General features: G+C 43.1%; 195 protein-coding genes, 1 tRNA gene, 3 pseudogenes and 2 riboswitches (2 of these 201 cut by a window edge). Of the genes and pseudogenes, 102 read left to right on the forward strand and 97 right to left on the reverse strand.

Annotation, left to right across the window (positions count from 1 at the left end; translation table 11 throughout):
• The 7 genes from JMV76_RS07735 to JMV76_RS07765 form a co-directional block, all read right to left on the reverse strand.
• Positions 1–870: the 5' portion of an iron ABC transporter permease gene (locus tag JMV76_RS07735; protein ID WP_201502239.1), read on the reverse strand. It extends 825 nt beyond the left edge of the window; the window shows 870 of its 1,695 coding nt (coding positions 1–870); it begins with the start codon at positions 868–870; its stop codon lies beyond the left edge, outside the window.
• 64 nt (positions 871–934) lie between these two features.
• Positions 935–1,849 (reverse strand): ABC transporter ATP-binding protein, encoded by a 915-nt coding sequence (locus JMV76_RS07740; RefSeq protein ID WP_201502240.1) that lies wholly within the window; start codon positions 1,847–1,849, stop codon positions 935–937.
• A gap of 443 nt (positions 1,850–2,292) precedes the next feature.
• Positions 2,293–3,978 (reverse strand): AMP-binding protein, encoded by a 1,686-nt coding sequence (locus JMV76_RS07745; protein ID WP_201502241.1) that lies wholly within the window; start codon positions 3,976–3,978, stop codon positions 2,293–2,295.
• Between the two features lie 71 nt (positions 3,979–4,049).
• Positions 4,050–5,117, reverse strand: a complete 1,068-nt coding sequence (locus tag JMV76_RS07750) for a CaiB/BaiF CoA transferase family protein (protein WP_201502419.1) — start codon at positions 5,115–5,117, stop codon at positions 4,050–4,052.
• A 64-nt stretch (positions 5,118–5,181) separates the two neighbouring features.
• The gene (locus tag JMV76_RS07755; protein ID WP_201502242.1) at positions 5,182–7,353 is read right to left on the reverse strand and encodes a 3-hydroxyacyl-CoA dehydrogenase NAD-binding domain-containing protein; all 2,172 of its coding nucleotides are present in this window, start codon (positions 7,351–7,353) and stop codon (positions 5,182–5,184) included.
• Between the two features lie 76 nt (positions 7,354–7,429).
• Entirely contained in the window at positions 7,430–8,638 is a 1,209-nt protein-coding gene (locus JMV76_RS07760; RefSeq protein WP_201502243.1) for an acetyl-CoA C-acetyltransferase, read from the reverse strand.
• Positions 8,639–8,742: 104 nt separating this feature from the next.
• Positions 8,743–9,894 (reverse strand): acyl-CoA dehydrogenase family protein, encoded by a 1,152-nt coding sequence (locus tag JMV76_RS07765; protein WP_045445571.1) that lies wholly within the window; start codon positions 9,892–9,894, stop codon positions 8,743–8,745.
• Positions 9,895–10,220: 326 nt separating this feature from the next.
• Here JMV76_RS07765 and JMV76_RS07770 point away from each other — a divergent pair, with 326 nt between their 5' ends.
• The gene (locus JMV76_RS07770; protein ID WP_265090283.1) at positions 10,221–10,850 is read left to right on the forward strand and encodes a TetR/AcrR family transcriptional regulator; all 630 of its coding nucleotides are present in this window, start codon (positions 10,221–10,223) and stop codon (positions 10,848–10,850) included.
• Positions 10,851–10,994: 144 nt separating this feature from the next.
• Here the strand turns inward: JMV76_RS07770 and JMV76_RS07775 are convergent, their stop codons facing one another.
• From JMV76_RS07775 to JMV76_RS07805, 7 genes are all read right to left on the reverse strand, one after another.
• Entirely contained in the window at positions 10,995–11,450 is a 456-nt protein-coding gene (locus JMV76_RS07775; RefSeq protein WP_201502245.1) for a hypothetical protein, read from the reverse strand.
• A gap of 373 nt (positions 11,451–11,823) precedes the next feature.
• A complete protein-coding gene (gene amaA / locus JMV76_RS07780; protein ID WP_201502246.1) occupies positions 11,824–13,110 on the reverse strand; it encodes an L-pipecolate oxidase in 1,287 nt (428 codons plus the stop codon).
• Between the two features lie 17 nt (positions 13,111–13,127).
• Positions 13,128–14,588 carry a Na+/H+ antiporter NhaC gene (nhaC, locus tag JMV76_RS07785; RefSeq protein WP_201502247.1) on the reverse strand — a complete coding sequence of 487 codons (1,461 nt, stop codon included), beginning with the start codon at positions 14,586–14,588 and terminating at the stop codon, positions 13,128–13,130.
• A 284-nt stretch (positions 14,589–14,872) separates the two neighbouring features.
• Positions 14,873–16,363, reverse strand: a complete 1,491-nt coding sequence (amaB, locus tag JMV76_RS07790; protein WP_201502248.1) for an L-piperidine-6-carboxylate dehydrogenase — start codon at positions 16,361–16,363, stop codon at positions 14,873–14,875.
• 170 nt (positions 16,364–16,533) lie between these two features.
• Positions 16,534–17,934, reverse strand: a complete 1,401-nt coding sequence (hglS, locus tag JMV76_RS07795; protein WP_374190051.1) for a 2-oxoadipate dioxygenase/decarboxylase HglS — start codon at positions 17,932–17,934, stop codon at positions 16,534–16,536.
• Positions 17,935–18,133: 199 nt separating this feature from the next.
• The gene (locus JMV76_RS07800; RefSeq protein ID WP_201502250.1) at positions 18,134–19,405 is read right to left on the reverse strand and encodes a 2-aminoadipate transaminase; all 1,272 of its coding nucleotides are present in this window, start codon (positions 19,403–19,405) and stop codon (positions 18,134–18,136) included.
• 229 nt (positions 19,406–19,634) lie between these two features.
• Complete coding sequence (locus JMV76_RS07805) at positions 19,635–20,582, reverse strand: LysR substrate-binding domain-containing protein (RefSeq protein ID WP_201502251.1); 948 nt, start codon at positions 20,580–20,582, stop codon at positions 19,635–19,637.
• Positions 20,583–20,986: 404 nt separating this feature from the next.
• Here JMV76_RS07805 and JMV76_RS07810 point away from each other — a divergent pair, with 404 nt between their 5' ends.
• Positions 20,987–22,186, forward strand: a complete 1,200-nt coding sequence (locus JMV76_RS07810) for a sugar transporter (RefSeq protein ID WP_201502252.1) — start codon at positions 20,987–20,989, stop codon at positions 22,184–22,186.
• Positions 22,187–22,306: 120 nt separating this feature from the next.
• Here JMV76_RS07810 and arfB read toward each other — a convergent pair whose 3' ends face one another.
• From arfB to JMV76_RS07840, 6 genes are all read right to left on the reverse strand, one after another.
• Positions 22,307–22,720, reverse strand: a complete 414-nt coding sequence (gene arfB / locus JMV76_RS07815; protein WP_201502253.1) for an alternative ribosome rescue aminoacyl-tRNA hydrolase ArfB — start codon at positions 22,718–22,720, stop codon at positions 22,307–22,309.
• A 75-nt stretch (positions 22,721–22,795) separates the two neighbouring features.
• Positions 22,796–23,635 (reverse strand): HpcH/HpaI aldolase/citrate lyase family protein, encoded by an 840-nt coding sequence (locus JMV76_RS07820; protein WP_201502254.1) that lies wholly within the window; start codon positions 23,633–23,635, stop codon positions 22,796–22,798.
• Between the two features lie 215 nt (positions 23,636–23,850).
• The gene (locus JMV76_RS07825) at positions 23,851–24,612 is read right to left on the reverse strand and encodes an SDR family oxidoreductase (protein WP_201502255.1); all 762 of its coding nucleotides are present in this window, start codon (positions 24,610–24,612) and stop codon (positions 23,851–23,853) included.
• Positions 24,613–24,799: 187 nt separating this feature from the next.
• Positions 24,800–25,582: an SDR family NAD(P)-dependent oxidoreductase gene (locus JMV76_RS07830; protein WP_201502256.1), complete on the reverse strand. Its 783-nt coding sequence runs from the start codon at positions 25,580–25,582 to the stop codon at positions 24,800–24,802.
• A 3-nt stretch (positions 25,583–25,585) separates the two neighbouring features.
• Entirely contained in the window at positions 25,586–26,593 is a 1,008-nt protein-coding gene (locus JMV76_RS07835) for an NADP-dependent oxidoreductase (protein ID WP_201502257.1), read from the reverse strand.
• A gap of 22 nt (positions 26,594–26,615) precedes the next feature.
• Positions 26,616–28,421 carry an acyl-CoA dehydrogenase gene (locus JMV76_RS07840; RefSeq protein WP_201502258.1) on the reverse strand — a complete coding sequence of 602 codons (1,806 nt, stop codon included), beginning with the start codon at positions 28,419–28,421 and terminating at the stop codon, positions 26,616–26,618.
• Between the two features lie 181 nt (positions 28,422–28,602).
• Between JMV76_RS07840 and JMV76_RS07845 the strand changes: the two genes are divergently transcribed.
• Positions 28,603–29,625, forward strand: coding sequence for a GlxA family transcriptional regulator (locus tag JMV76_RS07845; protein ID WP_201502259.1), 1,023 nt, complete (start codon positions 28,603–28,605; stop codon positions 29,623–29,625).
• Between the two features lie 47 nt (positions 29,626–29,672).
• On the opposite strand, the gene JMV76_RS07850 is transcribed toward JMV76_RS07845, so the two are convergent.
• Positions 29,673–30,950 (reverse strand): LD-carboxypeptidase, encoded by a 1,278-nt coding sequence (locus tag JMV76_RS07850; RefSeq protein ID WP_201502260.1) that lies wholly within the window; start codon positions 30,948–30,950, stop codon positions 29,673–29,675.
• 243 nt (positions 30,951–31,193) lie between these two features.
• Between JMV76_RS07850 and JMV76_RS07855 the strand changes: the two genes are divergently transcribed.
• Positions 31,194–31,592, forward strand: coding sequence for a YkvA family protein (locus JMV76_RS07855; RefSeq protein ID WP_045451457.1), 399 nt, complete (start codon positions 31,194–31,196; stop codon positions 31,590–31,592).
• Positions 31,593–31,716: 124 nt separating this feature from the next.
• On the opposite strand, the gene JMV76_RS07860 is transcribed toward JMV76_RS07855, so the two are convergent.
• Complete coding sequence (locus tag JMV76_RS07860; protein WP_201502261.1) at positions 31,717–32,022, reverse strand: hypothetical protein; 306 nt, start codon at positions 32,020–32,022, stop codon at positions 31,717–31,719.
• A 91-nt stretch (positions 32,023–32,113) separates the two neighbouring features.
• Positions 32,114–32,668, reverse strand: a complete 555-nt coding sequence (locus JMV76_RS07865; protein WP_201502262.1) for a hypothetical protein — start codon at positions 32,666–32,668, stop codon at positions 32,114–32,116.
• 427 nt (positions 32,669–33,095) lie between these two features.
• Here JMV76_RS07865 and dnaQ point away from each other — a divergent pair, with 427 nt between their 5' ends.
• From dnaQ to JMV76_RS07910, 9 genes are all read left to right on the forward strand, one after another.
• Positions 33,096–34,709, forward strand: a complete 1,614-nt coding sequence (gene dnaQ / locus JMV76_RS07870) for a DNA polymerase III subunit epsilon (protein ID WP_201502263.1) — start codon at positions 33,096–33,098, stop codon at positions 34,707–34,709.
• Between the two features lie 160 nt (positions 34,710–34,869).
• Positions 34,870–36,552 carry a hypothetical protein gene (locus JMV76_RS07875; protein ID WP_201502264.1) on the forward strand — a complete coding sequence of 561 codons (1,683 nt, stop codon included), beginning with the start codon at positions 34,870–34,872 and terminating at the stop codon, positions 36,550–36,552.
• Positions 36,553–36,802: 250 nt separating this feature from the next.
• Positions 36,803–37,792, forward strand: coding sequence for an NAD(+) diphosphatase (nudC, locus tag JMV76_RS07880; RefSeq protein ID WP_201502265.1), 990 nt, complete (start codon positions 36,803–36,805; stop codon positions 37,790–37,792).
• A 116-nt stretch (positions 37,793–37,908) separates the two neighbouring features.
• Positions 37,909–38,757, forward strand: a complete 849-nt coding sequence (locus tag JMV76_RS07885) for an RnfABCDGE type electron transport complex subunit B (protein ID WP_201502266.1) — start codon at positions 37,909–37,911, stop codon at positions 38,755–38,757.
• Between the two features lie 111 nt (positions 38,758–38,868).
• The gene (gene nth, locus JMV76_RS07890) at positions 38,869–39,564 is read left to right on the forward strand and encodes an endonuclease III (RefSeq protein WP_201502267.1); all 696 of its coding nucleotides are present in this window, start codon (positions 38,869–38,871) and stop codon (positions 39,562–39,564) included.
• A gap of 325 nt (positions 39,565–39,889) precedes the next feature.
• Positions 39,890–40,486 (forward strand): DJ-1/PfpI family protein, encoded by a 597-nt coding sequence (locus JMV76_RS07895; RefSeq protein ID WP_201502268.1) that lies wholly within the window; start codon positions 39,890–39,892, stop codon positions 40,484–40,486.
• 162 nt (positions 40,487–40,648) lie between these two features.
• The gene (metK, locus tag JMV76_RS07900; RefSeq protein ID WP_045451444.1) at positions 40,649–41,815 is read left to right on the forward strand and encodes a methionine adenosyltransferase; all 1,167 of its coding nucleotides are present in this window, start codon (positions 40,649–40,651) and stop codon (positions 41,813–41,815) included.
• Between the two features lie 72 nt (positions 41,816–41,887).
• Entirely contained in the window at positions 41,888–42,280 is a 393-nt protein-coding gene (locus tag JMV76_RS07905) for a DUF3144 domain-containing protein (protein WP_227690208.1), read from the forward strand.
• A gap of 300 nt (positions 42,281–42,580) precedes the next feature.
• A complete protein-coding gene (locus tag JMV76_RS07910; RefSeq protein WP_045451442.1) occupies positions 42,581–42,913 on the forward strand; it encodes a hypothetical protein in 333 nt (110 codons plus the stop codon).
• Between the two features lie 137 nt (positions 42,914–43,050).
• On the opposite strand, the gene JMV76_RS07915 is transcribed toward JMV76_RS07910, so the two are convergent.
• The 8 genes and pseudogenes from JMV76_RS07915 to JMV76_RS07950 all read right to left on the reverse strand — a co-directional run bounded on the left by JMV76_RS07915 (position 43,051) and on the right by JMV76_RS07950 (position 56,125).
• Positions 43,051–44,706, reverse strand: a complete 1,656-nt coding sequence (locus tag JMV76_RS07915; RefSeq protein WP_201502269.1) for a BCCT family transporter — start codon at positions 44,704–44,706, stop codon at positions 43,051–43,053.
• Positions 44,707–44,942: 236 nt separating this feature from the next.
• Positions 44,943–46,592: pseudogene (locus JMV76_RS07920) on the reverse strand (BCCT family transporter).
• A 168-nt stretch (positions 46,593–46,760) separates the two neighbouring features.
• Positions 46,761–48,014 (reverse strand): PQQ-dependent sugar dehydrogenase, encoded by a 1,254-nt coding sequence (locus tag JMV76_RS07925; RefSeq protein ID WP_201502270.1) that lies wholly within the window; start codon positions 48,012–48,014, stop codon positions 46,761–46,763.
• Positions 48,015–48,203: 189 nt separating this feature from the next.
• Positions 48,204–50,801, reverse strand: a complete 2,598-nt coding sequence (gene clpB, locus JMV76_RS07930) for an ATP-dependent chaperone ClpB (protein ID WP_201502271.1) — start codon at positions 50,799–50,801, stop codon at positions 48,204–48,206.
• Between the two features lie 434 nt (positions 50,802–51,235).
• Entirely contained in the window at positions 51,236–51,826 is a 591-nt protein-coding gene (locus JMV76_RS07935) for a L,D-transpeptidase family protein (RefSeq protein WP_045451436.1), read from the reverse strand.
• 314 nt (positions 51,827–52,140) lie between these two features.
• The gene (locus JMV76_RS07940; RefSeq protein ID WP_201502272.1) at positions 52,141–52,932 is read right to left on the reverse strand and encodes an SDR family NAD(P)-dependent oxidoreductase; all 792 of its coding nucleotides are present in this window, start codon (positions 52,930–52,932) and stop codon (positions 52,141–52,143) included.
• An 87-nt stretch (positions 52,933–53,019) separates the two neighbouring features.
• Positions 53,020–54,744, reverse strand: a complete 1,725-nt coding sequence (locus tag JMV76_RS07945) for an AMP-binding protein (RefSeq protein WP_201502273.1) — start codon at positions 54,742–54,744, stop codon at positions 53,020–53,022.
• 214 nt (positions 54,745–54,958) lie between these two features.
• Positions 54,959–56,125 (reverse strand): DNA topoisomerase IB, encoded by a 1,167-nt coding sequence (locus JMV76_RS07950; protein ID WP_201502274.1) that lies wholly within the window; start codon positions 56,123–56,125, stop codon positions 54,959–54,961.
• 181 nt (positions 56,126–56,306) lie between these two features.
• Between JMV76_RS07950 and JMV76_RS07955 the strand changes: the two genes are divergently transcribed.
• Positions 56,307–56,759, forward strand: coding sequence for a GNAT family N-acetyltransferase (locus tag JMV76_RS07955; RefSeq protein ID WP_201502275.1), 453 nt, complete (start codon positions 56,307–56,309; stop codon positions 56,757–56,759).
• A gap of 100 nt (positions 56,760–56,859) precedes the next feature.
• Here JMV76_RS07955 and ppnP read toward each other — a convergent pair whose 3' ends face one another.
• The 3 genes from ppnP to JMV76_RS07970 all read right to left on the reverse strand — a co-directional run bounded on the left by ppnP (position 56,860) and on the right by JMV76_RS07970 (position 59,266).
• Positions 56,860–57,144, reverse strand: coding sequence for a pyrimidine/purine nucleoside phosphorylase (gene ppnP / locus JMV76_RS07960; RefSeq protein WP_045445514.1), 285 nt, complete (start codon positions 57,142–57,144; stop codon positions 56,860–56,862).
• A 208-nt stretch (positions 57,145–57,352) separates the two neighbouring features.
• Positions 57,353–58,448, reverse strand: a protein-coding gene (gene prfB, locus JMV76_RS07965; RefSeq protein ID WP_201502276.1) for a peptide chain release factor 2 whose coding sequence is annotated in 2 segments (ribosomal slippage) — positions 57,353–58,375 and positions 58,377–58,448 — 1,095 coding nt in all. Because the reading frame shifts where the segments join, the coding sequence is not laid out codon by codon here.
• A gap of 116 nt (positions 58,449–58,564) precedes the next feature.
• Positions 58,565–59,266 (reverse strand): HAD family hydrolase, encoded by a 702-nt coding sequence (locus JMV76_RS07970; protein WP_201502277.1) that lies wholly within the window; start codon positions 59,264–59,266, stop codon positions 58,565–58,567.
• Positions 59,267–59,487: 221 nt separating this feature from the next.
• Here JMV76_RS07970 and JMV76_RS07975 point away from each other — a divergent pair, with 221 nt between their 5' ends.
• Positions 59,488–59,994 carry a hypothetical protein gene (locus JMV76_RS07975; protein WP_201502278.1) on the forward strand — a complete coding sequence of 169 codons (507 nt, stop codon included), beginning with the start codon at positions 59,488–59,490 and terminating at the stop codon, positions 59,992–59,994.
• Positions 59,995–60,083: 89 nt separating this feature from the next.
• Here JMV76_RS07975 and JMV76_RS07980 read toward each other — a convergent pair whose 3' ends face one another.
• The gene (locus tag JMV76_RS07980; protein ID WP_087813762.1) at positions 60,084–60,620 is read right to left on the reverse strand and encodes a gamma carbonic anhydrase family protein; all 537 of its coding nucleotides are present in this window, start codon (positions 60,618–60,620) and stop codon (positions 60,084–60,086) included.
• 467 nt (positions 60,621–61,087) lie between these two features.
• On the opposite strand from JMV76_RS07980, the gene carA reads away from it, so the two are divergent.
• The 8 genes from carA to JMV76_RS08020 all read left to right on the forward strand — a co-directional run bounded on the left by carA (position 61,088) and on the right by JMV76_RS08020 (position 72,774).
• Complete coding sequence (gene carA / locus JMV76_RS07985; protein ID WP_201502279.1) at positions 61,088–62,320, forward strand: glutamine-hydrolyzing carbamoyl-phosphate synthase small subunit; 1,233 nt, start codon at positions 61,088–61,090, stop codon at positions 62,318–62,320.
• A gap of 198 nt (positions 62,321–62,518) precedes the next feature.
• On the forward strand, positions 62,519–65,788 hold the full coding sequence (gene carB / locus JMV76_RS07990; RefSeq protein ID WP_201502280.1) for a carbamoyl-phosphate synthase large subunit: 3,270 nt from the start codon (positions 62,519–62,521) through the stop codon (positions 65,786–65,788).
• 402 nt (positions 65,789–66,190) lie between these two features.
• The gene (greA, locus tag JMV76_RS07995) at positions 66,191–66,667 is read left to right on the forward strand and encodes a transcription elongation factor GreA (RefSeq protein WP_045445504.1); all 477 of its coding nucleotides are present in this window, start codon (positions 66,191–66,193) and stop codon (positions 66,665–66,667) included.
• Between the two features lie 499 nt (positions 66,668–67,166).
• The gene (locus tag JMV76_RS08000; protein ID WP_227690211.1) at positions 67,167–68,135 is read left to right on the forward strand and encodes a hypothetical protein; all 969 of its coding nucleotides are present in this window, start codon (positions 67,167–67,169) and stop codon (positions 68,133–68,135) included.
• 184 nt (positions 68,136–68,319) lie between these two features.
• Positions 68,320–68,934: a hypothetical protein gene (locus JMV76_RS08005; protein ID WP_227690213.1), complete on the forward strand. Its 615-nt coding sequence runs from the start codon at positions 68,320–68,322 to the stop codon at positions 68,932–68,934.
• A 119-nt stretch (positions 68,935–69,053) separates the two neighbouring features.
• A complete protein-coding gene (locus tag JMV76_RS08010; protein ID WP_201502282.1) occupies positions 69,054–70,322 on the forward strand; it encodes a putative DNA modification/repair radical SAM protein in 1,269 nt (422 codons plus the stop codon).
• 68 nt (positions 70,323–70,390) lie between these two features.
• On the forward strand, positions 70,391–71,275 hold the full coding sequence (locus JMV76_RS08015; RefSeq protein WP_201502283.1) for a TIGR03915 family putative DNA repair protein: 885 nt from the start codon (positions 70,391–70,393) through the stop codon (positions 71,273–71,275).
• A 149-nt stretch (positions 71,276–71,424) separates the two neighbouring features.
• Positions 71,425–72,774, forward strand: a complete 1,350-nt coding sequence (locus JMV76_RS08020; protein ID WP_227690215.1) for a glycosyltransferase — start codon at positions 71,425–71,427, stop codon at positions 72,772–72,774.
• 163 nt (positions 72,775–72,937) lie between these two features.
• On the opposite strand, the gene JMV76_RS08025 is transcribed toward JMV76_RS08020, so the two are convergent.
• Together JMV76_RS08025 and JMV76_RS08030 are read right to left on the reverse strand one after the other, a co-directional pair.
• Positions 72,938–73,696: a cupin domain-containing protein gene (locus tag JMV76_RS08025; RefSeq protein ID WP_109590839.1), complete on the reverse strand. Its 759-nt coding sequence runs from the start codon at positions 73,694–73,696 to the stop codon at positions 72,938–72,940.
• Positions 73,671–74,411: a gamma-glutamyl-gamma-aminobutyrate hydrolase family protein gene (locus JMV76_RS08030; RefSeq protein WP_201502284.1), complete on the reverse strand. Its 741-nt coding sequence runs from the start codon at positions 74,409–74,411 to the stop codon at positions 73,671–73,673. Before JMV76_RS08030 ends, JMV76_RS08025 begins: the two co-directional genes overlap by 26 nt.
• Before the next feature lie 467 nt (positions 74,412–74,878).
• Between JMV76_RS08030 and JMV76_RS08035 the strand changes: the two genes are divergently transcribed.
• The 6 genes from JMV76_RS08035 to JMV76_RS08060 all read left to right on the forward strand — a co-directional run bounded on the left by JMV76_RS08035 (position 74,879) and on the right by JMV76_RS08060 (position 82,895).
• Positions 74,879–76,222: a glutamine synthetase family protein gene (locus JMV76_RS08035; RefSeq protein WP_201502285.1), complete on the forward strand. Its 1,344-nt coding sequence runs from the start codon at positions 74,879–74,881 to the stop codon at positions 76,220–76,222.
• Position 76,223: 1 nt separating this feature from the next.
• Positions 76,224–77,612, forward strand: a complete 1,389-nt coding sequence (locus JMV76_RS08040) for an NAD(P)/FAD-dependent oxidoreductase (protein ID WP_227690217.1) — start codon at positions 76,224–76,226, stop codon at positions 77,610–77,612.
• 194 nt (positions 77,613–77,806) lie between these two features.
• The gene (locus JMV76_RS08045) at positions 77,807–79,300 is read left to right on the forward strand and encodes a Na+/H+ antiporter NhaC family protein (RefSeq protein ID WP_201502286.1); all 1,494 of its coding nucleotides are present in this window, start codon (positions 77,807–77,809) and stop codon (positions 79,298–79,300) included.
• A gap of 120 nt (positions 79,301–79,420) precedes the next feature.
• Complete coding sequence (aguB, locus tag JMV76_RS08050) at positions 79,421–80,290, forward strand: N-carbamoylputrescine amidase (RefSeq protein WP_227690218.1); 870 nt, start codon at positions 79,421–79,423, stop codon at positions 80,288–80,290.
• Between the two features lie 52 nt (positions 80,291–80,342).
• On the forward strand, positions 80,343–81,479 hold the full coding sequence (gene aguA / locus JMV76_RS08055; protein WP_201502287.1) for an agmatine deiminase: 1,137 nt from the start codon (positions 80,343–80,345) through the stop codon (positions 81,477–81,479).
• A gap of 48 nt (positions 81,480–81,527) precedes the next feature.
• Positions 81,528–82,895, forward strand: coding sequence for an NAD-dependent succinate-semialdehyde dehydrogenase (locus tag JMV76_RS08060; protein ID WP_201502288.1), 1,368 nt, complete (start codon positions 81,528–81,530; stop codon positions 82,893–82,895).
• A gap of 95 nt (positions 82,896–82,990) precedes the next feature.
• Here JMV76_RS08060 and JMV76_RS08065 read toward each other — a convergent pair whose 3' ends face one another.
• The 3 genes and pseudogenes from JMV76_RS08065 to JMV76_RS08075 form a co-directional block, all read right to left on the reverse strand.
• Positions 82,991–84,433: an APC family permease gene (locus JMV76_RS08065; RefSeq protein ID WP_045445480.1), complete on the reverse strand. Its 1,443-nt coding sequence runs from the start codon at positions 84,431–84,433 to the stop codon at positions 82,991–82,993.
• Between the two features lie 310 nt (positions 84,434–84,743).
• Positions 84,744–86,006: a 4-aminobutyrate--2-oxoglutarate transaminase gene (gene gabT, locus JMV76_RS08070; protein ID WP_193837042.1), complete on the reverse strand. Its 1,263-nt coding sequence runs from the start codon at positions 86,004–86,006 to the stop codon at positions 84,744–84,746.
• Positions 86,007–86,189: 183 nt separating this feature from the next.
• Positions 86,190–87,667: pseudogene (locus JMV76_RS08075) on the reverse strand (NAD-dependent succinate-semialdehyde dehydrogenase).
• A gap of 262 nt (positions 87,668–87,929) precedes the next feature.
• Between JMV76_RS08075 and JMV76_RS08080 the strand changes: the two are divergent.
• Positions 87,930–88,694 (forward strand): IclR family transcriptional regulator, encoded by a 765-nt coding sequence (locus tag JMV76_RS08080; RefSeq protein WP_201502289.1) that lies wholly within the window; start codon positions 87,930–87,932, stop codon positions 88,692–88,694.
• 62 nt (positions 88,695–88,756) lie between these two features.
• On the opposite strand, the gene JMV76_RS08085 is transcribed toward JMV76_RS08080, so the two are convergent.
• The 3 genes from JMV76_RS08085 to JMV76_RS08095 all read right to left on the reverse strand — a co-directional run bounded on the left by JMV76_RS08085 (position 88,757) and on the right by JMV76_RS08095 (position 92,537).
• Positions 88,757–89,806, reverse strand: coding sequence for a histone deacetylase family protein (locus JMV76_RS08085; protein WP_201502290.1), 1,050 nt, complete (start codon positions 89,804–89,806; stop codon positions 88,757–88,759).
• 55 nt (positions 89,807–89,861) lie between these two features.
• The gene (locus tag JMV76_RS08090) at positions 89,862–91,061 is read right to left on the reverse strand and encodes a CaiB/BaiF CoA transferase family protein (protein ID WP_201502291.1); all 1,200 of its coding nucleotides are present in this window, start codon (positions 91,059–91,061) and stop codon (positions 89,862–89,864) included.
• 291 nt (positions 91,062–91,352) lie between these two features.
• A complete protein-coding gene (locus tag JMV76_RS08095) occupies positions 91,353–92,537 on the reverse strand; it encodes an acyl-CoA dehydrogenase (RefSeq protein ID WP_201502292.1) in 1,185 nt (394 codons plus the stop codon).
• A gap of 189 nt (positions 92,538–92,726) precedes the next feature.
• Between JMV76_RS08095 and JMV76_RS08100 the strand changes: the two genes are divergently transcribed.
• The gene (locus JMV76_RS08100; RefSeq protein WP_201502293.1) at positions 92,727–93,554 is read left to right on the forward strand and encodes an IclR family transcriptional regulator; all 828 of its coding nucleotides are present in this window, start codon (positions 92,727–92,729) and stop codon (positions 93,552–93,554) included.
• Between the two features lie 73 nt (positions 93,555–93,627).
• On the opposite strand, the gene rtcR is transcribed toward JMV76_RS08100, so the two are convergent.
• Positions 93,628–95,349, reverse strand: coding sequence for an RNA repair transcriptional activator RtcR (gene rtcR / locus JMV76_RS08105; protein WP_201502294.1), 1,722 nt, complete (start codon positions 95,347–95,349; stop codon positions 93,628–93,630).
• A gap of 255 nt (positions 95,350–95,604) precedes the next feature.
• Here rtcR and JMV76_RS08110 point away from each other — a divergent pair, with 255 nt between their 5' ends.
• From JMV76_RS08110 to JMV76_RS08135, 6 genes are all read left to right on the forward strand, one after another.
• Positions 95,605–96,837 carry an RtcB family protein gene (locus tag JMV76_RS08110; protein ID WP_201502295.1) on the forward strand — a complete coding sequence of 411 codons (1,233 nt, stop codon included), beginning with the start codon at positions 95,605–95,607 and terminating at the stop codon, positions 96,835–96,837.
• A gap of 39 nt (positions 96,838–96,876) precedes the next feature.
• Positions 96,877–97,182 (forward strand): hypothetical protein, encoded by a 306-nt coding sequence (locus JMV76_RS08115; RefSeq protein WP_201502296.1) that lies wholly within the window; start codon positions 96,877–96,879, stop codon positions 97,180–97,182.
• 17 nt (positions 97,183–97,199) lie between these two features.
• Positions 97,200–98,507 (forward strand): LA2681 family HEPN domain-containing protein, encoded by a 1,308-nt coding sequence (locus JMV76_RS08120; protein ID WP_201502297.1) that lies wholly within the window; start codon positions 97,200–97,202, stop codon positions 98,505–98,507.
• Positions 98,508–98,588: 81 nt separating this feature from the next.
• A complete protein-coding gene (gene rtcA / locus JMV76_RS08125) occupies positions 98,589–99,692 on the forward strand; it encodes an RNA 3'-terminal phosphate cyclase (RefSeq protein WP_201502298.1) in 1,104 nt (367 codons plus the stop codon).
• Positions 99,693–99,963: 271 nt separating this feature from the next.
• Entirely contained in the window at positions 99,964–101,700 is a 1,737-nt protein-coding gene (locus JMV76_RS08130) for an FMN-binding glutamate synthase family protein (protein WP_227690220.1), read from the forward strand.
• A gap of 72 nt (positions 101,701–101,772) precedes the next feature.
• Positions 101,773–102,588, forward strand: a complete 816-nt coding sequence (locus tag JMV76_RS08135; RefSeq protein ID WP_201502299.1) for a phosphodiester glycosidase family protein — start codon at positions 101,773–101,775, stop codon at positions 102,586–102,588.
• A gap of 122 nt (positions 102,589–102,710) precedes the next feature.
• Here the strand turns inward: JMV76_RS08135 and JMV76_RS08140 are convergent, their stop codons facing one another.
• The 5 genes from JMV76_RS08140 to JMV76_RS08160 all read right to left on the reverse strand — a co-directional run bounded on the left by JMV76_RS08140 (position 102,711) and on the right by JMV76_RS08160 (position 108,130).
• Complete coding sequence (locus JMV76_RS08140) at positions 102,711–103,907, reverse strand: globin domain-containing protein (RefSeq protein WP_201502300.1); 1,197 nt, start codon at positions 103,905–103,907, stop codon at positions 102,711–102,713.
• Positions 103,908–104,330: 423 nt separating this feature from the next.
• A complete protein-coding gene (locus JMV76_RS08145) occupies positions 104,331–105,554 on the reverse strand; it encodes a vWA domain-containing protein (RefSeq protein WP_201502301.1) in 1,224 nt (407 codons plus the stop codon).
• Between the two features lie 86 nt (positions 105,555–105,640).
• Complete coding sequence (locus tag JMV76_RS08150) at positions 105,641–106,504, reverse strand: AAA family ATPase (RefSeq protein ID WP_201502302.1); 864 nt, start codon at positions 106,502–106,504, stop codon at positions 105,641–105,643.
• A gap of 356 nt (positions 106,505–106,860) precedes the next feature.
• Entirely contained in the window at positions 106,861–107,502 is a 642-nt protein-coding gene (locus tag JMV76_RS08155; RefSeq protein WP_201502303.1) for a hypothetical protein, read from the reverse strand.
• A 307-nt stretch (positions 107,503–107,809) separates the two neighbouring features.
• A complete protein-coding gene (locus JMV76_RS08160) occupies positions 107,810–108,130 on the reverse strand; it encodes a YcgL domain-containing protein (protein WP_198330511.1) in 321 nt (106 codons plus the stop codon).
• Between the two features lie 235 nt (positions 108,131–108,365).
• Positions 108,366–108,503: riboswitch (glycine riboswitch) on the forward strand.
• Between the two features lie 54 nt (positions 108,504–108,557).
• Positions 108,558–108,717: riboswitch (glycine riboswitch) on the forward strand.
• Positions 108,718–108,905: 188 nt separating this feature from the next.
• Between JMV76_RS08160 and gcvT the strand changes: the two genes are divergently transcribed.
• The 6 genes and pseudogenes from gcvT to JMV76_RS08190 all read left to right on the forward strand — a co-directional run bounded on the left by gcvT (position 108,906) and on the right by JMV76_RS08190 (position 115,538).
• Positions 108,906–110,093 (forward strand): glycine cleavage system aminomethyltransferase GcvT, encoded by a 1,188-nt coding sequence (gene gcvT, locus JMV76_RS08165; protein WP_201502304.1) that lies wholly within the window; start codon positions 108,906–108,908, stop codon positions 110,091–110,093.
• 69 nt (positions 110,094–110,162) lie between these two features.
• Positions 110,163–110,543 carry a glycine cleavage system protein GcvH gene (gcvH, locus tag JMV76_RS08170; RefSeq protein WP_011280078.1) on the forward strand — a complete coding sequence of 127 codons (381 nt, stop codon included), beginning with the start codon at positions 110,163–110,165 and terminating at the stop codon, positions 110,541–110,543.
• A gap of 258 nt (positions 110,544–110,801) precedes the next feature.
• Entirely contained in the window at positions 110,802–111,584 is a 783-nt protein-coding gene (locus JMV76_RS08175) for a nitroreductase family protein (protein WP_201502305.1), read from the forward strand.
• Positions 111,585–111,660: 76 nt separating this feature from the next.
• A complete protein-coding gene (gene gcvP / locus JMV76_RS08180) occupies positions 111,661–114,558 on the forward strand; it encodes an aminomethyl-transferring glycine dehydrogenase (protein ID WP_201502306.1) in 2,898 nt (965 codons plus the stop codon).
• 244 nt (positions 114,559–114,802) lie between these two features.
• Positions 114,803–114,988: pseudogene (locus JMV76_RS14830) on the forward strand (helix-turn-helix domain-containing protein); the annotation flags it as partial.
• A 79-nt stretch (positions 114,989–115,067) separates the two neighbouring features.
• Positions 115,068–115,538 (forward strand): transposase family protein, encoded by a 471-nt coding sequence (locus tag JMV76_RS08190; protein WP_227690170.1) that lies wholly within the window; start codon positions 115,068–115,070, stop codon positions 115,536–115,538.
• Positions 115,539–115,731: 193 nt separating this feature from the next.
• Here the strand turns inward: JMV76_RS08190 and JMV76_RS08195 are convergent, their stop codons facing one another.
• Positions 115,732–116,382, reverse strand: coding sequence for an IS1595 family transposase (locus JMV76_RS08195; RefSeq protein ID WP_201502308.1), 651 nt, complete (start codon positions 116,380–116,382; stop codon positions 115,732–115,734).
• A 145-nt stretch (positions 116,383–116,527) separates the two neighbouring features.
• On the opposite strand from JMV76_RS08195, the gene JMV76_RS08200 reads away from it, so the two are divergent.
• Both JMV76_RS08200 and JMV76_RS08205 read left to right on the forward strand, forming a co-directional pair.
• Positions 116,528–117,148 (forward strand): hypothetical protein, encoded by a 621-nt coding sequence (locus JMV76_RS08200; protein ID WP_060491436.1) that lies wholly within the window; start codon positions 116,528–116,530, stop codon positions 117,146–117,148.
• A 110-nt stretch (positions 117,149–117,258) separates the two neighbouring features.
• The gene (locus JMV76_RS08205) at positions 117,259–117,948 is read left to right on the forward strand and encodes an esterase/lipase family protein (RefSeq protein WP_201502309.1); all 690 of its coding nucleotides are present in this window, start codon (positions 117,259–117,261) and stop codon (positions 117,946–117,948) included.
• A gap of 39 nt (positions 117,949–117,987) precedes the next feature.
• Here the strand turns inward: JMV76_RS08205 and JMV76_RS08210 are convergent, their stop codons facing one another.
• The 4 genes from JMV76_RS08210 to JMV76_RS08225 all read right to left on the reverse strand — a co-directional run bounded on the left by JMV76_RS08210 (position 117,988) and on the right by JMV76_RS08225 (position 122,014).
• Complete coding sequence (locus JMV76_RS08210) at positions 117,988–119,319, reverse strand: ribonuclease D (protein ID WP_201502310.1); 1,332 nt, start codon at positions 119,317–119,319, stop codon at positions 117,988–117,990.
• A 138-nt stretch (positions 119,320–119,457) separates the two neighbouring features.
• Positions 119,458–120,051, reverse strand: a complete 594-nt coding sequence (gene recR, locus JMV76_RS08215; RefSeq protein WP_045451374.1) for a recombination mediator RecR — start codon at positions 120,049–120,051, stop codon at positions 119,458–119,460.
• Positions 120,052–120,158: 107 nt separating this feature from the next.
• Positions 120,159–120,488 (reverse strand): YbaB/EbfC family nucleoid-associated protein, encoded by a 330-nt coding sequence (locus JMV76_RS08220; protein WP_045445429.1) that lies wholly within the window; start codon positions 120,486–120,488, stop codon positions 120,159–120,161.
• A gap of 251 nt (positions 120,489–120,739) precedes the next feature.
• Positions 120,740–122,014, reverse strand: a complete 1,275-nt coding sequence (locus JMV76_RS08225) for an O-succinylhomoserine sulfhydrylase (RefSeq protein WP_201502424.1) — start codon at positions 122,012–122,014, stop codon at positions 120,740–120,742.
• A gap of 479 nt (positions 122,015–122,493) precedes the next feature.
• On the opposite strand from JMV76_RS08225, the gene JMV76_RS08230 reads away from it, so the two are divergent.
• The 3 genes from JMV76_RS08230 to dusA all read left to right on the forward strand — a co-directional run bounded on the left by JMV76_RS08230 (position 122,494) and on the right by dusA (position 126,825).
• Positions 122,494–124,134, forward strand: coding sequence for a phospholipase D family protein (locus JMV76_RS08230; protein WP_060491440.1), 1,641 nt, complete (start codon positions 122,494–122,496; stop codon positions 124,132–124,134).
• A gap of 289 nt (positions 124,135–124,423) precedes the next feature.
• Positions 124,424–125,725, forward strand: coding sequence for an MFS transporter (locus tag JMV76_RS08235; RefSeq protein ID WP_201502311.1), 1,302 nt, complete (start codon positions 124,424–124,426; stop codon positions 125,723–125,725).
• A gap of 128 nt (positions 125,726–125,853) precedes the next feature.
• Positions 125,854–126,825 carry a tRNA dihydrouridine(20/20a) synthase DusA gene (gene dusA / locus JMV76_RS08240; RefSeq protein WP_201502312.1) on the forward strand — a complete coding sequence of 324 codons (972 nt, stop codon included), beginning with the start codon at positions 125,854–125,856 and terminating at the stop codon, positions 126,823–126,825.
• 66 nt (positions 126,826–126,891) lie between these two features.
• On the opposite strand, the gene JMV76_RS08245 is transcribed toward dusA, so the two are convergent.
• The 4 genes from JMV76_RS08245 to JMV76_RS08260 form a co-directional block, all read right to left on the reverse strand.
• Positions 126,892–127,680, reverse strand: coding sequence for a CPBP family intramembrane glutamic endopeptidase (locus JMV76_RS08245; protein ID WP_201502313.1), 789 nt, complete (start codon positions 127,678–127,680; stop codon positions 126,892–126,894).
• 76 nt (positions 127,681–127,756) lie between these two features.
• Positions 127,757–128,647 (reverse strand): alpha/beta hydrolase, encoded by an 891-nt coding sequence (locus JMV76_RS08250; protein WP_201502314.1) that lies wholly within the window; start codon positions 128,645–128,647, stop codon positions 127,757–127,759.
• Positions 128,648–128,782: 135 nt separating this feature from the next.
• Positions 128,783–129,838, reverse strand: coding sequence for a signal peptide peptidase SppA (sppA, locus tag JMV76_RS08255; protein ID WP_201502315.1), 1,056 nt, complete (start codon positions 129,836–129,838; stop codon positions 128,783–128,785).
• 206 nt (positions 129,839–130,044) lie between these two features.
• Complete coding sequence (locus JMV76_RS08260; protein ID WP_201502316.1) at positions 130,045–133,032, reverse strand: ComEC/Rec2 family competence protein; 2,988 nt, start codon at positions 133,030–133,032, stop codon at positions 130,045–130,047.
• A gap of 323 nt (positions 133,033–133,355) precedes the next feature.
• Here JMV76_RS08260 and JMV76_RS08265 point away from each other — a divergent pair, with 323 nt between their 5' ends.
• Positions 133,356–133,931, forward strand: coding sequence for a DUF2062 domain-containing protein (locus JMV76_RS08265; protein ID WP_045445416.1), 576 nt, complete (start codon positions 133,356–133,358; stop codon positions 133,929–133,931).
• 183 nt (positions 133,932–134,114) lie between these two features.
• Here the strand turns inward: JMV76_RS08265 and JMV76_RS08270 are convergent, their stop codons facing one another.
• From JMV76_RS08270 to JMV76_RS08280, 3 genes are all read right to left on the reverse strand, one after another.
• Positions 134,115–134,426, reverse strand: coding sequence for a hypothetical protein (locus JMV76_RS08270; protein ID WP_227690222.1), 312 nt, complete (start codon positions 134,424–134,426; stop codon positions 134,115–134,117).
• Positions 134,427–134,759: 333 nt separating this feature from the next.
• Positions 134,760–135,440 carry a lipoprotein-releasing ABC transporter ATP-binding protein LolD gene (gene lolD / locus JMV76_RS08275; RefSeq protein WP_045451357.1) on the reverse strand — a complete coding sequence of 227 codons (681 nt, stop codon included), beginning with the start codon at positions 135,438–135,440 and terminating at the stop codon, positions 134,760–134,762.
• Between the two features lie 155 nt (positions 135,441–135,595).
• On the reverse strand, positions 135,596–136,831 hold the full coding sequence (locus JMV76_RS08280; RefSeq protein ID WP_201502317.1) for a lipoprotein-releasing ABC transporter permease subunit: 1,236 nt from the start codon (positions 136,829–136,831) through the stop codon (positions 135,596–135,598).
• 453 nt (positions 136,832–137,284) lie between these two features.
• Here JMV76_RS08280 and JMV76_RS08285 point away from each other — a divergent pair, with 453 nt between their 5' ends.
• Entirely contained in the window at positions 137,285–138,259 is a 975-nt protein-coding gene (locus tag JMV76_RS08285) for a hypothetical protein (protein ID WP_201502318.1), read from the forward strand.
• Between the two features lie 130 nt (positions 138,260–138,389).
• On the opposite strand, the gene JMV76_RS08290 is transcribed toward JMV76_RS08285, so the two are convergent.
• Positions 138,390–138,779 carry a hypothetical protein gene (locus tag JMV76_RS08290; RefSeq protein WP_055123882.1) on the reverse strand — a complete coding sequence of 130 codons (390 nt, stop codon included), beginning with the start codon at positions 138,777–138,779 and terminating at the stop codon, positions 138,390–138,392.
• Positions 138,780–139,638: 859 nt separating this feature from the next.
• Between JMV76_RS08290 and ccoN the strand changes: the two genes are divergently transcribed.
• The 6 genes from ccoN to JMV76_RS08320 all read left to right on the forward strand — a co-directional run bounded on the left by ccoN (position 139,639) and on the right by JMV76_RS08320 (position 145,889).
• A complete protein-coding gene (ccoN, locus tag JMV76_RS08295; RefSeq protein ID WP_201502319.1) occupies positions 139,639–141,120 on the forward strand; it encodes a cytochrome-c oxidase, cbb3-type subunit I in 1,482 nt (493 codons plus the stop codon).
• A gap of 9 nt (positions 141,121–141,129) precedes the next feature.
• A complete protein-coding gene (gene ccoO, locus JMV76_RS08300) occupies positions 141,130–141,768 on the forward strand; it encodes a cytochrome-c oxidase, cbb3-type subunit II (protein ID WP_045445396.1) in 639 nt (212 codons plus the stop codon).
• Complete coding sequence (locus tag JMV76_RS08305) at positions 141,768–141,950, forward strand: CcoQ/FixQ family Cbb3-type cytochrome c oxidase assembly chaperone (protein WP_010199605.1); 183 nt, start codon at positions 141,768–141,770, stop codon at positions 141,948–141,950. The genes ccoO and JMV76_RS08305 overlap by 1 nt, the downstream gene beginning before the upstream one ends.
• Entirely contained in the window at positions 141,947–143,083 is a 1,137-nt protein-coding gene (ccoP, locus tag JMV76_RS08310; RefSeq protein ID WP_201502320.1) for a cytochrome-c oxidase, cbb3-type subunit III, read from the forward strand. The genes JMV76_RS08305 and ccoP overlap by 4 nt, the downstream gene beginning before the upstream one ends.
• A 479-nt stretch (positions 143,084–143,562) precedes the next feature.
• Positions 143,563–144,972, forward strand: coding sequence for a cytochrome c oxidase accessory protein CcoG (gene ccoG, locus JMV76_RS08315; RefSeq protein WP_201502321.1), 1,410 nt, complete (start codon positions 143,563–143,565; stop codon positions 144,970–144,972).
• A 335-nt stretch (positions 144,973–145,307) separates the two neighbouring features.
• Positions 145,308–145,889 (forward strand): FixH family protein, encoded by a 582-nt coding sequence (locus JMV76_RS08320; RefSeq protein WP_201502322.1) that lies wholly within the window; start codon positions 145,308–145,310, stop codon positions 145,887–145,889.
• A 154-nt stretch (positions 145,890–146,043) separates the two neighbouring features.
• Here the strand turns inward: JMV76_RS08320 and ttcA are convergent, their stop codons facing one another.
• Positions 146,044–147,201, reverse strand: coding sequence for a tRNA 2-thiocytidine(32) synthetase TtcA (gene ttcA / locus JMV76_RS08325; RefSeq protein ID WP_201502323.1), 1,158 nt, complete (start codon positions 147,199–147,201; stop codon positions 146,044–146,046).
• A 429-nt stretch (positions 147,202–147,630) separates the two neighbouring features.
• Between ttcA and queC the strand changes: the two genes are divergently transcribed.
• The 11 genes from queC to JMV76_RS08380 all read left to right on the forward strand — a co-directional run bounded on the left by queC (position 147,631) and on the right by JMV76_RS08380 (position 159,999).
• Entirely contained in the window at positions 147,631–148,347 is a 717-nt protein-coding gene (queC, locus tag JMV76_RS08330; protein WP_167541684.1) for a 7-cyano-7-deazaguanine synthase QueC, read from the forward strand.
• 236 nt (positions 148,348–148,583) lie between these two features.
• On the forward strand, positions 148,584–148,913 hold the full coding sequence (locus JMV76_RS08335; RefSeq protein WP_045445384.1) for a hypothetical protein: 330 nt from the start codon (positions 148,584–148,586) through the stop codon (positions 148,911–148,913).
• A gap of 190 nt (positions 148,914–149,103) precedes the next feature.
• On the forward strand, positions 149,104–149,601 hold the full coding sequence (locus JMV76_RS08340; protein WP_201502324.1) for a peroxiredoxin: 498 nt from the start codon (positions 149,104–149,106) through the stop codon (positions 149,599–149,601).
• Between the two features lie 177 nt (positions 149,602–149,778).
• A complete protein-coding gene (locus tag JMV76_RS08345; protein WP_201502325.1) occupies positions 149,779–151,275 on the forward strand; it encodes a dihydrolipoyl dehydrogenase in 1,497 nt (498 codons plus the stop codon).
• A 116-nt stretch (positions 151,276–151,391) separates the two neighbouring features.
• Positions 151,392–152,579 (forward strand): mechanosensitive ion channel family protein, encoded by a 1,188-nt coding sequence (locus JMV76_RS08350; RefSeq protein WP_227690226.1) that lies wholly within the window; start codon positions 151,392–151,394, stop codon positions 152,577–152,579.
• A gap of 228 nt (positions 152,580–152,807) precedes the next feature.
• Positions 152,808–155,111 (forward strand): bifunctional 23S rRNA (guanine(2069)-N(7))-methyltransferase RlmK/23S rRNA (guanine(2445)-N(2))-methyltransferase RlmL, encoded by a 2,304-nt coding sequence (gene rlmKL, locus JMV76_RS08355; protein WP_201502327.1) that lies wholly within the window; start codon positions 152,808–152,810, stop codon positions 155,109–155,111.
• 286 nt (positions 155,112–155,397) lie between these two features.
• A complete protein-coding gene (locus JMV76_RS08360; RefSeq protein ID WP_055123872.1) occupies positions 155,398–155,973 on the forward strand; it encodes a TerD family protein in 576 nt (191 codons plus the stop codon).
• 274 nt (positions 155,974–156,247) lie between these two features.
• The gene (locus JMV76_RS08365) at positions 156,248–157,312 is read left to right on the forward strand and encodes a DUF475 domain-containing protein (RefSeq protein ID WP_045445375.1); all 1,065 of its coding nucleotides are present in this window, start codon (positions 156,248–156,250) and stop codon (positions 157,310–157,312) included.
• Positions 157,313–157,781: 469 nt separating this feature from the next.
• Entirely contained in the window at positions 157,782–158,357 is a 576-nt protein-coding gene (locus tag JMV76_RS08370; protein WP_201502328.1) for a TerD family protein, read from the forward strand.
• A 171-nt stretch (positions 158,358–158,528) separates the two neighbouring features.
• Positions 158,529–159,281: a TIGR00266 family protein gene (locus JMV76_RS08375; protein ID WP_045451333.1), complete on the forward strand. Its 753-nt coding sequence runs from the start codon at positions 158,529–158,531 to the stop codon at positions 159,279–159,281.
• Between the two features lie 109 nt (positions 159,282–159,390).
• The gene (locus tag JMV76_RS08380) at positions 159,391–159,999 is read left to right on the forward strand and encodes a TerD family protein (protein ID WP_087813709.1); all 609 of its coding nucleotides are present in this window, start codon (positions 159,391–159,393) and stop codon (positions 159,997–159,999) included.
• 125 nt (positions 160,000–160,124) lie between these two features.
• Here JMV76_RS08380 and JMV76_RS08385 read toward each other — a convergent pair whose 3' ends face one another.
• The 3 genes from JMV76_RS08385 to JMV76_RS08395 form a co-directional block, all read right to left on the reverse strand.
• Positions 160,125–160,964, reverse strand: coding sequence for an IS3 family transposase (locus JMV76_RS08385; RefSeq protein ID WP_201502079.1), 840 nt, complete (start codon positions 160,962–160,964; stop codon positions 160,125–160,127).
• Complete coding sequence (locus JMV76_RS08390; protein WP_201502004.1) at positions 160,952–161,473, reverse strand: helix-turn-helix domain-containing protein; 522 nt, start codon at positions 161,471–161,473, stop codon at positions 160,952–160,954. Before JMV76_RS08390 ends, JMV76_RS08385 begins: the two co-directional genes overlap by 13 nt.
• 89 nt (positions 161,474–161,562) lie before the next feature.
• The gene (locus JMV76_RS08395; RefSeq protein ID WP_201502329.1) at positions 161,563–162,852 is read right to left on the reverse strand and encodes a TerD family protein; all 1,290 of its coding nucleotides are present in this window, start codon (positions 162,850–162,852) and stop codon (positions 161,563–161,565) included.
• Between the two features lie 330 nt (positions 162,853–163,182).
• Here JMV76_RS08395 and JMV76_RS08400 point away from each other — a divergent pair, with 330 nt between their 5' ends.
• Both JMV76_RS08400 and JMV76_RS08405 read left to right on the forward strand, forming a co-directional pair.
• Positions 163,183–164,346 (forward strand): ATP-grasp domain-containing protein, encoded by a 1,164-nt coding sequence (locus JMV76_RS08400; RefSeq protein ID WP_201502330.1) that lies wholly within the window; start codon positions 163,183–163,185, stop codon positions 164,344–164,346.
• An 87-nt stretch (positions 164,347–164,433) separates the two neighbouring features.
• The gene (locus tag JMV76_RS08405) at positions 164,434–165,687 is read left to right on the forward strand and encodes a trypsin-like peptidase domain-containing protein (RefSeq protein WP_201502331.1); all 1,254 of its coding nucleotides are present in this window, start codon (positions 164,434–164,436) and stop codon (positions 165,685–165,687) included.
• Positions 165,688–166,010: 323 nt separating this feature from the next.
• Here JMV76_RS08405 and JMV76_RS08410 read toward each other — a convergent pair whose 3' ends face one another.
• Positions 166,011–166,859 (reverse strand): IS630 family transposase, encoded by an 849-nt coding sequence (locus tag JMV76_RS08410; RefSeq protein ID WP_201502332.1) that lies wholly within the window; start codon positions 166,857–166,859, stop codon positions 166,011–166,013.
• A gap of 144 nt (positions 166,860–167,003) precedes the next feature.
• Between JMV76_RS08410 and JMV76_RS08415 the strand changes: the two genes are divergently transcribed.
• The 8 genes from JMV76_RS08415 (at position 167,004) to JMV76_RS08450 (ending at position 173,785) form a co-directional block, all read left to right on the forward strand.
• Positions 167,004–167,702 (forward strand): hypothetical protein, encoded by a 699-nt coding sequence (locus JMV76_RS08415; protein ID WP_201502333.1) that lies wholly within the window; start codon positions 167,004–167,006, stop codon positions 167,700–167,702.
• Positions 167,703–167,745: 43 nt separating this feature from the next.
• On the forward strand, positions 167,746–168,087 hold the full coding sequence (locus JMV76_RS08420; RefSeq protein ID WP_201502334.1) for an IS630 transposase-related protein: 342 nt from the start codon (positions 167,746–167,748) through the stop codon (positions 168,085–168,087).
• Complete coding sequence (locus tag JMV76_RS08425) at positions 168,026–168,586, forward strand: IS630 family transposase (RefSeq protein ID WP_201502335.1); 561 nt, start codon at positions 168,026–168,028, stop codon at positions 168,584–168,586. Before JMV76_RS08420 ends, JMV76_RS08425 begins: the two co-directional genes overlap by 62 nt.
• A complete protein-coding gene (locus tag JMV76_RS08430; protein ID WP_201502336.1) occupies positions 168,552–168,983 on the forward strand; it encodes a J domain-containing protein in 432 nt (143 codons plus the stop codon). The genes JMV76_RS08425 and JMV76_RS08430 overlap by 35 nt, the downstream gene beginning before the upstream one ends.
• 46 nt (positions 168,984–169,029) lie before the next feature.
• On the forward strand, positions 169,030–170,337 hold the full coding sequence (locus tag JMV76_RS08435) for a phosphoribosyltransferase domain-containing protein (protein ID WP_201502337.1): 1,308 nt from the start codon (positions 169,030–169,032) through the stop codon (positions 170,335–170,337).
• A gap of 82 nt (positions 170,338–170,419) precedes the next feature.
• On the forward strand, positions 170,420–171,247 hold the full coding sequence (locus JMV76_RS08440; protein ID WP_201502338.1) for an HAD hydrolase family protein: 828 nt from the start codon (positions 170,420–170,422) through the stop codon (positions 171,245–171,247).
• Positions 171,248–171,310: 63 nt separating this feature from the next.
• Positions 171,311–172,507 carry a cysteine protease StiP domain-containing protein gene (locus tag JMV76_RS08445; RefSeq protein WP_201502339.1) on the forward strand — a complete coding sequence of 399 codons (1,197 nt, stop codon included), beginning with the start codon at positions 171,311–171,313 and terminating at the stop codon, positions 172,505–172,507.
• A gap of 213 nt (positions 172,508–172,720) precedes the next feature.
• Entirely contained in the window at positions 172,721–173,785 is a 1,065-nt protein-coding gene (locus JMV76_RS08450) for an HpcH/HpaI aldolase/citrate lyase family protein (protein WP_201502340.1), read from the forward strand.
• A 251-nt stretch (positions 173,786–174,036) separates the two neighbouring features.
• Here the strand turns inward: JMV76_RS08450 and JMV76_RS08455 are convergent, their stop codons facing one another.
• On the reverse strand, positions 174,037–174,849 hold the full coding sequence (locus JMV76_RS08455; RefSeq protein WP_201502341.1) for an alpha/beta fold hydrolase: 813 nt from the start codon (positions 174,847–174,849) through the stop codon (positions 174,037–174,039).
• A 472-nt stretch (positions 174,850–175,321) separates the two neighbouring features.
• Between JMV76_RS08455 and JMV76_RS08460 the strand changes: the two genes are divergently transcribed.
• Positions 175,322–176,119 (forward strand): enoyl-CoA hydratase/isomerase family protein, encoded by a 798-nt coding sequence (locus JMV76_RS08460; protein ID WP_201502342.1) that lies wholly within the window; start codon positions 175,322–175,324, stop codon positions 176,117–176,119.
• 127 nt (positions 176,120–176,246) lie between these two features.
• Here JMV76_RS08460 and JMV76_RS14835 read toward each other — a convergent pair whose 3' ends face one another.
• Both JMV76_RS14835 and JMV76_RS14840 read right to left on the reverse strand, forming a co-directional pair.
• On the reverse strand, positions 176,247–176,480 hold the full coding sequence (locus JMV76_RS14835) for a chlorhexidine efflux transporter (RefSeq protein WP_227690228.1): 234 nt from the start codon (positions 176,478–176,480) through the stop codon (positions 176,247–176,249).
• The gene (locus tag JMV76_RS14840) at positions 176,438–176,689 is read right to left on the reverse strand and encodes a chlorhexidine efflux transporter (protein WP_227690230.1); all 252 of its coding nucleotides are present in this window, start codon (positions 176,687–176,689) and stop codon (positions 176,438–176,440) included. The genes JMV76_RS14835 and JMV76_RS14840 overlap by 43 nt, the downstream gene beginning before the upstream one ends.
• Positions 176,690–176,999: 310 nt before the next feature.
• Between JMV76_RS14840 and JMV76_RS14845 the strand changes: the two genes are divergently transcribed.
• From JMV76_RS14845 to JMV76_RS08475, 3 genes are all read left to right on the forward strand, one after another.
• The gene (locus JMV76_RS14845) at positions 177,000–177,350 is read left to right on the forward strand and encodes an IS630 transposase-related protein (RefSeq protein ID WP_227690088.1); all 351 of its coding nucleotides are present in this window, start codon (positions 177,000–177,002) and stop codon (positions 177,348–177,350) included.
• Positions 177,351–177,363: 13 nt separating this feature from the next.
• Positions 177,364–177,843: an IS630 family transposase gene (locus tag JMV76_RS08470; RefSeq protein WP_265090284.1), complete on the forward strand. Its 480-nt coding sequence runs from the start codon at positions 177,364–177,366 to the stop codon at positions 177,841–177,843.
• A gap of 523 nt (positions 177,844–178,366) precedes the next feature.
• Positions 178,367–179,206, forward strand: coding sequence for an IS630 family transposase (locus JMV76_RS08475; protein ID WP_201502343.1), 840 nt, complete (start codon positions 178,367–178,369; stop codon positions 179,204–179,206).
• On the opposite strand, the gene JMV76_RS08480 is transcribed toward JMV76_RS08475, so the two are convergent.
• Positions 179,193–179,414, reverse strand: coding sequence for a hypothetical protein (locus tag JMV76_RS08480; RefSeq protein ID WP_201502344.1), 222 nt, complete (start codon positions 179,412–179,414; stop codon positions 179,193–179,195). The two genes, JMV76_RS08475 and JMV76_RS08480, sit on opposite strands and share 14 nt — an antisense overlap.
• 234 nt (positions 179,415–179,648) lie before the next feature.
• Between JMV76_RS08480 and JMV76_RS08485 the strand changes: the two genes are divergently transcribed.
• Together JMV76_RS08485 and JMV76_RS08490 are read left to right on the forward strand one after the other, a co-directional pair.
• Entirely contained in the window at positions 179,649–179,951 is a 303-nt protein-coding gene (locus JMV76_RS08485) for an IS630 transposase-related protein (RefSeq protein WP_201502345.1), read from the forward strand.
• A gap of 20 nt (positions 179,952–179,971) precedes the next feature.
• Complete coding sequence (locus tag JMV76_RS08490; RefSeq protein WP_307783653.1) at positions 179,972–180,406, forward strand: IS630 family transposase; 435 nt, start codon at positions 179,972–179,974, stop codon at positions 180,404–180,406.
• Between the two features lie 380 nt (positions 180,407–180,786).
• Here the strand turns inward: JMV76_RS08490 and acnB are convergent, their stop codons facing one another.
• Positions 180,787–183,390 (reverse strand): bifunctional aconitate hydratase 2/2-methylisocitrate dehydratase, encoded by a 2,604-nt coding sequence (gene acnB / locus JMV76_RS08495; RefSeq protein WP_201502346.1) that lies wholly within the window; start codon positions 183,388–183,390, stop codon positions 180,787–180,789.
• A 485-nt stretch (positions 183,391–183,875) separates the two neighbouring features.
• Here acnB and JMV76_RS08500 point away from each other — a divergent pair, with 485 nt between their 5' ends.
• Together JMV76_RS08500 and lipA are read left to right on the forward strand one after the other, a co-directional pair.
• Positions 183,876–184,286: a carboxymuconolactone decarboxylase family protein gene (locus tag JMV76_RS08500; protein WP_201502426.1), complete on the forward strand. Its 411-nt coding sequence runs from the start codon at positions 183,876–183,878 to the stop codon at positions 184,284–184,286.
• Positions 184,287–184,460: 174 nt separating this feature from the next.
• A complete protein-coding gene (lipA, locus tag JMV76_RS08505; protein ID WP_055123860.1) occupies positions 184,461–185,504 on the forward strand; it encodes a lipoyl synthase in 1,044 nt (347 codons plus the stop codon).
• Between the two features lie 126 nt (positions 185,505–185,630).
• On the opposite strand, the gene JMV76_RS08510 is transcribed toward lipA, so the two are convergent.
• Genes JMV76_RS08510 through JMV76_RS08520 form a run of 3 tightly spaced genes read right to left on the reverse strand, consistent with a single transcriptional unit; the run spans position 185,631 to position 189,253 of the window.
• Positions 185,631–187,682 carry a TRAP transporter permease gene (locus JMV76_RS08510; RefSeq protein ID WP_374190052.1) on the reverse strand — a complete coding sequence of 684 codons (2,052 nt, stop codon included), beginning with the start codon at positions 187,680–187,682 and terminating at the stop codon, positions 185,631–185,633.
• A 10-nt stretch (positions 187,683–187,692) separates the two neighbouring features.
• Entirely contained in the window at positions 187,693–188,253 is a 561-nt protein-coding gene (locus JMV76_RS08515; RefSeq protein ID WP_227690234.1) for a DUF1850 domain-containing protein, read from the reverse strand.
• Entirely contained in the window at positions 188,234–189,253 is a 1,020-nt protein-coding gene (locus tag JMV76_RS08520; protein WP_201502348.1) for a TAXI family TRAP transporter solute-binding subunit, read from the reverse strand. The genes JMV76_RS08515 and JMV76_RS08520 overlap by 20 nt, the downstream gene beginning before the upstream one ends.
• A gap of 509 nt (positions 189,254–189,762) precedes the next feature.
• On the opposite strand from JMV76_RS08520, the gene mtnP reads away from it, so the two are divergent.
• Positions 189,763–190,686 (forward strand): S-methyl-5'-thioadenosine phosphorylase, encoded by a 924-nt coding sequence (gene mtnP / locus JMV76_RS08525; RefSeq protein WP_201502349.1) that lies wholly within the window; start codon positions 189,763–189,765, stop codon positions 190,684–190,686.
• A gap of 139 nt (positions 190,687–190,825) precedes the next feature.
• On the opposite strand, the gene JMV76_RS08530 is transcribed toward mtnP, so the two are convergent.
• The 4 genes from JMV76_RS08530 to arsS are packed head-to-tail and all read right to left on the reverse strand — an operon-like array spanning position 190,826 to position 194,105.
• Positions 190,826–191,461 carry a TIGR04282 family arsenosugar biosynthesis glycosyltransferase gene (locus JMV76_RS08530; protein ID WP_201502350.1) on the reverse strand — a complete coding sequence of 212 codons (636 nt, stop codon included), beginning with the start codon at positions 191,459–191,461 and terminating at the stop codon, positions 190,826–190,828.
• Between the two features lie 34 nt (positions 191,462–191,495).
• Entirely contained in the window at positions 191,496–192,206 is a 711-nt protein-coding gene (locus tag JMV76_RS08535) for a TIGR04283 family arsenosugar biosynthesis glycosyltransferase (protein ID WP_265090285.1), read from the reverse strand.
• 39 nt (positions 192,207–192,245) lie between these two features.
• Positions 192,246–193,094: a DUF547 domain-containing protein gene (locus tag JMV76_RS08540; protein ID WP_201502352.1), complete on the reverse strand. Its 849-nt coding sequence runs from the start codon at positions 193,092–193,094 to the stop codon at positions 192,246–192,248.
• Positions 193,095–193,106: 12 nt separating this feature from the next.
• Positions 193,107–194,105, reverse strand: coding sequence for an arsenosugar biosynthesis radical SAM (seleno)protein ArsS (gene arsS, locus JMV76_RS08545; protein WP_201502353.1), 999 nt, complete (start codon positions 194,103–194,105; stop codon positions 193,107–193,109).
• 536 nt (positions 194,106–194,641) lie between these two features.
• Here arsS and JMV76_RS08550 point away from each other — a divergent pair.
• The 7 genes from JMV76_RS08550 to JMV76_RS08580 all read left to right on the forward strand — a co-directional run bounded on the left by JMV76_RS08550 (position 194,642) and on the right by JMV76_RS08580 (position 202,163).
• Positions 194,642–196,375, forward strand: coding sequence for an amidohydrolase (locus JMV76_RS08550; protein WP_201502354.1), 1,734 nt, complete (start codon positions 194,642–194,644; stop codon positions 196,373–196,375).
• A gap of 135 nt (positions 196,376–196,510) precedes the next feature.
• Complete coding sequence (locus JMV76_RS08555) at positions 196,511–197,467, forward strand: alpha/beta hydrolase (protein WP_201502355.1); 957 nt, start codon at positions 196,511–196,513, stop codon at positions 197,465–197,467.
• 143 nt (positions 197,468–197,610) lie between these two features.
• A complete protein-coding gene (gene dapD, locus JMV76_RS08560) occupies positions 197,611–198,432 on the forward strand; it encodes a 2,3,4,5-tetrahydropyridine-2,6-dicarboxylate N-succinyltransferase (RefSeq protein ID WP_201502356.1) in 822 nt (273 codons plus the stop codon).
• A gap of 241 nt (positions 198,433–198,673) precedes the next feature.
• Complete coding sequence (gene queE, locus JMV76_RS08565) at positions 198,674–199,405, forward strand: 7-carboxy-7-deazaguanine synthase QueE (protein ID WP_201502357.1); 732 nt, start codon at positions 198,674–198,676, stop codon at positions 199,403–199,405.
• A gap of 61 nt (positions 199,406–199,466) precedes the next feature.
• Entirely contained in the window at positions 199,467–200,621 is a 1,155-nt protein-coding gene (locus tag JMV76_RS08570; protein ID WP_201502358.1) for a multidrug resistance efflux transporter family protein, read from the forward strand.
• A gap of 126 nt (positions 200,622–200,747) precedes the next feature.
• Complete coding sequence (locus JMV76_RS08575) at positions 200,748–201,383, forward strand: trimeric intracellular cation channel family protein (protein WP_201502359.1); 636 nt, start codon at positions 200,748–200,750, stop codon at positions 201,381–201,383.
• 114 nt (positions 201,384–201,497) lie between these two features.
• The gene (locus tag JMV76_RS08580) at positions 201,498–202,163 is read left to right on the forward strand and encodes a trimeric intracellular cation channel family protein (protein WP_201502360.1); all 666 of its coding nucleotides are present in this window, start codon (positions 201,498–201,500) and stop codon (positions 202,161–202,163) included.
• A 73-nt stretch (positions 202,164–202,236) separates the two neighbouring features.
• On the opposite strand, the gene recJ is transcribed toward JMV76_RS08580, so the two are convergent.
• A complete protein-coding gene (gene recJ / locus JMV76_RS08585; protein WP_201502361.1) occupies positions 202,237–204,066 on the reverse strand; it encodes a single-stranded-DNA-specific exonuclease RecJ in 1,830 nt (609 codons plus the stop codon).
• A 313-nt stretch (positions 204,067–204,379) separates the two neighbouring features.
• Between recJ and JMV76_RS08590 the strand changes: the two genes are divergently transcribed.
• Complete coding sequence (locus tag JMV76_RS08590) at positions 204,380–204,895, forward strand: hypothetical protein (protein WP_201502362.1); 516 nt, start codon at positions 204,380–204,382, stop codon at positions 204,893–204,895.
• Positions 204,896–205,176: 281 nt separating this feature from the next.
• Here the strand turns inward: JMV76_RS08590 and JMV76_RS08595 are convergent, their stop codons facing one another.
• Entirely contained in the window at positions 205,177–205,416 is a 240-nt protein-coding gene (locus JMV76_RS08595) for a hypothetical protein (protein ID WP_201502363.1), read from the reverse strand.
• 279 nt (positions 205,417–205,695) lie between these two features.
• Between JMV76_RS08595 and JMV76_RS08600 the strand changes: the two genes are divergently transcribed.
• The 3 genes from JMV76_RS08600 to JMV76_RS08610 all read left to right on the forward strand — a co-directional run bounded on the left by JMV76_RS08600 (position 205,696) and on the right by JMV76_RS08610 (position 208,328).
• Complete coding sequence (locus JMV76_RS08600; protein WP_045451284.1) at positions 205,696–205,929, forward strand: hypothetical protein; 234 nt, start codon at positions 205,696–205,698, stop codon at positions 205,927–205,929.
• A gap of 195 nt (positions 205,930–206,124) precedes the next feature.
• On the forward strand, positions 206,125–206,514 hold the full coding sequence (locus tag JMV76_RS08605; protein WP_045451282.1) for a hypothetical protein: 390 nt from the start codon (positions 206,125–206,127) through the stop codon (positions 206,512–206,514).
• Between the two features lie 152 nt (positions 206,515–206,666).
• Positions 206,667–208,328 (forward strand): alkaline phosphatase D family protein, encoded by a 1,662-nt coding sequence (locus tag JMV76_RS08610; protein ID WP_201502364.1) that lies wholly within the window; start codon positions 206,667–206,669, stop codon positions 208,326–208,328.
• 146 nt (positions 208,329–208,474) lie between these two features.
• Here JMV76_RS08610 and JMV76_RS08615 read toward each other — a convergent pair whose 3' ends face one another.
• A complete protein-coding gene (locus tag JMV76_RS08615) occupies positions 208,475–208,852 on the reverse strand; it encodes a hypothetical protein (RefSeq protein WP_025652101.1) in 378 nt (125 codons plus the stop codon).
• Between the two features lie 281 nt (positions 208,853–209,133).
• On the opposite strand from JMV76_RS08615, the gene JMV76_RS08620 reads away from it, so the two are divergent.
• Both JMV76_RS08620 and JMV76_RS08625 read left to right on the forward strand, forming a co-directional pair.
• Entirely contained in the window at positions 209,134–209,655 is a 522-nt protein-coding gene (locus tag JMV76_RS08620) for a helix-turn-helix domain-containing protein (RefSeq protein ID WP_201502365.1), read from the forward strand.
• Entirely contained in the window at positions 209,643–210,482 is an 840-nt protein-coding gene (locus JMV76_RS08625) for an IS3 family transposase (RefSeq protein ID WP_201502079.1), read from the forward strand. The genes JMV76_RS08620 and JMV76_RS08625 overlap by 13 nt, the downstream gene beginning before the upstream one ends.
• A gap of 75 nt (positions 210,483–210,557) precedes the next feature.
• Here the strand turns inward: JMV76_RS08625 and JMV76_RS08630 are convergent, their stop codons facing one another.
• The 3 genes from JMV76_RS08630 to uvrB all read right to left on the reverse strand — a co-directional run bounded on the left by JMV76_RS08630 (position 210,558) and on the right by uvrB (position 215,197).
• A complete protein-coding gene (locus tag JMV76_RS08630) occupies positions 210,558–211,610 on the reverse strand; it encodes a pyridoxal phosphate-dependent aminotransferase (protein WP_201502366.1) in 1,053 nt (350 codons plus the stop codon).
• A gap of 182 nt (positions 211,611–211,792) precedes the next feature.
• A complete protein-coding gene (locus tag JMV76_RS08635) occupies positions 211,793–212,845 on the reverse strand; it encodes a pyridoxal phosphate-dependent aminotransferase (RefSeq protein ID WP_201502367.1) in 1,053 nt (350 codons plus the stop codon).
• A 240-nt stretch (positions 212,846–213,085) separates the two neighbouring features.
• A complete protein-coding gene (uvrB, locus tag JMV76_RS08640; RefSeq protein ID WP_201502368.1) occupies positions 213,086–215,197 on the reverse strand; it encodes an excinuclease ABC subunit UvrB in 2,112 nt (703 codons plus the stop codon).
• 371 nt (positions 215,198–215,568) lie between these two features.
• Between uvrB and dps the strand changes: the two genes are divergently transcribed.
• Positions 215,569–216,051: a DNA starvation/stationary phase protection protein Dps gene (gene dps, locus JMV76_RS08645; RefSeq protein WP_045451268.1), complete on the forward strand. Its 483-nt coding sequence runs from the start codon at positions 215,569–215,571 to the stop codon at positions 216,049–216,051.
• Between the two features lie 191 nt (positions 216,052–216,242).
• On the opposite strand, the gene JMV76_RS08650 is transcribed toward dps, so the two are convergent.
• The 8 genes from JMV76_RS08650 to JMV76_RS08685 form a co-directional block, all read right to left on the reverse strand.
• On the reverse strand, positions 216,243–216,950 hold the full coding sequence (locus tag JMV76_RS08650; RefSeq protein ID WP_201502369.1) for a DUF2059 domain-containing protein: 708 nt from the start codon (positions 216,948–216,950) through the stop codon (positions 216,243–216,245).
• Positions 216,951–216,965: 15 nt separating this feature from the next.
• Positions 216,966–218,087, reverse strand: a complete 1,122-nt coding sequence (locus tag JMV76_RS08655; protein WP_201502370.1) for a cation diffusion facilitator family transporter — start codon at positions 218,085–218,087, stop codon at positions 216,966–216,968.
• A gap of 106 nt (positions 218,088–218,193) precedes the next feature.
• Complete coding sequence (locus JMV76_RS08660) at positions 218,194–218,739, reverse strand: acyl-CoA thioesterase (RefSeq protein WP_055123836.1); 546 nt, start codon at positions 218,737–218,739, stop codon at positions 218,194–218,196.
• A 126-nt stretch (positions 218,740–218,865) separates the two neighbouring features.
• Positions 218,866–219,276, reverse strand: coding sequence for a DUF2177 family protein (locus JMV76_RS08665; RefSeq protein WP_201502371.1), 411 nt, complete (start codon positions 219,274–219,276; stop codon positions 218,866–218,868).
• A gap of 101 nt (positions 219,277–219,377) precedes the next feature.
• On the reverse strand, positions 219,378–220,871 hold the full coding sequence (locus tag JMV76_RS08670; RefSeq protein WP_201502372.1) for an SAM-dependent methyltransferase: 1,494 nt from the start codon (positions 220,869–220,871) through the stop codon (positions 219,378–219,380).
• 83 nt (positions 220,872–220,954) lie between these two features.
• Positions 220,955–221,935, reverse strand: coding sequence for a DUF1365 domain-containing protein (locus tag JMV76_RS08675; RefSeq protein ID WP_201502373.1), 981 nt, complete (start codon positions 221,933–221,935; stop codon positions 220,955–220,957).
• Positions 221,936–221,976: 41 nt separating this feature from the next.
• Positions 221,977–223,728, reverse strand: coding sequence for an NAD(P)/FAD-dependent oxidoreductase (locus JMV76_RS08680; protein WP_201502374.1), 1,752 nt, complete (start codon positions 223,726–223,728; stop codon positions 221,977–221,979).
• A 57-nt stretch (positions 223,729–223,785) separates the two neighbouring features.
• On the reverse strand, positions 223,786–224,523 hold the full coding sequence (locus JMV76_RS08685) for an SDR family NAD(P)-dependent oxidoreductase (protein WP_201502375.1): 738 nt from the start codon (positions 224,521–224,523) through the stop codon (positions 223,786–223,788).
• Between the two features lie 537 nt (positions 224,524–225,060).
• Between JMV76_RS08685 and JMV76_RS08690 the strand changes: the two genes are divergently transcribed.
• Entirely contained in the window at positions 225,061–226,263 is a 1,203-nt protein-coding gene (locus JMV76_RS08690; RefSeq protein ID WP_201502376.1) for a pyridoxal phosphate-dependent aminotransferase, read from the forward strand.
• Positions 226,264–226,563: 300 nt separating this feature from the next.
• Positions 226,564–226,639 (forward strand) — tRNA-Asn (locus tag JMV76_RS08695).
• A gap of 259 nt (positions 226,640–226,898) precedes the next feature.
• Here the strand turns inward: JMV76_RS08695 and icmH are convergent.
• The 4 genes from icmH to JMV76_RS08715 all read right to left on the reverse strand — a co-directional run.
• Positions 226,899–227,711 carry a type IVB secretion system protein IcmH/DotU gene (gene icmH, locus JMV76_RS08700; protein WP_201502377.1) on the reverse strand — a complete coding sequence of 271 codons (813 nt, stop codon included), beginning with the start codon at positions 227,709–227,711 and terminating at the stop codon, positions 226,899–226,901.
• Between the two features lie 114 nt (positions 227,712–227,825).
• Positions 227,826–229,172, reverse strand: coding sequence for a type VI secretion system baseplate subunit TssK (gene tssK, locus JMV76_RS08705; RefSeq protein WP_201502378.1), 1,347 nt, complete (start codon positions 229,170–229,172; stop codon positions 227,826–227,828).
• A gap of 9 nt (positions 229,173–229,181) precedes the next feature.
• A complete protein-coding gene (locus tag JMV76_RS08710; protein WP_045451250.1) occupies positions 229,182–229,868 on the reverse strand; it encodes a hypothetical protein in 687 nt (228 codons plus the stop codon).
• A 31-nt stretch (positions 229,869–229,899) separates the two neighbouring features.
• Positions 229,900–230,686 carry the 3' portion of a M15 family metallopeptidase gene (locus JMV76_RS08715; RefSeq protein ID WP_227690236.1) on the reverse strand. It continues 263 nt past the right edge of the window, so only the last 787 of its 1,050 coding nucleotides appear in the window; the start codon falls outside the window, past its right edge — the gene reads right to left on this strand; the stop codon is at positions 229,900–229,902.

Consider the following 230,686-nt stretch of genomic DNA (forward strand, 5'->3'; position numbering starts at 1 on the left):
AACACGGTCTTTGATTTTTGAGGTGGGCAGATCAATCATTTCAACTGAGTCATAGCGCACATTGAAGCGTGCCACGTACCATAGTATGGCGATGCTTAGGATGGATGGCACCAGCATAAATAACGCAACCACTGCCCCCTTTTCGAATGACGGTGACGCGCCTAAGATTTGGGTATAAAGCTCAGTGGCGATGACGCTATATAGCCCCCCAATCGACGCTGGAATACCAAAGTCTGTAAAGGCTAAAAAGAAACATTGAATCATCGCTGCTGCAAAGGTGCCGATTAGAGGGCGCACCACAGTCATGTCAAACTGGCGATAAGGAGAGTCTCCCATCAACTCTGATACAACGACAAACTTTTTGTCCAAATATTGGAACGTATTGTTCAATAATAAAAAAGCAATGGGCAAGGTATAAATGGTATAACCAAGCCACATGCCATAAAAGCCATATATGTCCTCAAACAGCTGAAAGCCAAGAATCTGAGTCAGCAAGCCTTGTTTGCCAAAGGTATAAATAATGGCAAAGCCATAGGTTACGGTTGGCAACAACATAGGAAATAATGCCGCCAGCTTAATAAATTGTTTAAAACCTTTGGGCAAATTGCTCCAATGCACGGTATAAGCCAAAATAAAGCCCAAAAACGTCGCGCTAAGCGCACTCATCGCCGCCACAAAAAAGCTGTTTTGCATGGTCTGCAAAAAGCCATCACTGCTCAAAATACTGGTGTAGTTTTCTAGCCCTAATGCATCACCGACATTCAAAGACAGTGCCAGCAGCTTGACTAATGGCACAAACATAAACATGACGAATAAAACAGCAACGAATAGCCAAATTGCTTTTACGAGGGGTGAATTGCTCAATTTCATAAATATCCAAGACGATCAAATGGTCAAATACGGTCATTCACGGCATTTTTATTTTTAATCAGTATTAATTGATGGTGGCATCTTTTCGTTTTTGCTGATGACTGTCTTTAATAACGTTAAGATCGTCGGTAGTGTCCATACCATCGATATCGTCATAACGATGAGTCACCACACTGTCATCCTGACCGTAATGTTGGCGCTGGGTATATTTGCTTAAAGGGTCGATAGTTGCCCCATCATCCGCGAATAAACTTAAGATATTGCGACGCTTAATATTGAGCTGATTGAGAATGAAGTTTTTGACAAAATCATTGGCTGGGTTGCGAATGATTTCCGTTGGTGTCGCGAACTGTGCCACTTTGCCGTCTGAGAGCAGTAAAATACGATCAGATAACGTCATGGCTTCTTCTGGATCATGAGTGACTATTAAAGTCGTCAACTGATAGCGAACGGAAATCTCACGAATACGCGCTTTGATGGTTTCTTTGATGACACCATCTAGCGCAGATAAAGGCTCATCTAATAACAGAATTTTAGGCTTCATCACCAAAGTGCGTGCGAGTGCCACGCGCTGCTTTTGACCACCAGACAATTGGCTGATACGTTTATTTAGGTGGGCTTCGATATCGAGTAAGTCGACCAGTTCATCGACTTCTGCTTGCGTGCTAATATGGGGATTATTGCGTAGACCGTATTCGATGTTTTGTTTGACATTTAGATTGGGAAACAGTGCATAGTCTTGAAAGACAATATTAAAGCCTCTTTTTTTCATCGGCACTCGTGTAATGTCTTCGCCGTTATAAGCAAGACGACCGCCATTGATACCTGTCAAACCTAAGATAATATGCAATAAAGTCGTTTTACCACAGCCAGAAGGCCCTAAGATTGAGACAATTTCGCCCTTATTAATTTTGAGGGAAATATCTTCAAAGATAACTTTATTCTCATACTTTTTCGTCACACCTCTAAGCTCTAACATATCAACCAACCTGATCATTTATTATTTGTATTGCCTAGGTCAGCAGTGTAGCCAGTAGTTGTGACATTTTGGTTAAAGAGCCATGACAATACGATGACATCAAACAACGTTAGGGCGTGTCCTCAATTCAATCAATTACTCTCTAAATGGGCTAAACATGGCTAAATTTTGTTAAACATCGTCAAATAGCATATCAATATCTCGATATTAACGGTGCTAGCTTCCTTGTTTGACGGCAATTTATCTCATTTTTATCACCATTTTTAAAATGAGGACACGCCCTAGATAAAGTATCGAAAACAATCCCATGAGCATTTTCCAAAATAGAAGACCTCATTTAATACCATTAAATGAGGCCTTCTAAAAACAGAAAGCCTGCCAATAGATGACAGACAAAATGCGTTAAACGTAGATGTTATTGATGAGAGTCTGTTGAGTAGTCGTTACGCTTCATGAGCCAATTTTCTCAGCTTGTGACGCAGTATTTTTCCGACAGTTGATTTGGGTAACTCGTCTATGAATTCGATATGGCGCGGGCATTTATAGGCGGCTAGATTTGCTTGGCACAGCGCTTTAATATCATCTTCATTTAAGCTGTCATCAGCTTTTACAACGTAGGCTTTGACCGACTGACCCTGCAACTCATCATCGATACCCACCACTGAACATTCGGCAACCTTAGGGTGCTCCTCAATGATGTTTTCTACTTCGTTAGGATAAACGTTGAAACCACTGACGATAATCATGTCTTTTTTACGGTCATATATCTTAATAGCACCCTGCTCGTTCATAGATGCAATATCACCTGTCTTTAAGTAACCATCAGCAGTAAAAAACGTCGTATTGTCAATATTATGATAATGAGTAATGACATTGTCACCTTTGATGCACATCTCACCAACTTCATTTATGGCGAGAATATTTTCATCATCATCACGGATACTGATATCGACACTAGGCAGAGGTAAGCCCACGTTGCCACTATATTCAGTGCCATTAAATGGATTGGCGGTACCCACGCCTAGCGTCTCAGACATACCCCAGCCTTCGAGGATAGGCAGACCTGTGACTTCACGCCAGCGCTTAGCAGTTTCAGGGGTCGCTGCCATACCACCAACTACAGTTAATTTGCATGCAGAAAAATCCAGCTCCTTAAATTTTGGGTTCATCAGCAGGGCTTGGAACAAAGTATTAACACCAGGCAATAGATGAAAAGGACGCTTGCGCAATATCTTGATAAACCCTTCAATATCACGTGGATTGGTAACCAGTGTGAGATGCTGACCCACACTCAACCCAACTATTGAGCAGATAAACGCATAAATATGATACAGCGGTAAAGCGACAATGGTATTTATTTGAGTACTATCAGACATGGCGTCATAGACTGGCTTGAACCATTCGACAAACTGGTAAGTGGCGGTCACAACATTTTGATTGGTAATCAAAATACCTTTGGCAACGCCTGTCGTACCGCCAGTATATTGCAGCATTAATAAGTCGTCCGCTTGAATGGTAGGACGAGAATAGCTTAATTTTTTGGCGCATTTTAAAACGGCTTTATAGCGAGTCACGGTATAATGAGAATTGGATTTCAGCTGATAACGGGGAATGGCTTTTTTGACATATTTGGCAGCGATATTAACAAGCGCACCTTTCACTACTCCTAACATATCGCCAATCTTGCTGATGACCACGGTTTTGACAGGCGTGTCTTTGATGATTTTCTCTAACGTTTTACAAAATGGTTCTAATATAAATAATACAGCAGTATCTGAGTCAGCCAATTGATGTCTCAATTCACGAGGACTATACAGCGGATTGATGAGCGTTGTGACCATACCAGCACGAATTGCTCCTATGACAATAGGCAGGTACTGGTTGACGTTGGGCATCATGATGCCTATGACCGAACCCTTTGCTAGACCCAGACTTTGAATCCAAGCCGCAATAGCCAATGACATGCTATCCACTTGCCCATAAGAATAAGTAACACCCATGTTGGTGATAAATTCATGGCTGGCATATTCTGTTAATTTGTCATCAAACATGTCAATCAATGTATTATGTGGCGGCGCTATCTGTGCATTTATCCCTTTAGGATAATGCTGCGTCCAAAACTGATCCATAACTTACCTTCCTTGGTAATTAACTTATGAAAAACTCAATGGCTTTGAAGCGTTTCTTATAAAAAACCTAACTACTGAACCTGCTGCCATCCTGACGTTGCATCATACGCATCTTGATGGGCAAATAAGGGATGTGCTTTTGCTTCACTGAGGCTAAGCACAGGGGTGACACAGACATCAACGAGCGCAAAAACTTGCTGCCAATGCTCAAGTGTTTGACTGGCAAATTTATCGCTTATCGCCTTAGCCGCCGCTTGGCTTTCAGAGGTATTTGGCATAACGCCACGTTGCCAATGGCTATTTTTGAGCGCAGACAAATCCAATACTTCACACAGCCCTTGCCAGAATTTCAGCTCTAACGAACCAATGGCCATATAGCGCTCGTCTGAAGTTTTGTATAGGCGATAGCAAGGTAATAATCCACCCAGAAAATCATGATGCGGTGCTGGTTGTTGTCCTGAGAAACTTTTCACCAGTGTTCCCGTTGCCTTTGGCATGACCATATGCTGATACAAGCTGTGCGTCATACTAACGGCAACATGACGACCTTTGCCCGTCCGCTGGGCGGCGAATACGGCAGCAAGCAGTGCAATCACAGCGGTATCACTGCCGCCTGCCAAATCTGCAAATTGAACGTTAGGCATTGCCTGCTCGCCGTCCGCCGTCTTTAATTGGTCTAAAATACCGCTCATCGCCATAAAGTTAATATCATGGCCGGCTTTATCAGCCCAGTCATGATTAATCTCAGTTTTCGAATCGCTAGATGCCAAACCATAACCAGTAATCGATACCATGACTAGCTTTGGATTAATCGCATGAAGCGTTGTAGCGTCTAGTCCCATACCTTCTAGGACGTCAGGGCGAAAGCTATCCAACATCACATCAGCATCTTTAAGATGCGCTTTGATAGCAGCAATACCTTGAGGATCACGAAAGTCATGACTTTCAGTAGTTTTGCCATGATTTAGTGCTTTAAACAATTCGCCAAAGGCTCTGGCAGGATCACCATTTTTAGGTTCAATCTTAATGATTTCTGCGCCCAAATCTGCAAGCAAACGCGTCGCAAATGGTCCCGGTAAATTACGAGTCAAATCAACGACGCGCAGCCCTTGTAAGCAATCTGCCATTAAATCTATCATTGAACCAGTGCTCGTATTAGTCACAGAATCAAGCATAGAATGAATCGTAGAATTAACCATCAGCTCAGTCATCAGAAAACACCTCACCTTTATCTGCCATGTCTAGCAGAATTTGCGCTGGCTCAAAACGCTCACCGTATTGAGCCGCAAGTTCACGGCTACGGGTGATGAACGCCTCTAATCCCATAGCATTGATGAACTGTAGCGTACCACCTTGATGTGGCGCAAAGCCCCAGCCAAAAATAGAGCCGATATTGGTATCAGCGACAGAGCGCACGACGTTTTCTTGATAGCATTTAGCAGATTCGTTGGCTTGGATAAACATCAAACGATCGATTAAATCTTGCTGTGATGGCTGCTCTAATTTTACTGGATATAAATTCATCAGCTCAGGCCACAAGTATTTGTCGCCATTATTGGCATACTCATAAAAGCCTTTACCATTCTTTTTGCCCTCGCGATTGTGTTCTTTGACCAGCGTTTTCAGTATCTCGTACGAGGGACGCACAGCAATGGGTTTACCTTCAGCCTTCATATCCAGCTGCTGCTGTTCGCTCACATGCAACGCCAAACTTAATGACACCTCATCTTGCAATGCCAGTGGCGGCATGGGCATGCCCGTTTTCATGCCAGCAACTTCGATGCTGCGCGGATGGACGCCCTCGCCTAACATCGCCACCCCTTCTGACACATAAGTGCCAAATACCCGTGAGGTATAAAAACCACGACTGTCATTAACGACAATAGGTGTTTTACCGATTTGTAGCACATAATCAAAGGCTTTTGCTAAAGTGGCGTCATCCGTTTGCTCGCCCATGATAATCTCAACCAACGGCATCTTGTCGACTGGAGAGAAAAAATGTAATCCGATAAATTGATTGGGACGCGTGCTGGCTTTAGCCAATCCAGTAATGGGCAGTGTCGACGTATTAGACGCATAGACAGCCGTGTTAGGAATCACCGCCTCAGATTGCTGAGTACACTTGGCTTTAATCTCACGATTTTCAAACACCGCTTCAATGATAAGGTCACAGTCTGCCAAATCCTCATAAAACACTGTTGGCTTGATGCGATTGAGTAACGCTTGCTTTTTCTCTTCAGTGGAGCGTTTACGGCTAATGGCTTTATCCAAAATGGTGGCAGAATACGCTTTGCCTTTTTCAGCGCCTACTATGTCAGTGTCGAGGAGTACAACGTCGATCCCCGCCTTTGCGGTGACATAAGCAATACCCGCACCCATCATGCCTGCACCTAGAATGCCAACCTTTTTAGTTTTATAGCGCTCAAAGCCATTTGGACGAGATTGACCTTTTTTAATACTATTCAGCTGCGTCCATAGCGTGTTGATCATATTTCTAGATTCAGCAGACAGCACACAAGCGGCGAAATAACGCGACTCAAGCTCAAGTCCCGTATCGATATCCACTAAGCAGCCCTCGAACACACAAGACATGATGTGAGTAATGGCTGGATAATTGCCGTGTGACTTTTGATTGGCCATGGCTGGTGCAATAGAAAATATCGGTACAATACTAGGATGTTTACTATCACCGCCGGGAATTTTAAAGCCCTTTCTATCCCATGGCTGCTGGGCACTGGGATTGGCGTTAATCCAGTCTTTTGCCTGCTTGAGCATATCTGCTTTATCAGTGGCAACAGCATCGATTAAACCCATGTCTTTAGCAGCAGTTGGATGCAGCTCTTTACCTTGGGTCATCAACTCCAATGCCACTTGAATGCCAACCAATCGCGGTAAACGCTGAGTACCACCGCCACCCGGCAGCAAGCCCAATTTGACCTCAGGTAGACCCAGTTTGGTTTTAGGCGAATCAATCGCGATACGATAATGACAGGCCAATGCCAACTCTAAACCACCGCCAAGTGCCGTTCCAGTCATGGCGGCGACGATAGGTTTACCAGATTTCTCTAGTTTGCGTAAGCTAGCTTTCAGGTCCTCGACCAGCTCAAGGGCTTGTTCAGCGGTTTCAATATCAGCCAATTGGTCAATATCGGCACCGACGACAAAGGTCTCTTTGCCAGAGGTTAAAATCAAACCTTTGGCAGACGCATCGTTAATAAAGCTGTTAGTCATCACTGCAAAACTATCGGTGAAACCGTCGCCGATGACATTCATTTTGCGACTACTTTGGTCAATCGTAACGGTGATAATGCTATTATCAGATTCGGCAGAAAAGTAGTTCAATGCATTGATGGCGTCTACGCTGTTTATGCTCATTTCAAGTCCTTTTTATATTACTCTATGTCGATATCAGTCACTAGAAACTAATGACAATCACTAAAATCTATTAGCACTACACGCGCTCAATGATAGTGGCAATACCCATACCGCCACCCACACACAGCGTGATCATCGCGGTTTTCAGATCGCGACGTTCTAACTCATCAAGCACAGTCGTCATGAGCATCGCGCCCGTTGCGCCAAGTGGATGACCCATAGCGATAGCGCCGCCATTGACATTGACGATATCAAGCGAGAGTCCGAAGTCATCGGCAGTATTTAACGGAACGGCAGCAAAGGCTTCATTGATTTCCCATAGATCTATATCTGAAGCTTGCATACCTGCTTTTTTGAGCGCTTTTTGGCAGGCAGGCGTTGGCCCTGTCAGCATAATAGCGGGTTCTGAGCCAATGACTGCAGCCATGGTAATTTTGGCACGTGGTTTTAGACCTGCTTTTTTGCCAGCAGCTGCGCTACCAACTAAGCAAATTGCAGCACCATCAACGATGCCTGAAGAATTGCCCGCATGATGCACGTGATTTACTTTTTCAATGGTGGTATATCTGTCCAAGATAACGCTATCAAAGCCCATCTTACCGGGCATAATAAAAGAAGGATTGAGACCAGCTAAGGTTTCGATATTGGTATCAGGACGAATGGTTTCGTCTTTATCCAATAACGTCATGCCATTGATATCGGTGACGGGAACGACCGATTTATCATAATAGCCCTGCTCCCAAGCATGCGCGGCGCGGCGATGTGACTCGCTGGCAAAGGCATCAACATCGGTGCGGCTAAAGCCTTTTAGCGTCGCTATGGTATCCGCGCCAACGCCTTGCGGAACAAAATGCGTCGCTTCATTAACCCGTGGATCCATATACCATGCCCCGCCGTCAGAGCCCATCGGTACGCGGCTCATCGATTCTACGCCGCCTGCAACCACCATGTCCTCCATACCTGACATAATTTTGGCAGCGGCCAGATTGATAGACTCCAGACCTGAGGCACAAAACCGAGATAAAGTGACACCCGCGACACTTTGCGCCCATCCTGCATCAATGACGGCTATACGGGCAATATCAGAACCCTGCTCGCCAACGGGTGTTACGCAACCAAGCACCACATCATCGACCAAACTGGTATCCAAATGATGACGCTGTTGAATTTCCTTTAACAAGTTACGGGCAAGCCAAATTGGTGACGCCTGATACAAAGATCCATCCTTTTTGCCTTTACCACGCGGGGTACGGATAGCATCATAAATGTAAGCAGTCTCAGTCATAAAAATCCCTTTTTATCTTTTTTGAATAAATAACCATGATGGATGATGGCAATATAATCTATGTCTTAGAATCAAGAAGTAGAACCAAAAAGCAAATCAGCCGCTTACATAAAGCGTGACGCCAGCTCTTTCATGATTTCATTGGTGCCGCCGTAGATTTTTTGTACTCGCGCATCAGCGTACAAACGAGCAATCGGGTATTCTGTCATGTAGCCATAACCGCCAAACAGCTGTACGCATTCGTCTATCACATCACACTGCTTTTGCGTCACCCAGTATTTAATCAAAGACGCCTGCGGTACTGTCAACTTGCCTTCTAACATGGCATCGACAGCGGCATCACACATCGTGCTGGCAGCGAGATAATCAGCGTAGCATTCTGCCATTTTAAAGCGCGTATTTTGAAACTTCCAAATAGGTTTACCAAAGGCTTCCCGACCTTTGACATACTCTAGGGTCAAATTAATCGCGAGCTTCATCGCACCAACGCCCGTTAAAGCAATAATTAGACGCTCACGTGGCAGCTCTTGCATCATTTGAATAAAACCCATGCCCTCTACTGTGCCAAGCAAATTCTTTTGCGGCACACGTACATTGCTGAAAAATAACTCCGAAGTATCTTGTGAGGTCAGACCAATCTTATCGAGATTACGACCACGCTCAAACCCTTCTACTTTGTCCGTTTCTACCACGATAAGCGAAACACCTTGCGCCCCTTTTTCACGATCGGTTTTGCAGGCGAGCAAAATCAGGTTGGCATGCTGACCATTGGTAATAAAGGTTTTTGAACCATTGATAATGTAATCATCGCCATCTTTTACCGCATAGGTTTTGATGTTCTGCAAGTCTGAGCCTGTACCCGGTTCGGTCATAGCAATCGCAGCCACATACTCACCCGTCGCCATCTTAGGTAGCCATTCTTTTTTCTGCGCTTCCGTACCATGACTCAAGATATAAGGCGCGACAATACCTGAATGCACCATGCCGCCGAATCCGGATTGATTAGCCTCAGCTTGCGCATAAAGAAGCGCCGCTTCATGACCAAAGTCACCGCCGCCGCCGCCATATTCTTCTGGTATCGATGCACATAAGAATCCCATCGCGCCAGCCTCTTCCCACGCAGCGCGGTCAATCATGCCGTTTTTACGCCACTGCTCGTCCTTTGGCTCCCACGATTGAAACATTTTAAGCGCGCTGTCATGCACCATCTGGTGCTCTTCGGTCATCCAGTTCGGGGTGAATTTTTCAATACTCATATTGTCTGTCCTTGACGATGGGAAGTTGATAATGGCTAGGGCGTGTCCTCAATTCAAACGAGGACACGCCCTAATATAAAATACTATTGAGTGTAAACATATTACTTATGGTAATTTTAATTACCGTTATATACAATCTTAGTATTCTTTATATTTAATATCATGCAAGACTTATACTAGGACAGTAAAAGACAATGCGCAACCTATTAACAAACAATAGTAATTTATATTACCTATTTCAACTCTAGCTTATCAAGCCGATAAATAAGACGCTGTAGCACAGTATAAAAATTCTCACCGCACAGGAATCATCAAGCATGCAATCTATGAGTCAGATATCTAGTATGAATACAGCCCGAGCTTTGGCACCCTTATCCGATATGCGCCCTGCTACTTTAGAAAAAATTGAAAAAGCCGTTCGTAAAGTGTTTGCAGGTTTTGACTCTAATGAGGTGACCATGGCACAAATTGCAAAGTCTGCCAATGTCTCACTACAGACGCTGTATAAATATTTTGGTGATAAGCAAACACTGTTTTATACCATCATGGATATTGTATTAGGCAGGTTGGCAGCGCGCATCATGGATCATTTGCAAGGCATTGATAGCGTGCAAGATAGGCTACGCAAGACATTATGGGTTTGTTTTGACTTTGTAGATTCACATCCCGATGCGGTTATGGTGCTGTCTTCGGTATCGGCATCGCGTATACGTAACATTGCGATTTATGAAAATAAAGAGCTGATTGGGGCATTTTTGAATGTGTTGGAAGATGGTCAAAAACGTGGCGTACTGAATGACACCGTGCCCCTTTATATACTTTTTGATGTGTTTATGGGATTCATTAGTCGCCTTGGCTTGATGCACATTATTCGTCAGACCGATACACCCATTAATGCAGAGTTTGATGCGTTATTCGTGATTTTATGGCGAGCCATATCAAAGCCTGACATATAATCAGTTTGATATACAATCACTTGTACGATATTATGAAATATTCATACCAGCCAATTTTTCAATTTCACCATCAAAAATAACAGTAAAAAAAGCCTCACTTTGTAGTGAGGCTTTGCTTAATACTTAAAAACTAATGCTTAAAAATCAACATTCCTTAGATTTTTTTAGCTTATATTCTTCTACTCTATCAACCATTTCATAATCTTGTTCACTGATCTGTTGATAGCCATTGCTCACACTGCCATAGGATGAACTTTTATTATCATGCTGAGCGTGCACAGCAGCATCTTTGATCTGGGCGATGTCTTCTGCAAACGGCGTATGAGGGATATCCAGCACAGCAAATAGCGTGGCTAAGAATTCATCAGCGGTAAAATATTTATCCATATAGCTGCCATCAAGCCCAAGGTATTTATTCGATAATACATGACGCAGGCGCTCACAAGCAGGGATGGTATGCTTGATAGGATAACCCATGGCTCTAACAATATCTTGCGAACGCAGCTCAAGTGTCGCTATCTGATTGATCGCATACTGGGCAAGAAGGTGACGTGGGTGGTAATGACGGGTATATTTGGATTGGTTAGCAATGTGGCTCATGATATTGAACACCTTAGACTCCTGTAACTCCGACGAAAAAGGGTGAAATACGCCCAAATAGGCAAATAAAATCAGGCACAAATGAGGATGTCGGAGTACAGGCTCATGCGCTTTACCAGAATTATTTTATATCGTGCTGGAAGTTGCAAGGTTTGTACGCCGCCATTTATAACGATAATGGCTGGCGATAACAAAACTGTTAAACCCACGATAATGACTTAAAGATGATAGCATATCAGATAATAGAAAATAAATACTGATATTAATACGCTTTGGTAATCACACGATTGTTACGGCCTCTCTGTCGCCGTCAAAGTCTGAATACCTTTATATTTAAAAACGGTAGAAAAAATCAGACGATGACTCAACAAAGCTATCTAATTATTTTTAGACATTGACCTGCATGATATAAAGTCAGTCCCAACTCAGTAAAGCCAGATTTCATCCCGCCAAAAGAAACTTTTGCCTCTTCTAAGGTCTTAAATGGTAAGGGGATACTGTCTCTATTACCCGTCATTATATAGTCTGCAAAGCACTTACCCATTAGCGTGCCTGTGGTAATGCCGCGACCATTATAAGCCGTTGCTGTCAGCAAGCCCTCGTCGGGTTCCAAAACACGGAAGATATGATCTTGCGTAAAACCAAAGCTACCCGTCCACTCATACTGCCATTTAAATGCTGGCAAATCTGGATAATAGCTCTTTTGCACCGCATTGGCCCAAGATTGATAGAAGGATTTAGGTTTAAGCTGTGTACCACCCACTGTTCCCAATAAGAGGCGATCGTCGTCATCACGGCGAAAGCTAGACAAGGCCAAGCGTGTATCCCATGCCCCTGTTTTGTATGGCAAAATTCGATCTGCCGCTTCGCCGCTAAGCGGCTCAGATGCAATCTGATAGTAATAGACCAGATAAAATGTCTTTTTGATTTCTGTCCATTCGCCTTCGGTATAAGCGTTGGTCGCAATGATGACGCGATCGGACTTGACGCGAGCTTTAGCGGTTCTTGTATACCAATAACCGTCTACTTTTTCTAGTGCTTCTACGGCGGAATGCTCATAAATAGTCACGCCAAGACTGGTAGCGACTTTTGCCAGTCCTCTGACATAAGCCAGCGGATTGATAGTACCTGCACGAAGATCGAGTAGCGCCTTATTGATATTCTTGGTACCACAATACTCATGGCATTTACTGCCGGTTAATACTTCAACATTCGCACCGCGACGGCTCAACTGCTCGTATCTAGTATCGACATCGACTTCGCCTTTAGCGTTATGTGCCATATGGATATTACCGGCTTGCGTGGCCTGCGCATCGATATCATAACGCTTGATTAAATCAAACACTAAGCTTGGCGCTTGTCCGAGGGCCTCAGTTAAACGCTCACCTGCCGCTTTACCTAGCGCAATATTCAAATCATCAGGGCGTGCCCAAGTACCTGCATTGACGAGCCCTACGCTTTTACCGGAGCCGCCACTGCCAATGGTATGGCTCTCTAAAAGGATAACTTTGACGCCTTTTTCTGCCAAATGAATTGCCGCCGACAACCCTGTATAACCGCCGCCTATGATACAAATAGTCGCTTCAGTATCGCTATTCATCTGATTGTAGGTATCAATAATAGGTGCAGTCATATTCCACAAACATTGCTCTTGCAACATCTTATATTCCTTCTAAATTACACGTTGTCTACAGTGGAAAGCGTGTTTGTGTCGTTATTAACAATAGGTTCTTCACGGGGAATAAATTTGTCTAAGAACACCCATAACAAACCAAATAGCGGTGATAACCAACAGGCAAAGGCGAATGGTGCATAAGTAAGGGTTGCAATACCTAGTGTTGCCGCGACGAAACTACCGCCCATGTTCCAAGGAATAAGCGGAGATAACAGGGTTCCGGAATCTTCAATAGAGCGTGTGAGTGTTGTACGCTTATAGCCCATTTCTTGATATTTATCTTTTAATAAACGACCTGGCAACACCAGTGTGGTATAGACGTCACCGATGAGCGTACCGACACCAAGTGTGCTGGCATACGTGGTCATTACTAAACCAAATCTCGATTTCACCATTTTATTAATTTTTGCCATGATGGCTTTGAGCGTACCGTAATGCTCAATTGAGCCGACGAATGCTAAAGCAAAGATGGTTAAGGTCACGACCCATGTCATCGACATAATGCCGCCTTTAGACAGCAGTTGATCCACGACAGCAAAGCCCGTTTCACTGACAAAGCCATTTTGTAGGACCGTAAAAATGTCATGCACACCCACGCCTTGCATAAAAAACGCGACCAATCCTGCGACCACCACACCAGACAATACCGTTGGAATAGCAGGCATTTTCATCACCGCTGCAATGACAACGACAACAGCAGGTAATAACGTAATGATGCTCAAGTTATAGTTAGCCGCTAGTGAGGTTTGAATTTCTTTAATTGAGGTTAAATCGACATTTTCTGCGCCGTAACCCATACCAATCCAAGCATAGATAATCAATGCAGTTACCATGGCAGGTACCGTGGTGGGCAACATACCGCGAATGTGTTCCCAAAGGTCAACGCCGGCAGCGGCTGGCGTTAAGTTGGTGGTGTCTGACAAAGGGGACATCTTGTCGCCGAAAAAAGCACCGGAAACAATAGCACCGCCCGTTAGTGACGGCGGAATACCCAAGCCTAGCCCAATACCCATCATGGCAAGACCAACCGTACCAACCGTGCCCCAAGAGGTACCGGTTGCAACAGAAATAATGGCACAGATGATACAGACAGAGACTAGGAATGATGAAGGAGAAAAAACGCTAAAACCGTAGTATAAAATCGTGGGAACCGTACCAGCGATAATCCAAGCACCGATGAGCATACCAACGCCCATCAAGATAATCATGGCCGGTAAACCAATTTTGACAACCTTTAAAAAGCGTTGTTCCATGCCATCCCAGTCACGGCCACGCAGCTTCATAAACAAGCCAGTGATTAAAATGCCGCAAGCTAAGGGAATGTGAGGGGTAAAATCTTTGAATACAAAAAACTGAACCATCAGAATAATGGCAGTCAACACCAGAGGTGCAATATCTAATAAAAAACTAGAAGACGGACCATAGCCATCTTTAGCTTCGTCATAAGGTTTATCATCCATCATAAGATACCTACCTTCCTTAGTAGTGGATACTGCTGTCATAGATATAACAGTAGTGGAAACAACCAATCCATGGCTGCTGATAATGCTGAAAAAAGTGCGAAAAAGGTTACGGCAAAGGGAGTAAAAAGCCTGTTTTGAAATCATGAATGGTTATTCATCACTTCCGCAGGCTTTCATACTAAAACAATAAATACTTAATAATTGGCGACCAAAATAGCTAATAATTGGCTTGCTAAATAAGCGCTGAGCCTACTTAACAAGCATCACGTCACATCACATTGTTATTAGCCAAAGTTGATGCCTTGTGCCAGTGGCAGCTCAGTTGAATAGTTGACCGTATTGGTCTGACGACGCATATAAGCTTTCCATGCGTCCGAACCTGATTCACGACCACCGCCGGTTTCTTTTTCGCCGCCGAATGCGCCGCCAATCTCAGCGCCACTGGTGCCGATATTGACGTTGGCGATACCGCAATCACTACCACGGTCGCTGAGGAAAGTTTCAGCTTCACGTAAGTCATTGGTAAAGATACAAGATGACAGCCCTTGTGGCACATCGTTTTGCATCGCTAGTGCATCGTCAAACTCTTTATAAGGCATGACATATAAAATCGGCGCAAACGTCTCACTACGTGCCACGTCATTTTGCTCATCAAGCTCAACAATCGCAGGAGTCACATAATAAGCGTCAGGGAATTTATCCATCAGCACCCGTTCGCCGCCTGTTACTTTACCGCCAGTATTGCGGGCTTTTTCTAACGCTGCTTGCATATTATTAAAGCTGTCTTCATCGATTAGGGGACCGACCAGATTGCCTTCAAGCGGATGACCGATGCTCACAGTATCGTATGCAGACTTAACGCGCGGTAAGATATCGTCTTTGACCGACTCATGAACGAACAGACGGCGTAAGGTAGTACAACGCTGCCCTGCCGTTCCTACTGCTGAGAATAAAATGCCACGTAGCGCCAAATCTAAATCGGCAGTGGGTGCCAAAATCATGGCGTTATTACCGCCAAGCTCAAGCAAGCATTTACCAAAACGCTCAGCGACTTTAGGTCCTACTTCTCGGCCCATGCGTGTACTGCCGGTGGCACTGACCAAGGCGATGTCTTTATTTTCAACCAAAGCATTACCGATATCGGTTTTACCCAATATGATTTGCGACAGATATGCTGGTGCCTCACCAAATTTTGCCAACGCTTTTTCAAATAACGCTTGGCACGCTAAGGCGACGAGCGGGGTTTTTTCTGAAGGTTTCCAGATGACAGGGTTGCCACAGACGATGGCCAGCGCCGTGTTCCAAGACCAAACGGCAACGGGGAAGTTAAAGGCAGAGATGACGCCGATGACACCAAGTGGATGCCATGTCTCACGCATGTGGTGACCTGGGCGCTCTGAGGCGATGGTTAGACCATAAAGCTGGCGCGATACGCCCACGGCAAAGTCACAGATATCAATCATTTCTTGGACTTCGCCAAGGCCTTCTTCTTTGATTTTTCCGGCTTCTAGCGATACTAAGATCCCTAAATCTTCTTTGTGCTCACGCAGGACTTCACCCAATAGACGAATCAACTCACCACGTTTAGGGGCAGGAACGACACGCCATTCTTGAAAGGCTTGTTTGGCATTTTGGATTTTAGTATCGACGTCGGCGACTGTATCTAACGTAACTTTACCGATGACTGAGCCATCAATTGGGGTGGTGACTTCAAAGTCGCCATTCTGATAGTATGCTTCTTCTACGCCCATTGCAGACATATATTGCTTAATCATAATCAATCCCTTGCATATTGGTATAATGGTTTACTACGTCCTTGACTGACTTATAAAATTACCCTGCTACCTACTAAGTTGCAAAATAATAAATTTCTTGCAGGCATTCCTTTTTGGAATGACGTGCTAATAAGTCGGCTATAAGCTGGCTATTTTTAGCCTAAATTTTACTAAATACTGGCACTAGACAGGCACTGCTCAAGGCTTTGCGCCTGCATCGCTTCATACAATGCCATCTCATCATAAATGGCGGCGCCCAAATCACGCTCAAACTCTTGTTGGCTTGAGTTACCGTCGTAGTGACTCGGCTGCGCCTGTTGCAGATTTGATTGGAAGATACCGGCGGCACTGACAGGCAAAAAGTCCTCATAAACAATAGGTTCAATGCGAAGCACCTCGTCGTTAATCAGAGCAGTCAGCTTAGCATTAGGCAGTTTATTCAAATCATCAGTGCTTAAGCTGCCAGCTAACAATGCTTGACCGTCCTCAGAATCAAGGGTGCTGTCCGTCAGCTGGTAATAAAAATACGCCAGCCCCTCATCGTGTAGAGTTTGATAATTATCAGGAAAAGCGGTAAATATTTCGGCTAAAATTTGATTGTATTGAGCCGCATTGTCCTCATTTGGGGTAGCACCAAGCTGGCGACGAGCTTCGGCCAATAATTCATCATAAAGCGCGCGGCCCTTTTGTGTTAACGCCACACCGCGTTGTTCAATCTCTCCAAAGCGCGCGGTATGATGGCCTTGCTCGTACTCTTCATGGCTAGCGTCTGCAGTATCGGCAACTTTAAAGCCAACCGCTTCTTGTAGCGCTTTAAAACTGGTTTGCCTTAATAAGATAGGACATGCTCTACGTGGCGGCCCTTCGATGATGGCTTTTGAGGGTATACCGCGAGCTTGCATGCCTTGTTGTACGGCATCAATATCCAAGGTTCGAGGTGTTAAATGATTGATATGCGGACCCTTAAAGCCAACCACATCAGCGACTAACGGATGCTGATTTAATAGACGCTGATAGAGCGCTTTTGCCACTGGCGTTTTATCATGCCAGCGAAATGTCTCTAGCGCTTCTTGGACAAACTGCTGCGCTTGCTCAGCGCTCAAGCCACCTTGTGCCTCAAAAATCTCGATAAGCTCAATGACGCCAGTAGTGAATATCTGACGCTGCGCCAATGTAGCTGTGGCTTCTTGTTGTAAATTTTCATCGGCAATCAAATCTAAACGCAATAACGAGGTAAATACGCGAAAGGGACTTTTATGCAATGAATGCGAATCAAGCGCACGAAAAGCTGTTGAATGCACGGGCACGCCAGCAGGCGCTAAATCGTAGTAGCCGACAGGGTGCATACCCATCACGGCAAAGAGACGGCGCATCATGCTCAGCTCTGCTGCGGTACCCAGCCGAATCGCCCCGTGGCGCTCCATGCTTAGACGTTCAATCTCGCCCGTATGCAGCAGCTGTGATTTAATATCGGGATGTGAGGTTAATACTTCGGCATTGACATCACTGACCAAATTAACCAAATCGCCGTATAGCGGCACCTCATCTTGGTACATCGCTGACATGGCCATAGAGAAATTATGGCGGATATCATCGCTACAGATAAAATCCTTATCTGGACTGATGCTACTATTTTTCACAAATAAACATCCTTGTAATAGAGTTAATAAATTTTTAGCTTAATAATAAGTATTTGATTTCGAGCATTTGGTTATGACGATGCGCTATCTGTCCTAAACATTCCTAAGCGCTCCTAAGCACTCCTAAGCATTAAGCGGTAGGCAATCCATCAGGCAGCGCGATGAGCACCTCTTTTAGAATATCCAACCCTTCTTTTAGGGTGTCAGGCTCTATGGTAAGTGGCGGTAATAAGCGAATGATATGGCGATATTGCCCACTTGGCATCAGCAATAGACCACGCTCGCGGGCTTTGGTTAATACTTGCGCCATCACACTTGGATGGACATCATGCTCAGGATGGCGCAGCTCGATACCGCGCATCGCACCGATACCAGTAAGACCAAATAACCAAGGTGAGATACCTTCTTGCTGCCATTGGCTGATGGTCGTCTCAATTGTCTGGGCATAATGCTTGGCTGACTGCCAAACGTCATCAGCTTGCATGATATCGAGCGTGGCATTGGCAGCGGCGCAAGCAACTGGGTTACCAGAATAAGTACCGCCCAAACTGCCTTTAGGCAAACCATTGACCACACTAGCCTTGCCTATGACTGCGCCTAATGGCAAGCCGCCTGCGATACTTTTGCCAAGTAAAATAAGATCAGGCTCAATGCCTAAATGGGTAAAAGCAAATGGCGTGCCAGTACGTCCATAGCCAGATTGGATTTCGTCCATGATAAGTAACATGCCATGCTTATCGCAAAACTTACGTAGGTATTGCGCAAAGGTGGGCGATAACAATTGAAAACCGCCTTCCCCTTGTACAGGTTCGACGATAATGGCACCGATATTGTCGATATCGGTTTCTACCATAAATAAACGCTGGAGCGCATCAATCGCTTGCTCGTCGCTGATATCGTTATCGGGACTGGGGAAAGGAATGTGATAAACGCCGCTGGCTAGCGTACCAAGTCCGCGCTTATAAGGCGCGACCTTACCATTGAGATTGACGGCAGCCAGCGTGCGCCCATGAAAGCCACCATCAAAGGCAATGACACCCGTGCGCCCTGTCTTTAGACGAGCGATTTTTATGGCATTTTCGGTGGCTTCTGCACCGCAGTTAGTCAGCATCCCTGATAGCTCACCACTGATTGGAATCAGCGCACAAAGTCGCGGCATAAAGGTTTGATACGGCTGATGCGCTGCCGCATTGTAGGCATAGTGAATCAGCGACTGGGCTTGATTAATGATGGCGTTAACGATGTGAGGGTGGCAATGACCGAAGTTTAAAACACCAATTCCGCCGACAAAATCGATATAGCTGCGGTCATTATTGTCCCAAACTCTGGCATTTTTGCCTTTGACGAGCGTGAGCGGATGCACCATCGTAAAGGCATCGGTCACGTTATAAAGCTTATCCATGATGAATCTCTATCTCTTCCTTGAGTTAGACTCATTTCAACAAAACATCATTCCGGCAGCAAACGAATAATAGTTGTGGTGGCATTCCTTTTTGTCATTACCAGTAAATTAACTTCCTAAACGAATCCTTTAAAAACAAAAAAAACTGCGTATTAAGGCAGTTTTTTAGGTTTAGCTTGTTAAATTCTTACAGCAGATAACTTTGTAGAATAAAATAATAAGATATAAATTATAAAGCAAGCCCTAACGCCTTTTCACGCTCATCTGAGATTGTTAAATAAGCCATAATCCATTCTAAAACTGCTTTGACCTTATGCGATTGTCCTGAAGAAACAGGATACGTCACATAATAACTGCCGCGACCCTTTGCCGCATAATCCCACGCCATGACTAAAGCGCCTGATTGTAGCTCAGGCTCAACCAAACGCAACGGCACCAAGGCTATACCATAGCCAAGTAAGGCGGCAGAAATGCAGGCATGAAAAGTCTCAAAACGTGGACCTACAAAAGTGCCATCGACGCTGATATCTTGTTGCTTAAAGTACTCATACCACGCACTTAAGCGTGAACTTATTTGCAATAACACATAGTCATCCAAACAATCAGTACTCAGTGTTTTATCTCGCAAATACTGCGGCTGACAGACTGCAACGCAGTATTCATCAAACAATTTTATAGCTTCCATATTGCTCCACATGCCATCACCATATAAAAAAGCAATATCGATATTTTGATCTTCAGAAAAAAATGGCCCCGCCAGCTCTTTAATATCCAAGTTAATAAGGGGATGTTCTTGACAAAAGCCACTGAGTGCTGGAATCAACCAACGGGCACAAAATGTCGGATGCGAGACGATTTTTAGCAGCTCAGTATTACTGCTATGCGACATCAAATTGGTGGTCGCTACCTCAATATGTTTTAAAATCTCTAATACTTCAAGATAATACGACTTGCCAGCAGGGGTCAATGAAATCCGGTGCGGCGTCCGATAAAACAAAGACAGGTTTAGCATCTCCTCCAACTGCGCCACTTGCTTACTGATGGCGCTTTGGGTCATGTGCATCTCTTGCGCGGCATTGGTAAAACTCAAATGACGGGCAGCGGTCTCAAAACATTGCAGCGCCGTCGTTGAAGGATATCGTCTAAAGGCTAATGGTTTATTGGTGTTTGTTTTCATAGATTGCTTTTCTTTTATTCCATCTTAGTAAAATATCAGTGGTTATTTAAAATCACGTTATCAGGCATTCCTAGCCTATGGCGTCATCATACCTATATTCAAGCGTAAATAGCGATACCTCACTATAAACACTATGTAACTGACACTGATGTCATCATCAGATTTACTTAAGCATTCAACCAATTATTCGGTCGCTAATTTTAAAGACTCTCCTACAAAAAACACCGTCGATTCCTGATAAAATAGTAGGGTCTGATGATAGGCTCTGACATACCGCAACTGATTTGCTATCTTGCCCTCCTCTTTTTCATCATTACGACCTATGCCGCCGTTATTCTTAAACTCATGAATTATTTTTCAGCTAATTTGTACTATTAGCACCTTCTTTATTTGTATTGGATCATATGAAACATAACCTTGAGGTGAGCGCAACTGCTCGCCGAACTCAGTATTTTCAAGTATTTTTAATGGGCGTCAGCGCCTTTATTATGAATACCACCGAATTTGTCCCCGTTGCCCTATTAAGTGACATTGCCCAAGATTTTTCCATCACCACGGCAGAAACTGGCTGGATGTTGACGCTGTATGCATGGATTGTCGCGGCGATGTCATTGCCATTGATGCTACTTACCAGCCGTTTTGAGCGTAAAAGCTTACTTTTGGGCTTGTTTGTGGTATTTATTGCCAGTCATGTATTGTCCGTATTTGCTTGGAGCTTTGATGTATTGCTGATTAGCCGCGTTGGCATTGCGCTATCGCACGCGATATTTTGGTCAATCACCGCGGCTATTGCGATACGCGTGGCACCAGAAGGTAAAAAAGCACTGGCGCTTAGTGTGCTTGCGACCGGTACTTCATTGGCGATGGTGCTAGGTGTGCCACTAGGGCGCTTAGTCGGTCAATGGTTTGGCTGGCGGGCGACCTTTGGCGGTATTGGGGTGATTGCTTTTATCGTATTTATCTTGCAAGCAAGGCTATTGCCAACACTACCAAGTATGTTTGAAGGTTCTTTTAGAAAGATTCCAGAATTGCTTAAAAACCCCTTATTGGTTTGTTTGTATCTGCTTATTTTACTGGTCTTTACCGCTCACTATGCCGCTTACTCGTATATCGAGCCTTTTATGCGGCAGGTTGGCGCCATCAGTGAAAACGCCGCGACTGTTGTCTTGCTATTATTTGGAGTGGCAGGGATTGCCGGCAGTGTGATATTCAGCCGCTGGGGCGATCGTTTTAATACCAGATTGATGCTGATATCGATCATATTAATGCTGATATCTATGCTGGTGCTATTGTTTGCCGTGACCTCTATCTGGGCACTGAGTTTCATTGCGTTACTGTGGGGCGCGGCGCTTATGCTGCTGATTATTTCTATGCAAGCAAAGGTCATCATGGTCGATGTCACGGCGCAAGACATGCTGATGTCGATGTTCTCAGGGATTATCAACTTAGGCATTGGCGCAGGTGCGCTGTTTGGTGGTTATGCAGTAACGCATATTTCCATATCGAGTGTGGGCTATGTTGGCGCAGCTATCGCCAGTGTGTCGCTGCTGTTGATGTTATTTATGATAAAGCGCTTTCCTGAGTTAAGTAGAAGGCTTGGTTAAGCAAAAGACTGAGATAGCTAAAAACCTAATAGTAAATAAGACTATAAAAAATGCCAGCTATTTAAATGGGCTGGCATTTTGCTTTCTCGTTCATTTAAAAATAAGAAATAAGCCACCCATTTAAAAATTCACTTTACCGCGTAAGGCTTTTGTTTTACCGCGCTGAATCTTTGCATCAACGCGTTTACGCTTGGCATTTCTGCTTGGTTTGGTTGGTCTACGAGTTTTATTGACGTAGGTAGCTTTGGTGATAAAGCTTTGCAGCCGCTCAAAGGCATCTATCTTATTGCGCTCTTGCGTACGAAACTGCTGCGCTTTAAGCACAAACACGCCTTCTTTGGTGATTCGGCTGTCTTTACTGTCTAATAAACGCTGCTTGTGCTCATCACTTAGGCTTGAGGTATGGATATCAAAACGCAGATGAATCGCAGATGAGACTTTATTGACGTTTTGCCCACCTGCCCCTTGTGCCCGTATGGCACTAATCTCAACATCACTATCATTCAGACTAATGGTATTACTAATAAAAATCATAGAGCTCTTTTTAAATCATAAATAAGTATGATGAATAATAAACCATTATTTGCTTCCCTGCTACTTCGTCAATAACTAAGCTAATAGCTGGCGACAGCGCGCAATCACTGGCGCGTCTACCATTTGACCATCTATCTCAAACACTACCTGTCCACTGCGCTCATACTCCTCAACCACACGCTGAGCAAATGATAGCTCACTCTCTGTCGGCTTAAGGGCGCGCTGCACAACAGCCACTTGTTTGGGATGAATACACAGCATTCCTGACATACCCATCTGTGACCATAAACTTACTCGGGCACTTAGTCCTATCTCATCATTAAAATCAGGATAGACCGTATCGATGGGCGCTGCTAACTTATGTACTTTAGATATCAAAACCAACTGATAGCGAATCTGATTGGCGACGATATCTGCAGCAGGCGTGCCTACTTGTACCCGCAAATCATTGCATAAATCTAGAAAACCATAGCTGAATCCGGCCAAGCCTGACACTTTAGCCATCGCATCAATGTTATACAACCCAACCGCACTTTCTATGAGTGCAATAATAGGTAAGCCAGTACCTTGATAGGCTTGCTCAATATCTGATGCTTGCTCCGCCTTGGCCAGTATAATTCCTACAAGATTAGGCATCTGCTGACACAGCGCGATATCTTTTATAAATGCCTCACTGCCTGCTTTATTAATACGTAGCCAAATCGGCTGATAATCTGCACTGTCATGATATTGTTGCAATGCTTTGCGGGCGTCTGCTTTATCTTCTGGCGCAACGGCATCTTCTAAATCGACAATAACCACATCTGCGCCACTAGCAAAAGCCTTAGCTACTCTGTCGATGCGAGTCGCTGGCACGAATAGCCATGTTTTATTTTGAGAGACTATATTTATTTTATGATTGGTCACTGAATCCATGCTTGATTCCTATATTATTCAAGTAGCTGTTAGTACCTTTATTATGCCATTTCACAGCCTATTTTTACTTTAAATTAATAATCTATCGATGCAATGACACTAAGCGTATTTAGACACTCGATCAAAAATTAAATCGAAAAAAACCGCATGAAAATAAATCTCATGCGGTTCTTCATAGTAAATTATTCTTGAATTTATATGCTGTAGTTTGCTGATTAAGCCAACATACCACCATCGACAACGATGGTCGCCCCCGTGGTATAACTTGAGGCCTCAGACACCAGATATAATACCGTACCAGCCATCTCGTCAGGATTCGCAACGCGTCCTAGTGGAATAGCATGCAGTGCCATTTTTAAGACTTTATCATTGGTCGTCAAGGCAGAGGCAAACTTGGTATCTGTTAAACCTGGCAACAACGCATTGACGCGGATATTGAGTGGGCCACATTCTTTGGCAAAAGCTTTAGTCATGCTAATGACCGCTGCTTTGGTGATTGAGTAGATGCCTTGCTTGTCGCCTGCCACCAAGCCATTGACCGATGCGGTATTCAAGATGACACCGCCACCTTGCTCTTTCATCATTTTGCCGGCAGCTGTCGACATAAAGAAGTAACCGCGAATGTTCACCTCAACCGTCTTATCAAAGGCGGCTAAATCCGTATCTAAGATATGACCATAGTAAGGGTTGGCTGCAGCGTTATTGACTAGAATATCGATTTGGCCAAACTCGCTTTTGATATGCTCAAAAATCGCATCAATCTGAGCCATCTCGCCCACGTGGCAAGCAAAAGCACTGGCTTTATGACCGTCAGCTTTGATGCTATCTGCTACCGCTTGGCAAGCATCAATCTTACGGCTAGAGACAATGACGTGCGCGCCTCTTGATGCCAATAGACGGGCGATAGATTCGCCAATACCGCGGCTAGCGCCAGTGACTAAAGCAATCTTGCCCGTTAAATCAAATAAATCCTTCATTAGTATTCCTTATATTTTTATCAACTTTATATTTTCAAACATTCTTGAGCGCTGAATTCATCTATCCAAAACAGGTATCTAAAACATGTATCTAAAATTGGATAACTAAACGCAGATAATCGCTGTCATATCTAACAGCGATTATCGAGCACTAACGAATTTAATAATGAGCGCTCAACAGTCGCAGTTACGCTAGCATACCACCATCTAGAGTAAAGGCATGACCGTTCATAAAGGTGCTTTCATCACTTGCAAGCCACGCAATCGCGGCAGACACTTCATTAACATCTCCCAAACGGCGCATTGGACTGGCCTTAACCGTTGCTTGCTGCGTACGCTCATCCATCATTGCCATGGTATTGCGTACCATTGGCGTATCGATGAAGCTTGGGCAGACCGCGTTAAAACGAATATTGGCGCGCGCGTACTCGTGAGCAGCGGACTTGGTCAGACCCATAACGCCGTGTTTAGCCGCACTATAGGCTGAGATCATCGGTGCTGAACGCAGACCAGCAATAGACGCTACGTTAATCACATGACCACCACCATTAGGTAGCATACAGTTGACGGCGGCGCGCATACAATGCCAAACGCCTTTTAAGTTAACAGCGATATTACGATCAAAATCATCATCGCTTAGCTCATGCATTGGTGAGGGCTTATGGTCGATACCAGCATTGTTTACCACCACATCTAGGCCACCAAGCGTTTCTACTGCGAAGTCGAACAACGCACGCACTTCGTCACCACTGGTCACGTCTACTTTTTTGAAGACAACACTGTTGCCAGCGTCTTGACCTTGCTTAGCAACCGCAGCGCCCATCTCTTCTGCCATATCCCCAATCACGACTTTTGCGCCGCGACTGGCCAGCAATAACGCGCTTGCTGCACCGATACCTGAGGCACCGCCCGTGATCAAAATTCGTTTACCCGTTACATCTGATGCAATTCCGTTTGTATTCAGTGTCATGATCTATCCCTCTACCTTAAGTACCAGTTTGCCGAAGTTTTCACCGTTAAAGAGCATCATTAAGGTATCTGGGAACGTCTCGATACCTTCAACGATATGGTCTTTTACTTTCATATCACCTGACTGAATCCAGCCAGCGATGTCTTTCATGGCGACTGGATATTCTTTGAGATTATCGAATACCACGATGCCTTCCATGCGGGCACGATTGACCAATAATGATAAATAGTTCGATGGGCCTTTGACTTCTGTGGTGTTGTTATACTGACTAATCGCACCGCAAATGACGATACGCGCATGCAGGTTTATTTGTGTGAGCACGTCATTCAGGATATCACCGCCTACGTTGTCAAAATACACATCGACGCCATCAGGACAGGTTTTTTTCAATGCTTTTTTCACATCTTCGTTTTTGTAGTCAATCGTTGCATCGAACCCAAGCTCATCGACTAAGAATTTACATTTCTCAGCACCGCCTGCGATACCGACAACACGGCAGCCTTTAATCTTGGCGATTTGACCAACCAAACTACCGACAGCGCCAGCAGCGCCAGAGACAACCACGGTCTCGCCCGCTTTTGGCTGACCTGTTTTTAGCAGACCAAAATACCCTGTCATACCCGGCATACCGAGTACACCCAAGTAATAAGACAATGGTGCAAGTTTTGGATCAACTTTATACAGATTGGCGCCATCACTGACGGCATAGGATTGCACGCCATCGTGACCTGCGATATAGTCACCAACGGCAAACTTCTCATGCTTACTTTCTATCACTTCGCCTACCGTACCAGCGCGCATGACGTCACCAATCTTTACCGGTGCAATATAAGATTTGGCATCGTTCAACCAACCGCGCATCGCCGGATCGATAGAGATATATTCAACCTTAATCAGTAGCTGACCATCGGTGATCGTCGGGATTTCTTTCTCGGTATAATCCCAAGTCTCAGCACTAGGCTCGCCTACCGGTCTTGCTTTTAAGCGCCATTGTTTATTTATCGTTGTCATGTCTCTTTCCTTAGAGTTGTTTTTAGAACCAGTCCGCTTGCATATCCGTGCAAACCGAGTTGGTATTGGTTAATAATTCGATGTCGCGTTTGATTAATGGTAATTCCCAATCGATGAAGTATTTGGCCGCTTGTATCTTGCCTTTGTAGAAATTCTGCTGCTCAATATCTTGGGTAGTGCTCAGTAGCTTCTCGGCTTTACTGGCTTGGCGAATCCAAATCCAGCTCAGTATAATTGAGGCAAAAATATTCATCAGTGCTTGAGCATTACCTGTTAGCGTTAATGCTTCCTCTGTCTGTAATACTTTGCTTAAATGAACTAATACTTCATGTAGCTGACCCATATAAGGCATCAGTTTACCCGCCAGTTGAGCGCTCTCAGGTGTAGTGATGCTTTCCAAATCTTGTGTGATTTCACGCTTTAGGATTTGAATGCCCAGACCGCCTTTTTGCCACAACTTACGAAATGACAAATCCAATGCCTGCACACCATTTGTGCCTTCATGGATGGGATTTAGGCGATTGTCACGCCAAAACTGCTCGGCTTGATACTCACGCGTATAACCTGCACCGCCCAATACTTGAATACCCAAGTCATTGGCTTTTGGCCCATATTCAGATGGCCATGCTTTTAGTACTGGGGTCAGCAAATCTAATAGCTCTATTAGCTCGTTTTTTAGCGTTTCGTCTTCACAAGTGTTGATACGGTCAATCAAGTTTGAGCCATATAGACATAATGAGATACCACCTTCAGAGTAGGCTTTTTGCGCGAGTAGCATGCGCTTTACGTCACCATGATTGATAATAGCGGTTGCCGCATCTTCAGGTTTATTGTTTGGGGCGATTCTGCCTTGCGTTCTGTCTTTGGCATAATCAAGTGAATACTGATAACCGCGATAGCCAACCATCGATGCACCAAAACCAACAGCGATGCGCGCCTCGTTCATCATTTTGAACATATAGCGCAGGCCGAAATGCTCTTCACCGATTAGATAACCACGGCATGCGCCTTCGTCACCAAAGCTCAGTGCCGTAGACGTCGTACCTCTATAGCCTAGTTTATGAATGAGTCCTGTCAAATGCACATCGTTGCGCTCGCCGACCGATGCATCCTCATTTAAGCGATACTTGGGCACAGCAAATAAAGAGATGCCTTTTACGCCACCTGGACCACCTGGCACTTTGGCCAATACCAAATGCACGATATTGTCAGACGGCTCATGATCACCTGCTGAGATATAAATCTTGCTGCCTTTGACACGGTAAGAACCATCGTCTTGTTTTACCGCAGTGGTTTTGATATCAGCAAGTGACGAACCTGCATGTGGCTCTGTTAATGCCATCGTTCCAGTAAACTCACCTGTCAGCATACGTGGCATAAAGGCGGCTTTAATCTCATCACTGGCAAAATGTGAAATGACATTGATTGCCGCTGTGGTCAAAAATGGATAAGCAGTCGTTGATGGATTGGCAGCCATAAAGTAGCCTGCCACGGCTGTCATGACCGTTTCAGGTAACTGCATGCCGCCGTCTTCAAAACTATAACGACCTGCGATAAAGCCAGACTCACGGAATGCATCGAAGGCGACTTTTACATCGCTTATCATGCTGACTTTTTTGCCATCAAACTGTGGCTCATTCTTATCCGCTACATGGTTATGCGGCAAGAACAGCTGGGTCGCAATTTTATTGGCCGTATCTAACACAGCATCAAATGTCTCGCGGCTATGCTCTGCAAACTTAGCATGCTCGGTTAAATTTTCAGTGCCCAACACATCATATAATTGGAACGGTAATTCAAAGTCATTAATAAGCGTATCTGCTGCCATAGTATTCTCGTTAACTGATTAAATTTGGTTATCAATCGATATTAATCTAATTTAACGCCTTACCGTATTGTCATTTATGACATAATTATGGTCAAATAAGACATAAACAGAGTATCTCACTGGTTAAAATCAACCAAATAATGGTTATTTTGGTAAGCACAGCAAAGGAAACGAGTGACTTATGCCCTATTTCAAACCGTTTAAAGTCATTGTTATTGGATTCGATGGTGTGCTCGGCAGTGCATTGACAGGTGCATTAGATTTATTCTCATTTACGGGTGTCAGTTGGCAACGATTTTTAGATGAGCCAGTAGAGCCACGATTTAATGTGCAGATAGCAAGCGTTGGTGGCGTGGATATCAGATGTAGCAACCGCTTAATCATGCAAGCGCATTGCGATATTCAGGAAGTGGCAGAATGCGACTTGCTATTAATTCCGACTATTGGTGATTCAATCGATAAAGTACTGAGCCGAAATGCGGAATTAATACCACATTTAAAACGGTTGGCAGACACCAAGTCAGATATAGCCAGTAACTGTAGCGGTGCATTTTTTTTGGCAAAGGCGGGACTGCTAGATAATAAAATCGCCACTACGCACTGGGGTTACGCCAGTAAGTTTAAGGCAGACTTTCCACTGGTGGACTTACAAGAAAACCAGTTTGTTACTCATTCAGAAAGCAACTCAACAAACCAATTGGGCAATATATTTTGTGCGGCGGGCGGTAGTGCATTTTATGATTTAGGATTGTTATTAATAGAGCGCTATTGCGGACGTGAGATTTCTACTCAAGTAGCCAAAACCCAAATCATCGATAGCAAACGAGGCAGTCAAAACAGCTACACCAATGTGACCTTGCATAAGCCGCATTCAGACCAATTGATCAAGCAGGTACAAGAATTCATTGAGGAAAATTTTTATCAGACTATTCAGGTAAGTAGATTGGCTGCCATGGTCAATATCACCCCGCGGACATTAAACAGACGCTTTCAGTCTGCTGTTGCTATGCGCCCGATTGAGTATATTCAAGCCGTCAGAATTGAGCAGGCAAAACGCCTATTAGAGTTAGGAGATGTGACCATAAAATCGCTTGCCGAGCAAGTTGGCTATGATGATATCTCTTCGTTCACACGCCTATTCAAACGTGCGACAGAGCTAACCCCCAAAGAATATCAAGATAAGTTTTCGCGGTTAGCGATTTAGTTATGGCAGTGAATAGCAATTAGGGATTAGCAGTTAGGGATTAGCGTTTAAGCATTCTGCCATAGCCCTTCGACATGGATAGCATCAGCCTTGATGGTTGGGTAATCGCTAAATGCCAACTGATAGCCACCAGCTGTATTGGAGCTAATTTGACACTTTGCGCCTAGTGGAAAGCTGTGTTTTTGTCCAATATGGCCAAAAGGCATACCACTATATATCGGCAATCCTGTTAGTTCATGCAATTGGCGAATGACTGTGGCGACATCATAACGTTTGTCATAGCTGTCCTCCCCTGTACCAGACAATGCACCAAATACAATCGCTTGTTGATTTTTAAAGACACCTGCCAGATACAAATCATATAGCATGCGCTCGATACGATAAGGTTGCTCGCCCACGTCTTCCAAAAAAACAATGCCGCCATCAATGCGCGGTAAATACTCGCTACCTGCCAGCGCTGACACCACGCTTAGATTACCACCCCATATAGTGCCCGTTATATTTTTTGGCTCAGTACTTGTCAAAATACTCGGTAAATTTGGACTGGTTAAGGTAGCGTCTGATATATCAATAACCAGATTAGGATTGGTTAGTGCTTCAACAAACTGTCGACAGCTGACTTGATCAGGGACAGTTTTTCCAAATTCACTATAGAGCATCGGTGCTGCAAGCGAACTCATATCACCTTTTGCCAATAATGCGCACTGAATAGCAGTCACATCACTAAAGCCCGCCAGTATCGTGCCGCGCTCCTGCATAATCCGTCCTAGCGTCAACCAATCAATCATCGGTAATATGCGCATTGCACCATAGCCGCCGCGCACGCCGAGTAACAATTTTGGGGCGGCTATTGCACCAGTAGCGAGGTTTTGTAAATCACTGGCTCGCTGCGAATCCGTACCAGCAAAACGCAGATACTGCCGATTGGTAATCGTAGGATTATTTACTTTGAAACCTGCACAGGCCATACGCTCCAATGCCAATTGATTGCGGTCATCGCTACCGCCCACATTAGAGCTGGCAAAAAGCCGCGTTTCAATCGTTGGCGTGATACAGCGTGTTTGCGTGAGTGACGGCTGTGATGATGAACGCTCATCCAATAACGCGGTTGGCAAATCATCCTTGGTGAGCTGCCGACTATTATTAGGGTCGATAGGGCTGGCGGCAAATACTTGAGAAATACTATAGGTCGCCAATGCCGCAGTACCCGCACTGATACCCACTCGACGCAAAAACTGCCGACGGTTTAGCCCAGATGTTGTTTCAATCGCTGTATGACCATTTTTATTTTTATCATCTGTTAATAACTGACTCTTGGAAAACATCTCTCTCTGCCACCTTATCGTTTTTATTTTGATATATTTTTGCATCATCTTTATTTTTGCAGTCTACTTGCTTAAACCACACAGCAGCATATTGTAAACGCTTTTTTGGCTATGGTAGTTGCCCAACCCTTACCACTATTTAATTTTTCGCCATGTTACACCAAAAACCTAGCACTATTGGCACATTCCGCGACTTTGTTGTAGTATGAGAATACCGATTTCGGTTAAATAAGGATAATAATAATGGCTGAGAAAGCGATTGATAAACAGAAAAAAGAGGACATATTGGATACCGATTTAGAGTACCTCATCAACGAAGAAGAAAAACTGCAAGAAAAGCTAAAAGACAGTAGCCATCTTGAGCGTTTTGCCAAAGATTTGATGCTATTCATGAGCTTGATTAAAGACTACTATCAAGGAAACTATCGCGATATTCCCTACAAGACCATTTCAGCAGGTGTGGTTGGACTGCTATATACTCTCAACCCAATCGATATCATTCCAGATTTCATACCTTTTATCGGTCATATTGACGATGCGCTAGTCCTCACCTTTTGCTTGAAGTTGGTCGAAAAAGATTTGCAAAAATATCAAACTTGGAAGAAAAAACAAACCGCTACTGACTTAAAGAAAAACAGGTAACTTTGTACAAGCTATCATCCTGAAATAATCGTTATAAAAAATAATCGTTATAAAAAGACCACGACTGACAATCAATGTATCAGCCGTGGCTTTTTTATTCATTAATAACAATTATTTATATGAGTTAATCTGGAACATCATAACGCGCTTTTTCTGGATTGAGACCGAACGAATAGACAAAGGTTGCAACGAGGCTATTGATAATAATAAACGGCAAATCGATAGCAGCATGCCCAAGCGCATAGCGACCAATCAGCCACGAAACAATCAGCATAATAATAAAGAAACCGCCTAAGTACGCCAAAATTGCAGGATGCTTTAGATTATAAGGTTGCTCAGGTTCAGGCTTCTTATCAAGTACATAGGTTCTGATTGCCCAACCAGCCACATAAGAAAATCCGCCCAATACCACGTAACTAAAAAAATTCATATTGCTTAACTCTAATGACATATGGTTTATAGAAAAACACTGTTTAAAACAAAACTATCGATCATAAATTCTGTTTATGAGCCATGCTTGTTTAGAGGCTCTCATTAACATTATCAATCACAATATAGGCATGTGGATTGGCTAAAATATCGGTATTAACATCACCACACTCGACACGATAGATGGTATTGGCACCGCGATAAATATAGGATAAGTATTCACTATCTAAGAGTGGATCGATATTGGCATAGGCAGGCTTCACATGAGCCAGTACTAGCACTCGATCAGGACGCCCAATGACCGCATCGACATTGTCAGGGTCAATAGAGAAAAACTGCGGGATTTCGCTATTTTTAATCACTTCTAGCGGCTCAGCGTCATCCCAAACGCGCGTCGCACTTGCCGGCTCTTTCATCTGCATCACCCACGAGCCATCCTGTTGACTGATTTTTATTTGGGCAGGCTCGTCATGACTAACCGTGTAACAACCTTCAAAAACCGATAAGTCTGTCGCCGCTTCGACCATTCCAGTATCAGCTTGAATGTTGCTATCGTTGCAAGCACTTAAAAATAGCGCGCTGCTCACCGCTATGCCGACTGGTAAGCACATCAGCCTTTTATAAAAAATGTTTGAGCGTAAGGACATAATAGGGTTATCCTGCATTCATGCATTAAACTTTTATGAAAAATTGTCTTTAAAAAAACTACCTTTAAACAGTGATGATGACAATCTTGCTATTAACGTGATTTTCTAGGGCATGTTTTCATCAACTATTGGCACTGTCGAATGATTTGCGCTACTAATTGACGCCAGCAAACTGCTATTTTTTCTGCTGCGTAGTCAATACCGTTTGATACTGTGTGTCGCAACACAGCTCATTTTAACAGAAAATAGCAAGGTTACTACTATGATCTGTGCTTTTGGCGACTTTGTGCATTACGATTGCCCATATCAACGATAGATTTGTTATACTCATTCCCAAAATATAACGGAAGCGCTGGTGTAAAAACAACGCTAGCAAAATCCCTCCAACCCTCCCTATGTTTATCAATTTTTAGGTCAATAATTTTTTATGTCAGACAATCGCACCTCAGCGCAGCCATTCAACACCAGTAACGCGATGAATCCGTTGGCCGCCAAATTAAACACCACTGTGGCCTATACGGATGGTGCCTGTAAAGGCAATCCGGGCGCTGGTGGCTGGGGCGCACATCTCATTTTTAGTGATGGACGTACACAAGATTTGTACGGCGGTGATGAAGAGACGACCAATAATCGCATGGAGTTGATGGGCGCGATACAAGCATTGACCCATAGCCCGCATGAGCACAACCTCGAGATTTGGACAGACTCAAGCTATGTCAAAAAAGGCATCACCGAATGGATAGAGGGTTGGAAAAAAAGAGGCTGGAAAACGGCAAGTAAAAAACCCGTCGCCAATCAAGACCTTTGGCAGCTATTAGATAAGCTGTGTCAACAGCGCGATGTTGACTGGCATTGGGTAAAAGGTCACGCAGGACATGCAGGCAATGAAAAAGCGGACGAGCTGGCAAACTTGGGCGTGACGTCCAGCAGTGAAGAATTATCGAGCATAGAGCCGCAAGACACAGCTAAAAAAGGGCAAATAATGCCTAATACAGCGCAAAATGCTGCTCACGATGACTGGCTAAGTTTCGATCCACTGGGTCTGGATATGACAGATGATGAGCTTGACGAAGATGTCATAGACACTGATAACGATACAAACCCTGCCGATGATATGATGAGTAAATATGCTGTAATAGAAGCCGATCGCTATCAGCATAATGCTAGCAAACCAATGAGTAAAATAGAGATGCCGGAAACCCAAACGTCTATGACTGATGCGACGATAAATGATCATGTGCCTGCTACCGTTACTGGCATAGAAGAAGCTAATACACCAAAATTTGACGGCGACACCAGCCGTGCCAATCCGTATTTCATACCGCTGCTGCCCAAACCTATCCATCGTCATGAGTCTGATCGCCAGCTCATTATGGATACTGAAACCACAGGTCTTGATCCGTTAAAAGGCGACCGTATTATCGAAGTCGGTATCGTGGAGATGATCGGGCGTAAATTTACGGGTGAAAAGCTCCACGTTTATATCAATCCACAACGCGGCATGGATGATGAAGTCATTCGTATCCATGGTATTTCTGAGGCATTTTTGACCGACAAGCCTACCTTTGATCAAGTTGCTCAGTCGCTCTATGATTTTATGGACGGCGCAGAAATCATCGCTCATAACGCCACCTTTGATATGAACTTCTTAAACATGGAGTTTGCCAAAGTTGGTATGAACGACTTTGCCGAGCGCGTACAAGTGACTGACTCGCTGGTCATGGCAAAGCAGCAATATCCTGGGCAAAAAAACACCCTAGACGCTTTAGTGCGTCGCCTAAACGTGGGAAAGCAAGATCGTACTTTTCACGGCGCCTTACTTGATTCAGAGATTTTAGCAGAAGTTTATCTGGCGATGACAGGTGGACAGGTTACACTCGCCATCGAAGAAGACACGCAAACAGATGGCGGGCAGACAGCCCACGCCAGTTTTGCCAATTTAGCGTCTTTATTGCTAGAATCCTCTATGGATGAAAATAGCAATAAAGAGTGGTATGCCGCGCTCGCAGAAGCGTATCCTGAGTTAAAAGCCAATATGTAGTCGCCGTATAAGCTGATGATATCAATCTTTGAGCAATAACATTTGTATAATATAGGCTTGATTATTGTTATATTAAGCGTTAAAACGTTACCAGCAAGTGCTTTTTCGAACATCATTTAAACCACCGCCATTCTCATCAGTACATTATGGAAAAACACCTATGAACCAGTCTGCGCAAATGAAGTTAACGGCCCCAACGCTTAGTGTTACTGATTTCAATCTACCATCGCTACATTTGTTGCATGATGAGATCATCGTAACCTTAAAAGATACTGAGATTCATCTGAGTGAATTTAATGATGATAATAGTCAAGCCCCTTTATTATTAGATTCTATCACTGTGCTAAAGCAGCTGTCTTGCATCTTTGAGCTGATATCTTTGGTTGGTGCAGAGGCTTTGAATACCGCTATTGTCAATGGTTTACAGCGCCTCTATGATAATGGTGATAATAACGATACCAGCTTGATTATGGACTTATCAGAAGCCATTATGACACTGGATCGCTATATCGAGTTTGTACTTTTGACAGAGTCGGTAGAGCCAACCTTGTTACTGCCTGTTATCAATAAACTCAATGCTCACGGGCAAGAAACCCCTATCACAGCAGACTATTTTGCAGCCTTTGGTAGCAGTAGTGTCATCATTGCCAACCCTGAACAAAACTTCCAACCACTTGACGAGCTTAACCTAGACACTGAACTACTAACTTATGCTTATCGTAGTGGTCTTGGAGTCGCTCTGCTCAATCAAGATGGCAACGTTAGCCCAGACGATCAGCAGAAACTTGACGCCATGAGTGCAGCGTGTGCTTTGATAGCATCAAACACCAGCAGTCTATTTTGGCAAGCGGCCACCGCAGCTGTCACGGACATTGCCACGATATTACCGCTAAATCTGAGTCAAAAACACACACTGATTTATTTAGAGCAGCAATTCCAAAGCTACTTGCCTGTGATGGACAAACGTTTTGCGGATTTGGTCAGTTTTGCTTGCCAGCGTGACAGTGATGCGGCGCAACGACTGCGTGAGCAATACGCCAGCAACCACTTGGAAAGCGCACAACTTGAGCAAATGAAACGTTTCTTATTCGGTCCTAATCGCGCCCTGACCGATACGCTGAACACCATCATTCAGACCCAAATTAATACCATCAAAGAAAATGTGGATAGCTACGCACGTGGTGATTCATTGAACCCTGTTGATATGCAAACCGCACAGATTATCGAAGAGCTAACAGAATTGAGCTCAGCGTTACGCTTGCTTGGTTTATCAAATGCAGCCAATAGTCTCAGCGTAGCAGCAGAAGCTGTTAGTCATTGGCAAACGCCCTCGCCTGATGATTTCGATCACTTGCTGTTGGCATTAATGCATGCTGAAAACGCCACCATTGCAATGGCAGAAATGCACACACCAGGGGCCATCTATTTGCCACTGAATAACCCGCATATCCCTTTACATCAGCTCAATACGGCTAATGATACTTTAATACAAGAAAGTCGTTCCGCTATTGCCAGTGCAGAACAAGCCATTAACGATTATCTGGCTGAGCCAGAGCGCGATATGCTCAATATCCAGAACATACCTGAGATGATGCGCCAAGTGGCAGGGGCTGTGCGCTTCTTACAGCTGCCAACACCTGCCAGCATGCTCAGTCAATTGGCCAATTATCTTCAGCAACGCATCGAAGGTGGACAACGTATTGAAGACAATACGCTTGCCTGTATCGCTGATGTTATTATGGCCGTCGATCATCATCTAGATGGTTTTGAGCACAATCGCCCAGTCAGCAAACAAGCATTAGATGTGGGACAGCAGAGCTTGAGTCATCTACTCGCAGCCTAATTTTTATCATACTTAAGCACTAAAATGATATTTTAATGGCGGCTTTTCTGCCATAGCCCTTCATTTATATATAGTCGATCCCATATAAGCTAGATACAAGCAAGGTGATTGAAAGCACTACGAATAGTAGTGCTAAGCGAGCCTGACTGACACCGTATCCGAATGATATAGGATTGACTTTACTTCAATTAAAAAAAAGTCTGTATCAACACTGATGCGTACTGACCTTAACCGGTTTGGAATTTTACCTATGACCAGCGCTTTTGTATTTAGTGATGACACCATTTTATGCCGCCAGCGACCTAATGGATGGTGGCCGGTGCAGCTTGAATTACCCCCATCCGCTACACATTCAGACGAGGAGACCCAGCTTGCTTATCAAGTTGGTCATGTCACGCTACTCGAAAGCCTAGCACCGCGTCACTGGTCGCCTGATGTCAATCCTACTAGCGCGAGTGTAGATATTCTAGAAAGTGCCGACAGTTCGATTAATACTCCCCACACCTTTACTGCGCAAGCGGCTAGCGCCATTACTTATGACTATGCAATTGCACATCACATTGCACTGCCCATCATCGCTGAGGGCAGTGGCAATGCGTTTGTTCCTTACCGCCAGCTGATTACTCAGTTGCCCGTGGCTTTGTCCGATCAGCTTAGCCAAGCGATACAGTTATTGCGCTGGCAAACAGATACACAGTTTTGTAGTCGCTGTGCTGCCCCAACCATTCATGCCAAACGAGATGAGCGTGCCATGGTCTGTCCAGTGTGCCGATTGCGCCAATACCCACGTGTACAACCCTGTGTCATCACGGCTATTACTCGCCCGAATCCGCAAACTGGTGAAATGCAGATTTTGCTAGCACATCATCATCGTTATGGACAGCAAAAAACAGCGCCTCATTTATTACAGTCGCCACAACCGTTACTATACGGTTTGATTGCAGGCTTTGTAGAAGTGGGTGAAAGCCTAGAACACGCGGTGGTGCGTGAAGTGGCAGAAGAGGTAAATATCAGCCTATCAGATATTCGTTACGTCAGCAGTCAGCCATGGCCATTTCCGTCTAATTTAATGCTAGGCTTTCGTGCTTCTTATGCAGCTGGCGAAATTGTTATCCAAGAAGATGAGCTGTCGCACGCCGATTTTTTTGATCTATCAAATTTGCCAAAAATACCCTCAAAAGGTAGCATTGCTTACGCGCTGATTGCACAAATTGCCAATGATCAAGGTATTTTGCTTTAATCTATAATATCAATGCAGCATTTATCAATATCGTTATTATCCTATTATTCTAATGTCAGCGCTCAGAGCACACTTAGCACTTAGCACTTAGCACTGATATTAAGGTTTTAAAGCATATGCAAAGCACCACTAGTAAAAATAGCACCCATATCCGTCTCACCAATTTGCCAATCTTGTTCAACACTTTGGATATAGAGCGCTTACCTGCGGACATACAAGCGAAGATCTCATATATTGATGCTTGTTTACCGCAAACACAATGTGGACTTTGCGAGCACCCAGACGGCTGCTTGCCCTATGCCGCCGCTATCGTGCTTGACAATGAGCCATACAATAAATGTGTACCCGGTGGTCAACCCGTTACCAATGCTATCGCTCAAATCATTAATATAGACAGTCATGAAGCGATACTTAGCGCGGCGCCTTCTCAGTGGCCAATAGATGCGACCTCTGAACGTCCGACTGAGGTACGTGCGGTGATCCGTGAAGATGATTGTATCGGCTGCACCAAATGTATACCTGCCTGCCCAGTCGATGCTATTGTCGGTACTGGTAAGCACATGCATACTATCTTTACAGATTTATGCACGGGCTGCGAGCTTTGCATCGCTCCTTGTCCAGTCGACTGCATCGATTTGGTCACTGTTGAACGGGAGCTGTCTAGCTCTGAACGTACCACAGAGCAAGAAGATTTAAGACAGCGCTATCATACTCATTTAAGACGCGTCACCGAGCAGCTGGCTGATAGTAGCAATAGTAGACCTGTGGTCAGCATGGTTGAAGCAAAACTAAACAATGCCGCTAGTCAATCGTTGAATATCAGCGAAGCACAAGCAAAAAACACCATTGCCGCAGCGAAGCTTCGTAGTAAAATTAAAAAGCTAGAAAAGCAGCTAAGTGTCCGTGCAAATGAGAGCAAACAAGTAGAGCTTGACGCATTGCAAGTAGAGTTAAGTCAGCTTTAACAGCGTAATTATCATTTGTTAGACAGTCTACCCAACATCGCTAAAATGAATTTATCCCGATATCTTGTATCAGTTATTAACTATCAATAGCCAAAAAATAGTAAGAATACTATGAGTAAAACCGTCAAACATAAAACTGCCGATACCCCGCCATCGAGACGAATGCCCAATCGTGACGTGCGTCCATTTTTTGAAAAGCTGGCAGCGACGATTGATGAGCCAGTTACGGAATTGAATTATAAGAGTAATTTTGAGCTGCTGATCGCAGTCATCTTATCTGCGCAGGCGACGGATGTAAGCGTCAATATTGCTACCAAGCAATTATACCCCATAGCAAATACACCTGAAGCAATCTTGGCATTGGGTGAAGACGGTCTAAAATCTTATATCAAAAATATTGGCTTATACAATGCTAAAGCCAAAAACGTCATCAAAACTTGCCGAGACTTAATTGAGAAATTTGACAGCACCGTCCCTGATAACCGCAAAGACTTAGAGTCTCTCGCTGGCGTTGGGCGTAAAACCGCCAATGTGGTGTTAAATACTGCCTTTGGTCAGCCAACCATGGCGGTCGACACTCATATCTTTCGGGTAGGTAATCGTACGGGACTTGCCACTGGCAAGAACGTCTTGGTCGTCGAAAATAAGTTGGTCGAGCGTATTCCAGAGGACTTCATCGTGGATGCGCATCATTATCTTATATTACACGGGCGCTATACCTGCCAAGCCCGTACACCCAAATGCGGGGCGTGTCCTGTTTATGACGAATGTATGTTTAAAGACAAAGCCAAGTTTTTGGAGCTATAATTTTTAGAACGATCGCTTTTAGAACGATAACTGCTCTAGGGCGTGTCCTCATTTTAAAAATGGTGATAAAAATGAGATAAATTGCCGTCAAACAAGGAAAGTAGCGCAAATAATATCGAGATATTAAGAAGCTATTTGACGATGTCTGGCAAAATTTAGCTATTTTTAGCGCATTTAGAAAGTAATCGATTGAATTGAGGACACGCCCTAGTTATAAAAGGTTTAATTTATCTACTTTATATGAATAAAACATAAATAGCGTGGTTAAAAAAGCAGTAGACGCCCACTTACTTTTGTAAATATTATTTAAAAATCAGGAAGCCAGATGCAGACACTGACCGCGCTATTATTCGATGATTTTGAGACTTTAGATCTATTTGGACCTATCGAGATGTTTGGCTGCTTACCTGAGCATTATCGTCTGCAATTTTCCTCCTTAAACGGCGGCATTATCCATAGTAAGCATGGCGTTGCGATGCAAACAGTCGCTGTCAGCGAGTTAGCGCATCAGACTGATATCTTGTTGATGGTTGGCGGCATGGGTACTCGCCAGCAAATCAATCACCGACCATTTTTGCAGACGTTAACAATCTTGGTTGACCATGCCGATTGGGTACTTAGCGTTTGTACGGGTAGCGCATTGTTGGCTAAGGCTGGCGTCTTAGATGACAAGCGCGCAACGTCTAATAAACTGTCATGGCAATGGGTGATAGCGCAATCTGACAAAGTCCATTGGGCCGAGCAAGCACGCTGGGTTGTTGATGGCAAATTTTATACGTCCTCAGGTGTCAGTGCAGGTATGGACATGGCGCTTGGTTTTATCGCCGACAGACATGACATCGATACAGCGCGCCAGATCGCTCACTATACTGAATATCGCTGGCAAGAAAATAGCGAGATTGATGACTTTTACCATGGTTAATCCATGCCTAGTTACTTCTTAGTATTATCCATCGCTAGAGTTTTACCTCGATACACGGTAAAATGTGCTAATTTTTTTATTCGTTTTCGCCTTTTATTTTTATATACATTTAATAATGACTGAGTTCGTAGAATACAGTCCCTGCAATTAAGCGATCCCATTATGCGTGAATACAACTTATTTACCTCAGAATCTGTGAGCGAAGGTCATCCTGATAAAATGGCTGACCAAATATCAGATGCCATCCTTGACGCCATCTTACGTGAAGATTTGCATGCACGCGTGGCATGCGAAACCTTGGTTAAGACAGGTGCTGTGATACTAGCAGGTGAAGTCACCACGACGGCAAATATCGATGTTGAGCGTATCGTGCGTGATACCGTAAACGGTATTGGTTATCACCACTCTGACTTAGGCTTTGATGGCGAAACATGCGCGGTCATCAATATGCTCGGCAAACAATCTCCTGAAATCGCTCAAGGTGTCGATCGTAGCGACCCTGAAGAGCAAGGCGCAGGTGACCAAGGTCTTATGTTTGGCTATGCCAGCAATGAAACTGATGTCTTGATGCCAGCCCCTATCGAATTTGCTCATCGTTTGATGGAACGCCAATCTGAGCTGCGCCGCGCAGGCGAGTTGCCGTGGTTACGTCCAGATGCCAAGGCGCAAGTGACCTTAAGATATGATGGTAGCAAGCCTGTTGCCATTGATGCCGTGGTGCTATCAACGCAACACGATCCAAGTATCTCGCAAAAAGATCTGCAAGAAGCAATAATGGAATCTATCATCAAACAAGTATTGCCTGCTGAATTATTGCATGCTGGCACGCGCTATCATATCAACCCAACGGGTAAGTTTGTGATTGGCGGTCCTGTAGGTGATGCTGGATTGACAGGTCGTAAAATCATTGTTGATACTTATGGCGGTATGGCGCGTCATGGCGGCGGTGCATTCAGTGGTAAAGATCCATCAAAAGTAGATCGCAGTGCTGCGTACGCCGTGCGTTATGTGGCTAAGAATATCGTTGCGGCAGGACTTGCTGAGCGCTGTGAAATACAGGTCAGCTATGCCATTGGTGTCGCTGAACCAACCTCTATCTCGGTCAATACTTTTGGTACGAATAAAATCAGCAATGATGAAATCATCCGTCTGATTCGCACCCATTTTGATCTGCGCCCTTATGGCATTACCCGTATGCTAAACTTATTGCAGCCAATGTATCAGCAAACGGCGACTTTTGGTCATTTTGGTCGCCCTGGCTCTGAAACTGCTTTTACGTGGGAAAAAACAGACAAAGCTGAGATCTTAAAAGCAGACGCTGGTTTGTAAAAATATCACGTTGCACCCCTTACAAACCTTCTTTATAAATTTAAAATTACCGACACTTATTAGGAGTCGCTTATGTCTCAAGACAATATGCAAGACAGCAACATTCAAGAAAGCAATGTTGACGCTAACATTGAGATTACCCCTGAAATGCAGGCATTTTATCAACGTGCTGATGCCATCATTGGTATCGCAAACAGTCAGTTGGGTTCTGAAGCGCATTCAGGACAAGTAGGTGCATCACTACTTTATGCAGCCGCACGTTATAGCGCATCTGTCGCTTCTATCGGCTTTGTCAAAGGCGATGACTTTGCCAAAGAAAAAGATGATATCGTTGAATTTTATGTCAAACAGTATCGCCAAATGCTGAGCGACAACCTGACTGATTATGCGCAGAACTTTGATAAAAATATGTTCAGCTTAATCAAGATGACAAAGCAGCCAAATAGTTCTATAGCCTTTAGCTAGCATTTATAAAATGGCTGGTATAGTCAGTTCGATTTAAAAGTAGTACAAGGCAACCGAGTGTAGATGTATATTTAATACTTCAAGCGAGGTTAACGCAGTAATATTTTTATAGTGGAATGACTATAGTGATGCTTAAACCCAAGCTTAATCATAGGCTTGAGTTTTTTATTAATCATGATTTGGTAGATGACTGCTGATAAATAGGCTACTATCAATTAAAACCACCTTGTTCATCACATGGTTGCAACCAGCTATCGATAACAGGGATTTACCGAATACTATTTATAAGGACATATGATTATGAACCACTTATTCAAATCATGGCGATCATGCCTGTCATTATTAGGGTTATTAGTTACTATGGCTTTAGCTGGCTGTAATAACATCCAAAGCATCGATACGCCTGACACCGCCCCTATTCATAGCACTGGACACAGCCAACAGAACAGCGACAACCCTTTCATCAAATGCCCACCTTACAACCCTGAGCAAACGATGTGTACCGCGCAATATGATCCTGTGTGTGTCAAAGTAAAAACCAGCTCAGGATTTAGTTATCGCACTGCGGGCAACTCATGTTCGGCATGTGGCACAACGGCAGCAGTAGGTTATGTTAAAGGACAGTGCTCATAACCTTGCTTTATAACTTTGGCTTCATAACTTTGTGTAAATACTTTATATCAAACTAAAAAAGACAATTAAATCATACAAAAAAGCACCCGCTTAATCATAGGCGGGTGCTTTTTTATTATTTTTCAGATCAATAAAATCTAACCTTCAGGTTTTTCAATATCAGGTGGACCTGTCAGCAAATCTTCATCACGAAACTCATTAGCTGAATTATGCTCTGCTGACTCTTCGGTGACAAACCATTGCTGGTTGCGATACAGTATCAAACGATCTCGACTCAAGCCGCGTAATAAGGAGTACATCATAACGACTATCACAATTGCAAAAGGAAAACCTGACACAATTGAAGCCGCTTGTAGCGCACTCAAGCCACCTGCTGCTAATAGTACGGCAGCGATGACACCCTCTGTACCCGCCCAAAAAAGGCGCTGTATTTTAGGTGGATTGGCATCGCCACCTGAGGTCAACATATCAATGACAAAACTGGCCGAATCCGATGACGTGACAAACCAAAGCACAATCATCACTACGATAAGCAAGTTCAAAGCTGACGTAAATGGATAAGATTCCATCAGTTTAAAGATGGCACTACCAGTATCTGCTTGGACAGCCTCAATCAAGCCAGGACTAATGAGACTGGGATCAGCGGCTGCCATTAATTCCATATTAACGGCTGAACCACCGAAAGCGGTGAACCATAAGAACAAAATAGTAATAGGAATTAATAACACCCCTAAGATAAACTCACGAATGGTTCGACCACGAGAGATACGAGCTACGAACACACCAACGAAAGGCGACCAGCTTATCCACCATGCCCAATAGAAAATCGTCCATGATGCTTGCCAGTTTTCTTGACCATCATACGATTCTGTCCAAAGACCTAATGGCACAATTTGATGTAAATAGTTGCCGATGTTTTCTACAAAGCTATTAAAGATAAACTGGGTCGGGCCTAAAATAATCACAAAACTGAGCAATATCACAGTAAATAATATATTGGTATCACTTAAGCGCTTAATCCCCTTATCTAGCCCCATAAATAGAGACAGACCTGCCAACATAGTGATTAAGGCAATCAAAATAATTTGCACTGTAATATTATTGGGTATGCCAAATAACGTCTCAAGACCTGAGTTAATTTGCAATACCCCAAGACCTAAAGTGGTCACTACTCCAAACATCGTACCAAATACCGCTAGTGTATCGACCGTATGACCCCAGCCACCATAAATCTTTTTGCCCAAGATAGGATATAGTGTCGAACGGATGGCCAGCGGTAAGCCCACTCGGTAATGGAAATAAGCCAATGACAACGCGACCATGCCATAGAGCGCCCACACATGTAAACCATAATGCAAGAACGAGATATTCATCGCTTGCTTGGCAGCAGCCACTGTTTCAGCTTCTCCTAGCGGCGGCGCCATAAAATGGTACAAGGGTTCAGCCGTCCCCCAGTAAAGCAGGCCTATACCGATGCCCGCAGAAAATAGCATGCCAATCCAAGATACTAGATTGTATTCTGGTTTCTCATTTTGATGACCAAGCCTGATATCGCCATAACGACTAAATATCATGTAAATACTCATCACCAACGTTAAGTTGACCACCACAATAAAGAACCAGCCAAAACGCAAAGACACGAATGCTTTGGCATGACCAAACAACAATTCTGCTTGCTCATTAAAAAGAGCACCAAAAATAATGAACACAAGAATTAATAACGCTGAAGTTAAAAACACAGGTTTACTTACCCGCGGAAAAGGGCCTAAGCGGCCAACTTTTACATGATCCATTTAGTCATCTCAATTTTTGAAGGGGCTCACCTTAACAAGATACTGCACAACTATCAAATCGAATCAGACACTTTATAACCTTGCTATTGGTTAGCAAATAAAAAAATCCTAAGATAACGATGCATCTTAGGATTTCAAATCACAATTGTTATATTGTGTTTTTACGTAAAAAAAGAAGAAGCTAACTGCCTGATTCATTTCATAAAAACAGTATTAAAGCTGATATATAGAATCTGCTAATCACCTTTCACTATTTTAGGTGGTCCTTTTAACAAGTGCTCATCAGCAAACTCATTGGCTGAATTATGATCTGCAGATTCTTCGGTGATAAAGTGCTGCTGAGCGCGATACAGTATCAATCGATCTCGGCTTAAGCCACGAAGTAAGGCATACATCATGACAAATATCACTAAAGCAAATGGCAGTCCAGCCACAATAGCGGCGGCTTGCAATGCGCCTAATCCGCCTGCTGCTAACAATATAGCGGCAATCAAACCTTCCATAATCGCCCAAAATAAACGTTAAATCTTAGGTGGGTTGGTATCGCCGCCCGCCGTCAACATATCAATGACGAAACTTGCTGAATCCGATGAAGTCACGAACCATAAAACAATCATAACAACGATGAGCAAGGTAATTGGTTTCGCGAATGGATAATACTCAACCAGCTTGAAAATAGCGCTACCCGTATCTGCTTGCACCGCTTCCACCAATCCTGGACTGGCCATAGCCGGATCAAGCGCCGCTAAAAGCTCCATATGGATAGCGACACCACCGAAAGTGGTGAACCAGAAAAACAAAATCAGCATTGGAATCAATAATACACCCAATACAAACTCACGAATGGTACGACCGCGACTGATACGAGCGATAAATACGCCGACAAACGGTGCCCAACTTACCCACCACGCCCAATAGAATATCGTCCAACCACTCTGCCAATCCGTATTACTATAAGCCTCGCCCCATGTTGATAACGGAATCATGGCAACGACATAATTACCAATATTTTCTATAAAACTATCAAAAATAAATAAGGTTGGTCCTAAGATGACCATAAAGGCCAAGAGCACACCTGTAAAACCCATATTAATGTCACTTAGGCGCTTGATACCTTTATCAAGACCAAGCATCAATGAGCCACATGCCAATGCGGTCACAAAGGCAATAATAATAAACTGTACGGTTAAAGAATTTGGTATACCGAATAAATTTTCAAGACCTGAATTGATCTGCATAACCCCTAGACCTAAGGAAGTTACCACACCAAACATCGTGCCGAACACGGCTAGAATATCCACCGTATGACCCCAGCGACCATATATTTTCTCGCCTAATAACGGGTATAGCGTCGAGCGAATCGACAATGGCAGTCCACGGCGAAAGTGGAAGTAAGCCAGCGCCAATGCCACAATGGTATAAATCGCCCAAGCATGTAGTCCCCAATGTAAAAATGAGATACTCATGGCTTGCTTGGCCGCTTCTATTGTTTCCGCCTCACCGAGTGGTGGTGCCATAAAGTGATACAAGGGCTCAGCCGTCCCCCAATATACCAGTCCAATACCGATACCAGCAGAGAACAACATCCCTATCCAAGAAAACAAACTGTACTGCGGTTTTTCTGTTTGTTGACCTAAACGGATGTCACCATAACGGCTCGCTGCTAGATAAATACAGAATACCAGCGCAACGTTCATTAATATAACAAACATCCAGCCGAACTTATCCGTAATAAAATTCTGCAAAAAGCTAAATAGTGCACCAGCGGTTTCAGTAAAGAAAGCACCAAAGATAATAAATCCAACGATAAGTAGCGCTGAAGTAATAAACACAGGTTTACTTACCCGTGGAAAAGGGCCTAACCTGCCAACTTTTACATGATCCATTTGTTTGTTAGCCTTAGTTTTTTAGGAAGAATACCTTAACAAGATACCTCTTAACTATCAAATCTAATTAACTATTTACGTTTTTCTTATTGACAGAAATAGACCAAAACCATTTAGTAGTCTACCCTACAATAGTGAAAACGCTTGAAAAGCAACTGCTATTGATGGTTACTGCGGTATTAATTGTAATAATCTGCTAGCATTGCCGTCCTCTAATACCCAAACTTGTCCATCTACATTTAACACACTACGAATACGCTCGCCCATATCATAGCGATAGCGCTCAGTCGCGCGGCTATTTTCATCAAAATCGACGACTATCAGCGCTTTAGAGGATAAACCACTAATGAGCGCATTACCTTGCCACGCTGGGAAATCATTATATTTTCCAGCGTTATAAATACTCATCGATGAGGGTGATATCACTGGCGTCCAACTAATTTTGGGCGGCGTAAACTCAGGACGCGTCTCATGGTCAGGAATATCCGTGCCTGTATAGTTACGCCCATTTGATACGATTGGCCAGCCGTAGTTATGACCTTTTTCAATGAGATTAAATTCATCACCGCCCCGTGGTCCCATCTCATGCGCCCAAAGCCTACCTTTTTCATCGAACGCCATACCCAATACATTACGATGTCCTATACTCCAAAACTGTGCGGCAATGTCATTGCTATTATCTACAAAAGGATTGTCTGCTGGCACTGAGCCATCAAGATTTGACCTAATAATTTTGCCCAAATTGACGCTCATATCCTGTGCTGGTGTTTTTTCTTGGCGCTCGCCTGAACTGATATATAAATATTTTCCGTCAGGCGAGAAAAGCAAGCGATGACTATAATGCCCCTGCCCTTTTACTTTCGGTATTTGCTCCCAAATGGGCGTAAGATCCTGCAAACGAGGCTTGGCTGTATCCAATCCTATCAATGTCGCTTTGATGACTTTAGCGCCAAATTTATTATTATCAGTGTCATTCCCTGCTTCAACGTAGCTCATATAGACATGATTAGAAGTAGCAAAATCTGGTGCAAGAACGATATCGCCAAGACCACCTTGCCCACCATAAGCCACTTTCGGTATACCACTGATGGTTGTCTTGGCACCTGTTGCCGTATCAACAATGAATAACTCGCCTGTCTTTTGGGTGACAAGTAATTTAGGGGGTTCATTATTAACGGTAGGTAATGCTGTCATTGCCCAAGGCTCATCAAACGTAGCAATTTTCTTGGTGATAAAGGCGGGTTTTTCGGTACTTGCTAGCGACTCACTAGCAGAGGCTTGTTCTTCTCTATAGTCTGTCAGGTCTTCATGGGTATTGACGGCAGTTTGATTGGAGCAAGCAGGAGCACTAAACAGCAGTGCGCTGATCATTATCGGTAACATTAATGGCGTGCTTAGGTGCTGCATACTGATGATCGTCATTTTGTCGTCTCCGTAACTGTTGATGTCTTATTCCTATTGCTTAGTTTTTAGTGCTTAGTTTATTTATAACATAGTCAAAGCACTCAAACCGTAAATAATAATAGCGCACAAAAAAACCCCTTACCTGCCTGTAGAAAAAATAGGCAAGTAAGAGGTTGGTTTTAAACCACGGTCAGTTAGAGTTAGATATTAATTCATGCTACGTTTCTCAAACACCAACTTATCATCTGCGCCGACATCGACTTTGATGATATCTCCTGCGCCAAAATCACCAGCCAATAGCTTCAATGACAATGGGTTTTCAATCTCCTGTTGGATCGCACGTTTTAGTGGGCGTGCGCCATAGACAGGATCATAACCAATCGCAACCAGTTTGTTCATCGCATCAGCTGATAACTCAATATCCATCTCACGCTCATGCAAGCGCTGACGTAAGCGATCCAACTGAATCGCAGCAATACCTGACATCTGCGACATACCGAGCGGATGGAATACCACAATCTCGTCGATACGGTTGACAAACTCTGGGCGGAAATGCTGCCCAACTGATTCCATCACCTCAGCTTTGATGTCTTCGTAACTTTCACCGACCATCTCTTGGATTTTATGCGAACCCAAGTTACTGGTCATAATGATGACCGTGTTTTTGAAGTCCACCACGCGACCCTGTGAGTCCGTTAAGCGACCATCGTCCAATACTTGTAGCAAGATATTGAACACATCAGGGTGCGCTTTTTCAACTTCATCAAACAAAATCACACTATAAGGCTTACGGCGTACCGCTTCCGTTAATGCACCACCTTCTTCGTAGCCCACATAACCTGGAGGCGCACCCACCAAACGACTGACACTGTGCTTCTCCATATACTCACTCATGTCGATACGAACAATCGCATCCTCACTATCGAATAAGAAGTTCGCTAGTGACTTGGTCAATTCAGTCTTACCGACACCCGTTGGTCCTAAGAATAAGAACGAACCTGAAGGGCGATTCGGATCAGACAAACCAGCACGGCTACGGCGTACCGCATTGGCTACCGCTTCGACTGCTTCATCTTGACCGATGACGCGTTCATGGAGCTTTTCTTCCATCGCTATCATCTTGTCACGCTCGCCTTGCATCATTTTACTCACAGGAATACCTGTCGCTGCCGCTACGACTTCGGCAATTTCATTATCCGTGACTTTATTACGTAGTAGTTTTACACCACTACCTTCGCCTGTCTGCTCTTTTTGTTCTGCCAAGTCAGACTCAGTAATGCGGCGCTCAAGCTGCGGAATCGTTTCATACTGCAGCTTACTCATAGTCTCGTAATCACCTTCACGACTGGCTTTGTCATAGGCGATACGCGCTTTATCCAACTCGTCTTTTAGCTGCTGACTGCCTTTGACCAAGGCTTTTTCTGCTTGCCAAATCTCATTAAGGTCAGCGTACTCTTTTTCTAGCTCTTCAATTTGTGCATCAAGCACTTTACGCTCGGCTTGCGCACCAGCGTCTTCTTCATTTTTGAGTACTTCGCGCTGCACTTTCAACTGAATCAAGCGACTATCAAGCTTACCTAAAGCTTCAGGCTTGCTGTCCATCTCCATACGCAGACGACTTGCCGCTTCATCAATTAAATCAATCGCCTTATCTGGCAGCTTACGATCGGTAATATAGCGATGACTCATGCGCGCGGCAGCAATAATCGCGCTGTCTTGAATATCAACACCATGATGCAGCTCATAACGCTCTTTTAAACCACGCAAAATCGCAATGGTATCTTCGACCGTTGGCTCATCGACCAGCACCTTTTGGAAACGACGCTCAAGCGCGGCATCTTTTTCGATATACTGGCGATACTCATCGAGTGTTGTCGCACCGACACAGTGTAGCTCACCACGCGCAAGCGCAGGTTTTAGCATATTACCAGCGTCCATCGCGCCATCGGCTTTACCAGCACCTACTAAAGTATGCAACTCATCGATAAATAAGATGACATTGCCTTCTTGCTTTGATAAGTCGCTAAGTACCGCTTTGAGTCGCTCTTCAAACTCACCACGGAATTTTGCTCCCGCAATCAATGAGCCCAAATCTAACGACAATACTTCTTTGCGGCGTAGTCCTTCTGGTACCTCACCATTGATGATTTTTTGTGCCAAACCTTCAATGATAGCCGTTTTACCAACACCTGGCTCACCAATCAGTACTGGGTTATTTTTGGTACGACGTGACAGTACTTGAATGGTACGACGAATCTCTTCATCGCGACCAATCACAGGGTCAAGCTTACCAAGTTCCGCCTGCTCAGTTAAGTTAATGGTATATTTATTCAGCGCATCACGCTGATCTTCAGCATTTTGATTATTCACGGTATCATCACCTCGCAATTGCTCAATGACTGTTTTTAATTTACTCGCTGTTACGCCCGCACTCTCAAATATCTTTTTGGTTTCACCTTGCTCAGCGAGCGCCAACATCACCCATTCAGTGGCGATAAAATCATCGCCTTCTTTCTGCGCTTGACGGTCTGCCAAGTTCAAAATTTTAACCGAATTTGGGTTTAAATTCACATCACCGGTTGGCTCACTAATCGTTGCTTGATTGTCGAGCGCCTTTGCCACACCATTCTTTAGCGCAGGGATAGACGCGCCTGCTTGTTGGCAGATAGATAAATTAGACTCATCCTGTAGCAATACTGCAAGCAGATGCACAGGGTCAATACCTGTATGGTCACGTCCCAATGCTAGGCTCTGTGCTTCTTGAATGGCTGATTGTAGTTTCTGGGTAAATTTTTCGAACCTCATAATTGTATCCTTTTATAATTAGTATTATCAGTCAGTGGATGCAACATAAAACACCGAACGCGCAGCATTTAAAACATAGCGCTTATCGTCAATTTTATCGTGTCTCAATCACCGTTAGTTGTTATATATATAGGGTATAACATACAAGATTTCAACCTACTTGTGCAATTTGTCAATCAATTTCTATGACTTATTAGTAAATACTGAAAAATAGTAAGATTTTATATAGGCAAAAACCTTACCCATAGCAATGATATTATCACAAACTATCAATAGGCACACTAAGAGAATATTTCAAGAGAATAAATAAAAAAACAACTAAAAGAGAGGCTTGCTCAACAATGAAAGGCAAGCAAGAGACAGCTATAGCAGAGATTTTAATACGCTGTAACTGCTAGAAATGTACTACACGATAGTCAGCATTAACATAACGCTCACTCTACAATTTCTATCGATGTACCAACCTTAACTGCCGCCATAATCTCATCCATCTCATTATCAGTGACCGCAATGCAACCATCGGTCCAATCACGTTGTTGGTTAATCCACGCTAGATGACCGAAGCCGTTCATCTGCCCATGAATCATAATATCGCCACCAGGATGGACGCTGCGTGATCGTGCCCGAGCTTTGTCCGCAGCATTGGGGTAGCTTATATGGATGGAGCGATGGGCAATAGAGTTCTCATTCTTATAATCTAAGATGTACACCCCCACGGGTGTGCGCTCATCGCCTTGCTGCTGTTTATGACCAACCGGACTATCCCCTAGCGCAATACGATAAGACTTAATGACTTTATCACCACTCAATAGCTGCAAAATACGATCGGATTTATCGACAAAAACTTTATCGATAACCACCGTACTAGAAATAGGCTGACCATTATTGCCTGTAATTTTTGCATCCGAGGAGGTTGTTTTGACATACCCTATCGCACTGGTGCTCATAATGGTGGTCAGTCCCAGTCCTATCACAACAAACAATCGACGCGGCTTTTTACTAAAATGTAGAGAAAGAAATGACATAGGCTTTAATAACTCCGTTTAGCGTTATAAAGTGAAATGGCAACATACCACGCTATTAACTTACCAAAGCACTATGCCAGTTTTTGTGAAAATTTCATGGATAACATTAGGGCGTGTCCTCACTTCAATCGTTTACTTTCTAAATGGCCTAAAAATAGCTAAATTTTGCCAAACATCGTCAAATAGCTTATTAATATCTCGATATTATTTGCGCTACTTTCCTTGTTTGACAGCAATTTATCTCATTTTTATCACCATTTTAAAATGAGGACACACCCTAGGATCTTTTGAACATAAAAACTTCGTTAATACCATTACACCATACGAATCGCGCCATCTAAGCGAATGACTTCTCCATTGAGATAGGCATTATCAATGGTATGCATGACCAACTTGGCAAACTCATTGGGGGTGCCCAGACGCTTAGGATAAGGTACGCCCGCCTCTAGTTGTTCGCGTGCTTTTTCAGGAATGGTCTCCATCATCGGTGTGGCAAAGACGCCCGGCGCGATAGTCATGACGCGAATACCATGACGTGCCAGCTCACGTGCTAGCGGCAAGGTCAGACCGACGACCCCCGCTTTAGACGATGAATAGCTTGCTTGTCCTACTTGCCCATCGAAAGCGGCAATAGAAGCCGTATTAATAATGACGCCATTATCAGCGTTCTTCTCTATGGAGCTGTCTGCGTTATTGGCATTTGCTACACGCTTTGCAATACTGGCTGCGACCAAACGCGCGACATTAAAGGAACCGACAAGATTAATATTGACGCCGCGACTAAAAGCATCGAGATCTGCTGGGTTATTATCACGGTCCAGCAGCTTTTGTACCACAGCGATGCCCGCACAGTTGATAGATCCTTGTAAGCCGCCAAATTCTTTTTCAGCCGTATCCACAGCGGCTTGCACCTCATCACCACTGGTCACATCACAGCGTGTAAAGCGAACTTTATCGCCTAGTTCCGCTACCAACGCTTGACCAGCTGATTCATTAAGATCTGCGATGACGACGTTACCGCCTTGATTGACAATAGCGCGAACCACTGCCTCTCCCAAACCTGATGCACCGCCTGTGACCAAAAAGCTCTGTTGTTCAATGTGCATAATTATTCCTTTTATTAATGTTTTTACTGTTATTTTTATCAGTCATCGATTTTTATCTTAACCTGACGATATGAGTGCATTGCTTTATTAAGCCGCAGACAAACTGCGCAGCAAAAAGCGCTGAATTTTACCACTTGGGGTTTTTGGTAACTCTTTTACAAACTCAACCTCACGTGGATAAGCGTGAGTTGATAAACGTCTGCGCACCAAATCTTGAATCTCTTTGGCAATCTCGTCCGTGCCTTCGATACCGTCTTTTAGTACCACATACGACTTAATGGTATGACCACGCACTTCGTCTGGCACTCCAACTGCCGCTGACTCTGCGACTGCCTCATGCTCCAGCACGGTATTTTCAACATCGGTTGGTCCAACGCGATAACCTGCGGTAATGATAATGTCGTCATCACGCCCTGAAAACCAATAGCTGCCATCACTGTGGCGCTCAACCACGTCGCCTGTTAAATAGTAATCATCAGCGAAAGCGTCTTTTTCGTTCCAGCTATAACCGCGGAAATAAAACGCGGGCGATTGACTGACCACTACGGCAAGCTGTCCTTGTTCGCCATCAGCCAATATATTCATATCATCATCTAACACTACCAATGTGTGCCCCGGTAGCGCCATGCCCATCGAGCCAACTGGACATTCATGTGCCAATGCATGATGCTCACAGCAAGTCATCCCTGTCTCGGTCTGCCCGTACTGATCGCAGACCTTACAGTTTAAATAGGTTTCAACCCAATTGACCACTTCGGTATTTAAGGTTTCGCCTGCTGAATTGGCACAGCGCAGTGATAGTTTAGCCTCATTATCATTACTATTGTCATTGTGAGCAGCTTCAAACACGCCACTCGATTTCATCATCCGAAACGCTGTCGGTGAGGAGGCTAAATTACTAATCTTATGACGTACCATAAAGTCGCGAGTATTTTGTGCATCAAAGCCCGCTTCATTAAAATACGTTGTTACCCCTAATAACAAAGGTCCTGTAATCGCATAATAAAGACCGTATGCCCAGCCTGGATCAGCCATGTTCCAGTAATTATCATCCGCTCGCAAGTCAATCGCATAGCGCATGTAGAGATAAAACGTTGAGAGCGCACTTAGCGGCACACTAACGCCTTTTGATTTGCCAACCGTACCCGAGGTAAACATTTGCAGAAAGGGTGCATCGGTACCTAATGAAACCGCGTCTACCGTTTGCGACTGCGTTGCGACCTTTTCAGCGTAGCTATCATCACCCCAGCTTTGCGCATCTACTTTGCTGCCAACCAGCACCATTTTGGTTTGCTTCGCTAAGTCGTCAAACTTGCCACGATTTTCTTGATTGGTAAAAACCACTTTGGTATTGGCTTTGTCCATCCGATACTTAATCGAATCATAGCCAAAGGCGGTAAATAACGGCTGATAAACCGCGCCGATCCGCCAAGTCGCGAGTACAATGGTGAGCAGCTCAGGAGTGCGAGGTAACATGGTCGCTACTTGGTCACCAACTTGTACGCCATAAGACAACAATAAATTGGCGACTTGTGCGCTTGCCTTATCAAGCTCAGCAAAGCTCATGCGCGTTACATTGCCCGACGTATCTTCATGCACCAGTGCAATATTATCACCGCGACCATCACGCACATGACGACCGCAACACGCCATATAAGCATTCAAGCGATCGTCTAAATGCTCGCCAAATATTTCTGTCAATAGCGCGTTCATATCAAAATTATGATAGTAATCGCTGTAGCTCATTGGCAGGTGGGCAGTATGATTTGAAGTGGTATTTACAACTGATGGGTCTGAAGAAGAGGTGTTCATAAGCTAATCCTTTAGCAATAGCAGGTGACGGACGAAATAAGAGAATTGTCAGCAGAAAAACAGGCATATCCTAGCAACTGTTTTTTCTGCTTGTTCGCACATATCAATGTGCATAGACTCTATTAGTAACGCATTTTAATATTTATTTCAATACATAACGTATCATTTTTATAATTCAATCACAAACTCTTGATGGAACTTCATTTCAAAGCACTCAGCAGCCACTTAAAAATCCCAGCAGCGCCTTTTCTTCATAACTTTGATGCTGTTTAGTACGACCACGGCGCGCTTGTTTATAAGGTTCAAAGAACTGCCCCGCCAAAAAGTGCTCTATAATAATGGGATTAATATAAGAAGATCGGCAGACAGCAGACGTATTGCCCAGCTCATCAGCGACACTTTTTACCATATCAGTCACCAGTTGCTGACGCTCTTTACTATCAGGTTCACTGGCTAATATTGCTTTGCCCTGAGCGCTCTGTAGCTCATCATGCAGGTAACTGGCGGCAAGGACACTGGCCATCCAAGTACGAAAGTCCTTTGCGCTATATAAGTTACCGCTATGCATCTCACTGTCACGACTATGACTATGACTATGACTATGACTATGACTATGACTATGACCGCTAGTATGCATGCGTAGATAGTCATTGATATCGCTACTGTCGACGACTTGCTTGTGACCATCGTCATCTAAATATTTAAAAATCCGATAACCAGGTAGCTCAGAACAGGCTTGTACAATGTCAATCAAGCGCTCATCTTGCAACTCTATATGATGCTCTTTGGCACTCTTACCGACGAAATCAAACGCCAGTCCGTTATCAGTTTCGCTCACGTGCTTACTGCGTAGAGTACTCAAACCATAGCTTTTATTGAGCTTGGCATAGCGGCTGTTACCGATACGAATCAAGGTTGTTTCTAATAGTTTGACCACTGCTGATAAGACATTTTCACGGGATAATGATTTAGCTTTCAAGTCCTTTTCGACTTGTGCACGTAGATTCGGCAATGCTCTAGCGAAGCCTATCATGGCATCGAACTTGGCTTGGTCACGTACGCGATCCCACTCAGGGTGATATAAGTATTGTTTTCGTGCTTTGTCATCGCGCCCCGTCGATTGCAAGTGCCCTTTATCATCTTGGCATATCCAAACCTCTGACCACATCGGCGGTATCACTAGCGCATCAAAACGCTGTCGCAACGCTTTGTCTTTGACCGTTTTGCCTGTGGCATCCTTATAAGTAAACCCGCGCCCCCAACGCCTACGCGTAAACCCAAGCTCATCATCACTGACATAGCGCAGATTAGCAAGGCGCGCGAGTTTTTCATAATCATGGCGTATGTCTTGCGTGGTTGTTTGGTCATTTAGCGTCGCCATAATACATACTCGATTGATAAAATAGTCGTTTTAGCATAATGAATTGTGATGGTTTTTGCTGTTTATTTGCCACGAGCAAAGTGTAATTGATGTGTAAAAAAACACGCTTAAAAGGGTTCTAAATAATGAGATTATGAGCCATAATTTGACAACAATAACAATTTAATTTGAATAAAACACAATGAAAAATACTTCTATAAAGATAGCAGCATTATCTAAAGGCGATTACGGATTTTGGTTACATTTGTGGCAAAACTATCTAAAATTTTATGAGATCAGTTTGCCATCAATTACCACCCAAAACACGTGGCACAGTTTGCTCGATAGTAACGTGCCGATTTATGGTTTTGGTGCTTGGCAGGATGATAAGTTGGTAGGTATCACCCATGTGGTGCTACACCCCAATACTTGGAATACCACTGAATGCTGTTATTTAGAAGATTTATACGTCAATGAACAGGTACGCGGACAAGGCGTAGGACGAGTACTGATTGAAAAGGTGTATGAGTTCGCTCATAGTAAAAACTGCAACCGTGTGTATTGGACGGCACAAGAGGGCAATACCACGGCGCGCAAACTCTATGACGCAATCGCCACTCAAACAGACATGGTGCAATATCGTAAAAACCTATGATTTGTACTACCTGTCTTATGATTTACAATGAATGAGCAAATAAAAAACGCCAAGAGTTAAACACTTGGCGTTAATCTGTTGACTACTACTCTAAAAATACTTATTTACCATAAACACATAAATAAGCCGTTTCTACTGCCACTTTTACTTGAAACTTCTGATTGGCTTCAACGGTAAATTGCTCACCTGCATTAAAGGTTTGCCATTCATCACTTTCTGGCAATTTGACCGTCAATGCACCACTGACCACACTCATGGTTTCAAATTCGCTGGTGCCAAATTCGTACTCGCCAATTTCCATCACCCCAACTGTTGCAGGCTTAGTTGCCGTTTGAAAGGCAATAGAAGTGACTTTATTATCAAAATAACTGTTAACGCTTGGCATAATTTTCCTTAATTAAATATTAGGGCGTGTCTTCATTTTAAAAATGGTGATAAAAATGAGATAAGTTGCCGTCAAACAAGAAAAATAGTGCAGATAATATCGGGATATTAACAAGCTATTTGACGATGTTTGGCAAGACTTAGCCATTTTCAACCTATTTAGATTACCATCGATTGAATTGAATACACGCCCTGGTTACTATTTTATTTTACAATCCCGCTTTTAGACTCGCTTCGATAAATTGATCGAGGTCGCCATCGAGTACCGCACCAGTATTAAAGGTTTCAACGCCAGTACGCAAGTCTTTGATACGTGAATCATCGAGTACATAAGAGCGAATTTGACTGCCCCAACCGACGTCTGACTTGCCATCCTCGACCGCTTGCTGAGATTCCATGCGTTTTTGCATTTCAAGCTCATAAAGCTTAGCACGCAGCAACTTCATCGCCGTCGCTTTGTTCCCATGCTGGCTACGCTCGTTCTGACAAGTGACCACCACGCCACTTGGCTCGTGGGTGATACGTACCGCAGAATCGGTCGTGTTCACATGCTGACCACCCGCACCCGATGAGCGATAAGTATCGATACGCAAATCTGCTGGATTGATATCAATCTCGATATTATCATCAATTTCAGGCGACACAAAAACGGCAGCAAACGAGGTATGACGACCGTTATTGCTATCAAATGGTGATTTACGGACTAAGCGATGCACGCCGATTTCGGCACGTAACCAACCAAAAGCGTAATCCCCTTTAATCTCAATCGTTGCTGATTTAATACCGGCCACGCTACCAGAAGACACTTCAATAACTTCAACTTTGAAGCCATGCGATTCCGCCCAGCGGGTATACATACGCAACAGCATCTCTGCCCAATCTTGCGCTTCGGTGCCACCACTACCCGACTGGATATCCAAGTAGCAGTTATTAGGATCCATCTCACCGCTAAACATCCGGCGGAACTCTAAATCCGCGACGCGTTTCTCCGCATTGTCGAGCTCTGCTTGCACATCCGCCAGCAAGGATTCATCCTCTGCTTCTACCGCCAGCTCCAGCATGGCAGACGCATCTTCTAATGTGCTCTCAAGCGACACCACAACATCGATGACACCATCAAGCTGGCTTTTTTCTTTATTAATCTTAGTCGCACGCTCTGGATCGTTCCATAGCTCGGGGTTTTCTAATTCTAAATTGACTTCTTCTAGGCGCTCTTGCTTACCATCGAAGTCAAAGATACCTCCGAAGATCCTGCCCACGCTCTGATAAATCTTTGATTCGTTCTTGATACGGATTGATTTCCATAAAGTTTCCTGTCTTTTTAAATAAATATCTCACTGATATGGCGCTATTTTAAATGAGATGGACGATAAATAGTTGGCTAATTATGACTGGCTTTATATTAAATAACGTTAAACGGCCTAAATCGACCAATCCTCAACTGCCCAGCGATGCGCTAAAGCATGCGCATGTAGCGCCTCATCGGGTGACACACAAATAGCCACATCCGCCCACTCAAGCAATGGAATGTCATTTTTGGAATCTGAATAGGCATAAGTTTTATCAAAAGTTGTGCCTGCTGATTGCTGCTTCTCTAGCCATTTATTCAGATGGTAAATTTTACCTTCTTTAAAGTTTGGCTTGTCGGTAAGTTTACCCGTATAGCGCTCATTTTTTATCTCAAGCGGTGTCGATAGCACATTGGCACCTTCGATACCAAAACGCTTGGCGATAGCCGAAACCACAAAATCATTGGTCGCAGAAATAATCACTACCTCATGACCTTTTTCAACATGCTGACAGAGCACTTCCATCGCTTTTGGGCGTATGTGCGGCTCAATTTCACTTTTAATATAGTCTTCTCGTAGCTCATGCAATCTATCCATCGGCAAGCTACTCAAAAACTGCGCCACAAATTCATTATATTCCGTCGCATCAAGCGTACCTTCGATATAGTCTTGGTAAAACTTTTGATTGGCCGTGCGATATTGCGCTTCATCGACGAGGTCGTGTTTGACGATATACTCGCCCCATAAATAGTCGCTATCGACGTCGAGCAAAGTATGATCTAAATCAAAAAGTGCCAGCTCTTTTGGAAAAATTTGTGCTTGTGTTGCCTGCATAATGAGACCTTATTATTGTTTGTTGAAAGATAGAAATACAACTGGTTTTTAATAACTTCCGCTTTGGAGATAGATATTTATATGAAAAATTTCTCAATAATTTTTCGTGAATGCTACTGTTTACCAAACAAAATTATGGTAACTTTATTTATATAACTTGTGGTTAGGGTGTGTCCTCAATCTGAACGAAAGTGCCTAAAAAGTGCCTAAATGGTCTAAAAATGGTGACACGCCCTAGTATCTGTTTTGCTTACTTCATCATAAAAATAGAGAATCGCATGGAAGCGCCTGATGTCAAAACTGTCTTGCCAAGTAAAACGCGTCGCCCTGCCCGTTCGATCAGAGAAATCAGACAACGTCAGCTGGGTAAAAGCTATCAATCACCTTTCGACCGTATACTGTATGCGCTCTTAAATGGTGTCATGTACGGAGTTGGTGGTTTACTGATCGATCTTGCCATTGTTGTCATTCGCTCAATAGCTGGTATAGGTAATGGCGACGTTTTTTGGTTATTCACCCCATTTATGTTGGTCGTGGGCGCAATCATGGGTTTTATCGTTGGTAAAAATGCTGGCGCTGAGAGCGTCAATGCGCTCAACATCAACGAAACAGCCAATCATAACGCTTACCTTAATGACTACTCTATACGCCACGATATTTTTCGCGGACTGATTATTGGCATCATCATTTTTGCCATTATTTGGCTGGTCATGATGCTGATGGTATAAAGCTTCTCTATGTAAAAAACGTTTGCATGATGTATATAAAAACGATAGATCAATACCAGACAGTTCGCGGATGCTTTATAAATTTCTGCTTAATCAGGCATGGCTACTTCTGTTAAGCCCGTTTTAAATTTTTGACAACGCTCCGCATAATGCATCGCTGATAATTTCAACATCGCTGCTTGCTCGTCCGTTAAGGTTTTGACCACCTTCGCAGGCGCACCCATGACGAGTGAGTTATCTGGAATCTCTTTGCCTTCAGTGACCAATGCCTTGGCACCAATAATGCAATTTTTACCAATTTTGGCATTGTTTAATACCACTGCGCCAATACCAATCAAACTGTTATCACCGACTTCGCAGCCGTGCAGCATCGCTAAATGACCAATGGTGACATAGTTGCCGATTTTGACCTCAATGCCTGCATCAGTATGAATGACGCTGTTTTCTTGCACATTACTATAATCGCCGATATGAATGCGTTCATTGTCACCGCGAATCACTGCCCCAAACCACACGTTAGCTTGATGACCCAAATAGACATCACCTATCACTCGTGCTGAGTCTGCGACCCAACCATTAAAAGGTACCGCAAATTCGGGCACCTTGTCTAAATATTGATAAATCATAACGGCTCCTTGTTATATTAATAGTAATGAAATAGGTCAATCATGAAAATTAGTCATGAAAATTAGTCATGAAAACTAATCATGAAAACCAATCATGAAAACCAGATATCTCGATTTGCTGTCCATTGTGGCAAAGCCAAAAGGGAAAATCCAGCGCTATTAACGGCTAATAATTAAAGGCATACTTTTCAATCTAAAAATCGGCTGGCTATCTGCGGGCAGATTGTATATAATGCGCAAAATCTGTGCCTAAGCGAGCGGACATGATGCAAGTTACCTATTCACTATCTAGTGGGTTTTGTAGTTTCCATCAATAATGTCTTCTCGCTTTTTTGTGGAAAAATTTTGGGTTTAGGTGTTTTTTAGTATCCATTAATAGCAATTTTTGCGATACAAAAAAGCCATTTCTAATCTGAAATTTAATCATAAAAAATTATGGCACTCACCAATAACAGCGGAGGCAAACCTTGAATTCATCGGCAGAAATACAAGCAATTTTGGCATTAGCAGACGGTACGATTTTTCGCGGTGTGAGTATCGGCAGTCTCGGTCATCGTGTCGGTGAGGTGGTGTTTAATACAGCCATGACAGGGTACCAAGAAATCCTAACCGACCCAAGTTATGCGCGCCAGCTGGTCACCCTAACCTATCCGCACATCGGCAATACTGGTACCAATAGCGAGGACACTGAGTCTGGCAATGGTCATCAGGTATGGGCAGACGGTCTTATCATCCGTGATGCAACGATGGTTACCTCAAACTTCCGTAACTCAGAATCATTAAGCGACTATTTATCACGTAACGATACCGTTGCAATCGCTGAGATTGATACCCGTCAATTGACCCGCCTACTACGTGATAAAGGCGCACAAAATGGCTGTATTATGACCGCATCCAACGGCGAAACAATCAGCGCTGCTGACGAGCAACAAGCCATCAAATTGGCACAAGAGTTTGCTGGTATCGAAGGCATGGACTTGGCAAAAGAATGCTGCACGAAAGAGCGCTTCGAATGGACAGCAGGTACGTGGGATTTATCAGATACCCTACTTAACCGTGATGCCATTGGCAGTCATGATAGCGGTACAGGCGGATTTTTCAAGCAACTAGGCACGCATATCGAAGCAAAATACAATGTCGTCGCTTATGACTTCGGTAGCAAAACCAATATCCTGCGTATGTTGGTTGACCGCGGCTGTCATGTAACCGTCGTTCCTGCACAAACGCCTATCGCAGATGTGCTGGCGATGAACCCAGATGGTATCTTTTTATCAAACGGTCCTGGCGACCCTGCAGCCTGCGACTATGCTATCGATGCCGTACGTCATATCATTGAAAAAACTGATGTGCCAACCTTTGGTATCTGCTTAGGTCATCAGCTGATTGGTCTAGCTAGCGGCGCAAACACCATTAAAATGAAAACCGGTCATCACGGCGCCAACCATCCAGTTCAAGATTTAGCGACTGGCACAGTTATGATTACCAGTCAAAATCATGGTTTCGCGGTTGATGAAGACACGCTGCCTGATAATGTTAAATCTACCCATCGCTCATTATTCGATGGTACTAACCAAGGTATCGAGCTGACCAACAAGCCAGTCTTTAGTTTCCAAGGTCACCCAGAAGCCAGCCCTGGTCCACATGACTGCGCGCCACTGTTTGATAAGTTTGCAGATATAATGGCAGCGGCTAAGGCTTAATCAGCTTTTAAGTATCAGTCATTAGCACACAGTAAGTATTCGTTATACAGCTTAGATCACGCATGATGGTTTAAGCTGAGCCACGCAAAATATCGTTTTATTGAAGTGTTGTTTTATTAAAATATAGCACTGTTCAAATACGAGTTTAGCCGAATATAAATCAATTAAAATATCATACTAACGAAGGTAGCCCTAACTATGCCAAAACGTATCGACATAAAAAGCATTCTTATCATAGGCGCAGGTCCTATCGTCATCGGTCAAGCATGTGAGTTTGATTATTCGGGTGCACAGGCCTGTAAAGCGCTAAAAGAAGAAGGCTATCGCGTCATCTTGGTCAACTCAAACCCTGCGACCATCATGACCGACCCTGCCATGGCTGATGCGACCTATATCGAGCCGATCACGTGGCAGACGGTTGAGCAAATCATCGCTAAAGAACGCCCTGACGCTATCTTGCCAACCATGGGCGGACAAACCGCTCTAAACTGTGCGTTGGAGCTGGATAAGCATGGCGTATTGACCAAATATAACTGCGAATTGATTGGCGCGACCAAAGACTCAATTGAGATGGCGGAAGACCGCAACTTATTTGATAAAGCCATGAAGCGTATTGGTCTTGAGTGTCCACGCGCTGAAACCGCTGAAACCATGGAAGAAGCATTTGCGACCCAAGAGAAAATGGGCTATCCATGCATCATTCGTCCGTCATTCACCATGGGCGGTTCAGGTGGTGGTATCGCCTATAACCGCGATGAGTTTATCGAGATTTGCGAGCGCGGCTTTGACTTATCGCCAAATCATCAGTTGCTAATCGATGAATCGCTAATCGGTTGGAAAGAGTATGAGATGGAAGTAGTTCGTGATAAAAACGACAACTGCATCATCATTTGTGCCATCGAAAACTTTGACCCGATGGGCGTACATACTGGCGATTCGATCACGGTTGCGCCAGCACAAACCTTGACGGATAAAGAATACCAAATCATGCGTAATGCCTCATTGGCAGTATTGCGTGAGATTGGTGTAGAAACCGGCGGCTCAAACGTTCAGTTCGGTATTAACCCTGATACTGGTCGTATGGTCGTCATCGAGATGAATCCACGTGTGTCACGCTCATCAGCATTGGCGTCAAAAGCCACTGGTTTCCCGATTGCCAAAATCGCAGCGAAACTGGCCATTGGTTATACGCTAGACGAATTGCAAAATGACATTACAGGTGGCAAAACGCCAGCCAGCTTTGAGCCATCGCTTGATTATGTGGTCACAAAAATTCCACGTTTTAACTTTGAAAAATTCCCACAAGCCGATAGTGTGTTATCTACACAAATGAAATCGGTTGGTGAAGTCATGGCGATTGGTCGTAACTTCCAAGAATCGATGCAAAAAGCCTTACGCGGTATGGAAACTGGCAATGACGGTTTTGATGAGCAAATTGACTTTGCTGCTATCAAAGACGGTAATCTGAGCATTGAAAAAGCACGAAGCGAGATTACCAATCGCTTAACTATTCCAACGCCTGAACGTATTTATTATATTGCCGATGCTTTCCGTATTGGCATGAGCGTCGATGAAGTATTCAACTTAACCAAAATCGATCCATGGTTCTTGGTACAAATCGAAGATATCGTGAAAACTGAAGCAACGGTGAAAGCATTGGGTTTTGGTGGTTTAACTGAGAAGAACTTACGCAGCTTTAAGCGTAAAGGTTTATCAGATTTGCATTTAGCAAAACTCCTTGGTGTCTCACAAAAGCAACTACGTAAAAAGCGTTGGGACTTAAACGTCTATCCAGTCTATAAGCGCGTCGATACCTGCGCGGCAGAATTTGCCACCAGCACCGCCTATATGTATTCAACCTATGATAGCGAATGTGAAGCTAACCCAACGAATAACAAGAAAATTATGGTTATTGGTGGCGGGCCTAACCGTATCGGTCAAGGTATCGAGTTTGACTATTGCTGTGTCCACGCAGCCCTTGCTATGCGCGAAGATGGCTACGAGACCATCATGGTCAACTGTAACCCTGAAACGGTTTCAACCGATTATGACACTTCTGACCGTTTATATTTTGAGCCAATCACGTTAGAGGACGTGTTAGAAATCGTCCGTATCGAAAATCCTGATGGTGTGATTGTACAGTTTGGTGGTCAAACGCCATTGAAACTAGCCCGTGCTCTTGAAGCTGCTGGCGTAAAAATCATTGGTACTAGCCCAGATGCGATTGACCGCGCAGAAGACCGCGAACGCTTCCAACATATGATTCAGCAATTGAACCTTATTCAACCAACCAATGCTTTAGCGACGAGCTTAGAAGATGGTTTGGTGAAAGCAAAAGACGTTGGTTATCCTCTAGTTGTACGCCCATCATATGTACTTGGTGGTCGCGCGATGGAAATTGTCTATAACGAAGACGAGCTAAGACACTACTTGCGTACGGCGGTACAAGCATCAAACGAAGCGCCCGTATTATTAGACCGCTTCTTAGATGATGCGATCGAAGTCGATGTCGACTGCGTTAGCGACGGTACAGACGTCGTGATTGGCGGTATCATGCAGCATATCGAACAAGCTGGCGTGCACTCTGGTGACTCAGCCTGTTCATTGCCGCCTTACTCATTGTCTGATGAGCTGTGTGATGTGATGCGCGCGCAAACGGTCGCCATGGCAAAAGAGCTTGGTGTTGTCGGCTTAATGAACGTACAGTTTGCCGTAAAAGGTGAAACAATTTATATCTTAGAAGTGAACCCTCGTGCTGCCCGTACCGTGCCGTTTGTCTCTAAATGCATCGGTACTTCTTTAGCGCAAATCGCGGCGCGCTGTATGGCTGGCACCTCATTGAAAGACCAAGGTTTTACCACTGAAATCGTTCCAGCATTTTTCGCGGTCAAAGAAGCAGTATTCCCGTTTGCGAAGTTCCCTGGTGTTGATCCAATCTTGAGCCCTGAGATGAAATCAACCGGTGAAGTGATGGGCGTCGGTAAAACCTTTGGCGAAGCATTTTATAAAGCCATTATCGGTAGTAATGAGCGTCTGCCAGGTCTACCGACCGAAGGCGAAACCAAAACTGTCTTTATCTCAGTACGTGATAGTGACAAAGCACAAATCGCCCCTATCGCTCGCCAGCTTGTCGACTTTGGTTTTAACATTGTATCAACCACTGGTACGCAAAAAATATTGAGCGACGCCGGTATTGAGTGCAAGCAAATCAATAAAGTTACCGAAGGTCGCCCGCACATCGTCGATGCCTTGAAAAATGGTAAAATCGACCTTATTATCAATACCACTGAAGGCAAACAGGCACAAGAGGATTCATTCTCTATCCGCCGTAGCGCCCTGCAAGGTAAAGTATTTTATGTGACGACCTTAGGGGCGGCAGACGCGGTTTGTAAATCTTATGCCATTGACCTACCGTTTGAGGTCTATAAGCTACAAGATTTGCACGAACAAGCAAAGACTATTGCTTAGCTCTATTGACTTAGCAGCATAATTTCAGTAGATTAAGCATAACGGCAACGCTCGTTTAACAGCGGATGCAAAACTTGTTATCAATTTTCATATAACAATAGGGCTTTAAAAAAACGTACGGCTTAAAAAAGCAGTACTTCAAAAAAATAAAGTTTTAAAAAGATAGACCTAAAAAGCATAGTGGCTAAACTGCGACTATGCTTTTTATTACGTAAGGTTAAAGTGCCTTGTTTGTCAGTGTATCCATGCTCACAGATAAGCGCGTGTTTAGTTGTTACGCAGTCTAAACCTCATTCTTTTTATATCTTCACATACTCATTGCAACAACACTGACACCATCTCACTATTCACTATTCACTAAGAGTAGGAGATGGTGTGGTGTTATTGGTTTAAGGAAAAAACATGCAACGTTATCCCATGACTCCGCAAGGACATGCGGCTCTAGAAGCCGAATTAAAACAGTTAAAAAGTATCGACCGTCCACGCATCACTGCTTCTATCGCTGAAGCTCGTGAACACGGCGATTTGAAAGAAAATGCTGAATATCATGCTGCTCGCGAACAGCAAGGTTTTTGTGAAGCGCGTATCCGTGATATCGAAGCCAAACTTGGCGGCGCGCAAGTGATTGATCCTGCAACATTGCCAAAAGATGGTCGTGTGATATTCGGCGTGAGCGTCGTTATCGAAAACATGGACACCGGAGAAGAAAAACAATACAAAATCGTTGGTGATGACGAAGCAGACTTTAAAGCGGGTAAAATCTCAGTCAATTCACCGATCGCACGTGGTTTGATTGGTAAGTCTGAAGGCGATGAAGCACGTATTGAAACGCCAAAAGGCGTGGTCGAATACGAAATCATGAAAGTGATTTACGACTAATTTTTCTTATTTGAGAAATATCTGGATAGAAAGCCTTTGATAGTAATTCTTTGATAGGCAATTCTTTGATAAACAAAAAGCTTTTGATGACAGCAGTATTTTAACGCGAATCAGCTGGAAATTTGCTTAGCAAATGAGCGTAGAAAGTAGTACACAACCTCATTATGAATAGAGCAGAAGTTACACAACGCTGCTTTTTTAGTCTGTTTGTTTTAGCGCATAATTGCTCGAGTATAGATGTTGAGCTTCGTGACTATTACAAGTGTCTCATGATAAGCATTAGACATCAGTGTTTAGCAACTGACTAAAATAATGATGGAGAGATAGTGAACGTTGGCTATCATTAGTATCTTTACCCTCGTTATTTGACATGGTTTACATGCTCATTTGACGGGGGTTTTTCTTTTCTAGGTGTTGTTTTCTAAGCGTTATTTTTTACGCTTTGCTTTCTGCTACTACATTAGCGGCTTTATTTACTGTTATTTTAAAGGAATCTATTATGACCATGCACATCGATATGCCAGCGTTACTGACTATAAATAAGAAGGCATTTACCCAGCACAGCCTCGTCAAAAAAAGCATGATAAGCACTTCTATTCCAACAATTTTAGCAGGCGCTTTATTGACGGTATCTACCGCACATGCTGCACCTGAAATCGCCATCACTTCGTCTGCTGGTAGTAGCACTACCGTCGTTGAGCAGTATTCTGACGGTAAAACTGCGACCATTACGGCGACACCACACGGCATCACCATGCAAGATGGCATGCCTTATGCTGTGACTCAAGTAACTAACGTTCCTCGCTATACGGTTCGCCAAGTCGCCAGTAATGGTGCGAGCAATACAGTCGTCACCCAAGGCAGCACCACGGTTACGAGCGTACCTGTGACCAACCAAGTCACTAATCAAACAAGCAAAGTTGATGTCATAGCTGTGCCGACGACTAGCGTGACGCAAGTATTGCCTGTGACGACGGCTACCCAATTGCCAGTCATCAATACGCCAACGACAACCGTAGTGACGAACCAACCTGCAACGACGCAAATAGTATCTACGTCTTTAGATGCTCTGCAACTGACCCCGACCTTTAGTACGCCTGACGTGGTGAATGCACAAACCAAAGTGATGAAAATATTAAAAAACAAAGATGGTCGTGAAGTGGCTGTACCTGCGAACCATATTGCACCTGGCGACATCATCGAATACCACACCACTTATACCAATACCACGGCACAACCCGTCACTGACATCAATGCCATGGTGTCACTACCAAATGGCGTGCAATTGGTATCATTGAATAGCCCACTACCAACGCTTGCGACAACAGGCGGCGACAGTTATCAGACTATCCAACAAGTGGGCAATACTGTAGTCATCACAGAAAATTACTCTGGACTCAAATGGAACTTGGTAGATCTTCCTGCTAACGCACCGCAAACGGTTGTTATACGTGCGAAGGTTCAGTAAAAATTAAATTTGAAAGTTTAGATTTGAAAGTATTGTTATTTAATAAATCTTAAAATTAATAAAAGGTCTTGCCGGCTAATTTCCTAGTCAGCAAGACCTTTTTGATGAGCGTACCTCATTCCTTAACAACCAACCTTTTGCTATAGTGCTATTAACTCAAAACAAATATCCGGTCATTATTTCCATGTATAAATTTACTCCTCTCTATTCATTGGCTTTTATCATTTATGGCTGTATTTTGAGTTCTATATCTTGGGCTGAAGCTGCCGAACCAAAATTTGACGCTAGCTTTTATATGTCGAAAATTTGTACTGCATATATAACTAAGAACGATAATGAATTCTGCGATGATGGTTATATCCTTAAAAGCGAAACGTTAAATAATGGCGAAGTAATAGAAACCGTGCTTATGGATGGAATAGGTCATTACGGTTGGAACCATACTTCGCTTAAAAAAATCGATAAAGATACTTATCATGTCTATATCGGCTGTGGTAGTCCGTGCGGCACTAATATACTATTTGGTCGTGGGGATAAAAAACAAAATTTTGACCTATACTTTGACTTTGATACAAAAAGTCAGTGTAGCGTTGAGTATAACAATGACCAAAAGCTCTGGGTTGCCCGTCATTTTTTCTCCGATAAAGAGGTAGCTTTATCTTCAACTCATGGCAATAGTGAATCTGCGATTTATCCCAAGTACGATGCTGAGTTCGATAAAAAAGGACGTCTGATTATCAAAAACCACTTCTCAGAAGAAGTGGTTCAAACGTTGCCTAATCCCTGCTCGCATAATTAAAAAAACCTCATAAATAGCACGACAACAGTTGTCGCATGAAATCAATATTTCTTCAATAATTCCAGTGACTTACAAGCCAATTTGCTAAAATAATAGCTAATAAATGAATTGGTAATCTTATGGCCACCATCAATTATGAACGACTACAAGGCAAGCTCAATATTTTAGCGGATGCTGCTAAATATGATGTTTCTTGCTCATCCTCCGCTGGTACGCGCAAAAACCAAGGCGGTGGTCTGGGCGATGCTTCTGCAACTGGTATCTGTCACAGCTATACCGAAGATGGTCGCTGCGTCAGCCTGCTTAAAGTCCTCTTAACCAATCACTGTATTTACGACTGTGCTTATTGCACCTCACGCAAAAGTAATGACACCCCACGCGCTGCTTTTAGCGTCGAGGAAGTCGTTGATTTAACCATGCAGTTTTATCGTCGTAACTATATCGAAGGGCTGTTTCTCAGCTCAGGTATTTTTAAAAGTGGCGATTATACGATGGAGCGACTGGTTGAGGTCGCTAAGATACTACGTACCCGTGAGCGTTTTAATGGCTATATCCATTTAAAGACCATTCCGGGTGCATCAAAAGAGTTGCTGTTAGAAGCTGGTCTTTATGCTGACCGCTTAAGCGTTAATATTGAGATTCCGACCAAATCAGGTCTAGCACTGCTCGCCCCAGAAAAATCACATGATGAATTAAAAGCACCGATGGAAACGGTTAAAACTGAAATTATTACGATCAAAGAGAGCCGTAAAACCCATAAAAAAGCACCGAAATTTGTGCCAGCAGGTCAAACCAGTCAAATGATTGTTGGCGCGAGTAACGAGACTGACTTGCAAGTAATTCAGTTATCGAGTCATTTTTATAAACAGTACGATCTTAAGCGCGTTTACTACTCTGGCTATGTACCGATGTTGTCCGACAGCCGCTTGCCAGCGATTGGAACGCCCGTGCCGATGATACGTGAAAATCGCCTTTATCAAGCGGACTGGCTGATGCGTTTTTATGGTTTTGGCGCGCATGAAATCGTTGAACCAGACTCGCCATTTTTAGATTTGGACTGCGATCCAAAGCTGGCGTGGGCAATCCGCCATCGCGAGCATTTTCCGGTCAATATTCAAACCGCAAGCTATGAGATGATTGTGCGCATTCCCGGTATCGGCACCAAAACGGCTAAAAAGATAGTGAAGGCGCGCAAGTTTAATCAGTTGACGCTTTATCATCTGAAAAAGATGGGCGCGGCGGTCAATCGCGCCAAATACTTTATCGCAACGACTGGTAAAAACGAACATTTAGCGCATTTAACGCGTGATAACTTCCGGCAATATGTATTGGCACAGACGCAGACCAAGTATAAAGACCAGCGTAATGGGCAAATGGCTTTGTTTTAAGCATCAAGATTATTGATAAAGTGAGCCACACTATTAGAGCATCTTGAGATAGTCAATTAGGATAAATAATGTCGCAGTCATGGTCAGAAATCACTGAAACCCAAGCTTATCATCTGGGGCAATTAACACCCAGCATTGTGCTTTACGAACCAAGTTTTGAGGGTTGGCTGAGTGCGGTATTTTATGTCTATGCCAATAAACTGCAAAACGATGATGCTCTACAGTTAATCGCTCAAGACTGCTATGTACCTTCATTAATCGCACAAGCGACTAGCGTTACTACTGATGAAGACAATGCCGAACGCGTACTCACCAAGCTGCATAAGTTATTAGGTCGTTCAGGTATGCGCAATATTCTCTGGGGATTTTTATCCGAAAAAGACAATATCGGTACGATTTTATTTCGGGTAGTCAAATATGCCATTGACTACCCTAATCGCTCTATCATGGAGGATTTGGGTAATCTTAATGTTTTAGAGCTGGTGCAAACGGTTAAGTCTGTTGGTCGTGAGAAGCATCGTATGGAAGCCTTTGTACGTTTTGAGCATACCACTGACGATATCTATTTTGCGCGAGTAGAGCCTGATTTTAATGTCTTGCCTTTGATTGGTGAGCATTTTCGTCAGCGCTACCAAGACCAACACTGGGCGATTTATGATTTATCCCGTGGCTATGGCATTTATTATGACAAGAGCCAAAGCACGCCATCACGACCTGCGACTTTGCAAACTATCACTGATTTAGATGATACCGTGCTGCGCAATCCTGCCAGTATTCATAGCGAGGATGAGCAGCGCTATCAAAAATTTTGGCAAGGTTACTTTACTAACGTCAACATCAAAGAGCGTAAAAACCCACGTTTGCATAAGCAATACTTGCCGCAGCGCTATTGGAAATACTTAAGCGAAAAACAAGTACTGCCCAATGCTGAGCATTTACAGAAACGTCGCTAGTGACTTTTATCCTTCGATTCAAGCCTTTATGCGTCTCTCTCTTAGAAACTCGACCATATAACCTTATCTTTTTATCTTGATGGTTGAGTTTTGGCGGCTTTTAACTGACAATAGCCACTTGTTATTATGAACTGGTCACCAATGCCATTATGAAAGTTATGCGCTTATTATCGTCTTTAAAGCATGATGAATCCGAGCGCGGTATTTTTCATCTTGGGCGCGCATTGGTCAAAAATGGCCATACCTCCATCATCGTCTCTAGCGCCGATGAAGATAATGATCTGGTCAAACGCCTAAAGCGTGATGGCAATAACTACCATCAGCTACACATGAATAAAAAGTCTTGGCTGTCGTTACTACAAGTCACGGCGCTGCGGCGTTTAATTGAAGAGTACGATCCTGACGTGATTCATGTGCACTCACGCACACCTGCATGGATACTGCATTTGGCATTGCGCCGCGCCCGCGTCAAGCGGATACCAAAGCTAGTGTCAACCATGTATGGTTTTTATCCGATCAATAAATACTCTCAAGCCCTACTCGATGTCGATACCATCATTACCGTCTCCGATAGTGTGACCAATTATCTAAAAAAAGGCCTGCGCCGAGAAGATGCAGACCCTAAAGTCATCAAACGCATCTACCGTGGTATCGATACGCGCCGCTATCCTTATCGTCATAATCCATCTGTTTATTGGCTACGCCATACTTTTGCTGAATATCCTGAGCTTGAGCATAAAAAATGGCTGGTATTTCCAACCATTATTGGCAACGAATATGGTCAGGAATGGCTGATTGATATTTTGGGCAACTTGCAAGAGCAGTTCCCTAACATCCACGTCATTATCATGGATGATGATTATAGAGATGGTGATGTCGCGCACGAAGATTTCCGTCAACGCACTAATACATTAGGGTTGGCTGATCGAATTACTTATGTAGGTAGCAAACGTAATGACATGCGTGAATGGCTCTCAGCCGCCAATATCGTGATGGCGCTTGCGAATGAGCCTGAATCAATCGGCATCAACGCCTTACAAGCGATTCATTTAGGCACGCCCGTTATTGGTTGGGATCAGGCCGCATTTAGTGAGATTTTACAACCGCTATATCCTCAAGGGCTGGTCAAAAAATACAATGCCAATGCGCTATGTAAAGCAGTGAGAAATCAATTAGAAAGCATCACACGCCCTGAAATGACCAATAAATTCACCATGCGTGAGATGATTGAAGAAACCCTCGCTGTCTACCAAGCTTTATACGACGACTCGCTCGCAGAGGAACAAGCTGCAAGCGATGCCGCTGCTGTCAAAAGAATTAAAAAGACGCTAAAAAAGTCCTCTAAACCCACTAGTAAGAAGCCTGAGTCTGCTTATGTCGCGCTTGCACCAGCCGATAAACAAACTAAAGTAAAGCTTATCAAAGAAAAACCTAAAGCGATGAGTACTTCAAATCCGCTTACTGACTCAGAAACGCTTCAAGATCATAAAGACCTGTAAGCCTACCACTTTGTTACTTAGGCTAATATCTAACAGCTTGCTGGGGCGTGTTTTCAAAATGAATTAGTTCATACAAAAAAACGCGGCTTCTATTTTTAAAAGCCGTGCGGGAAATCACTATGGTTATTTAAACATCAAATTAAATGGCTATTAAAATGCTCACCTAATAAGTCGTCGGGGTGTGCGCACTAACAATGCGAGTCACGCCGTCAGTAGGGTTGATAAAAGTATGCGGGCGAATGGTATCAATCACGTAGCTATCACCTTGGTTTAATAAATACGTCGTCTCATCGATACGGATAAGAATCTTGCCTTCAATAACGGTGCCAATCTCTTCACCTTCGTGGGCGATTTTTTCTTCCGTTGAGCTGTTCGGTTGATACACCTCAATCAAAAAACCCAAATTCTTGGTAGTGCTACAGTTATATACCTGTCTTAGCGACACTCTGCTACTCGGTTCGCTCAGCTCCAACAAATCCTTCGGCGTTACCACGACTCTCGCCTTTGGTTCCTTCCATTCATCACTAAAAAACGTGGTTAAATCAGAACCCAATACCGCCAAAATTGCCTTTAGCGTATTCACTGCTGGACTGACTTTATTGCGCTCAATGGAGCTAATAGAAGTATTGGTTAATCCCGACAATTTCGCAAGCTTACGTTGCGAGTAGCCTTTTGCGAGGCGCAGCTGATTGATCTTTTTACCGATATCCTCTTCTGGCGACTCGTCATTTTCGGCTGACATCGCTGTCTCAGAGTCTGTCAGCTCATCTTCATCATCACCACTGATGTCGTCATCTGTATCGATATCAGCCGCCTTATCGCTGGCAACATCAGCGTCAATGCTGTTATTAATATCAATGTCAGTGCTGGCATTGTCTACATTGCCTTCAGTAGTGCTATTCAGTTTGGGGTTTGCTGGCATAGTGAATGAATTCCGTGAATAGAAATTTGGACAAGTCGTCTTGTGCATAATTTAACTCAGGATGCCATTGTACACCAATCATAAATGGATGTTGCAACAAGCTGATGGCTTCGACCAAACCATCAGGCGCTAGAGCCTCAACGAATAAACGCGCGCCTACTCCATTGATTGCTTGTTTATGTAGCGAGTTAACGTGCCATTTTTCACCAAAGGCGGCAAGCCTGCCATTTGCTTGAATAATCACGTCATGAACTGGCTGATACTGCACTTCAAGTGGCTGAGTATTGTCCTCTAAATGTGGCTCATAAAACCCCTCTACTTCCCGCCAATCAGGATGTAGTGTGCCACCAAAATGCACATTCATCTCTTGCAAACCTCGGCAAACCGCTAGTAATGGAGTGCCAGTCTTGTCTGCATAATCCAACAATTTAAAGCTCAGCTCATCACGACCCAAGTCTTGTTTCGCTTCAATATGCGTCGCGCCATAGCGCGTTGGTGCCACGTTACTATAACTTCCCGTTAACAAAATCCCATCTGCGATATTCAGTAGCGCCTCAAAGTTTTCGCTATCGGCAGCAGTATTTGGCAGTAGTATGGGATTGCCACCATAAAAATTCACGGCATCGATATATTTTTGATACACCGCTTGTGCTGGCTGCCCATCAACCATCTTATGACAAGAAACAATAGCAATAATAGGTCTAGAATTTTTCATACCGTCTTCCCTAGTTATAACAAATAGACCTCATCGTCTATATTGCTCAATCCTTTATTTAGCTGAAATTTAACACAGCACCTCATAAAATGTAAACTATAAATTTCAATATTGCCGATATTAATAATAAAATCGAATAAATGTATTAATTTAATATAATTTTAAATAAAAATTGACAACTATATTTTTCACACCTATATTGGAAGTCATCAGCGAGACATTAAACAAGGGTTGACGTTTATATCTCGATGTTAAGGGCTAAGAACAGCGAAATCTAAAGAATTCATATTATTAATAAAATTTGTTTTGAGAAATATAAAGAGACACATAGAGACTGTTTAAATAAGAGGTAATCAATCGCTGTTTTACCAAGCATTGGTTAGAAATATCACTAAAAGACGATGCGCCAGCAGTATCCGTATTGACAATAATCCCAGTAATTCTAAAAATTCATAGGAAGAATAGACATGACGACAACCAATGGAATGGTCGAATCTGCAAACAACACAGAATACGTTTATGTTGCGGCAGGTGATATTAATGGCTTACTTCGTGGTAAGCGCATCCCTTTCAATCAAATGGAAAAAGCAGAAAACGGTGCGATACGATTGCCTTTATCTATCTTAGGCGTTGATATTTGGGGTGCTGATGTCATCGAGTCTTCTCAATGTAATGGCGATATAGATGCCATTGCCCGTCCTACTGGTCGTGCCGCCTATCCACTTCTCAACACCAGTGCGCCTTCATCGCTATTGCCCGTTTGGCTTTATACAGAAAATAACGAACCTTATTACGGTGATGCCAGACACGTTTTGGATTACATTAGCAAAAAATTCAAAGCGCTTGGTTTGACTCCAGTGATGGCCACTGAGCTGGAATTTTATTTGGTTGACTATACTGCAGGCGAAACCCCAAGACCACCTATCCGCCCCAAAAGCGGGCTAAGACTGAATAAAACCTCAATTTTGAGTATCAATGATCTATTACAATTCGATGAATTTTTAGACGAAGTTTATGCACAGTGCAAAAAGCTCGATATCCCAGCAGATGCTGCTTTGGCGGAGAATGGCTGTGGTCAGTTTGAGATTAATTTATTACACGTAGACGATCCACTAAAAGCCGCTGACGATGCCATTTTGTTCAAACAGGTCGTCAAGGCCGTCGCTGCTCGCCGTAAACTCACCGCGACATTCATGGCAAAACCTTTTGGTCTACAGTCGGGGAATGGTTTTCATGTTCATTGCAGCTTATTAGATAAAGACGGCAATAATGTCTTTGATGATGGGTCAGATGAAGGCTCAGATATCTTGCGCCATGCAGTCGCTGGATTGTTAAAGACTATGTCGGATTGCACATTGTTATTTGCCCCACATGTGAATTCTTATCGCCGCTTTACACCCGGTACGCTAGCACCAAACAATGTGTCATGGGGTTATGAAAACCGCACGGCGGCAGTACGTATCCCTGGTGGTGACTCAAAAGCACGCCGTATCGAGCACCGTGTCTCTGGGGCAGATGCCAATCCTTATCTGGTCTGTAGTGCGGTACTGGCAGGTATGCTGTATGGCATCGAAAACAAGCTGGAAGCGCCAGAACCCATTAATAGCATTACTTACGACGAAGCAGAGCTTAAGACCTTGCCACTTGACTGGCTGTCCGCCATCCGCAAATTTGAAAGCAGTGATGTGATTGATTCGCTGTTCCCAAGCGAGATGATTGAGCTATTGATCGCGGTCAAAAAGCAAGAAGCCAAACGCTTTGCTCAGCAAGTGACCAACCTTGAATACCTCACCTATTTACAGGATGTTTGATATGTCAAATAGCAACTCAAGTAGCAACTCAAGTAGCAATTTAAACGGCAATGCAGCAACGAACCAAAACCTATCCTCGAATAACACGCGAAATATCCCACATTATTCAGACAAAGGGCAATATCCTGATAGCTATTATGCAGCCAGTCGTAATCCTAAGCCGGATAGACCAACCCTAAAAAATGACATCCAAGTGGAAATATGTGTGGTTGGCGGCGGCTATAGCGGTTTATCCACTGCCCTGCATCTCATTGAAACGGATCATGAAGTCGTGGTTTTAGAAGGCGCCCAAATTGGTTGGGGCGCATCAGGTCGTAATGGCGGTCAAATTGTCAATGGTCTAAATGCCAGCCTACAAAAAATCAAAAAGTCTTATGGTCAAGAAAATGCAGACTTCGTCGGTCAGCTCGTGACCCGCGGTGGCAAAATCATTCGTCGTTTTGTTAGAGACTACGATATCAGCTGTGATCTCAAAGAAAAAAACATCTTTGCGGCATTAAATAACGGACAGCTAAAAGACTTGCAAGAAACGCATGCACTGTGGGAGAGCCATGGTATGCATGATAGAGAGATGCTCGATAAGCGCGGTATCCAAGAGCATATAAAATCAGATGCCTATGTGGGCGGGGTCATCGATCACTCTGGTGGACACTTCCATCCATTGAATCTTGCTCTAGGTGAAGCAGCGGCCATTGAGCAAGGCGGCGGCACCATTTATGAGAACACCTTAGTGGTTGATATTGAGTATGCCGATGACTCTATCAAAGTCATCACCGAGTTTGGCACCGTAACTTGTAAGCACGCGGTGCTATGCGGCAATGCCTATCTCAATAAAGTCATCCCTAAACTGACTGACCGTGTCATGCCTGTATCGACGCAGATTATCGCCACCGAGCCGCTGGGTGATTTAGCAGACCAGCTCCTCCCAACCGATGTTTGTGTCGAAGATGTCCGCTACATTTTGGATTACTATCGCCTCTCAGCAGACAAGCGCATGTTATTCGGCGGTGGCACAGTCTACGGTGGTCAAGACCCCGCCGACATCACAGCTAAAATTAGACCAAACATGACTAAGATTTTTCCAGAGTTACGCGATGTCAAAATCGACTATGCGTGGAGTGGGAACTTTGCGTTGTCTTTTTCCCGCGTACCACAAATGGGCAAACTACATGAGCGAGTATATTTCGCCCATGGTTATAGTGGTCATGGCGTGACAGGCTCGCATCTATTTGGACAAATATTAGCCGATGCCATCAATGGTAAAACCAAAGAGTTCGATGCTTTTGCACAAATTCCTTGGATTCCATTCCCAGGTGGTCGAGCGCTGCGAGTCCCTTACTCGGTTATGGGCTCATGGTGGTATGCGCTAAAAGATACCACTGGCATGTAAACGCATAAAAACTTTGAATAATAAACATTGAATAAGGTGTTTTTACTTTAAAAGCGGTCGTTACAGTGACCTATCATAGCAACGGATTGTTGTGATAGGGCCGATAGACAGTTGATTCGCTACTGTCTGTCGCGCGTCAACCATAGAATAGAGCTTGTTTAAAAAAACAATGAGGTTTTACAGGGAGCGTAAATATGAACATGAAGCTCAATGATGCGGTCGAAGGACAGTATCATAATAAGCGAGTATTTCTCACCGTCATAGTAGCCGTCGTCATCTATCTGGCTTTTGCTTGGCTATCTACCAGCCATGCCCCAGACCAATCTTGGGGCGCCTTATCTTTACTACCAACCTTATTAGTATTAGTCACTGCTATTGTCTCTAGGCGACCATTCGAATCCATGATCGCAGGCTGTGTCGCTGGCCTCGTGATGCTCAATCCTTTTGATTTGGTCTCCCCTTTTGCAGACAACATGTCGATGGTGCTGGGTAATGAGACCATTATTTGGATTGTTCTCGTCTGTGGTCTAATGGGTGGTCTTATTCAACTGCTGGAGATTAGTGGGTGTCTAGATGGCTTTAGTGAATGGCTACAAAAAATCATTAAGTCGCGCCGTCAGTCATTATTGGCTACCTTTGCTTTGGGCGTCGTGGTTTTCATTGATGATTATTTAAACTGTCTAGCCGTATCCACCTCCGTCAAAAAACTCACTGACGTCTATAACGTTTCTCGTGAGAAGCTCGCTTATATCGTCGATTCAACCGCCGCACCGATGTGTATTATCGTGCCTATTTCTACGTGGGCAGTCTACTTTGCAGGTCTTTTAGAAGAAAACGGCGTGGCTGGCGATGGTGAAGGTATTGGGCTTTATATCAGCGCGATTCCTTATATGGCGTATGCTTGGTTTGCACTTTTGATTGTATTCTTGGTCGCGTATGGCATTTTGGGTGACTGGGGTCCGATGAAAAAGGCAGAGGCACGTGCCAAAGCCGGTAATCCTGTTCCTGAAGCCTTTGTCGAAGAGCAACTGATCTCAAACGTCCAAGCCAAACGTAAGCTATCGTTCAAAGCCAATATCGCAAACTTTGCTTTCCCAATGATTTTGTTGATTGTCTCTACGGTCTACTTCGAAATCGATCTATTACGCGGTGCATTATTGACCTGTTTTGTGACCGTCGTTGTCTATTGGATGCAAGGCATTTTAAGTTTTGAGACGCAAGTTGAAGCCATCTTTAAAGGCTTTAAAGTCATGCTTTATCCGCTCTCAACCGTCATCGGTGGTTTTTTCTTAAAAGCCATCAATGATGAGCTTGGTATGACCTCATATGTGATTGAGGCTATCACGCCTTATATGACGATTATTATTTTCCCTGCCGTCATCTTTGCCGTCATGGCTTTCTTAACTTTTGCCACATCATCAAGCTGGGGGCTGTATGTCCTTGCCATGCCGATTGTCTTTCCAATCTCTATTGCACTAGGCGTTAGCACACCCCTTATGATTGGCGCATTGTTATCAGCATCATCATTTGGTAGCCATGCTTGCTTCTTTAGTGATTCATCGCTACTTGCCGCGCAAGGTGCCGGCTGCTCCCCCATGCAGCACGCTTTTACCCAGTTCCCCTATGCCATGCTCGGTGCGGGTTTATCCGTCGTCACCTTCTTAGGATTGGGTTATATGATGGCTTAAGCCAACCTTAGCGCTATTATTTTAATCATTGACTAACGGACAATGAGAGATTGTTCGTCAGTCAATAAAAACAGCCCTTTTATATGGTAGTCACTAATAAATACGATAAGGATTTAGATCATGCGAAATGTCACCGTTGCTACGACCCAAATGGCTTGCGGCTGGGATATACAACAAAATATTGATACTGCTACTGAATTAGTGACCAAAGCTGCTAAAGCTGGTGCCAATATTATCTTGCTACAAGAGTTGTTTGAGACCCCCTACTTCTGCCAAGTCCATGACTTTGATTACTTTAAGCTTGCGACATCAGTCGCCGATAACGCCGCTATCTCTCATTTCAAAAAACTGGCTAAAGAGCTGGCAGTGGTATTACCGATTAGCTTTTATGAAAAATCAGGCAATACCTTTTTTAATAGCGTGACCGTGATTGATGCCGATGGCGAGATACTTGGCACTTATCGTAAAACGCATATACCAGATGGCATTCCTTATGCCGAAAAATTCTACTTTACCCCCGGCGACACAGGATTCAAGGTTTGGCAAACCAAGTATGCCAAAATTGGTGTCGGTATTTGCTGGGATCAATGGTTCCCTGAATGCGCTCGTAGCATGGCATTAATGGGTGCAGAAATACTGTTTTATCCGACTGCGATTGGTGATGAGCCAACATTGGACATCGACTCAAAAGGTCATTGGCAGCGCTGTATGCAGGGTCATGCTGCTGCTAATCTCATGCCAGTGGTAGCAGCCAATCGTATTGGCACTGAGACGATTGCTCAAAACGGAAACGATAGCGTCATGGCATTCTACGGTAGCTCATTTATTACCGACGGTCGTGGCGAGATTATACAAGAAGCATCTAAAGATAAAGAACAGATACTTAGTACGACTTTTGACTTAGATCAACTGGCTATCGAACGTCAGCAATGGGGCGTTTTCCGTGATCGTCGTCCATCGATGTATGGCATGTTGCTGACTCATGGATAAAGTTTGTTAACAAGCAAGCTCACTCGCGCTATTGTCAAATAAGGTGCTCTATATGTCATTATTACCGAACCGATTAATCACTGGCTCAACACCACAGCAAGACGGCTTTTACATGCCAGCAGAATTTGAGCCGATACAAAAAATATGGATGGTGTGGCCATACCGTGCTGATAATTGGCGACAACAAGCCGCTCCTGCTCAGAAAGCTTATGCTGATGTCGCATTGGCAATCAACAGATTTTGTGAGGTTGGCGTACTGGTCAATCCTGATGATTATCAATCATGCCGCGATAGTCTACCTGCTGACATCGACGTCATATCCATGCCCAGCAACGATGCTTGGGCGCGTGATACTGTCCCGACATTTTTAATCAATGATAAAGGTGAGCTACGCGCTTGTGATTGGACATTCAATGCATGGGGCGGCGACTATGACGGGCTATACTCGCCGTGGGATGACGATGATAAGCTGGCTGAACGCTTATGTGACCATCTAGATATCAAACGCTATCGAACGGATGACTTCGTGATGGAAGGCGGTGCATTTCATGTCGATGGTGAAGGCACCGTTCTGACCACCCGTATGTGTTTGCTCAGTCCTGGACGTAACCCGCACCTAACCGAAGATCAAATTGAAGACAAGTTAAAAGCCTATCTCAATGTGCAAAAAGTGCTGTGGATTGATGACGGTATCGATCCTGACGAAACCACTGGTCATATTGATGATATTGCCTGCTTTGCGCGCCCTGATGAAGTGGTTTGTTTATACACTGATGATTCTGAGCATCCATTTTATAAAGCAACACAAAAAGCCTATGAGCAGCTCTCAAATATGACCGATGCCAAAGGTCGCCGCCTAAAAGTCCATAAGCTTTGCTGTACCAAGCAACCTGTTACTTTACCTGAGAACTATGATATTGAGCAGTCTGATGATGCCAAGGCGCGTCAGACTGGTGATGTTTGTATCGCTTCGTATGCCAATTTTTTAATTTGTAATGAGGCTATCATCGTACCGCAATATGATGATGAAAATGATTCATTAGCCATCGAGCAGCTTGAAAAAGTATTTCCTCAGCATCAGGTAGTGGGAGTACGCACAAAGGAGATTGTCTTTGGCGGTGGTAATATTCACTGTATTACTCAGCAGCAGCCAAAATCATCAATTAAAAGCACGCGCATAAAAATATAAACCCAAATGGATGTTGAACCCAATAATATTTTAAAAAAGGACATAGCTATGAGCGATTATCAAGTTAATAACCCAGCCACTGGCGAAGTAGAAGCCACCTACCCTACGGCAACTGAGCAGGACATCCAGAACGCTATTGCACAAGCCGATACCGCTTATCAAGATTGGCGTCAGGTTTCATTGGATGAGCGCAGTGCCATACTTCATAAAATTGCCGATATCTATCTTGAACGTCAAGATGAGCTGGCTCGCATCGTTGCCAATGAGATGGGCAAGCCCGTTGCACAAGCGAAAGGTGAAATCGGCCTAGTTGCCGATATCTATCGCTATTATGCAGACAACGCTGAGCAGCTACCTAGTACCATTGATATTGATTCAGGTTCAGCTTCGGTAGAAAAACGTCCTGTAGGCGTTCTATTAGGTATCATGCCGTGGAACTACCCACACTATCAAGTGGCACGTTTTGTCGCGCCAAACTTTATGGCGGGTAATACCGTTATTCTAAAGCATGCACCGCAATGTCCTAAGACTGCGGAAGCCATCGCTGATATCCTAAAAGATGCTGGCTTACCAGAGGGTGTCTATAACAATGTGTTTGCCACCAATGAGCAAGCGGCAACAATCATCGAAGACAGCCGCGTACAAGGCGTTTCGCTAACAGGCTCTGAGCGAGCTGGGCAAGCAGTTGCTAAAATAGCAGGCGGCGCGCTGAAAAAAGTCGTGCTAGAGCTTGGCGGTTCAGACGCCTTTATCGTTGCAGCTGATGCCGATATCGAACAAGCTATAAAAGGGGCTATTTCTGGTCGTTTTAGCAATACAGGACAAGCGTGTAATGCTGCCAAACGCCTTATCGTTGTCGAATCTGTGTATGATAAATTCGTTGAAGGGTTTACTAATGCCGTCAGTAACATGACACTTGCTGATCCACTTGATGAAGATACCTTCATTGGTCCAATGTCTTCAAAGGCAGCAGCAGTTAACTTGCAAGAACAGCTCGATAGCGCCATTCAAGCAGGCGCGACCGTATTGGTCGAAGGCGGTATGATCAAAGACAAGCCGGGTGCGTGGTTTAAGCCTGCGGTATTAACTGACGTTGATGAATCTATGGATGTCTACCGTGAGGAGCTATTCGGTCCTGTGGCAGTCGTCTATAAAGCTTGTGACATCGATCATGCCATCAAGGTAGCTAATGATGTGCCTTTCGGACTTGGTGCTTCTATCCAAACGCAAGATGCTGCGCTAGCCGCTGAGATTGCTGACAAATTAGAAGTCGGTATGGTCACTATCAATGCGCCTTCTGGTAGCGAAGCCAATACTCCGTTTGGCGGCGTCAAACGCTCAGGATTTGGTCGCGAGCTTGGTACCCTTGGTATCACTGAGTTTTTAAATTATAAACTGATTCGTGATAAGTCGTAATCGACAGAGTCATTTTTAGAACAAAAAAAGCCTAACAGTGACTGTTAGGCTTTTTTTAAAAGTTGATGTTATTAAAAAACAACCCATCGAAAAAACTATTGCTTAGGTGGGTTGTCTTTTAACCACAACTGATTAACTATTTTTAATTCACGTAGCTCTTCTGCCATAATTGACTCGCTAATACCTGGATACTTCACCCTTGCATAGCCATATAACGCAATGCCTAAGACCGTCCAGCCAAAGAAAATCCACCACTCGATAGGGGTTAGCGCGGATGGCATACCTGGCATATACAGCATGAGTATTCCAAAACTTAGGGCAATCGTGACCATGCCCACAAGCTTACCTGCTGGTATTCTAAATGGGCGTACCATATCAGGCTCGCGGTAGCGGAGTACTAAGAATGAGATAGCGACACAGGTATAAGCAATAACGATACCAAAACCACCAGCATCTACGATCCACACTAGCATTTTACGACCAAACAAGGGTGCTAGTGTCGCCAAACCACCGATCAATAAAATGGCATTTGACGGCGTCTTATACTTTGGATGCAGCTTGCTCAAAAATGCGGGCAACATACGTGCTTTTGACATGGCATAAAGTAGTCGGCTACCACCAATCAAAAAGGCGTTCCAGCTTGATAAAATACCAAGCACACCGCCAATCACTAACAATATACCTGCCCACTTGCCATGCCAAGCATTGGTCATCGCATCCGCAGTGGCGAGCGTTGAGTTTTCGGCTTGTAAGAGTGGCAAGGTCGTGCCAACACTCCAAGCGATACCCACATACCACATTACCGCAACGACAATCGATAAAATCAAAAACTTACCAATATTAGGACGAGTCAGATCAATTTCTTCTGCCGCTTGCGGAATAACGTCAAAGCCGACAAACATAAACGGCACCATGACAATAACGGCCATCATACCGCCAATACCACCGATGAATGCAGGTGCTTGTACTGAGTTCGAGCCTTCAGGATTGAACATGACTGCGCCAATGAACAGCAACGTACCCACAAATAAGATGCCCAATACGGCCGTCTTTTGGAACCACGCACTGACCTCCATACCGCGGATGTTTAGCCAAGTGACGATGACTGAGCCTAGCATCCCAACGCCCACCCAAGTGGCATAAACATCCCAACCAGCGATGGTCCAGAGATACCCTTGATTGTAATTGGGGATAAAATACTCTACGACTGTCGGCAAGGCAACCGCCTCAAACGCGACCACCGAAAAATACCCAAATAGAATACTCCATGAGCAGATAAAGGAGACATTTACCCCCAGTGCTCTATGCGTATAGGTATGCTCGCCGCCCGTAATCGGCATCGATGCGGCAAGCTCGGCATAAGTCACACCAATCAGTATCACTGCCAAACCGCCTATCAAGAACGCCAGCATTGCGCCCCACGTCCCCGCAGATAAAATCCAACCACCAGCCAAGACTACCCAGCCCCAACCTACCATAGCACCGAATGCTAAGGCGATAATATCTAGCGTCCCTAACGATTTTTTTAATTCAGACATAACCTGCTCCTTGTCTGTGTGTCATCCGTGTTAACCCTTGACGGTCACACTATTTTTTGTTTAGTGGGATAGTACCCATCATAATTATCATATATACCTTTTGATCGAAGCTGCTAGGCACTACTTGTTTCATATTCAAATAGTACAAACAGCAACGGCGTCTTGACTTGCAAGGCGCCGTTGTAAAAAATGTACTCAAAGCGAGTGCCATATGGGCAATCTTGCTGTGCTATTAGAGATAACCTTCTAACCAAGATCGAGGCTTGATTAAAAGTGATGTATTTCACTATAAATAAATACTGAATACCTATTAAGCGGTTAGGATACCTTTAATAATATCTAGACCTTCTTGGAGCACTTCATCTTCAACCGTCAATGGCACCATCACGCGAATGGCGTTGCCATACATACCGCAAGACGCTAATAATAAACCTTGCTCAAATGATTTTGCTTTTAGGTTAGTCGTCGCTTCCACATCAGGCTTGCCATCACTATCGATTAACTCAAACGCGAGCATCGCGCCTTTATGGCGAATATGACCGATACTGCTTAAGTTTAAGCCCTTTAAGAAAGCTTCGATTTTGTCGCCAATCTCAATACTGCGCTCAAGTAGGTTTTCTTCTTCGATAACTTCCATGACAGCGAGTGCAGCCACACAAGCCAGTGGATTACCAGAGTATGTACCGCCCAAACCGCCTACTTGCGGCGCATCCATGATATCAGCGCGGCCGATAACCGCAGAGATAGGATAACCACCCGCCAAGCTCTTGGCACTGGTCATTAAGTCAGGCTCAACACCCAACTGCTCGGTGGCAAACAACGTACCCGTACGGGCAAAACCACATTGCACTTCATCAAAAATCAAGACAATGCCATGTTCGTCGCAGATATCGCGTAGAGATTTGGCAAATGATGGGGTGACTTGATGGAAACCACCCTCGCCTTGTACTGGCTCGATAATCATCGCCGCCACTTCGCTAGGATCAATATCCGCTTGGAAAATCATCTCAAGGCTATGCAGCGCTTGTGCTTCTGTGACATTTAGCTCTTCAGCTGGGAATAGCGCATGGAATACAGGGCCTGGCATTGGACCAAAGTTCTTTTTGTACGGCAGCACTTTACCTGTCAAACTCATGCACATTAAAGTACGACCGTGCCAACCACCAACGAAAGAGATGATGCCTGGGCGACCTGTTTTCGCACGAGCAATCTTGATACAGTTTTCGACCGCTTCTGCACCAGTCGTTAAAAAGAAGGCTTTTTTCTCACCGCTGATAGGCGCTTTTTCACAAAGTTTTTCGGCAAGATCCACATAGCATTCGTAGTTGATCATTTGCGCCGCAGTATGGGTAAACTTGTCAAGTTGCTCATGCACGCGCTGGGTAATTTTTGGATGGCTGTGACCAGTATTCAGTACTGAGATACCACCAACGAAGTCAATATAACGATTGCCTTCAACATCCCAAACTTCTGAGTTTTTGGCTTTTTCTGCAAAGATGGGATAGGCAACGCCAAGTCCTGTTGGTAATACAGCTTTACGGCGCTCAAGTAGTGATTTATTGGTAGTCGTCATGAGAATGTCCTTTTCTTTATTTTTAACATAAGTGCCAATGATTGAATGGCGGTTTTGAGGAATGGTTTATCTAATAGTTAACAGTTGTTAGTTGCTAGCTATAGAGGGGATTCATGGTGCTGAATCCCGTTCGATACGGTGTGACAATTAAAACCTTAAAAGAGAGCGTATGTCGCTAAACGGTTAGCTGACGTCAGAGCACCAGTATTTGGTCACGACATATTCTTCAATGCCGTATTTTGAGCCTTCGCGGCCAAAGCCAGACTGCTTGACACCGCCAAATGGAGCGACTTCAGTAGAAATAAGCCCCGTATTATGACCAATAATGCCGTATTCAAGACCTTCAGTGACACGCCATGAACGTGCATAACTACCACTGTAGAAATAAGCAGCCAAGCCGTAGATAGTATCGTTGGCTTGACGAATAACGTCTGCTTCATCTTTAAAGGTAAAGATAGTCGCAATAGGGCCAAATATTTCTTCGTGCGCGATATCCATCTCAGCACTGATATCGGTAATGACCGTTGGATTGTAAGTAAGCTCTGAGGCGTCATTGGTGCTGCCGCCAGCGATAAGCGTCGCGCCTTTGTCTAAAGCATCTTTAAGTAGCGCTTGCACTTTTTCTAGCGCCTTTTGATTAATCAAAGGACCAATATCCACGCCTTCATCCATGCCGTTACCGACATTTAGTTCAGCGACTTTTTTCACAAACACATCTAGGAATTCATCTTTAATGCTGTCTTGCACATAGACACGATTGGCACAAACACAAGTTTGACCAGCGTTACGATATTTAGAGGCGATTAAGCCTTCAGCTGCTTTTTCCAGATCAGCGTCATCAAAGACGATAAATGGCGCATTACCGCCCAGCTCTAATGACAGTTTTTGATGGTTGTCGCACATTGAGCCATCTACAGTGGTAGTTATGCACGTTCATGGCCTGTGAATGAAAGCTTATGAATACGTGCATCGCCCGTTAGGATATCGCCGATGGTTGATGATTTGCCCGTCACTACTTGGATAACGCCTGCTGGAATACCTGCTTGTTCAGCCAATGCAGCGAGTGCTAATGCAGAAAATGGCGTTTCAGTCGCAGGCTTAATAATCATCGTGCAGCCTGCTGCCAATGCTGGTGCCGCTTTACGGGTAATCATCGCTGCTGGGAAATTCCAAGGCGTGATCGCCGCGCAAACGCCAACGGGCTGCTTTAAGACGACATGGCGCAGTTGTGACTGATTGGCAGGGATAACATCGCCATAAACACGCTTGCCTTCTTCGGCAAACCAGCGGATAAAGCTATTGGCATAGCCCACTTCACCGCGCGACTCGTTTAAAGGTTTGCCTTGCTCAGCGGTCATAATGATAGCCAAGTCTTCTTTATTGGCATCGATGAGGTCTGCCCACTTTTGTAGTAGCTCAGCACGCTCTTTTGGGGTTTGAGCGGCCCAAGTGATTTGAGCGTCATGAGAAGCCGCAACCGCATCGTTGACATCGTTGGTTGTCAGGCTTGGTACCGTACCGATGATATCACCGTTGAAAGGATTGCTCACATCAATAGTTGAGTCATCACTAGCGGCATGCCAGCCATCTTTGATGAAACACTGCTGTTTAAGTAGATCTGGGTTCGATAGCTGTAGCGTAGACTGTGACAGTTGTGACATTGTGACGCTCCTTGTCAATTGAGGTTTGCAAATAGGATTCGCAGATTTATAGCGATAAGTGAATAACAATAAATAGAAGGTTATGATTTAAATAATTATTGATAACTCGTTAAGTGTTCAATATACTGAACATCTATTCTATATATGAGACATCATTATAAGAATGATAGCCAGCTATTTGCAACCCCTATTCTCATTTTAATGATGATTTATCGCGTTATTTTTATATTTTCCCAATTTTACTGACTTTTATAGGTTCCTTATGAGCTCAACTGCCGTTCCTGCCTTGGACAAAACCTTTCAGATTTTAGATTTAATTACTGATAGCTCACAGCCTTTAACCGCAGCTCATATTGCTAAAGAGCTCAATCTACCACGTAGCTCAACCCACAATATTTTGCAAAGTCTTTTGACCAAGCATGTCATCTATAAAGACAGCGATAGCCGCTTTCATTTAGGCTCTTATTTGATGTATTGGGCGGGTAAGTATGAGCAGCAGCAAGGCGTCATCCAGTTATTTAAAGACCTCATTGTCCAGTATCCGATTCTTCTTCAACATACAGTCACTTTATCTAAGCTTGATTTAGGTGAAGTGGTGTTTTTAGCCTGTCATGAAGCGCCTGCCCCGCTTGGCTTTACCTTTCGCGCTGGTGTTCGCGTACCAGCGGTATTCTCTGCCACGGGCAAAGCCATGCTCTCAACCTTTTCTATGGACAATATAAAATCTATCTACGCTACCGGTTTCCCCGCACCTATTACCCAACACGGTGTTGATAACTTTAGCGATTTGTCCACCGAGTTGACCGCCATTCAAAACAGTCGCATCTCACTCGATGATGGGCAACTGCGCGAAGGGATGTATTGTTTGGGTACTTATATTCGCAATGCGTCAGGCAATGCCGTTGCGGGTATGGCGGTTAGCTTTTTGCAAGGCGAATATGAGTCCAAGCGTGCTGAGGTCAGCGCGGTATTGATTGAATTGGCGCAGCAAATTGAGCAGCGTTTGGGTTTTATCGATAATAAATAAAGTTAAAACGCTGCTAGTTTCTTGCTTACTTCAAACTCTTTCAGTTATTTTGGTGATAACTGTTAATCTTCTGAAATAAGCCCTGATAAAAATGCTTGCAAATTGTCATTGAGCTTTTGCAAGTAATAACCGCCCTCGACTAAAACAATCAGTGGTTTATTTAGCGCTTTCATCTTTTGTGCTAGTACATTAAACCCTTGCGTACTCACGGCACATCTTGCTTCTGGGTCATTTTCATAAACATCGAATCCTAAGACATGCACAATGACATCAGGGTCAAATAGCGTCATCGCTTCGATAGATTTATCAACATACTCAAAAAACCCAGCTTCATCGGTGCCGTGCGACATTGGAAAATTAACGTTATAGCCTTCACCCACGCCTGTGCCCCTTTCAAACGCATGCCCTGTCACTGCGGGATAAAAGTTAACGGGGTCACCGTGAACCGAGTTATAGAGCACATCGCTGCGATCATAAAATATCTCTTGGATACCCTGCCCGTGATGCATATCCGTATCGATAATGGCGATTTTTTCGTATTTTTGCCGCAGATGTTCGGCGATGATGGCTGCATTATTTAGATAGCAAAATCCGCCAGCGGCGCTCTTGCGAGCATGATAACCAGGCGGCCGTGAGAAGCAGAGCTGTATATGACTTTCGGCACGCTCGGTATCTGATAGATTATCGTTCAGCAATGCTTCAGCCGCATTGAGTGCAGTCTGTGCCGACCAATAAATAGATGTCCAAGAATGCTCGCTGATAGGTGCACTATCATCGGCCTGATACTTCGCCGCTTTTGCCATGATACCGATATCGGGATTGTCATACGGTACAAAGATCCCTGTTTGAACCTGCGCGCCTAGATCTTCTTCAACTGCCATCCAGTCATCATAGCCATGCTTGAGAAACTCAACATAACCGAAGTCGTGAACCGCTAATATAGGCCCAATACCGATATTGGTAGCTGTCGTCACCTCTAACCCTAACGCTGCTGGTGCTTTTATAAACTCAACCATACGATCTGGTATCTCTAACGGCTCATGCATCTTTCCATAAGAGAAATAAGGTAATGGCCTATGTAGACTTAGATTTTCATGGCTATATATCTTCATGCTTAACATTCCTTTGTTTAACATTTTTTCCAATGGCGCTTTTTTTGATGCCTAACTAAACAATGCCATCGGCTTTTAGCTTAGCAATCATCTCACTGTCGTAGCCCAAATCAGCAAGCGTACTATCGGTATGCTCGCTCAACTTCGGTGGCGGTGACCGATAAGTAACCGGTGAGGCGGATAATTTAATCGGATTCCCAAGTGCTCTTACCGGACTGCCTTGCGGGGCAAAATCAACCACCATCTCACGTGCCAGCGCTTGCGGCATTGCCAAGGCCTCAGCAATATTATGAATCGCTCCGCATGGGATACCTGCTTGATCTAAAACTTCTAACCAATAAGTACGAGGTTGCTCGGCAAAATTTTTGCTCAATTCGCCACACAGCAGCTCACGATGAGCAACGCGTTGTGGATTGGTCATAAAACGCTTGTCGGTATGCCAATCAACTGCAAGCACATCACAAAGTTTGGCAAACTGACTGTCATTACCACACGCTAAGATAAAGTGCGCGTCACCCTGCCCAGCAAACACTTGATAAGGCACAATATCGGGATGCTGATTGCCGAGTCTTGGTGGGACTTTGTCGGATGCCAAATGGTACATACCCACATTGGCTAGCATGGCAAGCGCACTATCTAAAAGTGCAACGTCTACCTGTTGCCCTAATCCCGTAATCTCACGAGCAATCAAAGCCGCTTGAATACCAATCGTCAGCTGCAACCCTGCAAACAAATCGACGACTGCCACGCCAACTTTATGAGGTTCGCCATCGCTCGGACCCGTGATACTCATCAGTCCTGACAACCCTTGGATAATATAATCATAACCAGGACGCGCGGCATCTGGACCTGTCTGACCAAACCCCGTCAATGACGCATAAATCAGGCGCGGATTGTGTTGTTTTAGACTGTCATAATCCAAGCCGTATTTTTTGAGACCACCCACTTTGAAATTTTCTACCAAGATATCACTGTCAATGGCCAGTTTTTTAATGATAGCTTGTCCGGCAGGGGTGGTGATATCAACGGTGAGGGATTTTTTATTGCGGTTAATGGTAGCGTAATAAGCGGAGGTGTCATCGCTGAATACTGGCGGTGCCCAATGGCGTGTTTCATCACCAATATGCGGACGCTCAACCTTGATGACTTCGGCACCCAAATCTGCAAGTACTTGGGTACAAGAAGGACCGGCCAATACTCTCGACAAGTCGAGCACCTTGATACCGTGTAATGCACCTTTTGCCATATCAGTCATAATCTTCCCTTATTATGTAACTTATTCTTTGATAAAAATTTGATAAAAAATTGCCATGTATCATTTAGCTTTTACTGTCTTTTCTTTAATGCCTTAATACCTTTTAAGAATAGACACCGCTAAATAAATGATGCATAACAACGATGTATAGGAACTATGCATAAGAACAGTGCTTAAAAAATGCTTAAAAACTCAGAAACGCACGTTCCTGTTTATAACAGCTTATAAAAAGCCAAACAGTAACGTACGTTAATGGTCTAAAACTGGCTAGCATTGACTAGCTAGCACTTATTAATAAAACGCTTGAATACCAGTCTGCGCACGACCTAGGATAAGCGCATGAATATCATGCGTACCTTCATAGGTATTAACCGCTTCTAAGTTCATCACATGACGAATAATGTGGAACTCATCAGAGATACCATTACCGCCATGCATGTCACGAGCGATGCGAGCGATATCGAGCGCCTTACCACAGTTATTACGCTTAATCAGTGAAATCATCTCAGGCGCAGCATTGTCTTCATCCATCAGACGACCAACACGTAGCGCTGCTTGTAGACCCAAGGTGATTTCTGTTTGCATATTGGCAAGTTTCAACTGTACCAACTGCGTTGCGGCGAGCGGACGATCAAATTGCTTACGGTCTAGCGTGTACTGACGAGCTGCTTTCCAGCAGAATTCAGCTGCGCCCATTGCACCCCAAGCGATACCGTAACGTGCTTTATTTAAGCAGCCAAATGGACCTTTTAGACCACGGATATCTGGGAAAGCATTGACCTCAGGAACGAATACTTTGTCCATCACAATCTCACCCGTGACTGATGCACGCAGTGAAAACTTACCCTCAATCTTCGGCGCTGATAACCCTTTCATACCTTTATCTAAGATAAAACCACGAATTTCACCAGCATCGTCTTTTGCCCAAACGACAAACACATCAGCGATAGGACTGTTGGTAATCCACATTTTATTACCCGTCAACTCATAACCGCCATCCACAGCACGCGCACGCGTCGACATTGATGAAGGGTCAGAACCCGAATCAGGCTCAGTCAGACCGAAACAACCGACATACTCACCCGATGCCAGCTTAGGCAAATAACGCTCTCTCTGCTCTTCAGTACCATACGCCCAAATAGGATGCATAACCAAGCTTGACTGTACGCTCATCGCTGAGCGGTAGCCTGAATCGACTGCTTCTACTTCCTTGGCAATCAGACCATAGGCAACACTCGATAAACCAGCACAGCCATAGCCTTCGATCGTCACACCCAGCAGACCCATCTCACCCATTTGGCGCATGATATTACGGTCAAAACTCTCGTTACGATTGGCCTCAATAATGCCAGGCATCAGCTCTTTTTGAAAAAACTGGCGGGCGCTGTCCGTGACCATGCGCTCTTCATCAGTAAGCTGATCGCGTAATAAAAACGGATCTTCCCAATCGAAACTTGGACGCGTAGATGTTGCCATGTGGATCTCCTTGATGTCAGTCTTCCTGACCGACGAATAATGATTAACGAACAATTATTAATAAACAAATTGACTGCACAGGTTGTTGACTTACTTATTCCGCTGTGCGAAACTTAGTTTCATAATTTAAATCTATTTAAGCAAAGTTTTACCGCGCTGTAAACCTTTATCCAAAAAAATGAGCATAAAATGACAAAAAATATATCAGCAGCTGTGCCACTACTGACTCGAATGAATAGCATCCTTGAGCAGAGTAAAGAAGATAATGACAGACAATTCGTGACTGCATTGGGGCGTGGACTGACTTTGTTATCAGCCTTTGAGCATCATGAGCAGCTTAGTCATCAACAGTTATGTCAGATGACTACCCTACCAAAAGCGACCATCACTCGCCTGATTCACACATTAATAACGCTTGGATTTTTACGCATGACCGAGCACGGACAGTATCAACTAGGCAGTAGTGCTGTACGTCTAAGTGCTACCGCATGGAGTCGCCACGATATGGTCGCAGCGGCTGAGCCATTACTGCGGCAGTTCGCTAGTGAGAATGAAGTATCAGTAAACTTGGCAACCGAGGTTGAAGGAGAAATGCGCTATCACGCTTGTTGTCGTAGCCCTGCTCGCTTATCAGTCAATTTGCAAGTTGGCTCAGCAGTGCCGGTCGCTCGCACCGCTATTGGACGCGCTTTTTATGCGGCTAGCTCGCCAGCAAGACAGGCTGTCATTGAAGGTAATTTAAAAGAGCATTTATCTACAGAAGATTATAACCACGCGCAGTCTGCTCTATCTGACGCCGCAGAGCATTATAAAGCGCATGGCTATACGGTATCAGATGGTGAGTTTTCTACTGATATATTGGCAGTGGCCGTTGGTGTCTTTGATGTTGCGACTGGGAAATATGCGTATTCGCTAAATGCCAGTGTACCAAGTGCCAACTGGGAATCAGAAGAATATGCAGCGATGATTGTGCCAAAATTGCAGGCGTTGGCGGAGCGGATTGGCAGTGGTGTTTAAAAGAGAACAAATGATAAATCTATAGTACGAGCATCTTGGCTTAATTAACGGATTTTATCTTATGAAAGATGCTTTATTTTAGCTCATCAAACTTCAAACCAAACTTCAGCAGATACTTCCGCAATCTATCGCTATCGTTTGGGCTTTTTAGCTTATCGCGTGAGTTGGCGTACAGATAGCGGCCAGCCGCCGCTTGGTTTTTATGGCTGATACACACTTCAATCACATACGCCAGTTGCACCGCATCAAACGGATCAATAGTTGTCAGAATCTCTTCATCGAGATATCTTCTTAAAATATTATGGCTACCCTGCTCAACAGTTTCGCTATCTAAACTAGTATCAGGGTTATTATCGCTTGGGCTATTTTTATTGCCTTTATTGTCATTAATTAAACTATTCGAGCCATCCAAGCTGTCAGGCAATTCCCAAAGATGAGTTAAGCGTTCAATCTCCGCTTGTACGTCATCATTGCGAATTACTTTACTTTCAGCCAGCGTGGTCAGGCGAATCATACTGGCCGTCAAATCACGAAAATTCCCCTGCCATGTCGCATCCTGACTCATCGCAAAAGCTTCATACAGCTGCCGTGCTTCTGGAGTAAATCGATAGTGCTGCTGCTGCTCGCTACCCAAGCGCGCTAGCTCGTAATCGATATTGGCTGGTAAATCTTCCAACCTATCTTTGAGTGATGGCAAAAAGAACGTCCATGTATTAAGACGCGCAAACAAATCCGCCCGAAACTCGCCATTTGCGACCGCTTGCCGCAAGTCTTTATTGGTGCCTGCCATCAGCTGAAACGACACGCTAATCGGCGTATCACTGCCAAGTGGATAAAAGCGCTGCTCTTCCAGTGCGGTCAATAGCATCGCTTGCTCATCAAGCCCCAACTCACCGATTTCATCTAAGAATAATAATCCACCATCCGCTGATTTTAGCAGCCCATCACGACTCGTCGCAGCGCCCGTAAAGGCACCTTTGACATGACCGAATAGTACACTCATAGCAGTGTCACCACGCAGCGTCGCGCAGTTGACCTCGACGAATTGTTCAAGCGTGTTTTTGCCTTGCGTGCTGCTGGCTTTGGCTTTTTTAAGCGCGTAGATTTGGCCTGCCAATTGCGACTTGCCCGCCCCTGTTGCGCCCATTAGCAGTATGGGTGCAGTTGATCGGGTGGCTACCTTTTCGATATCGGAGATAAGCTTTTGATAAGCGGCGTTTTGGGTGACTAGATTGGCTTGCAAGGTTTGCCAATGTTGCTGTTTTTCTGCCTCAAAACGCTCGCGCAGACCATCATAGCGTGAGACATCCAAGTCTATCAATTGATAGCGTCCTTTCGGATCAGCTTGGTCAGGTCTTGGGCAAGGAGAAGTCTGAATCAAATCAGCTGGAATAAATCCTGCTTCTACCAATAAAAACCAGCAAATCTGCGCCACGTGCGTACCCGTGGTCAGATGCAGCAAGTAATCTGTATTATCCTGAAAATCAAACCCTGCGGCAAAGTCATACAGCTCAGCATAAACATCGGCAAAATCCCACGGGCTGGTCAACGCAACACGATGACCAACCACCTGAGTCTGCGGGCTGACTTGTGCCACGTCATTCTTAATTATTTTAAACAGCCGCTTATCGCGCTTGCTGTATAAGATATGCAGCTCATCGACCAGTAGCTCGTCGTGCAGACCTAGAGTCACGGTTGGCCGCCAACGTTGCCAACGCTTATCATTAAAGCCATTGTCTAAAGTAGTGCCGAGGAAGCCGATGACGGCGGTTTTGTTGTTTGGATCACTGTTCATAATATTACTTATCACTGATTATCATTAATAAATAGTATATTATTTTCTATCTAGTTAGATATATTTCTATATATTTGTAGCCCATAGTTAAGTAAATTTATCTATCCGAAAAACACTTAAGAAATTAAACCATTTACTATCAAATACTTATAAATAAATTTCAAATATCCTAAAAATTTGCCACGCCCTTAGCATTATATAAAGTAAGAATCATCTTTCATAATAAACAAACTTTGCAACGCTAAGGAATACAACATGCAACCAACTACTCATAATATTATTCAAGAAGGTGGAACGCCGATCAGACTTTGGACCAAGGGTGTCCCTGTGGATCCAAAAGCGCACGATCAATTGATCAAAGCCTCAAAAATGCCGTTTGTATATAAATGGCTTGCGGTGATGCCTGATGTACACGTTGGGATTGGCGCGACTATAGGCACAGTATTGCCAACCAAAGAAGCAATCATTCCGGCTGCCGTCGGTGTCGATATCGGCTGTGGCATGATGGCGGTACAAACCACCTTAACCGCAAACGACTTGCCCGATAGTTTGCTTGGTCTGCGTACCGAACTAGAAAAAGCCATTCCGCATGGTCGTAGTAAAACGCGTGGTCGCGGGTCACGCCGCGATGTGGGTGCATGGGCAAACCCTGACGACACCGTCATGAACGGTTGGGGAACGCTGGTTGATGACTTTAACTATATAACCCAAAAACATCCTCGCCTAAAAAACACCAATAACCTTAACCATTTGGGTACGCTGGGTACAGGTAACCATTTCGTCGAGGTGTGCCTTGATGAAACCAACCAAGTTTGGATCATGCTGCACTCAGGCTCACGCGGTGTGGGTAATGCCATCGGTCGCTACTTTATTGAGTTGGCACGTGAGGACATGCGCAAGTGGTTTATTAATTTGCCTGATAAAGATTTGGCCTACTTTGCTGAAGGTACAGAACATTTTGATGACTATTGGTTTGCGGTTGGTTGGGCGCAGCGTTTTGCCTTTAAAAACCGTGAAATCATGATGGAAAAAGCGATTAAAGCGCTACGCCACATCATACTCAAGCCGTTTGATGCAGCCGTAAAAGCGGTGAACTGTCATCATAACTATGTAGAAAAAGAGCAACATTACGGCGAGGAAGTATTTGTGACCCGTAAAGGCGCTGTACGTGCGCGTGTTGGTGAATATGGAATTATTCCGGGGTCAATGGGTGCCAAATCATTCATCGTGCGCGGTAAAGGGAACGAAGAATCGTTTTGCTCTTGCTCGCATGGTGCAGGTCGTATCATGTCACGTACTGAAGCCAAAAAGGTATTTACAGTCGCCGATCAAATCGCGCAGACTGCGGGCGTAGAATGCCGAAAGGATGCGGATGTGATTGATGAGATTCCAGCAGCTTATAAAAATATTGATGACGTAATGCAAGCGCAAAGCGACTTGGTAGAAGTGGTACATACACTGCGTCAGGTGGTTTGTGTTAAAGGTTAGGCAGAAACTATAATACTTTTTATAAAAAGGAGAAATTTTATGGAAGATTCCATTCACTCTAGGGTTCTATACACAAACTTACAGCTAGACAACGCATCTGAAATGATTGATAAAGGACAGTTTGAAGAAAGCTATAAGTTATGCTTATATTTGAAGGAGCTTCTAGAAGAAGTCCACGATCTCACTGAACCTAGTTTTTCCTACGCATTTTTTAGACTTGCTGGACTATTTATTGATTTGGGTAATAGAAATTTCAATCTAGAGTCTTCTCATATCGGATTGGAAATAATAGAGTCCAATAGCTTTGAAAATTGTTTAACTCGCGATAGTTATACTACTGCTTAGCAAATGCCAAAAGCAATTTGACTCAAAATGAGTCCAATAACCATTGGAAAACTGATGTCAGTCGGATAGAAAGACTTTCAGAAGTAGGATCATTGCTTCTTAAAGCAACTATGATTCGTAGAAGGAATAAAGATATTTTGGCGCCACAGGTCATGGTTAATATGGGAATAAATCTATATCAGCAGTATAGATTCTCAGAAGCATTAAGTTTATTTGATAAGGTCAATTGTATGGGATTAGACATTCCAGAATCTTGGGTAAATCGCAGTGAATGTTTAGCACTATTAAATCAGATCACAGAAGTATTCTCGATCAAACAGTATAAAGAAGTAGCTAAAGGCTATTATCATGCTAGTGTTTCGAGTAAATTTCCTCCTGACTGGCAAAGCAGCTTTCTCGATAAGGCTAAACACACAGAAGAAGAAATCAAAGAATATTGTTTGGATTTGGGTATAGATATAGAAGATGACAACCATTTAGATGAGCAGGAATACCAATCTTTTTCAGAGTATCGAAAGTGGTGCTTAGATAGCTTTTTAAGCCTTAGTGAACATGGCTTGTATTGTAAATGCTATGGAAGTGCCCGTGATAACTTAACTATTCCTTTAAATACTAGAGCTATATCTGGGGACTTCATCTATCCCATGGAAAAAGTGTTAAATAGATTAAAATCTGAGTTTGGTCTTGCCAGATTAATGTTATATGAATATAAATTTGCTAAAAGAGATAACGATATCGACGATGACGCTTGCTATGCAGAGCTATATGACAACGAGCTACTAGGAACAAATATTGAAAACCCCCGTACTGCTTTTAGAATTTGCTTTGGTATATTAGACAAGATAGGTAATGCTGTAGCCTTGCTGTTTGATTTACAACTTAAAAATAATAAAGGTAAAGTCAGACCTTCATATTTTCATACTTTCTGGGAACTTGAAAATGAAGACAGACTGCAAAAGTTCGAAGCTTATAATAATGAAGGTTTGATTGGTTTATATAGTATAGCTTGTGATTTAAACCATAAGTTCGAAGGCGAGCTTAGTTTCTACAAGCAGTGGCGAAACGCCTTGGAACATAGCTTCGTATTTATTTATGAGAATGAAAAACCTGAAAGCACTGAAGCCTCGTTAACCTATTATGAAGAACCAGTTTTTATTTCTGAGTCCGAATTTGTTGAGAGTGCAGAGCATGTTTTGCAGTTGACGCGTTCAGCTATTTTCTCTTTCGTCTTTGCAGTTAGGATCAAAGCTGAGAAAGAAGCTCTTGAAGATATTCCTAATATTTTAAGTCAGGACAAGTTTATCGAGCGAAAGAAATATACTTAGAAAATAAAAAATAAGAGAGAGGGAAACAAAATGAAACTCGCAGAAGCCTTACTCATTTGCCAATAAAGATAATAAATACTCATGACTAAAACAAAACCCAAAACCCTAAAAATCGACGGCAGTACAGGCGAAGGCGGTGGACAAATTATCCGTACTGCACTGTCTTTATCCATGCTCACAGGCACACCAATCGAGATCACCAATATTCGCGCTGGAAGAGCTAAATCTGGATTGATGCGTCAGCACTTGATGTGTGTACAAGCCTCGCAGCAAATATCAAATGCCACCGTGACAGGCGCACATTTGGGCAGTATGGCCTTTACTTTTACGCCTAATGCTATTCAATCGGGCGATTATAACTTTGATATTGGTTCGGCAGGTAGCACCAGCCTTGTGCTGCAAACGCTATTACCCGCCCTGCTTTTTTCCAATACTGGTTCAGCATCACCATCTACCGTAACTATCACAGGCGGCACGCACAATCCACTCGCGCCAACCACGGACTTTCTACAGCAAGCGTTCGCCCCTGCATTGGCGAAATTGGGTATGCACGTGGGTATCGAATGCGTGCAAGCAGGGTTTGCGCCTATTGGTGGCGGCATGATTAAAGCGACGATAACGCCATTTATGCGCCATGCAAGCGCTTCACAATTTAACCTGAATAAACGCGGTAAGCTTATCGGTATAGAGCTGGTCGCGAGCGTGCTCAATCTAGAGTACGACATTTGCAAACGTGAGCTTGCCAGCGCAAAAGCATCATTGGTCGAATCGGGAATTGATGAAACGCTGATAACCACTCATAGTCATAAATTGCAAGGTATAGGTGAAGGCAATAGCTGCTATGCACAAGTCACTCATGAGGTTTCTGACACCCAAAATCATAAAGAATATCACTCCGAGGTGTTTACTTTATTAGGAGAGAAACGCAGCTCGGCGGAAAAGATAGGTTGTCGTTTATCAGGCTTAGTCAAACGTTATGTATTTAACACCGACTCACTGGTCGATGAATACTTAACCGATCAATTACTCTTACCGTTGGCGTTAGCAGGCGGTGGCGAGTTTACCGCGCGTGTCGTTAGTAAGCACACTGAAACCCAAGCATGGCTCATTCAGCAATTTTTGCCCGTTGAGATTAAGCTTAAAGTGATCGATGAGCAGAAAACTTTGGTACAAGTTGTCTGTTAAAATCACGCCACTAGCAACATCAACAGTAGCACTCTGTTACCCAATTACTGCTATGCAGTGATATCATATGTGTATGATGTAGGCGATAAATCTGAGCGCTTTGTCAGTGTCTAACAATAATGGTCTTAAGAGGGTGGTTTTGCCCTACTCTCTCTTTAAATCATTGTCACCTTTTTAATATTTACGTATTACTGTTGAGTGTAGCCATGCCCCAATCTCGTACCAATCTAAATCCTGAACCTAAAACCAACTCTCCGTATTTGGTCGGCTATTGCTGCGTTATAGCACCTTTGGCGCTGCTATATTAATATTTTTAGCAGGTCTACTATTGCTAAATTGGTGGTTAATTATTCTCGGTGGGTTTGGGGTATGCTTGGGGATTTATGACGTCATACAATCAAAGCATGCTATTTTGAAAAACTATCCCGTTGCCGGACATATTCGTTATGTGCTTGAAGACTTTCGTCCTGAAATTCGTCAATATTTACTAGAAAATGACAAAGAGCAAGTACCGTTTTCACGCCAGCAGCGGGCGCTCATTTACCAACGTGCTAAGAACGTTAGCGACACTAACGCCTTTGGTACGCTAGATAATTTATACACCAATGGTAAAGAATGGTTTTTACAATCAGCGATTAGCCAACCTCTAGAAAACAAAGATTTTCGTATTATGGTTGGCGGTGAGCGTTGTCAACAGCCGCATGATATGTCGGTATTTAATATCTCGGCGATGAGCTTTGGCAGCTTATCAGCTAACGCGATTATGGCGCTCAATCAAGGCGCAAAAATGGGCGGCTTTACTCATGATACGGGTGAAGGGGCTATCAGCCCTTATCATCGCAAGTTCGGTGGTGATTTGATTTGGGAGCTAGGTACAGGGTATTTTGGTTGCCGTGATGATAATGGTAATTTTGACCCGCAGTCTTTTGCCGAAAAAGCGGTTGATCCACAAGTAAAAATGATTGAAATCAAATTATCTCAAGGCGCAAAACCTGGTAAAGGTGGCGTGCTACCCGCGGAGAAAATCACTCAAGAAATCGCTGATACCCGTCAAGTACCGACAGGTCAAGATTGTGTGTCGCCCTCGTCGCATACAGCCTTTAGTACCCCGCGAGAATTGGTGGCTTTTTGGCAACAACTGCGCGAGTTATCAGGCGGCAAACCTGTGGGCTTCAAACTTTGTGTTGGCCAGCCTTGGCAGTTTATGGCCATTGTGAAAGCCATGATCGAAACCGATAACTACCCTGATTTTATCGTCATCGATGGCGCAGAAGGCGGTACTGGCGCGGCGCCTGTCGAATTCATGGATAATGTCGGCATGCCGATGGTTGAAGGATTTTTATTAATACACAATACTTTGGTCGGCGCAGGCATTCGCGATAAAATCAAACTTGGTGTGAGCGGTAAAATCGTCTCTGGTTTCGATATTGCCCGTATGATTGCCTTGGGCGCAGACTGGTGTAATTCAGCGCGCGGCTTTATGTTTGCTGTTGGCTGTATTCAATCACGTTCGTGCCATACTAACACTTGCCCGACGGGCGTTGCCACCCAAGACCCTTATCGTCAAAAAGCGCTGGATGTACCAAGCAAAGCTGAGCGTGTCGCAAGCTTCCATAAAAACACTCTGAAATCCCTAGCCAGTATCGTCGGTGCGGTCGGCTTACAACACCCAAGCCAATTACAACCGTATCATATCGCGCGCCGCCTCGATGATGGACAGATAAAACTATTATCGAAGTTCTTTTATTTTACCGATAAGGGAGCGCTACTCAATAATAGCGCCCGCGCAGATGTGTTTAATCAGATGTGGGTCATGGCGAACCCAGATAGCTTTTTAGCCAATGATGACGCCCTCATTGCTTATAATAAAGACTCACGGGATAAAGGTAGAGAAACCACCACATCGGTGGAACAGAGCCTTGGTAACTTTGCGAGTATCACTGGCGGTGGGCAGTTAATCGGCAACGTCAACAATACTTTTCGCGAATTTCCGCCTAGCAGCGATTAAGAAATAGCGATCAAAAATCCGTGAGCCCTGATTATTTATATCTCACTCCATACTATAAAAGATATCTCATTGATGCCAAATTTCGCTCTTCCCTTACCTTTAGGAGCAGTCGCCCTACTCTTGCTAAGTGTCAGTGCTTGCCAACCGATAAGCACTGATGCTGCTGACAGCGAGATACAAAAATGGTCGTGTCAGACTCAAGATGCACCATTTTCTTATAGTGTTTGTAGCATTGACGCTCAAGCCTTGATGGATGGCCGCTATTCATTGAAATTGTTTTGGCAGCAGCCTGACAGCACGAAATCGTTGCTCACATTCGAGACGTTATTAGCGACTTTACCAAAAAATCAAGCACTTAGCTTTGCCATGAATGCCGGCATGTACAATGAGAACTATGCACCGATTGGTTATACCATCATTGATGGTGAAGAGATCAAATCGCTAAATCTCAAAGAAGGCGGTGGCAATTTTCATTTACTGCCCAATGGCGTGATGTGGTGGGATAAATTGGGCAACGTGCAAATTACGGAAAGTAACGCCTTTGACGATCAGCTTAACAGTAGTAAGGCACAGCCTTGGTATGCCACCCAATCAGGTCCTATGTTGGTTATCAATAACGAGATACATCCGCAATTTAATCCTGATAGTACTTCACTCAAAATTCGAAATGGCGCAGGTGTTTGCGATGACGGTCACATAAAATTTGTCAATAGTGATGAGCCTGTCACATTTTATCAATTTGCATCGTTGTTTAAGGATGACTTAAACTGTCCGAATGCTCTGTTTTTAGATGGCGGGATTGCGTCGGCATTATATGCGCCCAGCATTGATAAGCATGATAAAAAAGAGATGGGTGTGATGATAGGGTTGGTTGAAAATAAAGATTAGGCGATGTATTTATTTTTAAAATAGTGATAAAAATAAGATAAATCGCATTGAATAAAAAGCACTTGAGACGACTCTGTCATCCAAGTGCTTTTTTTATTAATAGCAACAGTTAATAGCTAAAATTAACCGCCCAAACTCATCTTGGGACCAAACGGTTCGTAATGAACGCTATCAACACCGTGATCTAGCGTCACTAGCCCATCAATCATGCTTTCCATAAATGGCATCGAGCCACAGACATAAATATCAGCAGGCTTAGGTAATTGAGCAAGCCACGCCTCATCTAATAGTTGTCCCGACTCAAAATAGAAGACATGCTTCTCTACAGTCTCAGCCTTTTCTAACAGCGTCTCCACTTCAGTATTGAAAGCGTGATGCGCATCATTTTGGCAAGCATAAACCCAGATAATAGGTCGTTTTGGATTGGCTAATACTTGTGCCTCCAACATAGATAGCACAGGGGTTACACCAACACCAGCACTTATCAATACTAGCGGAATCTCATTTTGCTGTACCAAGTCTTGATTGAGCGCAAAGTCACCTGCTGGTGCCGATAATAAAACCGTGTCACCCACTTCTAATTGGTCGTGCATATAGTTAGAGACCAAACCATGATGCTCATTGCGATTGTCACGTCTGACCGCAAACTGAATGCCTGCATCAGTACTAGCAGAGTACAAAGAGTAATGACGTAGCGCAACATGGTCACTGTCTTTTGGATCTGTTTTCACCGTGATGTATTGACCTGCGGTTAAAGTCAATTTGCTCAGGTCGATCTCTTGATGACTTTCTGCATTATCCTTGGCTGGTACAACTGTAAAGGCCGCAATATCCGTAGCGGCTGCTACCTTTTTAATCACTACAAAAGGCGCAAAACCCTGCCACATCGCCTCCTCATACATGCCATGTTCAATCTGGATAAATACTGAGGCAATCTCATCATAAGCTTCAGTCCAAGCATCGATGATATCGTCATTGGCCGCCTCGCCCAGCACTTCCTTAATTGCACCGATTAAATGCTTACCAACAATAGGATAATGCTCAGGCAAAATCTGTAAAGCACGATGCTTGTGGCTGATTTGCGTGACTTGTGGTAATAACGTCGCCAATTTATCCAAGTGCTTAGCAGCGGCTAACACGGTCGTTGCCAGAGCCGTCTGTTGACGACCCAATTTTTGATTGGTTTCGTTAAATATGTCCAATAGCTCGGGATGCTCTTCAAACATATTTTTATAAAACACCGTGGTGATTGCCGTTCCATGCTCTTCAAGGACGGGAACAGTTGCGGTGACGATTTCTAAAGTCTTTGGTGAGGCCATACTGTCTCTCTTATTAGTACCAATTCCAAAACATATGAGGAGCGCTGTCAAACTCGTTTAGTCTACTGAATGTAGTACTTGCACGCGCTTTTTTGCTACTAAAATGATTGGAAATGGCATAAGTTCATTACATTGATTGGTTGATTCACATATGAAAAATGAAGTACTTAAATAAGCAACGACGACTGATTTTTACAAACGATTATCAAATTTTTCGCCGAACCAGTCAAAACGCCTCTATAAGATTCATTTAAAATGAATGTTATCATATTTTGCTACTTATACCAATGCCGTATGACTGCAAAACTGATTATTTTTGACAAAAAAGCAGCCGCTATGCTGTCATAACGGCTGCTTTTATCAAAAAATATGGGGATTAACAGGTTTTCTAAGTTAGGGCGTATCTTTATCCAAACGTCGAAATTAACGCGCTAGATAATTGGTCATCTCTTCTACCCCATGTAAGGTCATCGGATACATTTTATTGTCGAATAATTTCTTAATTTCAACGATGGTTTGGGTATATTGCCAGTATGCTGGATCCTCAGGATTGAGCCAAGCGACTTTATCGAAATGCGCGAGCACCCGCTTGAGCCAAACAATACCCGCCTCATTGTTCATATATTCAACGCTGCCACCAACTGTCATCAGCTCATATGGCGACATTGACGCATCACCGACGAAGATAACGCGATATTCACGACCGTATTTATTGAGCAGCTCAAAGGTAGGCATCGGCGCACTATGGCGTCGATTGTTATCCTTCCAAACATAATCATATAGACAATTATGAAAATAGAAAAACTCTAAGGTTTTAAATTCATTTCTAGCCGCTGAAAATAGCTTTTCTAAGGCCTCAACATGGACATCCATACTGCCGCCCACATCGAACAGCATTAGTACTTTGACGCGATTACGGCGCTCAGCTTGCATATGGATATCGAGCACACCTTTTTTGGCCGTGCGTTTAATAGTCTCATGAATGTCTAGCTCATCGGCGCTACCGGTACGAGCAAACTGGCGCAAGTTTCGTAGTGCCATTTGAATTTGACGGGTACCAAGCTGACTGTCATCATCAAGGTTGCGGTATTTACGCTGCTCCCAGACTTTAGCGGCGCTACGTTTACGCGATTCACCGCCAACGCGCACGCCTTCTGGATGGTCACCATAAGCCCCAAATGGCGATGTACCGCCTGTACCAACCCACTTACTACCGCCTTGATGACGCTCTTTTTGCTCTTTGAGACGCTCTTCAAGCGCTTTCATCAGCTCCTCTAACGAGCCGTATTTTTTCAGCAGTCGGCGCTGCTCTTCGGTTAGGTTTTTTGGATCAAGCTTTAAATCGAGCCATTCTTTAGGAATGTCCGTCAATTTAGCCAATAGCTCATCCATATCTAGACTGTCGACGCCTTCAAAATAATCTGCCATTGCTCGATCGAATTTATCAAAATGGCGCTCGTCTTTGACCATACAAAGCCGAATCAGCCGGTACATATCCTCACGACTGGCAAAGGTAGACAACTCTGGATTTTCAGGATGCGGCTGCATCATCAACCCTTGATCTAATGCGGCATTTAGGTCAAGCAGCTCACGCGTACTGACTGGCACACCATAAGTACGTAAGGTATAGAACAATTTGATAAACATAAGAGTCGCATCGCTTATTGGCTGATATGGTGACGAGTGAAGCCATTTTATTAGGGCGTGTCGTCATTTTGAAAATAGTCTGTTGCTTAACGACGCATGATATTAGCAAAGCGTTGCAACAAGCTCACATCGGCTTCATTTTTGAGCAGCGCGCCATATAATGGTGGAATAGACTTCTCACCGCGCAAGTTTTCTTCTAGCTCTGCTTGCGCCATATCATCAGCCAGTAGCAACGTTAACCAATCGACCAATTCTGAGGTTGATGGTGGCTTTTTCAGCCCTTGGACATTACGCAGCTTATAAAAAATATCCAGCGCATCATTGACCAGTTTTTCTTGGATATTAGGGAAATGCACGTCAATGATTTGACGCATGGTTTCTTCTTCTGGGAAGTCAATATAATGGAAGAAGCAACGACGCAAGAAAGCATCTGGCAACTCTTTTTCATTGTTTGAGGTGATAATAACCACAGGACGCTGTGCAGCAGTGATGGTCTCGCCTGTCTCATAGACATAAAAAGACATTTTATCAAGCTCATGCAGCAAGTCATTTGGGAACTCGATATCAGCTTTATCAATTTCATCAATCAATAATACACTGCGCTCGTTACTGGTAAATGCCTCCCATAGCTTACCGGGCTTGATATAGTTGCCAATCTCATACACCTTATCATCACCCAGTTGCGAGTCACGCAAGCGCGATACGGCATCGTACTCATACAACCCTTGCTCCGCTTTAGTGGTTGACTTGATGTGCCACGTAATCAGCGGCATCCCTAAGCTTTCAGCGACCTCCTCCGCCAATAATGTCTTACCAGTACCTGGCTCGCCTTTAATTAATAGTGGTTTTTGTAACGTTATCGCGGCGTTGACCGCCAACTGCAAATCGTCAGTGGCAATATAATTTTGCGTACCAGTAAAGCTTTTTTTCGTTTTATCAGTCGTGCTCATAATCAAATCTCAGTTATTGTTATAGATTAGGGCTATCAAGAGCCAGAAAAGAATTAAAGGCAATTGATAGCAAATAAATAATCATTTAGATTAGCACAGCATGATTGATTGCCAAAATACTCATGCGTTCGCAGTTGTTGAAGAACAATAGATACCTTGAACGCCCTTTGACGGTTGGTCGGCACAGTTATAAAACGTTTTTTCATAAAAAAAGACACGCATGGTGTCTTTTTTATGGTGCTTTTCATTCACAGTATTTTTATTGATAACGTCTTTTATGTAGCCACCATAAACCCAAAGCACAGATCCAATCATCGCTAGCAAGATTTTGATATCACTTTACTGATGTTACTTTACTACTTATCAAGCTTTTCCATATTAGGCTTTTTAGCTAAACTGCTGTCTTTTTTTAAGCTAACGTCTGCTTTAGGATTAGCCGCTAAAGGCGTTTTATTAGACGGTTCAGCAACAGTGGCTTGATCGGTTAAAGTCTTGCCTTCTGTCAAATAATTGCCAGTCGTCAGCTGCATGGTCGCTTGTGTATCTTCTGCAGTACGACTGCGCGCTTTGTCTAGACTTGACTCAAAAGCACCGCGAATAAGCTGCCAGACGAAGCCAACAAACAAGCCAACCACTAACACCACGAGTATCGGCAGCATATTGGTAATCGCGCCAGCCGTGTCTTTCATCATAATCGCATAAACCACGGCGATACTAGCGGAGGCAATCACACTTGGATCGCCAAGGGCAGTACCTGGTGCCAATAACACAGCAAACAATATCATCCAACTCATACCGCCCAACGGCCGCGGCAGCATACGAGCGACCAGCAACCACAATACCAACACAATAACGACACCACCCAGATACGCATACATCGGTAAGTCTGCGGGTGGCACGTCTTTTACCAGCTGTCCCCACCAAATAGCAATTTCGCCGAGAATATCACTAATGGCTTCCAGCGGTAAGCTGTTTATAATACCTTTTAACCAGTCCATGCGTGTGTAGTTACCTGCGTTTATAAATTGTGCAGCGCGTTTACGCGCTTAACGATAGACAGTGTGCTGTTTCAACGAACCATAATATCGAATACATTATCGTCAAAAGCAATTAAGACATAAGCACTTGAAACACGACCTTTTGCCTCGCCACGTATTTTTTGTCTTGTCACTCATATAGCCTGCTAGTTTATCACGACTTTCTACCAAAATGCATGAGCGCAAATGTGTCGTAAACTTTTTCTTGCTGGCTGTCATGCAACATAGCCAAAAGAGGCTCCTTAAAAACTCACTTCAAAAATACCCATTAATCATAAATATTGTCTTGTGCTTCACGCGCACGTAATTCCGCTTGGCGGCGCATCACATCTTGCGGTGGCATTTGTACAAAATACCCTTGCGACTGTAATTTTGCCAGTACCTCTTCTTTGTCAACGCGCGCAAGCGTCGGTGTATTGGCTAAGTCCAAGTGCATCACAAATTTACTGCGCCCTAAACTGGCACGGAAATCTTTTGGTAATACGCCAAGCCAATCTTTAAGCTCATCGGTATCGTCAGGATAATCAGGACGGGCAATATAAACATACATATCGTTATGTTTGGGGAATTTATAAATATCACAATGCATAATAATGACCTATCAGAAACTATCGCCATAGATTAGCATATTTTGGGTGAATATCAGTAGTCGCTTTACGTTTTACGATGGGCATTCATGCTAAATTGACTACTACCTACCAAACGTAAAACGCTTTACTTATCGATACGGTATTGATTATTCTCACAAAAAATCATTTTTGCCAAAATTATTCACTTTAATCGCGTAGATGACTTGTAAAAGCGCGGTGAACCTTTCATAATAAAAGCGTTTTTCAGGAGAGAGTCTTGAACACAATATCAGGTGCGCTCATATTAATGAGCTGGCGCTGATAATTGCTACTTGACCACCGAAGGCGCATCCACCCTGCCAATCGCTCAGGTAAAAGGACTGAAAAACACATGTCACGACTGTTTCGCTGTCTACCATCAATTGCGTAGCACACCCAAACATAAGGCATAACAAATCTGGAGAGCGGTAAGGACGGACGACGCCTTACCCACCGAAGGGGAGAAAATGCGACATCATTTAATTTGGTTTTTTAAAGCTGGTGCTTTTAAAAACGTGAAATGATGGTTCGTGTTGAAAATCTCAGGTTACAGGACAGATAGGGCTTTTGCTTAAACCGACGTTCAGCGTCTGTTTGGCGGATTGCGCTATTTTTCTGTGCTACCCTTGGTTGCAATGTTTGCACCTTGCAATATTGCTTCTCGCTACTATGATAAGGCACATCAGCCCTCATACTTTGATACTTGTTTTTACGACTGGTTATCGAATGCAGCTGATGTCCACATAAGGATTTGTTATGACCACTACTCAAGATAACACTGCTCAAAGCGCCAACACTTCAGCCCCTAAACGCACACCTCTTTATCAGTCTCACGTTGATAGTGACGGCAAGCTGGTGGATTTTTCTGGTTGGGAATTACCAATTCATTATGGTTCGCAAATCGAAGAGCACGAAGCGGTACGTACTGATGCTGGTATGTTTGATGTCTCACATATGGTCGTCGCTGATGTCAAAGGTAGCGATACCAAAGCATGGCTACAAAAGCTACTGGCCAATGATGTCGATAAACTCAAAACCGTCGGTAAAGCGCTATATTCTGGCATGCTCAACGAGAAGGGTGGCGTCATCGATGACTTAATCGTTTACTTGATGAATGAAGACGCTACTGAATACCGTATCGTCTCAAACGCTGCTACTCGTGATAAAGACATGGCGCAATTTGATAAAGTCGCCGAAGGTTTTGACATCAGCATCACTGAGCGTCCAGAGCTTGCGATGATAGCCGTGCAAGGACCAAACGCTGTTGAAAAACTCGCGCAAACCAAACCTAGCTGGGCAGATACTTTAGCTGGTCTTAAGCCTTTCGTTGGTGCTGATTTAACAGACATCGAAGGCGCAGATTGGTTCGTCGCTCGGACTGGCTATACCGGTGAAGATGGCGTCGAAGTCATCATGCATGGTGATGATGCACCAGCGTTTTTTGAACAATTAAAAGCCAATGGCATTAAACCTGCCGGTCTTGGCGCGCGTGATACCTTGCGTATGGAAGCTGGCATGAACCTCTATGGCCATGACATGGACGACAACGTCAGTCCTTACGAGTGCAACATGGGCTGGACACTCGCGTTAAAAGACGAGCGTGATTTTGTCGGTCGTGACGCTTTGGTCAGCAAGCGTCAACAGTCAAAAGACGATAGCTCTGCCATGAAGCAAGTTGGCTTGCTGCTAACGACACGCGGCGTATTGCGTGAAGGCATGACCGTCACCATCAATCAAGGCATGGATAATGAGCAAACTGGCATTATCACCAGTGGCACCTTCTCCCCTAGCCTAAAAAACTCAATTGCGATTGCCCGTGTGCCTGCCAGCGTATCAGATGATGATAGCGTTCAGGTCGATCTGCGCGGCAAAGGCAAGTTCGTTGATGTGCGTGTTCTTAAGCTACCGTTTGTCCGTAATGGCAAACAGCAGTTTGACTCGTAGGCATTATAAACCCTATTATTAACATCCACTATTTTTGTTAACCATCCTCTATCACTTAGGAGAGAGACCATGAGCAATATCCCAGCAGAACTAAAATACATCGCCAGCCACGAGTGGTTACGCTTAGAAGACGACGGTACTATCACTGTTGGTATCACTGACCATGCTCAAGACCTATTGGGTGACGTGGTGTTTGTTGAATTGCCAGACGTGGGCGACATCATCGCTGTTGATGACGAAATCTCTGTAGTTGAATCAGTAAAAGCTGCTTCTGACGTTTATGCCCCTATCTCAGGTGAAGTCGTTGCCATCAACGAAGCACTAGAAGACGATCCAGAAATCATCAACTCTGACCCGTATGGCGAAGGTTGGTTCTTTAGAATGAAGCCTGACAACATCGCTGACTACGAAGCGCTGCTAACCGCTGATGAGTACGAAAACGAGCTGTAATAGCATCTTCACTCTCTCGCTTAAAAGCGGTGTTTTATTTAAATGCCGCTACTTATAACCTTAAAAAACATAGCTCGTTATGACAGATATTGGCGTCAGCTGATATCTGTACGCTTTTTCTTAGAATGTTTATCGCTCAATTTATTGCTTCCAATCGCTATCTGATTTATTCATATCAATTACTTGTCAGGCGCTATTAAAGAGACGTACTCAATACTGCCCCAAGTTGATCACTTAATCTCCAGCATGGATTCTCATATGACCCCTGACACTGATAATCAAGCAAACGCTCAAGCAAGTTCTCAAGAAAAATTTGCAACGCCTGATAATACACCGCAGCTGCAAGCGTTTCGTGAGGTGGTTGAATCACGTCGTTCTGTCCGCCGCTTTACCGACACAAAGATACCTGATGATGTGTTAGCAGACTGTTTGCGTTTGGCCATGCTTGCGCCAAATTCTAGCAATCTACAGCCGTGGGAATTTTATGTGATTGATGATGCGGATAAGCGCAAACGCGCGGTGAAAAACTGCATGAATCAAAATGCAGCGAAAACCGCCGCTCGTTTAATCGCAGTCGTTGCTCGCACCGATGTGTGGCATGACCATGCCAAGCAAATATTGCGCGAATACCCTGATAAGCCAGTACCCAAAAAGGTCAAAGACTATTATACCAAAGTCGTTGCCATGGACTTCTTACGAGGACCTGCCAATGTGGTATCAGCGGCTAAATGGGGTGCGACTCAAGTGGTCAGACGGGTAAAAGGTCCGATTAAATCACCTTACTATACTTTTGAAGACACCAAAAACTGGGCAACCAACAATACTGCCCTTGCTGCTGAAAACCTAATGCTTGCACTACGCGCGCATGGCTTTGATAGCTGTCCGATGGGCGGTTTTGATGAGCCTGCCATGAAGCGCTTATTAAATTTAAGTGATGATCAACATATCATTATGATGATTGGTGCTGGCGAACGCGCTGATAATGGCATTTACAACAGCCAGTTCCGCTTTGATCAAAAGCAATTTGTTCATTACGTATAAAATCTTAAACCGTCATTAGTTATTATTACTATTTATTTTAGCCATCCCTTTATTACTCCCTTAACCAAGGATTGTCATGACTATCTCGCAAAACCCAACGTTTGATACCTTTAAAGGTTTATTCAACGAAGCTGAATTTGTCTATCGTCATCTAGGCTCTAATGAGACCAAGCAAGCTGACCTGCTCAGTGCCGTTGGTTATCAAGACATGGCGAGCTTCATCAACGATACCGTGCCTGAACCCGTGCGCTTGCATAAAGAGCTAGATTTGCCAGTGGCGATGAGTGAGCATGCCGCGCTTGCCAAATTGCGTACCATGGCAGATGACATCACTGTTAATAAGAGCTATATCGGACAAGGCTACTCGCCAGTACGTATGCCTGCGGTCATTCAGCGTAACGTCCTTGAAAATCCAGGCTGGTACACAGCTTATACGCCTTATCAGGCAGAGATTGCTCAAGGTCGTCTAGAAGCCTTGCTTAACTTCCAACAAGTATGTATTGATTTGACTGGTCTTGAGCTTGCTGGCGCGTCATTGCTTGATGAAGCAACCGCAGCCGCAGAAGCCATGGCAATGTCAAAGCGTGTCAGCAAAAGCAAATCGACGCAGTTTTTTGTTGATGACCGTATCTATCCACAAACCTTAGATGTTATTAATACCCGTGCCAAGTACTTTGGCTGGGAAGTGGTGGTTGGTGATTTTGAACTGGCTAAATCAGGCGATTATTTTGGTGCTCTCTTCCAATACGTCGGTGTTGAAGGCGATGTTAAAGACTTAACCGACGTCATCACTGCTGTGAAGAAAAACAAAACTTATGTGAGTGTCGTCAGTGACATCATGAGCTTGGTATTATTAAAATCACCAGCAGATATGGGCGCAGACGTCGCTTTAGGTAGCACGCAGCGTTTTGGTATTCCAATGGGCTTTGGTGGTCCACATGCCGCCTACTTTGCCTTCTCTGACAAAGCCAAGCGCTCAGCGCCTGGTCGTATCATCGGCGTCTCTAAAGATTCACAAGGCAATACTGCCCTACGTATGGCACTACAAACTCGTGAGCAGCATATCCGCCGCGAAAAAGCCAACTCAAACATCTGTACCTCACAAGTATTGCTCGCCAACCTAGCCGGTATGTATGCTGTTTATCATGGTCCAGGCGGCGTAAAGCGTATCGCGACTCGTATTCATGCATTTGCCACTGCCTTTGCTGATGTCATCAAAAATGCTAACGACAGCAACTTAAATGTCGTACATGACCAATTCTTTGACAGCGTCGTCGTTGATTGTGGATCAGAAAAACTGGCTACTCAAATTTTCGAAAATGCGGACAATGTAGGCTATAACTTATGGCGTCTTGGTGAAACCAAATTAAGCGTCGCGTTTAGTGAAACCAGCGATCAGCATGACTTTAATGTATTAACTCAACTGTTTGTCAGTAAAGCACATGACCTACCAGAAGACGCTCGTGTTTCTCTTGATAGTGCACACTTGCGTACTGACGCTATCTTGACGCATCCAGTATTTAACTCACATCATACCGAACATGAAATGCTGCGTTATTTAAAATCGCTTGAAGACAAAGATTTGGCAATGAACCGCAGCATGATTTCATTGGGTAGCTGTACCATGAAACTGAATGCCACCAGTGAGATGCTACCGATTACTTGGCCTGAATTTGCTAATGTGCATCCTTTTGCACCACGTGACCAAGTCACAGGCTACGTTGCCATGATTGATAGCTTGCAAGACCAGCTGAAAGCCATTACTGGTTTTGATGATGTGTCTATGCAGCCAAACTCTGGTGCTTCAGGTGAGTATGCTGGTCTGCTAGCGATTCGCCGTTATCACGAATCATTGGGTGAAACTGACCGTGATGTTTGTTTAATCCCTCAGTCAGCGCACGGTACCAACCCTGCGACAGCTATGATGATGGGTATGAAAGTAATCGTGGTCAAAACCGATGACAATGGTAACGTTGACATCGATGATCTAACTGCTAAGTGTGAAGAAAACAGCGCCAATCTAGGTGCATTGATGATTACTTATCCATCGACGCATGGCGTGTTTGAAGAAGGCATCCGTAAGATCTGTGACCTCATTCATAAACATGGCGGTCAAGTTTATATGGATGGTGCCAATATGAATGCACAGGTTGGCATGATGCAACCAGCTGACGTTGGCGCTGATGTATTGCACATGAACTTGCATAAAACCTTCTGCATCCCGCATGGCGGCGGCGGTCCAGGTATGGGCCCTATCGGCATGAAATCGCATTTAGCACCCTTTATGGCCAATCATACATTGAGCCCTGTGCATAATGCACAAAAAGACTGCTCGGCCGTATCGGCAGCCCCTTATGGTTCAGCAAGCATCCTACCAATTTCATGGATGTACATTGCCGTGATGGGTCGTGATGGTCTGCTAAAAGCAACTGAGCTTGCACTATTAAATGCTAACTATGTCGCTGCTCAATTAAAAGACCACTACCCTGTTCTTTATACGGGCAAAAACGGTCGCGTCGCGCACGAATGTATCATCGATATTCGTCCGTTGAAAGAAGAGACGGGCATCAGTGAAAGCGATATTGCTAAGCGCTTGATGGATTACGGTTTCCACTCACCAACGATGAGCTTCCCAGTTGCGGGTACCTTGATGATTGAACCAACTGAGTCTGAATCTAAAGAAGAATTAGATCGTTTCATCAGTGCTCTAAAATCTATCAAATACGAAGCAATGAAAGCCAAAGCTGGCGAAGAGGGTTGGACGTTAGAAGACAACCCACTGGTCAACGCACCGCATACCGCTGCGATGGTCACCAACAGCGAATGGACGCACCCATACAGCCGTGACACAGCAGCATTCCCACTGCCTTATATCCGCGCCCATAAGTTCTGGCCAAGCGTAGCACGTGTCGATGACGCTTATGGTGATAAGAACCTCATGTGTTCTTGCCCAAGTATCGAAAACTACATGTAGTTTTCAAATAAGTATGAACAGTTGATATAAAAATAAACCTCCAAGTCAGCAGCTGATTTGGAGGTTTTTATCTTGTATGTACTAGACCTCTTGCAAAAGTAGTTTCAAGACTCGAAGACTATAACTGAACCCTAAATATTTAAAAGATATGCCAAATATAGCCAAACTACTTGAACAGAGCGATGCAGGTTTTAAACGTTATACTGGCATCCACAAAGCCATCTTTGAGAAAATGCTAGAAGCCATGCAAGAGCATGAAGCTTCCAAGACCAAATCAGGTCGTCCAAGTGAACTTAGCTTAGAGGCGCAGATTTTACTCGCACTGACCTATTGGCGTGAATACCGAACCCTTTATCATATTGGTGTGGACTTCAACGTTCATGAGTCCTCTGCCAGTCGCATTGTCAGAAGAGTAGAAGACATCCTTATCCACTCAGGCAGATTTGATTTGCCACGAAAACTGCCACACGGTAAGCCTGAGGATATCAATTGGTCAGCAGTCATCATTGATGCCACCGAAACGCCCATTGAACGGCCAAAAAAACCAAAAACAGTACTACAGTGGAAAAAAGAAACAACATACCTTAAAAGCGCAAGTCATCGTACATTGGCAAACAGGACTGATATTGGATGTGCAAACCTGCAACGGTTCAGTACATGACTTTAGTCTTTATAAACAAACTTGTCCTGATTGGCTGCCTAAAAACACCAGCTATCTAGCAGACAGCGGTTATCAAGGTATAGCCAAGCTACACGATCAGACCTTTATCCCCTTTAAGAAACCAAAAGGCGGTGAGTTGCTAGCGCTTTGCAAACAGGCCAATCAATATTTGGCAAAATGTCGTATTCTGGTTGAGCATAAAATAGGGCTGATTAAGCTATTCAAAATTGTGGCTGAACGCTACCGTAATCGACGTCAACGTTATGATTTAAGAATGAAGCTGTTCGCAGGACTGGTAAATCTTGAGCTTAATATCTGACTTTTGCAAGAGGTCTACTTTATCTGACTTGTTATGCTCTTAGCATGGTTAACTCTAAATAAAACAAAAGATGATCAGAATAGCCTGTTACTAATATATATTTTCCTTGCTTGCTGTGCGACTTCGTCACTGTAGATGCTACGTAAAACTTATCTCAGCAGCACTTAATTCTTTTTGGGGCTGTCCTAGATAACTAGTTCAGTTCCTGTTTAACCCATTGTTTTAGCTGGTGTAATTGACGTTTTGGATCACTGTAGTTAAAACGCCACTCACATTCCTTCAAAAACAGATGGAAATGCTCTTTTGGGATGCCATTATATTTGCGCATATGACGCTTGGCTTGGCTCCAAAAGTTCTCTATTCCGTTGATATGGTTTCTGTCTTGTGCAAACTCTTTTGAATGATTGATACGGTAATGGGTAAACTCACTGACATCAAGGGCATTGTAACTTTTGAATGAGTCAGTATAAACGATGCTATCAGGCTTTACTTTTTCTCTTATAATAGGGATTAAGGTATCGGCTCTGGCATTAGGGATGAGACAAGCATAGACGCTGCCATTGCGCTTAAGCAGTCCAAACACAGGCACTTTATTACCAGCACCGCGACCACGTTTGCCTTTGCGTCTACCGCCAAAGTAGCTCTCATCAACTTCTATTTCGCCTTCTAGAAGACCAGGTTCCTGACTATTTTCATAAATCAGTAGTCTTAGCCTGTGAAAGTAATAGCTAGCTGTTGTTTTATTAACACCCACTAAGCTTGCTGCTGTTCTTGCGGTAGAACCGGCAATAAATAGTTCAATGAGTCTGGTTTGTTTGTACCAACTTAATCTGCTCTTTCTCATATGACTATCCTAGATTATTTTACTTATCTAGGACAGCCCCTTCTTTTTAAATTTAATCAACTATAGTTAATTAAAATCACAATTGTATCTATAAGCAAACGCTTTATAATGATCTTCTCATTTAATCTTATGTGGAATAGCTAAAATGACTCGTGCAAATAAAAATACGACAGTGTCTAATCACGAGCCCATTCAGCTTGAAGGTGTCATACTCATAGCAGGCATCATGTTTTTTGCTGCTCTAGCCACAGTTATCAGTATCTATTTTAATGACTATAAGTTAAACATCAGCTGTGAAAAAAAACGACCTGATGAAATAGCAATCTGCCAAATTGTTAAAGTAAACCTACTTGATCAGAAGACTGTATTATTTGATGACCAACCTATTACTACTGCTAATATATTAGGAGTATTAGTTTTTAACAGAAGTCCTAGCGCAGTTAGTAACAACTTCCAAAAAAAGCTGTGCAAAGCTCAATTATATGGTAGTTATGGAGAAGTAATTTGGAAAACTCAGCATTCTAATGAATGGTGGAAACAAAACTGCTTTGGATATGATGATAGTGGCGCTTTTATAGATTACTTAGAAAATCAAGAAATTGCAGAAAACAGAAAGCTGAATCACAACTACCAACTTGTTATCTATAAACATTGGGATAAGTACTTACTAAGCTTTCTAGGTTGGGCAGTGGTTTGCTCAATTATCCTTATTATATATTGCCATATAAGGTTGGGAATAGAACTCCGTAAAATGAGTCAAACTTGAGCTAGATTTAATATACATAGATTATATGAGTTATAAAGACTGGTTCTTCATGTTTTTAGCATTCTTTTTCATATGTTACCAAAACTATTTTTACTTTGTTGGAAAATGCCATGCCACAAAAAAACTGCGTCATTCTCATCCATGGTCTGCACCAAACCGCTTGGATCATGCGACCACTGGCCAAACGCTTGCAAGCAGCAGGATTTGACACTCATCAATTTGGCTATCGTAGTATGCGTGACGGTATTCAAACCAATAGTGCCCGCCTAAATAACTGGCTAGAAAACCATCATCACCCTGACCAACCGATAGATTTGGTCGGTCATAGTTTGGGCGGTCTGATTATTCGTGATTTTGTCACTGCATATCCGCAGTGGCAGGTAGGACGCTGCGTGACACTTGGGACACCGCATGTAGGCAGTGTATGTGCTGACTACATTTGGCGCTTAACCCCAGCTGTGGTAGGGCGCTCATACATCGATGCCTTAGATGGCAGCGTAGCGCCTTTACCGGAGCATATCACCTTAGGCGTGATTGCGGGTAATCGTCCTTATGGCCTAGGACAGTTGTTTTTGCAATACCATAATCGCAAACTGCGTAAGACAAATAACATGCCATCAGTAGAACATCTACTACACGATGGCACAGTATATGTAGCAGAAACCAAAATAGAGGCTGCCACGGATCATATAGTTTTACCAGTTTCGCATACTGGGATGCTGGTCGATAAAACAGTAGCCGCGCAAACCAAATACTTTCTACAACATGGACAGTTCGAACATAACAAACTTACGTCTTGAGAAAAGCATCACCTTTTATCAATGATAAAAGATGATGGCTTATCGAACATTGATACCCATACCCTGCTGCAACTCAATTTTATGTTTTTTGATGACTGGAATCAGTGTGTTCATGACCCAGTCATTCCGCCAGCCTTTTAAGCCCTCTGGCAACTCGCTTAATTCCTTATCAAAAGCAATTACTTCATACAATTGCCCTAGCCACTTCTTACGCATCAATACATTATCAGGTACGCCAATAGCTCTTGCGTGATCATCGATCGCTTGCTGCACTGCTTTTGACAGTACTTTATTTTTTGAGCGATACGGCGGTAATAGGCAATCAGGATATTCAGCAGGGTGCAGGTTTTTTGCTTGATTTATCACTTTTAGCAGCTCTTCGCCGTATAAGCGCAACATACTGCGATGCATCGTGGTTTTGTGCGCAAGCTCTCGCATATTGCTTGGTTTTTCAGTGATGATCTCGCGTACTGCTTGTTTTTTAATCACAAACGTACGTGGCTGATTGGTCGAACGTGCCAGCTCCTCGCGCCACGTCGCAACTGCTTGCAGTATCGCCATCTGCTGTGAAGTATAACGATAATCTGCCATTGTTAGGTACATTGCGCTGTCTTCAACATGCTGAGCATCATACAAATCACTGGCATAAAGCTGGCAATCTGCCCATACATAATCGTACAAACCTTGCTTTTTTAACGCATATTCAAGACTTAAATAGAGTGCTGGCAAAAAGCGTACGTCATCAATCGCATATTGCTCTTGCTCATCTGATAATGGACGTTGCAGCCAGTCCGACTGGCTTTGTTCTTTATCAATGTGCATGTCTAGCTGGTCGTCAAGCGCTTGCTGATAGCCCATTTGCAATTGACCCGTTAAGTAAGACAACGCAATTTGCGTATCAAATATATTGGTCAATGGCGGACAACCAGAGAGTAGATAAAAAATTCCTAAATCCTCACCACAGGCATGCCAAATCGCTACATCAACTTTGGCCAGTGCATGCCACAGTTCGGTCAGTTGCAACTGCGGGGCATCTAATAGATAAATATGATTGCCGGTATTCAGCTGCACCAATGCCAAGCGCGGATAGTAAGTATCACGTTTGATAAACTCAGTATCTAACGCCACCCGACCACAAGTTGCCAATGCATCGATCACTTCAGCCATACCATTTTGCGAACGCACCCACGTGACAGCAGCTTCGTCGGCACTATCTAGCAGTGCCTCAATATCTGGCTCTGAAGGTATAGCTGATTCTATTTTAGAATTGATTGATGGTGCTAATAAATCATCAGAAACAGCAATGTTAATGTTGTCTACAAGGTTTGATTGGATGGCAGCAGTTGAAGCTGTTGGAGCATGGTTGGACACGGGCAGATACCTGCATAAATAGGAAAAAATAAAACGCTAAAGGGCGTCTCGATAAAAGTAAATAATAAAATACTAGTGAATCAATTATAACAATTTCATAAAATAAAATGGAAAAGACTTGGTCCTTATAAAAAGATGCTATAAAAATGAACGATTTTGCATCGCTTGTCCAAGGGTCATGCTATCAAGATATTCAAGCTCGCCGCCCATTGGTACACCTTGTGCCAAACGTGTGACCTTATTAACATGACGACTAACCGCTGCACTGATAAAGTGCGCGGTGGTCTGCCCTTCGACAGTCGTACCAGTCGCCAATATCAACTCTTCAACAGGCTCTTGCTTGACCCGCCAGACCAGTTGTTCAATATTCAGATCATCAGCGCTAATGCCATCAATCGGTGATAAATGACCACCTAACACAAAGTAGCGGCCACGGTAGCCTGCGGTTTGTTCGATAGCCATCACGTCTGCTGCGGTCTCAACCACACATAGCAAGGCATCATCACGGCGCGGATCTTGGCACAGCGGACAGATTTGATCATCACTGAAGCTATGGCAGCGTTGGCATTCGACGATATCACGCATCGCCTCATCAAGCGCTTGAGCAAGTGCCATGCCTTGTGGACGTTTTTTGGTGAGCAAATGCAGTGCCATACGTTGGGCACTTTTTTGACCCACACCCGGCAAAATACGCAGCTGTTTAACCAGCTGATCAAATTTGGCTGTCAGCAAAGCATCTTCCTTTATTTAACTTAATTTATAAATCGTAGCTATGAAAATGGGGTCGTATCGTGTCGATAACAACCCCATTTTTGCCTTCAGTATGAAGTATTTAATGCTTAGAACATACCTTGCATACCAGGTGGTAGACCCATACCTGATGTCGCGCCAGCCATGGTTTCTTCGTATAACGCATCTGCTTGACGAACGGCGTCATTGATAGCAGCAGCGATAAGATCTTCGATCATATCTGGCTCATCCTCTAGCAAGCTTGGATCGATGGTTAAACGCTTAACCACATGGCGACCCGTCATGGTAACTTTTACCAGACCACTGCCCGCTTCAGCTTGTACTTCTTTATTCGCCAGCTCTTTTTTAGCGTTTTCAACGTTTGCTTCGACTTTCTTTTGCATCGTTTGTGCTTGTTGCATTAATGCTTGAATATTCATAGTTACCTCTTTTGTTTTTTAATCATAAATGATTGATATTTTACTAGGGCGTGTCCTCAATTCAATTGATCATATCTAACCGGGCTAAAAATGGCTAAATTTTGCCAAACATCGTTAAATAGCTGGTTAATATCCCGATATTATCTGCGCTATTTTCCTCGTTTGACGGCAATTTATCTCATTTTTATCACCATTTTTGAAATAAGGACACGCCCTAATATAAAGTGCTAACCGCGATTATACCGTTATCTTTACAAACTGTCTAAACCACGCGCCAAATCTTTGATGATATCTTCTACATCTTCTAAGCCTACTGACAAACGAATAAGACCATCTTTGACGCCCGCTTCTGCGCGCTCTTTTGCACTCAAGCGAAAATGAGTGGTGGTTGCAGGATGAGTAATCGTCGTTTTAGCATCACCTAAATTATTAGTGATAGAGACCATTTGGGTCGAGTCAATCACATGCCAAGCGGCAGCTTTTGAATCAGTGCTGTCAGAAGCCTTTACCTCAAAACCCATGATAGCACCATAGCCACCTGTCATATGATGTTGACGCGTCGCAAGCTCATGAGCGGGATGATCACTCAAACCTGAGAAATGTACGGCACTAACATTGGGATGATTAACCAAAAACTCTGCCACTTGATTGGCATTTTGACAATGCGCTTGCATACGTAGTTTCAGCGTCTCTAACCCTTTGGTAAAGACCCAAGCATTAAACGGACTCATACTGATACCGCCTGAGCGTACCACGGTAAACGCCTCTTGCATCAGCTTATCACTGCCGACCAATGCGCCGCCGAGTACTCGCCCCTGACCGTCTAGATACTTAGTGGCAGAATGAATCACCACATCGGCACCCAAATCAAGCGGACGCTGCAAAGCTGGAGTGGCAAAGCAATTATCAACGACCAATAAGATACCATTGGCTTTACACAGCTGGCTTAAAAAGCCAATATCACAAATCTGTCCCAATGGATTGCTAGGGCTTTCGCAATAAATGACTTTGGTGTTTGGTTGAACGGCGTTTGCCCACGCCTCATTATCGAAGCAATCAACGTAGCTGACTTCCACACCGAACTTTGCCATATAATTATTAAATAGACCAATCGATGAGCCAAATAATTGATTGGCAGCAAGCAAATGATCGCCCGCTTTCAGATATGCCAAGCACATGGTCAAAATCGCGCCCATGCCAGAGGCTGTCGCCACTGCGCGCTCACCGTTTTCAAGCGCTGCCAAACGACGCTCAAAGGTACGCACACTTGGATTGGTATGGCGTGAGTACACGTTGCCCGTCTTGTCTCCATTAAAATGTGCCGCGGCATCTGCCGCTGAGGTATACACGTACGAGCTGGTAGTAAAGATAGCCTCTGAGTGCTCACCCTCATCGGTACGATGTTGCCCTGCCCGTACAGCAATGGTTTGCATACCATAATCGAGATCTAAATTGAGCGCGTCACTGCGCCAGTTTGGATCTAATTTATCTACATTTTTATCATCATGGGCTTGCGACTGACTCATAAATATTCCGTTGCTTTGATTGGTATTTTGATTGATATAAAATGACTGCTTATTCTTCTGATTATCGACCGAATGCATCAGCGTTATCATATCATGTCAACTTATTCCACACAGCTGGTTTCAAGCGATGGCTAAATATTATTTTTGAATACACATCTATCTCTTTCTCAACAACAGATGAAAGAGAGACGATAAGTAAATAATGACTGAATAAGTCGCTGAATCTAACAAAAATAACGTATTTATAATAGGCATAGATGACCACAGCTGATAAGCTTAGCGGCGATTTAATTTTTGCCTTGGGCGATATTGTTATACGCTTCGTAATCAGTGCTATCATCGGTAAAATAAACGATGCACTAGCGCATGTCCTTCATTCAATTGATAGTCTTTTTAATGGACTAAAAATGAGGACATGCCTTCACGCTTACTTTCTAACAAATACTTCTTTATGTAAGGCTCACTAAGGTAATTCATTTATGTCGATGTTCAGTATAGAACCAAGCAACTTATCGTTGAGTCTAACACTCGGACTAACCTTAGGTCTTAGTGGATGTCAGGTTTTGCCAAAACAGCCACACTTACCTGAGAGCCAAGCATTATCAGCACGAGTACATGACTTATATCAGCAAGAAGACAATCAAGAAACTGGACAAAGTGACACAGTAGCAACCAATGACGTTGATTTGGTAGCATCGATTAGCGAGCAGAATGATATTCACCCAGATTTATCTGGCTATCACCCCATTGTAACTGGTGCCAATGCTTTTGCTTCTCGCAGCATATTAACGGACATGTCCACACGTAATATCGATGCGCAGTATTATATTTGGCATAATGACCAAGCTGGTCAGCTACTATTGAAAGATCTGTGGGAAGCGGCTGAACGCGGCATCATTGTACGCTTACTATTAGATGATTTTAATAATGATGCCACTTTCGATCAGCATTTATTACGTTTTTCCAGTCATCCGAATATCGCGGTACGAATCATCAATCCGCTGATGCACCGTAAGTTTCAAACATTAAACTACGTCACAGGTCTGCCACGTATCAATCGCCGCATGCATAATAAAAGCATGACTTTTGATAAGCAGATTACCATCATTGGGGGACGTAATATTGGCAATGAATATTTAAGCAATGACCAAAATAGTCAATTTGCGGATTTGGATGTTTTACTCATCGGTAAAGTCGTCGCAGATATTGACAACAGTTTTTCAAGCTATTGGTCGTCGCCTTTGTCATTTGACATCGAAACGCTAGTGAAGCCTGATAACAATACAGCGCCTGATTTCCTAGCGGCACTGGACAAGCTCGGTCAGGATGAAAAAGGTAGCGACAATCATTTGACGGTGTATAAAGAAGCGCTAGAAGAGTCAACGATAGACAGTGACTTGGTCAACAAACGCGTGCCTTTTCGCTGGACAGATATGCAGTTTTTGAGTGATGATGTGGGCAAGCTAACTAAAACGGTACCAGCAGATACCAATTTGGTGCATCAATTGCGTACCTTATTAGGCAGCCCAACCAAAAAGCTAACCATCATTTCTTCTTATTTTGTACCCACCAAAGATGGTGTCAATACTTTAGTGCAATTGGCTGAAGCTGGTATCGAGATTAAGATTTTGACCAATTCATTTGATGCGACCGACGTGACTGCTGTGCATTCTGGCTATAGTCAATGGCGACCTAATTTGCTGCGCGCTGGTGTCAAAATCTACGAGCTAAAATCCACCGCCTCTGAGGAAAAACGCGAAAATAAGCTTTGGAAAGCTCGTAGCCAATCCTCAACCAGTTTACATGCAAAAACGTTTGCCGTTGATGACTATCAAGTATTCATTGGCTCCTATAATGTCGACCCTCGCTCTGCCAATATCAATACAGAAATGGGTGTGATCATCAATGATGATGAGCTGGCAAAACAATTGCATGGTGCGCTAAGCGATGACCTGCTAAACCAAGCTTATGAAGTCAAACTATCAGATAATGGTAAGCTACAGTGGCATACTATGGAAGACGATAAAAAAGTGGTTTACGATTCAGAGCCACGCGTCGATATCAGCGATCATGTCTGGCTGACTATCATGTCATGGCTACCTATTGATTGGTTGCTATAGCTGCCACCATCAAAAGCACTCTAAAACCTAGTCATATTTAAATAATAACAGCGTTATCGAGTGATTCTTTGACCCAATTTTTTTAGTTTGAATACTTTTTAATTTGAGTGCTATTCATTCAAGTGCTTTTAACTCCGATGCCTATTGCTCAATAACTGTTAGCTCAAACGTCTTTATTTTTTCGGCAAATCATTATTTCTCATATTGATTTGTCGTTTTTTATTATAGCCGGTTATCCAGATAATAATCGGCTTAACGAATACTATTATATGTGGATGCGCGACCTATTATGCCTTCTCGTTCTCAATATGCAATGATGTCTTCTAAAGACAGAAACACCGTACTGTTTATCTGCTTTAGCAGCGCAGTCGCGTTTTTTGATTTTTTGATTTACTTATATCTAGCAGATATCGTCGCCGCGGCTTTTTTCCCTGCCAATATTGACCCAGCTATTACAAAGGTGCAAGGGCTCGGTCTATTTGCAATTGGCTATTTGGCACGCCCACTTGGCGGCATCATCTTTGGTCGTTATGGTGATATTAAAGGTCGAAAACCCATACTGTTGATTAGTATATTAGTGACGGCGGCCAGCTTGTTGGCGATGGCATGCTTACCGACCTATGGGCAATGGGGGCTGATTGCACCAACCTTATTTATAGTCTTGAGGCTGATACAAGGCATGGCATTTGGTCTTTATGTGCCACTCGCTTGGGTTTTTGTGGCAGAGCATGTACCGCGCCAATACTCGTCAGTATCTTGTAGCTATGTCACCGCCAGTTTTTATGTAGGCGTGCTGTTTTCTAATGCCTTTTTTCTTTGGTTAACCAATTCTATGACGACTGAGCAATTGGCTAATTACGGCTGGCGCTTGCCATTTTTCATCGCGGCTATTCTGAGTTTATTGCCATTATTGGCGTGGCGATGGATAGATGAGTCACCCTTTTTTCTAGAAATGAAAAACTCAAAGCCGAGCGATTATGTTGCCAAACCCTTCAATTTACTCTTTAAGCATTGCAAACATTCGCTATTTATCGGCATGGTTCTCACGCTTATTGTTTCTAGCATCACGACCGTTGTTGTGCTATTGCTACCCGATTTGATTGAATTACGTTTTACCTTAGACAGCGATTTATTTGGATTCTCACACAGTCTGGGTATTGTGTTCATGGTTTTTGGTTGTATTTTTTATGGGATAATATCCAACCACCAAAACTTCGGTAAGATTCTGACGGTTGGCTCTATTCTTTTGATCGCTCAGATGTTTGCCTTTTTCTACCATCTGCAAGCCAGCGGTGACTACATCCTCATTATGTATGCGCTTTTAGGCTTTTGTGCTGGCATCGTTGGGATGATACCTGCCATCCTTGTACAGTTATTTCCGACCAATGTACGACTAACAGGAATGGCTTTTTGTTATAATATCGCCTACGGTATTGTTGGAGTACTTGTGCCTTTCGGGCTGGGTTATGCCACTTTGTATGTGAGCTTCTCACCAGCGCTCTACATTGCATTTATCGGTTTTATCGGCATAATAATGGGTATTTATTTTTATAATTTGCCTGAATTTAAAAAAATCGACCACATTATTTAGCTAGTAGCTGCCTATTATCTGCATAACGATTGAAATTAAAAAATTAAGGTGCAATCGTATGTCTCATACATTGCACCTTGTTCATTTATTTAAGACACCAATATTATAAAATATTAAGGCTCAAAACCATGGTTGATATGACCAACAAACGACTCTCAGTCGCACCCATGATCGACTGGACAACGACGGATTATCGTTATTTTGCTCGGCTTTTTAATCCGCATGTTTATTTGTACACCGAGATGATCAGTACGGGCGCGCTGATACATGGCAATCGAGCACGGCATCTGCGCTTTGATACGCTTGAGCATCCGCTTGTACTACAGCTGGGCGGCGCAGATATTAGCGAGATGACGCAATGTGCTGAATTTGCGCAGCAGCATGGTTATGATGAGGTCAATATCAATGTTGGTTGTCCCTCTGATCGCGTACAGCATAATAAAATAGGTGCGTGTTTGATGGCGGAGCCTAATACGGTCGCTGATTTGGTCAAACACATGCAAGCGGCAGTCGATATCCCAGTGACCGTGAAGCATCGTATTGGTATCGATGATTTTGACAGTTATGAGTTTATGGTTGATTTTGTAGAAAAAGTGGCAGCAGCGGGTTGCACACGCTTTATTGTCCATGCACGTACTGCATGGCTACAGGGGCTTAGCCCCAAGCAAAATCGCGAGATACCACCACTACGTTATGAGGATGTCTATCGTCTCAAACAAGACTTTCCACAGCTTGATATCGAGATTAATGGCGGCATCGATACTGTTAAAGATATCGAAGCACATTTGCAGCATGTGGATGGCGTGATGATTGGTCGCGCGTTTTATCACAACCCTTACCTATTAGCAGAAACCAATAGCTTATGGAACGAACCAGCACCTAAGCGCTCAGATATTTTAGTGCAGCTTTATCCGTATATGGAGGCGCAGATTGCTAAAGGTGAAGCACTGCCAACGATGACAAGACATTATTTAGGGCTGTTTCAAGGACTGACGGGTGCGCGCAAATGGCGACAGGCGTTAAGTGGCAAACCTCAGCTAACAATCGATGATATTAAACGGGCAGCGGATGAGGTGTTACTACTAAATCCTGATACTTAAGAAAATTCATCATTATGATGACAGCTATAAAAGTGTAATAATAACGCCGAAATAGCCATTGTTTATTTAGGCGATTTGCGCAATATATTGCCACATCGCCGCCCCATTATTCACGATATGCAATAATATCGGCAGTAACAGCGAGCCTGACTTGATACGCGCGTAGCAAAATATCAATGCCAGTACCACAATGGTACTGATTTCATAAATACCATACTGCACATGGATCACCGCAAATATCAAGCTGGTCACGACACTTGCTACGATCGCCCCTCGATGCTTTGAATAAGTTGACGAGGTAAATTGCTCTGCGATCGCTGACCATAATAGACCACGAAATATCAGCTCTTCATAGATTGGCGCGACAATGACCATTGCAAACATCAACAGCCATACTGAGCTGACAGACTGATATAAAGGATCGACGAAGAGCAATGGCGATTTATCAAGAAAATAAGTCAATGCCTGACTGCCAATCATAAATATCAACAGCAGCCCAAGCAATCCCATACCCACCGCAAATGAGAACGGCTTTAACGCTAAATACTGACGACTATCACCACCTCTTATACGAATAACCAAGAGACTAATAGCAACCAGTAGCACGCAGCCTATCATAATAGAGAGGCTGACCACAGTGCCATCGTTGCTGCCGAAAAAGAAAATATCAGCCATGGTTGAATTTTTAGCAGCCGGTAATACCAGCTTGCCAGCGATATACACGCCTAGCAGCTGACTGATAAAAAATGCCATTAGCATGCCAACAGTCAGTAGAAACACACCCAATCGTGAAAATAGCGGCGTGCGCTTAGGCGGCGTATTAAGATTGTGCGAACCAGTAGCATTTTTTAGCATAAAGTCATTACTCAAACGGATATTTTGTCAGCTCGCATTAACATAAGCAATAATGAGCATAAATAGTCATCAGCGATTATGTTGGTAGTTGCTGCTCAATCAATGATAATACTTGCTGAGAGACCGACTCTGGATACTCAAGTGGAAACATATGACCACCGGCATGGGTCTCATAAGGAATATTCAAACGCGACTTTATTTGTTGCGGAAATCGGCGTTTTAAAAAGATACTGTCTTGACCGATAATCAAAGTAACAGGCGGCTTTGGTCCATGATTTGGTGCCAGCCAATACCAAGATGGATTGGTGCGAAAGACAGCGACCTCACTGGCTTTCGGAATCGCCAATGTCACTTTGCCATCCGCACGTTCGTGTAGCCCATGCTCGATATAGCCTTGAAAACTACGTTCATCAAAGTTTTTGAAAAAACCTTTGTGCCGCATCTTATCATACGCATCTGCGCGGCTCTCCCAGACATCACGGCGATGCTTAGACACGCCAGCTGGTGACAATTTATCCATCAGGCGGTTATTCATCATCGGCAATCTATCCGCCGTCTTTGCCAAATGCCATAGCAAACTCACTTTGCCATAAATCCAAGGTGGATCCATGAGTACCGCTTGGGCAAAGTACTGCGGCGCACGATACAATGCCTGCAAGGTACACATCGCACCCAGCGAATGACCCACTGCCACTACTTGCGACACACCATGCTTCTCACAGGTATTTTTGACACTATCAATAATCTGCTGTGTAAGGCTGCGCCAATGGTCATCGACTGGATAATCAGGCGTTGCACCCAGCATGGCAATATATTCAATGGTAAAAAATTCTGCTAACTTCTCAAAAAATGGTTGATAAACCGCACTTGGCATCCCATTAGCATGAGCAAAATGCAGGACAGGTTTGTTGGTTATTGTAGAGACAGGTAAAGCAGTAAAAGTTGGCAAATTAATTTCATCACTCATGATAAGCTCTCTTCGATTTAAGTCGCTATTTAGGGTGTTTTTTATAATCATTGAATCTCATATACAATTGAGGCTGAGCATAATCATACGCTCAGCCTCAACAACCATACACAGTAAATCTCAAACATAAAACGCTTAACGCATCTGCGCATTGCCTTCTTCTTGCGGTAAAACATCAAGGCTGACACTAGAGCCAATGCCCGCACCCAATTTAACAGCAAAGCGGTCCATGAATAATTGGAACGGATCTGTTGGGCTATAATTGATGACATTATCCAGCTCTAACTGCTTTTCTAAGCTAGCGATGCTGCCTTTCTTATCGGCTAAGCCAAGTTCAATAGACTGCTCGCCTGTCCAGAATAATCCTGAGAACAGCTTATTTTGTTCAGGATTTTTGAGACGATCACCGCGACCTTCTTTCACTGCATTAATGAAATGCTTGTGAGTGTTGTCCAATACTTTTTCGACATGTTTTTCTTCATAATCCGTTAACGGACGTGACAAACTTAAGATGTCTTTGTATTCACCAGCAGTAATCGTACGATCTTCTACGCCGACTTTATCCAACAAACCTTTGATGTTATAGCTTGGCATAATCACGCCGATAGAGCCAACCAAACTTGATGGGTTCACATAAATCTCATCCGCCGCAGAAGCAATATAATATGCGCCAGAAGCACCCATATCACCAATCACTGCATAGAGTTTTTTGTCTGGATATTCTTTACGCAAATCCATCATAGTCTGCCAAATCTCATCAGACTGTACTGGTGAGCCACCAGGTGAATTGATATCCAATGCTACCGCCTTTGAATTGCTATTTTCAAAAGCACGGGTCAATGCCTCATTGACATCATAAGCGTTGGCCACATCGCCACTACTAATGACACCTTGTAGCTCAACCACGGCTAGATGCGGCTTGCTCGTGTCGACACCATCTAGACCCGTTGGCGCGCTGCTGCTGCAACTACGACCAAGCGTCAGAAATATCAGTAAAATATAACCAAAGGTCAATAGTTTAAAAAAGATACTCCAGCGACGGGCGCGGCGTTGCTCGACCACACTAGCCAATAAAGTGTTTTCAAGCAATCGCCATTCTTGTCCACTCGGCTGGCTTGGCGGCGACATCGGTACTGGCTGATTTGCCGAATTGTCAGGACGTTTGTTAGGGTCTGGTGGCCAGTTGGGCATATAACTTCCTAAGTCAGAAACAGTCTAAAGCAATAAAAAGAGAAGATAGAAATACAGTCAGTAATAAGGAGCTGCTTCTCACTCCAAATACGGTCACAGTCATCTATATTCATAGGCTGCTAAGTATGGTGGTATTTCAATCATGGTTCAATAGTATAACTGGGAAATATCACTATATTGTAACATTGATTAGATAAGCAATATTTTTATGGCGTCGTATTGGTAGTATCTACTGCCGGATTGAGAGACAACGTTGCTTCTGGCATTTTGCCATCATAAGTGATCATTTCATTGATGGTTTGACGACTTATCACCTCAGCAGTTATCTGTGATGTGCTATGTCCTAGCCATGTCACATTACGAAAAGTGCGTGGTTGCTCAGGTGGTTCAACTGGACATAACAATGTCCACATTTGCCAAATGCGCTGATGAGTATCTGCATTTAATATCAGACGTGCCCGAGGCATATTGGCTTGATGAGTCGGTGGCTGGCTACTTGATGTGAGTGTCTGCGCAGTGGCAGGTATTGATTTGAGTGGATCAGCCGCATTATATTTTAATACCCTTATGGGCAAGCTGGCATCTATAGCCACCGTACAATCCCAAACACTCGGACTGTCTATGTTGCTCCACCCTGTCAATGCTTGTATGGACAAACCACCATTGCCCAACTGCCACGTTTTGCCTTGTTCACAACGTTGCACACTAATATTCGTAATGTCCTTGGATTGGCTAGTGACTTTATAGGCTTGCTGAAATGCAGACCAATGATCAGAGCGCCCTGCTTGCCAATACTGACTAATAGGTAAACGCTGATTAAGCTGAAAAACCGTCAAAGGCAACAGCTCAGAAGCACTAGCATTAGAAGCTAAATACGTCTTATCAGTAGTAAGCGTATCCGTCAATCCAGCACTACTACTCTGCACGACTATACCTTCTAGTGTATCAACTGACAAGCTACCCAGCTGCTGCGCCAATGTCATCGACAGCTTATTCGCCTTTAGATTACTTGGCATCGTTCGTGCGGCATTGGGTCTGTGGTCAGATAAAAATAGCCAGCTGATGTTTGTCTTATGCGTATTTGTTGTGGATGACTGCTCATTATTGACAACAGGATACTGCAACAAAGCAGCGCTTATATAGGGATCACCCGTTGGTAAGATATACAAGGTCGATATCGTCGTTAGTGATTGCTGATTGGCATATACCGTCATCATTAATAAGGTTAGCGGCGGCAGTGCCAGCCAACGACTGATAAATCCTCGTGGTAGTAGCCATGGCAACATACTTAATAGTACCATCAGCAATATGGCGACATTCACAGGAGTATAAAGCCACGCTTCTGACAATGCTGGTAATGAAGTTAACCACGTTATCAGTTCATGCAATTTCGCGACAATGGCGCTAACGAGCAGCCAAATCCTATCAGCAATAGCAGGTGATAAAAGATAGCAAAGCCCTGCCAACAGATTAAGCGGCACAATCACCCAACCAAATAAACCGATAGCAAACAGATTGATGACAAGACCCCACAGCGACGCCTTGCCAAATAATAACAATGTAATAGGTAATAAAGTAATAAATAGCCAAAATTGTAATTTGAATACACGTTTGCCTATTATCCAAACACGCTTGAATGCAGTATTTACTACACTGGCATTATGAGCAGATGCCGTTTTTGATATGACAGCTGATTGCGTATATGATGCATCATCATATTTAAGGAGTAATGCCACTGCGATAAAAGATAGCCAGTACCCTGCCTGCCATAATACGTAGGGATCAAGCCATGCCATCAACACTGCCAAGGCAAACAACACCCGCATCGTACTAACCGGCAATAATGTCAAACGTACCAAACCTATCGCGAATAACATCCATGCGGTACGAGCAGCGGGTACATCAAAACCAGTAAATAACGCATAAATAAAAGCAGCAGCGATCATCGCCCACCAGCGCACTTGCCAACGCGGTACATAACGATAAATCCTTGGCCATAACCGATCAAAAAGCAACACAGCCGCACCCGCCAGCATAATCGCTAAAAACAATACATGAGTGCCAGAGATAGCCAGCAAATGTGAAATACCAGCCAGTTGATACAAGTCCTTGGTATCGTGATTGATTAAACTGCGATCACCTGTGAGCAAACTTAAAGTGACCGCTTTTGCCTGTTGCGCTGCTGTGGTCTTTGTCGACCAATCTTGATAAAAATGCTGGCGTAATTGCCAACGTCCTTGGTTGATATAAGTCTGAAAACGCTGCAGATATGAAGAAGAGGCAAACGCTGGCTTTGATACCTCAGTATTGGTGACATTTGATGTGCCAACGGTCAATATATTAGCGACTCCATCAATATGACGACCTCGCAGCCAGCGATAACTGTCAAAACCAGATGGATTGCTCAACGCTTGCTCAGAGGTCGCCAGTGGTGCAAGCGCTAAACTCATAAACAGCTGATCGCCAGGTTGTAAGTAATTTAAGCGGTCAAACGGATTGCTGTCCAAATTTTTCTTGGATGATTGTTTTGATGGTTTTTTTGGATAAGCGTTGAGCAATACACGGTACGTGACATTCTTACCGTTATTGTTATTTGAGTTATTTTCATACAATTTATTATTGCTTAGGCTATTATTTTCATCTATTAGAAAGTTACTGGTCATGGCATCTAAATCTTTAACCGCCAACGCCGACATCAAGGGTGATATATCACTAATGACAGCAACTTGTCGATAGCCACTGTCCGTGGCGACGTCATAAACGCTGTCACTTATTCCTTCGATGGTGACTAATGCTTGTACACGCATTGGCTCAGTGATTTCTGTTAATTCTGCTTGCTGATGGCTAATCAGGGCTTGCAGCGCACTGCCAATGATTAATCCAATTGCCAATACAGCAACTAAAACATGAGTCAAAATACGAAAGAAGAGTTTAGATTTATGTGAAGTATTATATGAAGGATTACGTGAAGAGATACCAGCAGTATGTTGCGATAAATGGCTGGGTTTTGCAGAAGGTACATTAAACTGGGCAATGACAATCAGGATAATAGCAAAAATAATGAGCGAAAAAGATAAGGTGGGAGTATTCAATATATCCATTAACGATGAACTAGTGGATATCGCCATACTATCTGCGACTGCCAAAACGCCCATCATGGCGATAATAATCAAGCTACCAATCAACCAGTACACCAGCGCTCCTTGCTTGATGAGGTGAATATTAGTTTTTGCCTAAATAAAGCCATTTATTATGATAAATAGCCACTTAATATGACGAAAATGTACCGGAATGCTAAAACACAGATTGATACTTAAACCAGCAACAACAACTGATACGTCATGCAATAGCATTTATATAACTATTACCCTATACTGACTGACATATTGCGATGATGATAATCTAACATCATTATCCTCTATATTCTCAGCTGTACACTTTATGAATAATATTACTTTATAGCAGACCATCAATGCGATTGAGCGGACTGTAGCTAACGATTACAAAAGGCGATCCTGTGCCCCAAAAACGTCTGAAAGACCTGCTTCCTACGCCAGAGAAAATCTTAGAAAGTCGCACCTTAAAACTGTTCGCACCGCATTTGGCTGATCCACGATTATGGCACTTTAATCGACATAGCTTAAATAAAGCGGTCTATATCGGGGTGCTTAGTGCATTTTTCCCATTGCCAGGGCAAATGCTACTGGCTCTAGTTGGCTCATTAATTTTCCGTGCCAATGTTCCCATGGCACTCGGTTTGACTTGGATTACCAATCCACTCACGAGCTTGCCCATCTTTTATGCAGGCTATTATATCGGTGCCAAAATCCTTGACGTACCGATGATTAGTCTGCGGCTTATCGGCAGGATGATTGCTGATTTTAGCTTATGGGCACTGTCAGATGGTGCAAATCCATTTATTACCTATCGCGGCACGGTATCGATTGCTGCTTTTTGCATAGGCTTGACGATCTTAGCGATTGTGACCAGCATCGTTTGTGGACTGGCATTTAAGGCGGTTTGGCGCTATAAAACCGTCGTGAGCTGGCAAAAGCGTCAGCAAGAACCTTCTGATAAACCGCCTAAAATCTAATATATGCGGCTGTTATCAAGTCATGGTAACCCTAACGTAGCGAACCACCCTTTACTACTAGCCATTCGCTAACGATAGCAATCTAGATCACCATCTACCCTCGATTATTCTATGCTATGTCTCGATATCACCTTAGCTGGCTATGACCTAAAAAACAAAAACCATTTTCTTTGTTGGTACCCATCATTCTGCTTCTTTATTCTTTTCTATGGCCGCAAGGATGTTGTCCGTAAGGCTAGTGTCCATCACGAAAACTTCAACCACTTTTTCATCTTTAAGCAATGTATAACGTTTGCCCGTTGCACTGTCTTGAGCTTTTAGATCATAATCAACGCCAGCCAAAGTAATGGCATCAAAAACGGGTGTTAATAGATCTATTTGTGCCTGTTTATCAATTGTCTCGAATAACGTCGCATCCATATAGGGTTTTAAAGGTTCATTGCCTTCTTCGGCACTGCCAAAAGCAGCGATTGGGTCATCATCTCTATCCATCATAACAATCCTTCTTCAATCAATTGGCGGCATTTTGCAGCCCCATTTTGCGTTTATTTTTATTAAAAACTTCGTGTCTATTGAGCATAATCTTGTTGTTCTAGGGTATATCCTCATTTAATAATGGTGATAAAAGCGAGACAAATTGCCGTTAAACAAGAGAAATAACACAGATTATAGTGATATTAATCAGCAGTTCATTTCAACGACGTTTGACAAATTTTAGCCCATATAGATATCCATTGACTTAAATCAGGACACACCCTACTACTGAGCAACCATAACCATTTACGCTATTACAAATAAAGCGTTAAAAAATGCAGTGTTAAAAAACAGCTAATACTGCTCCCAATGACCATTACGTAGCAATAACTGACGATCCGCCAGCGCCGCGAGATTGCGATCATGTGTCACCATTAATAGTGCCGTCTGCATCGTATTTTGCAGCTCTGATAATAATCCAAACACGCTTTGCGCATTGTCATAGTCCAAATTACCCGTTGGCTCATCTGCCAAAATAAGCGATGGCTTCGTAACCAAAGCACGGGCAATAGCCACACGCTGGCGCTCGCCGCCCGATAGCTCACCAGGTCTATGCGCCAGACGATGCTCAAGTCCGACACTTTCTAGTATCGCAATTGCTTGCTCTCTTGCTGAAGTCGTTGAGACCTCTGGTCGCATCAATAACGGCATTGCAACGTTTTCAATGGCAGTAAATTCGGCTAATAAATGATGAAACTGATAAATAAACCCCAAATGCTTGTTACGCATGGCACCGCGCTCAGTTTCATTCATGCTATTTAACAATTGACCATGTAGCCAGACCTCACCGCTGGTTGGCGTATCAAGACCACCAAGCAAGTGTAGCAAAGTGCTCTTGCCTGAACCACTGGTGCCAACGATGGCGATGCGCTCGCCAGCATGGACGGTCAAATCCAAGCCAGTCAGTACTTGCGTACTAACCGCCCCTTCATCATATATCTTGTTGATATTTTTCGCCTCTAAAATGGCAGACATGGCTTTTCCTTTATTCTATTTATACTGGTATTGATGCTTTATTCAGCGCTACAAACAATTTATCAGCCTAAACTTGCATTAAAATTAATTTTACCAAACAAGCATTGGTAATAACCTAAACTGTATATAAAAACTTAAGCGGCATATAAAATCATTTATTCATAACGCAACGTCTGTGCTGGCTGAATCTTAGCCGCTCGGCGTGCTGGATAAATGGTTGCCAAAAAGCTCAGTACGAAAGACGCACCTGTAATCAATACCACATCTAGTACACGCAACTCTGATGGTAAATAATTAACAAAATACGCATCAAACAAGTTCAAATTAAAGACTTGATTAATAAAGCCTAAAATATCACTCACTGTAAGCGCAAATATCACGCCCAGTATCGTACCAGCAATCGTACCAATCACACCGATGACCACGCCTTGCACCATAAACACTTGGGTAATCAAACGAGGGGATGCACCAAAAGTTTTTAGAATCGCAATGTCCGCTTTTTTGTCGGTAACGAGCATCACTAGGCTGGAAACAATATTAAAAGCAGCCACTAGGATAATTAAAAATAGCAGCAAGCCGACCATGGCTTTTTCCATTTGAATCGCACCAAATAGGTTGCCATGTGTTTGTGTCCAATCATTAGGATACAACTGCTGAGGGGCAATAGCGGCGGCTTTTTCTGCTGCCATCGGAGCGGTAAAGATGTCATTGAGCTTCATACGCACACCCTGCGCGCCATCTGGCAGACGCAACAGTTTTGCCGCATCACCCATCGGGATAAATGCCATGAGGCTATCCACTTCTGGACGGATGGTAAAAATACCTGTCAAGGTAAAGCGCTTGAATCGTGGTATCACGCCAGCTGGTGAAGGCGATGCCTCTGGCAGCACTAGCGTCACTTTATCACCCAGTTGTAGCCCTAGAGACTGTACCATCTCTTCACCTAGCACAATATTGAACTCACCACTTTGTAAAGTATCAATACTGCCTTGAACCATATGTTCATTGATAATAGAGACATCTTTTTCGTATTCAGGATCGACACCAGTGACCATAATCCCTGCAACCTGACCGTTTGACGTCAACATCCCTTGCAGTTGAATAAAGGGCGCTACAGCTGCCACTTCAGGATCTTCTTTAATTTTATCAGCCAATTGTTTCCAATCACTGATAATCTCGGTGGATACGACCGTTGCTTGCGGGACCATACCTAAAATACGGGTTTTTAACTCCCGATCAAAACCATTCATGACTGATAGCACCGTGATCAATACGGCAACCCCAAGAGTCAAACCAATCATCGAGATAAGCGAGATAAAGGAGATAAAACCATTACTACGCTCTGCTCGGGTGTATCGTAAGCCGATAAACAACGCTAAAGGACGAAACATATTCAAACTCTTTATCTTATCTACGTGCGACTTTATATATACTATACAACGAGCAACAGCAAATGCATCTCACACCTGCACTTGCCATAGTCACATATAAATCGAACACAAAAACAGGGTTTCAGACGAGCCAAAGACAGCCGTCAAAAGGGAGCTAGTTTGACACAATTTGGCTGATATGTGCCAGTCATTAGCAAAAACTGGGCGTATTTTTTAATAAAAAACTGGCTTTTGTTACTATTTTTTATGAGGGGCTTGCTATTACTTGCGTCAATACCTATATATTGTATGCTAAGGACAATTGTCATTAACCATTCATTGTGGTTTGTTGACCCTTTACTGATGACAACGTTGCCAACTATCATAAATCTATCGTGTTAAATAGAGCATTATGATAGCCAGCGATAGCCGTTTCAGGTCCAAACCTCACGCTGACTAATTTTGAGTATCTTCATGACCATTAATTATCAATATAAAAACGTCCAATCTCCCACCAAAATCACCATGACTGATGAACAATCTGCAGGTCACGCCGATCATTGGCGTATTCTGACCGATGACATGAGTCATGACGTGCCAGAATGGCTACAAAAAATGATCGAAAAGGCGGCCATGCCTAAAGGCCTCAATAGCAATGTCAGCGCTCAAGACAGCTGCCTATTGCTGTCTGAAAACCAGCCTTGTCATATCAATCAAGTATTGGCCATGAAAAATGGCAAGCCTGAATGCTTTATCAATGCTTATCCTTGTGTCGATAGCCCATATGGACTCAATTGTAAGATTGAGCGTATCATTGCCAATGACAACTCACACGATGCTGTATTACGCTTGCGTACCGCTGATGGCAGTATTATTTACGCCTTTGACCAGCTCTACACCACCAATCGCCATTTATATCAGCGAGACACGTCTTACTTTGTGAACTTTAGCGCTTGGGCACATGAGATTAAGCTAAGTGAGCAAAACGAAGTCATCATGGTTGAAGATCAAGAAGCGATCCGCTACCACCGTGCATTTAACGACATCGTTGCCGCCAATGATGGAAAAATACCCGATGATCTGCAAGAGCAAATCAAAGAATGGAAACCAGAGACCAAAGCACAAATGGCACCAGTTGAGATCAACTTGGGTCACATGTGTGCCTATCTATTCGGTGATACTTTGGGACAAGAAGATGAAGCATGGTGCCAAGGTCAGGTGCTCGGCAAGCAAGAAACAACATTTAATGATAAATCCATTATGCTGTTTGATGAAGTGATACTACGCGAACAAGATGCCGATTCTTTCGTGATTCGTATCGGTGCGCTCAACACGCCAGAGACGGCTTTTATTAAAGTGCATGACTACGTACAAGCGAACGTCTGGCTACAAGCTGCCATCTATAAAGAAAACCAGCAAAGTGCAGCGCAGCGATCAAAAGCCAGTTAACTACTTTACGAGTCATCCGCTACTTTTAAGAATGACCATTAAATGTATCATCAAATAAAAAGCCCCTAATAAGCATTAGGGGCTTTTTGTCTTCTTACAATCGTCGGGATAAAACCCTGCGAATATAGAATTAAGCCATGGTCGTCATTGATTTGATACGAGTATATAGCTCTTTTTGTTCAGCACTTGGGCGTGCCGTTTGTACTGCCATCAGTTGTGACATATCGCCTTCAACACGAATTTTACCACCCATAAAAGCACCCATAATTTCATTGGTATCGAAATCAGTGATAATGGATTGCAAGATACTGCGGTCAAGCAACAAGGTAGTTGTCGCGGCGTCGTTCAAGCCGCGATGCAATAAACCGTTTGCAAAGTTTGCTTCGATGTCTTGCTCAGTATCAGAGACTTTTAGGTTGACGATCATATTCGCCAGTGCTGGCGGCAAATTTAGCTCGCCTGCCTCATTACCCATTTGCTCAACTTGCTCAAACCACTCATCTGTCAAAAAAACTGCCATATTATTGTCCTTAATTGGTGTTATTTCAGGCTACCGTTGTTTGGCTCACTCGCCTGACTGGATATCAAGTGATAAAATAGTTGCTCATAATAGCAGTATAAAAACTGCTATCATCACTTATATTTAGCCTCATTATAAGGGTCGACTTGATGATAAGTAAAACTTATTTAGAGTGCTTATGCGGCCATTGTTACAAAAATACTGCTGGTCATGATATCTAAGCGCAGTAATTACTGTCCCTCTATCACCAAAATGTATTCCTAGAATCGTGATAAAATTGGGTATAAAATAGACAAATTGCACAGCTATAATAAGTTGCTTGCTAAGATTTTTACCAAAGAGTTTGTATTTTGCCGCATAGTTCTGATGATATTTGATTAGGATTGCGTTACAATACCCTTAAACAGAGTCGGGAGTTTTAACTAAACATTACGCAAACATGTTTTTTTGTCAGCCGCCGCTAGCATACGTCTATGGTCAGTACATTTTTATGGCCCTATGGATATTGGTATCTATCTTCATTAGTACAGCATTTTTGGTAATAATTAAGATAAATACTTCACCTCTTTAGATGTTTGATGCTCAAAAACGGCGCACCTTCTTATTCACCTTAATGATTTATTAACAATCCTACTATCGACCAGCTGTGAGTGTCGTGGGTTTAAAACGCCTTTATGCCTCAATACCAGCTGATATAACGAAAGCTTAGATTGATAGTTAGTAATACTATGGTGATAAGCGAGCCAAAAAACAGCATGTGCCGCGATTCTATTTTTATCTGACTATTACTTTTATGATGCAGATAGCGCGGAGAGTTAGTTAATTCTGTTGATAATTCGGGCTGTAAAGGAATCATCCAATGAGTTTACAAAACACAGCAGTCGCCCCAGTTGACCGTGAGTACGAAATTACTATCGTAAGATTCTTTACGATAATGGCCGTGGTATGGGGCATCGTCGGCATGAGTATTGGTGTGTTCATTGCTTCACAGTTAGCATGGCCATCACTTAACTTTGACATTCCATGGCTGACATTTAGTCGTTTAAGACCGCTACATACCAATGCGGTCATTTTTGCGTTCGGTGGCTCTGCCCTGTTCGCAACGTCTTACTATATTGTTCAGCGTACCTGTAAGACAAGGTTATTTGCGCCTTATTTAGCTTGGTTTACCTTTTGGGGTTGGCAAGCCGTTATCGTATCAGCGGTTATTACCCTACCTTTAGGTTTAACATCGACCAAGGAATACGCTGAGCTTGAGTGGCCAATCGATATTTTGATTGCCTTGGTATGGATCTCTTATGCCATTGTTTTCTTCGGTACGCTCATCAAACGTAAAACTTCACATATTTATGTGGCTAACTGGTTCTTTGCAGCCTTTATTATTACGATTGCATTACTGCATATCGTAAACAGCATGGCGATTCCTGTTAGCGCATTTAAGTCTTACTCGTTATTTGGCGGTGCGACCGATGCAATGGTGCAGTGGTGGTACGGACATAACGCGGTAGGTTTTTATCTAACGGCAGCTTTCTTAGGAATGATGTATTACTTCGTTCCAGTACAGATTGGTCGTCCTATTTATTCTTACCGTTTGTCTATCGTTCACTTTTGGGCGCTTATTGCGTCATATATGTGGGCTGGTGGTCACCATTTGCATTATTCAGCGCTTCCAGATTGGACGCAGTCTCTAGCAATGGTATTCTCAATCATCCTGTTTGCGCCATCTTGGGGTGGTATGATTAACGGTGTACTAACACTATCAGGTAGTTGGGATAAGCTGCGTACCGATCCGATCATTCGCTTTATGATTGTGGCATTGTCGTTTTATGCGATGTCGACCTTTGAAGGTCCAATGATGTCGATTAAGACAGTGAATGCGTTATCGCATAATACAGATTGGACAGTCGGTCACGTACACTCAGGTGCACTTGGTTGGGTAGGTATGATTACCATTGGTTCGCTATATGTACTGTTACCACGTATCTATAACAAACCTAAGATGTATTCTATCAGCTTAATCACCACGCATTTTTGGTTGGCGACAGCGGGTACTATTTTCTATATCGTATCTATCTGGATTTCAGGTATTGGCCAAGGCATGATGTGGCTGGCTACTAATCCAGACGGTACATTGGTATATAGCTTCGTTGATACAGTTGAGTTCTCACATTTCCCATATATTGGTCGTGCTTTTGGTGGCTTCTTGTATGTATCGGGTATGTTTGTGATGGCATATAACGTTTATAAAACACTTAAAATGCCAGAAGGTAAGCCTGTCGATATCGCAGATCCTACTGATCATGAACCTAGTGTTGATAAACCTTCAGCAGCTAACGTATAAGGAGCGATCATGTCTGGTACACCGCATGAAATTATTGAAAAAAATACAGGCTTGTTGGTTATCGGTATCGTTATTGCTATTAGCTTTGCAACGCTAGTTGAAATCGTACCATTGATATATGACAACAAGGGTCCTGAAGAAGGTGGGGTGAATGCTCCCCTGCCCTCTATGGAGCCATGGACTGCACTAGAATTTGAGGGTCGTGACATCTATATTCGTGAAGGTTGTCACGTATGTCATACTCAGATGATTCGTCCACTACGTGCTGAAGTTGAACGTTATGGACCTTACTCACGTGCTGCTGAATCTACGTGGGATCACCCATTCTTATGGGGTTCAAAACGTACTGGACCTGATCTGGCACGTGTTGGCGGTCGTTATTCTGAAGACTGGCAAAAGCAGCATTTAATTGCGCCACGTTCACTAGTACCTGAATCAGTAATGCCTGGTTTCCCGTGGCTTGCTACCAACGAAGTGAATGGTGAAAACGTTCAAACTAAAATGCGTCTATTCCGTGATCGCTTTGGTGTACCTTACACTGAAGAAGATATCGAAGGAGCACCAGATGCTGTACTTGGTGCCACTGAGCTTGATGCTTTGGTTGCTTATCTACAGCAACTGGGCACCGCGATGGAAGGACAGCGCTAATGGGTATTGGTGAATTACAAACAATTGCGACCGTTTCTGCCTTTGTTGCCTTCGTAGGTGTTGCATGGTGGGCGTATTCGCCAAAAAACAAAAAACGCTTCGAAGAAGATGCACAACTTGCGCTTGATGACGAGGATATAAAATCTCTGTCTGAAGAGCAGCGCAATAAGGATAAACGATGACATTTTTTTGGAGTTCTTGGATTACCATACTAAGTATCATGTGTTGGGCTGCTATCCTCGGTGTCTTACTAATGGTATTGAAGTACAAGCCAGAACTAGAAGATGACGGTACGACAGGCCACGCTTATGATGGTATCAAAGAGTACGACAAGCCATTGCCTAAATGGTGGCTCGTGATATTTTTTGGCTCTATTGCTTGGGGTGTTGCCTATTGGGTATTTTTCCCAGGTATTTTCCCATCAAAATGGGAAGGTATTGCCACTGTAGAAGTCGATGGCGAAATTGTACCGTGGACCTCTAAGAACGAGCTATATAGCGAACTTGAGAGTAATAACAAAGTATTTACGGATAACTTTGAGAAAAATATTTTAGCAAAAGCGGATGCTAGTGGTGCGACACAGACCTTAGCGGCACTTGCTGAGTTACAGGCAACGATGCGCCGCAGTGAAACACCACCAGCAGATCTGCAAGATCAAATTGACAAGAAAACTGCAGAACTATCCCCTTATGTAGAAAAGCTTTCAGAAAACCGGAATGCTTTAAAAGTTGGTAGTCGTTTGTTCTTACAGAACTGTGCGGTCTGTCATGGCTCTAACGCCAAAGGTGCGATAGGCTATCCAAATCTAACTGACAATGACTGGTTATATGGCGGAGAAGCGTCAAACATTTTGACCACGCTACATAAAGGTCGAGTTGGTGGTATGGCTGCATGGCGTGATCAAATCGGTGAAGATGGGGTACGTGCGGTATCTGAATACGCGCTATCAATATCTGGCAACCAACCTGGTTACGAGCTTGATAAAGCTCAAGTCGCTCAAGGTGAGGCCATCTTTAATGAGCCGACTAACTGTGTACTTTGTCATGGTGCAGATGCCAAAGGTATGACTTCTACTGGCGCGCCAAACTTGACAGATAACATTTGGTTATATGGTGGTGATCGTGAGACCATCCGCGAAACCTTACGTTATGGTCGTGCTGGTATGATGCCTGAGTGGGAAACCAAACTGGGTAATGAGCGTATTATGCTACTTGCAGCTTATGTTTACTCATTATCAGATAAAACCCCTCAACCTGCTGCTAAAGCACCAACCGCTACTCAAATAGCAACCACTATAGAAACGACGGCTAACTAATATTTAAAGATGGTTGTCATAGCATCAGTGGATAAGATTTGATAAAAGGAGAACTGTTATTGCAGTTCTCCTTTTTTTATAAATTCTTTGATGAGAATTTATCGACTGCTACCGCATTGTCAAAATTTGAGTAGCAAATGAAATGGAGTTTAATACTGCATAGAGCATGACCAATATATCGATCATTATGCTGATATATTGATTGGTTTTTAAGATTATTACCCCATTTATAATAGGGAGAATGCTAAAATGATAATACATAAAAACCACTTATTAGTGGCGAATTTAGAAGATAGTCATCCATTCTCATTAAGCTATTTGCAATCGATCATTTGGTAGATGGGTTAAAATATTTTTCTGTTCAATATTTTATCCGCTACTTACTGACATTGATAACATCACACACTCATACATCTGATGATTAAAGATGTTTGTTCATCATGCCAGCAAACTGATTCTTTTTTAAAAGAGGCACGTTTATGTCAGCACCACAACCCAATAAAATCCCTGTACAGCAAATTGACCTTGATGCGACCAAGCATCGAGTTCACCCTAGGTTTGTCACCGGTTTTTATCAAAACATTCGTGTCGTCACGATGTATGCACTTTTAGCCGCTTTTCTGCTTTTGCCGTGGTTACGTTATAATGGTAGGCAAGCAATATGGCTTGATGTTCCCTCGCAGCATTACTATATTTTTGGCATGACTTTTTTGACCCAAGATTTTTACTTCATTGCCGCCTTTGCGATTATTGCCGCATTCACTTTATTCATGGTGACTGTGTATGCGGGGCGTGTTTGGTGTGGCTATGCCTGCCCTCAGACGATTTGGACACATCTTTATCAATATGTTGAAAAATGGGTGATTGGCGATCGCAACAAACGTATCAAGTTTGATAAAGAACCGATGAGTGCAAAAAAAGCCTTTAAACGTTCTTTGATATATTTTATTTGGCTGGTATTTTCAGTGATTACCGCGGCAACCTTTGTCAGTTATGTCGCTGGAACAGATTATTTATATCAAAGCTGGCAAACCATTGGTTTTATTCCTATTCCTGATTGGCCAACATGGGTATGGGTATCAATGTTTATCTTTACCTTTGCCACTTATGCCAATGCGGGCTACATGCGCGAGCAGATGTGCGTACAGATCTGTCCTTATGGTCGTTTTCAGAGCGTTATGTTTGATAAAGATACGTTGGTTGTGTCTTATGATTATGAACGTGGCGAACCTCGCGGGGCACGTAAAAAAGGCACCCATCCTGAACATTTAGGGGATTGTATCGAATGTACCATGTGCGTACAGGTTTGTCCGACTGGGATTGATATTCGAGATGGCTTGCAAGTTGGTTGCATCCAATGTGCTGCTTGTATTGACGCTTGTAATGAAATTATGGATAAAGTCGGCTATCCACGTGGGCTTATCCGCTATACAACAGAACGACAGTTGTCAGAAAAAGAAAATACCCGCGTCATCAGTCCACGTCTATTTGCTTATTTAGCCGTTATTACTATTTTATGTGGTGGCGTTATTTATGCGTTGACGGACCGTGTACCGTTAGAGATTGATATTCGCCGTGACCGTAATCAGTTGTCTTCAGTGAATAATCAAGGCATGATTGAAAACAGCTATATCGTCAAGCTGACTAATAAAACACAAGAGCCGCATACCTATACAATAACCCTTGCTCCACAAGAAGGTTTGAGCTTGGCGCTGCGATTCAACGATGTACCATTAGAAGCAGGTGAAAGCTTTGATATGCCTGTGAGTATTTATGGCGATCCTAAGGTCATCGATTTTGAACAAACGTCAGTGACCCTAAATGTGACCAGTGAAGATGGTCAGTATAAAGTCAGTAAACAAAACGTATTTACTACTCAAGGGCAGTAGGTTTTTATAAGCGCTTGATAGCTTAGCTAGTGCGGGTCCTCATTTTAAAAGTGGTAATAAAAATGAGATAAATGGCAGCCAAACTGGGAAAATAGTGCAGATAACATCGTGCTATTAACCAGTAGTTTGGCAAAATTTAACCATTTTTAATCCATTTAGGTGCTTTCATTCAGACTGAGGATACACCCTAGTATATAATTCTATATTTCACTTGTGAGTCAGTGGCTAGCAGGTGGACGATTTATCATTAAACTGGCAGCTGTTTCGCTGTCAGCTTATCCATTGATACAGTTTATAGATATCTGATAAACAGATATCTGATTAATAGGTATTTTATGTCTACTCCAGCATCAAATTTTAAGCATCAAGATACTCAGCCATGGTATAAGAATTACATGGTGGTTATTTTTGTTATTGGCATGCCAGCATTTGTCGTAGTGGCCTGTATCTTTTTTGTTTATTACTCTTATCAAATTCGGGATAGCGTGGTACGTGACGACTGGTATATGGATGGTAAGACGCTTTATCATGATGTGTCACGTGACAAACTGACTTATGACTTAGATTTGCACGGCGAAATGCAGTTTGCAGATAATGGTAATGTTGTATTCTATCTAAATTATCCTGAACAGAGTCTGCAATCAGGTAAACTGCTAAATGGTAATCCTCTGGCTTATCCTGAAAAACTAGAGCTGTCTATCTCGCATGCAACCGACATCAAAAAAGATCACGATGTCGTACTTCAATATGTCGAAGGCAATAAATACAGTGCGCAGGTAGATATAGATCCTCTAAAAGCAAAATATTATCTACAAGTAAGTAGTGATGGTAAAGATGACTGGCGTATGCAAGATGTGGCGAAATTACCACGTTCAAAAGTTAGCTTTGACCCATTACCTGTTTTTGCAGAAAGTTGATTTTATAAAAACTACTTTTATAGACATGGTTAATATTCAATTTATTAACACATAAAAAAACCAGCCATTTATCAATAATGAGCTGGTTTTTTTACACTAACGGTTTATGCTATTTTTTATAAATGTCATTTAACAATATCGAATAAATGGATCGTTAAATAACAGGATTTATTGTTGGAATTTTCTGATTCGTATGCTTATTTTCTGCTGAATTATCAGACTCTGTCGAAAGCAGCTTACGATCAAACTTCGGATTGAACGCTTGAGTTTTTGGCGATACAGGTAAGCCAATTTCAGCCAAGCTCTCGGTCTGCCCAGCTTGAATATTATCTCCTTCAAACAAACGCTCATTGTCATCACGATCAAGACTTAACTGCTCAAAATCAAACAATTCACGGTCTGCTAATTGCGACGGTGCGACGTTTTGCATGGCTTTAAAAATAGAGGCCAAACGCTGCGGATGAGCATTATCCCATTCCCGCAACATATCGTTGATAATGGCTCTTTGTAAGTTGGTTTGGCTGCCACATAAGTTGCACGGAATAATTGGAAATTCTTTTAAGCGAGCATATTCGATGATGTCTTTTTCTTCGACATAAGCCAGTGGACGAATAAGTAGGTTTTGCTTGTCGTCACTGAGCAATTTCGGTGGCATCGATTTAAGAGTGCCGCCATGAAATAAATTCAAAAAGAAAGTCGCCAACATATCATCGCGATGATGACCCAGCGCAATTTTGGTTGCACCAATCTGCTTAGCAAAACCGTATAACGAGCCGCGGCGCAGACGTGAACACGCCGAGCAATAAGTTTTGCCTTCTGGCACCACGCTCTTAACGATACTATAAGTGTCTTTTTCTAAAATATAGTGAGCAATGCCCTGCTCGTTCAGATATGCTGGCAAGATATCTTCAGGGTAACCGGGTTGCTTTTGATCGAGATTGACCGCGACGATATCAAAGTTAATCGGGGCGATACGCTTGAGTAATAGTAAAATATCCAGCAAAGTATAGCTGTCTTTACCACCTGAAACACAGACCATGACCACATCGCCGTCTTCGATCATATTAAAATCACGAATTGCCCAAGAGACTTGTCTACGCAGCTTCTTTTGTAGTTTACGGAACTCTGCTGATTCAGTAGACGTTGACGGTGCAGCGGCGATACTGTCTTCATTTGTATGATCGTCAGCAACATCCTCATATTCCATACTATCGCCATCAGTGTCCCAAGCATGATTATCCAAACCTGTATCAGCTGACATATCATCGATTTCAGGCGTAATTTGTGGCGTAAACAAGGTTGCTGCGGTCATAAGTTACTCAATATCTTTACAAGGAAATTTTGCTAAAAAATGGAAGGATAAAGCCTTTAGCAAGGAGGTAATAGCACAGTGGCTCTAAAAGCAGCGATTATAACAAAATTTGCTAACAGATTGAAAAGATGAGATTAAACTATCAGATTAAATATTCAGTCTTTTTTATGGCTTAGCTTAAGGCATGCTGAATATTCGACCATAGCACTGCTGATAACTCCACACTTTTATAAACAAATTTCTCTTTTGAGCTGATTGAGTTTCATATCGTATTTATAATGGCTTCGTGGTTCTGTAATGAGCGTATTTTTGCTAAAATAGGCGTTTTTCGCAAATCAATTTCGCAAACCAATAATAGATACCACTATGACTAATGTTACTTCGCAAAACGCCTCTAATAATCAAGCCTTCGATACTGACTTAAATGCTCTGCATAAAAGCCAAAATGCCGTTGTGCTACTGTCAGGCGGGCTTGATTCGGTGACTTGTTTGTATTGGGCCAAGGCACGTTATGCGTCGGTGACTGCGGTCAGTTTTAATTATGGTCAACGCCACAATAGTGAGCTGGTCGCGGCAAAAGCCATCGCTGAGACTGCCGAGGTCAATCATAGAATCATTGATATTGATATCGCTCAGCTTGGTGGCTCTTCGCTGACAGATCACAGTATGATTGTTCCTGATGGCGATACGGATAAATTTCCTAATAAAAAGCGTGATGAGATCGATAACGACGCTATTCCCAACACCTATGTGCCTGCGCGTAATACGATATTTTTGTCTTATGCGCTAGCCGTCGCTGAAGTGACCGATGCCAATCATATCGTCATTGGTGTCAGCTCAGTCGATTACTCAGGCTACCCTGACTGTCGTCCAGAGTATATTGCCGCCTTCGAGCATATGGCTAATCTTGCCACCAAAGCGGGCGTTACCGGTCATCACTTATCCATTCAAACGCCATTACAGCAACTGTCAAAAGCAAAAACCATTGAGCTTGGATTGTCATTGGGCGTCGATTATGGGCAAACCATATCTTGCTACCAAGCCGATGCACAAGGTCTTGCTTGCGGTGTATGTGACAGCTGTGCCCTACGCCGTCAAGGCTTTGCTCAGGCAGGCATCACTGACCCAACCCATTATCAATCTTAGTGAATGATAGAATTGCACTTGCATGAAAGCGTGATAGCAATCAACATTAGCGAAACATTCGCTTGCATTAACACAGCACGCCGCCGTTGTATTTTAACTCACATACTTGTTATGGTATGAGCGATTGTATTTATCACAAGATATAAGTAACCACATTAGTCAACGAGCTATGAGTACTTTTGCTTTACTTTGAGTACAAGATTTAGAAAACTGATGCTACCCGTAAGAGGATATTTATGAAGTTGTTGCCATTATTACCCCTAGCTTTAGCTGCCATTTTTGTGATGCCACAAGCAAATGCTGCCGATATTAAGCAAAATAACATCAATACCTGCGTTAATGGTGCGGTCAAATATAAAGTCGCTGACAAAGGCGATGCGACCAAACTATGCAATTGCACTATTGGTGTGCGTAGCAACATGACCATCGGTCAGATGTGGGAAATTGAGAGCTATGCCCAAGACAAAAAAGATCCGTCTGGACTGCCTTACGTCAAAAAAATGCAAAAAGATTTACAGCAATGCACTGTTGGCTTAGATTTAAAACAACCACAAAAACCAGCGTAATACACATCTCGTTCGATATACAAAAGACCGGCTATTGCCAGTCTTTTTTGTTGTCAATACAGGCGCAAAGTGTAAAACTGATTATGAATCGCTGCTAATCTGCTTATAATAAGTACACAGCATAGATTATCAATCGACGTAAGCACTGACGTAAATACTGATATAAACAAAAATGAATAAGGATTTTATAATGGCAAAACCAACCACAGAAAACCTAACCTTACCTGACTTTCCAGTGACGATAGTACGAAAGCTTGCCGGCAACTTTATCCATGATGAAATCAATCTCAAAGAGATGATTGCCAATACTGATAAAGGACTTATTTTGTACTTTTATCCAAAAGATAGTACGCCAGGCTGTACCACTCAAGCAACCGAATTTACTGCTCACCTCCATGAGTTTGATGATTTAGGCTATGACATTATCGGCGTCTCACGTGATAGTGTTGAATCTCATGAGAAATTCATCACCAAATATGATTTAAACATTGCCCTTATCAGCGATACTGATGAAAAACTATGCCAATACTTTGATGTTATTAAAGAAAAAAATATGTATGGCAAAATAACGTTAGGGCTGGTCCGCTCAGCGTTCGTTTTTAACAAAGATGGCGATCTGACGCATGCTCAGCGAAATCTACGTGCCAAAGGCTACACTGAACGTTTGCTTGAAACCTTAGTACCTTAACCAATAAAACTAAGAGTCATAAAAAAGCATTTTAAAATAGACGCTAATAATCATTACGATAAACGCTGGATATCAGAGGCTAAAAATAGTTTTTTAATAATTTTTTGGAGCAATCTCTTAAAAAACTCATCTAAAAAACAGCCCTGAATACTAAACATCTTATAACTTGAGAATAATATGAATAAACAATCCGATACAGCAGCGGATAACACAGCATCCAAAGCTACTCGCCAAGTATCTGTTGCCGTTATCGGTGCAGGTACTGCTGGGCAAAATGCTTTTCGTCAAGCCAGTAAAACCCATGATGATGTTGTTATTATTAACGACGGATTCTGGACGACCACCTGTATTGCGGTCGGCTGTATGCCAAGCAAACTATTGATTGCCGCCGCTGATCGCGCGTATGAAGCCAATCACTCTGCTGAATTTGGCGTCCATGCCACTGTCCAGATAGATGGCAAGCAAGTCATGCAACGCGTTCGGGACGAGCGTGCTCATTTTGCTAGCTATATCAAAGCTCAAGTAGATAGCTGGCCTGATCACAAAAAAATCTCAGGACGCGCTCATATCAATAACCGAGGATTCATTGAAGTCAATGATGCGCTGATTGCCGCTGACAAAATCATCATCGCCACGGGCAGCTCTCCATTTATTCCAGATGGCTGGGCAGATAAGCTTGGTGACGCCATGCTCACCTCTGATACGATCTTTGAGCTCACAAATTTACCAAAAACAATGGCCGTCGTCGGTACAGGTGCTATCGGATTAGAGCTTGCGCAAGCCTTTAAACGCTTAGGCGTAGAAGTAACTTTGTTTAATCGTGTCAAACGTGTTGCAGGTCTCAAAGACGATGATATCAATAACAAAGCTATCGATTGCTTAAGCCGCGAATTGACCATGCATTTGGGCAGCAAAATCAGTGATGTCGGTGTGCAAACAGCCACGGATAATGACCATTCAGCCGCGTTCATTGATTATGAAGACAGTGCTGGAGAGTCGCAACAATGGCAAGGTGAGTATGTACTGGTTGCCACTGGTCGCCGCAATAATATCAAGCCGCTGGGAGTTGAACACTTAGGCGTTGAGCTTGACGACAAAGACCGTCCAAAGCACTTGAATAAAAAAACAGGTCAGATTGGTGATTTAGATGTCTATATCGTTGGTGATGCCAACGCCAATCTCCCACTATTGCATGTGGCCAGTGATGAAGGCTATAGCGCTGGAAGCATGGTCTGCGAGAATGAAGACGCCGCTCATATTCGCCCGCCCGCCACGCCCTTCTCGATTGTGTTTTGCTCACCACAAATCGTTAACGTCGGCATGTCTCTACCAGACATTCAGCAGGATACAAGCTTAGAATATGTCATCGGTAGCGTTAGCTTCGACAATCAAGGACGTAGTCGCGTGATGGGCGTCAACTGTGGTCTACTACATATCTATGGCTGTAAAAAAACTGATAGAATCTTAGGCGCTAGTATGGTGGGTCCTGATGCCGAGTATATTGGACACATTTTAGCGGCAGCGATTACCAATGATTTGAGTGTTAAGGCCATGCTCGATACGCCTTTTTATCATCCTACGATATTAGAGGGCTTACGTACCGCGTTACGCGATGTTCAACACAAAATGGCAATACCTTATCAGTACCAAGACACACAGGAAGATAGCTTTTAAGCATCAGCTCAGCTACACTTTCAAAACAAGGATGTGTCGTATTAATCATCACTCATGTTGTGTTTGGTAGCACTGACGACTTGAGGTACTTTAAAAAACTCTGCATGGACCAAAAAATGGCAATCGCTAATATTACTGATTTTTTTAAAGAGATTGTTCGTGACCTGCATACTAGCCTCTACCTTGCGCTTGGCGGCTCTGTCGATGAAGAGTCACTTGATTGGTCGTCTCAAGCGGTAGAGCTCGCTAGTACTGCCATCAAAATCCTAATACTGCTGGCAGTGTTGGGATTTTTTTATTGGCTTGCCATTTATATCCTTAAGCAAAGTAGGACAAAAATCCGCCTGAATGAGCGCCGTACCAAGATTGTCCGTTCAGTCTTGCGTTATATCTGGATAGTTGCCAGCTTGATTGCCATTATGAGCCAGATTTACTTTGAGCCAGAGACTATCAAAGCTACTGCAAAAGCCAGTACATGGGCGGGTATTTATTATGTACTTTGGGCGTCATCTGGACAGATTATCCATAAGGTGTTACAGCATTATGGTCTCAATGCTTCTATAGAGCAGCTGCTTCAAAACATCTTGTCAGTGCTGCTATTGGTACTCGGACTTGCCAGCGTCATGGCGCAATTTGGTTTCGATATCGTCTCATTGGTCGCAGGTTTAGGGATTGTGGGCTTGGCAGTCGGTTTTGCTGCCCAATCAACGCTTGCTAATTTCATTGCAGGTATTACCATTTTACTCGAACAATCTTTTCAGGTTGGCGACTGGATTCATATCAATGACAACGAGGGTCGCGTCGTACTCATTGCGTTACGCACCACCCATATTTTGACGCGAGACAACATCACCGTCATTATTCCCAACTCTAACGTTGCCTCCTCTGAGGTGACCAATTTAACCTCCAAGAACTTCATACGTTTCGATATTCGTGTGCGTATCGCCTTTGAAGATGATGTCGATACTGCTCGCAAGGAAATTTTGCAGGTGCTTACTGACACCGATGTGGTACTCAGCCGTCCTGAAACCTCCGCCACTGTGGATGAAATTGGTGAATACGGAGTGTTCTTTATCGTGCGTTTTTGGGTCAAGCCTGCTGCTGTCGCGCGCATGCCCAAAATTAAAGAAGGTCTAAAAGAAGATATCAAGCGTGCCTTTGATGCCGCTAATATTTCTACTCCTTATCCTCATATGCGTCTGCTTATGCCAAAGGATGTGGATTATCCTATTGCCACTAAACCTTTTGCGACTACAACGCAGGTCGTGTCAGAAACACCACCACTGAGCAAAGCGGATAAATAAGCTCATTATATTATTTATCTCTTGAGCAATTTATCCCACAATTTTTAGGCTTAAGGTTTTCATCCTCAGTATGGTAAGCATGATTTTGTGAAAGGTAGCGTTGCTGAATCTCTCTTTGATAAACACCACCACTTTAAACCATCCTGCCCTGAATTATGGTAAAATTGGCGGTTAAACATCTTATTTTATGATGTGCATTACTTATCAATTTAGCCCACAGGTATCCGTATGACCGAAACAACCGCACCCGCATCTCTAACAGCAGCTTCACCAGAATTGTCGCTTGACCTTATTATCACCTGTGCCGATGGGCTTGAGGCACCACTCCAAACTGAGCTGACAAGTTTTGGTATTGCAAGCGAAATCAAAAGTACAGGCCGTCTGGCAGTTACTGGTACTTTGCGTGACTTATATAGTATTTGTTTGTGGTCACGTGTCGCCTCGCGGGTATTAATGCTCATTAAACGCAAAAACATCAATGCCGAATACGATGTGGCTGAGCAACTTTATGGCTTGGCAAAATCGGTCAATTGGATTGAGCAGTTTAGTTTAGAACAAACCTTTGCCATTCGTCTGTCGGTCGACAAGCGTGTCGCCGTCAGTCAACAGTTTGCGATGCTACGTATCAAAGATGCGATTGCAGATACGTTCAATGAAGTTTATGACAGCCGTCCTAACGTCGATAGTAAAAACCCAGACTTTTCGATATTTGCAACTGTGAATGATAAGCAAGCTGAGCTGTATTTAGATTTATCAGGCACCAGTTTGCATCGCCGTGGTTATCGTGTGGCGATGACTGAAGCGCCACTCAAAGAAAACTTGGCAGCTGCTCTACTGTATAGCGCAGGCTGGCACAAGAAAAACGAAGCAGGCAATGCACCTTTTTATAATGCGCTAATTGATCCAATGTGTGGGTCTGGCACCTTTATTATTGAAGCACTACTCATGCATTGCGATTATGCCGTGGGTATCGATAAAGCCGCCAATCAATTTGGTTTTTACCAATGGCAGCATCATAACGATGCCTTATGGCAACAGATGATCGATGATGCCCAGACACGTTTCCGCGAAGCATTAGCAATTGCTAATGAGCAACCAGATACATTACCGCTGATTTTGGGTTTTGATGCTGATAGCGGCGCGATTTTAGCAACAGAGAAAAACCTGATTGCCGCAGGTTTGCAAGATTTACTACCACTACTTGATCTTGAGACGCGTGCGCTTGACCAGCTGAGCACTGTCCTGAAGCCATTGGTCGATGACGGTCGATTGAGCAATCCTCTAATCATCACCAACCCACCTTATGGTGAGCGTTTGGGTGACGAAGAGATGATTAAGCCGTTATATCAGGCGATTGGGCTTATTTTGCAAGACAGCTTTGCTGGTAGCGGCATCGATCCAATGCTTGGCATATTGGCATCTAATGTTGAGCAAGTTGATATCTTACCTATCAAAGAACCAAAAACCTTACGCTGTCATAATGGTGCTATCACCGTTTATTTCCGCTATGGCACGTTGATTGCGGGACAAACGGGCAATCTCGTTAGTCGCTTCGAAAAACGTGAGATTGAAGTGGAAGAGGGACAAGACTTTATCAACCGCTTGCAAAAAAACCTATCCAAGCTGAAGAAGTTGGCTAAAAAAGACAAGGTTAGTAATTTGCGCGTTTACAATGCTGACTTGCCCGACTTCAAAGTCGCCGTCGACTTATATGGCGACTATGTGCACGTGCAAGAATATGCGCCACCAAAAACTATTCCACCTGAGACGGCTAAAAAACGCTTCAACTTGGCATTAATGGGTATTCGTGAAGTTTTTGGTATTAACCGTGAACAAATATTTATTAAGACTCGTGCACGCCAGTCTGGTAATGACCAATATAGCAAACAGAACACCACAGAAAAGCGTGGTAAATTCCACGTTGCACGTGAAGATGGTGCTTATTTTTACGTCAACTTTACGGACTATTTAGATACTGGTTTGTTCATTGATCACCGTAATATGCGTGCCCGTATCAAAGACAACAGTCGTAATAAATCCGTACTGAACTTATTTGCTTATACCTGTACTGCAAGTGTGCATGCGGCGCTTGCTGGCGCGAAAAAAGTCACTAGCGTTGACTTGTCACAGAACTATCTAGACTGGGGTAAGCAAAACTTTGTATTAAATGGTCTGGACGTTAGCCGCAATAAATATCAATTCGTCGCAGCCGATATCTTTGAATGGATTAAAGACAATACTGAACAATTTGATGTCATCTTTATCGATCCACCGACTTTTTCGAATTCGAAAAAGTTCCAAGGTACCTTTGATGTGCAGCGTGACCACTCTGCCCTCATTAATCGTGCGATGAACCGCTTGACCTCTGACGGGATTTTATATTTTTCAAATAACTTTACCCGCTTTGAGCTCGATGAGCAGTTAACCGAGCGTTATGATATTGTCGATATCACGCAAAAAACCATTGGTTTTGATTTTGATATTAAAAAGCCCATTCATCAAAGTTTTGAGATTCGTCATCGTCAGGGATGATAATTTAGGTTTATGGATGGATATGAAGGTTGACCACCGCATTTAGACGCCATCTTTTATAGTCAGTCTGGTCGTACACATAACAATGACCCAATCAGCTTTGATTGGGTCATTTTTTGTTGTTATGATAGAGCGTCACTAAATACTAGCTAAGTAATAGCTAAGTAATAGCTAAGCAACCGTGAAGCGTAGATTTACGAGCGCTTTAATCCCACTATTGCGATTGTTTTTATTTATATAACTTAACTATCAAACCCTTAATCACTCTAATAACAAGGATAACCCCATGGCATTATCACTTAATAAAGGCGGTAACTTATCGCTCACCAAGACTGATCCAAATTTAACGAAGTTACTTATCGGTCTTGGTTGGGATGAACGCGCAACTTCTGGTGCTGAGTTTGATCTTGATGCCAGTGTGTTTTTACTGAATACGGCAGGTAAAGTACGCGGCGACCATGACTTCATTTTCTATAACCAGCTTAAGTCTGATAATGGCGCGGTTGAGCATACTGGTGATAACCGCACTGGCGAAGGTGATGGCGATGATGAAGTCGTCAAAGTAAACCTGACTCAAGTACCTGCTGATGTGGATAAAATTGTCGTCACTGTTACTATTCATGATGCGGCGGCTCGTAGTCAAAACTTTGGTCAAGTTGCCAATGCCTTCATTCGTGTCGTGAATGAAGAGACAGGCACTGAAGTGGTACGTTTTGATTTGGCAGAAGATTACTCTGTTGAAACAGCAATGGTATTTGGCGAAGTCTATCGTCACAACGGTGAGTGGAAATTCCGTGCTGTTGGTCAAGGCTATTCAGGCGGCTTGCAAGCCATGTGTCAACAGTATGGCGTTGTTATCTAATTTGATAACTTATTCATGCTTAGACTACTATATGACAATTAAACTCAAAATATAACGCAGGTATTAGCCCTCTATTTGTACTCACCATTAGCAATGATAATGGCTGTAAAATATGGTTGCAAAATAGTCACAATTATTCATAGCTAAATGACTAGTAATGCTTTATGTTTCGTTTAGAATTATGCAAAAAAAGTGGTTAGCGATAACCGCTTTTTTTGTGGTTTGCGCCTATAGTAGGCCGACCTTAGCTTTATGCAACCAGACAGGATGTGTCATGAGACATTTTTATTTAGACTTTATTTTCACAGCCATCGCCCTAGCGGTCGCGGCATGGTGGGGATATTCACATGGCGGTATGGGCGGTATGATAACCACCCTATCTATTACCGCTATTTTGGCCGTCATGGAGATTTCATTATCGTTTGATAATGCGGTGGTCAACGCCTCAGTCCTTAAAGGCTGGGACGAGTTTTGGAAAAAGATATTTTTAACGGTGGGTATTTTAATCGCCGTCTTTGGTATGCGTTTGGTATTCCCTATTGTCATCGTCGCGGTTACCGCTGATCTTGGTATGATGCAAGTAATCGATTTGGCATTGAATGATCCTAAAGAATACTCAGCCAGACTATTGGCGCATCATGCCGAAATCTCAGCATTTGGTGGTATTTTCTTGTTGCTCGTCTTCTTAAACTTCATCTTTGATGAAAAAGAAGTACACTGGTTCGATTGGCTTGAGAGCCGTCTGGCAAAATTAGGTAAAGTCGATGCCATGAGTGTGTTTGTCGCACTTATCGTCTTGATGATTGCCGTATCATTTGCCAAGCCTGAGCAATCAGCTGCGGTCCTAATCGCTGGCGTATGGGGCATCTTAGTTTACCTTGGCGTACAAGTGGTCTCTGGTATGTTAGAGGGTGATCTTGAAGAAGAACTAGACGCTCAAGGTAATAGTACTGGTGCTGCAACTAGCGCGATTATGAAAGGTGGTATTATCGGTTTCTTATACCTAGAAGTCCTTGATGCCTCATTCAGTTTCGATGGCGTGATTGGCGCATTTGCGATTACTAATGACGTAATCGTTATTATGCTAGGTCTGGCTATTGGTGCGATGTTCGTACGTTCGATGACTATCTTCTTGGTCGATAAAGGCACCCTTGATGAATATGTCTATCTTGAGCATGGCGCGCATTATGCTATCGGTGCTTTAGCTATCATCATGCTGCTATCAGTGAAATTCCATGTACCAGAGCTTATCACTGGTCTGATTGGTATTACCTTTATTGGTTGGGCGTTTGTTGCTTCACTCAATTATCGTAAGCGAGAAGCCAAATCAATTACTTGATGCTCGTTCGATGTTAAAAAACCAAGCAAAAATTTTTAATATCAAATAGTATAAAGTGGATAGATAAAGTTAGTTTAAAAATAGACGGGTTGTACCAAAGCAGTTGGTATGACCCGTTTTTGCTTTAAAGCACTTATTTGACACCCGTTGAATAAGTGCTTTTTTATGTTGCACTGCCTGACGATCTAATTTACTTTTTGATAACAACACCTTAACGACTGTTGCTCGGACGGTTAAAAAGTATCAGAGTTGCAGCATTGATATGTCCCTTAGTAATCATATCGTAATCACACAAAATACGCCTTGCTTAGTAAGCAATCGCTTAGTATAGTAAGTCGTAATGATATGCAGGGCGTGGCATACGAGTCAATTTATTCATTGTTTGCATTTATATATCGACCACTGCACTATTTTAGTTTATTTTTTTTATCATTCAATCCACTCAATTATTAATCAAAAGGATATTTATATGGCTATTTGCTTAACAAAAGGCGGCAACGTAAACTTATCAAAAGAAGCACCGGGTTTAACCAATATTACAGTCGGCCTAGGCTGGGATCCACGTGCTACTGACGGTCAAGAGTTTGACTTAGATGCAATTGGCTTTTTGGTCAATGAAGCAGGTAAAGTACGTAATGACCAAGATTTCATCTTTTTTAACAACTTAAAGTCAGACAATGGCGCGGTTGAGCACACAGGCGATAACCGTACTGGTGAAGGCGACGGCGATGATGAAAAAATCAAAATCAATCTTGCTAGCATTCCAGCTGACGTGAGCAAAGTCGCTATCTGTGCGATTATTTATGAAGGTCAAAGCCGCAATCAAAACTTTGGTCAAGTGGGTGACGCTTACATCCGTGTCGTTAAAGACAATGGCGATGCTGAAATCGCGCGTTATGACTTATCAGAAGACGGTAGTACCGAAACTGCGATGATTTTTGGTGAATTGTATCGCCATAGTGGTGACTGGAAATTCCGTGCCGTTGGTCAAGGCTTCAGTGGTGGTCTTGGACCATTAGCGGCTTCTTATGGCGTTAATGTTTAAGAGCTAACTAACATCTAACGCTAATAATATAAGCCCGAAAAGCCATCAAGTGTGCCCTACTATCGCATTTGATGGCTTTAAAAGTAATAGGCTAGCGAAAATCTATGGTTAAGCCGACTTACAGACATAACTTACAAACGTATAGAATACTGATATAAGGATTCGCACCCTATGACCGCCACGTTTAGCTTGATCGGTACCATTGAACCATTTCTTCATTGTAATCTCAAAAAAGGCGACTCCATCTATTGTGAAGCCAATGCAATGGTGATGATGGAATCAAACCTTGAGCTAAAAGGTAAGCTGCAAGGCGGTCTGATGCAATCACTTATGCGCCGTTTTGCCAATGATGAATCTTTGTTTCAGCAACAGATTGAAGCCGTGAACGGTGAAGGCGATTGTTTACTTGCGCCAACGCTCGACGGTGATATGCAAATCATTGATTGCGGTGCGCAGCAATATACTTTAAGCGATGGCGCATTTGTCGCGGCGCAAACGGGTGTCGATGTGAAGGCTAAGATTCAACGTAATCTAGGTGGCGCCGTCTTTGGTGATACTGGCGGCTTTATGGTGATGCAGACGCAAGGTCAAGGTCAGGTAGTGGTATCGGGTTTCGGCTCATTGTTTGAGATTGATGTCGAACCTGGTAAAGACGTCATCATTGATAACGGTCATGTGGTCTGTTGGGACTCGCGTTTGGAATATAAACTCTCAGTCGCCACCAGTAAGAAAAAAGGCTTCATGGGCAATATTATCAATTCGGTCACCAGTGGCGAAGGTATGGTTTTAAACTTCTCAGGCTCAGGCAAAGTCATTATCTGCTCTCGTAATCGTGATAGTTACCAAGGCTGGCTACAAAGCGTCTTAGGGACTAGCTCAGGCGGTCGAGGTGGCAGTAACAGTTTGCTTGGCAATATCTTATAGCTATTATTATGTTTTTAAAGCTGTATGTTACAACGACTCCTCGTCATCATGGACTTTATTTAACCCTCTACTCACAATTACTATAACACTGTAGTATAAGGAATATCACATGGCAGTTAGTTTACAAAAAGGTCAGAAAATCTCCCTAAGCAAAGAAGCCGGCGGCGAGCTTACCCAAGTAAAACTGGGTCTAGGCTGGGACGTTGCTCAAAACCCTCAAGATAAAAAAGGTGGGTTCTTGGGCAAGTTATTCGGTGGTGGTAGCGGCGGCGACTCAATTGACTTAGATGCCTCGTGCATCATGTTTGATACCAATAAACAAGCCATCGATGCGATTTGGTTCAGTCAGCTGAAATCAAAAGATGGCAGTATCGTCCATACTGGTGATAACCGCACTGGCGACGGCGATGGTGACGACGAAGTTATCAATGTCGATCTTTCAAGAATCCCTGCCAATGTCGTCTCTCTAGTATTTACGGTCAATAGTTTCACTGGTCAAACCTTTGAAACGGTAGAAAATGCATTTTGTCGTATCGTCAATGCCAATAACAATCAGGAAGTCGCGCGCTACAATTTATCAGCGCAAGGTGGGCATACCGCGATGATTATGGCAAAAGTATATCGTCATAATAATGAGTGGAAAATGCATGCGATTGGTGAAACGGCTTCTGGTCGCACCTTTCATGATTTGATGCCTGCCATCACGCCGCATGCGTAAAGGATTCAAAGCTTTAGTTGGATTACGTTCATCCGTTAAAATGAGCTCTTGAAGCAACGTTATTGATAAAAAACAGCCCATCTATAATTAGATTGAACTGAACCCCAAATGTTGGACGGTTTAGTTTATAACAAGGACTGAGTTCTGTATTGCACAGGACTCAGTCCTTTTAATTTAAGTTGAATACGCTCATGATTATAATAATGCATATACTCATGAATCTGTTTCTCTAACTGCTCAATAGTTTTCGGTTTCTCAATATAAATCGTCTCGCACTTCAGCGTACCGAAGAACCCCTCTATCAGTGCATTATCCAAACAGTTGCCTTTTCTGCTCATACTTTGCTTAATTCCATGCTGTTTAAGCGTCGTGCTAAACGGTTTCATTTGATAATGCCACCCTTGATCTGAATGCAGCATTAATCTTTTACCACGGCACGCCTTTGTCTTATCTAAAGCACTAGCTAGCATCTTACCAACTAAGTCATAAGTGGGTCTCTTTGAGAGCGTATAGCTGATGATCTCATTGTTATAACAATCGAGTATGGGTGATAAATACAGCTTATGATCACCCACCTTAAACTCAGTAATATCGGTGAGCCAGCGTGTGTTCGGTTTATCTGCAGTAAACTGGCGCTTTAAATAGTTCTTTGCAATCTTACCTTGTTGTCCTTTATAAGAGCGGTACTTCTGACGTCTTATCTTGGCGCTAAGCTTCATGTTACGCATCAGCTTAGCGATGAGCTTGTGGTTGTAATGACTACCTAACTGCTTTAGAGCCTCAGTGATTCTGCGATAGCCATACCTGCCTTTGTGCTGATGATACAGCTTAGCAATACGCTGTTTTAATTCAGTGTATTTGTCATCACGCTCAAGTCTTGCTCTATGATAGTAAAAGACACTTTTGGGCATACCAGCGGCTTTAAGTAAGTCAGATAAACAGCAGCGCTCTCTTAGTCCTTCGATGAGCCTTGCTTTTTCAAAGCTTGTTTCTTCTTCTGTTTGAGCAAGGCATCTAGCTTTTTTAGGTAGGCGTTCTCCGCACGTAGATACTCATTCTCACGCTTAAGCTCTGCTAAGCTCTTTTCATCATCTGGCTTGTCTGTGATAAATGGTTTGCTCATGGCGGTTCTACCTTTATGTTTAGATACGAGTCCAGACATACCCTGTAGTCGATAAGCTTTGTGCCAATGACTAATGAGCGCCGGTGAGCTGATGTTAAACTTCAGTGCCACCTCAGATTGACTTAAATCTTCTTTAAGCATGGTGGTTAGTACGTTAAGTTTAAACTCACTGCTGTATTTGGCCTTACTTGTCTTTGGCTTAATGGCATTTATGCCACCGCTTTGGTATTGCTTAACCCATTTGAGTACAAACTCTGGATTGACGTTAAACTTCTTAGCGGTGGCGTGACTACTATGGCCTTGCCGATAGTATGCGATGACTTGCATCTTAAAGTCTAGATCGTAACGCATAAAAATACCCCATAAGTTGTGTCCAACTTATGGGGTTCAGTTCAGATGGGCTATTTTTTTACGTGTGCTAAAGAATATTTTTAAAGCTGTTATTTACTCCCTCGCTTCCAACTAAAGCCCCAATTAAAGGCTTTATCCATCTCTTGATGTCCTTTAAAATATTGGTTAATACGTTCAACGTTGATACTACCTTGCTGATTGACCAGACGCGCAATCGCACACATTGGTAGATTACCTGTACCTTCCGTTAAACGCGTTTCAATTGGTGGTTGGTCTGGCACATGAATGGTCACCACTCCATCGGTTTGCGCCCAATTGGGTGCGCCTTCATAGATAAAGGCGAAAATAAACACCTCTTCTATCTGCGACCACTGCTGACCGTTAATATCTAGCCACTCGCCACCGCTTACCTGTCCCGTTCTATCATCAGCACGCAAACACACGTAAGGCGCTGATGTTAAGCTACCAAAGCGATTGCCCAAGGCTTGAATCAGTGTTTTTTCACCATTTTTTAGATGAATCATCGCCCCAACATCAAGGTCAATACCGCCCGCTTTATGTTGTTTGAAAAGATCGCCTAGCAAGCCTTTTTTGGGTGCTTGCTGATTGGCAGTCGGATTTTGGTTCCAGTTTAAGTTAACAGAGATTTTACCAAAGTCATCACGTTTCTTTAGGTTGATGCTAGACTGATTTTTGGTTAAAGTGATTTTGCTTAAGTTAATTGACGGATTTGGAGAAGCTGTAGGAATTGGCGGCGGCGTGCTTGTTTGAGGTGCACTACCTGCTTTCTGCGTATTAATTGGGCGCTGCGTATTGATGGGCTGAGCTTGACCTTGTGACTGGTCTTGTACAGAGCTTTGAGCGGGCGCTTCATCAGCAATTTCAACACCAAAATGCTCAGACAAAGGCTTCAGCCCTCCTTCAAAACCTTGAGCAATAAAACGGAACTTCCAGCTCCCTTGGCGGCGATAACATTCCGCTAAAATAATGGCTTTTTCATTACGTCCAGCTGCACTTAACTGACAAGTCATCAGCACTTGACTGCCTTGCAATACCTGAATATCGACATCGCCAACTTGCGCAAGCGTCTGCGCACTAGAAAACGCTAATGCTATCTTCTCGATATTTGCAGGCTGCGCAGGTAAATTGATATCAAAAAACCCATCGCTATCATGACCACGGAAACTCACACTGCCATCATCGCTACGTGTCTGCCCATAAAATATCATGTCGCCATCGCCGCGTACTTTACCGTCAGTTGTCAGGCGATATGCCGCGCAATCGACCGCATTTTGGCTTAAAATACGAATGCTAATATGATCTGTTGGCAGTGGCGCATTGGCACCCGCAATCAGTTGTTGAGGTTGGATTTGGCTCATCATACATCCTTTGAATTATTTATTATGTGCGTGTGTTTGTTATGCTAATAATTGTCATATAGTAGCATGGATGGCCGCTGACTTTTAAAGCATACGACCGTTCAATAACATGCCAATGACCCTAAAAAACATTTTTACAAATCCTTCATGCTATTTTGTCAGCAGCATTTATAACGCTTAGCATTTGTATATAATAGCCCCTACTATTAGCAATATTGCGGCTTGTTTTTTGATTGCTGTTTGAGGCTCGCTTATATTCCTGATGGTGTTGCGATGACGATAGTGAATTATTCAATTATATCTAAAACCTACGATAATGCTGAGAGAATTATGAAAACCCCTGCTAACGATAACGATCATATAACATCAACTGCCGCATCACCTGCCGTTTGGTTAGCTGAAGGTCAGTCAAGCCAGCGTGATATGTTAGCCAGCCTGCAAACCCTAAAAAATCACGCTGATACTCCGTTTAACATTATCGCTTCACACCGCCACAATAGACCTGAGATTTTTGAATTTGCCGATAGCATTTACCGTGAGCCTTCTGCGAGCGCCACAGAGAACGATGAGCAAGTCGTACTCGAATCTATTGAGCCATTGATGCCGCGTTGGCAGTTTGTGTTAGAGCAAGCTCAGAAAAGCAACGTAAAAGTACTGCTCACTGGGCGCAATGGTATTGATTACGAAGCCCACCGTGAGGCGTTTGACGCGGCTGGTATTCGTTTATTGACGGGTGCAACGAGTGTGGCAGCGTTAGAAGTAATAGATGATAAGTTTGCCTTTATGCAGCAGTGTCATGAGCATAATATTCCCGTTGCCGAGGCGTGGCGCTTTGATAATGTCGCAGAGCTTGAAGCATTACTTGCTACGTACGGTCACCAACCATTATGCGTCAAACCGGTCACGGGAATCTTTGCACAAGGGTTTTGGCGATTAGATTTAGCCAAAAATGATGGGGAACAGTACGATAGCTTTGAGCATTTATACTTTACCGAAGAGAAGAAAATAAATACGGCGCAATTTATCAATGCTTATGCTAACAGTGTCATGGTGCAGGAACGCCCAATTCCCATGCTGCTAATGCCTTACTTGTCAGGGCAAGAGTACTCTATCGATGTCGTCTGTGAATATGGCGAAGTATTTGCTGCTGTCACCCGCTATAAAACAGGGAAAATCCAGCATATCGGCTACGAGCAAGCAGTCATGGATGTCGTCATTCCACTCATAAAAGCCTTTGGCTGCGATGGCATCGTCAGTGTCCAAACCAAAGCCGATGATGACGGTCATCACCGTGTGCTTGAGATTAATAGTCGCCCTTCTGGTGGCATTGATTACACCACCCATAGCGGTGTGGATTTGACCCAAGTTGGATTTGCTTATTGGCTAGGCTTAACCGATAAACCGATACTGGCTGATATCGAGCAACAAATTACCCCCTGCCAAGAACGCTATATTATGATCGGTGTAAAAGTTGAAGAAGACATCACTGAATAAGTCAAAATAATAATATAAAAAGCTGACGGCAATGAATCGACAATAATACATCCATGACAACCGAATATATTCAATAAGAGGCAAACGATGACAGCACAAACCACGTTAGTGTTAGGGGCAAATACGGTCATCGCGACATCGAATTGTTCGGTCGCCTTTGCAACGACAGATCAGTCAAAGTTTGGCGAGCAGCTTGGGCTATTATGGCTACCTTTGGATGAGCATCGCAAAGCCGCTTGTAGTCCTGCTTATCTTCATGAACCGAAGGAATGGGCGCAGCTCAATAGCAAAGATGATCCAGATGATCCAAATGCATGGAAATTGGATTTGCCTGCATTGTTTGATAAACAAGGTGCAAGCTTTTTACAACTGATTGCTTATGTTTATCATGATCCAAGCCTAAACTTACCTGCCGTTGAATTAAGCAAAGTAAATTTAACCCTCAATGAAGGCGATATTCGTTATGAATTTACCGCAAGTGAACGCCATGTTAAAGCGGCGATCATATTAGAGATATACCGACGCAATGGACAATTTAAATGCCGCGCCCTTGGTGAAAGCTCCACCCAAGGACTGGCAAGTCTTGAGAATCGTGTGCAAGTGAGTCTTGATATGCGTCCGCCAGATACGCATGCCCTCATCCAAGATGCCCAGCGCGCACAGCAGCAAGGTTATCCTAACAGTGACGCACGTCCGCCCAGACAAGTTCAGTCTGGTGAAACTTGGACAGGGACAGCGTTTGCTATCGATCCCTATCATTTACTGACTTGTTATCATGTCATTGAATCGGCGGCGATGATTGGTGTGCGTCAGCAAGGGCAGCCCGATCGTGAAGCGCAAGTGGTAATCAGCGATATCGGTAGTGATTCAGCCATTATTAGAGTAAGCGAGCCGCTGCCAAGTTATTTACCCTTAGCACAGCGTTGTACTGATAATTTGGGTGAAACCATCATCACCTTGGGATTTCCGTTATCAGGATTGAGTAGCCAATTACAAGTAACACAAGGCTGCATCTCAGGACTGACAGGGTTTGGCGATGATATTCGCTATCTGCAATTTACTGCACCTATTCAGCCAGGCTCTAGTGGCAGCCCTTTATTACTGCCGACTGGTGAAGTTATCGGCATGGTAACGTCCAGCCTCGTCCATGAGCATGCACAAAATATGAACTATGCGGTGAAATTTCAGTTATTATCCGCCCTACTCGCGAGCGCTGGAATTAGTTTAGATAATTTGTCTGACTCATCTGGCATGTTACGCACGACAGCTGCCGCGTTGACCACACCACAATTAAGTAAAAAAAGCCGTGGTGCTTTGTGGTTAGTAGGTTGTCAGGGTTAATGATTCATTATAGTATTGACAAACCTTAAATAAATACATCTAAACACTTGATTTATTTAGTAGTTGATTATTTCGATACGCGCTATCATAATAACCCGGCTTAGAAATAACAAGTGTTGAGCTACACCCTATTTTTTAAAATTTTAACCTTGATAAAATCTAACTTAAATAATTAGAAAGTTATAGTTACTCAACTTTTAAAAGCATACACTGCTACTCAAATGAGTTTTTAGCAATTTCTATCTGCGTAGGTACAGCAAGCACAGAGCATCAACTTTAGTGGCACGTAATAATAATTGTACCTTTTTTATTTCAAACTATAGTCAGCTCAAAATAAAATTGTTATGTTTAGGACAAACATCATAAAACAATTTGGATAAGTCGTTTTCCATCCAGCCTTGGCGTAGAAACTTCACCTGAGCCCATTTCTTCTCAATAGGGTTCAAATCAGGGCTGTACGGCGGCAGCCATAGAATACGATGACCGTGCCTGTTCAGTAGCTTTTGAATGCGTTTGCTCTTATGAAATCTGGCATTATCCATGACAATCACGCATTTGGTTTTAAGACTTGGGATTAGCTTGTGTTTGCACCAGTGATAGAAAACGATGCTGTTGATGTTTGTCTCAAAGTAATCTAGTGCAAACAGCATCTTTTCATATAGAGCACCGATAACGTTGGTTCGCTTTTTACCTTGCCAGTTGTAGCTATCGATACAAGGCTTACCAATCGGTGCATAGCCATAAGGACGAATAGTTTCAGCCTCAAAGCCACTTTCATCCATATAAACGATGGGATAGCCTTGCTGCGTAAAGCTATTAAGCTTACTGTGATATATCGCTCTTTTGATCGGACACGCTTTTGGATGCTTTAAGGTCTTTTTTTGACTGATGCCTAGGCGCTTTAGGGCATGATGAATGCCTGTTTTACTACAGTTTAGACGACGTGCTCGCTCATACTGGTAATCGTCGGGATGTTCTTTGACATCATTAAGTAGCACATCATCTGGTATTTTATAGGGTTTGGTTTGCCTGGTTGTTTTACTATGAACACGCCGCTTCCAGTTTTGTATGGTGGTTGGGCTCAGATTATAAAACTCAGCTGCCTCGGCAAAGGTCATACCCTCGTCTAAGCTTTTTAGTACTTGTTTGCGAAAATCTAGCGAGTAAGTCATGGTCTTTATAATAACAATTGAATTTGATAATTAGTTTATAACATTTTTAAGTGGGATTGACTATATATATACAAAGCAAAAATTTTAGTACAAATGTAATAAAAAATTCCAATAAAAATTAATAACTAAAGTAAGCAAATAGATATGATTTATATAATAATTTTAGTTGCTGTTTTTTTCATAATAGGTGCTTTGTCAAATGACGATGAAAGTGTTTCAGATAATACTGCCACTAGAAACTATTCCTACACTACGAAGCTAGAGGGCAAGTATCTACACTTAAGTATGGATACTATTCCTTATGGAACAGAAGTTGTTATTCTTGAACTTGCTTATCAAGGACAAAATGTAAAAAGTTATTATGATATTTTTAATGATGAAGAAGGTAACTTTATAACTGGTGCTCGCAATAACGATAATAATGGTCCTTACTCAATAAGTGTGCCTATCAATGCTTTAATTTTGCCTAGAAATAAAGATATCACCTTAGAGTTTAATATTACGCTTTTAAAGGATGGCGTTATTCTCGATAAACTCAAATCTCAAGAGGAAATTCGTATAAGCTCTAGCTCTTTTTTACTTATGGAATGGTTCATTCCTACAATAAAAATCTTGGCTTACTACTCCATAAAAAAAGGTGATTCTAATGATTCAAAATCTTGGTCCAAAGACAATATCAAAGTTATCAAAAATGTTTTTTCAAATCACATAGAAAGCAATCCAGAAGAACGAGATTTTTTAAAAAATCAAATGAAAATCTTATCAGGTACTTCAATAGATTTGAGAGAATGTGTTAAGGATTTCAATAATAGAGCAAATACTACTATAGTAGATATTTTATAAAAGTGGTACAGTAGTTTTAAAACAAGCGAAAAGTAAAAAGATTATGACTTATTCAGCAGACTTCCGTGCTCAAGTGATTAAAAGTGTCGAACAACAAGATATGAGTATCAGACAAGCTTGTGCATTTTATGACATTAGTGAGGCCACGCTACAGAATTGGCTCAAAGATCCTAGTATTAAACTCACTCGCAATAAACCACCCAGTAAAATACCTAACGAAGCTTTATTAAAAGATGTTGAACAGCATCCAGACGATTACATGTACGAGAGAGCACAGCGTTTTGGCTGTAGTAAGTCGGGCATCGAGGCCGCTTTAAAACGTCTTGGTATCAGTCAAAAAAAAGACCTTAGAGCATCCAAAAGCTTGCCCATTAAACAGAGCTAAATATCTAAGTAAACTGGGCGACTACATCGCTCAAGGCTATTCAATTGTATACATGGATGAGAGTGGCTTCGAGGCTGAGACCATCCGCTCTCATGGCTATGCACCTATTGGTACCCCTTGCATCGATAGCTATAACTGGCAAGGTAAAAAACGCACCAATGTTATTGGTGCCTTATATGAAAAAGCGTTATTTGCACTTGATTACTTCGAAAAGAATATCAATGGCGACATATTCTACAACTGGTGCAAAAACACGCTAATACCAAGTCTTAAAATAAAATGCGTAATCGTCATGGATAACGCCAGCTTTCATAAACGCGTTCAGAGATTACTCAACAGGCATGGTCATCGCTTGTTATTTCTACCGCCTTACAGCCCTGATTTAAACCCTATTGAAAAAAAATGGGCACAGGCTAAGTTTCTACGACAAGGGTGGATGGAGAATAATTTACCTAAGCTGTTTCATGATATGGGTTGTACCAATTTTATTCTGGATTGACTATAATGACAAGAATACTGTTTTCTATGCATCAGCTCGGATAATAATCAATAACCTAGAGTCAGGAAAATGGTTGCATATAGAAAAAGGTCTAGCAGAGATTAAAAATCTGAGCAAATTAATGGGCATTAGCAATGAAATATTAGAGGATGTTTACTCTGGTTTTGAAACCCTTAAAAACCAAGACAAACCTACAGAAGCTTCTGATAATCTAAAAGCATTAAAGATTCTTGGTTTGTTAGAAGGAGCTACTATCGAAGAAATGCGTAGAGCTTATAGGTTAAAGATCAAAGACTTTCATCCTGACAAATACACTCACTTACCTGAATCTGTAAAACTGGTACTTCAAGAAAAAGCTCAAGAACTAAACCTTGCAAAAGAAACACTACGATTTTAGCACTCAATAACGTTGAAACCTTTATATGACTACAAACAGTATTTCCATGAACAAAAGCTATGTCTGCACCATTACCCTACCACGCGGCAATCTTGATTTAACCTATCAAACCAATTCAGCCACTACGAAAAATGGGGCAGAACCAAGTAACGATTATCAATTAGAAGACTTACTTGGCTTTGCACAACGCATTAACCCAAAACGTGCCTTTCTGTTTGTCTCAAAAGTATTAGGTCGTCATATTCCAGTAGCTCCTAGCATCATGCGTCATGCTTTTACTGACTTGGCGAATTTGGTTCCTAGCGATTTGCCTGAGCCGATTTTAGTCATTGGTATGGCAGAGACGGCGGTTGGCTTATCGGCTGGTGTGCACCAAGCGCTGCAAACGCGTTATCCCAATTCCTTACTATTGAACTCTACGCGTCATGCGCAACATGATGACATTCATGACAGTAGCAGCGACTCTTTATTAACCACTTTCAGCGAAGACCACAGTCATGCCAGCCAGCATCTCATTTATCAAAGTGCAGATACAGTGACCCAAGCGCAGTTACTAGCGAGCAAAACCTTGATTATGGTGGATGATGAAGCATCGACGGGCAATACTTGCGTCAATGTCGTCACAGCCCTTCGTAACGCAGGACTTGACCAGTTAGAGCAAGTACATCTTACCACTTTGGTTGATTGGTCTTTAAACCAGAATCAGAATGCAGCCGATGTAAATGAGGCTGTATCTGACCAAATCGCAAAACGCCTGCCCAATATCTACTTTCAACGTCATCATCTACTGTCTGGTGCATGGACTTGGACGGATGCGCCCAATCCCGAACCGATCACGATGCCATCGGTTGATACAACTGAAGCAGGCAGTCAGTCTCTAGGTAATACTGGTAATTGGGGACGTTTCCCAACCCTAGATAGCACCGATGGGTTTGATCATTATCTTTTGAGGTTTCAAACTGCCTTTAACGTTTTTAACAAGCAAGCTCAACCTGAGAAAGAGCCGTTTGATAAAGAACAGTTGCCACAGCGAATTTTAGTATTGGGCAGTAATGAGTTTGTTTGGTTACCGTTTTTATTGGCGGAATGGCTTGCGCAAAATACGCATGTAGAGAATAGTAAGAATACGGTTAATTTTAGTGCGTTAACCCGTTCACCGATTGCGCTTGGTGGTGCAATTACCTCGATGCTAAGTTTTAATGATAGTTATGGGCTTGGTATGACCAACTTTGCATATAACGTTACACTTAGCGATTGGGATTTGATTGTCTTGTGTGTGGAAACGTCCGCTGATAGCGTTGATGCTATGTGGAAAGGTTTAGAGAATGTATTGGTGGTGAGTCCGACGCTGTAAATTATTTTATAAGAACTGTCTTCTTACAACTATCCTCTAAATCCCGCTCTGCTTTTCACATTCAACCCTTACGGACACCTTTATGACCAGCCCATTTTTTCAAGCCAATCCTGATATCGTTAAGCCTTACGCGCTGATGGATTTGGACGATACGCTATTTCAAACTCAGCGTAAAATTGACGTATGGGACTTACCCACCACTGAAACTGAAAACTTAGTTTGCGCAACCGTTAACAAACAAGGCGAGCCATTAAGTTTTATGAGTCAGCGCCAAGCCACGTTTTTTAACTGGCTACTTGCTAGCACTGATCTAATCGTAGTGACGGCACGTGACCGTAGTGAAATCCAGCGCGTTAAACTGCCTTTTGATAGCTGGCAAATTTTGACTCATGGCGCGATTATTCTTGACAAAGACGGTATGTTACAAGCCCAGTGGCAACAGCATATGTATAGTAAGCTTGCGCCATTGCAAGAAAAATTGCAGCAGCTGAGCAAGCTATTCGCGAATCACAGCAAAAATGACAGTAGCCAGCTGGTCTTTACACCACATATCGATAGCTTTAGTAATGGCGCTGATGATAGAGAATTAACCATTTATCTGGCTATTAAGCATGGGCAAAAAGACCATCAAGCATTAGTAGATCTCGCTGCAAAACTGCCAACGTTAATACGAGACTTTGAGCAGGATTTTTATGTGCATGTGAATGCGAATAATCTAGCGATATTGCCGCACGCAGTTCATAAGCGCCATGCTGTACAGTTCTTGTTAGCTAATCATTTAGACAGTCAACGACCAAGTTTTGGCTTTGGTGACAGTCTGGCTGATTTACCATTTTTACAGCTGCTTGACTGGTATGGTATGCCCAATCATGGTCAGTTGCATGAACTACTTAGCTCTCAATCATTCTAAACACTTAACCTCTCCTAAATAAAAACAATAATCGCCGCCGTTTATAGAAGTAGAAATTATTTTATGACCCATCATATAACGAACCCTAATATTCAAAAATTAGAGGCATATGGCTCAGGCAGCTATCTTGCCAGTGATGTGACCGTACTGCTCGATATAGTCGCTAAAGACGCGGTCGCCGATGTGCCAGTCAGTCAAAAAGAAGCACTTATTCAAAGTGGGCAACGTCATTATTCTGATATGTTGACCTTGGAGCAAGCGCCTACTGCTATGCATGAGCAGCTATACACGCAAGCATTAGAGCAAGGAGCTGAGAGGACTGCCACTGATATTGCTAATTTGGCTTATACGCTACATCATATTTTTCAAAAATCTCGAAATGAACATACCGTTAGTAATGAGCGCCCGCTAGTCTTAGTCAGTTTGGTGCGCGCAGGTTTGCCAGTTGGCGTTTTGTTGCAGCGTGCGTTAGCAGACGTTAATAGCAGCTCTGCTTTGCCGAGCATGCATTATGGAATCAGCATCATTCGCGACCGCGGACTTGATCCAGTTGCGTTACAAATGATATTAAATGCTCATCCAGACAGTCCTATCGTATTTGTTGACGGCTGGACGGGTAAAGGCGCGATTTATCAAGAGCTTGCTTATAGTTTAGAAAAATTTAGCGATCCTAGCCATGCAAACTTTGCCAATATCTTTCATCAAGGCGCAGGTGTTATTCCCTTATTAACGCTGGCTGATCCAGCTGGCGTTGCTTGGCTTGCAGCTAGCATTGATGACTGGCTAATTCCGTCAGGGCTATTAAATAGTACGGTGTCGGGGCTTATATCACGTAGCTTATATACCGAGCCAGCATTAGGGCTACACCGCAGCGTGTTTTATGATAACTTAATTGAGGTCGACCATAGCTTAGCTTTCATCGCTCATATCGATGCAGCGCGCCGTGCATTAGCCCCACCTTTGCAATGCTTGCCGACGTTTCAGCAGCCGCGCTATCAGACAGCTGCTTTAATCGACAAGCTGGCAGCAGACTACGATATCAGCAATCGTAACCGCATTAAGCCAACGATTGCAGAGGCAACACGGGCGATATTGCGCCGTGACCCTGAACGCATACTGTTAGCCAGCGCTGATCATCCTGATACCATACTGCTAAGACATTTATGTGCCCAGCGAAATATCATTGTTAGTGTATTAGGTGATAAAATACATCCCTATCAAGCCATCCCGCTTATCAAGCAACGTAGCGAAGACCATTAATCATTGCTACTCTCGCGGTTTTTATAAACCAGACCCATCTCAAAACCAAAGCAGCGAAAGAAAAAAGTACAAGTACTCCTTCTTGTCGGCTAAACGAATTTGACATTACCAAACGTATTTTTGGGTTTGCGGTCATTGCTGCTGAGCCATGCCACTTGATGATACCTCTTAGATTTTATACCCATTCACTTATCACTATTGATGATGCCAATTATGTCAGATATGCAAAACAACGAGTCTACTCTTTATCAAAATACCCAGTCTTACGCTCACCTTATTACTGAGCGTCATGCGATGCTCAAACCACATGCGCATCACCCGTATCAGTTGGGGGCTAGCCTATACATGCCAGCAACTCGCCAAGATATTTGGCAAGTCATTAAGCGTGATAAATTACCAACGATTAATAGTATTATCATCTGCCTAGAAGATGCCGTCAGCCATAATGATGTTGAGCTGGCACTTGAGCGCTTGCAAACGTTGCTGCATACATGGGCGACGCATGTCGATAGCATCAATGATCCATCGAAACATGCCGACATTCAGATTGAGCAACCAACACGCCCGCTGGTATTTATACGCCCGCGTCATCCAGCGATGTTAGAGCAGCTATCAGGTTTTGCCCATATCGATTTAATTGATGGCTTTGTCATGCCAAAAGTCGATATGTATAGTCTGTCTAATTGGCGTATGGCTTGTCAAAATCTGAGCACTGAGCAACTATTGATGCCGACGCTTGAAACCGCAGCGCTATTTAATCCGCACCATAATCAGGAATTGGCCATTGGTTTTAAAGAAGCCTTTAGCCAGCCAGTTTTTGCCTTACGTATCGGCGGCAATGATTTGTTTGCAGCATTGCGTTTGCGCCGTCCCAAAAACAGCATCGTTTATGATACTCCTATCGGCACCCTTGCCTATCAGCTGCTCGGCTGCTTTGTGCCGCATGGCTTTTATTTAACAGCGCCTGTCTTTGAATATTTGGATCAGCCAACGCTATTTATGCAAGAGCTAACCCGCGATGTTAGCTTAGGATTGGTCGGCAAAACGGTCATTCATCCAAGCCAAATTGCGCTGGTGCAACAAGCCTATTGCGTACCATTGAGCATTTTAGATGAGGCGCAAGCAATCTTGCATAGCGAGGCGAAAGCGGTGTTTAAATATAATAATACTATGCTAGGGCCTGCTACCCATCGCGCGTGGGCAACAGAAATCGTCAATCGTGCCGAGGCATGTGGCACCCTTGATGACGGTAATAATGACTATACGGCACGGTTATAAATAAAAGTCTTAAGGTTAATAGGGCATGTCCTCAATCTGAACGAAAGCGCCTAAATGGGCTAAAAATGATTACGTGCCCTAATTTCAAATTAATATTTCAAATCAATATTTTAAATGCACTCTTTTACATGCGCTCAATAAAAAAGCCGTTATCACATTCAAGATAACGGCTTTTTTAGCACAAAGATGTCATCACTCTATTACTATTAAAACGATGCCTTATTTAAGGCTATTTCAAGACCAACTCAAAACTAGACACAGTCCGCTAAAAAGGTGTTAATCACTCGATTGACCTGTTCAGGCTCTTCTACGGTGGCGGTATGACCAGCGCCCTTGATCACTGCCAATTTAGACCCTGCAATCGCAAAATGCATACGTTCAGCCTTTGAATAAGGGGTTGCTGTGTCCTCATCACCAACCACAATTAATGTCGGCACCGTAATACTCCCTAGCTGATCGTAGGTGCCTGCCCGCTCAATGACGCCCGTTGTTGCCTTAATGACTCCGCCTTTGCGATTGCCTTGTAGCATCGTTAACCACTGCTTACGATCAGACTTACGCAACTTATCTGTCAAAAAAGTATTGCCAAACATAATAGGCATGACCTTGTTACTCACGCGTTTGAGACCCAACCAACGAATGGCTTTGACCAGCTTACGATACTGCGGCACGTTTTTGGGATCTTCAGGATCAGCAGAAGTCTCTAACAGGGTAAGCGACAGCAATAGCTCAGGGCGTTTGAGCGCGACACGCTGGGCGACAAATCCACCCATCGACAACCCTAACAAATGGCATTTATGAATATCTAGTGCCTTTAATAATGCCAATGTATCCTCGGTTAAGGTTTCCATATCATAGCCAGACTTGGTTATTTCAGACTGACCTTGTCCCCGAAAATCAAACGTAATACAGCGATAACCAGCTTTGAAATACTCAACTTGCTTGTCAAATAGGTGTGTATTCCACAGCAGACCGTGGGCAAATACCATGACGGGTTTTTGCTTATCGTTTGGCGCGCTGTCTTCATAATAAAGTTCAACATTATTGACATGAATAATTGGCATAACCACTTCCTTGTTGGTTTAATAAATAAAAAATCAGTCTTTTAAAACCTGCCTTCTAGAGCGTGTCTTCATTTTAAAAATGGTAAAAAAAATGAGATAGATTGCCACCAAACAAGGAAAATAGCACAAATAATATCGATATATTCATCAGCTAGTTGACGCAGTTTGGCAAAATTTAGCCATTTTTAGCCCATGTAGAGAATGCTCGATTGAATTGAGGACATGCCTTAGCATAATTCAACCTTTCTACAGATAGTAGCCTTATTTTTGAATGGTAGGTTTAATAATTTTAGCAATATGATAGCAGCAAAAAACACCATACCTGAATCATGTCTTAAGCGCGCACAGATCCTGCTTTTATAATAAGCTCAAACTGCTATAGTATTTGGCATTGCATTATTTGTCACATTTACTGCCAATAGCTAGTGTTACCAAAAACGTTTTATAGAAAACTCAATTAAGGATATTAACCATGTCACACCCTCTCGTCGAATATCAAGTAGAAAACCATATCGCAACCATCACGATGAACGATCCCAAAACACTGAATGCCTTTAGCACAGTGCTAAAAGATGCCATGATGAACGCACTGACGAATGCAGATGAAGATAAAGACGTCAGAGTCATCATCCTGCAAGGCGCAGGCAATAACTTTTCAAGTGGCGGGCATATCGGTGAGATGTTAGAAAACGGCATGGAAAGCGAGGCGCTTTCGAATAAGCTAAATTTCATGGTTGGCGAAGTCGCTGAGATTAGCTTAAAGTTGCGTAATATTCATAAGCCTATTATCGCTAAATTAGAAGGCGCAGTAGCAGGTGCTGGCATGAACTTGGCACTGACTTGTGATTTTCGCATAGCCGCTGACAATGCCAAATTTGTGCAAGCCTTTGTCAATATCGGTCTAATACCAGATGCTGGCGGCATTTATTTACTGAATCAATTGATCGGTGTGGCTAAAACCACTGAGATGGTCATGCTTGGCGATAAACTCAAAGCGGAAGATATGGCACGCTTAAACTTGGTTAATGATGTGGTCAGTAGCGACGAGCTGGATGCTAGCGTATTGGCATTGGCAACGCGCCTGAGCAATCTGCCCGGAAAAGCATTAGCGTCAATGAAGCATATGATTAACACGCACGCTTATATGGGCCTCAATGAAGCGCTCGATATGGAAGTGGATCAACAGACCATGCTTGCTAAAACAAATGATTTTAAAGAAGGTATTACCGCATTTATGGAAAAACGTAAGCCAGTTTATCAAGGTAAATAATAACCTGATCACACTCTTTTTTGCGCTATCATCAAAAAGGCTACCTAATGGCAGCCTTTTATTTTTGGGTCATACAGTATCAAGAAAATTCTGTATTAAGCATATCTTTAAGTAACACGTTTAACTCTTAAGAATCAGAGGCTGTCTTATAGTGATGCGGTAAGCTAAATATCTTGTCAAAACCCAAGGTAAAGATAAAGGTATAAACCAAGAAAAATAGCAGTAACGCCGCTTCCATCATAAAGGCTTTGATTAAACCAACGTCATACCAAATCATATATAGCGGTAAGCAAATCAATACCAAGCCGCCTTCAAACCCTAATGCATGCGCACTGCGAATGAGTAAGGTGCGCTTTGCCACATGCTTACGACGTTCCACGCTTCAAAAGCTGTATTGTATAAGAAGTTCCAAATCACTGCTGCCAATGACACCATCACAGCAACTGGTAAGGATTCTGCCGCGTCGCTACCGCTAAGTTTCATCAATACAAAAGTAGAAGAAATAATAGCGATAATCTCGAAGATAGTCACATAGACGATACGACGTTTGAGTGGGGATAAAGTAATCAACCAAGACTCCAGAGCACTTGAGCGTAAACAAGAAGTGCCTATCAAAGTATCGGTCCGTCCCGAGATAGAAAAGATAGATTCAGTACAGAGCCACGGTTTCCGCCTGCACTTATATTATACATGAGATAAATTTATTATAAAGCTATCTGGAAAACCTAGCTTTTAGCTACTTCCCAAGACTGGTTAAAGCAGCATTATTTATTAACTTCCTATATTTTCCTTTAACCCTTAATACTCTAGACTGATGTATAGTCTAATCCAAATAAAACCGATACAATCCTATTAACAATTGCATTTAATGAAATAAACGATGACTTATTCAATAGACTATCGCAAGCAGGTACTTTCTAGCATCGCTAATGGTATGACCATACGTGAAGCTTCCCTGTTTTATGGACTTAGCACCAGCACCATTCACAGCTGGCAGCAGAATTTAGCCCCTAAAACAACCAGAAATAAAGCACCGACTAAAATACCTGATGACGCATTGATTGAAGACGTAAGAAGATTCCCTGATGATTATAACTACGAAAGAGCTCGTCGATTAAATTGTAGTAAAACGGGCATCTTCAATGCTCTAAAGCGTCTTGGCATCAGTCAAAAAAAAGACACTGGAGCATCCAAAAGCATGTCTGATAAAGAGAGCTCAGTATCAGAGTAGGCTTAGTAGCTTTATGCAGCAAGGTTATCCCATAGTATATATGGATGAAAGTGGCTTTGAGGCTGAAACTATCAGACCTTATGGCTATGCACCGATTGGAACCCCTTGTATTGATAGCTACAACTGGCAAGCAAAAAAACGTACCAACGTCATCGGTGCTCTCTATGAGAAAGTACTGTTTGCGCTTGATTACTTTGAACAGAATATCAACAGCCATATATTTTATGACTGGTGCAAGTTCACGCTTATTCCAAGTCTCAAGACTAAATGCGTGATTGTCATGGATAATGCTCGGTTTCATAAAAATAAGCGTATTCAGAGATTACTGAACAGGCATGGCCGTCGCATTCTATGGCTGCCACCCTGCAGTCCTGATCTCAACCCCATTGAAAAGAAGTGGGCACAAGCAAAGTTTTTACGCCAAGGTTGGATGGAGAATAATCTGCCTAAACTATTTCATGATATAGGTTGTATCGATTTTATAACGACTTAACTATATAGGCTGTATCGATTTTATAACGACTTAACTATATATAATAGGCAAGTCTTTTTTTTCTAACCTCCGTAACCTCATTATTCTTTCTAAAGAGGTCTATAAAATCAAAGAATAAATCCTTCATAAGGTAAAATATGAAATATATCAAAGATACAAATAATAAAGCATAAAAAATCATAAATGATAAATTAAAGAAAAATTGTGGGTCTTTTGAAAAAAATCTGGACTTTTACTTTGTACATTTGCATGATAAGATGCCAAAAATCCTATACCACCTGTTGCAAATATAGTAAAAATACCTTTTACACTAGCGACTTGATCTAAATCATCTTTGTGATTAACGTAGCTATTATAAGTTTCGAATACATATTCAATATCTTTCGGAGCGAATAGGCAATTAATCCAATGTATTCTATAATCTCTTACTGTAAAATCTTTAAACTTATTAAAACCCTTACTATAGTAGATATTTTATAAAAGTGGTACAGTAGTTTTAAAACAAGCGAAAAGTAAAAAGATTATGACTTATTCAGCAGACTTCCGTGCTCAAGTGATTAAAAGTGTCGAACAACAAGATATGAGTATCAGACAAGCTTGTGCATTTTATGACATTAGTAAGGCCACGCTACAGAATTGGCTCAAAGATCCTAGTATTAAACTCACTCGCAATAAACCACCCAGTAAAATACCTAACGAAGCTTTATTAAAAGATGTTGAACAGCATCCAGACGATTACATGTACGAGAGAGCACAGCGTTTTGGCTGTAGTAAGTCGGGCATCGAGGCCGCTTTAAAACGTCTTGGTATCAGTCAAAAAAAGACCTTAGAGCATCCAAAAGCTTGCCCATTAAACAGAGCTAAATATCTAAGTAAACTGGGCGACTACATCGCTCAAGGCTATTCAATTGTATACATGGATGAGAGTGGCTTCGAGGCTGAGACCATCCGCTCTCATGGCTATGCACCTATTGGTACCCCTTGCATCGATAGCTATAACTGGCAAGGTAAAAAACGCACCAATGTTATTGGTGCCTTATATGAAAAAGCGTTATTTGCACTTGATTACTTCGAAAAGAATATCAATGGCGACATATTCTACAACTGGTGCAAAAACACGCTAATACCAAGTCTTAAAATAAAATGCGTAATCGTCATGGATAACGCCAGCTTTCATAAACGCGTTCAGAGATTACTCAACAGGCATGGTCATCGCTTGTTATTTCTACCGCCTTACAGCCCTGATTTAAACCCTATTGAAAAAAAATGGGCACAGGCTAAGTTTCTACGACAAGGGTGGATGGAGAATAATTTACCTAAGCTGTTTCATGATATGGGTTGTACCAATTTTATTCTGGATTGACTATAGTATACTCATTACTAGTCTTATCAGTTTTTAACAACCTTTTGTAATAGCTACTTTGATACCCTTTATCTCTTAAAAACAGAAAAAAAGCAAATAAAATTGCTGAAATTACGATTGATCCTATAGAGGTATACCATGCTTTTATTATAAAAAATTTTTCAACAGGTATATCAAAAAAATATTTTAAAAATTCTAAACTTGCCATGGATATTGATAAAAAGCTGAAAGAGCTAAAGCTCAATACTAAAAAAACCATAACTATTAAAAGCATGAATGTATAAAGTTTATTTGAAAAATCCTCAAAAACATAAAAATTATTATGAAAATCAAGAATAATATCATCAATTTGGCGGTACTCATCTAAGGAATCAGTATATAGTCAAGCCCACCTAAAAGTGTTATAAACTAATTATCAAACCCAATTGTTATTATAAAGACCATGACTTACTCGCTAGATTTTCGCAAACAAGTACTAAAAAGCTTAGATGATGGTATGACCTTTGCCGAGGCGGCTGAATTCTATAATCTCAGCCCAACCACCATACAAAACTGGAAGAGACGTGTTCATAGCAAAACAACCAGGCAAACCAAACCCTATAAAATACCAGATGACGTGCTACTTAATGATGTTAAAGAGCATCCCGATGATTACCAGTATGAGCGAGCTCGTCGTCTAAACTGTAGTAAAACAGGCATTTATCATGCCCTAAAGCGACTTGGCATCAGTCAAAAAAGACCTTAGAACACCCAAAAGCCTGTCCGATCAAAAGAGCGATATACCACAGTAAGCTTGATAACTTTAAACAACAAGGCTATCCCATCGTCTATATGGATGAAAGCGGCTTTGAGCACGAGACCATTCGCTCTCATGGTTATGCACCGATTGGTAAACCCTGTATCGATAGTTACAACTGGCAAGGTAAAAAGCGAACCAACGTTATCGGTGCTCTATATGAAAAGATGCTGTTTGCACTAGATTACTTTAAGCACAACATTAACAGCAGCATATTCTACGACTGGTGCAAACACAAGCTAATCCCAAGTCTTAAAACCAAATGCGTGATTGTGATGGATAATGCCAGATTTCATAAGAATAAACGCATTCAAAAGCTACTGAACAGGCATGGTCATCGTATTCTTTGGCTACCGCCGTACAGCCCTGATCTGAACCCTATCGAGAAAAATGGGCTCAGGTAAAGTTTCTACGCCAAGGCTGGATGGAAAACGACTTATCCAAATTGTTTTATGATCTTTGTCCAAGGCATAACACTTTTATTTTGAACTGACTATATTCTTTATTAGTAGCAACATTTTCACTTTTAAGGCCTCTCTCTTCTATTTGTCTCATGCAATAATAATCTTCAAACTTCACAAATACACCCTCTAAATATTTTTATATTTAAAATATATATCAAACCAAACTGTTTGAATAGTCTACGCAAAAAACTATATAAAATCATCTATCTCTCTTTTCTCATAACAAAAACCCCCGCATCATCACGATACGGGGGTTTTTTGTCTTACGTATAAAGTTTTTAGTATAAAGCTTCTAATTTTAAAAGCTTGTATACTCAAGATTAGGTCAATTGAGCAACGTTAATTTTGTCGGCTTCTTCAGTATAAGAATCCATACGATCGAAGTTCATGTACTGATACACTTCCTCGCCCATGCTATCAAGCATACCAGCGTACTGCTGATATTCTTCGTTGGTTGGCAACTTACCAAGTACCGCTGCTACGGCTGCAAGCTCTGCAGAAGCTAGGTATACGTTAGCGCCTTGACCGAGACGGTTCGGGAAGTTACGAGTTGACGTCGATACCGCCGTAGACTTCGGTGCGATACGTGCTTGATTACCCATACATAGTGAACAACCTGGCATCTCAGTACGAGCGCCGGCTTGAGCGTAGATGTTGTAGTAACCTTCTTCCATCAACTGACGCGCATCCATCTTAGTCGGCGGCGCAATCCATAGACGAGTTTTCAAACTACCTGCTGGTACGTCTTGTAGCAGTTTACCCGCAGCGCGGAAATGACCGATGTTGGTCATACATGAACCAATGAATACTTCATCAATGGTATCGCCAGCGACATCAGCCAATGTTTTTGCATCGTCTGGATCGTTCGGGCAGCAAAGGATAGGCTCTTTAATCGTGCTCATATCGATAGTCATGTCGATGGCGTATTCAGCATCAGCATCAGCGCGTAATAGGCTTGGGTTCGCTAGCCATTCTTGCATCTGCTCGATACGACGGCTGATAGTACGCGCATCGCCATAGCCTTCTGAGATCATCCATTTTAGAAGGGTAATGTTTGAGTTTAAGTACTCAGTCACTGACGCTTCAGACAAGGTGATGGTACAACCAGCAGCACTACGCTCAGCTGAGGCATCAGATAGCTCAAATGCTTGCTCAGCGGTCAAGTCTTCTAGACCTTCGATCTCAAGGATACGACCATTAAACTCGTTGATTTTGCCTTTCTTATCAACGGTCAATAGACCTTCTTTAATCGCTTGATAAGGAATCGCATGTACTAGGTCACGCAACGTGATACCAGCCTGACGTTCGCTAACGAAGCGTACACGGACAGATTCAGGCATATCTAGAGGCATAACACCAGTCGCTGCGGCAAATGCTACCAGACCAGAACCAGCTGGGAACGAGATACCCATTGGGAAACGCGTATGCGAGTCACCACCAGTACCAACGGTATCTGGCAATAGCATACGGTTCAACCAGCTATGAATGATACCATCACCTGGACGTAAGCTTACGCCGCCACGGTTCATGATAAAGTCAGGTAGTGTGTGCTGAGTCTCAACGTCAACTGGTTTTGGATAAGCGGCAGTGTGACAGAATGACTGCATTACTAAGTCTGCTTGGAAACCTAGGCAAGCCAAATCTTTTAGCTCATCACGAGTCATCGGACCAGTCGTATCCTGCGATCCTACAGTCGTCATTTTAGGCTCACAGTACATACCAGGACGTACGCCCTCTAGACCACAAGCTTTACCGACCATTTTTTGCGCTAGGGTAAAACCTTTACCCGTATCAACTGGCTCTTCTGGCTTAGCAAAGATATCTGAATGTCCAAGACCCATGTATGCGCGAGCACGATTGGTCAAACCACGACCAACGATCAATGGAATACGACCGCCAGCACGAACTTCATCAAGCAATGTTGGTGAGTTCAATTTGAACGTAGACAACACTTCATCTGAATCATGTTTAGTGATTTTGCCTTCATAAGGATAGATGTCAAATACATCACCCATGTTTAGGTTATCAACGGCTACTTTTTCGATTGGCAATGCGCCAGAATCTTCCATCGTGTTAAAGAAGATAGGAGCGATATTGTTACCAAGTACTAGACCGCCGCCACGTTTGTTTGGCACGTTAGGGATATCATCGCCCATGAGCCACAATACTGAGTTGGTCGCAGATTTACGGCTAGAGCCTGTACCTACCACGTCACCAACATAAGCGAGTGGATGGCCTTTTTCTTTTAACGCTTCGATTTGCTTCATTGGACCGACAACGCCCTCTTCGTCAGCCGTGATGCCGTCGCGAGAGTTTTTGTGCATAGCCAATGAATGCAATGGGATATCAGGACGGCTCCACGCATCTTGCGCAGGCGACAAGTCATCAGTGTTGGTTTCGCCAGTCACTTTAAACGTCGTGTAAGTCGTCTTTGCTGGCACAGCATCACGGTTCAAGAACCATTCAGCGTCAGCCCAAGATTGAACCACTTCTTTAGCGATAGCATTGCCCGCTTCTGCTTTTTCAGTCACGTCATTGAACGCGTCAAACACCAGTAATGTCTTTTTCAACGCTTCAGCAGCATCTTGTGCCACTTCCGCGTCATCCAGTGCAGCAACCAATGGTTGAACGTTGTAGCCACCTTGCATCGTGCCTAGGATTTGAACGGCTTTTTGCTTGCTAATAAGTGGTGAAGAGGTTTCACCCTTAAGGATCGCTGCTAAAAACGCTGCTTTAACGTAAGCCGCTTGGTCAACGCCAGCAGGAATACGGTTTTCTAGCAGGTTCATCAAGAACGCATCTTCGCCTGCTGGTGGATTCTTTAGTAGTTCAACCAACTCTGCTACTTGTTTTTCATTCAGTGGTAGCGGAACCGTTCCTAGCTCAGCACGTTCTTCGACATGTTTACGATAAGCTTCTAACACAATAGTCGTCCTCGTCAGTTGGGAGTATTAGTACATTACGTGGGTAGTCAGCATGACCGCCTGCGTCTATATACTAGATGGAATAATTATTGGTGCAATCATAGCTTAAAACGCTCTAAATGTTAATGGCTCAGCCTTTAAAAGGCTCATAAAGCGGTTATAAAGGGCTCATATTGAACATTTATTATATAAATAGTACCATCAACAATATGATTGAGCAGCCTTTCACAATCGATATACAGCTTGTCATTTTAGTCAAGCACCCCTCGATTTATGATTAAATAAAGACGCTGTGACTGCTAGACGCTTTGTAGGATATTATTTGATAAAATATCATCTTGATACGATAGCTTAGAGAAAATATCACTTAGAAAAATAACGCTTGAAAAAACAACTTTTATTAACCATATACTAAACGAATAAACATTAAGGATGATGATATGGATAGTAGTGCAATGGAAAACAAAAATAGAGAAAACAGCCATATGGAAAACAGCCATATAAAGAGCAACGCTAATTATCAAAACGGTCTGAAAGTTCGCACCGAAGTAATGGGTGAGGCACATGTCAAACGCTCGCTTGACAGCACGACTGGATTTACCCAACCATTACAAGACTGGATTATCGAACACGCTTGGGGCAGCACATGGCAAGATGACTCAGTATTGCCACGCAAATACCGCTCATTAATCACCATCGCTTTTTTAATTGCGCAAAAAAGCCCCACTGAGCTAAAAGGGCACATTCGAGGTGCCATCAATAATGGCGCAAGTGTCGCTGAGATTCGAGAAGTATTAATGCACAGCTTGCCTTATTGCGGGGCACCTGCTACTCAAGAAGCGTTTCGTGCTGCCATAGAAATCCTGAATGAGTTGGATATTGATATAGATATTTAAAACTATGGTTGCGAGACAAACCATAGTAGCCTTAATGATCCACCTCAAAATGATCAGTTAAACATTATTCATTGAAAATTAGCCCCTAAGTTTCTGCTATAATGTCCTCACTCACAACACATTCTAATAATTCCATAAACCCTTATACTATAAAGGGTTAAGAGATACTTTATTATGACAACTGCCGTACAAACACATGTGCCTGCTGCTAAGGTCAAACCTAAAAAAGCCATCCAAGGCGAAAAACTACGTGGCTATGATAAAGTTGCCCGTATCCCAATTAAAGTGATTCCGACCATCGAGGCCAAGAAAAAGCCAGATTGGATTCGGGTTAAAATGTCCTCGCCCGCTGAAGTAGCTCGTATCAAAGCCACCTTGCGCGAGCAAAAGCTCTATACCGTTTGTGAGGAAGCGGCCTGCCCTAACCTGCCGCAGTGCTTCGCTGATGGCACCGCGACCTTTATGATTATGGGTGATATCTGTACCCGTCGCTGTCCGTTCTGTGACGTCGGTCATGGTCGTCCGAATGAGCTAGATGCAGATGAGCCGCGTCACACTGCCGAGACTATTTTAGGTTTGCAGCTTAAGTATGCGGTAATCACCTCTGTGGATCGTGACGATCTAAAAGATGGCGGCGCGATGCATTTCGTTGAAGTGCTCAATGAATCTCGCGCACTTAGCCCGAATTGCCTCATTGAAATATTGGTGCCTGATTTCCGTGGTCGTATGGATATCGCGCTAGACTTGTTAACTGAAACACCGCCAGATGTCTTTAACCATAACATCGAAACCGTGCCTCGCCTGTATAAAGCGTTCCGTCCAGGCTCTGACTATCAGCATTCGTTAGATTTGCTCAAGCTCTATAAAGAGCGCCGTCCTGATATCGCGACCAAGTGTGGTTTTATGGTCGGTCTTGGTGAGACTGAAGAAGAAATTTATGCGCTACTTGACGATTTAAAGGCACATAATGTGGATATGATTACGGTTGGTCAGTATCTACAACCCAGTAAAAACCACGCGCCTGTCGATCGTTACGTCCATCCAGATGAGTTCCAGCGTTATATGGACTATGGTAAAAAAATCGGCTTCTTTAACATTTGGGCAGGCCCAATGGTACGCTCAAGCTACTTTGCCGATCGTCAATATTACGGCGAAGACTGCCCTGCACCGATTCGTAGCAAAAAAGCCTTGGCAGCAGAAGGCAAACTTGGCTGCTAAGTGTCGGGGTTTAATGAGCTAATACTTAAAACTTAAGCTGAGCATGTAAAAAGGGTGAATAACATTTTATGTTATTCACCCTTTTTTTAGCTTTAATAGATTTTTAAAACCTTCAACCGCAACGTCTTAAATGGTTAAAGTAGGCGTTGGCTCGCCACTGTTTCTAGTATTAAGGATGGCGATAGCAATAACGATCATGCCACCCACTAGACCAGTCGTTATTCCAGGATAGATTAACAGCAAAGCTCCGATTGCCAAAATAACGCGTGTTACTGGGCTCATATCGCTTTTAAAATAACCCTCTAATGCTGCACTAAGTGCGATAACACCCGTAATTGACGTCAATACTACCGTGATAATATCGATAATAGGTGGTAGCGGGAAGTCCTTAGCAGTTACCGCAAGCCCAGTAGGATCAATCATTAACATCGCTGGACTATAGATAAACATAAACGGCACGATAAATCCGGCGAGTGCCAGTTTGAGCGATAAAAATCCTGTCTTCATCGGATCGCCACCAGATATGCCCGCACCAGCAAAGGCGGCTAGACACACAGGCGGTGTAATATTGGCAAAAATACCAAAGTAAAAAACAAACATGTGCGCTGATAAAATTGGAATATCAAAACCAGCTAAGGCTGGTGCTGCCATCGTTGCTGTAATAATATAGGCAGGAATAGACGGCAGTCCCATGCCCAATACCATCGAGGCAAGCATGGTCAAAATGAGTGTGAAAAATAACGATCCTGCACCAAGTGTGACAATTGATGAGGTCATCACCGTTCCAAAGCTGGTTAGACTCACGACTCCGATGATAATACCGACGACTGCACAAGCAGCCATTACCGCGAGCGACTGGCGTGCACCATCTTCTAATGCACCCAAAATGTCAGAGAAACCCATTCTGGTCTCTTTACGCAGCATACTAACCACGACAGTAAAACCAATGGTATAAGCCGCTGCATAACCAACGGGCACATTTCTGATTAATAAGAAAATCAAAAATACAATCGGTAGCAGCATATGACCGCGGGCTTTTAATACTTCTTTCACGGCTGGCAAGCTTTCTTTAGCGATACCTTTTAGATCACGACGACCAGCGCGAAAATGCACCTGTGCAATGACGCCCAGATAATACAATATCGCTGGCAATAAGGCCGCCAACGCAATTGTGCTATACGGCAAGCCTGTTGTCTCCGCCATAATAAAGGCACTCGCGCCCATAATCGGCGGTAATATTTGCCCGCCAACAGAGGCACTCGCCTCAACGGCACCCGCAAAATCTTTGTGATAACCAACCTTTTTCATCAACGGAATGGTAAAAGCACCAGTACTGACCACGTTTGACAAAGCAGAGCCATTAATACTGCCCATAAAACCACTAGAGATGACCGCCACTTTTGCCGGACCACCTTTTTTATGACCCGCAATTGCCAATGCCAAATCATTAAACAGCTGTCCCATTCCCGAGCGCGCTAAGAATGCACCAAAAAGAATGAATAAAAAGATAAAAGTGACCGATGCACCAATCGCAACAGAATATAAACCTTCCGTTTTTAAGAATAATTGACCAAAAATATCACCCATATCATAAGGACGAGTCAGTAACCGGTCTGGCATAAAATCCAAATGGCTGACAAACGGATACGCCAAGAATATCCCTGCCAATATCGGTAAAATCCAACCTGTGATACGGCGACTACCTTCTAATACGCAGACCACCGTAATCAGCGAAAATATCACATCCATCTGATTGGCCATACCGCCACGTGAGGTCACGATATCTTGATACTCATATATCAGATAAGCCATGCCAGACAATGACAGGGCAAACCAAATCCAGTCATACCATGCCACGCGCTGACGGCTGCTTTTTTTACTTGCGGGGAAAATCAAAAAAATCAGCGCAAAACCAATGCCCACGTGTACAGAGCGCTGTAGCAGCGCTGGCATGGGATTAAAAGTGATATATAAATGAAACAGTGAATATAAAATGCAAAGTCCAGCGATAAAATACTTCACTGGTCCTTGAGTGATGTGCCTTGTGATGGATTCTCTATCATACTTTTCTAATATGGCTTTATTGTGGGCTTGCGCCTCAAGTTCAGCGTCGACATGAGTATCAGCATCCGTGTTGGAATGTATAGGCAAGTCGTTATTGATATGGTTATCTGACATCGTTGTCACATTATTGTGATCCATCACTTGGGAGTTCATGACACAAATCCTTGTTAAATCTATCAATGAAACCATACGTTTTCGGCATGATCGTTACTTCAGAATAGTCTGGCACCCAGCGATGAATGAGCATCTGGTAGTTACCATAGTCAATCTCACCTTTGGTAAGCCGTGAGACCACCCAATTAAGCTTAGGCAATTTCTCATTGATTTGATAACCCAGATAGCCAGGTTTTTGTATCGTAGCAAGCGCTTCGGTTGAGGGTGTGCCCGCCCCAAAAGCTTCAAAATAAGTGGTGGTCAGCAGCAATTCAGCGTCTTCTGTACTGCTGCTGTCTATACGTTGGTATTGCTCTTCCCACCATTGTTTTTCTACAGAGTGTATCCAGCGCAATTGAAAATTTGGCTCGACAAAGTAGCAAACTTTATCATTAGCACCATCAACGCCTGCGACACGCACTTCCACCACAGGCTGACGGACAAAGAGATGCCATAGCGTAAAAAAAACCAGCGCGGCAATGCCTGCCACGCCAATCAATAACCCTAAACGCTTATTTAGCTGCTTGCTCATCATAGTACTTTTTAGCGCCAGGATGGATAGGTGCGACCATACCTTCACGAGCGGTTGCTAAGCTAATATCATTAGCCGCTTGGTGCGCTGTTTTTAGACCGTCTAAATTGTCAAATAATGCTTTGGTCAGCTTGTAACCATCTGCTTCAGATAACTCTGAGCTAACCAATAGAGCATTCATGATTGCTGCGGTTGGAATCGCGGCGTCATTGCCATAAGTGCCAGCAGGAATCTCAAAAGTCTTAAAGTAAGGCTTAGTCGCAATGATTTCTTTTAGCTTGTCTTGATTGATGGTGATCAACTGTAAGTCTAGACCCTGCTCTAGCTCCATCAATGAAGAGTTTGGCAGACCACTACTAAAGAAAGCCGCTTCAATTTTACCCGCTTTCATACCGTCCGCTGCTTCCGCAAAGCCTAAATAATCAACGGTCACATCATCATATGTGATACCAAACCCTTCTAATAGCGTCCGAGCATTTACTTCTGTGCCAGAGCCTTGATCGCCCACAGCGATGCGCTTACCACGTAGGTCTTCAATATTTTTGATGCCAGATTTTTTGGTGGTGACAATTTGCACCACATTAGGGTACAAGACTGCAATCTGTTGGATGTTGGTTATCGGCTTATCAAAGTTGTTTATGCCTTCGACCGCGTCGGTGACTACATCACTGAGCGCCAACACCATATCGACCTTGCCTTGGGTTAATAGGTTGACGTTTTCGACTGAAGCGCCAGTGGTTTGTGTTTTTGAGTTGACCCCAAAGGTTTTGACATAGACTTCTGATAATGAGGTACCGATGATGTTATAAGGGCCAGATGCTCCGCCAGTGGCGATGGTAAGAAACTTGGTATCAAGCTTGTCGGCAGCAGTGTCAGTAGCAGCGCTATCTGTTGCCGTACTGTCAGTACTTTCTGAACTTGGTGATGAGCATGCCGTCAGACCTAAAGTGGCGCTTAACATTGCTGATAAAAGTAACGGGGATTTTAGAGAGTTGAGCATTGAATTCATCCTTGAAATAATCGAGTTAATACACTTAACGGCATCAATATATCAATAGTGATGCGTTACAGACCTGTAATAATATAGCAATTCTTACTATAAATAAACTGCCATCCAGATTCCCTCTACACTCATACTTGATATGCGAAGCTATTTAAGTAAAGGAGCAGCAGTTCTTATAATGAATTAATAGCCAAATATAGTTTTGCTATGCGGAACAATGTTTCATAATACAATTCATTTAAACAAAGTCTGTGTCTATTGTAAACCTTTATAATCATCTAAATATAAACGAGGTTATTTGACCAAAAAATACTGATATAAAATGACTAGATGGTAGCTCTTAATGCACTCTTACCATACTGTAGGATTGATTATATTTTATATATAAAACCTAAGCAGTTGTCTCGTAAGGCAACTCACTTAAAGTAGATCCCGTCTAAATTTATAAATTCGTCACCACATATCTTGGCAACGTTATCTGTTACTCTAAAATAGGGAAAAACTTTATGACAATATCTAGTGTAGAAAAGTCAGCGGCAGTATCGGTATCGGTATCTGCCGATATCGCCATCATTGGCGGTAGTGGTCTTTATCAGATGCAAGATTTAACCAATAAACGCAGTGTCAGCATATCGACGCCTTACGGCAAACCCTCTGATGACATTGTCTTAGGTGAATTAAATGGCGTAAAGGTCGCTTTTCTAACTCGTCATGGTCAAGGTCACAAATTCACCCCTTCCGAATTGCCTTATCGTGCCAATATTTATGCCCTCAAAACTTTGGGCGTACGTTACGTCATTTCGGTATCGGCAGTGGGGTCGCTAAGAGAAGCGCTTAAGCCATTAGATATGGTTATTCCCGATCAAATGATCGATATGACTAAGCATCGAAGCATCAGTTTTTTTGGGGAAGGTGCAGTGGCACACGTCACGATGGCTGATCCTTTATGTCCTAAAGTCGCGGATATTCTAACGCGTGCTTATGCTCAGGCGCAGATAGCTCAAGGTCAATGTCATGCAAAAGCCACTTATATCTGTATCGAAGGGCCACAGTTCTCCACTCGTGCAGAATCACACTGGTATCGACAGATGCAAGCAGATATCATCGGTATGACCAATATGCCAGAGGCTAAGCTTGCTCGTGAAGCGAGTATGGCTTACGCGACGCTAGCATTGGTCACGGATTTTGATAGTTGGCATCCTACCGAAGAGGATGTCAGCGCCGATTATGCCATAAGAAATCTAATGAAAAATTCTGAAAACGCTCAAGCAGTGATTAAGCAGGCGGTCGCCCTACTCGCTGTAGAACAGCCCGACTCTATTGCCCATACGGCTTTAGCTAAAGCGTTAGTCACGCCAGTAGAGGCGATGAGCGATGAGACCAAGACCAAGACCAAGACCAAGACCAGAATTTTAGTATTATTGCCTTAGCAGTATGCATTTATTGTCAACAAAAAAGCCATCAAACTATAATTAACCCAATAGAGCCTACACAATAGTTTGATGGCTTTTTAACACCTAAAAATCTCAAATGATAAGACGTTACCAATTTTTAGTTCTCAATAAGCTTTTAATCATCAAGCCAATCTTCAGGTAAATACGGTAAATCTTCAGGCTCATCGATATCAGGCAAAGGTGCTAACAACTTTACAGACCAGCTCAATTCTGCCAAGCGCTGTTGAGTAACCTTTGCTACGCTCGCCGTACTCCATTCGATATTGCTAAATAAACGAGCAGCAATTTGTTTAAAACCAAACAGCACATAACCACCATCAAAAGCGGGAATCATGACGCTATCTTGTGTTTCTAACTGCTGGGCAGCCTGTCGAATACGAATGGTTGTGAGGTTGGGACAGTCTGTACCGATTAATAAAACCTGTTCAAAGCGTTTCGATTCAAGAGGGTATAATGCACGCTGACTGGCGGTTAACATACGCAAACCCAAGTCTCCCTCTGCTTGTGCTGACCATTGCAGCGAGTCAGGCAAACCAAGCGCTTGCCAGCATGGATCTGTTGGCGCAGGACTGACGCATAACTCAACCGTGAAGCCAGTGGCGACGGCTTGCTCTATACTATGCAATAGTAGTTTATGCGCCATTTTCGCGGCACCTTCAATACCAAGAGCCGGCTGCAAGCGCGTTTTTGCCATACCCTGTGCGGGGAATTTGGCAAAGAGGATAATACAAGTTTGTTGGTTTTGATTCATGGTAAGAGCTTATTCATGGTAAGAGCTTATTCTTTTATTTATAATAACGCGCTTTGATATTATCAGTTGATACGCCGCGCCAGTAATCAAAACGTAGATGCCACATCAAAATAATCGTCCGCCAAGTGCCATGCTGTTGCCAACGTCTTGCCGATGTGATGACTTTACTTTTTAAACAAGCAGGTTTAGCAATAACTTTTAGCTGTTTGCAAAGCTCAATATCTTCCATCAACGCTTGGTTAGGATAATTACCAATTCGCTCAAATAAAAACTGGCTAATAAAAATAGCTTGGTCGCCTGTCGCGATTCCGCTCAACCGTGAGCGCCAATTAATCATTTGACTGACCAATCGCAGTGTCGGTTGACGACTATCTATTTGCACATCAAAACGTCCCCACTCTGCCCGTTTCATCGCTTCAGAAACACTCTCTATAGCGTTCATTGGCAATTGCGTATCGGCATGCAAAAATAGTAATACATCGCTAGTTGCTAACGCTGCGCCTGTATTCATTTGCAGCGCGCGCCCTGCTTTAGACTCAGTCATTTGCCAATCAATTTTACGATCACTATCAGGCTTTAACTCATTAATAAAACTGCGGATTATGCCAATAGAATCATCGTTTGAACCACCATCGACCAATATCACTTGCTGCGGGTTTGGATTTAGCCTATTGATATTATCAAACAATAAAGGCAAATTATCTGCCTCATTGAGTACTGGAATAATGATAGAAACCGTCGCCATAGCCGTCATAGTTAGTAGTACTCTTACTTGTTGTTACCATTATTTCTTATTAAGGCTCCAATTATAATCGGTATAACCAATCTTCACTTTTCCTGCTTTTAGCTCAGCCGTTTGCGACTTATTAAGCCCTAAAGACGAGCTGTAACGAGCCAAAAACCCTTCTAAATCATTAGTACCGCGCCAGTTAGTCTCAAAGTCTTCTTTATACCATTTAAAAATTGGTGATATCTCTAACGTATTACCTTTGAGACGGTTACGACTGCTATCCGCGAGGAATTTACTCGTCACTTGCTCTAATTGTTTATCTAATTTACTCCCTGTAAAAGCATCATCTGATAAGGCTGGACAGCCGATGCTCGCACAGTTCACTGCAAAGTGAATACGTGGTTCGTTGTAGCGTTTTGAGCCACGGATTAGATTGTGCTCGATGTCATCAAGCGATCGCTTTTTGCCTAATAGAGTGACAAAATCTTGTTTCCATGGCGAACCAAATATACCGCCGATATCTTTAATCGAGTTAATATTAGGATATTTGGTCAAGACTAGCTCTACAGTGCCAGCGTTATAGACGTTGATCAAAAATGCCAATTGCTCATCTTTACTCCAAGCGTTAAATTCCGACTGGCTGATTTTACCAGTCGCCGCCATGTAGCTATCAAGTTTGCTCTTATCCGCTTTCATACCATTATAATTGACGACAGATGCTTTGCCACCATTGGTCATAGTGACGTTTTTATCAAGTAAGCTATCCCAAGTGCTGTGATTAAAATCCGCATAACTTGCCATACTGGCTAACAGGATAGAGGTGGTCACTGCCGCTTTGATTAATAAACCACTGCTTAAAAAAAGGCTTTTACTATTAAGTCTTGTACTATTAAATACTGACATGATTGACTCCGGTTAAATCGATGATGTTTTTTCTATCGTCTGATCTGTTGTCTCTTCTTCTAGCGCACCACCGCAGCTACTTCCTTGCCCTGCCGTACAGCCATAGCAATGATATGCAATGGCAATGTCATCGCTAGCAGGATTTTGCGTTAACAAATCGCTTAGATGCCGACGGGACTTGTTGGGCACTGGAATCTCTAATTGCTGGTTAAAGTCACAATCAAACAACTCTCCTAACCAATTAACGCTAATGGTCGATCGGCACATGACTTCGGTTAAATTGGCGGCCACGTAATTGGCTTTGAGCAAATCCATATAGGGATAGAATTGGTTTTTAGCCAATAGCACCGCACCAAAACGCTGAATGGGCATATTGGTCAAGGCAAATAACTGATGAAATTCGATATCAAAATGCGCTTTTAACTCGCGCTTATAATCCGCTTCAAGCTGCTGTTGATTGGGCGGCAGCGTCGCTCCTTGCGGGTTATAAACGAGGTTGAGCGTTAAGTTTGAACCCACTTTGCCGTAGCCAAGCGCATTGAGCTTATGCAATCCCAATATACTGTCATCAAATGCGCCCTTGCCGCGCTGCTTATCGACATTTTCTAATGAATAACAGGGCATTGAAGCCACCACTTCGACCGCATTATCTGCCAAAAACTGCGCCATGTCCTCATACCCTTCTTCCATCAGGATAGTCAGATTACAGCGATCAATTACTTTTACACCCAAGGCACGTGCGGTTGTAACCAAATACTTAAAGTCTTCGTGCATCTCAGGCGCACCGCCCGTTAAATCAAGCGTCTCGATATTTTGTGCTTGCAAGACTTCTAGAATCAACTCAACAAGCTCACGCGACATCATCTCTGTGCGGTAAGGACTGGCAGCCACATGACAATGCACACAAGACATATTGCATAAGTAACCCATATTGACCTGTAGCGTGGTTAACTCACGACGTTTGATCGCTGGGAAATCCGTGTGCTCGAGTAATTCGATAGTTGATTTCATAATGGTATAAAACCCTGTTAGTAGCACCTCTAAAGCAAGAAGAATAACGCAAAAATAAAAGGTTAAAAAAAGACAAATTCACACGCAAGCAATTGCTTTTTATGACTATTTCATAAAATTATCATCTCATTTTTAGCCTTATCACTTTACGCTTTATCTAATTAATCATACCTGATTGTGAAACAATATTGACAACTAATATCGTGATTTTCATCTTTTATGCCAAATGAGCATGACGTCTCGTAGGATGTCATACAGCACTTGTCAATTTGGCTTTTAAGATATTATATTCAGCAGCTTTATAGATCGACCTTCTCATCCAATTGGCAATACCACAGTTGTCAGTGCAAAACTCTTAAATAGCATTGACCGCACAAGGCTTTATCGCTAAATTGGTTGCAACATTCATATCTTTTAAAACAACATTCACTGATAAAATATGAATACTTTTAGAATATAGAAAGCCCACTATGTACCAATGCTTATGACACACGGATGTAAGCATCAAATCACCTTTTAAGGATAACGTAATGAATATGAGCACATTACTAAAACCAACTGTACTGAGCATTGGATTAATGAGTGTCATAGGTTGCACTACCATGCAGACCGCGCCCAAGGATATGAGCAACTCAGCAACTGTCTATTACAATGGCAACATCATCACGATGGAGGGCGATCAGCCACAAATGGCTGAAGCCTTAGTCACTCAAGCGGGCAAGATTGCCTATGTGGGCAATTTACAAGAGGCACAATCGAAATATAAAAATGCCGCGCAGATTAATCTACAAGATAAAACCTTATTACCCAGCTTTATCGATCCGCACAGTCATTTTGATATGGTGTCGAACACCATGGGTCAGGTCAATCTCAACCCGCCGCCCATCGGTCAAGTCGATAGTATTCCTAAAATGATGCAAACGCTAAAAGAGTATAAAGTGGACAATAACATTGCTGATGGCGACTGGATATTTGGTTGGGGTTATGATGAAACTCAGCTCGCTGAGGGGCGTCATCCGACCAAAAGCGAAATTGATAAAATATTGCCAAACAATCCAGTGTATTTACAACACACGAGTGGTCACATGGGCGTCGCAAACAGCAAGGCGCTGGCCATGATGAACATCACTGCTAACAGTAAAAATCCAGCAGGCGGTAATATTGCTCGAATTAAAGGCTCCAATGAACCAAACGGTCTCGTACAAGAAACGGCGATGTATCCGTTCGTGCGCAATATGCTAGAAGTGTTAGCGCCGAATCAAGGCAAATTCTTTGAGCAGACGCAAGAGTATTATGCAAAGAATGGCATAACGACGGCACACAATGGCTCAACGGCTCGAAACACTATTCAGTTTTTTCAAAAACAAGCCGATGCAGGTAAGCTCAAAATTGACTTGGTCGCACTAGCAGGAGTGAGTGACTTAGATGAGAATTTGGCTGATAAAAACTTCGTCTGGAAGACCTATCAAAACGGTTTTAAAGTACAGGGTACCAAAATCGTTGCAGATGGCTCGCCACAAGGCAAGACCGCCTATTTTAGCCAACCTTATCTCACGCCAGTTCCAGATTGTGAAAAGGACTGCCGCGGTTTACCAAGTGTCAGCCAAAATGAGCTGAACGAGATGTTTGTCAAAGCCTATGCTCGTGACAATCAACTCTTTATCCATAATAATGGTGATGGCGCAACCGATATGCTCATCAAGGCACACGAGTATGCCGTTAAAAAGACTGGTCAAGCAGCTGATAAAGATCGCCGTACTGTGCCCATTCATGCTCAATTTGCCCGACCTGATCAGCTTGCCGCATTCAAAAAATACAATATGGTGCCGTCCTTCTTTACCAACCATACTTACTTTTGGGGAGATGTACACGTTAAAAACTTAGGTAAAAAACGTGCCGACTTTTCAAGCCCGATTGCCACTGCTGATAGAATGGGACTTAAATACACCAATCACTCTGATGACACAGTGACACCTGTTGACCCGCTATTTACAGTCTGGTCAGCAATCAATCGCACTTCGCGCTCAGGTAAAATCATTGGTAAAAATGAGCGAGCGACGCCGTATCAAGCGTTAAAAGCCATTACCAGAAATGCCGCTTATGAGTATTTTGAAGAGGACAGCAAAGGCACCTTGACGCCAGGGAAACTGGCTGATTTGGTTATCTTAGATGCCAACCCGTTAACCATAGAGGCAAGCAAGCTAAAAGACATCAAAGTCATCACAACCATTAAAGAAGGTCAAACGATTTACCAACGTCCAGTACAATAATTCATGGTAAGCGCCGTATAATAAGCCAAATTTTAGCAGGCGATTTCAAATTGTCATGCCTGCTATTCATTAAGATGATGAACCATTGAAGCTATTTATTAAAAACATTCATTAAAACTGTTTAAGGAACCCTATATGAGTACCAACACCGATACAGGTAACGACCACATTCTCTCCTCCGATAATATTCATTACTTGCATCATGATTTTTTTGAACCAAGCCATGAAAACACAGCGGTAAAAGCCACATTACTGATTGTCCACGGTATGGCAGAGCATAGCGGACGTTACGCAGACTTCGCTCAGTTTTTAGCGGATCACGGTATCGCAGTGGCAACTTATGACCATTTGGGACATGGAAAGACCGTCAAAACATCAGCAGATTTAGGTTTTTTTGGTGAAGAGCATCCAGTACAGTCCCTGCTAAAAGACGTCATTGTCATGGCTGATAGCTTAAAAAATCGTCATCCTGACGTGCCTCACTTTGTAATGGGTCACTCTATGGGCTCGTTTATTGTGCGTAATGTCCTAAAGCACCATGCACACAATTTTACAGGTGCTATTTTGATGGGTACAGCAGATGCCAACCCCTTGACTAAAGTGCTACTCCCAGTCAATAAAATACTGGCAAAAGTAGCCCCTAAAAAACCCAATGCAATGTTTGCCAAGGTGATGAATAAAGTCTTGAATAGTAAGCTTGAAGATCGCATCTCTTCATCAGAATTTGCGTGGTTAACTGAAAATCCTGCCGCCATTGAAGCCTATGAAGCAGATCCATTGACGGGCTTTGATTTCACCAATAATGGCTTTATGACATTATTCCTTCTGATGGAAACTGGCTTAAACAAAGGCTGGGCAATGACTATTCCAAAAAATTTCCCGATGCTATTTATCAGCGGCGAAGATGATCCTATCGGAGATATGGGCAACGGCATCCGCAAAATTGTCACGCGCTTAAACAAGCAAAACTTCAGTCAAGTAGATATCCAACTCTACCCAAACATGCGTCATGAGCCTTTGCATGAAAAAGACCACCAAACCGTTTATGAAGATATCTTAGAATGGATAGAAAGCCATAGCTCAGACAATTAACAGCAGCGCTCATCTTGGCGGTTAACTCGTTTGCTAAAAGTCGCCAAATTAGCGACAATACGGCAAGCAAGTTTTTACGCCAAGTCATGCGAGTTATTTAACGATAATATATGCTTTACCTTCCACTAACTTTAGGAACCTTTATGTCATTACAACAAACCATCGAACAAGCCTTTGAAAAACGCAACGAATACAGCCCAAGCACGATGCCACAGGACGTGCGTGATGCTATTAATCAAGTACTTGAGCAATTAGATAACGGCACATTGCGCGTTGCAGAAAAAAAGGATGGCGAATGGGTCGTGAACCAGTGCGCAAAAAAAGCCGTTTTGCTCTCTTTTCGCTTAAACGACAACTATGTTCAGGCAGCGGGCGAACATGTGCAATTCTATGACAAAGTGCCGACGAAATTTGCTGATTGGACAGAAGCGCAGTTCAAAGAAGCTGGCGTACGCGTTGTACCACCAGCCGTTGCTCGTAAAGGCTCGTTCATCGCAGCAGGCGCGGTATTGATGCCGTCGTATGTCAACATCGGCGCGTATGTCGATCAAGGCGCGATGGTAGATACGTGGGCGACCGTGGGTTCATGTGCCCAAATTGGTAAAAATGTGCATTTATCAGGTGGCGTTGGTATCGGCGGCGTATTAGAGCCATTGCAAGCGAATCCAACAATTATTGAGGACAATTGCTTCATCGGTGCACGTTCTGAAATCGTTGAAGGCGTAATCGTCGAAGAAGGCGCTGTTATCTCGATGGGTGTATTTATTGGTCAATCAACGCGCATTTATGATCGCGAAACGGGTGAGATTCATCGTGGCCGTGTACCAGCAGGCTCTGTTGTCGTACCGGGTAGCTTGCCATCAGAAGATGGTACGCATAGCTTATATGCTGCTATCATCGTCAAAAAAGTCGATGCACAAACCCGCGCTAAAACATCAGTCAATGAGCTATTGCGTTTAGCCTAGTATTTTTAATACTTAGAGTCTCGTACCCAAACCGTACGGACAGCGACAGATCCTTTTTATTAAAGACGCTGAAGAAAACTTCAGCGTCTTTTTTGCAGCTTAATAGAGGGTGGTGCGTTATAATCCCTTTTTTTGGTTTGGCTTTATCCAAACGCAAAACGCCCATACCAGAACCTGCCTTTTTATTACCATTGATAAATGCCTCATCCCATTATCAATCTTTAACTGTATTTGACATATTATGAGTGAATCACTATTACGCACCGCCGCCATTCCTGTCACTGACCCTGAAGCAGGTCTACGTTTGACAGAAATCTTTTATTCTTTGCAAGGTGAAGCGCTGACCTCAGGCTTGCCAACGATATTTGTGCGCTTGACCGGCTGTCCACTTCGCTGTGTCTATTGCGATACTGAATACGCCTTTACTGGCGGCGAGCGGCAGTCGCTAGAAACCATTATAGAGACCATCAAAAGCTATCCTTGCAAGCGTATTTGTCTGACTGGCGGCGAGCCTTTAGCTCAGCCGAACGCCATTGAGCTAATGAAGCGTTTACTGAACGACGGTTATGAAATCTCGCTTGAAACCGCAGGCGCGCTCACGGTAGCAAACGTGCCAAAAGCGGTCAGTAAAGTCATGGATCTCAAAACGCCAAGCTCAGGCGAAGTCGATAAGAATCTATGGTCAAATCTCGACCACCTCACTCAGCATGACCAAATTAAATTTGTCATTATGAATCGTGAAGATTACGACTGGGCAAAAACCAAGCTGTCTGAGCATAAATTAAATGAATTGGTCGATACGGTTTGGTTTTCGCCGATGTTTAATGTCGCAGAGGATATCGACGAGGAAGTCAGCCCCGATGTCCCTGTGTTGGCGCGCGAACTTGCAGAATGGATGTTGGCTGACGCGCTGCCCGTACGCTTCCAATTGCAACTGCATAAAATCATCTGGGCAGATGCTAAAGGCAAATAATAGTCCAATCATCTAAATGGATATTCAACATAAATAGCGACCCAAGGATAGGAATATAGGTATGGTCAAACTCATTTTATTGGGCTTATTATCGGGGGCATTTTTTAGCTCGACGTTTGTGTTAAACGAAGTTATGAGTGCGGCTGGTGGGCATTGGTTTTGGTCAGCTAGCCTTCGCTATGCATTTATGTGGCTAATACTCACGGCTATTATAATTATGCAGCATGGTTTTGGGCGTATTGCAGAGCTGATGACTATATTCCGTCAACATTGGGGCTTTTGGTGTATTACGGGAAGTATTGGTTTTGGAGTTTTTTATACAGGAATATGCTACGCGGCTGATCATGTCGCAGGCTGGGTAGTCGCCGCGACTTTTATGTTTACAGTGGTTGCAAGCCTACTCGTTTTGCTAGCATTCGGACAACGTTTTGATAAAAAATTCATTGCATATGCGTTATTAGTATTTGCTGGTGTGGTACTGGTCAATATCAGTGAAGGACTGCATGCCGCTTCTTTGCTAGATGCTGATGCAGTGCCTATGAAAGATATGCTGCTTTATGGTGCCGTGCCTGCCCTAATAGCCGCCTTTAGCTATCCCATTGGTAACCAGTTGGTTTGGCAGGTATCTTACAACGCTCGCAAGCGTAGTGCCGAGCCTACTAGCACTCAAAAAATTGATATCCAAGCCAACGAGATTAGTAAAAAAACCACCTCACTTATTACAGAAGCACCTGCGTTGTCAGCCGATATGAGTTATACGGCGGACGCGGTCGATTCCTTAAACCTTAACCACCCCACTCAAACCTTGCCGAGCTCTTTGCTGCAAACTTTAATCTCACGTATACCTGCTATCGAAACCACCCTCCTACAAAATGCCTTTAACAAAGTATGGTTAATGACCTTGGGCAGTCTGCCATTTTGGTTGGTTTTGGATCTTGTCGTTCATCCGGATTTGCCTGATACTAAGCAGGTATTCAATACCTTACTTGTGGCTCTATTGGCAGGCGTGGCGGCAACCAGCATCTTTTTATATGCCCGTGAAAAAGCGGAAACTTCGAGCGAAGTGGCTGGGGTTGATGCCACTCAGGCAAGTGAAGTGATATTTGCCTTAATTGGCGGTATGCTATTGCTCAATAATACTTTGCCATCAGCGATGGGTTTAATAGGTATTGCTCTGATTATCGTTGGGCTTATTCTATTTGCAAAAGATGGCTAAACTACTACCTAAAGTTAGGTTAACTCTACTTAAATTATTGATATAAACAACTTCAAAACCAAACTAATCTAGCCCAGCCCAGTCCAGCCAATCTATTTTGATGGCCATTATATTGGTAATATAATCATGGTTAATGATTTAATTTTTCCTGATATTTTATTATATTTATTAGATATGGTTGGTGTGATTGCTTGTGCGATCTCAGGTACACTGCTGGCACAGCACAAAGGCTTTGATATTGCTGGCTGTATCTTGGTTGCGATGGTCAATGCTATCGGCGGCGGTACACTACGTGATATGGCGCTAGACCGTCATCCATTATTTTGGATGACTGACCTCAATTATGTGATCGTCATCACAGTGACATCGCTTATTTTACAAATATTCTTTCATCTGTATCATAAAATTGATAAGGCATTGAAGCTGTTTGATGCCATTGGGTTGGCGGCTTTTAGCGTGATTGGTTTTAAGATAGCATTGACACAAGATATGTCAGCTATTATCGCTATTATGATGGGGGTTTGGACGGCTATTATTGGTGGTCTGCTACGCGATATCATCTGTAATGAGATACCACTGTTACTTCAACGCGAGATTTATATCTCTGCTAGTATTGTAGGTTCGATCACTTATCTGCTGCTTGATCGTTTGGGTGTAAATGCTGGATTGAATGAATTTATTATGCTGGGCGTTATCTTTGCTGTACGGATGCTAGCATTGCGTTTTGATTGGCACCTGCCTTCTATACGTTTGGTGAAATAAGACCGATATATATATGGTTTAAACACTAGGGCGTGTCCTCAATTCAATCGTTTACTTTCTAAATGGGCTAAAAATAATCAGACAATCATCATACAAACTTAGTGAGACTTGCTCATGCTGGCTATCGCATTGAACCCTTCAGCACTAATCACTACGTTTGACCCACGCTCTCTCATTTATCTTTTTGATATGATTGGTATTATCGCTTGTAGTATTTCAGGCACGATACTGGCAAAACACAAAAATTTCGATGTTTTTGGTTGTTTACTGGTGTCTATTGTCACCGCTATCGGTGGCGGCACTGTGCGTGATGTCATTTTAGATCGCCATCCACTATTTTGGATGGTGGATATGAGCTACCTGACTGTTATCACCCTCTCTTCATTAGTGATGCAAATATTCTTTCACCCCAACTCTAAACGCGTTAATAAGTTCCTCAAACTCTCAGATACTATTGGACTGTCAGTTTTTACCTTAATCGGTATCAAGGTTGCCGATAGTATGGGTGCAAATGTGCCCGTGGCGTTATTACTTGGGGTGATTACCATCATTGTCGGCGGTATCATCCGCGATATGATCTGCAATGAGATTCCGCTGGTGTTGCAGCAAGAGATTTATATTTCGGCAGCTTTGGCTGGCGGCATCCTATATTTTGCACTACACAATCTGGGTATGACAGCTTGGATTGCTGACATCGCTACTATGAGTACGATTTTTACCTTACGCATGCTCGCCATTCGTTATGACTGGCAGTTTCCAACCATCGAATGGAAATACTAAAAAAGCGTCAACCTTAAACAAAGTCGACGCTATATTTGCTACTGGTTGAGTATCTTATAATAAGATAATGCCATCATTCCTGTACGACTGCTAAATCCTTTACCATCAACTGTAGACTTTGTTTGCCATTCCACTCGTTGATGTCTAGCTGAAATAGTACATGCACTTTTTCTGCACGATAATCCCATATCTCGCTATCAAAGTTAAAATAAATTGCTTCAATCGGATATTGCACATCAGGGTAACGCAGCGACAGTTTAAGGTGCTTGTCTTTTAATATCCTAAAGCTTAACACTTCAAAGACCCCATCAAATATTGGCGGTGCAAAGCCATGACCCCAAATATTGGCATCAGCTAGGTGTTCAGCAAACCACAAGCTAAAGTCACTCGCCTGCAACGCGCCATCAGTGAATTTTTGCTCAGCAAACACTTCATTATCCATCTGTACCATGACGTCATTAAAAGCCATAACAAACCCATCAAAGTTACGACGTTTGATCGTTAAGCCTGCTGCCATCGCATGACCACCAAAATGACTGATTAAATCAGGATGGCCCTCGGCAACCTGCTCAATCGCATCACGAATGTGCACGCCAGCGATAGAACGCGCCGAGCCTTTGATAGGGTCATCTTCAGCGGTACGCTCTGTATCCGCGGGCGCAAAGACGATACTTGGCAAATAATGACTTTCTTTTAACCGTCCAGCGACGATGCCGATGACGCCTTGATGCCAATCATCTTGGTATAAAACGATACTGCGTTTATGATTATTATGCGTCTTTTTCTCAGATCTATTTTGAACAATAATATCGCCACTTTCATGGTTATCCGCCGTAGCCTCATCGTCCACGTCTGTATCAGCAGCGGCTAATGTCTGTACGATGTTATCCGCTTGCGCGCGCATCTCACCTTCTACCTGTCGACGCGTCCGGTTTAACTGCTCAAGCTCTTGCGCCGAACGCTGCGCCGTACTCCAGTCATCCGTCAACAAACACTCAATACCGATGCGCATATTGTCCATACGACCAGCGGCATTGATACGAGGTCCTAAGACAAACCCAAAATCCTGCGCCTGCAACTGCTTAGGATCTCGCCCTGCTTGTTCAAGGAGTGCCAAGATACCAAGCGAGCAGCGCCCTTGGCGGATAGCCGCCAGTCCATGATGTACTAAAATGCGATTGTTTTTATCAAGCACCCCAACGTCGGCAATCGTTCCTAATGCCACCAAATCTAAATATTGACTCACTTGCACGGTAGATTTACCGGCTTCGCGGCGCAGCTTGGCTAAGCGTCCAAGCACATAAAATGCCACGCCTACCCCTACGAGCGCTTTACTGCTAAAGTGGCAATCGAGCTGATTGGGATTAACCACAGCCTCCGCAGGCGGTGTTTCTTTGGTCGTCAAATGATGATCGGTAATAATCACAGTGATGCCATCGGCTTGCGCACGTGCCACGCCTTCATGGCTTGAGATACCGTTATCGACGGTCACTATCACCTCAGGATGATACTTCTCAATACCCAATTCGACAATTTCTGGTGTCAAACCATAGCCGTACTTAAATCGGTCGGGCACTAAAAAGTCAACGACTGCGCCCATTTTTGTGAGCGCGCGCATCATTAATGCGGTACTGGTCGCACCATCACAGTCAAAATCACCCACGATAAGGATACGCTGACCGTCATCGATGGCAACGTCTAATAGACGCACTGCTTCGGTGACACCATGTAGCATTTCGGCTGGCAATAGCGCTGAGAGTTGCGTCTCTAGCTCATCAGGCTGAGTAATGCCGCGACCTGCATACAGGCGGGCAAGCGTCAATGATTGGGCGGCAAGTGGTTGCAGCGCGGCGGGCAACTCGTCGATGCGAGTGCTGGTATAACGGGGGGTTAAATTTAGCATGTGCATATTCTACTGGCTTTGGCAGAGGGTCACAATGACAATTTTTGGCGGCTTGGTTTATCGTTTTTTGTTGCAGCACATTGTGATAAGCCATATTTTCATACTAGCATAGAGCAAATAATTCATACTCTGTGCATATAGTATGAATAATATTTCATTTACAAAAACGGTGCATAGCGACTGCATTTTTCTGCATTTTGCTACAAAGCAATGATTGTATGCCGCTCAGAAATCCATAAAATGGTAAGCAACTGAGATACTTGCTATCTATTGAGATTTGATTTTTTATTTTAACCATTTATAAGGATGCTTTATGAAAACCACACCACTGGCTGAAAAGTTACCAAATACCATTGACCCTAGCTTGGATCTTGAACAAGTAAAAAAAGAATGTCAAAATCTGGTTAAAAAACGCGCCAAATATTCTGCTGGTGTTGCCATCGTTCCTGTACCATTTTTTGATGTCGCAGTAGACGCTGGTATGCTTACTCAACTATTACCTGACATTAGCGAACGATTTGGCTTACTTGAAGACCGTAAGGCGGCAGTTGATTTAGAATCACGAGCCATTCATTGGGGCGCATTAAAAGATCGTACTGTCGATTTTGCAGGGTTGATGGCGACTCGTGGTATTGTTAAAAAGACCGTACAAGGCTTCGGTGGTCGTATCGCTGCCAAACAAGTAACGAAATTTATCCCATTAGGGGGTCAAATGGTTGCTGCTACAATGGGCTATATGATTTTCAAAAAAATCGCCAATGACCACATCAATGAGTGCTACAAACTCGCAAAAGACATTCAGCAAAAGCAACACGGTAAAAATGTCTAAAACAGTTAAAAAACCGACACTAGGGTGTGTCTTCAATTGAAAAATGGAGATAAGAATGAGATAAATTGCAGTCAAACAAGGAAAGTAGTGCAGATAATATCGGGATATTACCTAGCTATTTAACGACGTTTGACAAAATTTAGCCATTTTTAGCCCATTTAGAGATTTATCGATTGAATTGAAGACACGCCCTAACTTTATAAAATAAAACCAGCTAAGAGCTATTGCCTTAGCTGGTTTTTTTGTGCTGAGCTACGCATATATGGGTTTAATTTTTCAATTTAATAACAGCCTTTTTCATAATACATCTCTAACTCAGAATACTCTATGTCACTAATTATAATGATGTTATCTGCATAAGGACGATACTTTCTAACCATTATTTTTGCCGCTGGTTTGTTGTTTATGAGAATTACGCCATCTTCGAGCCGAACATCGTTATCAAAACTAAATCCATCTCCCATAACTTTTGATGTAGAGCCTTTCCAATGACACTGCTGTACGTGATAATCAGACATCACATATACACTCCTGATAAAAAACAGGCTGAGTGTCAAAGCAATTAAAAGACAGGGTATTGATAGCTTTTTATTCATTGAATCTCTAATTGAATTTAGGAAACCCATTTTGATGAAATAAATATTCCTGTCCATGTATGTTTCATGATATCTCGATGCATAGCATTAACAGTGGAAAATGGCAAAAACCACCACCAAATATAGCAATACTTCATGAACAATTCACCTCCCTTATTGATTAAAATCGTTAAAGTAAGATGAATTTTATTCTTGGATTATGGTATGCCGAACTTTAGAATAGATGGTTATGAGCTCACCTCAACACTGATATTGCTATTGGGTTGCCTCATTCTTTTCATCGCCAGTATTTCTGCGGCGTTCAATGACCTTTTTGATGATTGTTCGTGGGAACACCTCACCACTTGGTTATTTATCGTCGGTGGTTTATTGATGATTATCGGCTATATTGGTTATAAAGCCTATGCATATTATCACCCTTATGCGTGGCTGGATTGATAACGTCAAGCTTTGATAAAAAAAGCTTTATTCAATACTAATAATAGTTGGTGGTGTTATTGATAAGTTTTGCTGATAATATACGACCTGCTTGGAAAAAACACATGTCAACTAGCAAACATCAACTCCTACCAAATGCCAGTTTCTATTAAGCATAAACCTTAAAACCAATAAAAATCTTAAAGGATCAGACCTATGAAAAAAATCTTAATATCAACGGCTATGCTCGCTACCCTCGCTCTATCTGGATGCACAACGACTGGTGGCATGAATAATAATGCAGGTACTGCTATCGGTACTGCCAATGAGATTGGTATGAATGTCTTTAAATCAGCGATTGATAACCAATGCCGCAGTCAGATTGAAAAGCAAACTGCTTGGCGTGTGGCTAGCGTGGCTATGACCGACACACAACAAGAAGCTGTAAAAAGTAATGTTTGTGGCTGCGTCAGTGAGCAAGCGCCGCAACAAGTGACACTCGTTGAATTGGGCAATGCTGCTATCGATTCGCAATATCGCACACAGCTGGTCACGAAAGTCGTCGCAAAATCTCTACAAAGCTGCTATACCAGTTTTATGAAATAAACTTGTAATAAGTAGCGAAGCACAGTTTTGACAATGTATTTTTGACGTTGATATTAATATTGACACAGGCGGGTTAGCGATTGCTTAACCCAGCCTATTCGTATAAATTAGGTGTAAATGAAATGGAATTCACTTGATATCAAGGATGACAAATGAAAAGACGTGCGTTTATAAAATTAGGTGGTCAAGTCACTGTGGCTGGCACTCTACTGACCCAGCTGAGCGCCTGTTCATCAGACGACGATGAAAATATCCAGAGTGATAAATTGGACGTCTTAGATGACTTGGGTTATCAAGGCGCCTCACCTTTTAAGCATGGTATTGCCAGTGGTGACCCTCTACAGGATAGAGTAATACTGTGGACACGAATTACCAATGACGGCAGTATCAGTGCCACGAGCATCCCTGTTGGCTATACTATCGCAACAGACCCAGAGATGAAAAAAATCGTTGCTCAAGGAAGAGCGTTAGCCACCTCTGAATCTGACTTTACTATCAAAGTCGATCCCAAGTCTCTACAGCCTAATACGACCTATTACTATACCTTTCAAGCATTGGGTTATATCTCGCCCACTGGTCGCACTCGTACTATCCCGCAACCAAACTTACCAGCCAATCAAGTAGACCGTGTGCGCTTGGCCGTGGTTTCTTGCTCGAACTATGGATTTGGCTACTTCAATGGTTATGCACATATCGCTAAGCAAGCCGATATATCAGCCGTACTGCATTTAGGTGACTATATCTACGAATATCAAGAAGGGTTTTATCGTGATCAATCCTTAATAGAAGAACGTCCGATAGACCCCAAAAATGAGATTATTAGTTTAGAAGATTATCGTCGTCGCTATGCCTGTTATCGTACTGATATTGATTTACAAGAATGCCATCGCCAGCACCCCTTTATCGCCGTTTGGGACGATCATGAGATTGCAGACAACTCATGGAAAGGTGGTGCTGGATTCCATACTGAAAGCAAAGGCAGCTATATAGAACGTAAAATGTCAGCGGTTCGCGCCTATCACGAGTGGATGCCCATTCGTGACGATAGCAGCAATGAACTGGATAGCCAGCTGAGGATTTATCGACGCTTTGAGTTTGGTAAGTTGTTTGATCTAAATATGCTAGACACGCGTATATTTGGTCGAGAAAAGCTCGATGCGAAAGCCAGCAATGAGCCTGAACGTCAACTGTTGGGGCTTGAGCAAGAAAACTGGCTCTATCTAAATATGAAAGAAGGCAAACGCCGCAAAGCGACATGGCAGATACTGGGACAACAAGTCATTCTAGCGCCCTTTAGAGGCACTTTTGCGACCAACTCTGGCGATATCTGGAATGGCTATGCGAGCGCACGTACTCGCTTGCTCGACTTTATCGAAGACAATCGTATCGACAATACCGTCGTATTAACTGGCGATTATCACGCCTCTTTTGCCTTTGATATATGCAAAGATCCGTTTGATGCAAGCCGTTATAATCCAACGACAGGCGAGGGCTCAATAGCGGTAGAGTTCGTCTGTCCGGCGCTGACCTCGTTACCTTTCCCTGAGACAGCAGGCATTGAGCTAAATCCACATCAGAAGTTCAACAATCAGACCGATCGTGGCTATATGCTACTCGATATCACTGAAGAGGCTTGTCAGTGTGAATGGTACTATACCGACACGCTGACTGAGCGTGATGACGGTACGCGCTTTGCCAAAGGGCTGTATACCCAGACGAAGACCAATCATTTGGTTGAGGGCAGTCAATCTCGTCCTATCGCCAATGTCGCGGCTTTAGCTGCTGCAAATAAAGCCGTCGGAGTGAAAATATAAGTATCGTTAAGTACTACAGATATTTAAAGCGTTAAAGTAATGTTCGTTGAGAATACAAAATAATAAAAAGGGTGCGTTATAAATAACGTACCCTTTTTGTTGCTGAGTCTTTGTATCGTTCACTCCTCTCAGCGTATTAGCTTGGCTTAGAACTTGTTTTTATCAACTGGACTCTGTGACAGCGCTGCTGTAAAGGGCAGTATTTTGCTGCGACTAAAATACTTAGAAGAGCCATCGATAATCTTGTCTACTTCTTTGATCAAATCATTAATAACGTCATCATAAACACCATGATATAGCTCAGTTTCGAATGCCGTAAAGGGGTGCTTACGTGATGCCGAGCTAACCTCTGTCACGCCTTGCTTACTATAAAAAATATCGACTCGACCATCACTGTTGAGTACACAATTTAATAATCCGCCCTCTAGCTCCATCTCTACTCGCTCAGGCATAAAAATATAATCGTCTACATTGATGAGTTTTTTTTCTACTTCTCTTTTAAAAAATGATTTGATATCAAACATGGATATATCCCTGACCTTAAAATTATAATATACGTTAGCACGCCTGATTTTATTGCCACTGTCCAGCATGTAATCTGCTGCTTGTTCGTTCGTGCTTTATGAGTCAATACTATAAGATGACGTGATATTTTTTAAGACCGGATATGTAAAACTGCGTTTGATGTTGGTAAAAATGAAATATTAGCTCTGGCTCCTCTATCCTATTGCAATAAAAAAGGGAGGCTGTACGTTAGGCACTGAACTGAACCCCATAAGTTGGACACAACTTATGGGGTATTTTTATGCGTTACGATCTAGACTTTAAGATGCAAGTCATCGCATACTATCGGCAAGGCCATAGTAGTCACGCCACCGCTAAGAAGTTTAACGTCCATCCAGAGTTTGTACTCAAATGGGTTAAGCAATACCAAAGCGGTGGCATAAATGCCATTAAGCCAAAGACAAGTAAGGCCAAATACAGCAGTGAGTTTAAACTTAACGTACTAACCACCATGCTTAAAGAAGATTTAAGTCAATCTGAGGTGGCACTGAAGTTTAACATCAGCTCACCGGCGCTCATTAGTCATTGGCACAAAGCTTATCGACTACAGGGTATGTCTGGACTCGTATCTAAACATAAAGGTAGAACCGCCATGAGCAAACCATTTATCACAGACAAGCCAGATGATGAAAAGAGCTTAGCAGAGCTTAAGCGTGAGAATGAGTATCTACGTGCGGAGAACGCCTACCTAAAAAAGCTAGATGCCTTGCTCAAACAGAAGAAGAAACAAGCTTTGAAAAAGCAAGGCTCATCGAAGGACTAAGAGAGCGCTGCTGTTTATCTGACTTACTTAAAGCCGCTGGTATGCCCAAAAGTGTCTTTTACTATCATAGAGCAAGACTTGAGCGTGATGACAAATACACTGAATTAAAACAGCGTATTGCTAAGCTGTATCATCAGCACAAAGGCAGGTATGGCTATCGCAGAATCACTGAGGCTCTAAAGCAGTTAGGTAGTCATTACAACCACAAGCTCATCGCTAAGCTGATGCGTAACATGAAGCTTAGCGCCAAGATAAGACGTCAGAAGTACCGCTCTTATAAAGGACAACAAGGTAAGATTGCAAAGAACTATTTAAAGCGCCAGTTTACTGCAGATAAACCGAACACACGCTGGCTCACCGATATTACTGAGTTTAAGGTGGGTGATCATAAGCTGTATTTATCACCCATACTCGATTGTTATAACAATGAGATCATCAGCTATACGCTCTCAAAGAGACCCACTTATGACTTAGTTGGTAAGATGCTAGCTAGTGCTTTAGATAAGACAAAGGCGTGCCGTGGTAAAAGATTAATGCTGCATTCAGATCAAGGGTGGCATTATCAAATGAAACCGTTTAGCACGACGCTTAAACAGCATGGAATTAAGCAAAGTATGAGCAGAAAAGGCAACTGTTTGGATAATGCACTGATAGAGGGGTTCTTCGGTACGCTGAAGTGCGAGACGATTTATATTGAGAAACCGAAAACTATTGAGCAGTTAGAGAAACAGATTCATGAGTATATGCATTATTATAATCATGAGCGTATTCAACTTAAATTAAAAGGACTGAGTCCTGTGCAATACAGAACTCAGTCCTTGTTATAAACTAAACCGTCCAACATTTGGGGTTCAGTTCACAACTCCCCTTTTCTAATTATGAAACTATTCTATCTGGCTTAATCACACCCAACCCTTTTGACGAAACGACTTTAGTACTTTAATGAAGACAGCCATCTCATCAGGCGTGCCAAGCGTTAGCCGACTGAAACCCTCAATCGGTGGGAACTCGCGACCGACCACAATGCCATACTCGCGCATTCTGTCCATATAAGTCTTCACCTCACCGTTGACCTCATGAAAAATAAAGTTAGCTTGTGAGGGCAGATAGCTCAGCCCCAACTCATCTAAAGTCGCTTCAACCATCTGCCGTGATTGATTGGTATTGTGCAAACTGCGGGCTAAAAAACCCTCATCGTCGAGGGTTACTAGCACGGCAACGGCACCTGAAAGGTTGGTATTATCGATAGAAGTAAAGGCCTCGATAGCCGCAATCATAGATGGATTGGCAATGGCATAACCGACGCGCATGCCAGCCAGAGCACATAGCTTCGAAAAGGTACGAACGACAATTAGATTGGCTGTTAGCTGCTGCTTTACCCACTCGACGCCACTCTCAAAGCTTTGGTCGTTGACGTACTCTGAGTAGGCTTCGTCTAATAAGAAATAATGGTTTGCAGGAGCGTTTGCTACCCAATGTTTAAAAGGCGCGGTTGAGGTAATGGTGGCAGTTGGATTGTTAGGGTTGCAAAGATAAAACAGGCTGATGCCATCAAAATCGTCGGCAGCTTTTTGCAAACCTTGAAAGTCAAAATCGTAGCTTTCGGGCTTCAACGGTACTTTGATGACGGGCACGTCAAGCGAGCTGGCATACAACTCAGCGTAAGCAAAAGTAGGATCAGGCACAATAACTTGGAAGCGCTTGCCGGTCTTAAATGCAAGATTTAATAGCATCTGCACCACGGTTCGGATGTTTTCGCTAGAGCCGTTGCCAAGTGACACTTCGCTTTCGGTCACGCCATTTATCTTGGCAATTCGACTAATAAGCGCAGCGCGTTGATCATCTGGATAACGAAAACCGATGCGCAAAGAGTCGAGGATAGCTTGTTTGGCAGAGTCTGCCATGCCCAGTGAGTTTTCGTTAGAGTTCAGCTCTAATAATTGCTTGGTAAGCACTATAGTAATACGCCTAATTTATATCAACACCAAAATTACGATGTGCAGTATCAAACTTACTGCTCTACTATTTTGCATTGGTATGTCAGATGAATGGTAAGCTTTATACCGATAAATATTAATATGGTAAGGCGCATTCAAGGTGAATACAAGTGCCCTACGCGCATCTTGCACGCCATGCATTAGACCCAGCCTTTTTCACGGAACAGCTTTAATACTTTAATAAATGCTGCCATCTCATCAGGCGTACCAAGCGTTAAGCGATTGAAGCCTGTAACAGGTGGGAACTCGCGACCAACCTTGATGCCATTGTCTCGCATTCTATCGATGTATGTTTTTAAGTCACCCTTTATTTCATGAAAAATAAAATTGGTCTGTGAGGGTAAATAACGCAATCCAAGATCATCTAATACTGCCTCAATCATCTGGCGCGACTGATTGGTATTGCGCAAACTTAGCGCTAAAAACTTGGCATCATTTAACGTCGCAATAGCAGCAACCGCACCTGACAAGTTGGTGTTGTCCATAGACATAAAAGCTTCGACAGTCTCAATAGCTTGCGGGTTAGAAACCGCGTAGCCCACTCGCATACCAGCTAAAGCACATAACTTTGAAAAAGTATGGATAACAATAAGATTGTCTGATAGCCCTTGTTTCACCCACTCAATCCCACTCTCAAAGCTTGGATCTGACACATACTCCAAGTAAGCTTGATCTAATAAAAAGTAATGATTATCTGGTGCATTACTTACCCAGGTTTTAAGCCTTGAAGTTGATGTAATGATGCCAGTTGGGTTGTTTGGATTGCAAATATAAAGTAGGCTGATGCCATCAAACTCGTCAGCAGCCCTTTGTAGTTCATCAAAATCATAATCATAGTTTTCAGTGGTTAACGGTATCTTGGCCACAGGCACGCCAATGGAATTTGCATACATCTCTGCACAATCAAACGTTGGCACAGGAATCACCATCTGAAACTGCTTGCCCTCTTTTAACGCTTTGTTTTGCAGCATTTGTAAGGTCGCTCGAATATTTTCAGTCGAGCCATTGCCTAAGGAGATTTGGTTTTCTGCCACACCATGGATGGTGGCAATTTTGCTAATGAGCGCTGTGCGTGGATTATCTGGATAACGAAAGCCCTCGCCTAAAGACTCTATAATGGCTTGTTTAGCAGAATCTGCCATACCTAGTGAGTTTTCATTCGCATTTAATTCTAAGCATTTATTATTTTTCATGATGGATTATGTGCCTTAACGTCCGTTGTTATAAGTTCATATTGCTCATTGATATCATATTAAGGGGCATTTGGTATAAACACAAGTTTTGATATAACCAATTATTAGTTATTAATTATATCGAAAAAAAATCGAGTTTGTTTTGCTGATAAAAAGACCATAAAAAAGGTGAGCTGCACCATTAGCAACTCACCTTTTTGTTAGATACAAACTGATATTAACGGCAGTTCAAATAACCATCTAAATCAAATGCGCCTTTAACTCTAGCACTTTATCACGCGTTTTTGCAGCATCTTCAAACTTCAAATCACGCGACATCTGCTTCATGAGCTTTTCAAGACGATTGATTTCTTTCGCCAGCAAATCAGGACTGCGTAAGATACTAATATCGACATCAGGTAGATTGCTCTTGATAGGAATCACTTGATTGTCATTGGCATTCTGATCGTCACCCGTATCGATTTTATCAGTAATACTGCGACGCGCCCCTTTTGGTGTGATGTTGTGTTCAAGGTTAAATGCCACTTGTTTTTCACGGCGACGGTCGGTCTCGTCTATCGCCTTTTGCATACTGTTGGTAATACGATCAGCATAAAGGATAGCCTTACCATTGATATGGCGCGCAGCACGACCGATGGTCTGAATAAGTGCACGCTCAGAACGCAAAAAGCCTTCTTTATCGGCATCAAATATCGCGACCAATGACACTTCTGGCATATCTAACCCTTCACGCAATAGGTTAATACCGACCAACACATCATGCACGCCTGTACGTAACTCATGAATGATCTGCATACGCTCAACGGTATCGATGTCCGAGTGCAGATAGGCAACTTTGACATCGTATTCTTTTAGATAACTGGTCAAATCCTCTGACATGCGCTTGGTCAACGTGGTAATCAGCACGCGCTCATCTTTTTCTCGGCGCTTAGTAATCTCTGATAACACATCATCGACCTGCGTCAATACAGGACGAATCTCAATCTCAGGATCAATCAAACCCGTTGGACGCACGACTTGCTCGACCACTTGCTCGCTGTGTTCAAGCTCATACAATGCAGGCGTGGCACTGACATAAATCGTTTTTGGCTTGATACGCTCCCACTCTTCAAACTTCATCGGACGGTTGTTCATCGCACTTGGCAAACGAAAGCCATAATTGACCAAGTTCTCTTTACGTGATCTATCGCCTTTATACATTGCACCGATTTGCGAAACAGTGACATGTGACTCATCAAGGAACAGCAGTGCGTCTTCTGGAATATAGTCAAATAAGGTCGGCGGCGCTTCCCCTGATGGACGACCAGAGAGATGCTGCGAATAGTTTTCAATACCGTTGCAGTAGCCGAGCTGCTGAATCATCTCAAGATCATACTGGGTACGCTCTTTAAGACGCTGTGCTTCAATCAGTTTATTGTTTTCACGGAAATACTCCAAACGCGGCTCAAGCTCAGCCCGAATCGTATGACTGGCAGCTTCCAGTTTATTACGCGGCGTCACATAGTGCGACTTTGGATAAATAGTAATACGCGGCACACTACGTACCGTCTTACCTGTCAATGGATCAAACCAAGTAATTTTCTCCACTTCATTATCAAATAAATGCACACGTACCGCCAGCTGCTCAGACTCCGCAGGATAAATATCTAGCAGCTCGCCACGCAGCCGATACGTACCGCGTCCAAAGTCTAGCTCATTGCGCGTATATTGCATTTCAACAAGACGTTTAATGGTAGCAGTGCGATCAATTTTGTCCCCAACGACGACGTGCAGCAGCATTTTTAAATAACTTTCTGGATCACCCAAACCATAAATGCACGAGACCGAGGCGACGATAATTGCATCACGGCGCTCTAGGAGTGCTCGCGTCGCTGACAGACGCATCTGATCGATATGATCATTAATAGCGCTGTCTTTTTCGATAAAGGTGTCACTTGCCGCGACATAGGCTTCCGGCTGATAATAGTCATAATAACTGACGAAATACTCAACGGCATTGTTTGGAAAAAATGACTTAAACTCACCATATAACTGCGCGGCAAGCGTTTTGTTATGTGCCATGATAATGGTTGGACGCTGCGTCTCAGAGATGACCTTTGCCATGGTATAGGTCTTACCCGAACCCGTTACACCCAGTAGTAACTGCTCATCCATGCCAGAATTAATACCGTTGACGAGCTTTTCAATCGCTTGCGGTTGATCGCCTGCTGGCTCAAATTTGGTAACCATCTCAAAAGCACGACTTGATATTTGCGTCCCAGACGCATTGACACCACTAATTTCAGCTTCGCCCTGTAGCTGAGTGGCCAATTGGTTTAACTGACGCGACGAGCGCGGTTCAGGCATTCGCATAATGGCTTTCTTCTTCTGAAGGTTTATAACAATGTGGGGTCTAAGCTAGGGTTTTTAAAGGTAATTAAGGGTTTTATCTTGTCATCTTCTCTTACAATATTGGCATCTAGATATGACGTCACACGCCCTATTTATAACGAATAAATAGTACCTTCGTTATAAAAAACGCACACAGCAACTACTAAATTTACAAAGCTTTTCATGATTAACAAACTCATTACACGACCACCTAATAAAGCCTAACGCTTGAGGCTTTCAATCTTCATTTAAGCTGCTATTATTTATAACGAATCAACAAGTAGTTCATAAGTAAGATACCAATAACAACAAATGAGATTTTCATTAAAATAATACACATAATGGAGTAGAACATGAGAGAACGTTACGCAAGTGGAATAGATGATGCAACCGCAAAGAAAATGATCGACTTATTGAACGCTAATCTCGCGAATCTCATTGACTTGAGTATGGACAGTAAGCAATGTCATTGGAATTTGCAAGGTACTGGCTTTATCGGTGTGCATCAGTTATTAGATGATACCTATGGTCGCTTGACTGAAGCTTATGATACGGTTGCTGAGCGTATTGTTATCCTTGGCGGTAAAGCCAATGGTATCTCTAAACGTGTCGTTGAGGACTCTATCCTCGAGACTTACCCTACTGATATTACTGAAGTCGATCAGCATGTTCGTGAGCTTACCAATCGCTATAAGACCATTGCGGCATCATTGCGTGAAGGGATTGATGCTGCTGGTGATGCGGGTGACGAAGATACCGCTGACCTATTAACGGAAATAAGCCGTACTGTCGATAAAGATGCATGGTTCATCGGTGCCAATGCACCAAAGAAATAACATCTTTGTACCTAAACCAGTTATACCAATAAAACAGGTATATCAATAAGATAGTCCATATCAGCAAAAAAGGTCACTTTTATAGTGACCTTTTTTGTGTGTACTAATTTATGTGTAATGATTTATGTGTAATGATTTTAAGATTCGCGCTCAGAAACGGGCTTTAAAGTAGCTAAATTGTCAGTTATTAGTTAAAAAACACCTTGGATTATTTGTTGCATCTGCGGTAAAAGCTCACCCAGCTGCGCCTCTGTCTCACTGGTATCGTCAGGCAAAGATTGCTTTAGAAATGCAGCTGTAATCTGTGGTTGTTTCGACAAGATACTTTGACCCATCACCGTATCATAAAAATCAATTTGAGCATCAACTTCCGCTTGCGTATAGTAAGTTTTTGCTGCGTTAATATATGCTTGCGTCAACGTCTGCTTGTCAGTAGCATTGCCTATACCATTGGTCATTATCTTGGCATATTGACCTAGCACTTTTTGAATCTGCTCTTGTAGCGCCTGTTGACGTTTATTTAAGTTACCATCACCTACTGACTCAGTACGATTTTGCGTCTGTACGTTGATGGCATTAATAGCCGCTTGTTGCCCGTTAACGATAGATTCTATTTGCTCATCAATGTGCATCACTTCCATCAGCTTCACAATAGACGTATCTGTTGGGGAGATATTATTATTCATAAAAGCGGTATTGTTAATAGAAGCGCTATTCGCACTTATTCTATTGATACTTACGCTTTGCTGTTGAGCAGGCTCACTATGAATTACCAGCTCAGCCTGTGCTTGAGTCAGACTGGCTACTGCGCTAATAGTGATAACGGTCATACTTAATGAGCGAACCATGAGTGAACGCCCAACAGGGCTCTCTATAGCAGACTGAAGACTTAGTTTCATATTAGTTTCTCTTTATCAGGCATCTTGATTATAACTATTGGGTAAGCTCAAAGTTTCAGCATTAGGTACAGATAATGTCAGGATAGCTTCCTGAAATAAAGGATTGGCACGGAACTGACTTTCAATAATTTCGAATTTTTGGGCAATCTCTTTTTCTTTTTGATTACCAGCGATATCGACTGCTGCCACCATAAATATCTTTTTGGGTCCCACCCACTCCAAATGTAAGTACGACACACTATCGATATCTGGATGATTGAGTAACTCGCTCAATGCATAGCCATGTATCCTATCGGACACTTTATAGCCGACCAAAAAATCACGGTTACGGCTAATTAAAAAGATGGCTACCGCACCTAATAATATTCCGACAATGATAGAGCCGAGCGCATCCCAAAACGGCTGCCCCGTATAAGCATGCATACTCATGGCAGCAGCAGCGACAACCAGGCCAATGACAGCTGCCAAGTCTTCAAAGAATACGCCACGTAAAGTTGGGTTTGACGTATCGACTACATAGCCAATGGCGCTGACATTTATCGCTTCACCATGCTTTTTACTTTGTAAGTAAGCTTGCCCTAACGAAAACCCTTCGAGCACAAACGCAATCGCCAATACAATAAAACCGATGGTATAGTTGGTCTCGCTTTCCGCAGCATTCCACTCGGTGATACCAGTATAAATGGAAACAATCGAACCTGCCATAAAGACACCAAAAGCGGCAATCATCGACCAGACATAAGCTTCTTTGCCATAGCCGAGGGGATGGCTTTCATCAGCAGGTTTGATCGCCTTTTTCTCGGCGACAATTAATAAAGTACCGTTACCTGCATCTGCCCACGAATGCGCTGACTCTGCGATCATAGAAGCAGAACCCGTCATAAATGCTGCTACCGTTTTGGCAATCGCAATGATAATGTTGGCTCCAACGGCAATTAATACCGTTACCAATGAAGCGGAATGCTGCTTGTCTTTATTGGTTGTCGACTTAGCAGAACTGTCTAATACAGAGTGAGAATTACTATCAGAAGTGGCGTCTGTAATGAGCGTGCCAGCACCCCTAGCACGGCTACTACGCGGCGCTGACTGATGAGAAATAGGAGTGTGTGACTCGGCTTCCGATGGTTTTAAGCTCATAATAATCTCGATATAGGCTTTTTGAACGCAGGTATTTACATATTTAACCAGATCAATAGACCATATATTGAGAGCCGTTTAACTGACTATGCAGGGTCTATTTGTCTTAACGATCATGAGAATTAGCCAGCTCACCAACCATATCCCCGATATCACAACTGGGTCGATGTGAGCTTTCCAGACGCAGGTTTTTACGCTCTAGTGCGGCATCAGCGCGGCATTGCTGCATGGGATTTTTGATATCAAGTGGCGGCGCAGGTGTGGGCTTGCCATTATCATCGATAGCGACCATCGTAAAATAGCAGCTATTGGTATGGCGTACAGTACGGGCTCGAACGTCTTCTGCTTCGACGCGAATGCCGACCTCCATCGAAGTATTCCCCACATAATTAACACTTGCCGCAAAGGTGACCAATTCGCCAACATATATAGGCTCACGAAACATCACTTGGTCGACAGACAGCGTCACCACATAATTGCCGCTATAGCGACTGGCGCAAGCGTAAGCGACTTGATCAAGCATTTTAAGCAAATCACCACCATGCACATTGCCAATAAAATTCGCCATATCAGGCGTCATAAGTATCGACATATATAGCTCATGATTTAATGGGGCTTTTTTGGCAGTCGAGCTGGTATTGTATTGCGGCATAAAAATCCTTGAATGATTTAGGGCGTGTTGATAGTAAGTATCATTTATACAGCAGCTCACAAGAGAGCACAAACAGCACTCTGTCATTGAATGGTCTAGGTTATGTAAACCTTAAGCTATTTAACTTTAGCTCAACCAATGAAAACGATAAGCAAGCCAAGCAACAATGGCGCTCACTGAACCTGTCAAGATACCGCCCCAAGCAAAATCAACCAACGCTGTATCCAGTGTAAAGCCTTTGTACAACGCTAAACTGGTAAAGTCATAAGTACCGTAAGCCATCAGCCCTATTAGGCCACCAAGCAAGAATATATGACCAATCGAAGCGCCTTCTTTGATTTGTGGATATAAAATCAAGACACAGAGAGCCAGTAGATAAAACATATAGAACATGCCAGCAGCAATCATGTTTGGCTCATCGGCAAGCAGATGCCCGATACGCTTTTCATAAAATAAGCCAGTCATAGTCTTGAGCCAAACTGCGTCAATACCCAAAAATATAAGCACAGCAGCCAGATATATAAATACATAACCCATAACCACATCCTTTTAATTAGCGTCTTTTAATCCCAGCTTATTTCCATAACTGCTTGTTAAGTCAGTGCTTGTTAAGACACTACCTGTTGAAACGCAACTTGTTAAGACGCTATGTTTCGTTTGGGGGCTTCTTGGCCATCACTGTTAACATTACCGCTTTCATGAGAATTCATAATATCGTGAATCAGGCGGCTGCTTTGCTCATCGGTGAGAGTGTCATGAGAAGACAAATCAGAGAAATGCATCACATCAATATTATCCGGCTTCACTGCGGTCAACTGTACCACGCCGATGGTGCGCTCTAAAAAACCACCTTCACAATAGCAAAAGTAAAAATCCCACAAGCGAATAAAGGCATCATCATAACCAAGCCCCTTAATTTCTTCACGCTGTGCCATAAACGCGGCACGCCAGTCGCGCAAGGTATGAGCATAGTCAAAACCATAATCATGTAGCTGCTTGATGACCATGTCGGTTTGTTCCGTAAACTGCGTATTTAGCTCTTGATTAGACAGCAAACAACCACCAGGGAAAATGTGCGTTTGGATAAAATCGACTGAATTAACATAATCTTGGTAGTTTTGATCGTTAAAAGTAATCGCTTGCAGCACCATCAGCCCTGTGGGTTTGAGCAAGCTATTACATTTGGTAAAAAACGTCGGTAAGTACTCGTGCCCAACGGCTTCAATCATCTCGATACTGACTAGCTTGTCGTACTGCCCTGTCAGCTCACGATAATCTTGCTTCAGCAGGGTGATTTTATCAGACAGTCCTGCCGCATCGACTCGGCGCTGCGCCTCGTCATACTGGGCGTCAGAGATGGTCGTCGTCGTTATGTGACAGCCATAATGTGTGGCGGCATAAATAGCAAAACCGCCCCACCCTGTGCCAATTTCTATCACGTGATCATCAGGCGTCAATTGTAATCGCTGGCAAATGAGCGCCAGTTTATGCTGCTGCGCTGCGCTCAGTGATACATCAGGCGTACGATATACTGCTGCTGAATACATCATCGTATCGTCCAAAAACCGCTGATACATATCATTGCCCAAGTCATAATGCGCTAAAATATTAGACTTGGCACCAGACTGATCATTGCTACGTAGCCGATGCTTCGCTTTTTCAAACGCCTTACTCACACCTGCAAAGCGATTTTCTAATTTATTCAACACCGCCAAGTTACGCGCTGCCAACCGAATCAGCCCGGTCAAATCGTCCGTATCCCACTCACCATTGATATAGCTGTCTGCTAGCGCAATAGAGCCGCCAAGCAACAACTGCCGATATACAGTAGGATCATGAATCATCAAGGTAACGTGTAGTGAATGGCGGCCCACTGCCGAACTGCTCGCGACACTATCGGATACTTTACCAAAGCTGACGGTATTAGGTGCTTGCTCATCGAATGCTTCGACTATAGTCAGGCTACCAAACTGGATATGCGCTAATGCGCGGAAGATGAGTTTTCTTGCCAATTGATTCATTCCCGTACTGACGGGCTGAAAAATGACGCTCTCATTGACGACTTTACTCATCTGTGCGGTCAATCTTCCTAATGTTGAAACGGGTGCTCGGTCGGTTGGTCGTGCTGACATCGTATATTCATCCTTGTTTAAATGCTCTATACTTAAGCGTTAAGCTGATAAATTTCTTTGGCTGATCGTTAGCCCTTCAACTATCAAAGAATATCTTTTTGAGTCGCTGCTTTGTTCTGTTGGCTATCGGCCAGTTTTTCACCATAATGAATATAAGGCACTTTTTTGATCGCATAAAGCTTGAAAGCATGCCAATAAATACGAGTTACAGAGGTCATGTTCATTAGCGGATTTTTTCGCAGACTGTTGCGAATCGTTGTGGCGGTCATTGGAACGCCAGCCATTTTTATACCCGTTTTTAATACCTCACCGCGCGCATCGCTGATATCGATAGCAATACGAACTTTCAAGCAATTATCCGGCTGCTTTTTTACCTTAACCTGCCAACGATATAGCTGATCGATCGGGTTAAAAGGTGAGACATGAAAATCTTTATTATGACAAAATTCAGTATTCTCGCCATTGAGTGTAAACCCATAATAATGGCGCTTATCCCACGGTGTATTAGAGACTTCAGCCAATAAATGGGATGGTATCTGCTGCTCATCGAAACCCAAGTAAAAATTGACTGGACTAAAATATATGCCCGCATTGCGGCAAACGAGCATCCCAATAATATCGCCTGTTGGCGCACTACCCGTTTGCTCAGTAAACGCTTGGTTTAAGCGATGATTAAGTGCTTGAACAGAATTTGAACGACAATTATCCTGCTTATTATTCATTAAGTAATTACTTAGGCTATTTGACTTTTGTACAGGTATACCTTGTAAGTAATCATCAGGACGAAACTGCTGCAAGGCTTTTTTCTTTGCTGAAAATAATGGCAATCCTTTGACCAGCCACCTTTTTGAAAGTAACTTTTTTAAAAGCTTATGTTTGCTACTCATACCTATACTTACTTCAGGAAGATCCAGCCCTTTAGCCAATGCGCTGATATTGATGCCCCAATAACGGTATGGATACGCAAATTTATGCACACTTGGCAGTAACCGACTGTGCCAAGTCGTCCCATGGAACAACTGATGGGGTAACAGCTTATTAGGCGTGTCGGTTTCAATAGACATAACAGTCTCTTCAATAGTGTTCGTTGATTTCACTGCCAAAATCACTGCATTTTATGACGGCCAAATAAGCGACGCTTTCGCTTTGATTCATCACTTTTAACAGTCGGCTGTAAACGTTCAATGTACTCAATCAACTCCTGATTGGTGAGCGCCGTGACCACCTCACGCTTATTAAGTGTGCGCAATTTGCTATCTGCCTTTACCGGTAGGTCCTTATAACGAAACGGCGTATGTGCGCTCTCGGCATCAGGCAGATGAGCCGGATCAACCTCGTCCTTTATCGCAATATCATAGCCGAGCGCCTGGCAGACACGTAGACCGCTACGTACACCATCTTCATGAAAACCATTAAACCAATAGGCACCGCAAAAATGTGTATGCATGCCGTTACCAGAGATACTCGACCATCTGCTTTGCGCCTTAATCATCGCTTTATCAAACACAGGATGGCTATAATCGATGCGCTTGATGACGTGCTTATCATCAATATTTTCATGAACGGTTTCTGGATTCAGCGTAACCAAATAATTGTGTTTTTTGGTCAGGCGTTGCAGAATATTCATGTGATAAGTCAGCACTGGTTTTGCTAATGTTTGCGCTTTTTTAGTATGGTTTCCAGCAGCTGATTGTCGCGCAGTTTTATTTGCGAGATTCTCATCAATCAGATAATTCCAACTGGCCCATGCCAACGGCTTGTTCGGTAGGACACTGACATCGGTATGCAGTACAGCAGTATTTTTGGTAAAGCGAAAATGACTGAGTACCTCATGTTCATCCTTACTTGCGTCTGTTAAAATTTTGAGCGCGGTGTCTGCATGACAAGCAAAGATAACTTCGTCAAATACCAATTTTTCGTTCAAGCTTTCGATATTATTATCAGTAATGCTTTTATTTTGAACCGTCAATAATACTTGCTCACCATCGCGAACCACAGACTGTACGGGACTGTTTACTCTCACCTTACCGCCCGCCTTAATAAAGCGTGGAATCAACTTATTGACGTACTGTTTTGAGCCACCTTTGATCGTAAACCACTGCGGACGATTAACCACATCGAGCAAGCCATGATTGTCAAAGAACTGTGCAAAAAACACCAGTGGGAAGTCTTGTACTTCATGCAGACTGGTTGACCAAATGGCAGAAACCATTGGCAGCAAATAGTTGTCTATAAACAGCTTGCCATAGCTTTTTTCTGTGAGATAGCTGCCCAGTGTTTGTTCAGTAAAAATGCTAACATCTTGCCCTTTAGCACGTGCCATTTCGTAGTCTTGGCGTAGCTGCTTGATATGTTTATTGAACTGTAAAATGTCTTTGATAAATTGCCAGAATTTTGGGTTGAAGACATTCTTACGCTGCGATAATAAAGTATTGAGCGTGTGACCATTGTATTCAAAATGGCGCGCCGTATTCTTTACCGAAAAGCTCATGTCAGTCGATTGAAACGGCACTTGCAGCTCATGCAGTAGACGAAAGAAATTGGGATAAGTACGCTCATTGAAGACGATAAAGCCAGTATCTATGGCACTGTTTTCCACATTGCTGCTCTTTGCTTTTTTGCCGTCTTGTAGCGAAACATCGATGGTATTTACATGGCCGCCAATATAATCATTAGCCTCGAACACTGTCACTTCATGTTGCGCCACCAGATAATGAGCGCAAGTCAATCCTGATACACCTGAGCCAATGATAGCAATACGTTTTTTAGCTTGAGCGTTAGTCGTCTGCTTTGAGAGGCTGCTGGCTTTATGAGAGACTGTCTCTAGGTTCTTACGTTTACGGCGGTTAAACAGCATTGATGCGTTCCTTTCCATATTTTTAGTAATTTATTTTTTGCAATTTTTTAATATAAGCTATTTTTTATTGATTTTTTCACTGACTTGCTGCCACACCAAATCTGGCAGCGTACCCAATACCTTTAGCGGTAAAGTGAGCTTTTTGGGAAATTCGATCACGTCGTGACCACTCGCGATACCATCACGAATAGCTTGGCTTGCCTGCGCTGTTGTTTGAATAAAGGGCATGGGAAAATCGTTTTGCTTAGTCATTGGCGTTTCGACAAAACCAGGCACGACCAAACTTATCGACACATCATGCGGTGCAAGGCTAATTTGCAAAGTTTTCATTAGATAATGGATGGCAGCCTTTGAGCTGCCATAAGCTTCGGCACGAGCAAATGGCACATAAGCAGATGCTGAACCAATGCCCACCAAGCGACCTTTTGAGGCGATTAGCTTTGGCAATATCCCTTCGATAGCATGTGACAACGTACCCATATTTACCGACATCACTTTCATAAACGAGGCGCTATTGAAGTTTGGCATGTCCAAATATTCGCACATGCCAGCGCCACAAATCGCCAAATCAACCTCTTCAATTTTTCCAAAAGCGTCGATAACTTTATCCCGATCCATGAGATCTAAGTCAACCGTTTCTGCGCCTAATGACTCAAGCTCAGCCAATGCGCTATCGTCTCGACCAACGGCATAGACATGATGACCTTCTAGTAGATAGTCTTTTGCCAATTGATTGCCAATACCAGACGTCGCGCCAGTAATAAGTATATGTAATTTCTTAGTAGAGTCAGTCATCGTAAACGTCCTTTTATTTGTGCTGATAGTACAAAACTTACCATGCATGCAGGTGTCAAATACTTGCGTATCATCTTTAGTCAGCTGATGGCATTAACCCTTTTTTATTAAGGTATCATCCATTTTATTTATTAAATCTAAACAATCATAGCGCAAGGCTATCGATTTATTGTTGTGGTTTCGCAATCAATGCGTCTCTAAATTGACTGAACCTGTCTACTCTCGCGCACTGGAAAAATTGCTCTTAGGTCTGTCGTTTTATGTTACTAGCCTTATAAGACAGCGTAATTACGGCATGCTACAATACTAAAAATCAAAAATATATTTGAATTAAAGGGCTGATTAGTCAACGTATTTATCATGAAAATATTCAACCTGTTAAAAGCGCTTATGTTTATTAACGGTTATTTATTTTCAAAAACTTCCGTTGCGGCAGTTTTTGAAACTACCTAATATCGTGTCCTAATGACATCTCAAACGTTATTCAATTAATGATAGCGCTTCACCAATCCCACTCCACTATAAAAAGGATCTCTCATGAGCGAATTGCAACTCTCTGACCGCGTCAACAACATCAAGCCATCGCCTACGCTAGCGATTACCAATAAAGCCAAAGAGCTAAAAGCAGCTGGTAAAGACATCATCGGGCTGGGTGCAGGTGAACCTGATTTTGATACGCCAGAGCACATCAAAAAAGCAGCAATCGATGCCATTAATGACGGTTTTACCAAATACACCGCTGTCGATGGTACGCCAGAGCTCAAAAAAGCCATCATTGAGAAGTTCAAACGTGATAACAACATCAGCTATGAGCCCAATGAAATCCTAGTATCGGTCGGTGGTAAACAATCATTTTTTAACCTTGCCCAAGCCTTTATCAATCCAGGTGATGAAGTCATCATTCCAGCACCTTACTGGGTCAGCTATCCTGACATGGTCATCATCGCAGAAGGCGTGCCAGTCATCGTCAAATGCCCCGCTGAGCAAGATTTCAAAATCACCGCTGAGCAGTTAGAAGACGCCATCACTGACAAAACTAAAATGCTGGTATTGAACAGCCCCTCTAACCCAACCGGTATGATTTACACATTGGATGAGCTAACAGCCATCGCTGAAGTGCTGAAAAAGTACCCACAAGTTTATGTTGTTTCAGATGACATGTATGAGCACATCCGCTGGACGGGCGATAAGTTCTACAATATTCTGAATGCCGCACCTGAGCTAAAAGATCGGGCAATTATTTTAAATGGCGTGTCAAAAGCATATGCGATGACTGGCTGGCGTATTGGTTACGCTGGTGGCCCTGCCAAGCTGATTGGGGCGATGAAAAAAGTACAATCACAGTCAACCTCATGCCCAACATCGATCAGCCAAGTTGCTGCCGAAGCCGCTATCAGTGGCGATCAAAGCGTGCTCACGCCGATGGTAGAAGCCTTTGAAAAGCGTTGTGATCTAGTCGTTGATGGTTTGAACGCGATTAAAGGTATCACCTGCCTGCGTCCTGATGGCGCTTTCTACGTCTATCCTGATATCAAACCACTCATCAAAGCCGCTGGTCTGTCATCATGTACTGAATTTTCAGCATGGTTGTTAGAGAAGGTTGGCGTAGCAGTGGTGCCTGGTGATGCCTTTGGTCTTGGTGGCTATATGCGCATCTCTTACGCGACTGATGAAGCAACGCTAAAAGACGCCTTATCACGTATCGAAAAAGCGGTGGCTGATCTAGACGTTGCTGAATAAAGACTAAACAGCCACTGTCTTAAAATTACTATGCTTAGACATGTGCTTAAACATGTGCTTATAAACGAAGACGCCACCTATCCTCTATGTGGCGTCTTTCTTATTTATCTCACAATTGCGAGTTTTTTTGGCAAAAAACCTCGAAAAATGCCTTATCTCCTTATTAAAACAATTATCTTTGATAATTATGCAAAAAAGGCTTGACGTATTTTTTATTTTTGCTAGAATACGCCCCACTTAGCAAGAACTCGTTAGAGACTTCTAAGGCTCGTTGTAAGGTTTTAAACACTTGCAGCTTATTCTCCAATAGCTCAGTTGGTAGAGCAACGGACTGTTAATCCGTGTGTCCCTGGTTCGAGCCCAGGTTGGAGAGCCACATTTTAGTTGTAAATTTCTTGAATTATCTTTAATTCAATTATGGCATTTGCCAAAACCCTCATCTCTTTGATGAGGGTTTTTTTATGGCTATTGTTTTTATTGGCATGAAGAAACTTATATAAAACTCAGTAGAAAAATAAGTGACCAACGATATAACAATTATTACCTTGCTGTCCTAACAGTTTTTATTTCAGCACAACGTATGCAGCTGAAATAAAAACTGTTAAAGAAGTTAGCATTTAAAGTAAGGAAAATAATTAGGGTAGAAAAATTGAGATATGGGCTTGCTCTTTGTTTTCTTGAATCACATTGTCGTATGCTGACAGCTGCTCATTCGAGAAACTATTAGTAAACTGCCACATGGTAGCAAATATCGCGGTCAACAACACTGCCATGACCATGAGTATGACCCATAATGGCGTTTCGCTCGTGAGCGTGTGCTTGATTTGGTCAGGGATCGCCCAAAAAGGCGAAAACTCATTTTTATTACCCCGTAGATGCTCAATTTCATCCCCTAAGCGTGAGATAAGATAACGAATTTTCTCTGGCGCTTCTAAACGATACTTCCCTTGAAAGCCAAGCAGCATCGCATAGTGATAGACCTCCAGAGCAGGTAGACGCCTCTCTCCTTGCTCGCGTAGCCCATCTAAACGCTCAAAGAACTCATTACCAGCAATTTGTGAGCCAAATAAATCCAACTGCAAAGGATTTAGCTCCCAAGCATCTTTGAGAGTTTGAAATTCTGGCTCTTGCGAGGTCATGATGGTCTCATCAATCAACGCACAATACGCATACTTAGCTTCATGGATATCTTCTGACAGAAATCCTTTTTTGCGCGCATTCATCTCGAATTTATCTAAAAAATCATATATTTTTTGACGAAATTGACGCGGCTCTGTACTGAAATAATGATTGCGCAATAAAAACACCAAGTAAAAGCCGTCATACATGATGTCTACCAGCGACTGACTACTGATACGCTTATCCAGACCAGTTGCTGAAACCTTTGAAGCCACCTCGCCTGAATCTAACAACGAAGGTGCAGAACCCATTGAATTATTCCCTGACATGATTATTCCTAATGCTTATTATTTCAAATACTATTGAGGGCGTGTCCTAAAAATGAGAGCGCGCCCTAGTGCATACTCATCTTGCAACCTCAGCACCTCTAGAGACAAAAAGAATTACTGTACGATAGCCATCAGCTCTATTTTTAAATCATCAAAGCCATTTGGCACATAAATACAGATAGATTCAGATTTGAGCATTTCGTCATATAGCTCGCCTACCGGTTCGATGGTGAAGTAGCTAAAGCCTGGTCTCACTGGTATCGCACTGGGTACTTGGCTGACGTGTGAAATAGAAGAGCCTGGCAGCGCTGATAAGACACGTTTCTCTACTGAGTCAGGCGTCGCAATTTTAAATCGGCGTGGTACGATGTCGATGAGCTCGTGCATCGGCAATGATGAGCTAACAGACAGATATAGCTGTGAGCCACGCGTGATCTTGTCACTACTTAGCTCGCCTGTATAATAAGATGGCTTATTCTGACGTAATGGAATCGAGATAAAGTTACTGGCAATGACGGTATTGAGTAGCTCACGAATAATCAAAATGATACTAACAAATGAGTCATTGGCATTATCGTGATGATAAGAAGGTAAGTCGCCCACCTTATATAATGAGCTAAAAGTAGCCAATTGGCTGGCGACATTTAATAATGCTTCATAAAGGCGTTCTGGATGTAGTTTGGCATTATTATATAAATGACTGAGCTGAGAGTATGCGGTATTTAGCGTATGCAATAGCCAAAAAGAGGCAATATCTGAGGAACGAAACTCCAGTAAGTCATTGTTAGACTGACGATGATGGTCATACAGTGACGTAGACTTGGTATTAATCATCGTCATCAAACGATATACGTGACCAATAAGCGCAGGGTTACTCGTAATATGCACACTTGGGACGATATAATCATCATCGACTTGATAGACGCCTTGAGTGGTACGCACGAGCTTGGCTACCAATAAGGACACGGTATCTTGGCTAGGCGCTTGCGCAGAATGGCTTAATTGCAAACTTGGCGACAGTTTAATCACGTCAATGACTGCTTCAGCCGCTTGGCTATATAGATCTTGTGCCTCAATAGCGCCCCTTGCATAGCGTGCTGGGTTGTCACTACGATCCGTCTGTATATTGCTGCCGCCACTATGGACAATCTCTAAACTCAAAAATACGAAAACTTCATCGCCATTGTCTTGGGTATCTAAGGTAATGGCTTTCGGTAAAGTGTCAGTACGAGGCGCATGATATATCGTGCCACCTGGCAATACCGCATAGATACTTTGAAAGCTTAGTAAATTGCTTTCCAAAAGTTGCTTATCAATCTGAACATCAGATACTCCATAAGCATAAGGATGCACCAGCATCATACTCAAAGCGCGTTGCGAGTCATGATAAGTGTCTTGAATCTGAAAATGTTGGGGTCGCAAAAACAACCCTTCTCCCCATAATACCCTGTGTTTACTCAAGACAATCTCCTAAGAACAGCTGACTAGTGGCTGCTGATAATATTTAAGTTTGGTAGTAAATGTAGGTGCCAGTGCTGGGTCAACACCCTCAGTAATGCTGACATCGCATCCACCAATATTGATCGCCAGTGGCGTATCAAAATTGAGACTGGCAAGTGGGATAAGAAACTGTGAGCGCTTTTTGGTATATCTCAGCCCCACTTTAATAGCGATAAAGCGCGCGTCTTGTGGAATGTTCACGGTCAGACTGCTCTCACGATTTGGGATAATACTGATTTCTTTGGCAGCCAGCGCTTCAATATCCGTAAACTGGCTCTCTTCTTCCAAAAATGCGATATAGGCAGTACTTGCTGTGCCTACTTTGGTACGCCCTGCATTGGCATTAGTGGTGGGTTTGATATTTAGGGTAATCTGCTGACGCTTCAATTTTTCTTGTAATGCTTGCTGCTCAGCATTCATGGTCGCTAGCTGCTGTTGCTGCAGCTCTAGCTGTGCTTTTAAACTTTGTAAATCAGCACTATTTTTGCCATTATCAACGATATGGCTCATGGCATCTATAGTAGGAGGCTCGCCTGCCAATGCCGATACCTTGTCATTTGACTTGCTCAACTTATCAGTGCTGCATCCGGCGATCGTACCACTTAGCAAGCAAGTAGCAGCGATTAATGATACTGGCAATGTCATACATTTATTCATACTTTCAGTTTACCTTAGCTTGTTATTATCATTATTGACTGGTCAAAATCTCAGCCATTTCTGGGCGACCGAGCACGCCTTTTTTGCGCAGCTCAACATGCCCAAGATCCATCATACGCCAATCACCACCCCACACAAGTCCGGCAGATTTGGCTACTTTACCATATAATTTATAGCCTCGCATTGCCCAAGGATCCTTTTCGCTTATGACAATTTTACCATTTCTGATAAAGGCGCTATCGCCCGCCAAACCAAACTGATGATAGCTCTTGTATGATCCCGCCTTCGTTACATGAGTCCCTTTTTTCAATAGTCTTGCTTGCCTTGCAGGGCTACGATAGCCTTCTAACAGCACCATGTCATAGCCATATTGGTCACTCATTACTTTATACACAGTCAACAGCCGTTGAACAAAATCTGAGTTCATTTTTTGCCAATTACGGTCAGCATTTTTGATATTGATATGACCGTTGTTTAGATGTGTAGCCAACATGTCACCTGAATAGCCAGTGCTATGATCTTGCGTGTTTAAGTCAGACAAATCAGGCTCAGGGAGCATGAGCGGTCTATCAATCTGAGGTATATTTGTCTGATTATTTGGCCAATACCCTTCCTCTGTCTTGTCAGCTTGATAGCTTGCAATCTCAGCTTCTAGTTCAGCAAACAGCTCCTCTGGCGGAGGCGACGGCGGACGCAGACGCTCTCCTATGAGTAGTTGGCTGATTTGCAGATTTGTCGTGCTAGCCACGGTATCGTTAGCATGATAAACCTCCAGAGAATGATTAGTAATCAGGGCATAACACAATCCAACCGTTGCC

Origin of the sequence: Psychrobacter cibarius, from assembly GCF_904845955.1 — a bacterium.
Taxonomy (GTDB): Bacteria; Pseudomonadota; Gammaproteobacteria; order Pseudomonadales; family Moraxellaceae; genus Psychrobacter; species Psychrobacter cibarius_B.

Coding starts and splice junctions, on each gene's coding strand:
- JMV76_RS07740 (WP_201502240.1), bottom strand. CDS start 1,849: ATGTTAGAGCTTAGAGGTGTGACGAAAAAGTATGAGAATAAAGTTATC.
- JMV76_RS07745 (WP_201502241.1), bottom strand. CDS start 3,978: ATGGATCAGTTTTGGACGCAGCATTATCCTAAAGGGATAAATGCACAG.
- JMV76_RS07750 (WP_201502419.1), bottom strand. CDS start 5,117: ATGATAGATTTAATGGCAGATTGCTTACAAGGGCTGCGCGTCGTTGAT.
- JMV76_RS07755 (WP_201502242.1), bottom strand. CDS start 7,353: ATGAGCATAAACAGCGTAGACGCCATCAATGCATTGAACTACTTTTCT.
- JMV76_RS07760 (WP_201502243.1), bottom strand. CDS start 8,638: ATGACTGAGACTGCTTACATTTATGATGCTATCCGTACCCCGCGTGGT.
- JMV76_RS07765 (WP_045445571.1), bottom strand. CDS start 9,894: ATGAGTATTGAAAAATTCACCCCGAACTGGATGACCGAAGAGCACCAG.
- JMV76_RS07770 (WP_265090283.1), top strand. CDS start 10,221: ATGAGTCAGATATCTAGTATGAATACAGCCCGAGCTTTGGCACCCTTA.
- JMV76_RS07775 (WP_201502245.1), bottom strand. CDS start 11,450: ATGAGCCACATTGCTAACCAATCCAAATATACCCGTCATTACCACCCA.
- amaA (WP_201502246.1), bottom strand. CDS start 13,110: ATGTTGCAAGAGCAATGTTTGTGGAATATGACTGCACCTATTATTGAT.
- nhaC (WP_201502247.1), bottom strand. CDS start 14,588: ATGATGGATGATAAACCTTATGACGAAGCTAAAGATGGCTATGGTCCG.
- amaB (WP_201502248.1), bottom strand. CDS start 16,363: ATGATTAAGCAATATATGTCTGCAATGGGCGTAGAAGAAGCATACTAT.
- hglS (WP_374190051.1), bottom strand. CDS start 17,934: ATGGCCATGTCAGCGATGTACCAAGATGAGGTGCCGCTATACGGCGAT.
- JMV76_RS07800 (WP_201502250.1), bottom strand. CDS start 19,405: ATGGATAAGCTTTATAACGTGACCGATGCCTTTACGATGGTGCATCCG.
- JMV76_RS07805 (WP_201502251.1), bottom strand. CDS start 20,582: ATGAAAACAAACACCAATAAACCATTAGCCTTTAGACGATATCCTTCA.
- JMV76_RS07810 (WP_201502252.1), top strand. CDS start 20,987: ATGAAACATAACCTTGAGGTGAGCGCAACTGCTCGCCGAACTCAGTAT.
- arfB (WP_201502253.1), bottom strand. CDS start 22,720: ATGATTTTTATTAGTAATACCATTAGTCTGAATGATAGTGATGTTGAG.
- JMV76_RS07820 (WP_201502254.1), bottom strand. CDS start 23,635: ATGGATTCAGTGACCAATCATAAAATAAATATAGTCTCTCAAAATAAA.
- JMV76_RS07825 (WP_201502255.1), bottom strand. CDS start 24,612: ATGAAGGATTTATTTGATTTAACGGGCAAGATTGCTTTAGTCACTGGC.
- JMV76_RS07830 (WP_201502256.1), bottom strand. CDS start 25,582: ATGACACTGAATACAAACGGAATTGCATCAGATGTAACGGGTAAACGA.
- JMV76_RS07835 (WP_201502257.1), bottom strand. CDS start 26,593: ATGACAACGATAAATAAACAATGGCGCTTAAAAGCAAGACCGGTAGGC.
- JMV76_RS07840 (WP_201502258.1), bottom strand. CDS start 28,421: ATGGCAGCAGATACGCTTATTAATGACTTTGAATTACCGTTCCAATTA.
- JMV76_RS07845 (WP_201502259.1), top strand. CDS start 28,603: ATGCCCTATTTCAAACCGTTTAAAGTCATTGTTATTGGATTCGATGGT.
- JMV76_RS07850 (WP_201502260.1), bottom strand. CDS start 30,950: ATGTTTTCCAAGAGTCAGTTATTAACAGATGATAAAAATAAAAATGGT.
- JMV76_RS07855 (WP_045451457.1), top strand. CDS start 31,194: ATGGCTGAGAAAGCGATTGATAAACAGAAAAAAGAGGACATATTGGAT.
- JMV76_RS07860 (WP_201502261.1), bottom strand. CDS start 32,022: ATGAATTTTTTTAGTTACGTGGTATTGGGCGGATTTTCTTATGTGGCT.
- JMV76_RS07865 (WP_201502262.1), bottom strand. CDS start 32,668: ATGTCCTTACGCTCAAACATTTTTTATAAAAGGCTGATGTGCTTACCA.
- dnaQ (WP_201502263.1), top strand. CDS start 33,096: ATGTCAGACAATCGCACCTCAGCGCAGCCATTCAACACCAGTAACGCG.
- JMV76_RS07875 (WP_201502264.1), top strand. CDS start 34,870: ATGAACCAGTCTGCGCAAATGAAGTTAACGGCCCCAACGCTTAGTGTT.
- nudC (WP_201502265.1), top strand. CDS start 36,803: ATGACCAGCGCTTTTGTATTTAGTGATGACACCATTTTATGCCGCCAG.
- JMV76_RS07885 (WP_201502266.1), top strand. CDS start 37,909: ATGCAAAGCACCACTAGTAAAAATAGCACCCATATCCGTCTCACCAAT.
- nth (WP_201502267.1), top strand. CDS start 38,869: ATGAGTAAAACCGTCAAACATAAAACTGCCGATACCCCGCCATCGAGA.
- JMV76_RS07895 (WP_201502268.1), top strand. CDS start 39,890: ATGCAGACACTGACCGCGCTATTATTCGATGATTTTGAGACTTTAGAT.
- metK (WP_045451444.1), top strand. CDS start 40,649: ATGCGTGAATACAACTTATTTACCTCAGAATCTGTGAGCGAAGGTCAT.
- JMV76_RS07905 (WP_227690208.1), top strand. CDS start 41,888: ATGTCTCAAGACAATATGCAAGACAGCAACATTCAAGAAAGCAATGTT.
- JMV76_RS07910 (WP_045451442.1), top strand. CDS start 42,581: ATGAACCACTTATTCAAATCATGGCGATCATGCCTGTCATTATTAGGG.
- JMV76_RS07915 (WP_201502269.1), bottom strand. CDS start 44,706: ATGGATCATGTAAAAGTTGGCCGCTTAGGCCCTTTTCCGCGGGTAAGT.
- JMV76_RS07925 (WP_201502270.1), bottom strand. CDS start 48,014: ATGACGATCATCAGTATGCAGCACCTAAGCACGCCATTAATGTTACCG.
- clpB (WP_201502271.1), bottom strand. CDS start 50,801: ATGAGGTTCGAAAAATTTACCCAGAAACTACAATCAGCCATTCAAGAA.
- JMV76_RS07935 (WP_045451436.1), bottom strand. CDS start 51,826: ATGTCATTTCTTTCTCTACATTTTAGTAAAAAGCCGCGTCGATTGTTT.
- JMV76_RS07940 (WP_201502272.1), bottom strand. CDS start 52,932: ATGCACATTGAACAACAGAGCTTTTTGGTCACAGGCGGTGCATCAGGT.
- JMV76_RS07945 (WP_201502273.1), bottom strand. CDS start 54,744: ATGAACACCTCTTCTTCAGACCCATCAGTTGTAAATACCACTTCAAAT.
- JMV76_RS07950 (WP_201502274.1), bottom strand. CDS start 56,125: ATGGCGACGCTAAATGACCAAACAACCACGCAAGACATACGCCATGAT.
- JMV76_RS07955 (WP_201502275.1), top strand. CDS start 56,307: ATGAAAAATACTTCTATAAAGATAGCAGCATTATCTAAAGGCGATTAC.
- ppnP (WP_045445514.1), bottom strand. CDS start 57,144: ATGCCAAGCGTTAACAGTTATTTTGATAATAAAGTCACTTCTATTGCC.
- JMV76_RS07970 (WP_201502277.1), bottom strand. CDS start 59,266: ATGCAGGCAACACAAGCACAAATTTTTCCAAAAGAGCTGGCACTTTTT.
- JMV76_RS07975 (WP_201502278.1), top strand. CDS start 59,488: ATGGTGACACGCCCTAGTATCTGTTTTGCTTACTTCATCATAAAAATA.
- JMV76_RS07980 (WP_087813762.1), bottom strand. CDS start 60,620: ATGATTTATCAATATTTAGACAAGGTGCCCGAATTTGCGGTACCTTTT.
- carB (WP_201502280.1), top strand. CDS start 62,519: ATGCCAAAACGTATCGACATAAAAAGCATTCTTATCATAGGCGCAGGT.
- greA (WP_045445504.1), top strand. CDS start 66,191: ATGCAACGTTATCCCATGACTCCGCAAGGACATGCGGCTCTAGAAGCC.
- JMV76_RS08000 (WP_227690211.1), top strand. CDS start 67,167: ATGACCATGCACATCGATATGCCAGCGTTACTGACTATAAATAAGAAG.
- JMV76_RS08005 (WP_227690213.1), top strand. CDS start 68,320: ATGTATAAATTTACTCCTCTCTATTCATTGGCTTTTATCATTTATGGC.
- JMV76_RS08010 (WP_201502282.1), top strand. CDS start 69,054: ATGGCCACCATCAATTATGAACGACTACAAGGCAAGCTCAATATTTTA.
- JMV76_RS08015 (WP_201502283.1), top strand. CDS start 70,391: ATGTCGCAGTCATGGTCAGAAATCACTGAAACCCAAGCTTATCATCTG.
- JMV76_RS08020 (WP_227690215.1), top strand. CDS start 71,425: ATGAAAGTTATGCGCTTATTATCGTCTTTAAAGCATGATGAATCCGAG.
- JMV76_RS08025 (WP_109590839.1), bottom strand. CDS start 73,696: ATGCCAGCAAACCCCAAACTGAATAGCACTACTGAAGGCAATGTAGAC.
- JMV76_RS08030 (WP_201502284.1), bottom strand. CDS start 74,411: ATGAAAAATTCTAGACCTATTATTGCTATTGTTTCTTGTCATAAGATG.
- JMV76_RS08035 (WP_201502285.1), top strand. CDS start 74,879: ATGACGACAACCAATGGAATGGTCGAATCTGCAAACAACACAGAATAC.
- JMV76_RS08040 (WP_227690217.1), top strand. CDS start 76,224: ATGTCAAATAGCAACTCAAGTAGCAACTCAAGTAGCAATTTAAACGGC.
- JMV76_RS08045 (WP_201502286.1), top strand. CDS start 77,807: ATGAACATGAAGCTCAATGATGCGGTCGAAGGACAGTATCATAATAAG.
- aguB (WP_227690218.1), top strand. CDS start 79,421: ATGCGAAATGTCACCGTTGCTACGACCCAAATGGCTTGCGGCTGGGAT.
- aguA (WP_201502287.1), top strand. CDS start 80,343: ATGTCATTATTACCGAACCGATTAATCACTGGCTCAACACCACAGCAA.
- JMV76_RS08060 (WP_201502288.1), top strand. CDS start 81,528: ATGAGCGATTATCAAGTTAATAACCCAGCCACTGGCGAAGTAGAAGCC.
- JMV76_RS08065 (WP_045445480.1), bottom strand. CDS start 84,433: ATGTCTGAATTAAAAAAATCGTTAGGGACGCTAGATATTATCGCCTTA.
- gabT (WP_193837042.1), bottom strand. CDS start 86,006: ATGACGACTACCAATAAATCACTACTTGAGCGCCGTAAAGCTGTATTA.
- JMV76_RS08080 (WP_201502289.1), top strand. CDS start 87,930: ATGAGCTCAACTGCCGTTCCTGCCTTGGACAAAACCTTTCAGATTTTA.
- JMV76_RS08085 (WP_201502290.1), bottom strand. CDS start 89,806: ATGAAGATATATAGCCATGAAAATCTAAGTCTACATAGGCCATTACCT.
- JMV76_RS08090 (WP_201502291.1), bottom strand. CDS start 91,061: ATGACTGATATGGCAAAAGGTGCATTACACGGTATCAAGGTGCTCGAC.
- JMV76_RS08095 (WP_201502292.1), bottom strand. CDS start 92,537: ATGGCAACATCTACGCGTCCAAGTTTCGATTGGGAAGATCCGTTTTTA.
- JMV76_RS08100 (WP_201502293.1), top strand. CDS start 92,727: ATGACAAAAAATATATCAGCAGCTGTGCCACTACTGACTCGAATGAAT.
- rtcR (WP_201502294.1), bottom strand. CDS start 95,349: ATGAACAGTGATCCAAACAACAAAACCGCCGTCATCGGCTTCCTCGGC.
- JMV76_RS08110 (WP_201502295.1), top strand. CDS start 95,605: ATGCAACCAACTACTCATAATATTATTCAAGAAGGTGGAACGCCGATC.
- JMV76_RS08115 (WP_201502296.1), top strand. CDS start 96,877: ATGGAAGATTCCATTCACTCTAGGGTTCTATACACAAACTTACAGCTA.
- rtcA (WP_201502298.1), top strand. CDS start 98,589: ATGACTAAAACAAAACCCAAAACCCTAAAAATCGACGGCAGTACAGGC.
- JMV76_RS08135 (WP_201502299.1), top strand. CDS start 101,773: ATGCCAAATTTCGCTCTTCCCTTACCTTTAGGAGCAGTCGCCCTACTC.
- JMV76_RS08140 (WP_201502300.1), bottom strand. CDS start 103,907: ATGGCCTCACCAAAGACTTTAGAAATCGTCACCGCAACTGTTCCCGTC.
- JMV76_RS08145 (WP_201502301.1), bottom strand. CDS start 105,554: ATGTTTATCAAATTGTTCTATACCTTACGTACTTATGGTGTGCCAGTC.
- JMV76_RS08150 (WP_201502302.1), bottom strand. CDS start 106,504: ATGAGCACGACTGATAAAACGAAAAAAAGCTTTACTGGTACGCAAAAT.
- JMV76_RS08155 (WP_201502303.1), bottom strand. CDS start 107,502: ATGGACTGGTTAAAAGGTATTATAAACAGCTTACCGCTGGAAGCCATT.
- JMV76_RS08160 (WP_198330511.1), bottom strand. CDS start 108,130: ATGCATTGTGATATTTATAAATTCCCCAAACATAACGATATGTATGTT.
- gcvT (WP_201502304.1), top strand. CDS start 108,906: ATGACCACTACTCAAGATAACACTGCTCAAAGCGCCAACACTTCAGCC.
- gcvH (WP_011280078.1), top strand. CDS start 110,163: ATGAGCAATATCCCAGCAGAACTAAAATACATCGCCAGCCACGAGTGG.
- JMV76_RS08175 (WP_201502305.1), top strand. CDS start 110,802: ATGACCCCTGACACTGATAATCAAGCAAACGCTCAAGCAAGTTCTCAA.
- gcvP (WP_201502306.1), top strand. CDS start 111,661: ATGACTATCTCGCAAAACCCAACGTTTGATACCTTTAAAGGTTTATTC.
- JMV76_RS08190 (WP_227690170.1), top strand. CDS start 115,068: ATGCCACCGAAACGCCCATTGAACGGCCAAAAAAACCAAAAACAGTAC.
- JMV76_RS08195 (WP_201502308.1), bottom strand. CDS start 116,382: ATGAGAAAGAGCAGATTAAGTTGGTACAAACAAACCAGACTCATTGAA.
- JMV76_RS08200 (WP_060491436.1), top strand. CDS start 116,528: ATGACTCGTGCAAATAAAAATACGACAGTGTCTAATCACGAGCCCATT.
- JMV76_RS08205 (WP_201502309.1), top strand. CDS start 117,259: ATGCCACAAAAAAACTGCGTCATTCTCATCCATGGTCTGCACCAAACC.
- JMV76_RS08220 (WP_045445429.1), bottom strand. CDS start 120,488: ATGAATATTCAAGCATTAATGCAACAAGCACAAACGATGCAAAAGAAA.
- JMV76_RS08225 (WP_201502424.1), bottom strand. CDS start 122,014: ATGAGTCAGTCGCAAGCCCATGATGATAAAAATGTAGATAAATTAGAT.
- JMV76_RS08230 (WP_060491440.1), top strand. CDS start 122,494: ATGTCGATGTTCAGTATAGAACCAAGCAACTTATCGTTGAGTCTAACA.
- JMV76_RS08235 (WP_201502311.1), top strand. CDS start 124,424: ATGCCTTCTCGTTCTCAATATGCAATGATGTCTTCTAAAGACAGAAAC.
- dusA (WP_201502312.1), top strand. CDS start 125,854: ATGGTTGATATGACCAACAAACGACTCTCAGTCGCACCCATGATCGAC.
- JMV76_RS08245 (WP_201502313.1), bottom strand. CDS start 127,680: ATGCTAAAAAATGCTACTGGTTCGCACAATCTTAATACGCCGCCTAAG.
- JMV76_RS08250 (WP_201502314.1), bottom strand. CDS start 128,647: ATGAGTGATGAAATTAATTTGCCAACTTTTACTGCTTTACCTGTCTCT.
- sppA (WP_201502315.1), bottom strand. CDS start 129,838: ATGCCCAACTGGCCACCAGACCCTAACAAACGTCCTGACAATTCGGCA.
- JMV76_RS08270 (WP_227690222.1), bottom strand. CDS start 134,426: ATGATGGATAGAGATGATGACCCAATCGCTGCTTTTGGCAGTGCCGAA.
- lolD (WP_045451357.1), bottom strand. CDS start 135,440: ATGTCTGCCATTTTAGAGGCGAAAAATATCAACAAGATATATGATGAA.
- JMV76_RS08280 (WP_201502317.1), bottom strand. CDS start 136,831: ATGTTTCGTCCTTTAGCGTTGTTTATCGGCTTACGATACACCCGAGCA.
- JMV76_RS08285 (WP_201502318.1), top strand. CDS start 137,285: ATGACCATTAATTATCAATATAAAAACGTCCAATCTCCCACCAAAATC.
- JMV76_RS08290 (WP_055123882.1), bottom strand. CDS start 138,779: ATGGCAGTTTTTTTGACAGATGAGTGGTTTGAGCAAGTTGAGCAAATG.
- ccoN (WP_201502319.1), top strand. CDS start 139,639: ATGAGTTTACAAAACACAGCAGTCGCCCCAGTTGACCGTGAGTACGAA.
- ccoO (WP_045445396.1), top strand. CDS start 141,130: ATGTCTGGTACACCGCATGAAATTATTGAAAAAAATACAGGCTTGTTG.
- JMV76_RS08305 (WP_010199605.1), top strand. CDS start 141,768: ATGGGTATTGGTGAATTACAAACAATTGCGACCGTTTCTGCCTTTGTT.
- ccoP (WP_201502320.1), top strand. CDS start 141,947: ATGACATTTTTTTGGAGTTCTTGGATTACCATACTAAGTATCATGTGT.
- ccoG (WP_201502321.1), top strand. CDS start 143,563: ATGTCAGCACCACAACCCAATAAAATCCCTGTACAGCAAATTGACCTT.
- JMV76_RS08320 (WP_201502322.1), top strand. CDS start 145,308: ATGTCTACTCCAGCATCAAATTTTAAGCATCAAGATACTCAGCCATGG.
- ttcA (WP_201502323.1), bottom strand. CDS start 147,201: ATGACCGCAGCAACCTTGTTTACGCCACAAATTACGCCTGAAATCGAT.
- JMV76_RS08335 (WP_045445384.1), top strand. CDS start 148,584: ATGAAGTTGTTGCCATTATTACCCCTAGCTTTAGCTGCCATTTTTGTG.
- JMV76_RS08340 (WP_201502324.1), top strand. CDS start 149,104: ATGGCAAAACCAACCACAGAAAACCTAACCTTACCTGACTTTCCAGTG.
- JMV76_RS08345 (WP_201502325.1), top strand. CDS start 149,779: ATGAATAAACAATCCGATACAGCAGCGGATAACACAGCATCCAAAGCT.
- JMV76_RS08350 (WP_227690226.1), top strand. CDS start 151,392: ATGGCAATCGCTAATATTACTGATTTTTTTAAAGAGATTGTTCGTGAC.
- rlmKL (WP_201502327.1), top strand. CDS start 152,808: ATGACCGAAACAACCGCACCCGCATCTCTAACAGCAGCTTCACCAGAA.
- JMV76_RS08360 (WP_055123872.1), top strand. CDS start 155,398: ATGGCATTATCACTTAATAAAGGCGGTAACTTATCGCTCACCAAGACT.
- JMV76_RS08365 (WP_045445375.1), top strand. CDS start 156,248: ATGAGACATTTTTATTTAGACTTTATTTTCACAGCCATCGCCCTAGCG.
- JMV76_RS08370 (WP_201502328.1), top strand. CDS start 157,782: ATGGCTATTTGCTTAACAAAAGGCGGCAACGTAAACTTATCAAAAGAA.
- JMV76_RS08375 (WP_045451333.1), top strand. CDS start 158,529: ATGACCGCCACGTTTAGCTTGATCGGTACCATTGAACCATTTCTTCAT.
- JMV76_RS08380 (WP_087813709.1), top strand. CDS start 159,391: ATGGCAGTTAGTTTACAAAAAGGTCAGAAAATCTCCCTAAGCAAAGAA.
- JMV76_RS08390 (WP_201502004.1), bottom strand. CDS start 161,473: ATGCGTTACGATCTAGACTTTAAGATGCAAGTCATCGCATACTATCGG.
- JMV76_RS08395 (WP_201502329.1), bottom strand. CDS start 162,852: ATGAGCCAAATCCAACCTCAACAACTGATTGCGGGTGCCAATGCGCCA.
- JMV76_RS08400 (WP_201502330.1), top strand. CDS start 163,183: ATGAAAACCCCTGCTAACGATAACGATCATATAACATCAACTGCCGCA.
- JMV76_RS08405 (WP_201502331.1), top strand. CDS start 164,434: ATGACAGCACAAACCACGTTAGTGTTAGGGGCAAATACGGTCATCGCG.
- JMV76_RS08410 (WP_201502332.1), bottom strand. CDS start 166,859: ATGACTTACTCGCTAGATTTTCGCAAACAAGTACTAAAAAGCTTAGAC.
- JMV76_RS08415 (WP_201502333.1), top strand. CDS start 167,004: ATGATTTATATAATAATTTTAGTTGCTGTTTTTTTCATAATAGGTGCT.
- JMV76_RS08420 (WP_201502334.1), top strand. CDS start 167,746: ATGACTTATTCAGCAGACTTCCGTGCTCAAGTGATTAAAAGTGTCGAA.
- JMV76_RS08430 (WP_201502336.1), top strand. CDS start 168,552: ATGATATGGGTTGTACCAATTTTATTCTGGATTGACTATAATGACAAG.
- JMV76_RS08435 (WP_201502337.1), top strand. CDS start 169,030: ATGAACAAAAGCTATGTCTGCACCATTACCCTACCACGCGGCAATCTT.
- JMV76_RS08440 (WP_201502338.1), top strand. CDS start 170,420: ATGACCAGCCCATTTTTTCAAGCCAATCCTGATATCGTTAAGCCTTAC.
- JMV76_RS08445 (WP_201502339.1), top strand. CDS start 171,311: ATGACCCATCATATAACGAACCCTAATATTCAAAAATTAGAGGCATAT.
- JMV76_RS08450 (WP_201502340.1), top strand. CDS start 172,721: ATGTCAGATATGCAAAACAACGAGTCTACTCTTTATCAAAATACCCAG.
- JMV76_RS08455 (WP_201502341.1), bottom strand. CDS start 174,849: ATGCCAATTATTCATGTCAATAATGTTGAACTTTATTATGAAGACAGC.
- JMV76_RS08460 (WP_201502342.1), top strand. CDS start 175,322: ATGTCACACCCTCTCGTCGAATATCAAGTAGAAAACCATATCGCAACC.
- JMV76_RS14845 (WP_227690088.1), top strand. CDS start 177,000: ATGACTTATTCAATAGACTATCGCAAGCAGGTACTTTCTAGCATCGCT.
- JMV76_RS08470 (WP_265090284.1), top strand. CDS start 177,364: ATGCAGCAAGGTTATCCCATAGTATATATGGATGAAAGTGGCTTTGAG.
- JMV76_RS08475 (WP_201502343.1), top strand. CDS start 178,367: ATGACTTATTCAGCAGACTTCCGTGCTCAAGTGATTAAAAGTGTCGAA.
- JMV76_RS08480 (WP_201502344.1), bottom strand. CDS start 179,414: ATGGCAAGTTTAGAATTTTTAAAATATTTTTTTGATATACCTGTTGAA.
- JMV76_RS08485 (WP_201502345.1), top strand. CDS start 179,649: ATGACTTACTCGCTAGATTTTCGCAAACAAGTACTAAAAAGCTTAGAT.
- JMV76_RS08500 (WP_201502426.1), top strand. CDS start 183,876: ATGGAAAACAGCCATATAAAGAGCAACGCTAATTATCAAAACGGTCTG.
- lipA (WP_055123860.1), top strand. CDS start 184,461: ATGACAACTGCCGTACAAACACATGTGCCTGCTGCTAAGGTCAAACCT.
- JMV76_RS08510 (WP_374190052.1), bottom strand. CDS start 187,682: ATGTCAGATAACCATATCAATAACGACTTGCCTATACATTCCAACACG.
- JMV76_RS08515 (WP_227690234.1), bottom strand. CDS start 188,253: ATGAGCAAGCAGCTAAATAAGCGTTTAGGGTTATTGATTGGCGTGGCA.
- JMV76_RS08520 (WP_201502348.1), bottom strand. CDS start 189,253: ATGCTCAACTCTCTAAAATCCCCGTTACTTTTATCAGCAATGTTAAGC.
- mtnP (WP_201502349.1), top strand. CDS start 189,763: ATGACAATATCTAGTGTAGAAAAGTCAGCGGCAGTATCGGTATCGGTA.
- JMV76_RS08530 (WP_201502350.1), bottom strand. CDS start 191,461: ATGAATCAAAACCAACAAACTTGTATTATCCTCTTTGCCAAATTCCCC.
- JMV76_RS08535 (WP_265090285.1), bottom strand. CDS start 192,206: ATGGCGACGGTTTCTATCATTATTCCAGTACTCAATGAGGCAGATAAT.
- JMV76_RS08540 (WP_201502352.1), bottom strand. CDS start 193,094: ATGTCAGTATTTAATAGTACAAGACTTAATAGTAAAAGCCTTTTTTTA.
- arsS (WP_201502353.1), bottom strand. CDS start 194,105: ATGAAATCAACTATCGAATTACTCGAGCACACGGATTTCCCAGCGATC.
- JMV76_RS08550 (WP_201502354.1), top strand. CDS start 194,642: ATGAGCACATTACTAAAACCAACTGTACTGAGCATTGGATTAATGAGT.
- JMV76_RS08555 (WP_201502355.1), top strand. CDS start 196,511: ATGAGTACCAACACCGATACAGGTAACGACCACATTCTCTCCTCCGAT.
- dapD (WP_201502356.1), top strand. CDS start 197,611: ATGTCATTACAACAAACCATCGAACAAGCCTTTGAAAAACGCAACGAA.
- queE (WP_201502357.1), top strand. CDS start 198,674: ATGAGTGAATCACTATTACGCACCGCCGCCATTCCTGTCACTGACCCT.
- JMV76_RS08570 (WP_201502358.1), top strand. CDS start 199,467: ATGGTCAAACTCATTTTATTGGGCTTATTATCGGGGGCATTTTTTAGC.
- JMV76_RS08575 (WP_201502359.1), top strand. CDS start 200,748: ATGGTTAATGATTTAATTTTTCCTGATATTTTATTATATTTATTAGAT.
- JMV76_RS08580 (WP_201502360.1), top strand. CDS start 201,498: ATGCTGGCTATCGCATTGAACCCTTCAGCACTAATCACTACGTTTGAC.
- recJ (WP_201502361.1), bottom strand. CDS start 204,066: ATGCTAAATTTAACCCCCCGTTATACCAGCACTCGCATCGACGAGTTG.
- JMV76_RS08590 (WP_201502362.1), top strand. CDS start 204,380: ATGAAAACCACACCACTGGCTGAAAAGTTACCAAATACCATTGACCCT.
- JMV76_RS08600 (WP_045451284.1), top strand. CDS start 205,696: ATGCCGAACTTTAGAATAGATGGTTATGAGCTCACCTCAACACTGATA.
- JMV76_RS08605 (WP_045451282.1), top strand. CDS start 206,125: ATGAAAAAAATCTTAATATCAACGGCTATGCTCGCTACCCTCGCTCTA.
- JMV76_RS08610 (WP_201502364.1), top strand. CDS start 206,667: ATGAAAAGACGTGCGTTTATAAAATTAGGTGGTCAAGTCACTGTGGCT.
- JMV76_RS08615 (WP_025652101.1), bottom strand. CDS start 208,852: ATGTTTGATATCAAATCATTTTTTAAAAGAGAAGTAGAAAAAAAACTC.
- JMV76_RS08620 (WP_201502365.1), top strand. CDS start 209,134: ATGCGTTACGATCTAGACTTTAAGATGCAAGTCATCGCATACTATCGG.
- JMV76_RS08635 (WP_201502367.1), bottom strand. CDS start 212,845: ATGAAAAATAATAAATGCTTAGAATTAAATGCGAATGAAAACTCACTA.
- uvrB (WP_201502368.1), bottom strand. CDS start 215,197: ATGCGAATGCCTGAACCGCGCTCGTCGCGTCAGTTAAACCAATTGGCC.
- dps (WP_045451268.1), top strand. CDS start 215,569: ATGAGAGAACGTTACGCAAGTGGAATAGATGATGCAACCGCAAAGAAA.
- JMV76_RS08650 (WP_201502369.1), bottom strand. CDS start 216,950: ATGAAACTAAGTCTTCAGTCTGCTATAGAGAGCCCTGTTGGGCGTTCA.
- JMV76_RS08655 (WP_201502370.1), bottom strand. CDS start 218,087: ATGAGCTTAAAACCATCGGAAGCCGAGTCACACACTCCTATTTCTCAT.
- JMV76_RS08660 (WP_055123836.1), bottom strand. CDS start 218,739: ATGCCGCAATACAATACCAGCTCGACTGCCAAAAAAGCCCCATTAAAT.
- JMV76_RS08665 (WP_201502371.1), bottom strand. CDS start 219,276: ATGGGTTATGTATTTATATATCTGGCTGCTGTGCTTATATTTTTGGGT.
- JMV76_RS08670 (WP_201502372.1), bottom strand. CDS start 220,871: ATGTCAGCACGACCAACCGACCGAGCACCCGTTTCAACATTAGGAAGA.
- JMV76_RS08675 (WP_201502373.1), bottom strand. CDS start 221,935: ATGTCTATTGAAACCGACACGCCTAATAAGCTGTTACCCCATCAGTTG.
- JMV76_RS08680 (WP_201502374.1), bottom strand. CDS start 223,728: ATGCTGTTTAACCGCCGTAAACGTAAGAACCTAGAGACAGTCTCTCAT.
- JMV76_RS08685 (WP_201502375.1), bottom strand. CDS start 224,523: ATGACTGACTCTACTAAGAAATTACATATACTTATTACTGGCGCGACG.
- JMV76_RS08690 (WP_201502376.1), top strand. CDS start 225,061: ATGAGCGAATTGCAACTCTCTGACCGCGTCAACAACATCAAGCCATCG.
- icmH (WP_201502377.1), bottom strand. CDS start 227,711: ATGTCAGGGAATAATTCAATGGGTTCTGCACCTTCGTTGTTAGATTCA.
- JMV76_RS08710 (WP_045451250.1), bottom strand. CDS start 229,868: ATGAATAAATGTATGACATTGCCAGTATCATTAATCGCTGCTACTTGC.